At 72.2% G+C, this 226,093-nt stretch carries 202 protein-coding genes, 4 tRNA genes, 4 pseudogenes and 1 riboswitch (1 of these 211 only partly in view); of the genes and pseudogenes, 112 read left to right on the forward strand and 98 right to left on the reverse strand.

Annotation, left to right across the window (positions count from 1 at the left end):
- From AB0D32_RS04315 to AB0D32_RS04325, 3 genes are all read left to right on the forward strand, one after another.
- On the forward strand, positions 1-12 hold the 3' end of the coding sequence (locus AB0D32_RS04315; RefSeq protein ID WP_357084705.1) for a hypothetical protein. Its footprint begins 717 nt before the window's first position; 12 of the gene's 729 nt are visible here — the last part of the coding sequence; its start codon lies beyond the left edge, outside the window; it ends in the stop codon at positions 10-12.
- A gap of 227 nt (positions 13-239) precedes the next feature.
- Positions 240-1,061 carry an HAD family hydrolase gene (locus AB0D32_RS04320; RefSeq protein ID WP_357084708.1) on the forward strand — a complete coding sequence of 274 codons (822 nt, stop codon included), beginning with the start codon at positions 240-242 and terminating at the stop codon, positions 1,059-1,061.
- On the forward strand, positions 1,061-1,873 hold the full coding sequence (locus tag AB0D32_RS04325) for an HAD family hydrolase (protein ID WP_357084711.1): 813 nt from the start codon (positions 1,061-1,063) through the stop codon (positions 1,871-1,873). Before AB0D32_RS04320 ends, AB0D32_RS04325 begins: the two co-directional genes overlap by 1 nt.
- Positions 1,874-1,906: 33 nt before the next feature.
- On the opposite strand, the gene AB0D32_RS04330 is transcribed toward AB0D32_RS04325, so the two are convergent.
- Positions 1,907-2,518 (reverse strand): bacterial proteasome activator family protein, encoded by a 612-nt coding sequence (locus AB0D32_RS04330; protein WP_357084714.1) that lies wholly within the window; start codon positions 2,516-2,518, stop codon positions 1,907-1,909.
- Positions 2,519-2,601: 83 nt separating this feature from the next.
- Here AB0D32_RS04330 and AB0D32_RS04335 point away from each other — a divergent pair, with 83 nt between their 5' ends.
- Complete coding sequence (locus tag AB0D32_RS04335) at positions 2,602-3,399, forward strand: alpha/beta hydrolase (protein ID WP_357084717.1); 798 nt, start codon at positions 2,602-2,604, stop codon at positions 3,397-3,399.
- Positions 3,400-3,478: 79 nt separating this feature from the next.
- Positions 3,479-4,675, forward strand: a complete 1,197-nt coding sequence (locus AB0D32_RS04340) for an ABC transporter substrate-binding protein (protein WP_357084720.1) — start codon at positions 3,479-3,481, stop codon at positions 4,673-4,675.
- Positions 4,676-4,739: 64 nt separating this feature from the next.
- On the opposite strand, the gene ddaH is transcribed toward AB0D32_RS04340, so the two are convergent.
- Positions 4,740-5,573: a dimethylargininase gene (gene ddaH / locus AB0D32_RS04345; protein WP_357084724.1), complete on the reverse strand. Its 834-nt coding sequence runs from the start codon at positions 5,571-5,573 to the stop codon at positions 4,740-4,742.
- Between the two features lie 59 nt (positions 5,574-5,632).
- Between ddaH and AB0D32_RS04350 the strand changes: the two genes are divergently transcribed.
- The gene (locus AB0D32_RS04350) at positions 5,633-6,091 is read left to right on the forward strand and encodes an Lrp/AsnC family transcriptional regulator (RefSeq protein ID WP_357084727.1); all 459 of its coding nucleotides are present in this window, start codon (positions 5,633-5,635) and stop codon (positions 6,089-6,091) included.
- A 77-nt stretch (positions 6,092-6,168) separates the two neighbouring features.
- Positions 6,169-8,028, forward strand: a complete 1,860-nt coding sequence (locus tag AB0D32_RS04355; protein WP_357084731.1) for a beta-propeller domain-containing protein — start codon at positions 6,169-6,171, stop codon at positions 8,026-8,028.
- Positions 8,029-8,103: 75 nt separating this feature from the next.
- Here the strand turns inward: AB0D32_RS04355 and AB0D32_RS04360 are convergent, their stop codons facing one another.
- The 4 genes from AB0D32_RS04360 to AB0D32_RS04375 form a co-directional block, all read right to left on the reverse strand.
- Positions 8,104-9,210 (reverse strand): hypothetical protein, encoded by a 1,107-nt coding sequence (locus AB0D32_RS04360; RefSeq protein WP_357084734.1) that lies wholly within the window; start codon positions 9,208-9,210, stop codon positions 8,104-8,106.
- A gap of 80 nt (positions 9,211-9,290) precedes the next feature.
- Entirely contained in the window at positions 9,291-9,557 is a 267-nt protein-coding gene (locus AB0D32_RS04365; protein WP_357084737.1) for a DUF6457 domain-containing protein, read from the reverse strand.
- A complete protein-coding gene (locus tag AB0D32_RS04370; protein WP_357084740.1) occupies positions 9,554-10,165 on the reverse strand; it encodes an NTP transferase domain-containing protein in 612 nt (203 codons plus the stop codon). Before AB0D32_RS04370 ends, AB0D32_RS04365 begins: the two co-directional genes overlap by 4 nt.
- A gap of 166 nt (positions 10,166-10,331) precedes the next feature.
- Positions 10,332-10,949, reverse strand: coding sequence for a response regulator transcription factor (locus AB0D32_RS04375; protein WP_357084743.1), 618 nt, complete (start codon positions 10,947-10,949; stop codon positions 10,332-10,334).
- 161 nt (positions 10,950-11,110) lie between these two features.
- On the opposite strand from AB0D32_RS04375, the gene fdhD reads away from it, so the two are divergent.
- Entirely contained in the window at positions 11,111-11,965 is an 855-nt protein-coding gene (gene fdhD, locus AB0D32_RS04380; RefSeq protein WP_357084746.1) for a formate dehydrogenase accessory sulfurtransferase FdhD, read from the forward strand.
- A gap of 1 nt (position 11,966) precedes the next feature.
- On the opposite strand, the gene AB0D32_RS04385 is transcribed toward fdhD, so the two are convergent.
- Positions 11,967-12,665, reverse strand: a complete 699-nt coding sequence (locus tag AB0D32_RS04385) for a GAP family protein (RefSeq protein ID WP_357084749.1) — start codon at positions 12,663-12,665, stop codon at positions 11,967-11,969.
- 123 nt (positions 12,666-12,788) lie between these two features.
- Positions 12,789-13,526, reverse strand: coding sequence for a VOC family protein (locus tag AB0D32_RS04390; protein WP_357084752.1), 738 nt, complete (start codon positions 13,524-13,526; stop codon positions 12,789-12,791).
- Positions 13,527-13,714: 188 nt separating this feature from the next.
- Here AB0D32_RS04390 and AB0D32_RS04395 point away from each other — a divergent pair, with 188 nt between their 5' ends.
- Positions 13,715-14,173, forward strand: coding sequence for a hypothetical protein (locus AB0D32_RS04395; protein ID WP_357084755.1), 459 nt, complete (start codon positions 13,715-13,717; stop codon positions 14,171-14,173).
- A gap of 35 nt (positions 14,174-14,208) precedes the next feature.
- Here AB0D32_RS04395 and AB0D32_RS04400 read toward each other — a convergent pair whose 3' ends face one another.
- Positions 14,209-15,249, reverse strand: coding sequence for a DUF4192 domain-containing protein (locus AB0D32_RS04400; RefSeq protein WP_357084758.1), 1,041 nt, complete (start codon positions 15,247-15,249; stop codon positions 14,209-14,211).
- Between the two features lie 268 nt (positions 15,250-15,517).
- On the opposite strand from AB0D32_RS04400, the gene AB0D32_RS04405 reads away from it, so the two are divergent.
- The 5 genes from AB0D32_RS04405 to AB0D32_RS04425 all read left to right on the forward strand — a co-directional run bounded on the left by AB0D32_RS04405 (position 15,518) and on the right by AB0D32_RS04425 (position 22,348).
- On the forward strand, positions 15,518-16,432 hold the full coding sequence (locus AB0D32_RS04405; protein WP_357084761.1) for a fructosamine kinase family protein: 915 nt from the start codon (positions 15,518-15,520) through the stop codon (positions 16,430-16,432).
- Entirely contained in the window at positions 16,429-17,442 is a 1,014-nt protein-coding gene (gene moaA, locus AB0D32_RS04410; RefSeq protein WP_357084764.1) for a GTP 3',8-cyclase MoaA, read from the forward strand. The genes AB0D32_RS04405 and moaA overlap by 4 nt, the downstream gene beginning before the upstream one ends.
- 114 nt (positions 17,443-17,556) lie before the next feature.
- On the forward strand, positions 17,557-17,796 hold the full coding sequence (locus AB0D32_RS04415) for a MoaD/ThiS family protein (RefSeq protein WP_357085656.1): 240 nt from the start codon (positions 17,557-17,559) through the stop codon (positions 17,794-17,796).
- 12 nt (positions 17,797-17,808) lie between these two features.
- A complete protein-coding gene (locus AB0D32_RS04420; RefSeq protein WP_357084767.1) occupies positions 17,809-19,053 on the forward strand; it encodes a metallophosphoesterase in 1,245 nt (414 codons plus the stop codon).
- Positions 19,054-19,153: 100 nt separating this feature from the next.
- Positions 19,154-22,348, forward strand: coding sequence for a UvrD-helicase domain-containing protein (locus tag AB0D32_RS04425; protein WP_357084770.1), 3,195 nt, complete (start codon positions 19,154-19,156; stop codon positions 22,346-22,348).
- Between the two features lie 233 nt (positions 22,349-22,581).
- Here AB0D32_RS04425 and AB0D32_RS04430 read toward each other — a convergent pair whose 3' ends face one another.
- Together AB0D32_RS04430 and AB0D32_RS04435 are read right to left on the reverse strand one after the other, a co-directional pair.
- Positions 22,582-23,460, reverse strand: a complete 879-nt coding sequence (locus AB0D32_RS04430; protein WP_357084773.1) for a prepilin peptidase — start codon at positions 23,458-23,460, stop codon at positions 22,582-22,584.
- A 19-nt stretch (positions 23,461-23,479) separates the two neighbouring features.
- Positions 23,480-24,499 carry an EamA family transporter gene (locus AB0D32_RS04435; RefSeq protein ID WP_357084774.1) on the reverse strand — a complete coding sequence of 340 codons (1,020 nt, stop codon included), beginning with the start codon at positions 24,497-24,499 and terminating at the stop codon, positions 23,480-23,482.
- Positions 24,500-24,756: 257 nt separating this feature from the next.
- Here AB0D32_RS04435 and AB0D32_RS04440 point away from each other — a divergent pair.
- The 3 genes and pseudogenes from AB0D32_RS04440 to AB0D32_RS04450 form a co-directional block, all read left to right on the forward strand.
- A pseudogene (locus AB0D32_RS04440) lies at positions 24,757-25,245 on the forward strand (hypothetical protein); the annotation flags it as partial.
- A 599-nt stretch (positions 25,246-25,844) separates the two neighbouring features.
- On the forward strand, positions 25,845-26,273 hold the full coding sequence (locus AB0D32_RS04445) for a hypothetical protein (RefSeq protein WP_357085658.1): 429 nt from the start codon (positions 25,845-25,847) through the stop codon (positions 26,271-26,273).
- Between the two features lie 153 nt (positions 26,274-26,426).
- Entirely contained in the window at positions 26,427-27,668 is a 1,242-nt protein-coding gene (locus AB0D32_RS04450; protein WP_357084777.1) for an ATP-binding protein, read from the forward strand.
- A gap of 63 nt (positions 27,669-27,731) precedes the next feature.
- Here AB0D32_RS04450 and AB0D32_RS04455 read toward each other — a convergent pair whose 3' ends face one another.
- Positions 27,732-28,286 (reverse strand): N-acetyltransferase, encoded by a 555-nt coding sequence (locus tag AB0D32_RS04455; protein WP_357084780.1) that lies wholly within the window; start codon positions 28,284-28,286, stop codon positions 27,732-27,734.
- 135 nt (positions 28,287-28,421) lie between these two features.
- Here AB0D32_RS04455 and AB0D32_RS04460 point away from each other — a divergent pair, with 135 nt between their 5' ends.
- Complete coding sequence (locus AB0D32_RS04460; protein WP_357084783.1) at positions 28,422-28,967, forward strand: DoxX family protein; 546 nt, start codon at positions 28,422-28,424, stop codon at positions 28,965-28,967.
- A 215-nt stretch (positions 28,968-29,182) separates the two neighbouring features.
- Positions 29,183-30,622 (forward strand): glycosyltransferase 87 family protein, encoded by a 1,440-nt coding sequence (locus AB0D32_RS04465; protein WP_357084786.1) that lies wholly within the window; start codon positions 29,183-29,185, stop codon positions 30,620-30,622.
- 19 nt (positions 30,623-30,641) lie between these two features.
- Here the strand turns inward: AB0D32_RS04465 and AB0D32_RS04470 are convergent, their stop codons facing one another.
- The 4 genes from AB0D32_RS04470 to moaC form a co-directional block, all read right to left on the reverse strand.
- Positions 30,642-31,106, reverse strand: coding sequence for a molybdenum cofactor biosynthesis protein MoaE (locus AB0D32_RS04470; RefSeq protein ID WP_357084790.1), 465 nt, complete (start codon positions 31,104-31,106; stop codon positions 30,642-30,644).
- Positions 31,103-32,362, reverse strand: a complete 1,260-nt coding sequence (locus AB0D32_RS04475; RefSeq protein WP_357084793.1) for a molybdopterin molybdotransferase MoeA — start codon at positions 32,360-32,362, stop codon at positions 31,103-31,105. The genes AB0D32_RS04470 and AB0D32_RS04475 overlap by 4 nt, the downstream gene beginning before the upstream one ends.
- Before the next feature lie 121 nt (positions 32,363-32,483).
- Positions 32,484-32,954, reverse strand: coding sequence for a MogA/MoaB family molybdenum cofactor biosynthesis protein (locus AB0D32_RS04480; RefSeq protein ID WP_357084796.1), 471 nt, complete (start codon positions 32,952-32,954; stop codon positions 32,484-32,486).
- Positions 32,951-33,442: a cyclic pyranopterin monophosphate synthase MoaC gene (gene moaC, locus AB0D32_RS04485; RefSeq protein WP_357084799.1), complete on the reverse strand. Its 492-nt coding sequence runs from the start codon at positions 33,440-33,442 to the stop codon at positions 32,951-32,953. Before moaC ends, AB0D32_RS04480 begins: the two co-directional genes overlap by 4 nt.
- Positions 33,443-34,138: 696 nt before the next feature.
- Here moaC and AB0D32_RS04490 point away from each other — a divergent pair.
- The 5 genes from AB0D32_RS04490 to AB0D32_RS04510 all read left to right on the forward strand — a co-directional run bounded on the left by AB0D32_RS04490 (position 34,139) and on the right by AB0D32_RS04510 (position 39,558).
- Positions 34,139-36,658, forward strand: coding sequence for a bifunctional diguanylate cyclase/phosphodiesterase (locus tag AB0D32_RS04490; protein ID WP_357084802.1), 2,520 nt, complete (start codon positions 34,139-34,141; stop codon positions 36,656-36,658).
- Between the two features lie 35 nt (positions 36,659-36,693).
- On the forward strand, positions 36,694-37,998 hold the full coding sequence (locus tag AB0D32_RS04495; protein ID WP_357084805.1) for a glycosyltransferase family 87 protein: 1,305 nt from the start codon (positions 36,694-36,696) through the stop codon (positions 37,996-37,998).
- Positions 37,999-38,007: 9 nt separating this feature from the next.
- On the forward strand, positions 38,008-38,640 hold the full coding sequence (locus AB0D32_RS04500; RefSeq protein WP_357084808.1) for a phosphoribosyltransferase family protein: 633 nt from the start codon (positions 38,008-38,010) through the stop codon (positions 38,638-38,640).
- Positions 38,641-38,662: 22 nt separating this feature from the next.
- Positions 38,663-39,079, forward strand: coding sequence for a zf-TFIIB domain-containing protein (locus AB0D32_RS04505; protein ID WP_357084811.1), 417 nt, complete (start codon positions 38,663-38,665; stop codon positions 39,077-39,079).
- Positions 39,080-39,399: 320 nt separating this feature from the next.
- The gene (locus AB0D32_RS04510) at positions 39,400-39,558 is read left to right on the forward strand and encodes a hypothetical protein (RefSeq protein ID WP_357084814.1); all 159 of its coding nucleotides are present in this window, start codon (positions 39,400-39,402) and stop codon (positions 39,556-39,558) included.
- A 51-nt stretch (positions 39,559-39,609) separates the two neighbouring features.
- Here the strand turns inward: AB0D32_RS04510 and dnaB are convergent, their stop codons facing one another.
- Complete coding sequence (gene dnaB / locus AB0D32_RS04515) at positions 39,610-42,522, reverse strand: replicative DNA helicase (protein WP_357084817.1); 2,913 nt, start codon at positions 42,520-42,522, stop codon at positions 39,610-39,612.
- A 394-nt stretch (positions 42,523-42,916) separates the two neighbouring features.
- On the opposite strand from dnaB, the gene AB0D32_RS04520 reads away from it, so the two are divergent.
- Positions 42,917-44,404 (forward strand): hypothetical protein, encoded by a 1,488-nt coding sequence (locus AB0D32_RS04520; protein ID WP_357084820.1) that lies wholly within the window; start codon positions 42,917-42,919, stop codon positions 44,402-44,404.
- Between the two features lie 127 nt (positions 44,405-44,531).
- Here the strand turns inward: AB0D32_RS04520 and rplI are convergent, their stop codons facing one another.
- The 4 genes from rplI to rpsF all read right to left on the reverse strand — a co-directional run bounded on the left by rplI (position 44,532) and on the right by rpsF (position 46,185).
- Positions 44,532-44,978, reverse strand: coding sequence for a 50S ribosomal protein L9 (rplI, locus tag AB0D32_RS04525; protein ID WP_357084823.1), 447 nt, complete (start codon positions 44,976-44,978; stop codon positions 44,532-44,534).
- 14 nt (positions 44,979-44,992) lie between these two features.
- Positions 44,993-45,232 (reverse strand): 30S ribosomal protein S18, encoded by a 240-nt coding sequence (gene rpsR, locus AB0D32_RS04530; protein WP_007073789.1) that lies wholly within the window; start codon positions 45,230-45,232, stop codon positions 44,993-44,995.
- Positions 45,233-45,273: 41 nt separating this feature from the next.
- Positions 45,274-45,813: a single-stranded DNA-binding protein gene (locus AB0D32_RS04535; protein WP_357084825.1), complete on the reverse strand. Its 540-nt coding sequence runs from the start codon at positions 45,811-45,813 to the stop codon at positions 45,274-45,276.
- Between the two features lie 81 nt (positions 45,814-45,894).
- Positions 45,895-46,185 (reverse strand): 30S ribosomal protein S6, encoded by a 291-nt coding sequence (gene rpsF / locus AB0D32_RS04540; RefSeq protein ID WP_120683045.1) that lies wholly within the window; start codon positions 46,183-46,185, stop codon positions 45,895-45,897.
- Positions 46,186-46,824: 639 nt separating this feature from the next.
- Between rpsF and AB0D32_RS04545 the strand changes: the two genes are divergently transcribed.
- Positions 46,825-47,616, forward strand: a complete 792-nt coding sequence (locus AB0D32_RS04545) for a deoxyribonuclease IV (protein WP_357084828.1) — start codon at positions 46,825-46,827, stop codon at positions 47,614-47,616.
- Positions 47,613-49,955 (forward strand): hypothetical protein, encoded by a 2,343-nt coding sequence (locus tag AB0D32_RS04550; protein ID WP_357084831.1) that lies wholly within the window; start codon positions 47,613-47,615, stop codon positions 49,953-49,955. Before AB0D32_RS04545 ends, AB0D32_RS04550 begins: the two co-directional genes overlap by 4 nt.
- A gap of 11 nt (positions 49,956-49,966) precedes the next feature.
- Here the strand turns inward: AB0D32_RS04550 and AB0D32_RS04555 are convergent, their stop codons facing one another.
- The 3 genes from AB0D32_RS04555 to AB0D32_RS04565 form a co-directional block, all read right to left on the reverse strand.
- Positions 49,967-51,472, reverse strand: a complete 1,506-nt coding sequence (locus tag AB0D32_RS04555; protein WP_357084834.1) for a glycosyltransferase 87 family protein — start codon at positions 51,470-51,472, stop codon at positions 49,967-49,969.
- Positions 51,473-51,592: 120 nt separating this feature from the next.
- Entirely contained in the window at positions 51,593-54,499 is a 2,907-nt protein-coding gene (locus AB0D32_RS04560; RefSeq protein WP_357084837.1) for a transglycosylase domain-containing protein, read from the reverse strand.
- Positions 54,500-54,696: 197 nt separating this feature from the next.
- On the reverse strand, positions 54,697-55,164 hold the full coding sequence (locus AB0D32_RS04565; protein WP_357084840.1) for a DUF5318 domain-containing protein: 468 nt from the start codon (positions 55,162-55,164) through the stop codon (positions 54,697-54,699).
- A 174-nt stretch (positions 55,165-55,338) separates the two neighbouring features.
- Between AB0D32_RS04565 and AB0D32_RS04570 the strand changes: the two genes are divergently transcribed.
- Together AB0D32_RS04570 and AB0D32_RS04575 are read left to right on the forward strand one after the other, a co-directional pair.
- Complete coding sequence (locus AB0D32_RS04570; RefSeq protein WP_357084843.1) at positions 55,339-55,977, forward strand: PadR family transcriptional regulator; 639 nt, start codon at positions 55,339-55,341, stop codon at positions 55,975-55,977.
- Between the two features lie 23 nt (positions 55,978-56,000).
- Positions 56,001-57,080: an inositol-3-phosphate synthase gene (locus AB0D32_RS04575; RefSeq protein ID WP_357084846.1), complete on the forward strand. Its 1,080-nt coding sequence runs from the start codon at positions 56,001-56,003 to the stop codon at positions 57,078-57,080.
- An 87-nt stretch (positions 57,081-57,167) separates the two neighbouring features.
- Here the strand turns inward: AB0D32_RS04575 and AB0D32_RS04580 are convergent, their stop codons facing one another.
- A complete protein-coding gene (locus AB0D32_RS04580; RefSeq protein ID WP_357084849.1) occupies positions 57,168-57,647 on the reverse strand; it encodes a methylated-DNA--[protein]-cysteine S-methyltransferase in 480 nt (159 codons plus the stop codon).
- Between the two features lie 154 nt (positions 57,648-57,801).
- Between AB0D32_RS04580 and AB0D32_RS04585 the strand changes: the two genes are divergently transcribed.
- Genes AB0D32_RS04585 through AB0D32_RS04600 form a run of 4 tightly spaced genes read left to right on the forward strand, consistent with a single transcriptional unit; the run spans position 57,802 to position 61,553 of the window.
- Positions 57,802-58,317: a SigE family RNA polymerase sigma factor gene (locus tag AB0D32_RS04585; RefSeq protein ID WP_357084852.1), complete on the forward strand. Its 516-nt coding sequence runs from the start codon at positions 57,802-57,804 to the stop codon at positions 58,315-58,317.
- Positions 58,314-59,444 carry a hypothetical protein gene (locus AB0D32_RS04590; RefSeq protein WP_357084855.1) on the forward strand — a complete coding sequence of 377 codons (1,131 nt, stop codon included), beginning with the start codon at positions 58,314-58,316 and terminating at the stop codon, positions 59,442-59,444. The genes AB0D32_RS04585 and AB0D32_RS04590 overlap by 4 nt, the downstream gene beginning before the upstream one ends.
- A gap of 40 nt (positions 59,445-59,484) precedes the next feature.
- Positions 59,485-60,006: a hypothetical protein gene (locus AB0D32_RS04595; RefSeq protein ID WP_357085660.1), complete on the forward strand. Its 522-nt coding sequence runs from the start codon at positions 59,485-59,487 to the stop codon at positions 60,004-60,006.
- A 29-nt stretch (positions 60,007-60,035) separates the two neighbouring features.
- A complete protein-coding gene (locus AB0D32_RS04600; protein ID WP_357084858.1) occupies positions 60,036-61,553 on the forward strand; it encodes an SPFH domain-containing protein in 1,518 nt (505 codons plus the stop codon).
- Between the two features lie 129 nt (positions 61,554-61,682).
- Here AB0D32_RS04600 and AB0D32_RS04605 read toward each other — a convergent pair whose 3' ends face one another.
- Positions 61,683-63,143: a CCA tRNA nucleotidyltransferase gene (locus tag AB0D32_RS04605; protein WP_357084861.1), complete on the reverse strand. Its 1,461-nt coding sequence runs from the start codon at positions 63,141-63,143 to the stop codon at positions 61,683-61,685.
- A 132-nt stretch (positions 63,144-63,275) separates the two neighbouring features.
- On the opposite strand from AB0D32_RS04605, the gene murJ reads away from it, so the two are divergent.
- From murJ to AB0D32_RS04640, 7 genes are all read left to right on the forward strand, one after another.
- Positions 63,276-65,027 (forward strand): murein biosynthesis integral membrane protein MurJ, encoded by a 1,752-nt coding sequence (gene murJ / locus AB0D32_RS04610; RefSeq protein WP_357084864.1) that lies wholly within the window; start codon positions 63,276-63,278, stop codon positions 65,025-65,027.
- Between the two features lie 450 nt (positions 65,028-65,477).
- Positions 65,478-67,079, forward strand: a complete 1,602-nt coding sequence (locus AB0D32_RS04615; protein WP_357084867.1) for a protein kinase family protein — start codon at positions 65,478-65,480, stop codon at positions 67,077-67,079.
- A 79-nt stretch (positions 67,080-67,158) separates the two neighbouring features.
- Positions 67,159-67,914: an RNA polymerase sigma factor SigM gene (sigM, locus tag AB0D32_RS04620; RefSeq protein ID WP_357084870.1), complete on the forward strand. Its 756-nt coding sequence runs from the start codon at positions 67,159-67,161 to the stop codon at positions 67,912-67,914.
- Positions 67,911-69,008, forward strand: a complete 1,098-nt coding sequence (locus AB0D32_RS04625) for a hypothetical protein (RefSeq protein WP_357084873.1) — start codon at positions 67,911-67,913, stop codon at positions 69,006-69,008. Before sigM ends, AB0D32_RS04625 begins: the two co-directional genes overlap by 4 nt.
- Positions 69,009-69,188: 180 nt before the next feature.
- Positions 69,189-70,142: a thioredoxin-disulfide reductase gene (gene trxB / locus AB0D32_RS04630; RefSeq protein WP_357084876.1), complete on the forward strand. Its 954-nt coding sequence runs from the start codon at positions 69,189-69,191 to the stop codon at positions 70,140-70,142.
- A gap of 33 nt (positions 70,143-70,175) precedes the next feature.
- Positions 70,176-70,499 carry a thioredoxin gene (gene trxA, locus AB0D32_RS04635; RefSeq protein WP_357084879.1) on the forward strand — a complete coding sequence of 108 codons (324 nt, stop codon included), beginning with the start codon at positions 70,176-70,178 and terminating at the stop codon, positions 70,497-70,499.
- Between the two features lie 152 nt (positions 70,500-70,651).
- The gene (locus tag AB0D32_RS04640) at positions 70,652-71,815 is read left to right on the forward strand and encodes an N-acetylmuramoyl-L-alanine amidase (protein ID WP_357084882.1); all 1,164 of its coding nucleotides are present in this window, start codon (positions 70,652-70,654) and stop codon (positions 71,813-71,815) included.
- Positions 71,816-71,843: 28 nt separating this feature from the next.
- Here the strand turns inward: AB0D32_RS04640 and AB0D32_RS04645 are convergent, their stop codons facing one another.
- On the reverse strand, positions 71,844-72,509 hold the full coding sequence (locus tag AB0D32_RS04645; RefSeq protein WP_357084885.1) for a GNAT family N-acetyltransferase: 666 nt from the start codon (positions 72,507-72,509) through the stop codon (positions 71,844-71,846).
- A gap of 293 nt (positions 72,510-72,802) precedes the next feature.
- On the opposite strand from AB0D32_RS04645, the gene AB0D32_RS04650 reads away from it, so the two are divergent.
- Positions 72,803-74,116: a PLP-dependent aminotransferase family protein gene (locus tag AB0D32_RS04650; RefSeq protein ID WP_357084888.1), complete on the forward strand. Its 1,314-nt coding sequence runs from the start codon at positions 72,803-72,805 to the stop codon at positions 74,114-74,116.
- Between the two features lie 7 nt (positions 74,117-74,123).
- Positions 74,124-75,122 (forward strand): D-alanine--D-alanine ligase, encoded by a 999-nt coding sequence (locus AB0D32_RS04655; protein ID WP_357084891.1) that lies wholly within the window; start codon positions 74,124-74,126, stop codon positions 75,120-75,122.
- Positions 75,123-75,326: 204 nt separating this feature from the next.
- On the opposite strand, the pseudogene AB0D32_RS04660 reads toward AB0D32_RS04655, so the two are convergent.
- The 9 genes and pseudogenes from AB0D32_RS04660 to rpmH form a co-directional block, all read right to left on the reverse strand.
- Positions 75,327-75,935 (reverse strand): annotated as a pseudogene (locus AB0D32_RS04660) (hypothetical protein); the annotation flags it as partial.
- A gap of 2,001 nt (positions 75,936-77,936) precedes the next feature.
- Complete coding sequence (locus AB0D32_RS04665) at positions 77,937-78,986, reverse strand: ParB/RepB/Spo0J family partition protein (RefSeq protein ID WP_357084894.1); 1,050 nt, start codon at positions 78,984-78,986, stop codon at positions 77,937-77,939.
- A 27-nt stretch (positions 78,987-79,013) separates the two neighbouring features.
- Positions 79,014-80,300, reverse strand: coding sequence for an AAA family ATPase (locus AB0D32_RS04670; RefSeq protein ID WP_357084897.1), 1,287 nt, complete (start codon positions 80,298-80,300; stop codon positions 79,014-79,016).
- Between the two features lie 276 nt (positions 80,301-80,576).
- Entirely contained in the window at positions 80,577-81,290 is a 714-nt protein-coding gene (rsmG, locus tag AB0D32_RS04675; RefSeq protein ID WP_357085663.1) for a 16S rRNA (guanine(527)-N(7))-methyltransferase RsmG, read from the reverse strand.
- A 217-nt stretch (positions 81,291-81,507) separates the two neighbouring features.
- Positions 81,508-82,098, reverse strand: coding sequence for a R3H domain-containing nucleic acid-binding protein (locus tag AB0D32_RS04680; protein WP_357084900.1), 591 nt, complete (start codon positions 82,096-82,098; stop codon positions 81,508-81,510).
- A gap of 216 nt (positions 82,099-82,314) precedes the next feature.
- Entirely contained in the window at positions 82,315-83,298 is a 984-nt protein-coding gene (gene yidC, locus AB0D32_RS04685) for a membrane protein insertase YidC (RefSeq protein ID WP_357084903.1), read from the reverse strand.
- Between the two features lie 3 nt (positions 83,299-83,301).
- The gene (gene yidD / locus AB0D32_RS04690; protein WP_357085665.1) at positions 83,302-83,541 is read right to left on the reverse strand and encodes a membrane protein insertion efficiency factor YidD; all 240 of its coding nucleotides are present in this window, start codon (positions 83,539-83,541) and stop codon (positions 83,302-83,304) included.
- 44 nt (positions 83,542-83,585) lie between these two features.
- Positions 83,586-84,002: a ribonuclease P protein component gene (rnpA, locus tag AB0D32_RS04695; RefSeq protein ID WP_357084906.1), complete on the reverse strand. Its 417-nt coding sequence runs from the start codon at positions 84,000-84,002 to the stop codon at positions 83,586-83,588.
- Positions 84,003-84,039: 37 nt separating this feature from the next.
- Positions 84,040-84,177: a 50S ribosomal protein L34 gene (gene rpmH, locus AB0D32_RS04700; RefSeq protein ID WP_067300964.1), complete on the reverse strand. Its 138-nt coding sequence runs from the start codon at positions 84,175-84,177 to the stop codon at positions 84,040-84,042.
- Between the two features lie 633 nt (positions 84,178-84,810).
- Between rpmH and dnaA the strand changes: the two genes are divergently transcribed.
- From dnaA to AB0D32_RS04725, 5 genes are all read left to right on the forward strand, one after another.
- Positions 84,811-86,634, forward strand: a complete 1,824-nt coding sequence (gene dnaA / locus AB0D32_RS04705; RefSeq protein ID WP_357084909.1) for a chromosomal replication initiator protein DnaA — start codon at positions 84,811-84,813, stop codon at positions 86,632-86,634.
- Positions 86,635-87,470: 836 nt separating this feature from the next.
- The gene (gene dnaN, locus AB0D32_RS04710; RefSeq protein WP_357084912.1) at positions 87,471-88,604 is read left to right on the forward strand and encodes a DNA polymerase III subunit beta; all 1,134 of its coding nucleotides are present in this window, start codon (positions 87,471-87,473) and stop codon (positions 88,602-88,604) included.
- 40 nt (positions 88,605-88,644) lie between these two features.
- Positions 88,645-89,517 carry a phosphogluconate dehydrogenase (NAD(+)-dependent, decarboxylating) gene (gene gnd, locus AB0D32_RS04715; RefSeq protein WP_357084915.1) on the forward strand — a complete coding sequence of 291 codons (873 nt, stop codon included), beginning with the start codon at positions 88,645-88,647 and terminating at the stop codon, positions 89,515-89,517.
- Between the two features lie 16 nt (positions 89,518-89,533).
- Positions 89,534-90,667, forward strand: a complete 1,134-nt coding sequence (gene recF, locus AB0D32_RS04720) for a DNA replication/repair protein RecF (RefSeq protein WP_357084918.1) — start codon at positions 89,534-89,536, stop codon at positions 90,665-90,667.
- Positions 90,657-91,268, forward strand: a complete 612-nt coding sequence (locus tag AB0D32_RS04725) for a DciA family protein (RefSeq protein WP_357084921.1) — start codon at positions 90,657-90,659, stop codon at positions 91,266-91,268. Before recF ends, AB0D32_RS04725 begins: the two co-directional genes overlap by 11 nt.
- Before the next feature lie 3 nt (positions 91,269-91,271).
- Here the strand turns inward: AB0D32_RS04725 and AB0D32_RS04730 are convergent, their stop codons facing one another.
- Positions 91,272-91,499, reverse strand: a complete 228-nt coding sequence (locus tag AB0D32_RS04730) for a hypothetical protein (protein ID WP_357084924.1) — start codon at positions 91,497-91,499, stop codon at positions 91,272-91,274.
- 94 nt (positions 91,500-91,593) lie between these two features.
- Here AB0D32_RS04730 and AB0D32_RS04735 point away from each other — a divergent pair, with 94 nt between their 5' ends.
- Positions 91,594-92,079, forward strand: a complete 486-nt coding sequence (locus AB0D32_RS04735) for a MarR family transcriptional regulator (protein WP_357084927.1) — start codon at positions 91,594-91,596, stop codon at positions 92,077-92,079.
- Between the two features lie 77 nt (positions 92,080-92,156).
- Here the strand turns inward: AB0D32_RS04735 and AB0D32_RS04740 are convergent, their stop codons facing one another.
- Positions 92,157-92,720 (reverse strand): hypothetical protein, encoded by a 564-nt coding sequence (locus AB0D32_RS04740; protein ID WP_357084930.1) that lies wholly within the window; start codon positions 92,718-92,720, stop codon positions 92,157-92,159.
- Between the two features lie 508 nt (positions 92,721-93,228).
- On the opposite strand from AB0D32_RS04740, the gene gyrB reads away from it, so the two are divergent.
- The 6 genes from gyrB to AB0D32_RS04770 all read left to right on the forward strand — a co-directional run bounded on the left by gyrB (position 93,229) and on the right by AB0D32_RS04770 (position 100,611).
- Positions 93,229-95,175: a DNA topoisomerase (ATP-hydrolyzing) subunit B gene (gene gyrB / locus AB0D32_RS04745; protein WP_357084933.1), complete on the forward strand. Its 1,947-nt coding sequence runs from the start codon at positions 93,229-93,231 to the stop codon at positions 95,173-95,175.
- A gap of 130 nt (positions 95,176-95,305) precedes the next feature.
- Positions 95,306-99,085, forward strand: coding sequence for an intein-containing DNA gyrase subunit A (gyrA, locus tag AB0D32_RS04750; protein ID WP_357084936.1), 3,780 nt, complete (start codon positions 95,306-95,308; stop codon positions 99,083-99,085).
- Between the two features lie 4 nt (positions 99,086-99,089).
- Positions 99,090-100,031 carry a DUF3566 domain-containing protein gene (locus tag AB0D32_RS04755; RefSeq protein WP_357084939.1) on the forward strand — a complete coding sequence of 314 codons (942 nt, stop codon included), beginning with the start codon at positions 99,090-99,092 and terminating at the stop codon, positions 100,029-100,031.
- 221 nt (positions 100,032-100,252) lie between these two features.
- Positions 100,253-100,326, forward strand: a tRNA-Ile gene (locus AB0D32_RS04760).
- Positions 100,327-100,369: 43 nt separating this feature from the next.
- The gene (locus tag AB0D32_RS04765; RefSeq protein ID WP_231920970.1) at positions 100,370-100,498 is read left to right on the forward strand and encodes a DLW-39 family protein; all 129 of its coding nucleotides are present in this window, start codon (positions 100,370-100,372) and stop codon (positions 100,496-100,498) included.
- Positions 100,499-100,538: 40 nt separating this feature from the next.
- Positions 100,539-100,611, forward strand: a tRNA-Ala gene (locus AB0D32_RS04770).
- Positions 100,612-100,628: 17 nt separating this feature from the next.
- Here the strand turns inward: AB0D32_RS04770 and AB0D32_RS04775 are convergent.
- The 4 genes from AB0D32_RS04775 to AB0D32_RS04790 form a co-directional block, all read right to left on the reverse strand.
- Entirely contained in the window at positions 100,629-101,912 is a 1,284-nt protein-coding gene (locus AB0D32_RS04775) for a site-specific integrase (RefSeq protein WP_357084942.1), read from the reverse strand.
- Between the two features lie 459 nt (positions 101,913-102,371).
- Positions 102,372-102,698 (reverse strand): helix-turn-helix domain-containing protein, encoded by a 327-nt coding sequence (locus AB0D32_RS04780; RefSeq protein WP_357084945.1) that lies wholly within the window; start codon positions 102,696-102,698, stop codon positions 102,372-102,374.
- A 1,557-nt stretch (positions 102,699-104,255) separates the two neighbouring features.
- Positions 104,256-104,588, reverse strand: coding sequence for a helix-turn-helix transcriptional regulator (locus AB0D32_RS04785; RefSeq protein WP_357084948.1), 333 nt, complete (start codon positions 104,586-104,588; stop codon positions 104,256-104,258).
- Complete coding sequence (locus AB0D32_RS04790) at positions 104,588-104,866, reverse strand: hypothetical protein (protein ID WP_357084951.1); 279 nt, start codon at positions 104,864-104,866, stop codon at positions 104,588-104,590. The genes AB0D32_RS04785 and AB0D32_RS04790 overlap by 1 nt, the downstream gene beginning before the upstream one ends.
- Positions 104,867-105,162: 296 nt before the next feature.
- Between AB0D32_RS04790 and AB0D32_RS04795 the strand changes: the two genes are divergently transcribed.
- Together AB0D32_RS04795 and AB0D32_RS04800 are read left to right on the forward strand one after the other, a co-directional pair.
- On the forward strand, positions 105,163-105,996 hold the full coding sequence (locus AB0D32_RS04795; protein WP_357084954.1) for a sigma-70 family RNA polymerase sigma factor: 834 nt from the start codon (positions 105,163-105,165) through the stop codon (positions 105,994-105,996).
- Positions 105,993-106,802, forward strand: coding sequence for a hypothetical protein (locus AB0D32_RS04800; protein WP_357084957.1), 810 nt, complete (start codon positions 105,993-105,995; stop codon positions 106,800-106,802). Before AB0D32_RS04795 ends, AB0D32_RS04800 begins: the two co-directional genes overlap by 4 nt.
- Positions 106,803-106,848: 46 nt before the next feature.
- On the opposite strand, the gene AB0D32_RS04805 is transcribed toward AB0D32_RS04800, so the two are convergent.
- From AB0D32_RS04805 to AB0D32_RS04835, 7 genes and pseudogenes are all read right to left on the reverse strand, one after another.
- Complete coding sequence (locus tag AB0D32_RS04805; RefSeq protein WP_357084959.1) at positions 106,849-107,004, reverse strand: hypothetical protein; 156 nt, start codon at positions 107,002-107,004, stop codon at positions 106,849-106,851.
- 938 nt (positions 107,005-107,942) lie between these two features.
- The gene (locus AB0D32_RS04810; RefSeq protein WP_357084966.1) at positions 107,943-108,350 is read right to left on the reverse strand and encodes an arsenate reductase ArsC; all 408 of its coding nucleotides are present in this window, start codon (positions 108,348-108,350) and stop codon (positions 107,943-107,945) included.
- A gap of 17 nt (positions 108,351-108,367) precedes the next feature.
- Positions 108,368-108,877: an N-acetyltransferase family protein gene (locus AB0D32_RS04815; protein ID WP_357084969.1), complete on the reverse strand. Its 510-nt coding sequence runs from the start codon at positions 108,875-108,877 to the stop codon at positions 108,368-108,370.
- Positions 108,878-108,897: 20 nt separating this feature from the next.
- A pseudogene (locus tag AB0D32_RS04820) lies at positions 108,898-109,059 on the reverse strand (phosphatase); the annotation flags it as partial.
- Positions 109,060-109,097: 38 nt separating this feature from the next.
- Positions 109,098-110,201, reverse strand: a complete 1,104-nt coding sequence (gene arsB, locus AB0D32_RS04825; RefSeq protein WP_357084972.1) for an ACR3 family arsenite efflux transporter — start codon at positions 110,199-110,201, stop codon at positions 109,098-109,100.
- Positions 110,201-110,329 (reverse strand): hypothetical protein, encoded by a 129-nt coding sequence (locus AB0D32_RS04830; protein ID WP_357084975.1) that lies wholly within the window; start codon positions 110,327-110,329, stop codon positions 110,201-110,203. Before AB0D32_RS04830 ends, arsB begins: the two co-directional genes overlap by 1 nt.
- Positions 110,330-110,421: 92 nt before the next feature.
- A complete protein-coding gene (locus AB0D32_RS04835; RefSeq protein ID WP_357084978.1) occupies positions 110,422-110,796 on the reverse strand; it encodes a metalloregulator ArsR/SmtB family transcription factor in 375 nt (124 codons plus the stop codon).
- A 77-nt stretch (positions 110,797-110,873) separates the two neighbouring features.
- Between AB0D32_RS04835 and AB0D32_RS04840 the strand changes: the two genes are divergently transcribed.
- Together AB0D32_RS04840 and AB0D32_RS04845 are read left to right on the forward strand one after the other, a co-directional pair.
- Entirely contained in the window at positions 110,874-111,026 is a 153-nt protein-coding gene (locus tag AB0D32_RS04840; protein WP_357084981.1) for a hypothetical protein, read from the forward strand.
- 22 nt (positions 111,027-111,048) lie between these two features.
- Positions 111,049-111,504 carry an ArsI/CadI family heavy metal resistance metalloenzyme gene (locus AB0D32_RS04845; protein WP_357084984.1) on the forward strand — a complete coding sequence of 152 codons (456 nt, stop codon included), beginning with the start codon at positions 111,049-111,051 and terminating at the stop codon, positions 111,502-111,504.
- Positions 111,505-111,750: 246 nt separating this feature from the next.
- On the opposite strand, the gene AB0D32_RS04850 is transcribed toward AB0D32_RS04845, so the two are convergent.
- Complete coding sequence (locus AB0D32_RS04850) at positions 111,751-112,476, reverse strand: hypothetical protein (protein WP_357084987.1); 726 nt, start codon at positions 112,474-112,476, stop codon at positions 111,751-111,753.
- Between the two features lie 177 nt (positions 112,477-112,653).
- Entirely contained in the window at positions 112,654-113,409 is a 756-nt protein-coding gene (locus AB0D32_RS04855; RefSeq protein ID WP_357084991.1) for an HAD family hydrolase, read from the reverse strand.
- Between the two features lie 94 nt (positions 113,410-113,503).
- Here AB0D32_RS04855 and AB0D32_RS04860 point away from each other — a divergent pair, with 94 nt between their 5' ends.
- Positions 113,504-114,490, forward strand: coding sequence for an L-threonylcarbamoyladenylate synthase (locus AB0D32_RS04860; protein ID WP_357084993.1), 987 nt, complete (start codon positions 113,504-113,506; stop codon positions 114,488-114,490).
- 245 nt (positions 114,491-114,735) lie between these two features.
- On the opposite strand, the gene AB0D32_RS04865 is transcribed toward AB0D32_RS04860, so the two are convergent.
- The gene (locus AB0D32_RS04865) at positions 114,736-119,187 is read right to left on the reverse strand and encodes an HAD-IC family P-type ATPase (RefSeq protein ID WP_357084996.1); all 4,452 of its coding nucleotides are present in this window, start codon (positions 119,185-119,187) and stop codon (positions 114,736-114,738) included.
- Between the two features lie 383 nt (positions 119,188-119,570).
- Here AB0D32_RS04865 and AB0D32_RS04870 point away from each other — a divergent pair, with 383 nt between their 5' ends.
- The 5 genes from AB0D32_RS04870 to AB0D32_RS04890 all read left to right on the forward strand — a co-directional run bounded on the left by AB0D32_RS04870 (position 119,571) and on the right by AB0D32_RS04890 (position 123,541).
- Positions 119,571-120,965 carry an MFS transporter gene (locus tag AB0D32_RS04870; RefSeq protein ID WP_357084999.1) on the forward strand — a complete coding sequence of 465 codons (1,395 nt, stop codon included), beginning with the start codon at positions 119,571-119,573 and terminating at the stop codon, positions 120,963-120,965.
- A gap of 117 nt (positions 120,966-121,082) precedes the next feature.
- Positions 121,083-121,724 (forward strand): GAP family protein, encoded by a 642-nt coding sequence (locus AB0D32_RS04875; protein WP_357085002.1) that lies wholly within the window; start codon positions 121,083-121,085, stop codon positions 121,722-121,724.
- Positions 121,725-121,815: 91 nt separating this feature from the next.
- The gene (locus tag AB0D32_RS04880; RefSeq protein ID WP_357085005.1) at positions 121,816-122,601 is read left to right on the forward strand and encodes an NAD(P)H-binding protein; all 786 of its coding nucleotides are present in this window, start codon (positions 121,816-121,818) and stop codon (positions 122,599-122,601) included.
- A gap of 37 nt (positions 122,602-122,638) precedes the next feature.
- Complete coding sequence (locus AB0D32_RS04885) at positions 122,639-122,833, forward strand: hypothetical protein (RefSeq protein WP_357085008.1); 195 nt, start codon at positions 122,639-122,641, stop codon at positions 122,831-122,833.
- 159 nt (positions 122,834-122,992) lie between these two features.
- Entirely contained in the window at positions 122,993-123,541 is a 549-nt protein-coding gene (locus AB0D32_RS04890) for a YbaK/EbsC family protein (RefSeq protein WP_357085667.1), read from the forward strand.
- A gap of 72 nt (positions 123,542-123,613) precedes the next feature.
- Here AB0D32_RS04890 and AB0D32_RS04895 read toward each other — a convergent pair whose 3' ends face one another.
- The 6 genes from AB0D32_RS04895 to AB0D32_RS04920 all read right to left on the reverse strand — a co-directional run bounded on the left by AB0D32_RS04895 (position 123,614) and on the right by AB0D32_RS04920 (position 128,016).
- A complete protein-coding gene (locus AB0D32_RS04895; RefSeq protein ID WP_357085011.1) occupies positions 123,614-124,249 on the reverse strand; it encodes a DsbA family oxidoreductase in 636 nt (211 codons plus the stop codon).
- 20 nt (positions 124,250-124,269) lie between these two features.
- Positions 124,270-124,698 carry a SufE family protein gene (locus AB0D32_RS04900; protein ID WP_357085013.1) on the reverse strand — a complete coding sequence of 143 codons (429 nt, stop codon included), beginning with the start codon at positions 124,696-124,698 and terminating at the stop codon, positions 124,270-124,272.
- Between the two features lie 74 nt (positions 124,699-124,772).
- Positions 124,773-125,198, reverse strand: coding sequence for a CBS domain-containing protein (locus AB0D32_RS04905; RefSeq protein ID WP_357085016.1), 426 nt, complete (start codon positions 125,196-125,198; stop codon positions 124,773-124,775).
- 82 nt (positions 125,199-125,280) lie between these two features.
- Positions 125,281-127,023, reverse strand: coding sequence for a proline--tRNA ligase (locus AB0D32_RS04910; RefSeq protein ID WP_357085018.1), 1,743 nt, complete (start codon positions 127,021-127,023; stop codon positions 125,281-125,283).
- Positions 127,024-127,150: 127 nt separating this feature from the next.
- On the reverse strand, positions 127,151-127,648 hold the full coding sequence (locus AB0D32_RS04915; protein ID WP_357085020.1) for a roadblock/LC7 domain-containing protein: 498 nt from the start codon (positions 127,646-127,648) through the stop codon (positions 127,151-127,153).
- Positions 127,645-128,016, reverse strand: coding sequence for a hypothetical protein (locus tag AB0D32_RS04920; protein WP_357085022.1), 372 nt, complete (start codon positions 128,014-128,016; stop codon positions 127,645-127,647). The genes AB0D32_RS04915 and AB0D32_RS04920 overlap by 4 nt, the downstream gene beginning before the upstream one ends.
- Positions 128,017-128,441: 425 nt before the next feature.
- On the opposite strand from AB0D32_RS04920, the gene AB0D32_RS04925 reads away from it, so the two are divergent.
- Both AB0D32_RS04925 and AB0D32_RS04930 read left to right on the forward strand, forming a co-directional pair.
- Positions 128,442-129,209, forward strand: coding sequence for an SGNH/GDSL hydrolase family protein (locus tag AB0D32_RS04925; RefSeq protein WP_357085024.1), 768 nt, complete (start codon positions 128,442-128,444; stop codon positions 129,207-129,209).
- A 3-nt stretch (positions 129,210-129,212) separates the two neighbouring features.
- Positions 129,213-129,659 carry a hypothetical protein gene (locus AB0D32_RS04930; protein ID WP_357085026.1) on the forward strand — a complete coding sequence of 149 codons (447 nt, stop codon included), beginning with the start codon at positions 129,213-129,215 and terminating at the stop codon, positions 129,657-129,659.
- A gap of 109 nt (positions 129,660-129,768) precedes the next feature.
- On the opposite strand, the gene AB0D32_RS04935 is transcribed toward AB0D32_RS04930, so the two are convergent.
- Positions 129,769-131,031, reverse strand: coding sequence for a hypothetical protein (locus AB0D32_RS04935; RefSeq protein WP_357085028.1), 1,263 nt, complete (start codon positions 131,029-131,031; stop codon positions 129,769-129,771).
- Positions 131,024-131,551, reverse strand: coding sequence for a SigE family RNA polymerase sigma factor (locus AB0D32_RS04940; RefSeq protein WP_357085030.1), 528 nt, complete (start codon positions 131,549-131,551; stop codon positions 131,024-131,026). Before AB0D32_RS04940 ends, AB0D32_RS04935 begins: the two co-directional genes overlap by 8 nt.
- Before the next feature lie 113 nt (positions 131,552-131,664).
- Between AB0D32_RS04940 and AB0D32_RS04945 the strand changes: the two genes are divergently transcribed.
- A complete protein-coding gene (locus AB0D32_RS04945; RefSeq protein ID WP_357085032.1) occupies positions 131,665-132,567 on the forward strand; it encodes a sulfurtransferase in 903 nt (300 codons plus the stop codon).
- Positions 132,568-132,591: 24 nt separating this feature from the next.
- On the opposite strand, the gene AB0D32_RS04950 is transcribed toward AB0D32_RS04945, so the two are convergent.
- Together AB0D32_RS04950 and AB0D32_RS04955 are read right to left on the reverse strand one after the other, a co-directional pair.
- The gene (locus AB0D32_RS04950) at positions 132,592-133,773 is read right to left on the reverse strand and encodes a hypothetical protein (protein ID WP_357085034.1); all 1,182 of its coding nucleotides are present in this window, start codon (positions 133,771-133,773) and stop codon (positions 132,592-132,594) included.
- Positions 133,770-134,315, reverse strand: a complete 546-nt coding sequence (locus AB0D32_RS04955; protein WP_357085037.1) for a SigE family RNA polymerase sigma factor — start codon at positions 134,313-134,315, stop codon at positions 133,770-133,772. Before AB0D32_RS04955 ends, AB0D32_RS04950 begins: the two co-directional genes overlap by 4 nt.
- Before the next feature lie 214 nt (positions 134,316-134,529).
- Here AB0D32_RS04955 and AB0D32_RS04960 point away from each other — a divergent pair, with 214 nt between their 5' ends.
- The 3 genes from AB0D32_RS04960 to AB0D32_RS04970 all read left to right on the forward strand — a co-directional run bounded on the left by AB0D32_RS04960 (position 134,530) and on the right by AB0D32_RS04970 (position 137,739).
- Positions 134,530-135,153 (forward strand): TetR/AcrR family transcriptional regulator, encoded by a 624-nt coding sequence (locus AB0D32_RS04960; protein WP_357085039.1) that lies wholly within the window; start codon positions 134,530-134,532, stop codon positions 135,151-135,153.
- 171 nt (positions 135,154-135,324) lie between these two features.
- Positions 135,325-136,662, forward strand: coding sequence for a biotin carboxylase N-terminal domain-containing protein (locus tag AB0D32_RS04965; RefSeq protein WP_357085042.1), 1,338 nt, complete (start codon positions 135,325-135,327; stop codon positions 136,660-136,662).
- Positions 136,663-136,827: 165 nt separating this feature from the next.
- Positions 136,828-137,739: a hydroxymethylglutaryl-CoA lyase gene (locus tag AB0D32_RS04970; RefSeq protein WP_357085669.1), complete on the forward strand. Its 912-nt coding sequence runs from the start codon at positions 136,828-136,830 to the stop codon at positions 137,737-137,739.
- Between the two features lie 60 nt (positions 137,740-137,799).
- Here AB0D32_RS04970 and AB0D32_RS04975 read toward each other — a convergent pair whose 3' ends face one another.
- Positions 137,800-138,360, reverse strand: a complete 561-nt coding sequence (locus AB0D32_RS04975) for a snapalysin family zinc-dependent metalloprotease (RefSeq protein WP_357085044.1) — start codon at positions 138,358-138,360, stop codon at positions 137,800-137,802.
- A gap of 177 nt (positions 138,361-138,537) precedes the next feature.
- Between AB0D32_RS04975 and AB0D32_RS04980 the strand changes: the two genes are divergently transcribed.
- The 3 genes from AB0D32_RS04980 (at position 138,538) to AB0D32_RS04990 (ending at position 144,121) form a co-directional block, all read left to right on the forward strand.
- Positions 138,538-140,070, forward strand: coding sequence for an acyl-CoA carboxylase subunit beta (locus AB0D32_RS04980; RefSeq protein WP_357085046.1), 1,533 nt, complete (start codon positions 138,538-138,540; stop codon positions 140,068-140,070).
- Between the two features lie 101 nt (positions 140,071-140,171).
- On the forward strand, positions 140,172-141,326 hold the full coding sequence (locus AB0D32_RS04985) for an acyl-CoA dehydrogenase family protein (protein ID WP_357085048.1): 1,155 nt from the start codon (positions 140,172-140,174) through the stop codon (positions 141,324-141,326).
- Between the two features lie 128 nt (positions 141,327-141,454).
- A complete protein-coding gene (locus AB0D32_RS04990; protein ID WP_357085050.1) occupies positions 141,455-144,121 on the forward strand; it encodes a helix-turn-helix domain-containing protein in 2,667 nt (888 codons plus the stop codon).
- Positions 144,122-144,326: 205 nt separating this feature from the next.
- Here AB0D32_RS04990 and AB0D32_RS04995 read toward each other — a convergent pair whose 3' ends face one another.
- Positions 144,327-144,836 carry a MarR family transcriptional regulator gene (locus AB0D32_RS04995; RefSeq protein ID WP_357085052.1) on the reverse strand — a complete coding sequence of 170 codons (510 nt, stop codon included), beginning with the start codon at positions 144,834-144,836 and terminating at the stop codon, positions 144,327-144,329.
- Between the two features lie 103 nt (positions 144,837-144,939).
- On the opposite strand from AB0D32_RS04995, the gene AB0D32_RS05000 reads away from it, so the two are divergent.
- Both AB0D32_RS05000 and AB0D32_RS05005 read left to right on the forward strand, forming a co-directional pair.
- Positions 144,940-145,521, forward strand: a complete 582-nt coding sequence (locus AB0D32_RS05000) for a YceI family protein (RefSeq protein WP_357085054.1) — start codon at positions 144,940-144,942, stop codon at positions 145,519-145,521.
- Positions 145,522-145,824: 303 nt separating this feature from the next.
- Positions 145,825-147,303 (forward strand): glutamate--cysteine ligase, encoded by a 1,479-nt coding sequence (locus AB0D32_RS05005; RefSeq protein ID WP_357085056.1) that lies wholly within the window; start codon positions 145,825-145,827, stop codon positions 147,301-147,303.
- Positions 147,304-147,315: 12 nt separating this feature from the next.
- Here AB0D32_RS05005 and AB0D32_RS05010 read toward each other — a convergent pair whose 3' ends face one another.
- The gene (locus tag AB0D32_RS05010; RefSeq protein WP_357085058.1) at positions 147,316-148,659 is read right to left on the reverse strand and encodes a hypothetical protein; all 1,344 of its coding nucleotides are present in this window, start codon (positions 148,657-148,659) and stop codon (positions 147,316-147,318) included.
- 125 nt (positions 148,660-148,784) lie between these two features.
- Between AB0D32_RS05010 and AB0D32_RS05015 the strand changes: the two genes are divergently transcribed.
- Positions 148,785-149,456, forward strand: a complete 672-nt coding sequence (locus tag AB0D32_RS05015) for a PASTA domain-containing protein (protein ID WP_357085060.1) — start codon at positions 148,785-148,787, stop codon at positions 149,454-149,456.
- 100 nt (positions 149,457-149,556) lie between these two features.
- Entirely contained in the window at positions 149,557-150,141 is a 585-nt protein-coding gene (locus tag AB0D32_RS05020; RefSeq protein WP_357085062.1) for a PASTA domain-containing protein, read from the forward strand.
- Between the two features lie 36 nt (positions 150,142-150,177).
- Here AB0D32_RS05020 and AB0D32_RS05025 read toward each other — a convergent pair whose 3' ends face one another.
- Both AB0D32_RS05025 and AB0D32_RS05030 read right to left on the reverse strand, forming a co-directional pair.
- The gene (locus AB0D32_RS05025; RefSeq protein ID WP_357085064.1) at positions 150,178-150,639 is read right to left on the reverse strand and encodes a hypothetical protein; all 462 of its coding nucleotides are present in this window, start codon (positions 150,637-150,639) and stop codon (positions 150,178-150,180) included.
- Positions 150,640-150,739: 100 nt separating this feature from the next.
- Positions 150,740-151,027 (reverse strand): hypothetical protein, encoded by a 288-nt coding sequence (locus AB0D32_RS05030; protein WP_357085066.1) that lies wholly within the window; start codon positions 151,025-151,027, stop codon positions 150,740-150,742.
- Positions 151,028-151,633: 606 nt separating this feature from the next.
- Between AB0D32_RS05030 and AB0D32_RS05035 the strand changes: the two genes are divergently transcribed.
- The 3 genes from AB0D32_RS05035 (at position 151,634) to AB0D32_RS05045 (ending at position 153,312) form a co-directional block, all read left to right on the forward strand.
- Positions 151,634-152,515 (forward strand): helix-turn-helix transcriptional regulator, encoded by an 882-nt coding sequence (locus AB0D32_RS05035; protein WP_357085068.1) that lies wholly within the window; start codon positions 151,634-151,636, stop codon positions 152,513-152,515.
- Positions 152,485-152,706, forward strand: a complete 222-nt coding sequence (locus AB0D32_RS05040; RefSeq protein WP_357085070.1) for a DUF397 domain-containing protein — start codon at positions 152,485-152,487, stop codon at positions 152,704-152,706. Before AB0D32_RS05035 ends, AB0D32_RS05040 begins: the two co-directional genes overlap by 31 nt.
- A 198-nt stretch (positions 152,707-152,904) precedes the next feature.
- A complete protein-coding gene (locus tag AB0D32_RS05045; RefSeq protein WP_357085072.1) occupies positions 152,905-153,312 on the forward strand; it encodes a hypothetical protein in 408 nt (135 codons plus the stop codon).
- Here AB0D32_RS05045 and AB0D32_RS05050 read toward each other — a convergent pair.
- Complete coding sequence (locus tag AB0D32_RS05050) at positions 153,280-153,879, reverse strand: hypothetical protein (RefSeq protein ID WP_357085074.1); 600 nt, start codon at positions 153,877-153,879, stop codon at positions 153,280-153,282. The genes AB0D32_RS05045 and AB0D32_RS05050 overlap by 33 nt on opposite strands.
- A gap of 217 nt (positions 153,880-154,096) precedes the next feature.
- Between AB0D32_RS05050 and AB0D32_RS05055 the strand changes: the two genes are divergently transcribed.
- Entirely contained in the window at positions 154,097-155,956 is a 1,860-nt protein-coding gene (locus AB0D32_RS05055) for a S8 family serine peptidase (protein ID WP_357085076.1), read from the forward strand.
- 72 nt (positions 155,957-156,028) lie between these two features.
- Here the strand turns inward: AB0D32_RS05055 and AB0D32_RS05060 are convergent, their stop codons facing one another.
- From AB0D32_RS05060 to AB0D32_RS05070, 3 genes are all read right to left on the reverse strand, one after another.
- A complete protein-coding gene (locus tag AB0D32_RS05060) occupies positions 156,029-156,835 on the reverse strand; it encodes a WecB/TagA/CpsF family glycosyltransferase (RefSeq protein WP_357085078.1) in 807 nt (268 codons plus the stop codon).
- On the reverse strand, positions 156,832-157,947 hold the full coding sequence (locus AB0D32_RS05065) for an NAD-dependent epimerase/dehydratase family protein (RefSeq protein WP_357085080.1): 1,116 nt from the start codon (positions 157,945-157,947) through the stop codon (positions 156,832-156,834). The genes AB0D32_RS05060 and AB0D32_RS05065 overlap by 4 nt, the downstream gene beginning before the upstream one ends.
- Before the next feature lie 67 nt (positions 157,948-158,014).
- Positions 158,015-158,100: transfer RNA gene (locus AB0D32_RS05070), tRNA-Leu, on the reverse strand.
- A gap of 226 nt (positions 158,101-158,326) precedes the next feature.
- On the opposite strand from AB0D32_RS05070, the gene AB0D32_RS05075 reads away from it, so the two are divergent.
- The 8 genes from AB0D32_RS05075 (at position 158,327) to AB0D32_RS05110 (ending at position 167,972) form a co-directional block, all read left to right on the forward strand.
- Complete coding sequence (locus tag AB0D32_RS05075) at positions 158,327-159,115, forward strand: DUF3662 and FHA domain-containing protein (RefSeq protein WP_088996759.1); 789 nt, start codon at positions 158,327-158,329, stop codon at positions 159,113-159,115.
- A gap of 6 nt (positions 159,116-159,121) precedes the next feature.
- On the forward strand, positions 159,122-159,607 hold the full coding sequence (locus AB0D32_RS05080; protein ID WP_357085082.1) for an FHA domain-containing protein: 486 nt from the start codon (positions 159,122-159,124) through the stop codon (positions 159,605-159,607).
- The gene (locus AB0D32_RS05085; RefSeq protein ID WP_357085084.1) at positions 159,604-161,040 is read left to right on the forward strand and encodes a protein phosphatase 2C domain-containing protein; all 1,437 of its coding nucleotides are present in this window, start codon (positions 159,604-159,606) and stop codon (positions 161,038-161,040) included. Before AB0D32_RS05080 ends, AB0D32_RS05085 begins: the two co-directional genes overlap by 4 nt.
- 136 nt (positions 161,041-161,176) lie before the next feature.
- On the forward strand, positions 161,177-162,556 hold the full coding sequence (locus tag AB0D32_RS05090) for an FtsW/RodA/SpoVE family cell cycle protein (protein WP_357085671.1): 1,380 nt from the start codon (positions 161,177-161,179) through the stop codon (positions 162,554-162,556).
- The gene (locus tag AB0D32_RS05095; RefSeq protein ID WP_357085087.1) at positions 162,553-164,058 is read left to right on the forward strand and encodes a penicillin-binding transpeptidase domain-containing protein; all 1,506 of its coding nucleotides are present in this window, start codon (positions 162,553-162,555) and stop codon (positions 164,056-164,058) included. The genes AB0D32_RS05090 and AB0D32_RS05095 overlap by 4 nt, the downstream gene beginning before the upstream one ends.
- Position 164,059: 1 nt before the next feature.
- Complete coding sequence (locus AB0D32_RS05100) at positions 164,060-165,466, forward strand: serine/threonine-protein kinase (protein ID WP_357085089.1); 1,407 nt, start codon at positions 164,060-164,062, stop codon at positions 165,464-165,466.
- A complete protein-coding gene (gene pknB / locus AB0D32_RS05105; protein WP_357085091.1) occupies positions 165,463-167,268 on the forward strand; it encodes a Stk1 family PASTA domain-containing Ser/Thr kinase in 1,806 nt (601 codons plus the stop codon). Before AB0D32_RS05100 ends, pknB begins: the two co-directional genes overlap by 4 nt.
- 68 nt (positions 167,269-167,336) lie before the next feature.
- Positions 167,337-167,972 (forward strand): ElyC/SanA/YdcF family protein, encoded by a 636-nt coding sequence (locus AB0D32_RS05110; RefSeq protein ID WP_357085093.1) that lies wholly within the window; start codon positions 167,337-167,339, stop codon positions 167,970-167,972.
- Between the two features lie 133 nt (positions 167,973-168,105).
- On the opposite strand, the gene AB0D32_RS05115 is transcribed toward AB0D32_RS05110, so the two are convergent.
- The 6 genes and pseudogenes from AB0D32_RS05115 to AB0D32_RS05140 form a co-directional block, all read right to left on the reverse strand.
- Entirely contained in the window at positions 168,106-168,306 is a 201-nt protein-coding gene (locus tag AB0D32_RS05115; RefSeq protein WP_357085095.1) for a DUF397 domain-containing protein, read from the reverse strand.
- 13 nt (positions 168,307-168,319) lie between these two features.
- Positions 168,320-168,586 (reverse strand): annotated as a pseudogene (locus AB0D32_RS05120) (Scr1 family TA system antitoxin-like transcriptional regulator); the annotation flags it as partial.
- 135 nt (positions 168,587-168,721) lie between these two features.
- Positions 168,722-169,372, reverse strand: a complete 651-nt coding sequence (locus AB0D32_RS05125; protein ID WP_357085097.1) for an aminodeoxychorismate/anthranilate synthase component II — start codon at positions 169,370-169,372, stop codon at positions 168,722-168,724.
- Between the two features lie 7 nt (positions 169,373-169,379).
- A complete protein-coding gene (locus AB0D32_RS05130; protein WP_357085099.1) occupies positions 169,380-169,667 on the reverse strand; it encodes a hypothetical protein in 288 nt (95 codons plus the stop codon).
- Between the two features lie 2 nt (positions 169,668-169,669).
- The gene (locus tag AB0D32_RS05135; RefSeq protein ID WP_357085101.1) at positions 169,670-171,496 is read right to left on the reverse strand and encodes a class E sortase; all 1,827 of its coding nucleotides are present in this window, start codon (positions 171,494-171,496) and stop codon (positions 169,670-169,672) included.
- Positions 171,493-172,299 (reverse strand): DUF881 domain-containing protein, encoded by an 807-nt coding sequence (locus AB0D32_RS05140; RefSeq protein WP_357085103.1) that lies wholly within the window; start codon positions 172,297-172,299, stop codon positions 171,493-171,495. Before AB0D32_RS05140 ends, AB0D32_RS05135 begins: the two co-directional genes overlap by 4 nt.
- Positions 172,300-172,526: 227 nt before the next feature.
- Between AB0D32_RS05140 and AB0D32_RS05145 the strand changes: the two genes are divergently transcribed.
- The 3 genes from AB0D32_RS05145 to AB0D32_RS05155 all read left to right on the forward strand — a co-directional run bounded on the left by AB0D32_RS05145 (position 172,527) and on the right by AB0D32_RS05155 (position 176,708).
- The gene (locus AB0D32_RS05145) at positions 172,527-172,790 is read left to right on the forward strand and encodes a cell division protein CrgA (protein WP_357085105.1); all 264 of its coding nucleotides are present in this window, start codon (positions 172,527-172,529) and stop codon (positions 172,788-172,790) included.
- Positions 172,791-173,150: 360 nt separating this feature from the next.
- Positions 173,151-175,367: a (Fe-S)-binding protein gene (locus AB0D32_RS05150; RefSeq protein WP_357085107.1), complete on the forward strand. Its 2,217-nt coding sequence runs from the start codon at positions 173,151-173,153 to the stop codon at positions 175,365-175,367.
- A gap of 342 nt (positions 175,368-175,709) precedes the next feature.
- Positions 175,710-176,708 carry an NlpC/P60 family protein gene (locus AB0D32_RS05155; RefSeq protein ID WP_357085109.1) on the forward strand — a complete coding sequence of 333 codons (999 nt, stop codon included), beginning with the start codon at positions 175,710-175,712 and terminating at the stop codon, positions 176,706-176,708.
- Between the two features lie 64 nt (positions 176,709-176,772).
- On the opposite strand, the gene AB0D32_RS05160 is transcribed toward AB0D32_RS05155, so the two are convergent.
- Entirely contained in the window at positions 176,773-178,794 is a 2,022-nt protein-coding gene (locus tag AB0D32_RS05160) for a peptidoglycan recognition family protein (protein WP_357085111.1), read from the reverse strand.
- Between the two features lie 239 nt (positions 178,795-179,033).
- A riboswitch (cyclic di-AMP (ydaO/yuaA leader) is annotated at positions 179,034-179,168 on the forward strand.
- Between the two features lie 12 nt (positions 179,169-179,180).
- Here AB0D32_RS05160 and AB0D32_RS05165 point away from each other — a divergent pair.
- Positions 179,181-180,221 carry an NlpC/P60 family protein gene (locus tag AB0D32_RS05165; RefSeq protein ID WP_357085113.1) on the forward strand — a complete coding sequence of 347 codons (1,041 nt, stop codon included), beginning with the start codon at positions 179,181-179,183 and terminating at the stop codon, positions 180,219-180,221.
- Positions 180,222-180,291: 70 nt separating this feature from the next.
- Here AB0D32_RS05165 and dcd read toward each other — a convergent pair whose 3' ends face one another.
- Entirely contained in the window at positions 180,292-180,870 is a 579-nt protein-coding gene (gene dcd, locus AB0D32_RS05170) for a dCTP deaminase (protein WP_357085115.1), read from the reverse strand.
- Positions 180,871-180,948: 78 nt separating this feature from the next.
- On the opposite strand from dcd, the gene AB0D32_RS05175 reads away from it, so the two are divergent.
- Positions 180,949-181,500: a pyridoxamine 5'-phosphate oxidase family protein gene (locus AB0D32_RS05175; RefSeq protein WP_357085117.1), complete on the forward strand. Its 552-nt coding sequence runs from the start codon at positions 180,949-180,951 to the stop codon at positions 181,498-181,500.
- A gap of 142 nt (positions 181,501-181,642) precedes the next feature.
- Here AB0D32_RS05175 and AB0D32_RS05180 read toward each other — a convergent pair whose 3' ends face one another.
- A complete protein-coding gene (locus AB0D32_RS05180) occupies positions 181,643-182,626 on the reverse strand; it encodes a zinc metalloprotease (RefSeq protein WP_357085120.1) in 984 nt (327 codons plus the stop codon).
- Between the two features lie 430 nt (positions 182,627-183,056).
- Here AB0D32_RS05180 and AB0D32_RS05185 point away from each other — a divergent pair.
- Positions 183,057-183,130 (forward strand) — tRNA-Gly (locus AB0D32_RS05185).
- A 15-nt stretch (positions 183,131-183,145) separates the two neighbouring features.
- Here AB0D32_RS05185 and AB0D32_RS05190 read toward each other — a convergent pair.
- Both AB0D32_RS05190 and AB0D32_RS05195 read right to left on the reverse strand, forming a co-directional pair.
- Entirely contained in the window at positions 183,146-183,451 is a 306-nt protein-coding gene (locus tag AB0D32_RS05190) for a hypothetical protein (RefSeq protein ID WP_357085122.1), read from the reverse strand.
- Positions 183,452-183,669: 218 nt separating this feature from the next.
- The gene (locus AB0D32_RS05195; protein ID WP_357085124.1) at positions 183,670-185,640 is read right to left on the reverse strand and encodes a cell wall-binding repeat-containing protein; all 1,971 of its coding nucleotides are present in this window, start codon (positions 185,638-185,640) and stop codon (positions 183,670-183,672) included.
- A gap of 322 nt (positions 185,641-185,962) precedes the next feature.
- Between AB0D32_RS05195 and AB0D32_RS05200 the strand changes: the two genes are divergently transcribed.
- On the forward strand, positions 185,963-188,002 hold the full coding sequence (locus AB0D32_RS05200) for a cell wall-binding repeat-containing protein (RefSeq protein ID WP_357085126.1): 2,040 nt from the start codon (positions 185,963-185,965) through the stop codon (positions 188,000-188,002).
- 151 nt (positions 188,003-188,153) lie between these two features.
- Positions 188,154-189,035 (forward strand): LLM class flavin-dependent oxidoreductase, encoded by an 882-nt coding sequence (locus tag AB0D32_RS05205; protein ID WP_357085128.1) that lies wholly within the window; start codon positions 188,154-188,156, stop codon positions 189,033-189,035.
- 135 nt (positions 189,036-189,170) lie between these two features.
- On the opposite strand, the gene AB0D32_RS05210 is transcribed toward AB0D32_RS05205, so the two are convergent.
- The 3 genes from AB0D32_RS05210 to AB0D32_RS05220 all read right to left on the reverse strand — a co-directional run bounded on the left by AB0D32_RS05210 (position 189,171) and on the right by AB0D32_RS05220 (position 191,521).
- The gene (locus AB0D32_RS05210; protein ID WP_357085130.1) at positions 189,171-189,602 is read right to left on the reverse strand and encodes an ASCH domain-containing protein; all 432 of its coding nucleotides are present in this window, start codon (positions 189,600-189,602) and stop codon (positions 189,171-189,173) included.
- An 80-nt stretch (positions 189,603-189,682) separates the two neighbouring features.
- Positions 189,683-190,936 carry a questin oxidase family protein gene (locus tag AB0D32_RS05215; RefSeq protein WP_357085133.1) on the reverse strand — a complete coding sequence of 418 codons (1,254 nt, stop codon included), beginning with the start codon at positions 190,934-190,936 and terminating at the stop codon, positions 189,683-189,685.
- A 33-nt stretch (positions 190,937-190,969) separates the two neighbouring features.
- A complete protein-coding gene (locus AB0D32_RS05220) occupies positions 190,970-191,521 on the reverse strand; it encodes a phosphoribosyltransferase family protein (RefSeq protein ID WP_357085135.1) in 552 nt (183 codons plus the stop codon).
- A gap of 197 nt (positions 191,522-191,718) precedes the next feature.
- Here AB0D32_RS05220 and AB0D32_RS05225 point away from each other — a divergent pair, with 197 nt between their 5' ends.
- The 4 genes from AB0D32_RS05225 (at position 191,719) to AB0D32_RS05240 (ending at position 196,478) form a co-directional block, all read left to right on the forward strand.
- Positions 191,719-192,348, forward strand: a complete 630-nt coding sequence (locus tag AB0D32_RS05225) for a septal ring lytic transglycosylase RlpA family protein (protein ID WP_357085137.1) — start codon at positions 191,719-191,721, stop codon at positions 192,346-192,348.
- A gap of 99 nt (positions 192,349-192,447) precedes the next feature.
- Complete coding sequence (locus AB0D32_RS05230; protein WP_357085139.1) at positions 192,448-193,575, forward strand: PP2C family protein-serine/threonine phosphatase; 1,128 nt, start codon at positions 192,448-192,450, stop codon at positions 193,573-193,575.
- Positions 193,576-193,691: 116 nt separating this feature from the next.
- On the forward strand, positions 193,692-195,548 hold the full coding sequence (locus AB0D32_RS05235; protein WP_357085141.1) for an acyl-CoA dehydrogenase: 1,857 nt from the start codon (positions 193,692-193,694) through the stop codon (positions 195,546-195,548).
- Positions 195,549-196,208: 660 nt separating this feature from the next.
- Positions 196,209-196,478 carry a DUF6458 family protein gene (locus AB0D32_RS05240; protein WP_013730795.1) on the forward strand — a complete coding sequence of 90 codons (270 nt, stop codon included), beginning with the start codon at positions 196,209-196,211 and terminating at the stop codon, positions 196,476-196,478.
- A 67-nt stretch (positions 196,479-196,545) separates the two neighbouring features.
- On the opposite strand, the gene AB0D32_RS05245 is transcribed toward AB0D32_RS05240, so the two are convergent.
- Positions 196,546-197,082, reverse strand: a complete 537-nt coding sequence (locus AB0D32_RS05245) for a histidine phosphatase family protein (RefSeq protein WP_357085143.1) — start codon at positions 197,080-197,082, stop codon at positions 196,546-196,548.
- Between the two features lie 115 nt (positions 197,083-197,197).
- Between AB0D32_RS05245 and AB0D32_RS05250 the strand changes: the two genes are divergently transcribed.
- Positions 197,198-197,482 (forward strand): DUF6458 family protein, encoded by a 285-nt coding sequence (locus tag AB0D32_RS05250; RefSeq protein ID WP_357085145.1) that lies wholly within the window; start codon positions 197,198-197,200, stop codon positions 197,480-197,482.
- 58 nt (positions 197,483-197,540) lie between these two features.
- Here AB0D32_RS05250 and AB0D32_RS05255 read toward each other — a convergent pair whose 3' ends face one another.
- Positions 197,541-198,218 carry a hemolysin III family protein gene (locus tag AB0D32_RS05255; RefSeq protein ID WP_357085147.1) on the reverse strand — a complete coding sequence of 226 codons (678 nt, stop codon included), beginning with the start codon at positions 198,216-198,218 and terminating at the stop codon, positions 197,541-197,543.
- 108 nt (positions 198,219-198,326) lie between these two features.
- Here AB0D32_RS05255 and AB0D32_RS05260 point away from each other — a divergent pair, with 108 nt between their 5' ends.
- From AB0D32_RS05260 to AB0D32_RS05270, 3 genes are read left to right on the forward strand one after another with little or no spacing between them, the layout of a single operon-like run.
- The gene (locus AB0D32_RS05260) at positions 198,327-198,974 is read left to right on the forward strand and encodes an allophanate hydrolase subunit 1 (RefSeq protein WP_357085149.1); all 648 of its coding nucleotides are present in this window, start codon (positions 198,327-198,329) and stop codon (positions 198,972-198,974) included.
- Complete coding sequence (locus AB0D32_RS05265) at positions 198,971-199,828, forward strand: biotin-dependent carboxyltransferase family protein (protein WP_357085151.1); 858 nt, start codon at positions 198,971-198,973, stop codon at positions 199,826-199,828. Before AB0D32_RS05260 ends, AB0D32_RS05265 begins: the two co-directional genes overlap by 4 nt.
- Positions 199,812-200,561: a 5-oxoprolinase subunit PxpA gene (locus AB0D32_RS05270; RefSeq protein ID WP_357085153.1), complete on the forward strand. Its 750-nt coding sequence runs from the start codon at positions 199,812-199,814 to the stop codon at positions 200,559-200,561. Before AB0D32_RS05265 ends, AB0D32_RS05270 begins: the two co-directional genes overlap by 17 nt.
- Before the next feature lie 2 nt (positions 200,562-200,563).
- Here the strand turns inward: AB0D32_RS05270 and AB0D32_RS05275 are convergent, their stop codons facing one another.
- Positions 200,564-202,405: an NHL domain-containing thioredoxin family protein gene (locus tag AB0D32_RS05275; protein WP_357085155.1), complete on the reverse strand. Its 1,842-nt coding sequence runs from the start codon at positions 202,403-202,405 to the stop codon at positions 200,564-200,566.
- 100 nt (positions 202,406-202,505) lie between these two features.
- Complete coding sequence (locus AB0D32_RS05280; RefSeq protein ID WP_357085157.1) at positions 202,506-205,151, reverse strand: LuxR C-terminal-related transcriptional regulator; 2,646 nt, start codon at positions 205,149-205,151, stop codon at positions 202,506-202,508.
- 435 nt (positions 205,152-205,586) lie between these two features.
- Between AB0D32_RS05280 and AB0D32_RS05285 the strand changes: the two genes are divergently transcribed.
- Positions 205,587-206,702 (forward strand): VCBS repeat-containing protein, encoded by a 1,116-nt coding sequence (locus tag AB0D32_RS05285; protein ID WP_357085159.1) that lies wholly within the window; start codon positions 205,587-205,589, stop codon positions 206,700-206,702.
- A gap of 63 nt (positions 206,703-206,765) precedes the next feature.
- Here AB0D32_RS05285 and AB0D32_RS05290 read toward each other — a convergent pair whose 3' ends face one another.
- The 6 genes from AB0D32_RS05290 to AB0D32_RS05315 all read right to left on the reverse strand — a co-directional run bounded on the left by AB0D32_RS05290 (position 206,766) and on the right by AB0D32_RS05315 (position 215,078).
- The gene (locus tag AB0D32_RS05290; RefSeq protein WP_357085161.1) at positions 206,766-209,516 is read right to left on the reverse strand and encodes a hypothetical protein; all 2,751 of its coding nucleotides are present in this window, start codon (positions 209,514-209,516) and stop codon (positions 206,766-206,768) included.
- A gap of 343 nt (positions 209,517-209,859) precedes the next feature.
- Complete coding sequence (locus tag AB0D32_RS05295; RefSeq protein WP_357085698.1) at positions 209,860-210,000, reverse strand: hypothetical protein; 141 nt, start codon at positions 209,998-210,000, stop codon at positions 209,860-209,862.
- Between the two features lie 217 nt (positions 210,001-210,217).
- Complete coding sequence (locus tag AB0D32_RS05300) at positions 210,218-211,672, reverse strand: dihydrolipoamide acetyltransferase family protein (RefSeq protein ID WP_357085673.1); 1,455 nt, start codon at positions 211,670-211,672, stop codon at positions 210,218-210,220.
- A 5-nt stretch (positions 211,673-211,677) separates the two neighbouring features.
- Entirely contained in the window at positions 211,678-212,667 is a 990-nt protein-coding gene (locus AB0D32_RS05305; RefSeq protein ID WP_357085163.1) for an alpha-ketoacid dehydrogenase subunit beta, read from the reverse strand.
- Positions 212,667-213,842, reverse strand: a complete 1,176-nt coding sequence (gene pdhA / locus AB0D32_RS05310; RefSeq protein ID WP_357085165.1) for a pyruvate dehydrogenase (acetyl-transferring) E1 component subunit alpha — start codon at positions 213,840-213,842, stop codon at positions 212,667-212,669. The genes AB0D32_RS05305 and pdhA overlap by 1 nt, the downstream gene beginning before the upstream one ends.
- Before the next feature lie 672 nt (positions 213,843-214,514).
- A complete protein-coding gene (locus tag AB0D32_RS05315) occupies positions 214,515-215,078 on the reverse strand; it encodes a hypothetical protein (protein WP_357085167.1) in 564 nt (187 codons plus the stop codon).
- A 300-nt stretch (positions 215,079-215,378) separates the two neighbouring features.
- On the opposite strand from AB0D32_RS05315, the gene AB0D32_RS05320 reads away from it, so the two are divergent.
- On the forward strand, positions 215,379-215,933 hold the full coding sequence (locus tag AB0D32_RS05320) for a phosphatase PAP2 family protein (protein ID WP_357085169.1): 555 nt from the start codon (positions 215,379-215,381) through the stop codon (positions 215,931-215,933).
- Positions 215,934-216,052: 119 nt separating this feature from the next.
- On the opposite strand, the gene AB0D32_RS05325 is transcribed toward AB0D32_RS05320, so the two are convergent.
- The 3 genes from AB0D32_RS05325 to AB0D32_RS05335 all read right to left on the reverse strand — a co-directional run bounded on the left by AB0D32_RS05325 (position 216,053) and on the right by AB0D32_RS05335 (position 220,905).
- Complete coding sequence (locus AB0D32_RS05325; RefSeq protein WP_357085171.1) at positions 216,053-217,267, reverse strand: hypothetical protein; 1,215 nt, start codon at positions 217,265-217,267, stop codon at positions 216,053-216,055.
- Positions 217,268-217,381: 114 nt separating this feature from the next.
- A complete protein-coding gene (locus tag AB0D32_RS05330; protein WP_357085173.1) occupies positions 217,382-219,067 on the reverse strand; it encodes a GTPase in 1,686 nt (561 codons plus the stop codon).
- The gene (locus tag AB0D32_RS05335; RefSeq protein WP_357085175.1) at positions 219,064-220,905 is read right to left on the reverse strand and encodes a GTPase domain-containing protein; all 1,842 of its coding nucleotides are present in this window, start codon (positions 220,903-220,905) and stop codon (positions 219,064-219,066) included. Before AB0D32_RS05335 ends, AB0D32_RS05330 begins: the two co-directional genes overlap by 4 nt.
- Before the next feature lie 221 nt (positions 220,906-221,126).
- Between AB0D32_RS05335 and dnaK the strand changes: the two genes are divergently transcribed.
- The 5 genes from dnaK (at position 221,127) to AB0D32_RS05360 (ending at position 225,961) form a co-directional block, all read left to right on the forward strand.
- Entirely contained in the window at positions 221,127-223,001 is a 1,875-nt protein-coding gene (gene dnaK / locus AB0D32_RS05340) for a molecular chaperone DnaK (RefSeq protein ID WP_357085177.1), read from the forward strand.
- Between the two features lie 47 nt (positions 223,002-223,048).
- The gene (gene grpE / locus AB0D32_RS05345) at positions 223,049-223,777 is read left to right on the forward strand and encodes a nucleotide exchange factor GrpE (RefSeq protein ID WP_357085179.1); all 729 of its coding nucleotides are present in this window, start codon (positions 223,049-223,051) and stop codon (positions 223,775-223,777) included.
- 86 nt (positions 223,778-223,863) lie between these two features.
- Positions 223,864-225,051: a molecular chaperone DnaJ gene (gene dnaJ, locus AB0D32_RS05350; protein WP_357085181.1), complete on the forward strand. Its 1,188-nt coding sequence runs from the start codon at positions 223,864-223,866 to the stop codon at positions 225,049-225,051.
- A gap of 46 nt (positions 225,052-225,097) precedes the next feature.
- Positions 225,098-225,538, forward strand: coding sequence for a helix-turn-helix transcriptional regulator (locus tag AB0D32_RS05355; protein ID WP_357085675.1), 441 nt, complete (start codon positions 225,098-225,100; stop codon positions 225,536-225,538).
- A gap of 213 nt (positions 225,539-225,751) precedes the next feature.
- A complete protein-coding gene (locus AB0D32_RS05360; RefSeq protein ID WP_357085183.1) occupies positions 225,752-225,961 on the forward strand; it encodes a hypothetical protein in 210 nt (69 codons plus the stop codon).
- Positions 225,962-226,093 lie beyond the last annotated feature (132 nt).

A 226,093-nucleotide genomic window follows, 5' to 3' on the forward strand; every position in this document is an offset into this window, starting at 1 on the left:
CCCCGGGACTGAGCCAGCGCGTCGTCGCCACCCGCCCGCCGGTCCTCACGTCGCCGCAGGGGACCCTGCGGGACGCCTGGACAAGAACCCCGCGGGTCGTCGTCCGTTGGCGAGGCATTCGCCGGAACGTCGTGGTCGGGCCCCGTTTCGCGAGGTACGTTTGCTGCCCGCCGTCCCTGAGCGTCGAGGCACGAGGGCCGCGACGGCTGGCTGCGACGGCGGCGGGCGAAGGAGGAACGATGACCCGCCCGGGCCTTCCCAAGCTGATCGCCACGGATCTCGACGGGACGCTCGTCCGCAGCGACGAGACCGTCTCCGCGTACACCCACGAGGTGCTCGACCGGGTGCGGGCCGCCGGCATCCCGGTGGTCGGCGCGACCGGTCGCGGGCCCCGGCTGGCCGAACTGACCCGCAACGACATCCGTGCCGCGGACTTCCTGGTGATGGCCGGCGGCGGCCGGGTGGTCGACCAGAGCGACCCGGCCGGCCCGGTGGTGCTGCGCGACGAGCGCCTCCCCGCCGAGGTGCTGGCCACGCTCCTGGCCGACCTGGAGGCGGCCGTCGGGCCGCTGACCGTGATGGTCGAGGCGTCGGACGAGCACGACGCCCCGCTCTGGGGCGACTACCACCCGAGCTGGCCCTACCAGGACGCGTTCGAGACGCGCAGCCGCACCGACTGCCTCTCCTGCGACGTGATCAAGGCGTTCGTCCGGACCGCCGACCACCACGTCGACGAGCTGCTCGCGGTCGCCCGGCAGGTCGTCCCGCCGGAGGTCGCCACGCTCACCCAGGCCGGGTTGGGCTTCGTCGAGATCTGCCCGCCGGGGGTGGACAAGTCCACGGGGCTGACCGTGGTGGCGCAGCGCCTCGGCGTCGACCCGGCCGAGGTGCTCGTCTTCGGCGACATGCCCAACGACCTGCCGATGTTCGAGTGGGCCGGCTGGGCCCGGATCGCGGTCTCCAACGCGCACCCGACGGTCCGCTCCCTCGCCGACGAGGTGACCCTGCGCAACGACGACGACGGAGTAGCGGTCTACCTCGATCGGCTACTGTCCCGCTGATGGGAGAGGCACCACGGCTGATCGCCACCGACATCGACGGCACCCTGCTCCGGGACGACCGCACGCTCAGTCCGCACACGGCCGACGTCCTGGCCCGGCTGTCCGCGCGGGGCACGCCGGTCGTGCTGGTCACCGGCCGCCCGATCCGCTGGCTGAAGATGGTGTACGAGCAGCTCGCCGAGCCGCTGCCGGCGATCTGCGCCAACGGCGCGGTGGTCTACGACCCGGTCGCCGACGAGGTGCTGCGGGCGGACCCGCTCGCCCCGCAACTGCTCGCCGAGGTGGCCCGCAGGCTGCGTGCCGAGGTGCCCGAGGTCAGCTTCGCGGTGGAGATCGTCGACAGCCGGCAGATGCGGCACGAGGCGCACTACCCGCTGCGCTGGGACGCCGACCACGGCGCGATCCGGGCGGTCGAGACCCCCGAGGAACTGCTGGCGGCGCCAGCGGTGAAGCTGCTGGCCCGGTCGGCCGAGCAGGATCCGGACGCGTTCGTCGCACTGGTGAGCGCAGCCCTGGAGGGGCTGGCGGAGGCCACCCACTCGTCGTACTCGGGGCTGGTGGAGATCTCCGCCGCCGGCGTGACCAAGGCGGCCGGGCTGGCGTGGTACTGCGCCCGGCTCGGCATCGACTCCCGGGACGTGCTCGCCTTCGGTGACATGCCCAACGACGTGCCGATGCTGACCTGGGCCGGGCGGGGGGTCGCGGTGTCGAACGCGCACCACGCCGTGCTGGCGATCGCCGACGAGGTCACGGCGGCGAACTCGGCGGACGGCGTGGCGGCGTACCTGGAGAAGGTCTTCGGGCTGGGGTGAGCGGCCGGCCGGGAAAGCCGGCCGGCCGCACCGTCAGAGGTACTGGCCGGTGCTGTGCCCCTCGCCGCCCTGCGGCTGGCCCGGCCCCGGCATTCCCGGCATCCCCGGCATCATGCCGCCGGGGCCGCTGGGCAGCGCCTGCCGGCCGGAGCGCATCTGCTCGAGCTGCACCCGGGCGGCCATCTGCTGGGCGACCAGGGCCGCCTGGATGCCGTGGAACAGGCCCTCCAGCCAGCCGACGAGCTGGGCGTGTGCGATGCGCAGCTCGCCCTCGCTGGGCGCCTTCTCCTCGGTGAAGGGCAGCGAGATCCGTTCCAGTTCCTCGCGCAGCTCGGGGGCGAGGCCGTCCTTCAGCTCGACGATCGACCGCTCGTGGATCTCCCGCATCCGGTGTCGGCTGGCGTCGTCGAGCGGGGCGGCCTTGACCTCTTCCAGCAGCTGCTTGATCATGCTGCCGATCCGCATCACCTTCGCCGGCTGCTCGACCAGTCGGGTCGGGTCCTCGCCGTGGGCCTCGTCGGTCTGCACGGTGCCGACGGGCCGCCCGTCCGGGCCGACCACCACCACCGTTCCGGAGTGACCGGTGCCATCCTGGCCCGGCTCGTCGTTCTGTCCAGTGGAGTGCGCTTCGGTCATGGGACCCATCTTTACCCAGCCGCGAGCGCCCGCGCGCCCGGGGAGCGATCCCCGGCCTCGGCGTCGGGCGTGATCCGCGCTACGGTCGCGCCATGCCCGCCGATCCCCGCGACGTGCTCAGCCGCCCCGCAGTGGCCCCGGACGTCACCGTCTCCTACGGCGACCACCCGGACCAGGTCGCCGACCTGCGCGTTCCCGCCGGTTCGGGCCCTGCCCGACGGCTGGTCGTGGTGGTGCACGGCGGCTTCTGGCGGGCCGAGTACGACCGGCGGCACACCGACCCGTTGGCCGTCGGGCTGGCCGCGCTAGGCCACCCGGTGGCGCAGGTGGAGTACCGCCGGACGGGGCAGCCGGGTGGCGGCTGGCCCGGGACGCTGACCGACGTGCTGGCCGGCGTGACGGAACTGCCCCGACTCGCGGCCGGGGCGCTGCCCGGGCGGGTCGCGGCCGGGCCGCCGCTGCTGGTGGGCCACTCGGCGGGGGGACACCTGGCGTTGTACGCGGCGGCGACCGCCACGGCCACCGTCGGCGGCGTACTGGCGCTGGCCCCGGTGTCGGACCTGGCGGAGGCGTACCGGCTGGATCTGGACGCGGGGGCGGTGGCCGCGCTGCTGGGGGGCGGCCCGGCGGAATTCCCCGATCGGTACGCCGCCGCCGATCCACGATCATTGGTGCCAGTCCCGACACGGACGGTAGTCGTCCACGGCGCGCTCGATCAACAGGTGCCGATCGCCATGAGCCGGGAGTTCGTTGCCGCCGGTCGCGCGGCGGGCGGCGACATCCGCCTTGTCGAGCTGCCGGAATGCGAGCATTACGGGCTCATCGATCCGGAGTCCGAAGTGTGGCCACACGTCACGGCTGCTTTCCGATCTTTCGAGGAAGATCGCTAGGCATTGACGCAGCGTCGCTGACCGGGTAGAACGCCGAGGGGGCGCGAACCGCCCCGCAACGTTCCCCGGAAGGAACTCGGTGTCGCAGATGAACCGCAGGCGGGCCCTCCAACTGCTGGCCGCTCTCGGTACGGCCGGAATGGTCGCCGGTTGCGGCACCGATGACGCCGAGGGCGAGTCGGCCAGCCCGGGAAGCCCGATCAAGATCGGCCTCGTCGCGCCCACCAGCGGCGGCCTCAAGGCGATCGGTGACGAGATCACCAACGGCTTCCAGCTCTTCCTCGAGCTCAACGAGAAGCTGCTGGGCGGGCACCCGACCACCCTGCTCACGGCCGACGAGGGCGAGAGCGTCAAGACCGGCAAGGCCGCCGTCGAGGGGCTGTTGAAGCAGGGCGTGCTCGCCCTCACCGGCGTGGTCGACTCGAACGTCATGTCCGGCATCCGGGACACCGTCGAGCAGGCCCGGGTGCCCCTGATCGGCTCCAACGCCTCGCCGTCCAGCCTCCAGAGCGTCGTCTACATCTGGCGGACGTCGTACGTGCTGGACGAGGCGGGCCGGGCGCTGGGCCGCTACCTGCGCGAGCAACTGGAACCGTCGGCGCGGCTGGCGATCATCGCGCCGGACGGCGGGGGCAGCCAGGACGTGGTGCGGGGATTCCGGCAGGAGTTCGGCGAGTCCGACCCACGGATCAGGGACGCGGCGATCTCGACCGGCGCCTTCACCAACCCGTCGAAGACCGCGTACCGGGCCGACATCCGCCGGGCGCTGGGCCGGGACCCGTCGGCGGTGTTCTGCTTCTACTCCGGGCCGGCGGCGGTCGAGTTCATCAAGCAGCTGCGCATCGAGGGGTTCACCGGCAAGGTCTACGCCCCCGGGTTCCTCACCGAGGGCGCCGTGCTGAGGAGCGTCAAGGACGAGGAGGCGCTGGGCATCCAGACGGCGCTCAACTACTCGGCCGACCTGAACAACACGGCCAACCGCCGGTTCGCCTCGGCGTACCGCAAGAAGCACGGCACCTCGCCCACCACGTACGCGATGGCCTCGTACGACGCCGCGCAGGTGCTCGACCAGGCGATCCGGATCGCCGGCGGGTCACCCAACCCGCAGCAGGTCAACCTGGCTCTCGGCCGGATCGGCCAGATCGACAGCCCGCGCGGGCTGTGGCAGTTCAACCAGCCGCGCACGCCCCAGCAGAAGTGGTACCTGCGCGAGGTCCAGCTCGACGGCCAGGTGCTGTCGAACGTCCTGGTGACCGAGCTGGCGACGCTCGGCTGAGCACCGGCACGACACGGAAGGGGTCGGCCTTCCCCGACGGGAGGCCGACCCCTTCGTCGTACGCTCAGGCGCGCAGCTCGGCGATGCAGCACTTCACGCTGCCGCCGCCCTTCTTCAGCTCGGCCAGTTCGACCTGGACCGGGTGGTAGCCGGCCGCCTTCAGCTTCCCGGCCAGCCGGATCGCCTCGCTGTTCAGCACCACGTTGAGCCCGTCGCTGACCAGGTTCAGGCCGAAGGCCAGGGCGTCCTCGGCGTCGGCGACCACCGCGTCGGGGAAGAGCTGGGCGAGCACCCGCTGGCTGGCGGCGGAGAAGGCGCCCGGGTAGTAGACGACGTTCCGGTCGTCGATCGAGGCGAGCGCGACGTCCAGGTGGTAGAAGCGCGGGTCGACCAGGCGCAGCGACACCACCGGCCGGCCGAGCGCCTCCTGGGCCTCGGCGTGCGCCGGCAGCTCGGTACGGAAGCCGTGCCCGGCGAGGATCAGCCCGCCGTGCGCCTCCGGCAGGTACGCGAAGTCGCCCTCGCCCTCGTTGGTCTCGATCGGCGCGATGAACCGCCAGCCCCGTGACTCGTAGAACGCCCGGTGCGCGGCGGCCTCGGCGGCCCGCTGCTCGTGCTTGAACTGCGCGCCGTACACCGTGCCGTCGACCACGAACGCCCCGTTGGCCGCGTAGACCATGTCGGGCAGTCCCCGCTCGGCGGTCAGCAGGTGCACCTCGTGGCCGAGGCCGGTGAGGGTCTCCCGCAGCCGGTCCCACTGCTTGACGGCAAGCTCCGAGTCGACCGGAGTGGTCACGTCCATCCACGGATTGATCGCGTACTCGACCGCGAAGTGCTCCGGCGAGCACATGAGATATGTCCGCTTTCGCGGGACCCGCTGCTGGTTCACGGTGACCAAGGGTAGGTACCGTACAACTTTGGTAACAGCCAAAACCATTGCTTCCCAGAGGCGGAACGTTGCAGATAGATGCCGTAGACCAGCGAATCATTGCGTTGCTCGTCGCGGACGCCCGCGCCTCGTACGCGGACATCGGACAACGGGTGTCGCTCTCCGCACCAGCGGTCAAACGACGGGTGGACCGGCTGCGAGCGACCGGCGTGATCCGGGGATTCACCGCTGTCGTCGACCCGGCCGCCGTCGGCTGGACCACCGAGGCGTTCGTCGAGCTGTTCTGCGCCGGGCGGACCACGCCGGCCCAGATCGGGGTGGCCACCCGCCGGCACCCCGAGGTGGTCGGCGCGTACACCGTCTCGGGCGAGGCCGACGCGCTCGTGCACCTGCGGGCCGCCGACATCGCGCACCTGGAGGCGGCGCTGGAGCGGCTGCGGGCCGAGCCGTTCGTGACCTCGACCCGGAGCACCATCGTGCTCTCCCGTCTCGTCGAGTCCCCCGGCGTCGGCCCCTCCCCCCGCTGACCCGCGACGCGGCCGAAACGGTGCGGAAGGTCGGAGGGGGCCGGAACCACACGCCGGCCGCGCGCGTCGAACCGGCCATGACACGGGGAACCCACCTCTTCGCGGTCGGCACGCTGGCCGCGCTCACCCTGCTCGGCGGCAGCGCGTTCCCAGCGGGGCCGCCCGACCCGCCCACGCCGCGGCAGCCGACGGGCGCGCCCCTGTTGGTCTCCTACGACTCCTGCGCCGAGGCGCTGGCCGGGCTCCGCGCCGCCACCGACGCGTCCGTCGGTCCGTGGGGTTTCGACGGCGGCGGCTGGCGCACCGGGGTTCCCCAGGCCGCCTCCGGCGCGCGGATGGCCCTGGAATCCGCCCCGGAGCACTCCACGACCAACGTGCACGAGGCCGGCGCCGACGAACCCGACCTGGTCAAGACCGACGGGCGACGCATCGTGACCGTCACCCGGGGTGTGCTGCGGGTGGTGGACCCGGCCGCGCGGCGGGAGACCGGCCGCCTCGACCTGACCCGGACGCTGCCCGACCTGGGGTGGGGGCAGCAGGCGAACCTGCTGCTGCACGGCGACCGGGCGCTGGTGCTGTCCCACCTCAGCGTGGAGATGCAGCCGGCGACCCGCCGGATCGGGCCCCGCACCGCGCCGCGCCTGATCCTGGTCGACCTCGCTGGGGCACCACGGGTGCTCGGCACCTACGGGATGGACGGCACCCTCGTCGACGCCCGGCAGACCGGGTCCACCGCGCGGATCGTGGTCCGCACCCGTCCCGACCTGGTCTTTCCGGCCGACCGTCGGGGCACCGACGCGACGCGTACCGCTGCCAACCGGGCCGTGGTCGCCGAGGCGGGAGTGGAGGCGTGGCTACCGGCGTACGAGTGGACCGCCGGGGCGGAACGGCACGTCGGCCGGGTCGGCTGCGACCGGCTGAGCCGGCCGCCGGTCTGGTCCGGCACGTCGATGGTGACCGTGCTGAGCTTCGACCTCACCGGCGACCGGCTCGGTGACGGCGACCCGGTCAGCGTCGCCACCGACGCCACCACCGTCTACGGCACCGGGACCGGTCTCTGGCTCGCGGGGGACCGGGCGGTGACGCCCCGCCCCGGCCTGCAGCGCACGCGCTGGCGGCCGGGCCAGCAGGTCACCGAGATCCACCAGTTCGACACCAGTTCGCCCGGGCGCCCGCGCTACGTGGCCGCCGGCACGGTGCCCGGGACCCTCGTCAACCAGTACGCCCTCTCGGAGTGGCAGGGGCACCTGCGGGTCGCCACCACCACCGGCGACGCCTGGGGTGCCCGCCCGACGTCGGAGTCCGCCGTGTACGTGCTGCGCGCCGACGGGGACGCGCTGGTCCGGACGGGCGCCGTCACCGGCCTCGGCCCCGGCGAGCGGATCTTCTCCGTGCGCTTCCTCGGCGGCGCCGCGTACGTGGTGACGTTCCGGCAGACCGACCCGCTCTACGCGGTCGACCTGACCGACCCGGCCGCGCCCCGGGTCACCGGCGAACTGAAGATCACCGGCTACTCGGCGTACCTGCACCCGCTGCCGGACGGCCGGCTGCTCGGCGTCGGCCAGGAGGCCGACCGGCGGGGACGGACGCAGGGGCTTCAGGTCTCCCTGTTCGACGTCCGGGACCCTGCTCGCCCGGCCCGGCTCGACCAGTGGCACGTGCCGAGGGCGTACTCCGCGCTGGAGCACGACACGCACGCCTTCCTGTACCACCCGGGGACAGGGCTGGTCGCCCTGCCCGTCGGCGACGACGTACGCCTGCTGCGGGTGTCCCCCACCGACATCGACGAGGTCGGCACGGTCTCCCACGCCGGCCGGTCAGGCCAGGTCCTCCGGTCGTTGCTGGTCGGGGACGTGCTCTGGACCGTCTCCGCCGCCGGCCTGCGGGCCACCGACCCGACCACCGCGCGGAGCCTCGACTGGCTTCCTGTGACCTGATCCTCCCTCCCCGGCGGGTGGGGCCCGGTTCTCGGGGTTTCCGGGCTCCACCCGCCACCAGCAGCGGGGCGTGGATCAGAGGTACATGCCGGTGCGGTGCCCGTCCTGGTCCCGGTTGACGGGCTTGTCCCCCTCGCCGAAGAACCGCTTCCCGCCGAACTCGCCGTGCAGGCGGTCGTCCAACTCGTCCGCCAGCCCGGTCATCACCTGGACCGCGAGCATGAGGTGGGTGGCCTGGAAGTTGCGGCCGAAGACGGGGATGGACGCCCACACGGTGTCGTCGGCGCAGTAGAGCCGGCCGATCGGCATCCGGTTGGTCAACTCGGAGAGCTTGACGTAGAGCCGCTCGGTCGGCTCGACCTCGGTCAGCACCGGGGAGAAGACGTCCACCAGGGCCGGATTGTCGCGGACCCGGACGAAGACCATCGCCGAGCCGGCCCGGATGTTGATGTCGCCGTCCGAGTCGACCTGCAACCGGTCCGAATCCGACTTGAGCATGGTCGAGACCACCGTGCGGACCTGCTCGGCGAGCGCGGCCACGTCGTGCTCGGGCGCCTGGGCGGCGGCGGCCGCCGCGAGCGCCTCGTCCAGGTCGGCCTCGACGTTGCGGTCCGGGCCGAACTCGCTGCGCGCGGTGCCCAACGGCTCCACCGGCAGCGGGTCGCCCTCGGCGTCGTGGATGAGGTAGACGAGGAAGGCCGGGTGCGGGGCACCGTAGACGTCGCGCAGCGTCCGGGTGAGCAGGGCCGCCAGCCGGGTCGCCTCGGCGGTGTCGCCGTCCAGCCCGAACTGCTCGCCGGAGCCCTCCACCACGCCGGGCGGCGACCAGCCGAGGGCGATCATGTCCGCCACGGCGGCCCGGTCCAGCCGGTAGCCCTGCGGCAGGGTGGCGTTGCCGACCGCACGGGCGGCCAGTCTGCGCCCCTCGCCGACATCGATGCTGATCGAGTAGACCGCGTCGCCGGTGCCGGAGGCGGTGGGGTCGAGGGTCAACTCGACGTGCGTGCCCGCCGGCAGCGCCGTCAACCGCTCGGCCAGCGCCCGTGCGAACTCCCGCCAGGCCTGGGTGACCTTGGCCCGCAGGTCGGCCGTGCTGGGCTCGTCGAGCAGGATCGGCTCGTGGTGCGCCGGCAGGGTGCCGGGCGAGTCGCCGCTCGGCGCCGAGGGGTGGTCTGCCGTCATGATCGCCTCCGTCCGTCACGGTCACCCTACCCACGCGACCGGGGAGACGAATCAGCCCGACCGTGATCGGACAGCGGAGGTCAGGCGGGTGTTCCGCCCGGCCGTTCGGCACCGAGTTCGACCGGCCAGGAGGCGGCCAGCGCGCTGAGCCGGGCCGCCGCACCTGCGGGGTCCGCGCCCTGACCGACAGCCAACCCGAGGAGGTACGCGGTGACGGGCGCGCCCGGCCGCAACACCTGGTGTGCCACGTCCCTGGCCAGGTCGAGCACGGCCGGCACCGGCACCTGGGCCGGGTCCAGGTCGAGTTCGGCACAGGCCGCCGTCACCCAGTCGTCCAGCACCGTCATCGCGTCCACTCCTCAGCCCGACGTACGTCCTCGTCAGTGTCGCAGTCGAACCAGGGTGGCGGGCCGGCACCGGACCACGGCACCTCGCACACCCGCAACCCGGCGAGCAGGGCCCGGACGGGCATCCCGGTCAGCGACGCGCCAACTCCGGAGTCGCCCCGGTGCAGGGTGAGGCGATCCAGTGCGGCCCGCAGCCGGGCGGCCCACCACACCCCGCAGAGCGTCTGCCGCCGCCCGTCGTCGTCGACGTAGCAGGCGCCGTCGTGATCCGCGTCGAGCCGGTCGAGCAGCCCGCCGACCGCCGCGCGGGTGAGCAGTGGCAGGTCGGCGGCGAGCAGGGCGACCACCGGCGTTCCGGCGTCGACCAGGGCCAGCCCGGCCGCGGTGGCGGCGACCGGACCGCCGCCCGGCGGCTCCTCCCGGGTAACCCGCACCCCGGTGGGCACCGGACCGGGCGGACCGACCAGAACGCGCGGTTCGGCGTCGGGGACCGCGGCCAGCACCCGGTCCCGCATCGGCAGGCCGCCGACCGTCCGGGCGGGCTTGTCCACACCCCCCATCCGGCGCGCGGCCCCGCCCGCCAGGACCAGTGCCGCGTACGCGCTCATCCCGTCACGGTAGCCGTGCGAACCGCCCGGACACGGGGGTGCACGGGACGGCGGGCCGCGTCGGGGTGTCGCTGTCCCGTGGAGCGGAGCGGCCTACACAGAAGTGCGACTCGGCGGTGTCATCGCCACGGCGGCCCTGGTCGGCTCTTCTCCGCTGCCGGGACAGCTAGGCGGCCGGGTCGAGCCCGAATGTCATCGCGACCCGGGTCAGCCCGGCCTTGTTCACCGCGCCCGTCTTCTGGCGCAGGCGGTGGGTGTAGGTGTCGACCGTGGACTTGGACAGCGAGAGCCGGCGGGCGATCTGCTGGTGGGTGAGGCCCTCCGCGATGAGCCACAGCACCTCCCGCTCCCGGGTGGTCAGCGCGGGTGGGCTGCCGTCGCAGGCGCTGGCGACGACTTCGGTCAACAGTGCGATCCGCGCGGCACCCGCGAGGTAGAGGTCGCCCCGGCCGGCGGCGTGGACCGCCGCCAGCAACGTGGCCTCGTCGACGTCCCGGTCCAGGTAGGCGAACGCGCCCGCGCCCAACGCGGCACGTACCCGCGCCGCGTCATGGCATCTTCCCAGGACGACGAAGGCCGGCCCTTCAGGCAACGTCGGGTCGGCGTCCAGCTCCGTGTAGTCGTGGCCCGTGACGACGACGCCGGGCGCCTCGCTCAACGTGGCGACCGACTCCACCGAGGAGAGCACGCCGACCACGGTCACCCCGTGGGCCCGCCCGAGGACCTCGGTGACCCCACGGAAGGTCAGCGACCCGTCGTCCACAACAGCGACCGAAACGGTCATGGCTCAATCCTCTGGTCATACTTCTGCGGACGGTCACACCGTACGGGCGGTGGCGTACACGCCACGTACATCGCGGATACAGACCGCCGACCGGGACCCCGCCGGCGGTCTCGGCCCTGGTGGCCGCACGACGGCACGGGCACGGGGTGCAGGATGGCGGGATGGGACGGGCAACTGACCGACGCCGCATACTCCGCATCGACCTCGACGCGGCGGCCACCGGCCGCACCTCCGTACACCGGCAGGACAGCCTCGCCGTGGAGGAGCCGTTGGAGATCCGGGTCGGTGCGGCCGGTCCCGGCCGACGACGGCCCCTCGCGGTGACCATGCGTACGCCCGGCGACGATCTCGACCTGGCGATCGGCTTCCTGCTGACCGAGGGGCTGATCCGTTCCGCCGACGACGTGCACACCGCGCAGCTCTGCGCCGGCGCGGAGACGCCCAACACGTACAACGTGGTGGACGTGGTGCTGGCGCCCGGCGTGCCCGAGCCCGCCACCGATGTCGCTCGGAACTTCTACACCACCAGTTCCTGCGGGGTGTGCGGCAAGGCGAGCATCGACGCCGTGCGTACCCGATCGGTCTTCGCGGTGGGCGACGACCCGCTGACCGTGCCGGCGGCGGTCCTGACCGCGCTGCCCGACCGGCTGCGCGCGGCGCAGCGCGGCTTCGACCGTACGGGCGGCCTGCACGCGGCGGGCCTGTTCACCGCCGACGGCGAGCTGGTGGTGGTGCGCGAGGACGTCGGCCGGCACAACGCCGTCGACAAGGTCGTCGGCTGGGCGGTCCGCGAGCGCCGGCTGCCGCTCGCCGGGCACGTCCTGCTGGTCTCCGGGCGGGCGAGCTTCGAGCTGACCCAGAAGGCGTGGATGGCGGGGGTGCCGCTGCTCGCGGCGGTCTCCGCGCCCAGCACGCTGGCGGTGGAACTGGCCGAGGAGGCCGGGCTGACGCTGGTCGGCTTCCTGCGCGGCAACGCGATGAACGTCTATGCCCGCCCCGAACGGGTCACTGCCTGACCTACTGACCGAACAGCCCCAGCCGGAACGCGGCGTCGCGCGCCAGCAGGAAGCCGGCGATGCCGAGGATCCAACCGAGCATGCCGCCGGACTTCCGTATGATCCAGGCGTTCAGCCGGGCCAGCACCGGCTCGACCAGCCTCGGCCAGGCCACCCGCGCAGCCAGCAGCACCATCGCCGGCAGCACCATGACCAGGCAGTAGCCGGCGAGCAGCCCCACCATCTCCGCCGCACCGAGCCCGGAGGTGGTCAGCAGGCCGACCGCGCCGAGGTACGGCAGCATCGTCGCCACCTCCGCGAGCGCGGCGAGCAGCGCCAGCCCCATCAGCCACCGCGCTGAGGAGTCGCCAGCGGTGGCCCGGTCCCGCCAGCGCAACACGCCGCCGGACTTCCGGGGTCGCTTGCCGTCGTAGCGGAAGCTGAGCGCGAACAGCCCGACCCCGAGGACGAGCTGCGCCCAGAGCACCGGCCGGTTGTCCATCGCCCCGCCGAGGACGTCGGCCAGCCGGCTGCCGCCGAGGGCGAGCAGTAGCCCGACGCCGAAGTAGAAGACGGCGATGGTGCCCAGGTAGACGAGGATCCGGCGGGCGTTGACCGTCCCGGGTGCGAGCAGCAGCCAGACCGGGATGAAGAGCGTGCCGAGGCTCGTGCTGTCGACCAGGGCCAGACCGGCGAGCGACAGCAGCAGTCCGACGCTCATGCGGGGCGTCCGGTGAGTGAGGGCACGAGATCATTCTCGACCGGCGTCGGCGCTGCCGACTCGCCCCACGGAACGAACGTCCGCTACATCTTTCGACGGAGCTCGCCGGGAACCCTGACCGCGCTACCGGGGCGTCAACACGCAGAACTCGTTGCCGTCGGGATCGGCCAACGCCACCCGACCGACCTCGCCCTGGCCGGTCTCGCCCTGGCCGGTGCCGATCCGGGCCGCCCCGAGGGAGAGCAGGCGGTCGACCTCTGCCTGCCGGTCGCCGTGGGCAGGCGGAGCGAGGTCGAAATGCACCCGATCCTTGCCCGTCTTCGGCATCAACGGTGGGCCACCCCACGTGATCTTCGGGCCGCCGTGCGGCGAGCGGATCGCCGTCTCCTGGTCCTGGTCCCAGACCAACGGCCACCCCAGCGCTTCGCTCCAGAAGTATCCGACTTCCTGCGACCCGTCGCAGGCCAGCGCTCCGATGAATCCGCAGTCGGCAAGGAAGTTGTTGCCCGGCCCGATGACGCAGAACTCGTTGCCTTCGGGGTCGGCGAGCACCACGTGGCCCTCCTCCGGGCCTTGCCCGATGTCGATGTGCCGCGCGCCGAGCCCGAGCGACCTGGCCACCGTCTGCTGCTGGTCCTCCAGGGAGCTGCTCGTCAGATCGAAGTGCATCGGGTTCTGGCCGGCCTTCTGCTCCTGACTGGGAAGAAAGCGGATTCGGAACCCGGTGTCGTCACTGGGCAGAAGTGTGACGCCTTCGTGTGGGTCGTCGACCATCTCCCAACCCAGGACCCCGGACCAGAACCGCGCGAGCCGAAGCGGTTGGCTCGCATCGAAGCAGACCGCGAACAGTTGACAAGTCATCTCTCTGCTCAGCTCCGATCCACTGGCTGACCATCGTCGACAGGGCGCCCCATCAGCCCCTCGAACGGAAGACTAGGGGTGGGCCGCGTCACCCGCACCCGAGTTACCGCCGCCCGACGCGGCTCGACTCGCCCCGAAGCGGTCCATCGTTGCCAACAGGGACCGATATCCGGGTTGACGGCCGCGACGTGCCGCTGAGCGCTCAGGCCGACGACGCGGCGGCGGCCCTCGACGTGCTGCGTCGGGTCGCGGAGGCGTACCTGCGTGGCGGGCTGTCCCGGGCGGTCGCCCAGGCGGAGCTGGACACCGCCGTCGAACGGCCCTGGTTTCCACTGGCGTTTCTGCCGCGCGAGGTGGCGGAACCGGGTGCCTGGGCCGACATGGACTTCGACCCGGAGCCGATCTTCGCGGCGCTGACCTGCCCGGTGCTGCTCTGCTATGGCGAGACCGACGCCTGGACGCCTGTCGAGGAGAGCCTGACGGTGTGGCGCCGGGCCGCCCGTGCCGCGGAGCTGACCATCGCCCGGCTGTCCGGCTGCGACCACGCCCCCACCTTGAACGAGGCCGAGGACCTGGCCGGAGTCAGCCCGCAGTACGAACAGGTCCTGCTCTCCTGGCTGGACCAGAGGCTTCCCGCCCGGGGATGACCCGGGCCGCCAAGGATCGGCCCGGCACTGACGGTTCAGGGGAGGCCGCGCCGGCTACGCCTGCGGCGTAGCACCCCGGGCGTTCCCACCGCCGGCCAGCCGTCCAGCTCGGACGGCGGCACGCCCCGGCGGAGCAGGTCGTCGAGGAGCAGCGCCAGCGAGTGGCCGGGGTGCTCGGTCAGGGCGCGTTCCAGCGCAACCGCCGCCAACGCCCCCTGCCCGGCCCGCCACGCCGCGAACGCCAGCAGCGCGGCCGGCGCGGCGATCAGCGCCGGCTCGGCCCGGCGCAGCACGTCGATCCAGAGCGCGATGTCCGCGTCCCGCCCGTCGGTGCGCGCCCAGGCGTGGTCGCGGACCGGCTCCCGGGTCAGCAGCACGCTCAGCCAGGCCACCTCGCCGTCGGTGAGCCGCTGCTCCCGCCGGTGCCGGCGCAGCGCGGTGCGTACCGCCGCCGCCCCGGCCGCGCGCAGCGCCCGCTCGCCGCGCGGGTCCACCGCGGGCGCCTGGTCGAGCAGGTCCGCCAGGCGTCGCTCCGCGCGAGCGGTGGCCCGGCGTACGGCTGAGCGGGCCGGACCGGTCACCGGGGCGACCTGCGCGACGAGGGCCGCCCGGTCGGGCAGGGCGACCTGGCCGGCGAAGACGGCCGCCGCGCTGACCTCGCTGACGGCGACGTCGTAGGGCGTGCCGTCGGGCGGGCAGCACTCCGGCTCCGTGCAGACGTACGACCAGTAGCGGCCGTCGGTGACGCGAAGGGCGTCTAGGACGGACAGGCCGGCGGCGGTCAGCGCGGCGCGCACGGCGTCGACGGCCGGGGTGACCAGGGGTGCCGGGCCGTAGCCCAGCACCGTGGCGGTCTCGGCGTGCTGCCGGGCGACGACGTCGGCGAGGTGGCCGGCGGGGTCGCGCGGGTCGGCGAGGTCGGGCAGGTCGGCGCGGGCGGCGAAGGTGATCCGGCGGCCCCGCATCGCCACCACCACGACGCTGTCGGTCGGGTGGAAGCCGAGCAGGAAGGGAACGGCGGCGATGAGGTCGGCGGGGGAACGGACGGCGAGCCGGGGGCGGTCGGTCGAGGTCATGCCTGGCAGCCTGCGGCGGGAGCGGACCGGCCTGCGGCCCCTGTGGACGACACGCGGGTTATCCACAGACACGGAGAGTATTCCCGCAGCTCACGCGGACCTACCCACCGGTTCGGTCGTCCCAGCGGCCACCGTACGAATCGTCCCTGGAGATCTTGGCAAGAAGGTGCCCCTGGAGGGGCCGGAATCTTCCAAGATCCATCACCATCGCCGCGGTGGGCGAGGCACGGGTGCCGCGTGGCGGATGGGCGGGGGTTACCTTGCCGTCATGGATCTGGCGTACCTGCGGGCGCACCCGGAGCACCTGCCGACCTTCCTGACCCACCAGCGGATCCGGGAGACACCGGTCTCCGGCGGAGGCATCTGCGCCGCGTCCCGGCTGACGCTGGACGACGGGCACTCGGTCTTTGCCAAGACCTGGCCGGAGACCGCCGGGAGACCCGTGCCCGAAGGCTTCTTCGTCGCGGAGGCGGCCGGGCTGCACTGGCTCCGCGAGGCCGGGACGGTCGCCGTGCCGGAGGTGGTCGTGGCGCTGCCCGAGCTGCTGGCGCTGGAGTGGGTCGACCCCGGCGAGCCGACGCCTGAGGCGGCCGAGCGGTTCGGACGGGAGCTGGCCGGGCTGCACCGGGCCGGGGCGCCGGCCTTCGGCGCCGGGTGGGCCGGTTTCATCGGGGCGCTGCCGGCGGACAACACGCCCGACCAGGGTCCCTGGTCGGGCTGGTTCGCGCGGACCCGACTCGTGCCGTACCTCCGGATGTCCGTCGACAACGGCGCGCTCACCCGCACCGAGGCCGGGCTGGTCGATGAGGTCGTCGAGCGGATCGCCGACTTCGGCGGGGACGAGTCGCCGGCCCGGATCCACGGCGACCTCTGGCCGGGCAACGTGCTCTGGGGCGCGGACGACCGGGTCTGGCTGGTCGACCCGGCGGCGCACGGCGGGCACCGCGAGACCGACCTGGCGCAGCTGGCGCTCTTCGGCGGCGCGCCGCACCTCGACCGGATCCTCGCCGCTTACGCGCAGGAGTGGCCGTTGGCCGACGGGTGGCGGGAGCGGGTGCCGCTGCACCAGCTCCACCTGATGCTCGTGCACACCGCCCTGTTCGGCGGGACGTACCGCGATGCGGTCGGCCGCACCGCCCGGTCGGCCCTGGCCGGGCTCGGGCGCGCTACCGTCGACGGGTGACCGCCGCCCCGCCGACCGACGGCGTCCTCGCCGACCGGTACGGCCGCGTCGCCCGGGATCTGCGCGTGTCCCTGACCGACAAGTGCAACCTGCGCTGCACCTACTGCATGCCGGCTGAAGGGCTGCCCTGGCTGGCCGGCCCGGCACTGCTCAGCGACGACGAGATCGTCCGGCTGGTCGGGGTAGCGGTTCGTCTACTCGGCGTGACCGAGGTGCGGTTCACCGGCGGGGAGCCGCTGATCCGGCCCGGTCTGGTCGGCATCGTGGCCGCCGTGGCGGCACTTGAGCCGCGTCCCCGGATCTCGCTGACCACCAACGGCATCGGGTTGGACCGGCTCGCCCCCGCGCTGCGCGCCGCCGGGCTGGACAGGGTGAACGTCTCGCTGGACACCCTGGATCCGAAGCGGTTCACCCGGCTCACCCGACGTCCGCGCCTGGCGGACGTGCTGGCCGGGCTGGCCGGGGCAGCCGCCGCCGGGCTCACGCCCGTCAAGGTCAACTCGGTGTTGATGCGCGGGGTCAACGACGACGAGGCACCGGAGCTGCTCCGCTTCGCCCTCACCCACGGCTACGAACTGCGGTTCATCGAGCAGATGCCGCTGGACGCCCAGCACGGCTGGGACCGCGACACGATGGTCACCGCCGACGGGATCCTGGCCTCCCTGCGTGGCGCGTACGACCTGGCCCCCGACCCGACGGAACGCGGCGCGGCACCGGCCGAGACCTGGCTGGTCGACGGCGGCCCCGCCCGGGTCGGCGTGATCGCCAGCGTGACCCGGCCGTTCTGCGGCGACTGCGACCGCACCCGGCTCACCGCCGACGGGCAGGTCCGCGCCTGCCTCTTCGCCACGGAGGAGTCCGACCTGCGCGGTGCCCTGCGGGCCGGGGCGGACGACGACGAGCTGGCCCGGCGCTGGCGGGCCGCGATGTGGGGCAAGCGGGCCGGACACGGCATCGACGACCCGACCTTCCTCCAGCCCGCCCGGCCGATGTCCGCGATCGGAGGCTGACCCGTGACGACAGCGACACACCCGGCCGACGCCGGGCAACCGGCCGACGCCGGAGGCGCGACCGGCCCCGGACAGGCGGCCAGCCCCGGGCAGACCGCTGGCACCGGGGCACCGCTGACCGTCCGCTACTTCGCCGGGGCGCGGGCCGCCGCGGGCCGGGCCGAGGAGACCGCAGCCGCCGGCCGGCCCCTCGACGAACTCGTCGTGGAATTGACCGACCGGCACGGTACGCGACTCGCCGCCGTGCTGGAGGTGGCGAGTTTTCTGGTCGACGGCGTGACCTGTCATGATCGGCGGGCACCGCTACCTGCCGGGGCCACGATCGACGTCCTGCCGCCCTTCGCCGGCGGCTGAGGAGGCGCACACATGCTGGCGGCACTGGCGTTCGTCGCCACCATGGCGATCATCACCGGCCTGATCCACCTCTACCTGTGGAAGCGCCTGGTGCGGGACACCACCACCCCCGGGCGCTGGCGGCGGATCGGCGGGATCACCGCCCTGGTGCTCGCGCTGCTCGTACCGGCGACCATGGTCAGCACGCAGGCGGGCCTCTACTGGCTCGCGTGGCCGGGCTACCTCTGGCTCGCCGTCATGTTCTACCTGCTGGTCCTGCTCGTGGCGCTGGAAGTGCCGATGGCGGTGACGAAGCTCGTGCTGCGTCGCCGGGTCGCCGCCACGGAGCCCACCGCCGCCGCGCCCGAGCCCGCCATGGTCGGCGCCGCCGGCCCGGCCGACCCGCCGGCCGCCGACGCCGTCGCGCAGCCCGACCACGACCCGGCCCGCCGGTTGCTGCTCGCCCGGGGGACGGCGATCTTCGCCGGGCTCACCGCCACCGGCCTCACCGGGTACGGCATCCGCACCGCCCTCGGCCCGCCGCAGCTCGACCGGGTGCAGATCCCGCTGGCCAAGCTCCCCCGGAGCATGGACGGCCTGCGCATCGCCACGGTCTCCGACATCCACATCGGCCCGCTGCGCGGACGGGCACACACCGAGCGGATCGTCGCCGCGATCAACCGCCTGGACGCCGACATCGTCGCCGTCGTCGGCGACCTGGTCGACGGCTCGGTCGCCGAGCTGGGCGAGGCGGCCGAGCCGCTGCGGAACCTGCGCTCCCGGCACGGCAGCTACTTCGTCACCGGCAACCACGAGTACTACTCGGGCGTCGAGGAGTGGGTCCAGGAGCTGGACCGGATCGGCCTGCGGGTCATGCAGAACGAGCGGACGGAGATCCGGGCCCGCGGCGGCGTACTCGACCTGGCCGGGGTGAACGACGTCACCGCCGCCGGCACCGGGCTGGCCGCCCCGGCGGACTACGCGGCGGCGCTCGGCGACCGCGACCCGAACCGTCCCGTGGTGCTGCTCGCCCACCAGCCGGTCGCCGCCGTGGAGGCGGCGAAGTTCGGCGTCGACCTCCAGCTCTCGGGGCACACCCACGGCGGCCAGATCGTCCCGTTCAACCTGCTGGTCAAGCTCCAACAGCCGGTGGTCTCCGGCCTCGGCGAGGTCGACGGCACCAAGGTCTACGTCACCAACGGCGCCGGCTTCTGGGGCCCGCCGGTCCGCGTCGGCGCCGAACCCCAGATCACCCTGGTGGAGCTGCGCTCCCGCTGACCCATAGCGCCCGGCGGCGGCGTTGTCCAGCACCGGATGCTCAGGTCACGGGTGTGCGTGGCGACGGGTGGGTAATGGCGCGGGCGTGACAGGATGCGGCGTGCCTCCGTTCAGTCCCGCACCCCCCGGCGGCCTTCCGCCGTTCGTCGCGGATCTGCACATCCACTCGAAGTACTCCCGCGCGTGCAGCCGCGATCTCACCCTGCCCAACCTCGGGTGGTGGGCGCGACGCAAGGGCGTCGGGGTGCTCGGCACCGGGGACTTCACCCACCCCGCCTGGTACGACCACCTCCGCGAGACCCTGCACCCGGCCGAGTCCGGCCTGCACCGGCTCAGCCCGGAGGCGGAGCGGGACATCGCCCGCCGGCTGCCGCCCCGGCTGGCCAGCGAGGCGGAGACGGACCCGGTCCGGTTCATGCTCAGCGTGGAGATCTCCACGATCTACAAGCGGGACGACAGCACCCGCAAGGTGCACCACCTGATCTACCTGCCCGACCTGGACGCGGTGGCCCGGTTCAACACCGCCCTCGGGCGGATCGGCAACCTCGGCTCGGACGGCCGGCCGATCCTCGGCCTGGACTCCCGGGACCTGCTGGAGATCACCCTGGAGGCCAGCCCCGACGGCTACCTCGTGCCGGCGCACATCTGGACCCCGTGGTTCTCCGCGCTGGGCTCCAAGTCGGGCTTCGACGCGATCGCCGACTGCTACGCCGACCTCGCCGAGCACATCTTCGCGGTGGAGACCGGCCTCTCCTCCGACCCGGAGATGAACTGGCGGGTCGGCAGCCTGGACCGCTACCGGCTGGTGTCGAACTCCGACGCGCACTCGCCGCCGGCCCTGGCCCGGGAGGCCACCGTCTTCGACACCGCCCGGGACTACTTCGCCATCCGGGACGCCCTGCGCACCGGCGACGGGCTCGCCGGGACCATCGAGTTCTTCCCCGAGGAGGGCAAGTACCACGCGGACGGGCACCGGCTCTGCGGAGTCAACTGGTCGCCCGAGAGGACCCGGGCCGCCGGTGGCCGCTGCCCGGAGTGCGGCAAGCCGCTGACCGTCGGCGTACTCAGCCGGGTCGAGGAACTGGCCGACCGGCCGTCGGGGCACCGCCCCGCACACGCCCGCGACGTCACCCACCTCGTACCGCTGGCCGAGATCCTCGGCGAGATCAACAAGGTGGGCGCCCGATCCAAGAGGGTCGAGGGGAAGCTCAACGAGCTGGTCGCCGCGCTCGGCCCCGAGCTGGAGATCCTCACCACCACCCCGATCGACGAGATCGGCCGGGTCGGCGGGGAACTGCTCGCCGAGGGCATCGGCCGGCTGCGTCGCGGCGACGTGCGCCGGGTCCCCGGATACGACGGCGAGTACGGCGTCATCACCCTCTTCGACCCGGCCGAGCTGGGCGGCAACGGCGGCGCGGCCCAGGAGACCCTCTTCGACGTACCCGTGCCGGCGCAGCGCACCCCCGCGGAGCCGGCGCCGAAGCCCCGGGCCAAGCGCCCGGCGGCGGCCAAGGCCGAACCAAAACGCAAGGCCACACCGCCCGCGCCACCGCCCCCGATCGCACCGACGCCCTCGCCGCACGAACCGTTCGAGCCGATGCTCGCCGGGATGGAGGAGGTCGGCACCGGCCTGCTGGACCGCCTGGACGCCATGCAGCGGGTGGCCGCCTCCGCGCCCGGCGGGCCGCTGCTCATCGTCGCCGGACCGGGCACCGGCAAGACCCGGACCCTGACCCACCGGATCGCCTACCTCTGCGCGGAGCTGAACGTCTTCCCGGAACAGTGCCTGGCGATCACGTTCACCCGACGGGCCGCCGAGGAACTGCGGCACCGCCTCGACGGCCTGCTCGGGCCGGTCGCCGAGGACGTCACCGTCGGCACCTTCCACTCGCTGGGGCTGACCATCCTCCGCGAGAACGCCGAAGCCGTCGGCCTGCCGGCGGACTTCCGGATCGCCGACGACGCCCAGCGGGCTGAGGCCCGCGCCGAGGCCGGCACCGACGAGGCCGGCTACGCGGCGCTGCTACGCAAGCAGGACCTCGTCGACCTGGACGAGCTGCTGACCCTGCCGGTCGCGCTGCTGAAGGCCGACAAGAAGCTGGTGCAGCAGTACCGGGAGCGCTGGCGATGGATCTTCGTCGACGAGTACCAGGACGTCGACGAGGTGCAGTACGACCTGCTGCGCCTGCTCAGCCCCGCCGACGGCAACCTCTGCGCCATCGGCGACCCGGACCAGGCGATCTACTCCTTCCGGGGCGCCGACGTCGGCTACTTCCTGCGCTTCTCGCAGGACTTCACCGACGCCCGGCTGGTCCGGCTGAACCGCAACTACCGCTCCTCCGCCCCCATCCTGGCCGCCGCCGTGCAGGCCATCGCGCCGTCGTCGCTCGTCCGCGGCCGCCGGCTCGACCCGGCCCGGCTCGACCCCGAGGCCCCGCTGGTGGGCCGCTACCCGGCGGCCTCCGTCGCCGACGAGGCCGATTTCGTCGTACGCACCATCGACGAACTGGTGGGCGGGCTCTCCCACCGGTCCCTCGACTCGGGCCGGATCGACGGCCGGTCGACCTCGCTGTCCTTCTCCGACATCGCGGTCCTCTACCGCACCGATGCGCAGGCCGCCCCGATCGTGGACGCGCTGGCCCGGGCGAACATCCCGGTGCAGAAGCGCTCACACGACCGGCTGCGGGACCGGCCCGGGGTGACCGCCATCGCCCGCGAACTGCGCCACGCCGACGGGCTCGACGGCTCGCTGGCCGCCCGGGTCCGGCTGGCCGGACAGGTGCTGGCGGAGCGCTTCGCCGTGCCGACGCTGGACGGTGCCGGCACCGTACGCCCCGAGGACGTCCGGTCGGCCGTCGACCTGCTCACCCCACTGGCCCGCCGCTGCGGCGACGACCTGCCGCTATTCCTGTCCCAGCTCGCCACCGGGGCGGAGGTGGACGCGCTCGACCCCCGCGCCGAAGCCGTCACCCTGCTCACCCTCCACGCCGCCAAGGGGCTGGAGTTCCCGGTGGTCTTCCTGGTCGGCACCGAGGACGGGCTGCTCCCGCTGCGCTGGCCCGGCAGCACCCCCGACGAGGACGCGATCGCCGAGGAACGGCGCCTCTTCTTCGTCGGGCTGACCCGCGCCCAGGACCGCCTGTACGTGACCCACGCCGCCCGTCGCAGCCGACACGGCACGGAACGCGAGTGCGCCCCGTCGCCGTTCCTCGACGCCATCGATCCGGGCCTCTTCGAACGCTTCGGCGAAGCCCAACCCCGCCGCCCCCGAGACCACCAACTCCGCCTCATCTAGCCCACCCCACCCCGCGCGGTACGCGATGCGCGTGGCGCCGCGCCCTGCGCCACGCGCCACGCCGTGCCGTGCGCCACGCCGTGCACTGCTCCGTGCGCCGCGCCGTGCGCCGCAGATCTTGCAGTTTCCGCCCGCGAGATGTGCTGGATGCACCAATTGCCTGGGCACAAAGTGCAAGATCGCGGGAGGCGGGGCGGGGGTGCGGGAGGGGGCGGGGTGCGGGAGGGGGCGGGTCAGGGGGTTAGGGTGGCGAGCCAGGTGCCGGTGAGGAGGGCCGGGCCCAGCGGGAGCGGGGTGTCGCGGCGCACTCTGCCGGTGACCAGCAGGGCGAGCACCACCGCACCGTGGAGCAGATGCGGCAGGAGCAGGCCGAGCAGCAGGGACGATCCGCCGAGCCAGCCGAGCGGCAGGCCCAGGACAGCGGCGAGCTTCACGTCGCCGAAGCCCAGCCGGGATCCGGGCAGCAATGCCAGCACCACGTGGCAGGCGAGGCAGAGCGCAGCCCCGCCCACCGCGCCGAGCAACCGCCAGGGGTTCCCGTACGTCAGCGCCGTGCCGGTCAGCCCCACGGCGGCGACCACCGCGGCGGAGCCGACCAGCGGGTCGGGCAGCCGCAGACAGGCCAGGTCGACCAGTGCGAGCACCAGCCCGACGGCGGCCAGCACGAGGAAGACCGGCAGGACGGGGTCAGCGCCCAGGGCTGCCGCGAGGCCGGCGAACACGACCGCGCCCACCATCGCTCCCCACACTGCGGACGGCACGGCCCGGACGACACGCGCGACGACCGGCGCCCCGACCACCTTGCCCGATCGCCCCGGTCCGGCTGCCCTCCTCAACCCGACCGCTCCATCCGGCACCGCCAGTTCGTGCGGCACGAGCGATCCGACGGACCCGGCCGACCGGTGCGGCACGGCTGGTTCGTGCGGCACGGCTGAGCCGTGCAGCGCGGCGAACCCATGCGGCACGGCGGACCCATGCGGCGCGGCCGGAGCGTGCGGCGCGGCCGACGCGTGCGGCGCGGCCGGAGCGGCGAAGTGGCGGGCGGCCCAGGGTGCGGCGAGGCCGGCCAGAGCACCGAGCAGCGCCACGCATACCAGCAGCCCCGTCGACACGGGACGGACGCTAGCGGCGCTACGGCTCCGGCGTGGTACCCCCGGCGGGACGTCGCGGTCTCTCGGTGCTCACCACGAGGGCCACGCCGGCGACGATGACCGCGCCGCCGAGCAGCACCCGAGCGGTGACCGGCTCAGCGGCGAACAACGCGCCGAGGGCCACCGCGACCACCGGGTTGACGTAGGCGTACGTGGAGGCCAGCGAGATCGGGGCGTGGTGCAGCAGCCAGACGTACGCGGTGAAGGCGACCAGCGAGCCGGCCACCATCAGGTACGCGAGCGCGAGCCACGACCGGGTGGTCACCGTGCCCGGATCGAAGCCGCGCAGCTCGCCACGGCCCACCGAGAGGACGGCGAGTGCCGCCGCCCCGGCGAGCATCTCGTAGACGGTGGCGACGAACGGATCGGCGGGCATCCGGATCCGGCCGGAGAGGAAGGAGCCGATCGACCAGCAGGTGGCGGCCACGACGATGGTCAGTGCCCCGGCCAGCGGCACGGTGTCGGCCCCGCCGGTCGGCAGCACCAGCAGCACCAGGCCGACGAAGCCCAGTGTCACCCCGGCCAGCGTCCAGAAGCGGGGTCGGTCGCCGGTGACCGTACGCAGCAGCACCACCAGCAGCGGAACGGTGGCCACCAGCAGCGCGGCGATCCCGGACGGCACGGCGACCCCCGCCGGACCGGACTCGGCGAGCACGACCAGCCCGTTGCCGCAGGTCAGCAGGAGCACCCCGACCATCGCGGCCGAGCCGAGCTGCCGTCGGTCGACCCGCAGCGCGCCCGAGCCCCGCCGCACCCGCAGCACGACCGCCAACACCAGAGCGGCGGCGGCGAACCGGGCGGCTGCCGAGCCGAGTGGCGGCATCGACTCCACGGCGATCCGGATACCCAGGTAGGTGGAGCCCCAGAGGACGTAGACCAGCAGCAGGGCGGTCCAGAGCAGCGCCGGTGTGGCGGCAGCCGCCCTGCCGGTCCCGGTGGCCGCTTCGGTCAGGGCACCGGCGGCGGGCGGCGGCGGTGCACTCGGTGGAGGTGGGCTCATCGGTGGACACGCTACGGTGACCTGTGCGTCGGCGTCCCTCGTTGGTGGCCGGCCTCTCACCACTCGCGCGGGAGGCGTGCATGGCGAACTACGGAGCACCGGGTCGCGGGGACCCGGACCCGTGGCACGGACGGCACTCCGATGAGTCGTACGCTCCGCCGGCCTGGTCGGGCGGGTGGGACGACGACCCGTCGCCGGGGCACGGCGCGGAGCCGTACGCCTTCCGGGACGGTGGCGCCGTTCCCTTCCCGTACGCCGAAGGTCCCGTCCCGCCGCGGCGTCGGCGCGGGCGGGCGGCACCGGTCGTCGCGGTGCTGGCCACGGTGGCGTTGCTGGTCCTGGTCGGTGGGATCGCGGTGCGCTACCTGCTCGGCCAGGGCGAGAAGACGCCCACCGCGACAGCGAGTGGGCCCGCGCCCGTGGCGGAGACCGAGCCGGCGGCGACGCAGGTGAGCGCTACGGCTGCGGCGCCGAGCGCACCCGCCCCCGAGTCCGCCACCGACCCGCGCTTCGTCAAGGTCGGCCAGTGCGTCCGCAACGACGGGCCGGCCGATGGCAAGCCCAAGCTGCTGATCAGCGACTGCGTCCCGCACACGTACGAGGTGCTGCGCCGGATCGACGGGGCGACCAGTGGCGAGAAGGACGCCGCGGCCAAGTGCGCCAAGGTGGGCGGCTACACCAACTGGTATTTCTTCGACAGCGAGTTGGACACCCTCGACTTCGTGCTCTGCCTGAAACAGCGCTGAGCCACCGCACCCCTGAGGAAGAGATGACGACCTACGGATCACCCGGGCAGCCGGACGACCCCTACCAGCGCCAGCCCGGTACCCCGGGCGGCCCGCCACCCATCGACCCGACCCTGCCGCAGTGGGGACAGCAGCCGGCCGCCCCGCAGTGGGGCCAGCAGCAGCCCGGAGGCGAGCCGCAGTGGGGCCAGCCCCAGCCCGGGGGCGAGCCGGCCGTCCCGCAGTGGGGCCAGCCGGACCCGATGTGGAACCAGCCCCCGCCGCCGGCCTCGGACCCGGGTTACCCCCCGCCGCCGACCTCCGGGGCGGGATATCCGCCGCCGACCTCCGGGGCGGGTTACCCACCGCCGACTTCCGGGGCGGGTTACCCGCCGCCGACTTCCGGGGCCGGGTATCCGCCGCCGACCTCCGGAGCCGGATACCCGCCCCCGCCCGGTAGCCAGCCGCCTTCGGACCAGGGGGGCTACCCGCCGGCCGGGCCGTATCCGCCGGCCGCGTCGGCGCCCGGTGGCCAGTGGAGTGCCCCGCCACCCGTGCCCGGCGGGTACGGAATGCCGCCGGTCGCGCCGCCGGCGAAGAAGAGCGGCGGGAAGGTCGCGCTGATCATCGGCCTGGTGGTGGTGCTCCTGCTCTGCCCCTGCCTCGGCTTGGCCGGCTGGGCGTTCTGGCAGGCCGGCGATGACGACGACCCGATCGCGTCCCCGACGGCGAGCGCTCCCGTCGACCCGACGGGCCGGCCGACGGCCATGCCGACGGAGAAGCCCAGTGCGGCGCCGACCTCCGCCAAGCCGAGCCCCACCAGGAAGGAGTTCGCCAAGGGCGACTGCGTCGTCAACGACGGTACGGCCAGTGACGCCGAGCTGCGGAAGGTGCCCTGCGGTCCGAACACGTACGAGGTGCTGCTGCGGATCCCGGCCACGACCGACGGCGACCGGTGCAAGACCCGGGCCCCGCAGTCGACCGCGAACTACGTGCACGACAACTCGCTGGACTTCCTCGACTACGTGCTCTGCCTGAAGAAGCGCTGATCATCGGATCCGATTGTCGAAACTAGGGCTGTCTAGCGTGGACGCTAGACAGCCCTAGTTTTGTGTCGACGCGATTCCGTGGACCCGACACGCCGATTGCCCCATCTACGGATGTCTAGTCCCGCAGCTAGACGGGCCGATACTGTGCGATGCGTGGATCCGGTCCGCAACCCGTACGCCCCGGGCGCCGGCCAGCGTCCCCCCGAGCTCGCCGGGCGGGGGCGCGAGCTGGACGTCTTCGACGTCGTGCTGGAGCGCATCGCCCGTGGCCGGCCGGAACGCAGCCTGATGCTCACCGGGCTGCGCGGGGTCGGCAAGACGGTCCTGCTCAACACCCTCCGCTCCCAGGCGATCAACCACCTCTGGGGCAGCGGCAAGATCGAGGCCCGGCCGGACCAGTCACTGCGCCGCCCGGTCGGCGCCGCGCTGCACATGGCCGTCCGGGAACTCGCGCCCCGGCACCGCGCGCCGGACCGGATCGACGCCTTCCTCGGTGTGCTCAAGGCGTTCGCCCAGCGGACCGCGACGACCGGCCGCGGCAACGCCGCCCCGAAGCTGCGCGACCGGTGGCAACCCGGCATCGACGTGCCCGCCGCCACGGGCCGCGCCGACTCCGGTGACATCGAGATCGACCTGGTCGAGCTGCTCACCGACGCCGCGGCGGTGGCCGCCGACGTCGGCACCGGCATCGCGATCTTCATCGACGAGATGCAGGACCTCGGTCCGGAGGACGTCTCCGCGCTCTGCGCCGCCTGCCACGAGCTGTCCCAGCTCGGCGCGCCACTGATCGTGGTCGGCGCCGGGCTGCCGCACCTGCCGGCCGTGCTCAGCGCGGCCAAGTCGTACTCCGAACGGCTCTTCCGCTACCAGCGCATCGACCGGCTCGACCGGCTCGCCGCCGACCAGGCGCTCTGCGCGCCGGCCGAGCGCGAGGAGGTGGAGTACGAGTCGAAGGCGCTGGACCTGCTCTACGAGAAGTCCGGCGGCTACCCCTACTTCGTCCAGGCGTACGGGAAGGCGACCTGGGACCACGCGCCCCGCTCGCCGATCACGGCCGCCGACGTACGCGTCGCCGCGCCCGAGGCCGAGGCAGAGCTGGCGGTCGGCTTCTTCGGCTCCCGCTTCGAACGGGCCACGCCGGCGGAACGCGAGTACATGCGGGCCATGGCCACGCTGTCCCTGGTGGAGGGCGAGATCGACGGCGGGGGTCGGGACGACATGGACGCCGCCGTGCCGACGGCGGAGATCGCCCGTGCCCTGGGGCGCAAGCCGGCCAGCCTCTCCCCGGCCCGGGACGCGCTGATCAAGAAGGGACTGATCTACTCCGGTGAACGCGGCACGGTCGCCTTCACCGTCCCGCACTTCGGCCGCTACCTGCGTACCCAACCGGCCTGACCGGGCCGCGACGGGCCGCGACGATCAGCCGGCCCGGTACCGCCGAACCGGTGCGGGTGGGCGTCAGACCTTGGACCAGGGCGGCGGGAAGAGCACCTCGCCGCGCGGCGGCGGGCCGTCGCCGCTCGTGGCCGGCGGTAGCACCAGCGCCTGCCACGGGTCGCCGAGTCCCGACCAGGGGCTGGTCAGACCCAGCCGGTCGGCCCGGCCGAAGCCGAACCGGTGGTAGTAGACCGGGTCGCCGAGCACCACCACCAGCCGCTCGCCCAGTTCGGTGGCCGCCTCGATGGCGGCCTGCACCACCGCCGTGCCGAGCCCGATCCGCCGCCGGTGCGGCGCCACCGCCACCGGGCCGAGCGCCAACGCCGGCGCGGCGTGGTCGTCGGACCTCACCCGGACCCGGGTGAGCAGGGCGTAGCCGACGACCTCGCCGCCGTACTCGGCGACCATCGCCAGCTCCGGCAGCCAGGCGTCGCTGTCGCGCAGCTCCTCGACGAGCCCCACCTCGGGCGGCGTGGACACGTCGGGGCGGGCGAACGCGGCGGCCAGCACCCGCCGGACCGCGCCGGTGTCGGCCGGGTCCTCGGGTCGCAGCCGCAGCGTCGTCACTCGGGGCACGTTACCCCTCACAGGCGGTCCATCAGCGACGGTCGCTCGAATCGGCGTGGCGTGGCGTGGCGCGACGTCCACGTCGACCGATCCGGATCAGCGGTTGCGGGGGTAGCCGGACCGGCGACGGGGTATGACTGACCCATGAAACCCGTACGCTCTCTCGCCCGCGCCATGTTGAGCGGCATCTTCGTGGTCAGCGGGTTCCACAACTTCCAGAACCCCGGGCGGCTGGTCCCGACCGCGAAGCCCCTGACGGACCGGGTGACCCCGCTGCTGGAGAAGACCCACCCCCGCATCCCCACGGACACCGAGACGCTGATCCGGGTCACCGGGGCGGTGCAGGTCGGTGCCGGGCTGATGCTCGCCACCGGCCGGTTCGCCCGGCCGGCGGCGCTGGTCCTCGCCGGCACGCTGGTCCCGGTGACCCTCGCCGGTCATCCCTTCTGGAACGACGACGACCCGGCGGCGCGGAGAAGCAACCAGACCCACTTCCTGAAGAACCTCGGCCTCCTCGGCGGGCTGCTGCTCGCCGCCGCCGACACCGGCGGCAAGCCGGGGCTGCGGTGGCGGACCGGTCACCGGATCGGGCATTCCCGACGTTCCGTGCAGCGAGCCGTCCGTACGGCCCGCAGAGAGGCCCGGATCGCCGTACGATCGGCAGCGACGGCCCGGCGACTACCCGGCTGACCTGCGTCGATACCTCCCCTCGGCAGACCCCTCACACACCAAGGCCGCGAATCACCTGAACCACCCGACAGGCGTTAACGCGGTGGAAATGTCAAAAACATGTGTGGGATCGGACACGGTCGCATAACGCGGGAGGCATTAACGTGAGGCGCCGTTCTAGGCTCCGTGCAGGACCTGGACGGGTAGGACGACCTTGGTACGGGGGTGGCCACGCCATGCCGGCGACCGTCGGAAGACGGGTGGACCGCCTCGCCCCAGTCCGTCGCGTAACGCGTGGGATCGATCGTAGGACAGTCGTACGGGCTGGCATCGTGGCCGCCGTCGCCTATGCCGCATGGCTCGCCATCGGCGCTTTCGGGCGGCCGTACAACTTCTTCGACATGAAGATCTACCACGGCGCGGTGGTGTGGTGGGCGAGCGGTCACGAGCTCTACGAATTCATCGCACCCGGCACCACCCTGGGTTTCACCTACCCGCCGTTCGGCGGTCTGGTGATGCTGCCGATGGCACATCTGCCGGTCGACCTGGCCGGGACGGTCAACGCGTTCGCCAGCATCGCCGCCCTGGCCATCGTGCTGGCCGGGCTGCTCCGCCCGATCGTCGACCGGCTCGGCTGGCCCCTCTGGTTCACGGTGGGGATCGCGACGCCGATGGCGGTCGCCGTCGAACCCGCCCGGGAGTCCCTCGGCTACGGCCAGGTGAACCTGCTCCTCTTCGCACTGATCATGGCCGACCTGATCGGCCTGCGCTGGCGGTCCCGGCGGGGCACCCACATCGCCCCGACCGACGGCCCGCTGCTGCGGTTCGTCCACAGCGGCGCCTGGGCCGGCGTGGGCATCGGCCTGGCCACCGCGGTCAAGCTGACCCCGGCGCTGTTCATCGCGTACCTGATGATCACGCGGCAGTGGCGCGCCGCGGCCACCGCGATCGGCACGGTGATCGCCGTGACCCTCGGGTCCTTCGCGATCGTCGGCACCGAGTCCCGGGCCTACTTCGGTGGCGTGCTCTGGCAGACCGAGCGGGTCGGGGCCGCCGACATGACGCCCAACCAGTCGCTGGCCGGGCTCCTGGCCCGGCTGTACGACTCGATCGAGACGCCCGGCCTGCTCTGGCTGGCGTTCTCGGTGCTGATACTGGCGGTCGGCCTCTCCCGGGCCGTCAACGCCCGCGCCGACGGCGACGAGTTGACCGCGTTCACCCTGGTCGGCCTCACCGCCAACGTGATCAGCCCGATCTCCTGGACGCACCACCTGGTCTGGGTGATCCCGGCGATCATCGTGCTGGCCGACGCCGCCGTACGCCGCCGGGACGCCAGTCGCGGGTTGGCGCAGCGGGCCGGTCAGGGCACGTACGGCGGGCCGCCGGGGGTGGCCGGGCTGCGCCCGCCGATCTGGTACCCGACGCTGACCGGGCTCCGGCACGGCGCTGCCGCGATCGGGCTCTACCTGCTCTTCCTGATCTCCCCGATCTGGCCGTACGAGCACCAGCTCCCCGAGGTGTCGCACTACCAGGACGGCCTGTTCGGCGCCCTCATGGAGAACTCGCTGGCGCTGGCCCTGATCCTGCTGGTCGCCGCGCTGCCGTGGCGCCCCGGCGCCGAGCCGGCCTTCTACGCCGACCGGTTCGGCCGCCAGGCCGCGAGCGTCCGCCGCTGAGTGGGTGGGCGGCCCCTGATCAGGGGCAGTTCACCCACTCCTCGGTGCCGTCGGCGAAGACCTGCCGCTTCCAGATCGGCAGCCGCGCCTTGGCCTCGTCGACCAGCCGGGCGCAGGCCGCGAACGCGGCGGCCCGGTGGGCGGTGCTGACGGCCGCGACCAGGGCCACGTCGCCGATGGCGAGCGGGCCGACCCGGTGCGACACCGCGACCGCGTACACGTCCGGGTCGGTGGCGATCTCGGCCGCGACCTCGCGCAGGATCCGCCCGGCGCTCGGGTGGCCCTCGTACTCCAGAGCGGTCACCGCGCGGCCGTGGTCGTGGTCGCGCACCACGCCCTGGAACGAGACCACCGCGCCGGCCCGGCGGTCCGCCACCGCCGCCTCGTGCGCGGCGAGGTCGAGCGGCCGGTCGGTGACCTCGCCGAACGTCGTGGGCGGGCGGGCCGCGAGCCGGCCCGACGCGTCGGCCGTCGGCGCGGTCACCACGCACGCTCCCCGGGCAGCAGCGGCAGCGGCACGACCGGCACCCGGTCTCCCGGCTCGCCGAAGGTGCCGGGGCGGATGACGGCGAACCCGTCGGCGCCGGCCAGCCCGCGCAGCATCGCCGAGCCGACGTGCCGGACCGGGTGCGCGGTGCCGGCGGTCCGGTCCAACCGCACCAGCGCCAGGTGCGTGTACGCTCCCCGGCCGGGCACCGGCTCGGCAAGCGTGGCGTGCGGCAGCACCGGCATGGGACGGCCCGCCAGGCCGGCTAGCAGCGGGGCGACCAGCGAGACCAGCGCGACGATCGCGGACTGCGGGTTGCCGGGCAGCCCGGCGACGAACCGGGTCCGGCCGTCGGTGTCGGTCAGCCGGGCCAGCAGCATCGGGAAACCGGGCCGCACCGCGACGGTGTTGACCACGTAGTCGGCGCCGAGCGCCTCCAGCGCGGCATGCAGGTGGTCGACGGGCCCGTGCATGGTGCCGCCGGTGGTGCACACGAGGTCGGCGGTGGTCAGCGCGGCACGCAGCGCCGCCACGTGCGCTTCGAGCGTGTCCGCCACCGGTCCCACCACGTCCGACGGGCCGACGAGGCAGCCGTACCGGCGCAGCCAGGCCGGCACCGCCGGCCCGAGCGCGTCGCGCACCCGGCCGGCGCCGGGCGGGCCGGCGGTCAACAACTCGTCGCCGAAGACCAGCAGCGCGGCGCGGGGCTGTCGCCGCACCAGCAGACCGTCGTGCCCGCAGGAGGCGGCCAGGCCGATCAGCGCCGGGTCCACCGGTGTGCCGGCCGGAACCAGTTCCTCCCCGGCGTACGCCTCCTCGCCCGGCTCGCGCCACTCCGGCGCCGGCCGCGGCGTGCCGTCGACCAGCCCCTCCGGCGTACGACGGGACTCCTCCACCCGCAGCACGGCCGTGGTCCCCTCCGGCACCATCGCACCGGTGGCGATCTCGACGGTCGTCCCGTCGTCGGTCAGCGGTGCCGGGGTACCGCCCGCCAGGACCCGCCCGACCGGCCGCCACGGCCCGGCGCCGCGCACGGCCCAGCCGTCGACGCTGGAGGTGGGGAAGGCGGGCAGGTCCGTACGGGTGGTCAGCGGCTCGGCGAGGGTGTGCCCGTCGATCTCGGCGAGGGGTCGGCTGGCGGCGGGAAGCGCGGCGGCCAGGCCGACCGCGTACACCCGGGATCGGGCCTCTGCCCAGCCCGCCGGCGAGGGCGCGGTGACCGGCCCGGCGGTCGGTGCGGTTTCCGTGCTCACCGGCCGAGCCTAACGGTGCGGCACTCCGGTCGCGTGGTCAGCGGCTCCGCGCCCACCGGTTGGTCGCGGGCCCCGCCGTGACCGGCGTGCGGTGTGGTCGGCTGTCGGTGCGAGGGGATCGTCAGTGGTCGCCGCCGCGGAGCTGGTCGACGGCGTGGGTGAGGATCGGCCCGAGCACGGCGAGACCGTCCCTGGCCCCGCCGGTCGATCCGGGCAGGTTGACCACCAGCATCCGGCCGACGACTCCGGCGAGCCCCCGGGAGAGCGCGGCGGCGGGGACCCTGTCGCGGCTGTGCGCCCGGATCGCCTCGGCGATGCCGGGAATCTCGTGGTCCAGCAGCGCCCGGGTCACCTCGGGAGTGCGGTCGGAGGGGTTGATCCCTGTGCCGCCGCTGGTCAGCACGACGTCGATCCCGTCGGCCAGGGCGGCCCGCAGTGCCTCGCCCACCGGCTCGCCGTCGCGCACCACCACCGGCCCGTCCACCTCGCAGCCGAGGTCGCGCAGGCCGGCCACGAGCAGGGGCCCGCTGGTGTCCGCGTACACGCCGGCGGCTGCCCGGTTGGAAGCCACCACCACCCGCGCCCGGATCACGGCCGGTCCTCCGGGCGGATCCACAGGCCGGTCTTGCCGCCCTCCTTGCGCAGCACCCGGACCGCGTCGACGCCGGCCGCCGGGTCGACCGCCTTGACCATGTCGACCAGCGCCAGCCCGGCGACGGCCACCGCGGTCAGCGCCTCCATCTCCACGCCGGTGCGGTCCGCCGTCCGCGCGGTGGCGGTGATCTCGACGGTGTCGTCGGTGAGCGTCAGGTCGACCGTGACGCCGTGCAGGGCGATGGGATGGCAGAGCGGGATCAGGTCGGGGGTGCGCTTCGCGCCCATGATGCCGGCGAGGCGGCCGACGGCCAGCGCGTCACCCTTGGGCAGCCCGTCGCGGCGCAGCAGCGCGACGACTTCGGGCGTGGTGCGGAGCCGGCCGGCGGCGACGGCCAGGCGGCCGGTGACCGCCTTGGCGGAGACGTCGACCATTCGGGCCGCGCCCGCCGGATCGACGTGGCTGAGCTGCGCGGGATCGGTCACGGCCGTGAGCCTATCTTTTCCGGTACGCCGAAAGCGGCCACCGCTGCGGTCAGGTGCCGTCGGGCGGTGCCGGAGCCCGCGTGCGCCGCCTCGACCGACCGAGGACTTCGATCGACGTCGGTGAGTGTCATCCCGTCGGTCACGAATTGACTGGAAGAAGGGAACGCGCTCCCGGCCCGCTGCCCGACGACCGCTTTACACCATTGACTCTCCACCACCACGGACAGCGATCGTCACCCTCCCCAGAATTGCCCGACCGCCCGCCGCACGGTCACCGAGCAACCCGGGCAACCTACGGGATGCATCGTGCACCGGTCATTCCGCGACGCGGCCTGCCGGCTGCCGCAAACTGCACCGTCCTGCCCGATACCGCAGGCCCCGCCACCGGTTCATTATCTAGCGTTAACCGGAGGCCGATAGAAAGACAGCACTCAGTTCCCGGCCAGAAGCAGAAAGTCACGTCACGCAGTACGGTTCTCATCCATTGCTCATAGTCACATATATCCCTCCATAATTGACCGAACCGCACTTAGGCTGTCGGCGGCGCGGAACAACCAGCCGCGCAACGGTCAACGCGAAAACGGGAGGGGACAGAGCTATGTCGGCACACGAGTGGCAGTGACGATTGTGGTCGGCGAGTGACCGTAGGTAGCCTTGGCGTCCGCCCATCGGAGGCGGGTGACAGTCGGGGATGCGGTGACACGACCGAGTGTTGGCAAGACAGAGGCCGAGCGGCGGCTGACGCTGCACGTCGGCCTCGTCTGCGTTGTAGCGGTTGCCGCGGCGGTCGCGTCCGTTCGCGGACTGCTACGTCTGGACCTGTCCGGCCACGACCTCGTGGTCTCCCTCGCCCTGATCTTCATGGCCGCCCTCGGCGTGACGATCAAATGGCGGATCCGGATCCGGGCAACCGTCCACGCCATCTCCTGGAGCGAGACGGCGATCATCCTGAGCCTGGCGATCGCGCCGACGCCCCTGGTCATCCTGACCACCGGGGCCGGGGTGGCGATCGCACTACTGATCATCAAACTGCCGCCACTCAAGGCCGCCTTCGGAATCGCCAAGAGCATGCTGTTGGCGACGGGGGCGGGAGCGACACTGCACGCCCTCGGATGGTCACCGACGCCCACCGGGATCGGGCACACCGTCGGCCTGATCGGGGTCGCCTACACCATCACGGTGATCCTCGACGAGCTGCTGACCCTTCCGGTCATCGCGCTCGCCACCGGCACCCGGCTCCGGCAGCTGTTCCGTGAAGACCTCGGGCTACGCCTGACGAGCGCGTTGGCACGCTTCGTCCTCATCGTCACCACGCTGTTCATCCTGCGTGCGGATCCCCAGTTCCTGCTGGCGGTACCTCCCCTCATACTCAGCCTCCACCTGCTCTACTCCAACCGGGTCAAGGCGCGCACCGAGCAGCAGGCGTGGCAGCGGCTGGCCCGCACCACCGACGCGCTCAACGTGGTCGACCTGGACAAGGTCCTCACCACCGCGGTCACCCAGGCCGCCGAGCTGTTCTCCGCCGACGAGGTCGAGATCGAGCTGCGCGACGGCGGCCGGACCGTCCGCGGTGGCGCGGTCGCCATCACGTACGACGGGCCGGCCGGCAACCCGACCTCGATGGGCGGCACGGTGGTCCCCGCCGCCCTGGAGGGGCACGACCGGACGGTCGACGTGGGCGTGCTGCGACTGCGGTTCCGCGGCCCCGTGCAGCTCTCCGAGCGGGAGCAGTACACGCTGCGCACCTTCGCCTCGGCGCTGTGCACCGCGGTCCGCAACGCGCAGGCGTACGCCGAGCTGGCCCGGGTCGCCGACGAGCACGCGTACGCCGCCACCCACGACGCGCTGACCGGGCTGGCCAACCGCCGGCACCTGCTCGACCAGGGCACCGAGCATCTCAACACCCGGCACGCCGACGGGGTGATCGCGCTGGTGCTGATCGACCTCAACCACTTCAAGGAGGTCAACGACACGCTCGGGCACGCCGCCGGGGACCAGGTCCTGGTGCAGGTCGCCGAGAGGCTGCGCGACGCCGCCCAGGACGGCGACCTGGTGGCCCGGCTCGGCGGCGACGAGTTCGCCGTACTCCTGCGGGGACTGCCGGCCCCGGCGGTGGCCGCGCACCGCGCGGAGACCCTGCTCGCCACGCTGCACGAACCGTTCGACCTCGACGGCATGCGGATCAGCGTCGAGGCGAGCGGCGGGATCGCCGCCGCACCCGCCACCGGCGGCATGCCGGAGCTGCTGCGCCGCGCCGACGTGGCGATGTACCAGGCCAAGCGGGCCGGGCAACGGATCTCCACGTACGCCCTGACGCGGGACACCGCCGACCTCGGCCGGCTCACCCTCGGCGGCGAACTGCCACGCGCCGTCGCCGACCACGAGTTCACCGTCAACTTCCAGCCCATCGTCGACCTGGGCACCGGCCGGGTCACCGGCGCGGAGGCCCTGGCCCGCTGGCACCACCCGACCCACGGGATGATCGACCCGCTGCGGTTCCTGGAGGCCGTGGAACGCTCGGGCCTGCTCCCGGCCTTCGCCGAGGCGATCCTCGACCAGGCGCTGATCGCGGCGGGCAGCTGGCGGGACGCCGGCTTCGACGTGCCGGTCGCGGTCAACGTGTCGCCACGCAGCCTGCTCGACGCCCGCTTCCCGGGCTCCGTGCTGGCCCGCCTGCGGGCCCACGACCTGCCCCCCGACCGGCTGGTGCTGGAGCTGACCGAGACGCTCACGCTCAGCCAGCTCGACGTGGTCGACCGGGTGCTCAGCCGGCTGCGGGACGAGGGGGTCCGGCTGGCCCTCGACGACTTCGGCACCGGCTACTCCTCCCTGTCGCTGCTCTCCCGCATCCCCGTACACGAGCTGAAGATCGACCGCAGCTTCGTGACCGCCATGGAGAGCTCCGCCGAGGCCGCCGCCGTCATCCGCTCCACCCTCGACCTGGGCCGCAGCCTCGGGCTCGACGTGGTGGCCGAGGGCGTGGAGAGCGAGCCGCAGCGCCGGGCCCTCTGGGAGCTGGGCTGCACCGCCGGCCAGGGGCACCTCTTCGCCCGGCCGATGCCCGCCGGCACGCTCCTCGCGGCGTTCCGGCGCGGTTCCGGGGGCAGCCCCGGCACGCTCGCGCCCCCGCTGCACGACGCGGGAGCCGTGATCCGGCTCGCCCCGGGCCGCCGGCAGGGCGGGCGCGGGCGCAACGACCGCCACCTGCCCGCCTGACGCGGCGACGCGCACCTGGTGCCAGACTGGCCCGCGTGACCGCCGCCCCGACCGCCCGCCGCCGCGGCTGGCAGCCCCTCGACTCCGCCGCCGGCGGCCTCGCCCTCGACCTCGGTCTGTACGCCGCGTCGGCGGCATTCGCCACGATCACCGCCGTCACGTCCACCCTGGTTCCGCACCGGGCCTGGGGCGGCGTCGCCGCCGTCGGATACCTCCTCGCCGCCCTCGCCGCGACCTGCCAACTCCTGCTGCGCCGGCGCGACCCCGGCTCGCCGCTGGCCGGGCTGCGCGCCCGCTGGGCGGTCACCGGGTTCGCCTGGTTCACCACCGCCCTGCTGCCGCTGGCCTGGCAGAGCATCCAACGGGCCGGCGGACGCACCGACCGGGCGCAGGAGGAGGTGCTGGTCGTCGAGGAGTCCGGCCGGCGGCTCGTCGACACCGGCACGCCCTACCTCGGACACGACGCGATCGCCGCCCTGCCGCCCGGCGAACAGTTGCTCGGCTACACCCCGTACCAGCCGGGAATGGCGCTGTTCGGGCTGCCCCGGGCGGCCGTCGACGCCTGGTCGACCGACGCCCGCGTCTGGTTCGCCGTCGGCACCGCGCTGGCACTCGCCCTGGCGGTCCGCACCCTCCTCCGGGGCGTCCGCCGGCCCGCTGACGACCGCACCGGGGCCGCCGTCCTGCGGGGCGTACAGGCCGCCACCGTCCTCCCGGTCTGCGCGCTCACCCTGGCCACCGGCGGCGACGACCTGCCCGTACTCGCGCTCTGCCTGCTCGCCCTCGCCTTCGCCGCCGCCGGCCGGCCGGGCCGGGCCGGCCTCGCGGTCGGCCTGGCCGGGGCGTTGAAGCTCTTCGCCTGGCCGGTCGCCCTCGTGCTGATCATCTGGGGCACGACCCGGCGGGCCGGCCTGCGGGTCGCCGCGGGCGCGATCGGCCTGCCCGCCGTCGCCCTGCTGCCGGCCCTGCTCGTCGACCGCGACGCGCTGGTCGAGAACGTGCTCCGCTTCCCGCTCGGGCACGGCCTGGTGACCAGCCCCGCGCAGTCGCCGTTCCCCGGCCACCTGATCGCCACCACCCTGCCCGCCGGCCGCGCCGTCGCCGTCGCCCTGCTGCTCGCCGCCGGCCTGGCGATCGCCGTCCGACTCGCCCGCCGCCCGCCCCGCACCGCCGTCGCCGCCGCCCTGATCTGCGGGTACGGGCTGCTCGCCGCGATCCTGCTGATGCCCACGACCCGCTTCGGCTACCTGCTCTACCCGCTCGCCCTCCTGGCGTGGGCGCCCGCCCTGCAACCCCCGGTTTCCGCGAACTGGCGGGCGGAGGCCGGCGACACGGCGTAGACCTGAGGCATGACCACCTACCGCGACCGCGAAGAGGCGGGCCGGACTCTCGCCGACCGGCTCACGGCACTCATCGGTGAACCGGACGTCATCGTGCTCGGGCTGGTACGCGGCGGCGTGCCGGTGGCCCGGGTGGTCGCCGAACGCCTCGGCGCACCCCTGGACGTGCTGGTGGTGCGAAAGCTCGGCATGCCGTGGGCGCCCGAGGTGGCCTTCGGCGCGCTCGGCCCCGGCGGCGTGCAGGTGCTCAACGACGTGGTGGCCAGCCGGCTCAACGCGGACGACATCGCCGAGGTGCGCCGCCGGGAGCAGGCCGAGCTGGAACGGCGGGAGCAGCTCTACCGCGCCGGCCGGCCGCCGCTCGACCTGACCGGGCGCATCGCCGTGATCGTCGACGACGGACTGGCCACCGGGGCCACCGCCCGCGCCGCCGTCCAGGTCGCCCGCCACCTCGGCGCCCGCCGGGTCGTGGTCGCCGTCCCGGTCGGGTCGCAGGAGGCGTACGAGATGCTGGCCGCCGAGGCCGACCAGGTCGTCTGCGCCCAGCACCCGCCGGAGTTCATGGCGGTCAGCGCCTACTACGACGACTTCCACGAGGTGGCCGATTCCGAAGTCACGGAGGCACTGACAGCAACCGCGTGACCGAACCGGGTACCGTCGGGTGATGACCTGTCCGAAGTGTCACGGAGAAATGCGCCAGTACGAGCGCAGCGGCGTCGTCATCGACCAGTGCGGCGAGTGCCGGGGAATCTTCCTCGATCGCGGCGAGCTGGAGAAGCTGTTCGAGGCGGAGGCCAACTGGAACCGCCAGCAGGGCGTGGCGGCCCAGGCGCAGCCCGCCCAGCAGGGCGGCTACCCCGGCCAGCCGAGCCACCAGCACGGCGGCTACGCGCCCCCGCCGCCCCCGCCGCCCGCCCCGGCCCCGCACCAGCCGGGCTACGGCGCCGTCCCGCCGCCGCCCCCGCCGGCGCACGGCTACCCGCCGGCCCCCGCCTACGGGCACGGTCAGCAGCACCACGGCTACCACGGGCACTACAAGCGCAAGAAGCACAAGAGCTTCCTGGACGACATGTTCGGCTGAGCCACTCCGTCGACCGGGCCGGCGCCTCGACCGGCCCGGTCACCCGTGGCCACGCCCCCGTGCCGTAGCGCCGTGCCGACCGGCAGCGGCCGTGCCACGCCGCCCTTCATGACGCCGCATTCGCTGCACTATCCCTCCGGAGCAGGCGTACGACGGGATTGTTCGGGTCGTCGTCGACCTTGACGACGCCGGCCTGCAACGGCCCACCCGGTGCCGGACCTGCTCGCCACCCTGACCACCGAGGCCGTCGTGCATCACCTGGACCTGGTGCTCGACCTGCCCGCCGCGCCCCTGCCCGGGCGCTCGCGACGCGCGTCGCTGTGGCCACGATGGACGGCCTGCTCGGCGACGACGCCGTCCGCCCGGCCGGTTGGAGCGACCCGGAACACCTACTCAAGGCGACCGGACGAGTACCGCTCACCGACCGTGACCAGCTCGAACTCGGCGAGGCCGCCGGCTGGTTTCCGCTGCTGGGCTGACCCGCGCCCGCATCGCCGGCCGGGAGCCTCCGCCATGCGTGGCTGGCTGGCCTACACGATCGCCATGTCGACGAAGCGCGACAGGTGGAGTTGCGCCGCCACTGTCACCGTGTCGGTCGGGCCATTTCTGTGCTTGGCAACAATGAAATCCGCCTCCCCGGCCCGCGGCGACTCCTTGTCGTAGTAGTCGTCGCGGTGCAGCAGGATGACAACGTCGGCATCTTGCTCAATTGAGCCACTTTCACGCAAATCGGACAACTGGGGTCGCTTGTCGGTGCGTTGCTCCGGGCCACGGTTCAGCTGACTCACCGCGATCACCGGGCACTCGACCTCCTTGGCCAGCAGCTTCAGGCCACGTGAGAGGTCCGCGACCTCCTGCTGACGGCTCTCGGTGCGCTTCGGGGAGGTCATCAGTTGGAGGTAGTCGACCACGATCATCTTGAGGTCGTGCCGCTGCTTGAGCCGGCGCGCCTTGGCCCGGATCTCCATCAGGTTCATGCTCGGCGTGTCGTCGACGAAGAGCGGCGCCTCGCTGATCTCGCCCATGCAGCGGGCCAGCTTGGTCCAGTCGTCGTCGGAGAGCTGGCCGCTGCGCAGGACGTGCAGCGGCACGCGTGCCTCGGCGGAGAGCAGTCGCATGACAATCTCGACCTTGCTCATTTCCAGCGAGAAGATCGCTGCCGCCTGATTGGCCCTGATCGCGGCATTGCGAGCGAAGTCCATGCTCGCAGTGCTGTTGTGTGTCGGAATCATCGCCCGACCCGCAAGGAAGAGGTGCTCGGCATTGTCCACCGTGACGCACCGGACCGGCACGCTCGGCACCGGTCGGACATCGACGATGAATCGGCTGTCCGTCCGGGAGTTGCTTTCGCTACGGCGCCGCAGTCGGTGCGCCTCCCGCTTGCGGGGCAGGCGGAACACCTCGTCCCTGGTCGTGAAGTTCAGGTTGAAGGCGATCGAGCTTTCCGCAGTGCGCCCCTTGACGGTCTTTCGACCAACCGAGCAGCGGTACCCGAGACTGACGATCAGTTCGTGCACGTCTTCGGCGAGGCGGGGAGACGTCGTGGTGAACTGGACGTTTCCGCTAGTGGTTACGGTGCCGTCGGTGTCGAGCAGCCCCGCCAGCAGCGCCCGCCGCTGTGCCTCCGAGGCCCGCAGATATGCGGCGGGGATGTGCTTGTCACCCAACACCCCCGTCGCGCGCAGGTTGCCACGGAGGGAGCCGTACCGGTTGTGGCAGTCACGACACCTGCGACTTCCGTTCCAGGCACCGGCGCCTACCTTCCCGCAGTGAGGGCAACCTTCGCGCTGCGCCATAGGGACGAGTCCCTTGGACCGGCCCCCGCACGACTGACTGCAGGTGTGAACGGCCGGGCCGCGAGGAGTGAAGATCGCATGGCAGACGACGCATTCACGGTCAGGGATCGCCGGTAGCCGTGGCGGACGAATGGTGTAGACCATCGGCCCCGAAGGTCGGATTTCGAAGCCGTCGGACTCGATTCCAGCCAGGATCTCCGGGTCGACGGTGGTGACCCTTCCTTCCGCCGTGTGGCCGTCGCCGAGCCAGACGCCAAGGGTGTAGGGCGCAAGCGGGAGATCCCGTTCCGGGAGGCGAAGAGCGGCGGCATTCTCGACAGCATGGTTGAGTCGACGGTCAGCCGTGTTCGTGCGCAGGGTCGCTCGTATCTGCTCCGTCGTCACCACGCCTTGCAACTCCGCCGCCGTCAAACTGTCCGGCCACTGCTCGACACGGTCCAGCAGTCGGCGATAGAGGCGGCGGGCCGGATAGGCCCTGGCCGGGCGCACACGTGGGCGCCTGCGCATGACGACGGGCGACTCGTCAGCGATGTCGCGCGCCACCCGTTGGGCGGTGTGCGTAAACTCCGGGCCGAGCACGGCGGCCAGCTCCGCGATCGTGACGTCGTCGCTGGACGCCGCGCCTGCGGCAGCCTGGTGCAGCCGTTCGATGGCCTCGGGAGTCCAGTGGTTGAGCCTGCGGGCAGCGGCAGCGCGGCGGCTTGCCCGTGTAGTGGTCTTCCACAGGTGTTCAGCGTCGGCAACGATCACCGAGCCGTCGGAGAACTCGACCTCATAGCACGGCCGGTCGTGCCGCACCTCGAACGCGGCGGTGACCTTCGTCGGCAGACCGTCAACGCCCAGCAACTCGTCGCCGGCCTTGACGTCCCCCATCCTGGTCCAGCCCGTCGGCGTGGGAAGCGGGGTGTCCAGCGCGAGCGCCTTTCCCAACCCGGGCCGTCCGGCAACGATGACGAGCTGCCCCGCGTGCAGGCCGTTGAGAAGGCGGTCCAGGTCGGTGAAGCCGGTGGGGACGCCGGTCATCATGCCGCCTTGGGCGCCCACGGCCTCGATCTCGTCCAGCGTCGGCTGGAGCATGTCGGCTAGCACCGCGAAGTCCTCGCTGACGCGGCGCTCCGTGACGTCGTAGACCGCCTGCTGGGCGAGGTCGACGACGTCGTCGACGTCGCGGCTGCCGCCCTGGGCCGTGCCGTAGCCCAGTTGAACGATCTTCGTGCCGGCCTCGACGAGACGCCGCAGGACCGCCCGCTCGCTGACGATGCGGGCGTAGTACGCCGCGTTCGCGGCGGTCGGCACGCTGGCGATCAGCGTGTGCAGGTAGGGGGCGCCGCCGATCCGGACGAGATCGCCGGAGTTGGCCAGGGCCGCCGCCACGGTGATGGAGTCGGCCGGCTCGCCCCGGCCGTAGATCTCCAGGATCGTGTCGAAGACGGTGGCGTGCACCGGCCGGTAGAAGTCGTTGGTCTTGAGGATCTCCACGACGTCGGCGATGGCGTCCTTGGACAGCAGCATGCCGCCGAGGACGCACTGTTCGGCGGCGACGTCCTGCGGCGGGGTCTTGTCGAACTGGCCGTCGCGCTGCGGGGGCGGGGACGCCTGCCCCCCGCCCGACCGCGAGTCCGCCCGCATGTCGTCGGTGACCGACACGGGTCCCCCCCTCCACTGCGTCGGATCCAGATTCAGCCCTACCGCCGGGGTACGGCAACCTCGACCTGCCGGTCGATCGGGGGTCATCGCACGGCCGGTCGGGGGCCCACGATACGGAACCCGAGGTCAGCCCCTCAACCACATCGGTGGACGAGCCTCGGGACAACCTGTGGACGCCGGTGGACGAGCATGTGCGCAGGGTGTGCACAGCCTGTGGACAACGGCTGGGGAATTCCTCCACGCAAGCCTGTGAGCTGCCAAAACGTAATCCCCACCCTGTGGACAGAAAGTTTTCGGCCAAACTGCGGGGTCGAACGTCCCGTACCATCTCCGGCGAACGGTTACACCTGGACAGCGGATTGCGCCATCGGTTGAGAAGGGTCACGCTCCCGCCGTGAACAACCGGGACTGGGGACGCGGAGGGGATGGCCCGGGCGAGCGACCGCCGGCCGCCCCCTGGGACGATCCCGCCGTCCGTGGCCCTGCTCGTCCCCCCACGCCGAGTCCACGCCGGGCCGCCGAGCGCGACCAGCGGCAGCCGGTCGACAGCTACCTACCGCCTTGGGCGCTGGAGTCGGGAGTCCGCAGCGCGGACGGTGGCGGCCGGCACGCCGCGCCCGACGACGAGGCGCAGATCGAGGCCGGCCCGCCGCGTTCCGGTGGTGCCGGGCGGGCCGCCGGGACCACGGGCAGTTGGCAACGGGTCGGGGAGACGGGCTGGCGTGAGGCCCCGGCGGTCGGCACCACCCCGGAGTCGGACCACACCGGGGAGTGGACGTTCGGCCACCCCCCGGCGCCGGGATACTCCGGGCGGCGGCGGGCCGAGGACGGACCCGGGTCGGGGGCGGCACCGCCGAGGCACCCGTCGTCGCACCACCCGCAGGCCGCCTGGCCCGGCTTGGCGGAGGCGGACGCGTCCGACCCGGCACGGGAGGCCGAGCGGTCCGGTCGCCGGGGACGGCGGGCGGCGGAGGATCGCCCCGCAGTCGATCCCTGGGGCCAGGCGTCGCACCCGTCCGAGCCCTCGTACTCCCGTCATCCGGCCGTGGACGCGTGGGACGCGTCGGGGGTGCACGCGTGGGGTCCGTCCGGCGAGGTTGACGACTGGGATCACGCCGCCACCGGTCGGTGGGACCAGAGCGCCGGCACCGGTCGGTGGCAGCAGAGCGACGGCACCGGTCGGTGGCACCAGTCCGGCGGCACCGGCCAGTGGGAGCGGCACTCCGACCACGGCGGGCCGAACGGGACCACGCCGCCGGGCTCAGGCGGCGGTGCCGCGACGGAGTGGTCCTGGCCGGAGCAGGACGACCGGAACGAGGGCTTCTGGTCGGGCACCCGGCTGGCGGGCGACGATCCGCGGTGGATGGATCTGCCGGAGTCGGCACCCTGGTCACCGGTGGCGCCCGACACCGCGCCGCGACCGCGTCGGCAGGTGGCGGAACCGGTCGGTGCCGCGACGGCGGCGACCGTACGCCGGGGCGCGACCGCCGGGGCGGGGACCCGTCGCATCGAGAACGACCTGCTCGATCCCGATCCGGGCGGGCCGTGGCGGCCACTGCTCTACACGGTCGTCTGCTATCTCGTGCCGGCGGCGCTGATCTTCGTCTGGTTACTGACCCTGGACGGGCAGGTACCGGCGGGGTGCGTCACGGACATCAGCGGGGGAGGTTGCGACTCGCCCCGGTCGCGTGCGCTGGGCCCGCTGGCGTCGGGCCTGCCGCGCTACGGACTGGCGTTGGCCAGCAGCCTGGTCGTGGCGCTGCTGCTGCGTCTGGTCGGGACGACGTGGCGTTCAGCCAGCATCGCGCTCGCGGCTGCCGTGGTCGGCGGCGGCCTCTCGACAATGATGATCAGCGTCGTCACCGGCCAGCCGATCGGTTGATGCGGTCGCCGCCCGACCGGTCCCGCTCGGCGACACTCCGGCACCGCCCATGAGGCCGGCGTCGGCCGTACAGCGAACAGGGCCCGCACCGGTCGGTGCGGGCCCTGTCGTGGTGCTGGGTGACGTGTCAGCCCTGGACGACGTTGAGGTCGAACTTGGCGGTCACATCGGGGTGCAGCTTGATCCGCACCGGGTAGGAGCCGGTCGACTTGATCGCGCCGGACAGCTCCAGCCGACGACGGTCGAGGGTCGGACCACCGGCGGCCTTGACGGCGTCGACGATCTCGGCCGGGGTGACCGAGCCGAAGAGCCGGCCACCGTCGCCGGCGCGGGCCTTCAGGCTGACCTTGAGGCCCTCAAGCTGGCCCTTGACCTCGTTGGCGTGGCCGAGGTCGCGGATCTCCCGGGCCGAGCGGGCCCGCTTGATGACCGTGACCTGCTTCTCCGCACCCTTGGTCCAGGCGATCGCGAAGCCCTGCGGCAGCAGGTAGTTACGGCCGTAGCCGTTCTTGACCTCGACGATGTCGCCCGGGGCACCGAGGCCGGACACCTCCTGAGTCAGGATGATCTTCATATCGGTGCCTCCTCTCAGCGGGCCGTGGCCGTGTACGGCAGGAGCGCCATCTCGCGGGCGTTCTTGACCGCACGGGCGATCTGCCGCTGCTGCTGCGAGGTCACGCCGGTCACCCGCCGAGCGCGGATCTTGCCGCGGTCGGAGATGAACTTGCGCAGCAGCGCGGTGTCCTTGTAATCGATGTAGGTGATCCCGTCCTTGTCGAGCGGGTTCACCTTCTTCTTCGGCTTGCGAAGTGCAGCGGCCTTGGCCATTGCTCGTGCTCCTGGTTTGCGATCGCGGGCGCTCGGCGCCATTAGAACGGGGGCTCCTCGTCAAAGTTGCCGCCACCCGAACCACCGCGCGAGGGTGCCGGTGCAGCCGAGGCCCAGGGGTCGTCGAAGTTGCCTCCGCCGCCGCCCTGGTTGCCTCCACCACCACCGCTGCCGAAGCCGCCGCCACCGCCGCCGGAGCGGGACATCTTCTGCACCTTCGCCGTGGCGTAGCGCAGCGACGGGCCGATCTCGTCGACCTCGAGCTCGATGACGGTGCGCTTCTCGCCCTCGCGCGTCTCGTACGACCGCTGACGCAGCCGGCCCGAAACGATCACGCGGGCGCCCCGCTGGAGCGACTCGGCGACGTGCTCCGCCGCCTGCCGCCACACGGTGCACGCCAGGAAGAGCGGCTCGCCGTCCTTCCATTCGCCGGAGGCCTTGTCCATGAATCGGGGCGTCGAAGCGACCCGGAACTTGGCGACCGCCGCACCGGACGGGGTGAACCGCAACTCGGGGTCATCGGTCAGGTTGCCGATGACCGTGATGGTGGTGTCTCCTGCCATGACCATCTCCTCGCGCACTCATCAGTTCTGCCGTACAGGCTCTCAGAGCCCTCCGACAGTGCCGATGAGGCTGATCCGGGTGAATCGGGGATTGAATGCTTAGCGCATCTCCGGCCGGATGACCTTGGTGCGCAGCACGGACTCGTTGAGCCGCAGCTGGCGGTCGAGCTCGGCCACCGCTGCGGGCGTCGCCTGCAGGTCGATGACGGCGTAGATGCCTTCGGCCTTCTTGTTGATCTCGTACGCGAGGCGCCGGCGGCCCCACACGTCGGTCTTCTCCACCGAGCCACCCGCGGTCCGGATCACGTTCAGGTACGTGTCGAGCGACGGTGCGACGGTGCGTTCCTCGAGGCTGGAGTCGAGGATCACCATGATCTCGTAATGACGCAAGACGTGCTCACCTCCTGTGGGCTAGGCGGCCACGGTCCTTCCGTGGCAGGAGGTCGTGCGTCGTGGCCCGCGCCGGTTCCGGGGGAACCCGGCCGTACGCGGACAACCGGACCAGGATACCCGGTCCGGACGATCATGCCCGGGGTGGTCGGCAGGGCCCTGCCCATCCGACCAAGGCGACGGGGGCTCGCGTCGACGTCGGTGTCGATGCGAGCCCCCGTGCACGAGGCCGCGGGGCGTCCCGTCCGCATTCCTTGGGTGGGACCTGGGGAGGAACGACCACACCGATGAGGTTGGACCGGGGACGCCCCGCGGAGCTTTATCGTGTTGTTACCTGACGTTACAACGGCTCTTGCACCTTGTCGGGGGAAATGGCGGAATTCTCCGATAATTTTCCTGATGATCCCGGTTCTGTCAGGGCGGCCCCCGCCGCGCCGGGCCGCGCGGCGGGGGTGCCCCTGCTCTCGGGCGGTTCGACACGTCCTCGGCAGGCCGACCGGACGGCCGCCCCGGGGGCGGCGGCAACCGTGGATCCCACTCGCATCAACGACCGCCGACGCCGTGAGGTGACGCGTGGTTCCGGCGACTCCGCCACCGCCGTCATCCCGGCTGTCAGCTACGCGACGTAGGCTCCCGTGCATGCGTATCGGAGCCCACGTCGATTCGACCGACCCGATGGCGGAGGCAACCGCCCGAGGGGCCGAGGCCGTGCAGTTCTTCCTCTCCGACCCGCAGGGGTGGAAGGCGCCGAAGCCGCGGGAGGACGCGGAGCGGCTGCGAGCTGCGGACGTCGACCTCTACGTGCACGCGCCGTACGTCATCAACGTCGCCACGCTGAACAACCGGATCCGGATCCCCAGCCGCAAGCTGCTGCTCGGGCACGCCCAGGCCGCCGCCGCCGTCGGCGCGAAGGGGCTGATCGTGCACGGTGGGCACGTCAACGCCGGCGACGACCTGGCCGTCGGCTTCGACAACTGGCGCAAGACCTTCGCGTACGCGGCAGACTCCGGCGGCTTCGACGTGCCGGTCCTGATCGAGAACACCGCCGGCGGCGACAACGCGTGCGCCCGGCGGCTCGACGCACTCGCCCGGCTCTGGGACGCCGTGGGCGACCACGAGGTGGGCTTCTGCCTGGACACCTGCCACGCCCACGCAGGCGGCGAGGAGTTGCTCGGGCTGGTCGACCGGGTCAAGGCGATCACCGGGCGGATCGACCTGGTGCACGCCAACAACTCCAAGGGCGCGTTCGACTCCGGCCAGGACCGGCACGACAACCTCGACGGCGGCACGATCGACCCGGAGCTGTTGGTGGCGGTGATCCGCGCGGCCGACGCACCGGTCATCGTCGAGACCCCCGGCGGGGTCGACGGCCAGGGTGCCGACATCGCCTTCCTGCGGGACCGGCTGGGCACGGGGAGCCCGAACGCATGACGACCGAGCAGTCCGCCGCGGGCAGCTCCCGTCCCGACGGCGCGCGGTCCGCGCCGACCGACCCCGGCCCTGGCACACCTGGCGACTCCGCGGGCCGCAAGGACTCCGACCCGGCCGGCACGACCGGCGGTACGCACACCACGGCGGACGCCCCTGCCGCCGCCCGAGACCGGGCCGGCACCGGCGAAGGTAAGCCCACCGGTGACGCGGCCGACACGGCCGACCCTGCCACGAAGGCTGACCCGGCCGAGAAGGCCAGCACTCCCGGTGCCGCGCCCGGCACCGCCGCCAGGAACGGCAAGGCCGACGCCAAGGCTGGCGCGACAGAGGAGGCCGGCACGGCCAACGTCAAGGCTGGTACGGCCGAGACCGGCAAGGCCGCGACCGAGGTTGGCACGGCGGACAAGGCTGGCACGGCCGACGCCAAAGCCGGTGCGGCGGACAAGACCGGCAAGGCCGGGACCGGGACCGATGGCGCGGGCAAGGGCGACGAGAAGGACGAGAAGGCTGCCGCCGGCAAGGGCGCGGACGGGGGCGACAAGGAGGGGACGCCGGACCGGTGGAAGGCGTTCGCGTCCGCGCCCGAACCGGTGCCCTCCCGGCTCGGGCGCGCCGCACGGGCCGCCGGACGGGCGGTCGGCCGCCTGCTGATCCACGAGTGGACGCTCGCGACACTCGCCTCGCTGGCGTTGGCCGTGCTGCTGACCTGGCCAACTTTGCGCTATCCCCTGCACACCCTGCCCCAGGACTACTGGGACCCCAGCCTCCAGGCATGGCAGATGGCCTGGTCGGGGCACATCCTGCTGACCAATCCCGCGCAGCTGTGGCAGTCGAACGCGTTCTTCCCGGAAAACTGGAGCTTCGCGTTCTCCGACACCCTGCTCGGGTACGCTCCGGCGGGCATGATCGGCACCGGTCCCGAAGCCGCCGTGCTCCGCTACAACATCATGTTCGTGCTGGCCCACGCGCTCGCCATGTTCGGGGCGTACGCGCTGGCCCGGCAGCTCGGCGCGGGCCGAATCGGTTCCGCGGTGGCCGGGGCGAGCTTCGCCTACGCGCCCTGGCTGCTGGCCCAGGCCGGGCATCTGCACGTGATCTCCAACGGCGGCATCCCGCTCGCGTTGGCCATGCTCGCCCGGGGGCACGGCTGGTCGCTGCGGCACGGATACCGTCCCGAGCGCCGGCACGACGGCTGGGTCTACACGGGCTGGTTGGTCGCGGCCTGGCAACTCAGCCTCGGTTTCGGAATCGGGCTGCCGTTCGCGTACTTCCTCGGGGGAGCCGTGCTGGTCGCGGCCGTCACCTGGTTCCTGCGGCGGTGGGTGATCCGGCCGGTCAAGCGCCCGTTCGGCCGCCGGCTGCTGATCGCGGACCTGGTCGGCGGCCTGCTCTTCGCCGGCGTCGGTGTGCTGCTGGCCATCCCGTTCTTCACGGTGTCGGAGGCGCACCCGAACGCGAAGCGTTCCATCGGCGACATCGCCGCCTTCTCCCCGCCGGCGAGCGGTTTCTTCACCGCGCCCGCCGAGTCGCGGATCTGGGGCGAGTTGCACGAGGGGGCGAGGGCATCGCTGCCCTGGCACCCGGAGATGACCCTGCTGCCCGGCTTCGTGCTGTACGCGCTCGCCGCCGGCGGGCTCTTCTTCTCGGTCTGGAAGCTGCGGCACCGGCTGCTGCTGCTCGCCGGCGTGGTGGTGACCATGGTGTTGGCCATGGGCACCCGGTTCTTCGACGGCACCTTCACCTACGTGCCGCTGTTCGAGCACGTGCCCGGGTGGAACGGCCTGCGTACGCCGGGCCGGCTGATGCTCTGGACGACGCTGCTGCTCGGGCTGCTCGCGGCGGGCGCGGTCAGCGCGTTCGCGGCCCGGGTCCGGGAGATCTCCGCCGAGCGGATCCCCTCCTGGCCGAGCCCGTGGCTGCGGCTGGCCACCCTGTTGCCGCTCGTGCTGGTGATCGGTGAGGGGTTGAACTCCACGCCGCACCCGATCGTGCCGCCCCAGCCGGCCGCGATGCGGACCGTGAACGGGCCGATGCTGGTGCTGCCGAGCAACCAGAGCCTCGACCAGCCGGTCATGCTCTGGTCCACGAGCAGGTTCCAGGACGTGGTGAACGGCGGGAGCGGTTTCACGCCGCTCCAGCTCGACGACGTACGCCGGGTGACGCTCTCCTTCCCCGACCAGGTCAGCGTCGACTACCTTCGCGTCCTCGGGGTCCGCAACGTGCTGCTGATGCGCGACCAGATCGCCGGCACGCCGTGGGAGGTCACCATCGACGCGCCGGTCGACGGCCTCGGCATCACCCGCGAGGAGATCGGCAACGTGGTCGTCTACCGCCTCTGACCCCTGCGGGTCTAGACGGTGGTGGGCGTCGGCTCGGCGGCTGCTGCGGTTCGGCGTCGCCAGCGGTCGAGCCAGGGTGCGTCCGGCGCACCGTCGAGCAGCCCGCCGTCCGGGTCGTCGGCGTAGGTGCGCCGCACCGGGTCGAGTTCCGGACGCAGGATCTCCCGGACGACCAGGACGCAGAGCACCACCACGGTGGTCAGGCGCAGCGTCGACGCCAGCACGAAGACCCCCTCCGGAAAGACCGGCTTGCCGGTCGACGCGCCGAGCAGCTCCCCGTAGAAGGCCACGAAGTAGCAGACCTCAGCCAGCTGCCAGGCCAGGAACGCGCCCCACTTCGGGCGGGCGAGCACCACCAGCGGCAGCAGCCAGAGCACGAACTGCTGCGACCACACCTTGCTGAAGATCAGGAACGCGGCGACCACCAGGAACGCGAGCTGGGCGAGCCGGGGCCGGCGCGGGGCCAGCAGTCCCAGCGCGGCCACCCCGAGGCAGGCCAGCCCGAAGAGGGCGTACGACAAGGTGTTCAGCGTCGGGATGTTGATGTTCAGCCACTCGAACGGCCCGAGGTCGGCGGGGTTGGCGTTGCCGAACTTCCCGTCCACGTAGCGCCCGATGTACCAGAGGGTGCCCCAGTCGATGGGCCGCGTCGAGTTCAGCTCGAAGAAGCGGTCCCAGTTCTCCCGGTAGGGGATGGCGACCGGCAGGTTCACGGCGACCAGGGCCACCAGGGCCGCGCCGAAGGCGGTGAGGGCGGCGCGTAGCCGCCCGGCACGCAGCCCCAGCACCAGGATCGGGCCGAGGATGAACAGCGGCCACATCTTGGCCGCCCCGGCTAGCCCGAGCAGGACGCCGGCCGCCAGAGGTCGGCTGCGGGCCCAGGCGAGCAGGCCGAACGCGGCCAGGCCGATGGCGAGCAGGTCCCAGTTGACCGTGGCGGTGAGCATGAGCGCGGGGGCGAGCGCGAAGAGCGCGGCGTCCCATGGTCGGCGGCGGCGCAGGGCGAGGATCACCGCCACCGTGGCGACCGCCAGCGCGCCGAGCACCAGCGCGTTGAGGTTGTAGAACCACATGCCCTGGTTGATCCCCGGGTCGTTCTGGCCGAGGGCGTGCACGGGCAGGCCGAGCGCGCCCATGAAGTACCCGGTGAGCACCGGGTACTCGACGGGGTGATCCTGGTAGGGGACTGCGCCCTCGTTGAGCCGCTCGGCGTAGTAGAGCGCCAGCACGTCCGTGTAGCAGAACCGGGTGTACTGCGTGTTGTTCTGCCAGGCGCCGTCCTGGCAGGGCGACTTCTGCACCCAGTGCAGCGCCAGGGTCAGGCAGACCAGGGCCAGGACGATGCGGGCAGCCGTCCAGAATCGGCTCTCCCGACCGGCGGGCCGGTCCAGCGCCACAGCGTGGTCGCCCAGCGGGCCGCCGATGGCGCCGGAGACCCCCCGGACGAAGCCGTCGGAGCGGGACGGGTGGTCAGGGGCACCGGCGTCGTCGATGCCTCGCGTCGACTGCGTGCTCATGAAGGTGCATCCTGCCGTACATCGGGCCTCCGCGTCCCCTTCCGATCACGACAAAGTCGGTACGTGAAACGCCGCCGGCGGCCGGAGATGTTCTCCGGCCGCCGGCGGCGTTCGTGTCGATCAGTCGTCGCCCGGTCTGGGGCTGGTGCTCGGCAGCAGGCCACCACCGCCGCCCGGCCGCGGCTCTATCGGGTTGGTGGGCGCGGTCGGGCCGCCCGGAGTGTTGCCACCACCGTTGTTCCCACCGCCGTTGTTGCCACCGTTGTTGCCACCCGGCGGGCAGAGCAGGCCGAGCGGGCCACAGTCCGGCGGGTTCGTCGGAGGCGGGGGCGGCGGGGGCGCCTCGCCGTTGCCAGTGTTCGGGTCGCCGACGTTCGCCGCAGGCGGGAAGTCCGCCTTCTCCTTGCCCTTGTGAGCCTTGTCCATGAATCGCTCCCAGATGTCACCGGGCAGGTTGGAACCGCCGACCTTGTTTCCGTTCGTAAGCCGGAGCGGCTTACGCGCGTCGACGTTGCCGACCCAGACTGCGGTAGCGATCTGCGGGGTGTAGCCGATCATCCAGGCGTCGCCGTTGTCGTCGCTGTTCGCCTTGAGTTCCCAGGTGCCGGTCTTGGAGGCCGCCTTACGGCCGTCGTCGAGCTTGTGGTTGACCCGCGCCGGATACTGCTCCAGCACCGAGGTCACGTCCGCCACAACGCCCCTGTCGATCCGTTGTTCTCCCTTGAGCTGCCCCTCGTCGGCAATCTTCTTCCACTTGCCGGTCACCTCGTCCCGCTTTTCGACGGAGTAGAGAAAGTGGGCCTTGTTGTAGCGGCCCTGGTTGGCGAAGGTGGCGACGCCGTTGGCGTGGTCCAGGACCGTGATGGGGTACTGGCCATAGCCGACGACGTGGAAGAACGGGCTCGGTGCGATGTCCTTCGGGTCGGTCTTGGTCAGGTCGTAGCCCTTCGGCGGGTTGGTGTCCGACCGCCACATCATGCTGACCCCGGCCTTGGCCGCCATGTCGACGACCTTGTCCGGGCCGATGTCCTCGCTGACATGGTAGAAGGGCACGTTCAGCGATTTCAGGGTGGAGACCGTCAGGGTGCAGGAGTTGCCGCACTCAGGATTGTCGACGCCCGCGTTGCTGACCTTGAACTTGGTGCCCTTCGGGGTGAACGCCTTGCCCTTCCAACGCGACTCGAGGGCCTTGCCCTCCTTCAGCGCCGCCGCCAAGGTGTAGATCTTGAAACTCGAGCCCGGTGGGTGGCCGCCCGTGACGTTTCCGGCGGAGTCGGTGTTCTTGCCGGCGTAGTCGGTGCCGGTGCCGTTGTCGCCGCCGTAGTAGGCGAGCACCCGGCCGGTCTTCGGCTCGATGGCCACCACCGCAGCCATGATGTTCTTCGGCTGGTCGGAAAGTTCGGACCCCTTGCTCTTGCGCTGGGCCGTCTCGACCGCCGCCGCCTGGATGTTCTTGTCGATCGTGGTGCGGATCCGGTAGCCACCGGACATCAGGGCCTGGGAACAAAGTGGCTTGTCGTCGGTGACCTGCTCCTGACTGTCGACGCAGATGCCCTTGTCCCGCATCTCCTGCTTGACGTAGTTGATGACGTTGCCGTACGGGGTGTTGACGCCGTAGTCGAGGCCGGCCCCGGCCTGGTTCGGCTTCTTCAGCGTCTTGGTCGGGTACTCGGCCACGGTGGGCGCCGGCGGCTTGCCCGGGGCGTTCAGCCAGCCCTCGGCGACCATGCCGCCGATCACGTACTCCCAGCGGGACTTGGCGTCGGTGGGGTTGACCGCAGGGTCGTACCCTCTGTGGCCCGCGCCGGCCTCCGGCTGCTTGATCAGCGCGGCGAGGACCGCGCCCTCGGCGACGGTCAACTTGCTTGCCGACTTGCCGAAGTAGGTACCTGCCGCCGCCTCGATGCCGTGCGCGCCCCGCCCGAAGTAGATGATGTTCAGGTAGTGCTGCATGATCTGCGGCTTGGTGTACTCGTCGTTCAGCTTGGAGGCCAGGATCGCCTCCTTGACCTTCCGGGCGTAGGTGTCGTCCTTCAGGTTGTCGAACGCGTTCCGCGCGTACTGCTGCGTGATCGTCGAGGCACCCTGCTTGCTGCCGCCGGACACGTTGTTCCACGCTGCCCGGACGATGCCCTTGTAGTCCACGCCGGAGTGCTCGTAGAAGTTCCGGTCCTCAGCCGCGGCGACCGCGTCCTGCACGTGCTGCGGAATCTGGTCGATGGTGACCAGGGTCCGGTTCTGCTCGCCGACCTTCGCGATGATCGTCTTGTTGTCGAACGCGTAGAGGGTGGTCGCCTGCGGCGGCGTGGTGTCCTCGGGCAGCACGACGTTGGTCGAGTAGTAGGTGAAGCCGACCACGCCGAGCCCGGCGAGCATGATGAAGACGGCGAAGCTGGCGATCAGCATGTTCACCCGCTTGCGCTTTTTCGCCCGTGCCGATCCGGCCGGGTCACCAGCGCCGCGCCCACGCCGGCCGGGTCCGGTCGGCCCGCCGGGTCCACCCGGGCCGCCCGAGACGCTCGCCCGCGCCGAGGCCCGGCCGCTGACGCCGCCGACGGCTGCCGACCCGACGGAGGCCCGTCCGGCAGAGGCTGTACCGACGGAGGCGGAACCCACCGAGGCGCGCCCGGCCGACCCGCCGGCGGCAGGGGAGACCGGCACCGACGCGCGACCCGCGCCCGCCCGGCCCGCGCCGGGCGCCGGTACCGAGGCCCGCCCCGGCCCCGCCCGGCCGACGGAGGCGGAACCCACCGAGGCCGCACCGGCCGCTGAGCCGGCACGCGGCGGGACGGCCGCCGACGCCGAACCGGAGGCGGAACCACCGCGTGTTGGCACAGCCGCCGAGCCGCCGACCGAGGCCCGCCCGCCAGTGGCAGCCCGGGGCGCGACCGAGGCGCGACCGGCCGGTGCCGTACCCTCCTGTGCAGCCGACCAGCCGCTCCCGGAGGCGTCACCGCCGGGGTCGCCGTGCTGGCCCGGGATCTGGGCCCGCGCGCGCGGGGAACTGGAATCGCCGTACGAGTTCATTCCTCACACCCTGCCGTCGCGGTGGGGCACTGCTGCGCCGCCACCGGTTTGCCGTGAGATGGGACACCTCTCGAGAGCGGCACGTGCGTGCCGGTCGACCGGTGCCACTTGCGAATCAATCGGGCCAATCAGACCAACGATCCGTCGGTCTCCCCCGGTGTGCTCATGCTGGCCGGGGCCGGCCGATCGAACGAAGATCACCGTTGCGCCTCTCGCCTCCGTCGACCGCCCGCAGCGGTGCCCGGGACGGCCGCGCCGCCCACCACGTCCTGCTCCGGCCCGCCCTCCGGGCTGCCGCCCAGGCCGTCCCGACCGAGCAGGTACTGCTCGACCAGATGGTTCCAGTCACAGCCGAGGCACACCTCCACCACGAAGACCTGAAACTCACGCACCGTCATCGCCAGTACCGGCAACTCGGCCAGTGTCCGGGCCTGACCGGCGGACTGCTTGAGCTCGTCGCCGTAAATGTAGTGGACGTGGGTCAGGTTCTCGCTCCGGCAAATCGGACACCGGTCGTCGGTGGGTTCGCCGTGGAAGCGGGCTGCGTTCTTCAGGTAGGGCGAGGCGTCGCAGACGTCGTACGTGCCGACCCTGCCGGCGAGGAGCTCACGCAGCACCGCTCGCTTCCGGAGCGAGTAGTCGACCACCTGGCGCTGCGTACGCATGCGGAGAAGGGTACGCGGTCACGCCGGACGAGGCGACCACGGTGACGATGCGTGACCAAGGAACCCCGGAGCGGGGGTTTGCCCCCCTAACAGCGATCCGCTAGCGTGCGATGTATCGGTCCGATACATCGCGGCGGTTGACGCTCCGCGTAGAGGGTACAGAGAGGATGGCCCGTGCTCGAGCTCGCCATCCTCGGCCTCCTGCAGGAGTCTCCGATGCACGGCTATGAGCTGCGCAAGGAGCTGACCGCCAAACTCGGCGCGATCAGGGCGGCGATCAGCTACGGCTCGCTCTACCCGACCCTGCGCAGGTTGCAGGCGGCGGGGTGGATCACCGAGGCCGCCGACGCACCCACCACCGCCGAGGAGGTTCCCGCGTTGACCAGCCGACGAGGTCGGGTGGTCTACGAAATCACCGCGGAGGGCAAGGAACGCTTCGCCCAGCTGATCGCACAGACCGGGCCCGAGACGTACGACGACACGGGATTCGGCGTGCACTTCGCGTTCTTCGCCCGAACCGACCAGGCGACCCGACTCCGCATCCTGGAGGGTCGCCGGCGAAAGATCGAGGAACGCCGCGAGGGGCTTCGTGATGTGCTCGGTCGCGCGGCCGAGCGCCTCGACGCCTACACGCTGGAACTACAGCGCCACGGCCTGGACGCCTGCGAGCGTGAGGTCCGCTGGCTGGAGGAGCTCATCGCCAACGAGCGCTCCGGCCGTGCCCCGACGGTCCCGTCAACCGGGACGGCCGGCGGCCGACGAGAAGACAACAGCCCGCCTCCGCCTGGAGAGACCAGGAAAGAGCGGCCGTGACAGAGAAGAAGGAGGCAGACGCTATGGGCTCCGTCCGCGTCGCCATCGTCGGTGTGGGTAACTGCGCCTCGTCCCTGGTTCAGGGCGTCGAGTACTACCGGAATGCCGACCCGAACGACCGCGTCCCGGGTCTCATGCACGTCGCCTTCGGCGACTACCACGTCTCCGCCGTGGAGTTCGTCGCGGCGTTCGACGTGGACGCCAAGAAGGTGGGCATGGACCTCGCGGAGGCGATCGTCGCCAGCGAGAACAACACCATCAAGCTCTGCGACGTGCCGCCGACCGGCGTCAGCGTGCAGCGCGGTCCGACCTTCGACGGTCTGGGCCAGTACTACCGTGAGATCGTCGAGGAGTCCGACGCCGGCCCCGTCGACGTGGCGCAGGCGCTGCGCGACGCGCAGGTCGACGTCGTCGTCTGCTACCTGCCGGTCGGCTCCGAGCAGGCCGCCAAGTTCTACGCCCAGGCGGCGATCGACGCGGGCTGCGCCTTCGTCAACGCGCTGCCGGTCTTCATCGCCTCCGACCCGGAGTGGGCCAAGAAGTTCGAGGACGCCGGCCTGCCGATCGTCGGTGACGACATCAAGAGCCAGGTCGGCGCCACCATCGTGCACCGCGCGCTGGCGAAGCTGTTCGAGGACCGGGGCGTCGAGCTGCTGCGCACGTACCAGCTCAACTTCGGCGGCAACATGGACTTCATGAACATGCTGGAGCGCAAGCGTCTGGTCTCGAAGAAGATCTCGAAGACCCAGTCGGTGACGTCCCAGATCCCGCACGAGATGAGCAAGAGCGACGTGCACATCGGCCCGTCGGACCACGTGCCGTGGCTGGACGACCGCAAGTGGGCGTACATCCGCCTGGAGGGTCGCTCCTTCGGCGACACCCCGCTCAACGCCGAGCTCAAGCTCGAGGTGTGGGACTCGCCGAACTCGGCCGGTGTCATCATCGACGCCGTCCGCGCCGCGAAGATCGCGCTGGACCGGAAGATCGGCGGCCCGATCCTGTCGGCCTCGTCGTACTTCATGAAGTCCCCGCCGGAGCAGTACGCCGACCACGACGCGCACGCGGCCGTCGAGGCGTTCATCGCCGGTGACATCGAGCGCTGACGCGCCGACACCAGCACCACCGAGAGGGCCGGGTCCGTCGGGACCCGGCCCTCGACCGGTTTGCACGGGCATGTCGGGTGCGTCGCGTCACGACCAGGCGCGGCGCAGGGCGGTCCCGGCCTCCAGCTCCAGCAGCTTCACCTTGCGGTCCAGGCCACCGCCGAAGCCGACCAGCTTGCCGCCCGCGCCGACGATCCGGTGACACGGCACGAGCACCGGGATGGGGTTGCGGTTGCAGGCCACCCCGACCGCACGGGCCGCGCCCCGGTCGCCCAGCCGCCGGGCCACCTCGCCGTAGGTGAGCGTCTCCCCGTACGGAATGCCGGTCATCTCCCGCCAGACGCCCCGTTCGAAGTCGGACCCGCCCGGCACCGCCAGCGGGACGGCGAACTCGGTCAGCTCGCCGGCGAAGTACGCCCGAAGCTCCGCCACGGCCTGCCGGGCCGCCTCGTCGCCCGGCTCCTCGCCCGCCGTGTCGACCCGGCCGAAGTGGGCCCGGCAGACGTGGCTCCCGTCGGTGGCGACGGAGAACTCGCCGATGGGTGAGTCGAGCACGGTCCAGCGCATCCGCCCATTGTTCCCGGTGATCCCGTCAGCGCCTCGCCCGAGCCGCCGGGAGGTCCGGGTTGGCCATCCAGGTCCGGCAATCTTGTCAGAGCTAGATTGCGGGCGGTGGCAAAGTTCGGACGCCGACCGGCGTCAGAGCTACCGGAGGTGGCCGGTGTCTGAAGGGACCGACGGGGAGTTCACCGCGTTCGTCAACGAACGGGGGGACGTCCTGCTGCGCATCGCGTACGCCCTGGCCGGCGACCAGCACGGCGCCGAGGACCTGCTGCAGAACGCGCTGGCCAAGGCGTACGCCCGGTGGCCCCGGATCCGCGGTGACGCCGAACCGTACGTGCGGCGGATCCTCTACCACGACCAGATCTCGGGGTGGCGACGCCGGTCCCGCCGGCCCGAGGTGCCGGTGGCGGTGCTCCCCGAGCGGGTCGGGAGCCGGGACAGCGGGCAGGAGGCCGACCTGCGGATGCTGCTGCGCGACGCGCTGCTGTCGCTGCCGCCCCGGCAGCGGGCCGTGCTGACCCTGCGCTACCTGGAGGACCTCAGCGTCGAGCAGACCGCCACGCTGCTCGGCTGCCGGGCCGGCACGGTCGCCAGCCAGACGTCGAAGGCGCTGGCCAGACTGCGCCGACTGGTGCCCGCCCTCGACGGCAGCGTCACGGAGGAGGTCCGATGAGCGGCTCCGGGGAGGACGTGCTGCGTTCCGCCGTACGCGCGATGGCGGCCGAGGCCCGGACGGCGCCCGACCTCGCCTGCCGGGCCCTGCGGCAGGGCCGGCGACTGCGCCGCCGACGCCGCACGGTTGCGGCCGGCGGCGCCCTCGCGGCGCTGGTCGCCCTGGTCGGGCCGTACGTCTGGCTGCGACCCGGCGCGCCCCCGGATGCCGGCACCTCGGCGCCGGTGGTCACCCTGGCGGCGTCGGCCACCCCGTCCACGGCGTCCGTCGCCCCCGCGCCCGCCGCCGAATGGACGGGGGCGACCGTGACGCTCCCCGGCGGCTGGGTGGTCACCGGCGCGACCTCCACCGGCACCCCCGCCGAGCAGGGGTACGCCCTGGACCGCGACCGCGGCCGGTACGTCGCCGCCGACCCTCGGTACGAAGAGGTGTGGGCGGCGCCCCGAGGCGGGACCGCCGCCGTCGTCGACTACGAACGCGCCGGCGAGATCGGGCTTCTCGACCTGCGCGGCCGGACGGTCCGCTGGGTCCGCACCGGCCGCCACATCATGACCCCGCACTGGTCGCCGGACGGGCGACAGTTGGCGTTCACCCTGCTGGACAAGGAGAGCGGCCAGTTCTCCCTCGGCGTGCTCACCGCCGCCACCGGCGCCTACCGCACCTTCCCGGTGGACCGCGACCGGTACTTCTGCACCGACCAGTGCTTCTTCACCTGGGGCAGGGACGGCCGGGAGGTCGCGCTGCAACAGACCGACCCCGACTCCTCCCGATCGGAGTCCCAGCCGCACGCACGCCGGGGCGTGCAGTTCTTCTCCGCCGCGAACGGCCAGCCGACCCGGTTCGTACCCGTCCCCGGAGACCCCGCCGGCCCCTGGTCGTGGTCACCCGACGGGCGGCTCGTGGTGATCAAGGGGCAGGACGGCCCGAAGCTCGCCGAGGTGGCGACCGGGCGGGTGGTGGGCCCGGCCCCCGCCGAGGACGCCGTGTGGGTGACCGACGACCGGCTGCTGCACCGTGTCCGCTGGACGGCCGAGATGGTGCTGGTGGACCTGGACGGGCGGGAGCTGGCGCGGCAGTCCCTCCCCGCCGAGCTGGGCATCAACGTGGTGACGGTCGCGCCCCGCTGAGCGGCCGGCACCCTGGCTCGCGTTGCGGGGTACCGATACCGTGCGGGCCGTGGCCACGGGGACGCTGATCTTCCTCATCATCGGCGGCGTGGGCGTCGCGGTACTGGCGCTCGCCCTGCTCGGTGCCGAGCTCTTCCACTTCGCCAACCCGGACTTCGACGGCCCGGTGTCGTTGGAAGCGGTCGCCGGGTTCACCGGTGCGCTCGGCTTCGGCGCGGCGATCGTCAACGAGTTGCTCGGTGGGCGTACGCCCGGAATGATCGCGGTGGCCCTGGCCGGCGGCGTCGTCGCGGCCGTGCCCACCGCCTGGGTTGCGGCCCGGCTGAGCCGGGCGGCCCGCGACATGCGCACCGATCCCACCCCCACCCGCCACCATCTGGTCGGCGCGCTCGGCCTGGTGGTCACCCCGGTGCCCGCCGACGGCTACGGCGAGGTCCGGGTCCGGGTGGCTGGCCAGCCGGTCAAGCTCAACGCCCGCGCCGACCGCCCGATCCCGGTCGGCGCCCAGATCTTCGTGGTCGAGGCGCTCAGCGAGACCAGCGTGCACGTCGAGACCTACTGAACCCCCTCATAAAGAAACAGGACGGTCACATGCCCCTTCTCATCGCCATCGGCGGCGCGGTCCTCCTCGTCCTCGTGCTCGTGCTCTTCGTGCTCTCCCGGATCAAGGTCGCCGGGCCGAACGAGGCCTTCATCGTCACCGGCCGCAAGGGCCGCACCACGCAGACCGCCGACGGCGGCCGGTCGACCGACAACTCCGGGCAGAAGGTCGTGCTCGGCGCGTCCGTCTTCGTCCTGCCCGTGGTGCAGAAGCTCCAGTCCCTCGACCTGTCCAGCCGGCGGATCGACGTCGGCATCAAGGGCGCGGTCAGCAAGCAGGGCATCCGCGCCGACCTGCACGGCGTCGCGATCGTCAAGGTCGGCGGCACCGAGGACGCGATCCGCGCCGCCGCCCAGCGCTTCCTGCACCAGCAGGACGAGATCGAGGACTTCACCCGGGAGGTGCTGGCCGGTGCGCTGCGCTCGATCGTCGGCCGGCTCACCGTCGAGGAGGTTATCCGGGACCGGGCGGCGTTCGCCAGCGCGGTCGCCGAGGAGGCCGAGCACTCGATGACCAACCAGGGCCTGGTGCTGGACACCTTCCAGCTCCAGGACATCCTGGCCGAGGGTTCCTACCTCCAGGACCTGGGCCGGCCGGAGGCGGCCCGGGTGCTCAAGGACGCGGCCATCGCCGAGGCGCGTGCCCGGCAGCAGGCCGAGCAGGAGCGGCTGCTCGCCGAGGAGGCGATCGCCGAGGCCAACCGGAACCTGTCGCTGAAGCAGGCCGCCATCCAGGCGGAGATCGACGCGGCCAAGGCGAAGTCCGCCGCCGCCGGGCCGCTGGCCCAGGCCGAGCGGGACCAGGCGATCCTCTCCGAGCAGCAGAAGGTCGCCGAGCGCAACGCCGAGCTCAAGCAGCGTCAGCTCGACACGGAGGTGCGCAAGCCGGCCGACGCCGCGCGGTACAAGGTGGAACAGGAGGCCGAGGCGTCCCGCAACGCGGCCGTGCTGAACGCCGACGCGCAGCGCCAGGCCGTCATCGCCGCCGCCCAGGCCGCCGCCGAGCAGGCCCGGCTCACCGGTGAGGGCGAGCGGGCCCGTCGGGCCGCGCTGGCCGAGGCCAACGCGATCGAGGGCGCCAAGGAGGGCGAGGCCGAACAGCGCCGCCGCTCCGCGATCGCCGAGGCGATCGAGCGCGAGGGTACGGCCGAGGCCGCGGCCATCCTGGCCAAGGGCCAGGCCGAGGCCGACGCGATGGCTCGCAAGGCCGAGGCCTTCGCGGCGTACGGGGAGGCCGCGGTGCTGGACCTGCTGGTCAAGGTGCTGCCGCAGGTGGTCGAGGCGGCCAGCGCCCCGATCGGCGCGATCGACAAGATGACCGTCATCTCCACCGACGGCGCCTCGTCCCTGACGAAGTCGGTGGCGGGCAACGTCGCCCAGGGGCTCCAGCTCGGCAGCGACCTGACCGGCATCGACCTGGCGGGCCTGCTGGCGAAGCTCGGCTCCGCGTCGACGGCCGCCGGCAACGGCAAGCCGCCCGTCGACGGCACGGCGGTCGAGACCCGCTGACCGATCCGGCAGCGGTCGGACCCGCTGACGCGACAGGGCGCCGTTCCCGGCAGGGGGCGGCGCCCTGGTCGTGTGACGAACCGGCCTTCCCGTCGTCGCACGCGGCCCGCGAGGGACCGCAGCCGTGGACTACCCGACGATGCCCTCGTCGCGGGCCCAGCGCAGCAGCTCCGCCTCGGCCTCGTCACGGTCCAGCGGGCCACGCTCCAGGCGCAGCTCCTTCAGGTGCTTCCAGGCCTGCCCGACGACAGGCCCCGGCGGTACGCCCAGCAGCTCCATGATGGCGTTGCCGTCCAGGTCGGGCCGGACCCGCGCCAGGTCCTCCTCGGCGGCGATCCGGGCGATCCGTTCCTCCAGCGCGTCGTAGTCGGCGGCGAGCTGGGCCGCCTTACGCCGGTTACGGGTGGTGCAGTCCGACCGCGTCAGCTTGTGCAGCTGCGGCAACAGGTCACCGGCGTCCGCGACGTAGCGGCGCACCGCCGAGTCGGTCCACTCGCCCCGGCCGTAGCCGTAGAAGCGCAGGTGCAGCGCGACCAGTGCGGTGACCCTGGAGGTGATCTCCTTCGGGTACCGCATCGCCTTCATCCGGGCCTTGGTGAGCCGGGCGCCGACCACCTCGTGGTGGTGGAAGCTGACCCGCCCGTCCGAGCCCACCGCCTTGGTCGCCGGCTTGCCGACGTCGTGCATCAGCGCGGCCATCCGCAGGACGAAGTCCGGCCCCTCCGTCTCGTACGAGACGGCGTTGCTCACGACGGTGAGGGTGTGCTCGTAGACGTCCTTGTGCTGGGCGTGCTCGTCGATCTCCAGCTTCAGCCCGGTCAGCTCCGGCAGGAAGCGCTCGGCGAGCCCCGTGTCGACCAGCAGTCGCAGCCCGGTGATCGGGTCCGCGCCGCAGAGCAGCTTGGTGAACTCGTCGCGGATCCGCTCGGCGGTGATCCGGTCGAGGTCGGCCGCCATCCGGGTCATCGCCGCGTACGCGTCGGGGTGCACCGCGAAGCGCAGTTGGGCGGCGAACCGGGCCGCGCGCAGCATCCGCAGCGGGTCGTCGCCGAACGACTCGCCCGGGGTGCCCGGGGTGCGGATCACCTTTGCGGCCAGATCGTCCAGCCCGCCGTGCGGGTCGGTGAACCGGTGCTCGGGCAGGCTGACCGCCATCGCGTTGATGGTGAAGTCGCGCCGCCTCAGGTCCTCGGCGAGATCGGTGCCGTACTCGACGACCGGGTTGCGGCTGACCTGGTCGTAGGACTCGGCACGGAAGGTGGTGATCTCCAGCCGCAGCCCGTCGCGCTGGCACCCGATGGTGCCGAACTCCCGGCCGGTCTCCCAGATCGACTCGGCCCAGCCGCGCACGATGCTCAGGGTCTCGTCGGGGTGTGCGTCGGTGCAGAAGTCGAGGTCGTCGCCGAGGCGGCCGAGCAGGGCGTCGCGTACCGAACCGCCCACCAGGTGCAACTCGTGGCCGGCCCGCGCGAACCGGCGGCCCAACTCGTCGGCGACCGGGGAGACCCGGAGCAGTTCGGTGACGGCGTTGCGCTGTGCGGCGGTGAGTTCGCGGCGGTCGGCAGCGTGGGGAGCGGAGGCTTCGGACATGGGAGCGCCAGACTATCGGTCCCGGCGGGGATGTGGTCCGCCGGGCGCGGGTAACGGGTGGCCGTTGACTATCGTCTGTGACGTGCGGGCCCGGGCCCGGCTCCGACGTTCCCCTGCTTTGGAGGCGACAAGATGAGCGGCGGTCTCTACCGCAGCGCGAACGCCGCCCAGGGCGGCGCCGCGCCCGGCCGGCCGTCGGACGGCGCGACGTTCATCTCCGCCGAGCCGCTCAACCAGCCGGCCATGGAGTCGACCGCGCCGCCGCAGGAGCAGGTGGGCGAGGCCAGCGCCGCGACCAACAGCGCGGTGATGGCGATCGGCAGCCTGGTCAGCCGGGGTACGGGCTTCCTGCGCACCCTGGTGCTCACTGCCGCGCTCGGCGGCGCGCTGGTCGGTGACGCCTACACCACCGCGCAGATCCTGCCGGGGATGGTCTACGAGTTCCTGCTCGGCGGCATCCTCACCAGCGTGCTGATCCCGGTGCTGGTGCGTCGGCGCAAGATCGACACTGACGGCGGCCAGGCGTACGCCCAACGGCTGCTGACCCTGGCGGTGCTCACGCTTGCCGCCGCCGCGTTGTTGGCGGTGCTCTCGGCATCGTGGCTGACCTCGCTCTACGCCAGCGGCGACTCGGGTGACGACTACCAGAACCTGGTAGAGAAGCTGTCCTACCTGATGCTGCCGATGATCTTCTTCTCCGGGCTCAGCGCGCTGATCAGCGCGGTGCTCAACACCCGGGGGCACTTCGCCGCCCCGATGTGGGCACCGATCCTGAACAACCTGGTGGTGATCGGCACCGCCGGCCTCTACATCGCCATCTTCGGCGCGGAGATCATCCGGCCGGAACAGATGACCACCGGGCGGATCCTGCTCATCGGTGGCGGCACCCTGCTCGGCGTCGCCATCCAGGCCGCCGGGCTTCTGCCGGCGCTACGCAAGGTCGGCTTCCGGTGGCGGCTGCGGTTCGACTTCCGCGCGCTCGGGCTACGCGAACTGGGCCGGTTGGGCGGCTGGATGTTCTGCTACGTCGCCGTCAGCCAGATCGGCCTGATCGTCCTGTTCAACCTGCTGAACCGGGCAGGTGGCGAGAACGGCGCCGGACCGCTGATCTACAACAACGTCTTCCTGCTGCTGATGATGGCGCACGGCATCATCGCCGTCTCGATCATCACCGCGTTGATGCCCCGGATGAGCGCCGCAGCCGCCGACGGCCGGTACGCCGACCTCGCCGCCGACCTGTCCCGTGGCACCCGCACCGTCTCGGCGGTGCTCGCCCCGATCGCGGTCTGTTACGCGGTACTGGCCAGCCCTCTTTCGGTGATGCTGTTCCGGTACGGGGCGTTCAGCGACGACAACGCCGCCGACACCTCGCTGGTGCTGCTGGTCGCCGCTCTGGCCCTGGTCCCCTTCGCGGTCAGCCAGTTGTTCACCTTCGCCTTCTACGCGCTGCCCGACACCCGCACCCCGGCGCTGATCAACATTCCGGTGGTAGCGCTCCGCATCGGGGTGCAGATCGTCCTGTTCGCCGCCTTCTCGGCGAGCTTCGCCGCCGCCGGAATGATGATCGGCAACGCGCTGTCGTACCTGGCCGCAGCCGTCGCCTCCGCCTGGCTGCTCCGGCCCCGGATCGGTCGCATCGGGTTGGGCGGCATCATGCGCACCCTCGGCCGCGTCGCGGTCGCCACACTCGGGGCGGCCATCGTCGGTCTGATCGTGGTCAAGCTGCTGCCGGGCGACGACACGCCGACCCGCCTGGAGGCGATCGTCCAGCTCGTGATCGGTGGCGCGGTGATCGGCGGGACCTACCTCGGGCTGGCCATGGTCCTGCGGATCGGCGAGATCACCGAGGTCGTCGGCATGGTCCGCCGCCGGCTGGGCCGCTGACCGAGGCCCGTTTCCCGGGCCGCGGGCGGACCGCACTCTCTGTGAACGAGGATCACCAGCCTGGGGATGCGCCTGTGGATAACTCGGGGACCCACCGCTCAACCACCCTGATCGGCCTGTGGATAACCAGCCGTACGGCTGAGCATGGTGGTCCGTTCGGAGGGAACCCGGCGGCATCGGCACGATCGCCGCACCGGCCGGCCCCTCCCGATGGGGTGCTTGCGGTCAACCTCTAGATTGGCCAGTACATGTGCCAGCAACGTGGCTGACAACGGGTGTAACCAGACAAGTCGGCCGCCTGCCGGCAGCTCGGCCCGGGAGCGGCGCGAAGATGACATGTCGGGGAGACGGCCAACCCGGGTAAGGTCGCTCTCGACGGGTACGGCAGGCGCCGACGCTGCGCGTCGACACCGGTCGGCCGGTTCCTTCGAAGGCAGAGCGGGAAGCCACATGCCCAGCAGCGCGGGTCCATCGATCGACACGATCACCGAGGGAGGACGGGTGACCCAGGTCGGCGAAGGTCAGGAGGCGGAGGAGAGCGCTCCTCAGGTCATGACCTTCGGTGCTCCCACGGCCGGTGAGATCCTCGCCGAGCGTTACGAACTGGTCGAGCACATCAACAACGACAGCGCGGGTCGGCTGGTCTGGCGCGGGGTCGACGTCATCCTGCGCCGTCCCGTCGCGGTCGTGCTGCGCTACCCGGGTGGCGACTCGGCGACCGAGATGCTCCAGGGCGCCGTCGCCGCCAGCCGCGTCATCCACCCCAACCTGGTCGGCGTCTACGACGCGATCGACGAGGCCGAGCGGGCGTACGTGGTGCGGGAGTGGGTCGACGGGCAGTCGCTGCGCGAGCTGACCGCCGCCGGCCCGCTGGATCCGGCCCGCGCCACCACCATCGGCAACGCGGTCGCCAGCGCCCTCGCCGCGGTGCACGCCACCGGCATGGTGCACGGCAACGTCCACCCCGGCACGGTGATGGTCAGCGACGACGGCCGGGTCGTGCTGGCCGACGCGCGTACCGACGGCGACGACAGCCAGCAGAGCGACGTCCGCGCGATCGGCGGGGTCCTCTACTTCGCCCTGACCGGGCACTGGCCGCACGCCGAGGCTCCGCTGCGTGGCGCCACCGCCGGCCACGGCCGGGCCGCCATCCCCGACGCCGTCCGCGACGCGGGCGGCGCGATCGCCGCCCCACGGCAGGTCCGGGCGGGCGTGCCGGCGTACCTCGACGACCTCACCATGGACCTGCTCGACGCCGAGATCGAGCCGCCCTCGTCGGACGTGCTCGGGGCCGAGCTGGCCCGGCTGGACGTGCCGGCCGACGAGCAGTTCCTCGACAGCGCCGGCCCGCTGCGCTTCACCGCCGACACCGGCGAGGAGCCGTCGCCGCTGGCCGCCGCCGGGGGCCGCAAGGTCGCGCTCGGCATCGCCGGCCTGCTGGCGGTCGCCCTGGTCGGCCTGCTGATCGGCATCAGCACCCTGGGTGGCGACGACGACCCGCAGACCAACCCGGTCGCCGCGCCCTCGTCGAACGCACCCGTCAACGAGGCCACCCCGGCCGCCGTCACAGCCGGGCCCCTGAAGATCAGCACCGCCCGGATCATCGACCCGGAGGGCGACCGGACCGAGGTCAGGAACGCCGACAAGGTGTTCGACGGAAACGAGGACGAGGGCTGGGAGACCCAGACCTACCGGGGACGGGCCAACTTCGGCAACCTCAAGCAGGGCATGGGGGTCTGGGTCGACCTCGGCAGCGAGCGCACGGTCAAGTCCGTGCAGGTCAAACTCTCCGCCCGGGGCGCCTCCGCCCGGCTGTACGCCGGCACCACCGACCGACCGTCGTCGTCCTCCGGCGACGCCCAACTCTTCGCCGACTACGCGAAGACGGCGATCGGCCAGCCGTTCGAGCAGCACGAGGGCACCACGATGGCCTTCAGCGGCTTCAACGCCGACCAGAAGTACCGCTACCTCCTGTTCTGGATCACCGAGCTGCCTTCGAGCGACGGCGGCTACAAGCTCGGCGTCCAGGAGATCACGGTCCAGGGGTCGTGAGCCGGCCACCGCACCCCGGGCACCGCAACCGCCGGGCGTGGTGATGGGCGTACGCGGGGAACGAGCGGCCGGTGGACCAGTGGACTCACCGGTCGCCTCGTCGGCGCCGCCGTCCGGCGCGACGGACCTCGACCTCCTGCACGCCCACGTGGCCGGCGACCGGCACGCCTTCGCCGAGCTCTTCCACCGGCACCGGGACCGGCTCTGGGCGGTGGCCCTCCGTACGCTCGGCGACCGCGAGGAGGCCGCCGACGCCCTCCAGGACGCACTGCTCTCCGCCCACCGGGCCGCCGGCCGGTTCCGGGGCGACTCGGCGGTCACCACCTGGCTGCACCGGATCGTGGTGAACGCCTGCCTGGACCGGATCCGCCGTCGCCAGGCGCACCCCACGGTGCCGCTGCCGGACGGGGTCCGGGACGCCGATTCCGGCACCGGGGGCGTCGAACCGGCGGCACCCGTCCAGGACCACGACACCGCGCTCGTGGTCCGTCAGGCGCTCGCCGGGCTGCCGCCCGAGCAACGGGCGGCGCTGATCCTGGTCGACGTGCAGGGCTACCCCGTCGCCGAGGTGGCCCGGATCCTCGACGTGGCCGAGGGGACGGTCAAGAGCCGGTGCGCCCGGGGCCGGGCCCGCCTGGCGGCGCAGCTCGGGCACCTGCGCCCCCGCCCTGCGCCGCAGGCGAAGCCGCAGTCCACCACGGAGCAGCCGGCCGAGCCGGCTCCGACGACAGTTCCGAACGTGCCAACCGTCACCCGAGGGAACCCACGGTCGCCCGGGGGCGTCCGATCGGGGTCGGGACGGTCTCGGCGGGATGCCAACCAGGAGGACGCGTGACGGCCGGGGCGTTCAGGGAGGTCGACCACGACCTGCTCGCCGACTATGTCGGCGGGGCGCTGGACGGCACCCCGGACGAGGCGCTCGTCGCCCGGCTGGTCGACGAGGACGCGGACTGGGCGCAGGCGTACGCGCTGCTGGCCCCGGCCGTGGCGGACGTTCACGCCGACCTGGCCGCCTGGGGCGCGACCGCCCCCGAGATGCCGGCTGACGTCACCGACCGGATCGTCGCCGCGCTGGCCCACGCCACCGCAGTCGGCCCCGGTGCCGCAGACCCCACTCCGGAGCACTCCGAACCGCTCCGAACCGAGCCGGGTCACTCCGAGCCGGGTCCTGCGGGGGCGGGCGAGCGGGCGGCGGGACACGATGCGGCACCGGCCGACGGAGAGCCCGCGGTCAGGGTGGGCGCCGGCGTGGTGCCGGCACAGCCACTCGGCGGGTCCGGAAGACGGCCTGCCGGCGTACCCCGGTCGGAGCCGGGCCCTGGCGGGATCACCGGGCCGGGCCGGCGGCGGCGCCGCTGGAAGCGGCTGGCCGGGCCGGTCGCGCTGGCTGCCGTGTCGATCGCGGCGGTCGGGCTCGGTGTCAGCCAGCTCACCAGGAACCAGCAGCTGGACGGAGGCACCGCGGATTCGGCGTTGCCCGGCATGGCAAGCCGCGAGAGCGGCGGTCCCACCGCCGCCACACCGTTCCGGATCGCCGGAGAACCACCGGTACACAGCGGGACGGACTACACGCCGGAGTCCCTGGCCGTCCCTCCGTCGTCGCCGCAGCTACAGCCGTTCACCGGCGGTCCGGCCACGGAGCGGCCCAACGTCCAGGCGGAGGGCGGGCGGCTGCCCGGCATCGCCGCCGGGCTCGGCCGGCTCACCGAACCTGCCGCCCTGGGTGCCTGCATCAGCGAGATCACGGCCGAGCACGGCAACGGTCCGCTGGTGGTCGACGTCGTCGACTACGCCCGCTTCCAGGGTCGCCCGGCGCTGGTCGTGCGCTTCACCGACGCCACGGGCGCGCGCTGGGCCTGGGCGAGCGGGCCGGAATGTGGCGTGCCCGGGTCCGGCTCGGACAGCCGCTACCGCACGCGGGTAGGGTGAATTCGCGGCCACCGGACGTTTGACCGTATACGTGACCTGACCCACCGGAAGGCCGGCTCGGGAATCCCCGGTTCGTACGATGACGTTTTGCACATCAGGCTGCCGGCGTCCGCGAGGGCATCGGCATCGGATCCGGCATCGGTGCGCGCCGATGGCGAACAACACAATCGGGAGACGGCAGTGGACGAGGTCCGCAACCTGATCATCATCGGCTCCGGGCCGGCCGGTTACACGGCTGCGGTCTACGCGGCGCGCGCCAACCTCAAGCCGCTCGTCATCGAGGGCGTGCAGTCCGGCGGCGCGCTGATGACGACCACCGAGGTGGAGAACTTCCCCGGTTTCGCCGACGGCATTCTCGGCCCCGAGCTGATGGACAACATGCGCAAGCAGGCCGAGCGGTTCGGCGCGGAGTTCCTCACCGACGACGTGACGCGGGTCGAGCTGAAGGACACCGGCAGTGTGGGTTCCGACGCCGTCAGCACCGTCTGGGTGGGCCAGACCGCATACCGGGCCAAGGCCGTCGTCCTCACCACCGGCTCCGCCTGGCGCCCGCTGGGCGTGCCCGGCGAGCAGGAGTACCTGGGCCACGGCGTCTCGTCCTGCGCGACCTGTGACGGCTTCTTCTTCCGCAACCAGCACATCGTGGTCGTCGGCGGCGGTGACTCGGCGATGGAGGAGGCCAGCTTCCTCACCCGGTTCGCCGAGTCCGTCACCATCATCCACCGCCGGGACTCCTTCCGGGCCAGCAAGATCATGGCCGAGCGGGCGCTGAGCAACGACAAGATCAAGGTCGAGTGGAACACCGTGGTCGAGGAGATCCTCGGCGACGACGGCAAGGTCTGCGGGGCTCGGGTACGCAACACGCACACCGGCGAGTCCAAGGTTCTGGACGTCACCGGCGTCTTCGTGGCCATCGGTCACGACCCGCGCAGCGAGCTCTTCCGGGGGCAGGTGGAGCTGGACGACGAGGGCTACGTGAAGGTCGAGGCGCCCAGCACCCGCACCAGCGTGCCCGGCGTCTTCGCCGCCGGCGACCTGGTGGACCACACCTACCGGCAGGCGATCACCGCCGCCGGCACGGGCTGCGCCGCCGCGCTGGACGCCGAGCGCTTCATCGCCACGTTGCAGGGCTGAACAACCGAAGAACATCCCCGGAGGAGGGTCATAGTGGGAGCAACGAAATCGGTCACCGACGCGAGTTTCGTCGCCGACGTGCTGAAGTCCGACAAGCCGGTCCTGGTGGACTTCTGGGCCGAGTGGTGCGGCCCGTGCCGCAAGGTGTCGCCGCTGCTGGAGGAGATCGCCGGCGAGATGGGCGACCAGGTCACCATCGTCAAGCTCAACATCGACGAGAACCCGGAGACCGCCCGCGCCTACCGGGTCATGTCGGTCCCGACCCTCACCATCTTCAAGAACGGTGAACCGGTGCAGTCGATCGCCGGTGCCAAGCCGAAGGGCGAGCTCGTCAAGCTCATCGAATCGGCGCTCTGACCAGCACCGACGCACGTCGACCCCGTACCCGGCCGACCGGGTACGGGGTCGACGCGTTTTTCCCGACGTGCCGCACCCGGAGCCCCCGGAGCGCATAACCTTCAACCCGGGGGCCGCCCGGCCAGCAACCGTCCGTGCAGAGGGGGTCGTGCGTGCGTCCGATCCGACCCGGTGACCGTGGACCGGCGGTGACCGAGATCCGTAGGGTGCTGACCGGCCTCGACCTGCTCGCCCCGGCGGCGCCGGACGTCGACGAGTTCGACACGCACACCGAACGGGCCGTGCGGGCCTTCCAGCAGTCCCGGGGGCTCAGCGTGGACGGCCGTGTCGGTGCGGAGACCTGGCGGGCCCTGGACGCCGCCCGCTGGCGGCTCGGCGCCCGCACGCTCTACCACGCCGTCCCGGAGCCACTCACCGGTGAGGACGTCCGCTCGCTCCAGGAACGGCTGCTGGAGATGGGGTACGACGTCGGTCGCGCGGACGCCATCTACGGCGTACGGACCTCCCGGGCGGTCGCCCAGTTCCAGCGCGAGGTCGGGCTGACGCCCGACGGCTCGTGCGGGCCGCACACCATGAACGCGCTGCGCCGGCTCGGCCGCAAGGTCGTCGGCGGGCGGCCCCAGTGGCTGCGGGAATCCGACGCCATCCGGCAGTCCGGCCCGACGCTGGTGGGCCGGACCGTCGTCGTCGACCCCGGCCACGGGGGCACCGACCCGGGCGTGGTGGTGCCGGAGGGGCCGCTGCGGTGGACCGAGGCGGACCTGGTGCACGACCTGGCCAGCCGGCTGGAGGGCAGGCTCGCCGCCTCCGGCGTACGGGTGCTGCTCACCCGCGGGCCGGCGCCGGAGGACTGCCTGCCGGACGTCGGCCGGGCGGAGCTGGCCAACTCGCTCGGCGCCGACGTGTTCATCTCGCTGCACCTCGACGGGCACGACAATCCGGAGGCCGAGGGGGTGGCGACCTACCACTACGGCACCGACAACGGGGTCACCTCGGCGACCGGGGAGCGGCTGGCCGGGCTGGTGCAACGGGAGATCGTCGCCCGCACCGGGCTGCGCGACTGCCGTACGCACGCGAAGGCGTGGGACCTGCTCCGGCTGACCCGGATGCCGGCCGTACGCGTCGAGGTCGGCTACCTCACCTCGCCCACCGACCGGGCCCGGCTGGTGGACCCCCGGTTCCGGGACCGGGTGGTGGAGGCCATCGTCGCCGCCGTGCAGCGGATGTACTTCCCCGTCGAGCGGGACGTCCCCACCGGCTCGATCGACGTGAGCGAACTGCGGGCGGTGGTTGCCGCCGGCACGGTGGTCGACTGAGCCGCACGCGCGTCGGGCCCGGGGGTCCTCAGCCGGCGGTCGAGCGGGTGGCCGAGGCCGGACGGACCGGGCGGAGCAGCGTCTCGGGGCTCATCGAACCGAGCAACTTCTCCAGCGCGTACTCGACGTCCGACTTCCAGCTCAGCGCGGTACGCAGTTCCAGCCTCAGGCGGGGGAAGCGCGGGTGCGGACGGACCGTCTTGAAGCCTACGGAGAGGAAGAAGTCAGCCGGGGCGACGCAGGTGCCGGCAGGGTCGGCCGCGTCGCCGAACTTGGCGTCGCCGAACGCCTCGATCGCCTTGATGCCGCGCTTGGTGAGATCCCGTGCGACGCCCTGGACCAGCATCCGGCCCAGCCCGCCACCGGCGAAGGCGGGCACCACGTTGGCCGTCATCAACAGCGCGGCGTCGGCGGAGACGGGGGAGGTGGGGAACGCCATCGAGCGGGGCACGTAGGCCGGCGGGGCGTACAGGACGAAGCCGGCCGGCATCCCGTCGACGTAGACGAGCTTGCCGCAGGACCCCCACTCCAGCAGTGTCTGCGAGACCCAGGCCTCCTTCTCCAGCCCCGGATCGCCCGCGGCACAGGCCCTGTCCGCCGAAACCGGGTCGAGCTCCCAGTAGACGCACTGCCGGCACGGACGGGGCAGGTCCTCCAAGGTGTCGAGGGTCAAGCTGACCAGACGTCGCGACATTGGCGCATCCCCACCTTCAGGCTCGGAGGCGAGACCGGCACGGAGCGACAAACGCCGCCATCTGCCCCCGACGAGCGATCGTACGCCGTGAGCGGACGCCGCGGGAGGGGACGCGCGAACCCCCCTCCTTCCGGGCCGCCGGCCGGGGTCCGCGATGTGGGCGGCGTTCACGTCACGGTGACGCTTTGCCAGGTGGCGGCTAGGATCGACACCGGCGTCCCGCGTCGCCACGGTCGTCGGTGTCCCGGGTACGCCGGGGCGGGAGCCACCCGAGCAGCCATCGAGGTGATGTCATGACCGGCACGACGCTCGACGACTACACCGACCGGTATGCCCGGCGGGTGCGGGGCATGACCGCCTCGGAGATCCGCGCACTCTTCGCGGTGGCCAGCCGGCCGGAGGTGGTCTCGCTCGCCGGCGGTGCCCCCTACATCGCGGCGCTGCCGCTCGACGCGGTCGGCGAGATGCTCGGCCGGCTCGGTGCCGAGCACGGCGCCACCACCCTCCAGTACGGCATCGGCCAGGGCACCCTGGAGTTGCGGGAGCGGATCTGCGAGGTGATGGCCCTCTCCGGCATCGACGCCGCCTGTGGCGCCTCCCCGGACGACGTGGTGGTCACCGTGGGCGGGCAGCAGGCCCTCGACCTGGTGGCCCGGCTCTTCCTGGACCCGGGGGACGTGGTGCTCGCCGAGGGCCCGACCTACGTCGGCGCGCTCGGGGTGTTCCAGGCCGCCCAGGCGCAGGTCGCGCACGTGCCGATGGACGACGACGGGCTGATTCCGGAGGCGCTGGAGGCGGTCATCGCCGAGCAGGCGCGCGCCGGCCGGCGGGTCAAGTTCCTCTACACCATCCCGACCTACCAGAACCCGACCGGCGTGACGCTGACCGAGGAGCGGCGGGAACAGGTGCTCGACATCTGCGAGCGCGCCGGCCTGCTGGTCGTCGAGGACGACCCGTACGGTCAGCTGGGTTTCGAAGGGGAGGCGCCGGCACCGCTGCGCGCACGGCGCCGCGACGGGGTCTTCTACCTCAGCACCTTCTCCAAGACCTTCGCCCCCGGCCTGCGGGTCGGCTGGATCCTCGCGCCGCACGCCGTCCGCGACAAGCTGGTCATCGCCAGCGAGGCGCAGATCCTCTGCCCGAGCGGCTACGCGCAGGCCGCCGTCTCCACCTACCTCGGCACCATGCCCTGGCGGGAGCAGCTCAAGGTCTACCGCGAGGTCTACCGGGAACGGCGCGACGCGATGCTCGCCGCGCTGGACGACCTGATGCCCGCCGGCACGACCTGGACGACGCCGGGCGGTGGTCTCTTCGTCTGGGCGACCCTGCCCGACGGGCTCGACTCCAAGGCGATGATGCCGCGGGCCATCGCCGCCCGGGTGGCGTACGTGCCGGGCACCGGCTTCTACGCCGACGGCACCGGCAGCAGCAACATGCGGCTCAACTTCTCGTTCCCGTCCCCGGAGCGCATCCGTGAGGGCGTGCGCCGGCTGGCCGGCGTGATGGAGCAGGACATCGCCATGCGGCGGGTGTTCGGCACGGTGGGCCGCCCCGGAGCGCGGCGCGGGCAGGCCGGCGCGGACACGCCGGGACCCGACTTGGCATGATTCCGGCATGGCTCCCACCGCTGCCGACCGTTCTCCCGTGACCGACTCCGCCGTCACCGCCGACCTGCGGGTGCTGGTGCTCGCCGGCGGCCTCTCCTACGAACGTGACGTCTCGCTCCGGTCCGGTCGCCGGGTGCTCGACGCACTGCGCGCGGTCGGGGTGGACGCCGAACTGCGGGACGCGGACGTGGCACTGCTGCCGGCCCTGACCGCCGACCCCCCGGACGCCGTCGTGATCGCCCTGCACGGCGCCACCGGCGAGGACGGGTCGCTGCGCGGCGTGCTCGACCTCTGCGGCATCCCGTACGTGGGGTGCGACGCCCGCGCGTCGCGGCTCGCCTGGGACAAGCCCTCCGCCAAGGCGGTGCTCCGCGAGGCCGGCATCCCGACCCCCGACTGGGTCGCCCTTCCGCACGACCGGTTCTCCGAGCTGGGCGCCGTGGCGGTACTGGACCGGATCGTCGAGCGGCTGGGGCTGCCGCTCATGGTGAAGCCCGCCCAGGGCGGGTCGGGGCTGGGCGCCGCCGTGGTCCGGGACGCCGCTTCCCTGCCGGCCGCGATGGTCGGTTGTTTCGCGTACGACTCGACGGCGCTGGTCGAGCGGTACGTGCCCGGCATGGACGTGGCGGTCTCCGTGGTCGACCTGGGTGACGGGCCGCGCGCCCTGCCGGCGGTGGAGATCGTGCCCCGCAACGGGGTGTACGACTACGCCGCCCGCTACACCGCGGGCCGGACGACCTGGCACACGCCCGCGCGGCTGGGGCCGGAGGTGGCCGACGCGGTGGCCGATGTCGCGCTGGCCGCACACACCGCGTTGGGCCTGCGGGATCTGAGCCGCGTCGACCTGATCGTGGACTCCGCCGGGCAGCCGCACGTGCTGGAGGTCAACGTCTCGCCGGGGATGACCGAAACCTCGCTGCTGCCACTCGCGGTCCAGGCCGCCGGCCTCGACTTCGGCCGGATGATCGGAACCCTGGTGGGCCGCGCCGCAACCCGGCACCCCTGACCGCCCGGCCTCCCCGACGCCGCGCTCATCAGTCAGTGGGCGGCCGAAGGAATTCCTCGGGATGGCCGCCCACTGCGCGTTCTACCGCTCCGGCCGTCTGGTTTCCGTAGTGGGCGCCTCGACTTCCGACTCCTCCGCCGGAGGGGTCTCCTCGGCGAACTCGATCACGGACACCGGCTCGCCCTCCGGTGGATCCTCGTCGACTGCGGGCTGACCCGTGAAGCTGGACGGCGCCTGCCACTGGATACGCGGGGGCTCGACCAGCGGTCGTCCCCCGAATTCCGCCAGCCAGGCGGCAACCATGGCGAGGTTCTCCCGCCACCGCGCCTCCGAGATCGGCGGCAGGATGGAGTCCCACAGGGAGAGGAACGTCCCCCGTAGCTGGAGTTGCCCGTAGGGCCGGGCGAGGAACCACATGTGCAGGTGCGCCGAGCCGTCACCCCAGCGGTTGACGTGCACCCGGGCGACCCCGTCGAGGGACCGGATGGCCCGCTCCAGCCGTACGGTCATCACCCCCAACTCGGCGGCGAGCAGATTCGGCAGGTCTCCGAGGTCCAGATGCGAGCGGGATTCCAGGATCAGCACCATCGGCAGCCCGGTGGGGCGGTCCATGGCGCGCACCCGCCATCGCTCACCCACCCAGATGTAGGCGTCGTCGGGAGCCTTGCAGGTCGTGCATTCCCGGTGCCCCTCGCCCTTACGCGGCGGTTCGACCGGGACCGGATCGTCGAGTTGCTTTACACGAAGGTCGCCCTCGAAGGGAAAGGACGGCCACTGGGTGAAGTCCGGAACGGAGGGAGGGGTGTCGTGCACGACGCTGACACTAACCGGTTCCGGCACCGCTGTCCCCACCCGAACGATCGACCGAGCGGTGTCACACCGGCCGCGATGCGGGGCGGAGAGCGGCTCTGTCCACAGGTATCCACAGGCCGATGAGACCCGAAACACACGCCGTCATCCACAGGCTGACACCCTGTTCTACGCGGGGTTTCACGTGAAACGGGGTGGGCCTGTGGATAACTGCTGTGGATAACTTCCGGGCGTACTTCCAGAAATTCTGACCGAGCCGGGGTCGCCGGTTCCACGTGAAACCGAAGGTGTGGGTGGGCGCGGTTCGCCCCCGCTCGCAAGCAATCGCCGAGACCCGCTGCCTGCCGTCCACCGCTCGCGGATCGCGGAGTTGACGCGTCGGCAAGGCGGGCGGTCTCGGCGGACGGGCGCGACAGCGCACCCGTGGTCGAGGGTTCCGCCCCACGCCCTGCGGCGGAGAGGCGGGCACAAGAGTCTCCGTCTGCTCCCGCAGGATGGCCGCGTCTGGGCGACCGGAGATTCTGCGCTCTCGTTCAGTCGATCGAGAGCCGCCCCGCCTTCCGGTTCTTCCGGTGATGGTGTCGAGCCAGCGTTGTCGGAGGAGCGGTGGGTCCCCGATTCGGCCGGCCCCATATGGTCGGCAGCTGGGTGGAGCCGGCGCCCCGCCAGGGCAGTTGCCGGGACGACCGCCGCGACCCGCTCGCGCAGTGGCAGCCCCACCGCACCACGCCGCGGTTTGGGGGTGGCTGCGTCGGGCAAGGGCGACCTCTTGCCCCATGCCTCCCGGGGTCGAGACCGGGTTGCGGGCGATCGTAGGTTCGCGCCGGTTGGCCCGATGGTCCTCATCTTCGGCGCCGGGCGAACAGGTCGTACCTGGGGACAGTCAACGGCGTGGCGTGGCCAGCGTCTGACGGCCCCTGCCGGGCATCCTGGCTCCCCGGGTCGCCGGCACCGGGTTACTCACCCCGACCGTGTCCAGGGTCCAACTGGAGCCGGGCGACCTTGCCGCAGCGACGCCATCATGCCGGTGAGTCGACCACACGGATCGAAGCTCAGCCCGGCGGAGTTGGTCGACAGGGTTGACGGCACTCCTGACGGCTCGCGCACAGGTTTCGAGTTGGCCGTCCTTCGGAACTTGAAGGGCCCATGCCGTAATCGGAAACCACACCACAGCGCAGCCGTGCGACCCGTGCGCTCCAACGGGTCCACCGCCTCCAACAGCACCCGGTTCGCCCGCTGCGTCGAGAGTCAGGTACACCGCAGAGTGGCAGCAGCGCGAGGCCGGTTTCACGTGAAACCTGCCTGCCCGTGCCTGGTCATCGGGCGCGCCTGAAGCCTGAAGCGGTGCCCTCTGCCTGACCCGCGTACCGGGTTTCACGTGAAACGCCGAACCGCGTTCCGGAGATCGGCTTGATGGTCCGCCGATCGAGCACGACGAGAAGCGGAGGGAATTCGGACGGCCTCCGATGGACTGCCTGCGGCACTGCACGTCCGCCACCTCGCTGGGGACGGGGACCGGGGACCTGCAACGGTCAGAAGCTTGGTGCCTGATTGCCGTACGAGGCCGCGCCGAGCTTCCCAGGCGGGCAAGGCCTGCCTGCGGCTGGACGCCTGGGGGGCGAACCCTGCACTGCGCCGCTATCAACTCGTTCAGGGGGCGTCCGTCGCGGCAGAACGGCCGCCATTGCCGAATCGCAACTCCGGTGCTTTGTTCCAGCGGACCGCCTCATCATCTGGCTGCCGACCCAGCACCCCATCGCCGGCGACGAGCACTCCGGCGATGGTCGTTGAGCCGAGGCGCGCTGACTACCGAGCGCCAGCGGATGCCCGATGCTCGGGCGCCGTCGAGGCTCGTACAGATCGCCCTCGCTCTGGTGACACCAACCGGGCGCTCGATCCGCAGCGCATGAAACGGCCGCGTGCCCCTCAGGGGCACGCGGCCGGCGGTACTGCCGTTCATCGGCACCGAACCCGGCCGTGTGGCCGGGCAGGGTCGACCGGGGGTCAGGCCTCCGGCTCCTCCTCCTGGCTGACGCCGATGATGTCGACGATCCGCTCCAGGTCGTCGACGGTCGCGAACTCGATTGTGATCTTGCCCTTGCTCCGGCCGATGTCCACCTTCACGCGGGTGTCGAACCGGTCGGAGAGTCGGTCGGCCAGATCAGTGAGCGCGGGAGCGTGCGGCCTCGGACGGCGCTTGGCCGACTCCTTCGTGTCTGTGCCATCGCTCAAGGCCAGTGCGACGATCTCCTCGGTCGCGCGGACCGAGATCCCCTCGGCGACGATGCGGAGTGCCAGCTTCTCCTGCGCCTCGGGATCGTCGAGGCTCAGCAGTGCGCGAGCGTGCCCGGCGGAGAGGATGCCGGCGGCGACCCGCGTCTGCACGGGGGCCGGCAGGTTGAGCAACCGGATCGTGTTCGAGATCTGCGGACGGCTCCGACCAATGCGCCGGGCGAGTTCCTCGTGGGTGGCACCGAACTCGTCCAGCAGTTGCTGGTAGGCGGCCGCCTCTTCCAGCGGGTTCAGGTTCGCCCGGTGGATGTTCTCCAGCAGCGCGTCGCGGAGCATGGCGTCATCGCGGGTGTCGCGGACGATCGCCGGGATGTTCTCCCGCCCGACGGCCTCGGCGGCCCGCCAGCGCCGCTCGCCCATGACCAGCTCGTACTTTTCGTCGTCGAGCTGCCGTACGACGATGGGCTGGAGGAAACCGACCTCCTGGATGGAGGTCTTCAGCTCCTCCAGGGCGTCCTCGTCGAAGACCTGGCGGGGCTGCTTCGGGTTCGGCACGATCGCGTCGACCGGGATCTCGGCGAACCTGGCACCCGGCACCGGGTTGAGCACGGGCTGCGGTTCGGGCTGCGGCGCCACGGCCGGGCTCGCCGCGGCCGGCACCGCCTCCGTCGGCGCGACGGCGGCAGCATCCGCTGGCGACGTCTCAGCCGTGGGGACCGGCTCGGCCATGGTGGTCGGCTCGATCACCGCGGTCGGCGCCGGCCCGGTCGGGATGAGCGCCCCCAGGCCCCGTCCCAGACCGCCCCGAGGACGGTTCTTCATGCCTTGCCTCCCAGCGACTGTTCCGCACTACGCATTCCGGCTCACCGGCTCCTTGACGCCACGCTCGGCGATCTCCTGGGCGGCTTCGAAGTAGCTCGTCGCCCCCCGCGATCCCGGATCGTAGGTCATCACCGACTGGCCGTAGCTGGGTGCCTCCGAGACACGGACGTTGCGGGGGATGACCGCCTGGAGAACCTTGTCGCCGAAGTGGTTCCGCACGTCCTGCTCGACGGCGTCGGCCAGCCGGGTACGCCGGTCGTACATGGTGAGCAGGATGGTGGAGACGTCGAGCTTGGGGTTGAGGTGCTGGCGGACCAGGTTGATGTTGTTGATCAACTGGTTCAGCCCCTCCAGCGCGTAGTACTCGCACTGGATCGGAATCAGCACCTCCTGCGCTGCCACGAGCGCGTTGACCGTGAGCAGGCCGAGCGAGGGCGGGCAGTCGATGAAGACGTAGTCGAAATGGCCGGGGTAGGCGTCGATCGCCCGGGCCAGCCGGGACTCACGGGCGACCACCGACACCAGCTCGATCTCCGCGCCGGCGAGGTCGATCGTCGCCGGTACGCACCAGAGGTTCGGGATGCCTTCGACGCCCTGGGCGACCTCCTCCAGCGGCACGCTGTTGATGAGGCAGTCGTAGACGTCCGGCACGCCGGTGTGGTGCGGGACGTTCAGCCCGGTGGAGGCGTTGCCCTGCGGGTCCAGGTCGACCACCAGCACCCGGTTGCCGTGCAGGGCGAGTGCCACCGCAAGGTTCACCGTGGTCGTGGTCTTCCCCACGCCGCCCTTCTGGTTGGCGACGCACATGACCCGGGTCCGCTCCGGCCGAGGCATTGTCACCTCGCCACTCGGATTCAGGATCTGCACGGCGCGCATCGCCTCCATAGCCAACGGTGGGTCATCCTCTTCGCGCGTCGGGGTTTCACGTGAAACGTACGCGGCCTCGGCGGCGGTGGCCCCGTGGGAGCCGGCCGGGGACGCGGGCGTGTCCGTGACGGGAACGGGTTCGGGGGTCGAATCCGGCACCGAGTCCGGGGTGGGTTGCTGCGGCACGGACTCGAATCGAGCCGAGGCCGAAGCGTTGCGCCGGAGGGGAACCACTCGACCGCCGGCCGCACTGCTGGGACGTGGCCCGGGTGCCGCGCGCGGCGCCGAAGGCTCCGACCGGGTGGGCTCGAACCCCTCCGGCGGCCGGGTCGACGGGCCGCGGGACGGCCCGTCGGCCGACCAGCTCGGGTAGTCGGTTTCACGTGAAACCGGGTCGCCCGCTGACCCGGTCACGCGTGGATCGTCGTACCTGCCGTCGTCATGCACCTGTCATCCCTGCCCGCTTCGGATGGTCGGTCCGCACCCCGTCAACTGGCCGCACGCGACTCGCACCGCGGAGCGTACGGCCCGGCGGGAGTGGCGGGACCGGTGAACGTCCGTTGCCGCCCGCTCCACACTATCGACGCGCAGCCAGCCTACGGCTCACAGGCGCAGCCGGTCCACGTCGGGTGCTCATCCTTCCGTCCACCGGTACCGGTTCAACGACGCAACCGCCGGCCGGGAAGCCGGTACGCGGGCACCCGGCGTGGGCCGGGCAGAGACTCAGCGCCGCCGGGACTGGCCGCCACGCGACCGCTTGGCGGCCTTCGGTCGGGCCGGCCCGACCATCCGCTCCCGCACGATCTCCACCACCGTCGTCGGCGGGTCGATCAGTCCCTCGCCACAGCGGTACACCTCGGGCGCACCGCCACCCAGCCCGGCCACGGTCTGCGCGTGCTCGGCGACCTCGTCGGCGGCGGACGCGCCCTTGAGGGCGATCAGCCGACCGCCGCGCACGGCCAGCGGCAGGCACCACGTCGAGAGCCGGTCCAGTGGAGCCACGGCACGCGCGGTCACCACGTCCCCGCTCAACGGGCCGACGCCCGTCGACCCGCTCGCCGCCTCGTCGGCCCGCCCCCGGAACACCCGGACCATCTTCGCCAGCCCGAGGTGCTGCACCGCCTCGATGAGGAAGGAGGTGCGCCGGGCGAGCGGTTCGATCAGGGTCACCGTCAGGTCGGGTCGCGCGATGGCCAGCACCAGGCCGGGCAGCCCGGCCCCGGAGCCGACGTCGAGCACCGTCGCGCCCTCGGGAATCCGCTCGGCCACCGCCGCGCAGTTGAGCAGGTGGCGGTCCCAGATCCGGGGCGCCTCCCGCGGACCGATCAGGCCGCGGAGCACACCGTCGGTGGCGAGCAGTTCGGCGTACGCGGCGGCCAGCTCGATCCGGTCGCCGAAGAGGGTACGCGCCGCACCCGCCAGCTCCGGCGGCAGCACCGCGTCGGTCGGTGACGGTGCGGCGTCGGGGCCGCCGGACGGGGCCGCCGTGCCGTCGGAGGGCACAACGGTCGACTGCCCGGTATCGGGCGTGACCGCCGGCGACTGCGCGGCCTCGGGGGTCAGGGTCGGCTCGGGCCGGACAGGGGACGGCCCGGGCGGCGTACCACCCGGGCCGTCCACGGCACCGGCCGTGGTGTCGTCGTGGATCACTCGGTCAGTCCGCCGGCCGGACGATGATGCGCCGGTTCGGCTCGACGCCCTCGGACTCGCTCTCCACGCCGCTCATCGCGTTGACCACGTCGTGCACGCACTTGCGCTCGAACGCGGACATCGGCTCCAGGCGCACGGGCTCGCCGTGCTCCTTGACCTTCTCGACGGCGTTCTTGGCGACGGCGGCGAGTTCCTTGCGGCGGGTCGCGCGGTAGCCGCCGACGTCGAGCAGCAGCCGGCTCGGGGTGCCGGTCTGGCGGAAGACGGCAAGCCGGGCGAGCTCCTGGAGCGCCTCCAGGGTGGCGCCGCGCTGACCGACCAGGTTCTGCAGCCGGCCGCCGACCACCTCGACGACGGGGCGACCGCCGGAGACCAGTTCGTCGATGTCGCCGTCGTAGTCGAGGATGTCGAGCAGCCCCTCGACGTAGTCGGCCGCGATCTCGCTCTGCCGGAACAGCTCGCTCTCGCCGACGGTCTTCTTCTCCCGGGTGCCCGACTCCTCGTCGGTCTCCTCGGTCCCGCCGTTGGCCGCGGTCGGCTCGGTCCCCTCCTCGTCCAGGGACTTCTCGGCGTGGGGGGTGCTGGTGTCGGTCACGGTCTCATCTCCGTACTCGCTCGGCCGGACCGTCGGGTCCGCTGGTTTTCCGTGGCCGGCGGGAGGTCGCCGGTGCCCACGGGCACGTCTGTCGTACGGGCAGTCTCACCCGTGGGCCGCGCCGCGCGCGGCGGTTCCGCCCGGCGCCGGCCGTACGGCGGCTGCACGATGCGGAACGGGCCGCCGCCGGTAGTTCCGACGGCGGCCCGGAGGTTCTCAGCCCTGCCGCTTGGCGGGGCGGCCCTTCTTGGGGTTGGCCGGCTTGGCGCCCGGCTTGGGGCCGGCGACCTTCGGCGTGACCGGCTTGGCCGGGGCCTGGGGGGCCGGCTTGCCGCGGCCCAGCAGGCCGCCCGTCTTAGTCGGCTGCACCGGCTTGCGGGCCGAGGTGCCCGGCTTGCTGGTGGCGCTCGGCGGCGGCGGGAACTTCCGCAGCACCCACTGCTGCTGGCCGAGGGTGAAGAGGTTGTTCGTGACCCAGTAGATGATCACGCCGATGGGGAAGATGGCACCGGAGATGAGCAGCGACAGCGGGATGCCGTAGAGCATCAGCTTCTGGATCATCCGCTGCTGCGGGTCCTCGGCCCAGCCGGTCTTGAGGATCATCTGGCGGCTGGTGAGGTAGGTGGTGCCCATCATCACCAGCACCAGGATGCCGGCGATGACCTTCACGGTGGTGCCGTTGGCGCCGAGCCGGGCCAGTTCCTCGGCGGTCGAGCCGAACTTGCCGGCGATCGGGGCGGTGAAGATCTTGGCGGCCGAGGCGCTCTCGAACTGGGTCACCGTCCAGCCGTAGAGGGTCTTGCCCCCGTTGGCCGGGTCGAGCCGGCGGAGCACGTGGAAGAGGCCCAGGAAGACGGGAATCTGGAGGAACATCGGAAGGCAGCCCATGAGCGGGTTGGCCTTTTCCTTCCGGTAGAGCTCCATCATCTCTTTCTGGAGCGTCTCCCGGTCACCCTTGTGCTTCTCCTGCAGCGCCTTCACCTGCGGCTGGAGCGCCTGCATCGCGCGCTGCGACTTGATCTGCTTGACGAAGACGGGGAACAGGATCACCCGGACGGTGACCACGAGGAAGACGATGGCGAGGATCCAGGACCAGGTGGTGCCGATCACCGCCGCGTCCGGCACCCCGATGGCGTCCCAGGCCCCATGCCAGGCCAGCAGGATCCACGAAATCGCGTAGTAGATCCAGTCGAGACTCAATTCTCAGGCTCCAGTCACATCGGCACGGCGGCGGTCGCCCGGCTCAGGCACCGGGTCGTGTCCACCTGGATGGAAGGGGTGGCAGCGCAACAACCGCCGGGCCGTCAGGCCCGCTCCCCGGATCGCGCCGTGCACCGCCACCGCCTCCAGGGCGTAGGCACTGCACGACGGGTAGAACCGACAGCGGGCCGGCAGAGCCGGACTTATCCACCGACGGTACGCGATGACAGGCCCGCTCAGCACCCGGGCACCGATCGTCGTCGGCCGGGGCCCGGTCGGTCCGGCGGTCACCGGGACCGCCGTCCGCGGGGCGCCTTTGCGGCGGCGATCGCCGCGTCCAGGTCGGCACCGAGCCGCGGGTACGACGTGTCGGCCGCGGCCGGCAGCGCCCGTACGACCAGGGTGCTTCCCGCGGGCAGACCGGTCAGCCGCTCACGGGCCAGGTGTCGCAGGCGACGCCGGACCTGGTTGCGGACCACGGCGTTCCCGACGGCCTTGGACACGACGAAGCCGGCGCGGGCAGGTACGGAAGGTTGCTCCGTACCGCTGCTCCGCGCCGGCTCCGGCGAGGCTGCTGTCGCGGCGTCGGGGGTTGTCGGCAGGCTCAGGTGCACGACGACAGCGCCACGGCCGGCGCGGCGACCACCCCGGACCGCTGCGGCGAAGTCAGTGCTGCGCCGCAGTCGCTGTGCGGCCGCCAGCACGACTGTTCACGTCCCCCCGGACCTGACCCGGTCGGCCTCAGGCCGACAGGCGGGTGCGGCCCTTGGCGCGACGGGTCGAAAGGATGGCGCGGCCGGCACGGGTGCGCATGCGCAGCCGGAAGCCGTGGGTCTTCGCGCGGCGGCGGTTGTTCGGCTGGTAGGTGCGCTTGCTCACGTCAGGCTCTCCGTTTTCGTACGCCCCGGGCGAGGGGTCGCCGGGATCGTGTGGTGGTCCAGGCCACCTCGGCGGTGGCCCCCGATCGGTGCTGCCCGGCGACGCGGGACCTCGGCGATGCGGGGATGCGACCGCGGACAGCAAGCACGTATCACCCTAGCAGAGGGCGAGAGAGCAGCCGTTCCAGCCTACGCAGGGCGGCATCCACCGTCAAACACCCCCAGCAGGGGTGGACATCCGGCCCCACCAGCGACCGATGCGGCGGTTTTCGCTGATGTCGACAAGGGTCGCCGCGCGTCGGCGGTTGATGGCGCGCGGACAACGCTGTTACCGTGCCCGATTGCGGTCAGCGTCGAAAGGTCCGGTCGTCGCCGGCGGGCAAGACCGGACACGGTAGTGAATCGTTCGGCACGGTGAACCCGCTTCAGCGCCCGTTCAGGCAGGGGGCAGGTCCGACCCGCGTCCGGCGGGCGGCCACAATCGGTGCGTACACAGGCTGTGGATAACTTGTGGACGAGGACCGGTCGGTCGTCCGGTGGGTGTCGTTTCCACCCGCGCGAACGTGGCGGGCCCGGGACGGCCGACCGGAGAAGACGGCGGCGTCGGCGGAGCAGAGGCGAGGGGGGCACGACGGTGACCGGGACGACCGACCTTGCCGCGGTGTGGACGGCGACGACCGATGAACTCGCCGACGAGATCATCTCCGCGCAGCAACGGGCGTACCTGCGGCTGACCCGCCTGCGGGCCATCGTCGAGGACACCGCACTGCTCTCCGTTCCGGACGCCTTCACCCGGGACGTGATCGAGTCCCGGCTGCGTCCGGCGATCACGGAGGCGCTCACCCGCCGACTGGGCCGGCCGATCCAGGTCGCGGTGACCGTACGCGTGCCCGAGGGCGGCGCCGTCCGCCCGGCGGGCACCGTCTACCGCAGTGGCCCCGAGACCGGGCCGGCCGACCAGGACGGCGGGCCCGGCGACTACGCCGACGCGCCGGTGGGCTTCGACGGGATGGTCGGGCAGCGCGAGGGCGCGGCCATGGAAGCCGGACAGCCGCCACTCATCCCCGAGCAGGCGCACCCCCAGCGGCGGCCCGACGCCTCGTCCCCGTCGCCGGACGACGACGGGCACCGGCCGGGCGACCGGGGCGGGCAGGAGGCCCTGTTCAGCACGGCCTTCGCCGAGCCGCCGCGGCCCGACCGGTCGGCGCCGGTCCGGCACCCGGCCGACCGTCGGGGCTACGACGACCAGGCCGCCGACACCCGGGGGTACGAGCCGCGTTACCGCGAGGACGCCGTCTCCCCCCGGGACCAGCACGTGATCCGGGCCATACCCCGGGACACCGGCACCGACAACGGGCCCGGGCGGGGTGGCGCGGACCACCGGCCCGGCGGGCGGGACGACCGCCGGCTGCCCGGCACCGACGGTGGCGGCAACCGGCTCAACCCGAAGTACATGTTCGAGACGTTCGTCATCGGCTCGTCCAACCGCTTCGCCCACGCGGCGAGCGTCGCGGTCGCCGAGTCGCCGGCGAAGGCGTACAACCCGCTGTTCATCTACGGCAGCTCGGGGCTGGGCAAGACGCACCTGCTGCACGCCATCGGGCACTACGCCACGACGCTGGGCAACGCCCGCTCGGTCCGGTACGTCTCGACCGAGGAGTTCACCAACGACTTCATCAACTCGCTCCGGGACGACAAGACCAGCGCGTTCCAGCGGCGCTACCGCGACGTCGACATCCTGCTGATCGACGACATCCAGTTCCTGGAGAACCGCGAGCGCACCCAGGAGGAGTTCTTCCACACGTTCAACACGCTGCACAACGCCAACAAGCAGATCGTGATCACCTCCGACCGGTCGCCGAAGCAGCTCGCGACCCTGGAGGACCGGCTGCGTACCCGCTTCGAGTGGGGGTTGCTCGCCGACATCCAGCCGCCGGACCTGGAGACCCGGATCGCGATCCTCCAGAAGAAGGCGGCGCAGGAGCGCCTCTACGCCCCGCCGGACGTGCTGGAGTTCATCGCCTCGCGGGTGTCGAACTCGATCCGGGAGTTGGAGGGCGCGCTGATCCGGGTGACGGCGTTCGCCAGCCTGACCCGCTCGACTGTCGAGTTGTCGCTGGCGGAGGAGGTGCTGCGGGACTTCATCCCGGACGGCGCCGGGCCGGAGATCACCGCCGACCAGATCATGGTCTCCACCGCCGACTACTTCGGGGTGAGCCTGGAGGACCTGCGCGGCCACTCCCGCTCCCGGGTGCTGGTGAACGCCCGCCAGGTGGCCATGTACCTGTGTCGGGAGTTGACCGACCTGTCGCTGCCCCGGATCGGGCAGGCCTTCGGCGGCCGGGACCACACCACCGTCATGCACGCCGACCGCAAGATCCGCCAGCAGATGGCCGAGCGCCGGTCGCTCTACAACCAGATCGCCGAGCTGACCAACCGGATCAAGCAGAACACCTGAGCGACGGCTTCAGGTCGCAGCGCGGCGGCGTACGCGCCGAACTGAAGCCGCCGTCCGCGAGGACAGAGAGCCACCGACGCGCCCGGCCGGACCATCGGCCGGGCGTTTTTTCGTGCTCTTCTTCGTTCTCCACAGCCGGCCTCGCTTGACCCTCGACATGGTGGAGACCACATCATCTGAGCCGTGTCCGTCCACCGCCCGGATCGTTGTCCACATCTCGTCGTCCACAGCCTGTGGACAACTACCGTCCGCCCGTCACCCGGTTACCCACAGATTGTGGATAAACCCTGGGGACGAGCCTGTGGATGCCTGGGGACAACCGATTGGTTGTCCACCGACGACGGTCCGCCTGTGGGAAACCTGTTGAAGGTTCTGGGGATGACGCCGTGCACACGGCTTCCGTCTGTCCACAGAGCTGGGGAGAAAGTCGGTGGATTACCGGTGGATAACCGGTGGACAACGGTGGACAACCTGGGGACACCGACAGCCTGTGGATCGCGACACGAGTTGTACCCCGGGTTCTCCACAGGTAAACCACCGGTGGATATCGTGTCTGAGCTGCGAAGACGCCGGTTTTCCACAGTTTGCACAGGTGCGATGAAGATGACGAGTTATCTCTTCTAAGACAACAAAAACCAATCATCACCGTTGGACTTCCTGTGGATTGGCCGGAAGCCGTCGTCGACGGCCCACCGGCACCGGGGAAGAGCACGGGGTCGGGCGCACAGCCGATGCCCACGCGCCCTAAGGTGCGATGGGTACCCGCACGGACAGGCGGGTCGGTAGGCAGCGGTCGGCATGAGAGAGTTGTCGCTGACGTCGACGCGGAGGCATTGATGAAGTTCCGAGTGGAGCGCGACGCGCTCGCCGAGGCCGTGGCCTGGACCGCGAAGAGCCTGCCCAACCGGCCATCCGTGCCGGTGCTCGCCGGCGTGATGCTGCGGGTGACCGACGGCAACCTGCAGGTCTCGGGCTTCGACTACGAGGTCTCCAGCCAGGTCACCGTCGAGGTACAGGGAGACGCCGACGGCGCCGCCCTGGTCTCCGGTCGACTGCTCGCCGAGATCACCAAGGCGTTGCCCGCCAAGCCGGTGGACATCGCCGCCGTCGGCGCCCACCTCGAACTGGTCTGTGGCAGCGCCCGGTTCACCCTGCCCACCATGCCGGTCGAGGACTACCCGTCCCTGCCGGAGATGCCGGAGAGCGCCGGCACCATCGACGCCGCGGCCTTCGCCGCGGCAGTCGCCCAGGTCGCCATCGCCGCCGGCCGCGACGAGACGCTGCCGATGATGACCGGCGTACGCGTCGAGCTCTCCGGCGGCACCCTGGCCATGCTCGCCACTGACCGCTACCGGCTGGCCCTGCGCGAGATGGAGTGGAACCCGGACGACCCCGAGGTGAGCATCAACGCCCTCGTGCCGGCCCGGACCCTGAACGACACCGCCAAGGCGCTGGGCCCGATCGGTGGCCAGGTCACCATGGCGCTCTCCCAGGGCGCGGCCGGCGAGGGGATGATCGGCTTCGCCGGCGGCACCCGGCGCACCACCAGCCGACTGCTCGACGGGGCGAACTACCCGCCGGTGCGTTCGCTCTTCCCGGCCACCCACAACGCCGAGGCCCGGGTGCCGGTCAGCACCCTGATCGAGGTCGTCAAGCGCGTCGCCCTGGTGGCCGACCGCGCCACCCCGGTGCTGCTCAGCTTCAGCGCCGACGGCCTGGTGGTCGAGGCCGGCGGCACCGAGGAGGCGCGGGCCAGCGAGGCGATGGAGGCCACCTTCACCGGTGACCCGCTGACCATCGGCTTCAACCCGCAGTACCTGATCGACGGCCTCACCAACCTGGGGGCCCAGTTCGCCGTGCTCTCGTTCGTCGATGCCTTCAAGCCCGCGGTGATTTCGCCCTCCGGCGAGGATGGCGAGGTCATCCCCGGGTACCGGTACCTCATCATGCCGATCCGCGTCTCCCGCTGATCGCGCCCGAGAAGACCCCGACGCACGGAGGTATGAACACATGCAGCTCGGCCTGGTAGGGCTCGGCCGAATGGGCGGCAACATGCGCGAGCGGTTGCGCGCCGCAGGGCACGAGGTGGTCGGCTTCGACCACGACGCGAACCTGAGCGATGTCGCGACCCTGGCGGAGCTGGCGGAGAAGCTGGAGTCGCCCCGCGCGATCTGGGTCATGGTTCCCGCCGGCGTCACCGACGCGACCATCGACGCCCTCGCCGACGTCCTCGGCGAGGGCGACATCATCATCGACGGTGGCAACTCCCGGTTCAGCGACGACGCGCCCCGCGCCGAGCGGCTGAACGAGCGCGGCATCGGCTACCTCGACGCCGGCGTCTCCGGCGGCGTCTGGGGCCGGCAGAACGGCTACGCGCTGATGGTCGGCGGCGCCCAGGAGCACGTCGACCGGCTCATGCCGATCTTCGAGTCGCTCAAGCCGGAGGGTGAGTTCGGCTTCGTGCACGCCGGGCCGGTCGGCGCCGGGCACTACGCCAAGATGGTGCACAACGGCATCGAGTACGGCCTGATGCACGCCTACGCCGAGGGCTACGAGCTGATGGCCAAGTCCGAGCTGGTCACCAACGTGCCGGGGGTGTTCAAGTCCTGGCGTGAGGGCACGGTGGTCCGCTCCTGGCTGCTCGACCTGCTGGACAGGGCCCTCGACGAGGACCCGGAGCTCGCCGAGCTGAGCGGCTACACGGAGGACACGGGCGAGGGCCGCTGGACGGTCGACGAGGCGGTCCGGCTGGCCGTGCCGCTGAACGTGATCACCGCCTCGCTCTTCGCCCGCTTCGCCTCCCGGCAGGACGACTCGCCGGCCATGAAGGCCGTCGCCGCGCTGCGTCAGCAGTTCGGCGGCCACGCCGTTCGCAAGCGCTGACGGAATCCGCACGCCTGTGTACGTCCGCCGGCTCGAACTGGTCGACTTCCGCTCGTACGAGCGGGTCGGCGTGGACCTGGAGCCGGGTGCGAACGTCCTGACCGGCGCCAACGGTGTCGGCAAGACGAACCTGGTCGAGGCGCTGGGCTACGTGGCGACCCTGGATTCGCACCGGGTCGCCACGGACGCTCCCCTCGTCCGGATGGGCGCCTCCTCGGCGGTGATCCGCTGCGCGGTGGCGCACGAGGGGCGTGAGCTGCTGGTCGAGCTGGAGATCGTTCCGGGTAAGGCCAACCGGGCGCGGCTGGGGCGCTCGCCGGCCCGCCGGGCCCGGGACGTGCTCGGCGCGCTCCGGCTCGTGCTGTTCGCCCCGGAGGACCTGGAACTCGTCCGGGGCGACCCGGCCGAGCGCCGCCGCTACCTCGACGACCTGCTGGTCAGCCGCCAGCCCCGGTACGCCGGGGTGCGGGCCGACTACGAGCGGGTGGTCAAGCAGCGCAACGCGTTGCTGCGCACCGCGTACCTGGCCCGCAAGACGGGCGGGTCGCGGGGCGGGGACCTGTCGACCCTGGCGGTCTGGGACACGCACCTGGCCCGGCACGGCGCGGAGCTGCTCGCCGGCCGGCTGGAGCTGGTCGCCGCGCTGGGCCCGCACGTGACGAAGGCGTACGACGCGGTGGCGGCGGGCCGGGGTGCCGCCGGGATCGCGTACCGGCCGTCAGTGGAGCTGACGGAGCCCACCACCGACCGGGAGGCGCTGGTGGCGGCGCTGACCGCCGCGCTCGTCGAGTCCCGCTCCGCCGAGGTCGAGCGGGGCACCACCCTGGTCGGCCCGCACCGCGACGAGCTGGCGCTGACCCTGGGCCCGCTGCCCGCCAAGGGGTACGCCAGCCACGGCGAGTCCTGGTCGTACGCCCTGGCCCTGCGGCTGGCCGGCTACGACCTGCTCCGTTCCGACGGCATCGAGCCGGTGCTGGTGCTCGACGACGTCTTCGCCGAGCTGGACGCCGGGCGGCGCGAGCGACTGGCGGAGCTGGTCGGCGGGGCGAGCCAACTGCTGGTGACCTGCGCGGTCGACGAGGACGTGCCGGCGTCCCTGCGCGGCGCCCGGTACGCCGTGGGCGAGGGGACGGTGCGGCGTGTCGGATGAGCAGCTTCCGCCGGCCCGCCTCGGCCCCGCTCGGGGCGGCGGGACGGCCGGCGGGGACTCCGGCAGCGCGGCGAACGGCGAGGCGGCCGGGGCGAGCGGGCCGGAGCTGGCCCGGGCGGTGCTGGACGCCGCGAAGGCGCGCCGGGAGGCGGCGGCGCGCACGCGCCGGCGTACCACCGGCGACGGGGGCGGTGAGGGCGGCCAGGAGCGGCGCCTGCGTGGCTACTCCGGTCCGGGGCCGGACCCGCGCGACCCGCAGCCGCTCGGCGCGGTGCTCAACCGGCTCGTGAAGGCGCGGGGCTGGCAGCAGCCCGCGGCCGAGGCGACGGTGTTCGGCGCCTGGGAGCGGGTGGTCGGCCCGGAGGTGGCCCAGCACAGCCGGCCGGTGAAGCTGGAGGACGGCGAGCTGACCGTGGAGGCACGCTCGACCGCGTGGGCCACCCAGCTGCGGCTGCTGGCCGGCTCGCTGTTGAAGCAGATCGCCAGCGAGGTCGGCCACAACGTGGTGCGCAAGCTGCACATCCACGGTCCCGCCGCGCCGTCCTGGTCGAAGGGTCCGCGCCGGGTCCGTGGCCGCGGGCCCCGGGACACCTACGGCTGACGGTCAGCGACCCTCACGCCGGGCCTCCCGCTCGGCGCGCTTGCGTTCCCGCTGCTCGCGGCTCCACTGCTTGCGCCGTTCCAGGTCCTGCTTCCACGCCTCCCGTGCCTCGTTGGAGCCACCCTGCACGGCGCCCTGCACCTGCGGTGGGCCGGCCCAGCGCCGGAAGGCGAACGCCATCAGCCAGCCACCCTCGCCAGAGCGCTTCGGGGTGGGCTTCTCCTCGGTCATCGCCTGGCCTCCGGTACGACGGCAGCAGTTGGTATACAAACTATTGGTACACCAATCATTGGTACGCTCGCAACAACGATGAGGAGGCCCGCCCGTGACCGACCAGTTCGACGGGGATCCCCTGGCGCTGGAACAGCAGGTCTGCTTCGCGCTCTCCGTCGCCGCGCGCGGCGTCGTCGCCGTCTACCGTCCGCTGCTGGAGCCGATGGGGCTGACCCATCCGCAGTACCTGGTGATGCTCGCGCTCTGGCAGCACGCGCCGCTGTCCGTGCGGGAGCTCAGCCGCCTGCTGCAACTCGACCCGGGCACGCTGTCACCCCTGCTCAAGCGCCTGGAGGCGGCCGGCTACGTCCGGCGCGAGCGGGACTCCGCCGACGAGCGGAGCCTCGCGGTGACGCTGACCGCCACCGGCGAGGCCCTGCGGGAACGTGCCCAGCAGATCCCGCCCGCGATCGTCGAACGGCTCGGCATGCCGATGGAGGAACTGCGCCACCTGCACACCGTGCTGACCCGGGTCATCGCCGCCGCAAACCGGGCCGGGGCGGCCGGTCCCGCCACTGGGCCCCCGACGACGACCTGACGCCCACCCGACGCGGCCGGATCAGACGGCGGTGCGTCGGCGGTGGGCCGTGTGTGGCCGGCGGAGGGTCGGAACCCTCAGGCGTCGGCGTAGACGGCGAAGCCGCGGTCGGCGCAGCGCCGGTAGAAGGCGGCCAGCACGGCCAGCTCGGCGCAGGTGAAGTTCCACAGCGGCGGCTCGCCGCTGTCGTCGCGCAGCGCGTCCAGCCGGCTGTCGAGCCAGCGCAGCTGCTGCTCGGCGAGCCGGCCGTCGGCGAGCAGCGACCGCAGCACCTCACTCACCGAGTCGAAGGTCACCGCCTCGCCGTGCGCGCGGTGACCCGCGACGAACCGCTCGATGCCGCTGGCGACCCAGGCGCACCCGTCGGGGTCGATCACCGGGTCCTCGTCCTCCGCCGCCGCGTCCGTGGCGTAGAGCACACCTTCGAGGCCGAGCAGCAGATCCACCAGTTCGGTGTACGCGGTCGCCCGCACGGTGCCGGTCTTGGCGATCAGTTCGGCGAGCGCCGCGGTGGGCGCGGAGATGCGAGGCATGTCGACGATGTCGACGATGTCGCCGAAGTCGACGAATTCGGCCGGCGCGACCGGATCGTAGAAGCGGCCGGTCCGCGGCCACTGCACCGCGACGTTGTCCAGCCCCATCTGGCGTCACCTCTTCGAGAGCACGGTTGGTTCGTATCGGCTCGATCGTCCGGTTCCCGCCGGAAAAGATCAAGGCCGGGCCGACGGCGTGGCGGGGTGGCGCCTCCGGCGGCCTGACCGGCACCGACCGTCAGGCGGCGGCGCCCCCGATCGCCCCATGGCGTGTAGGGGGAGTCGCAGGCGGAGCGGTTCGGCCGGCTACGTCGGTCTCAGCCGCCTCGCAGGGGGTGCCGAGTGGTGGTTCTGTCGCCCGCGCACAGTAAGATTGACCCCGAGACGAAGACCCGGTGCGGAGCGACGAGACACGGGCCCGGATCCGGGCTCGCGATCATTGTCCACGTCGGGTCGAGCCGATCGCGATCCGCGGGCAACCGCGGCGACCGGCGCGTTCGACCCGTACCCCGGAGATTGTGCCCGGGGCCGGTCTGCGCGTCGACGTCGCGTCCTGTCCGCCGAACCCGCGCCCGACGCGCCACCAGGTGCGGACGGCGCGAGAAAGTGGCCGAGGGTGGCAGCGCAGGACAAGCAGGAGTACGGCGCCGGGTCGATCACCGTCCTCGAAGGGCTGGAGGCGGTTCGGAAGCGCCCCGGTATGTACATCGGGTCGACCGGTGAGCGCGGTCTGCACCACCTGGTGTGGGAGGTCGTCGACAACGCGGTGGACGAGGCGCTGGCCGGTCACTGCGACACCATCGACGTGGTGCTGCTCGCCGACGGCGGGGTCCGGGTCACCGACAACGGCCGGGGTTTCCCGGTCGACCTGCACCCGAAGCTGAAGAAGCCGGGTGTCGAGGTGGCGCTGACCGTGCTGCACGCGGGTGGCAAGTTCGACGGCAAGGCGTACGCCGTCTCCGGCGGTCTGCACGGCGTCGGTGTCTCCGTGGTGAACGCCCTCTCCACCAGGATGGCGGTGGAGATCCACAAGGACGGCTCCGTCTGGCGGCAGCAGTACCACAACTCCAAGCCGACCCCGCTGGACAAGGGCGAGGCGACCGACCGGACCGGCTCCGCGGTCGCCTTCTGGCCCGACCCGGACGTGTTCGAGACGGTCGACTTCGACTTCCAGACGATCTACCGGCGGATCCAGGAGATGGCCTTCCTCAACCGGGGCCTCACCATCCACCTGCTCGACGAGCGGGTCCCGGAGGGCGAGGAGGGCAAGCCGCGCGAGGTGACCTTCTGCTACAAGGGCGGCATCGCCGACTTCGTCCGGCACCTCAACGCCTCGAAGAGCCCGATCCACAAGACGGTGGTCGAGTTCGGCGCCGAGGAGGAGGGCATGTCGGTCGAGATCGCCATGCAGTGGAACGAGTCGTACGGCGAGTCGGTCTACACGTTCGCCAACACGATCAACACCCACGAGGGCGGCACCCACGAGGAGGGCTTCCGGGCCGCGCTGACCAGCGTCGTCAACCGGTACGGCGCCGAGAAGAAGCTGCTCAAGGGCGACGAGAAGCTCTCCGGTGAGGACATCCGCGAGGGCTTGGCCGCGATCATCTCGGTGAAGCTGGCCAATCCGCAGTTCGAGGGCCAGACCAAGACCAAGCTGGGCAACACCCCGGTGAAGAGCTTCGTGCAGCGGGTCTGCAACGAGTGGCTGGTCGACTGGTTCGACCGCAACCCGGCCGAGGCGAAGATCATCATTCAGAAGGCGTCCCAGGCCGCCCGGGCCCGGATCGCCGCGCAGCAGGCCCGCAAGCTGGCCCGGCGCAAGTCGTTGCTGGAGTCCGGCTCGATGCCGGGCAAGCTGGCCGACTGCCAGTCCACCGACCCGCGCGAGTCCGAGGTCTTCATCGTCGAGGGCGACTCGGCCGGCGGCTCGGCCAAGCAGGGCCGCGACCCGCGGACCCAGGCGATCCTGCCGATCCGAGGCAAGATCCTCAACGTGGAGAAGGCCCGGATCGACCGGGTGCTGAAGAACGCCGAGGTCCAGGCGCTGATCACCGCGCTGGGCACCGGCATCCACGACGACTTCGACATCGAGAAGCTGCGGTACCACAAGACCGTGCTGATGGCCGACGCCGACGTCGACGGTCAGCACATCCAGACGCTGCTGCTCACGCTGCTCTTCCGCTTCATGCGTCCGCTGGTCGAGTTGGGGCACGTCTACCTGGCCGCCCCGCCGCTCTACAAGATCAAGTGGAACAAGAAGGGCGACGACGCGCAGTACGCGTACTCGGACCGCGAGCGGGACGGCCTGATCGCGCTGCGCCAGCAGAAGAAGCCGAACGCGAAGCCGGACGACATCCAGCGCTTCAAGGGCCTCGGCGAGATGAACTACCCCGAACTGTGGGAGACCACGATGAACCCGGCGACGCGTACGCTGCGTCAGGTCACGCTCGACGACGCGGCCACCGCCGACGAGTTGTTCAGCGTGCTGATGGGTGAGGACGTCGAGGCACGCCGCTCGTTCATCCAGCGCAACGCCAAGGACGTCCGGTTCCTGGACATCTGACGGGTCTCGGCGGGCTGGCCGGTCATCCACCGGCCCGCCCGTCGATCCACAGGGTTATCCACAGCACGGCCGGTATCCACAGCCGTTATCCACAGCACGAAAACGACTCTGAGTCTGATAAGGGTTAACAGTGACCGATATCCCCGAGTCCACACCGAACGAGCCCGAGGTCCCGGAGACCGTCGCCGCCGTCGTCGCGCACGACCGCATCGAACCGGTCGGGCTCGAGGTGGAGATGCAGCGCTCCTACCTCGACTACGCGATGAGCGTCATCGTCGGGCGGGCGCTGCCGGACGTCCGGGACGGGCTCAAGCCGGTCCACCGCAAGATCCTCTACGCCATGTTCGACTCCGGCTACCGGCCGGACCGGGGCTACGTGAAGTGCTCCCGCGTGGTCGGCGACGTGATGGGTCAGTTCCACCCGCACGGCGACTCGGCGATCTACGACGCGCTGGTCCGGATGGCGCAGGCCTGGTCGCTGCGCTACCCGCTCGTCGACGGCAACGGCAACTTCGGCTCGCCGGGCAACGATCCGGCTGCCGCCATGCGCTACTGCGTCGTCGGCGATGTTCGTATCCGTACCGGCGAGGGGTCGATCCGCATCGACCAGGTCGTGGCCGACGCCGCGCCGGGCAGCGAGACGGACATCGACCTCAAGGTCCGCGACCGCAACGGCGACCTGGTCCGCGCCTCCAGGTTCTTCCATTCCGGCGAGCACGCGACGCTCCAGCTGCGCACCCGCGAGGGGTACGAGCTGACTGGCACCCACAACCACCCGGTGCTCTGCCTGGTGGACGTGGCCGGCGTGCCGACCCTGCTGTGGAAGCTGCTTGCCGAGATCTCCCCAGGAGACCGGGTGGTCCTCCAGCGCACGGTGCCGGACGAGATCGGCTACCCGATGCTGGAGCACGTCGAGGCGGCTGTCCTCGCCGGCGCCTTCGTCAGCGAAGGCTGGGTCTCGGAGGGCCGGGCGGGCTTCAACAATGTGGACCGGGAGTTCTTCGTCCGGGTCCTCGCGGCCTACGACCTGGCGGTGGGCGGCCGGCGGTACGTCAGCGAGCGCACCATCGCCTCCGGCAGCCTGCTGCACGAACTCGACATCCAGGATCTTTCCGCCCTTCGCAAGAGCCTCCTCGGTGAGTTGGTCGGGGTACGCAGCGCCGCCAAGTTCGTGCCCGAGTTCGTCTGGCAGGGGCCGGCGGCGGTCAAGCGCGCCTTCCTCCAGGCCCTCTTCGAGGGCGACGGCTCGTCCTCGCTGCTGCAGCGCAACGCCATCCAGGTCTCGTACTCGACACGCAGCGAGCGGCTCGGTCGAGAAGTCCAGCAGTTGTTGCTGGAATTCGGCGTGGTCAGCAAGCAGTGCCGTTACGACCACGGCGAGATCAAGGTCGTGGTGACCAACCGTCGTGACGCACGGATCTTCGCTGCCCATGTCGGGTTCCTCGGCCGCAAGCAGGCCAAGCTGGAATCCGAGCTTGCTTCGGTACCGGCGACCAGCACCGCGCTCTCCAGTGACCACGTGCCGCTGGTGGGCGACTTCATCCGGAAGCACGGCGCCGACCGGTGGACCGAGCGGGACTGGCTCCGCCGGCACAACGTCGACCGGATCGAGCGCTGGGAGCGGGACCGCGACGAGATCGCGGCCCGGATCACCGACGCCGAGGTGCTCGACGTGGTGGAGCCGTTGGTGGACGGCCGGTTCTACTTCGCCGAGGTCGCCAGCGTCGCCGACGCAGGGGTCCGGCCGGTCTACAGCATCCGGGTGGACACCGACGACCACTCGTTCGTCTCCGACGGATTCGTCAGTCACAACACCGAGTGCAAGCTCGACCCGCTGGCCATGGAGATGCTGCGGGACATCGACGAGGACACCGTCGACCTCCAGGACAACTACGACGGCCGGGCCAAGGAGCCCACGATCCTGCCGTCGCGGATCCCGAACCTCCTGGTCAACGGCTCCGAGGGCATCGCCGTCGGCATGGCCACCAAGATCCCGCCGCACAACCTGCGCGAGATCGGCGCGGCGGTGCAGTGGTGCCTGGAGCACCCGGAGGAGGACGAGGCCACCACCCTCGACGCGCTGCTGGAGATCGTCAAGGGGCCGGACTTCCCCACCCACGGCCTGATCGTGGGCACCCAGGCGATCCAGGACGCGTACCGCACCGGGCGCGGGTCGATCCGGATGCGGGCCGTGGTGGAGGTCGAGGAGGACAAGCGGGGCCGCCCCTGCCTGGTCGTCAGCGAGCTGCCCTACCAGGTCAACCCGGACAATCTGGCCGAGCGGATCGCCGAGCTGATCAAGGAGGGCAAGCTCGCCGGCATCGCCGACATCCGGGACGAGTCCTCCGGGCGTACCGGCATGCGGATCGTGCTCGTGCTCAAGCGCGACGCGGTCGCCAAGGTGGTGCTGAACAACCTCTACAAGCACACCCAGCTCCAGGAGACCTTCGGCGCCAACATGCTGGCGCTGGTCGACGGGGTGCCCCGCACGCTCAACCTGGCCCAGTTCATCCGCTACTACGTCGAGCACCAGATCGACGTGATTCGCCGGCGGACGGCGTTCCGGCTGCGCAAGGCGGAGGAGCGGGCGCACATCCTGCGCGGCCTGTCCAAGGCGCTGGACGCCCTCGACGAGGTGATCGCCCTGATCCGGCGCTCGCCCACTGTGGAGGACGCCCGGCAGGGCCTGATCCGGCTGCTGGAGATCGACGAGATCCAGGCGACCGCGATCCTCGACATGCAGCTGCGCCGGCTCGCCGCGCTGGAGCGGCAGCGGATCCTCGACGACCTGGCCAAGCTGGAGCTGGAGATCGCCGACCTCAAGGACATCCTCGCCAAGCCCGAGCGGCAGCGCAGGATTGTCTCCGAGGAACTGGGCGAGATCATCGCCAAGTGGGGCGACGAGCGGCGGACCAAGATCGTGCCGTTCGAGGGCGAGGTCTCCATGGAGGACCTCATCGCCCGCGAGGACGTGGTCGTCACGATCACCCGTACGGGCTACGCCAAGCGGACCAAGGTCGACCTCTACCGTTCCCAGCGGCGCGGCGGCAAGGGCGTCAGCGGGGCCACCCTACGGCAGGACGACATCGTCAGCCACTTCTTCGTATGCTCGACCCACGACTGGATGCTCTTCTTCACCAACAAGGGGCGCGTCTATCGGGCCAAGGCGTACGAGCTGCCCGAGGCCAGTAGGGTGGCCAAGGGCCAGCACGTGGCCAATCTGCTCGCATTCCAGCCCGACGAGCAGATCGCGCAGATCATCGAAATTCCGAACTACCAGGTGGCCCCTTACCTGGTACTTGCCACGAAGAACGGCCTGGTGAAGAAGACTCGGCTCGAGGAGTTCGACTCCCCCCGGTCCGGCGGCATCATCGCGATCAATCTGCGCGACGAGGACGAGCTGGTCGGGGCGGCGCTCGTCGCCCCCGAGGAGGATCTGCTGCTGGTCTCCAAGAACGCGCAGGCGATCCGGTTCAACGCGAGCGACGAGGCGCTGCGCCCGATGGGGCGGGCCACCTCGGGCGTGATCGGCATGCGCTTCAGCGAGGACGACGTCCTGCTCGCCATGGAGGTCGTCCGCGAGGGGCGGGACGTTCTGGTGGCGACGAACGGGGGATATGCGAAACGCACCCCGATCGAGGAATACCCCGTGCAGGGTCGGGGAGGTAAGGGTGTGCTGACTGCGAAGATCACCGAGCGGCGCGGTGGTCTGGTCGGCGCGGTGGTGATCGACCCGGACGACGAGCTGTTCGCGATCACCAGCAACGGTGGTGTCATCCGGACTCCGGTGAAGCCTGTACGCCGTACGCGTGACCGGAACACAATGGGGGTCAAGCTGATGGACCTTCCGGATGGCGTGACTATCGTGGCGATTGCTCGCAATGCCGACGAGCCTGACGAACAGGACTAGTTGAATGACGGAGACACAGGCGAAGTCGGGGAACACGGGGACCTCGGCCACCCCGGTCGACGAGGAGGCCGCGAAGAGCGGCACACCAGCGACCGGCCGCGCGGCCGTGGGCCGGGCGACCGTCCCCGCCGACGCGCCTGCCCCGAAATTCACCCGGGCTCCCGGAATGACACCGCCTCCGGACAAGCCCTCCGAGGGCGGTGACGCGGCGGACAGGACCGAGGCGGCGGGGGGCGACAAGCCGGCCCCCGCCGCCACACCGGCCCCTGCCGCGCCGACGACGACCCAGCCGCTGAAGATCGGTGCCGGCCAGTCGACCGGCACCACCGGGACGCAGCCGCGGGTGACGGGCACCACCGGCACTCAGCCACGGGTCACAGGGGCCACCGGCACGCAACCCCGCGTCACAGGCACCGCGAAGCCGCAGCCTGACGGCAACCGTCCGACCGGCGCCGCCCGCCCCGCCAACGGGGGTGGCCTGCCGCCGGGCATCAGTGGTGCCGCCGCCGTCGGGGCGGCCCGCGTGGGTGACGCGGTACGCGCCGCGCGTACGTCGGTCAGCTCGGCCGCGTCGCGTGGGCCCCGCCGGGCCCGGCTGAACCTCAAGCGGATCGACCCCTGGTCGGTCATGAAGTTCGCGTTCGCGGTCTCGGTGGTGCTCTTCATCGTCGTGGTGGTCGCCACCTCGGTGCTCTACCTGGCTCTCGACGCGATGGGCGTCTTCACCAGCGTCAACGACAGCCTGACCGACCTGGTCAGCGCGGGCGGCGGCCAGAGCACGAGCGGCTTCCAGATCACCGCCAAGGGCGTGATTCTCAGCTCGGCGCTGATCGGCCTGGTCAACGTCGTGCTGTTCACGGCGCTCGCCACGCTCGGGGCGTTCGTCTACAACGTCTGCGCGGACTTGGTCGGCGGCATCGAGCTGACCCTCGCCGAGCGCGACTGAACCACCTTGGAAGCCGGGGCACCGCCGAGCGCGGAGCCCCGGCTTTCGTGTGTGCCGAAGCACGTCACCGGCGCCGGAGCGGCCCGCGTGGCCCGCGTAATCGACTGGGCCGGGCGCGAAGCCTCCGGTAGGTTCAGAGGCGACGGCAACGCCCGTGCGGTCCACCCGCCCCCGATTTGGGGCCGGACGGACGGATGGGTTAACCTTGCTCGTCGCCACACGGGGCTATAGCTCAGTCGGTTAGAGCGCAGAGCTGATAACTCTGAGGTCGCTGGTTCGATTCCAGCTAGCCCCACCGCACATCGTCCGACGGTAGTCGAGCGCGAGGGGTGGGCCCCATGTTCAAGAAGCTTCTGATCCTGGCCGGAATCGTCGGTGTGGCAGCCGTGGTGGCCAGGAAGGTCAAGGCTTCCAACGACGAGCGCGCCCTGTGGCACGAGGCGACCACCGCGCCCGACCTGCGCTGATCCCGCTGGCACTGCCAGCACCGGCGGCATCGTCCGCCTCGGGGCCCTAGCTCAACTGGCAGAGCACTGCCTTTGCAAGGCAGGGGTTAGGGGTTCGAGTCCCCTGGGCTCCACTTGGCTCCCGTGCAGGTCACGGGGCGTTCTCTTCCTCTCCGTCGTCTCCGTTTGATCGACCACCCTCATTGGCGGTCAGCGAGTCGTCAGCAGTGGCCGCGAAAACCCCTCGGACAAGCCGATGAAAGTCGGCCGGCGTGTGCGTGTAGCGGTTGAGCGTGGTCGACGCCTGTTCGTGCCCCATGACCGCCTGGACGACGTTGACCGGCACTCCGCTGGAGATGAGCCAGGTGGCGTAACCGTGCCGCAGGTCGTGAAACCGCAGTCCGCCGGCCGCCTTGACCGCGACGTGCGCCACCGCGTCCCGATGGGTGGTGAACTCCGCTGACTGTTCCGTGCCTTCCTTGTCGCGCCAGGTGGCTCGGAACCGGTGCGGGCCGGTTTCCCTGACGCTGCCGAGCAGCCCGGCGCGAACGAGCGAGGGCCGCCATACCTGGCGCCGGAAGTTGCTCCGTAGCATCGGGTCGCCTGCCTGGTTGGTGAAAACGCGGTCGGTGGCGTCGGGGTTCGTCCGCCCGCGGTGGCGAATCAGCTCGGCGCGCAGGAACGGCGGCATGGGAACGGTGCGCCTGCTCTGCGCCGTCTTCGGATACGGCTTGTCGGCCGGGTGCCCGTTCACCTCGATGACGACTCGCCGCACGCTCAGCGTGGCGCCCTGGTCGTCGTCGTCCGGCAGGTCGACGTCACCCCACCGCAGACCGAGGCATTCGCCCCACCGCAGCCCGGCGCCGGCCGCCGCCGCGACGACGGGACGGTGCCATTCCGGGGTGCTCGGGAGAAGTAGCTCCGTCACCTGGTCGAGCGGCAGCGGGAGCTGTCCGCCCGCACGCTTGCGCTGTGCCGGCAGCCGGACCCCCTCGCACGGGTTGAACGCGATCAGCCGGCTACGTACTGCCGACGCGAGAATGGACGACAGCAGCGAGTGACACGACGCGACGGTGGCCGGCGACAACTCCCGTCCGATGCGCGTGACCCATTCCTGAACGGCCAGGTGGTCAATGCGGGCGACCGGCCATGAGCCCCACTGGGGCAGCAGCCGCGCCCGCAACCGCGACGTCCACGCGGCGAGCGTGGTTGCCTCCACAGACCGCGAGGCAAGCCAGCGCTCGGCGTACGTGCCGAATCGGGTCTTGCCGGCCGTGGGGTCGACGTACGTTCCCTGACTCACGGTCGTCTCCGTCGCGGCGAGGTGCGCGGCGGCTTCCTTGCGCGTGCGAAAGGTCTTGGCTTTCTGCCGGCCGGATGGGTCGCGCCAGTTGGCGCGGAAGGTGCCGGCGGGCGTCTTGACGATGTGTCCCACGGTTGTAGATCTCCTCGGTTGGTCACGGTGTGTTACTTGCAGGGGGGTTAGTTGGTGGTCTAGCTAGTAGGGCGCACAGGGGTGTGAATTCGCGTCCTGGCGGGGTTCTCGGGCGTTGTCGCTGGTGGGGTGCTAGTTGCTAGGTCGCTGGTGGGGTTGGCGATTGGTTGCTAGCGCGTCTGCTAGCGCTAGCAGGGCGGGGTGCTAGGGCTAGCACCCCGCGCGGGGACGGTCCGGCCGTTCGATCCGGTTACGGGCGGTGATTGCTGCCGGCATGGTTGGCAGACAGACGTCTAGCTCTGGCTGGAACACTGCGGCGGGTGTTCCAGTGGGGCTGTCCGGTGGGCGGGTGATGGTGGGGCTAGGCGGATAGGTGCCAGGTAGGGCGGGTGGTTGGCCGCTAGCGGGGCCGCTAGGTCTAGCGGGTGGTGGGGCTAGGCCTAGCGGCCACGGGGGCGGCTATGCGCCGTTGCGGCGTTGCTGGCGTTGCTCGGCGCGTTCGATGCGTTCCAGTTCGGCGGCTACGTCTTCGGTGCTGGCCTCGGGTAGCTCGTTGAGCCACTGGTGAAGTCGGCCCTTGGGAACGAGCCACCGGCCGCCGACCTTCTTCGCAGGGATTTCGCCGGACCGTACGAGGGCGTAGGTAGAGCCGAGGGACAGCGACAGGATCTCGGCGGTTTCGGCGACGGTGTAGACGGCGCGGGCGACGGGGGCAGTGCGGATAGTGGGGATGGTGTCTGCGTCGGTTGGGGTGGGGCGGGGTGGGAACGGGATGACCGTGCTCACGGTGCTTCCTCCTGGGGTAGCGGTAGCGGCTGTCGTGGGTCGGTTCGTGCTGTAGGGGCGGAGTTCTGGCGGGCGGTGGTGGTGGCCGCGACCCGCGACTAGGGGCTGTCGGTGCTGGCCAGGCGGGTCGCGGGGTGGGTCGCGGCGGCGCGACCGGTCGCGGGTGGGCCGCGACCTGGTGGCCGCGTTGGCCTTGCTGGCTTAGGGGCTTTTTAGCGGCTCTGTTCGGGTGCGGTCGGCGAGGTGCGGCGCTGTCTGCGGGGAGGGCCGAAACCATCTCGGCATCTCGGCATCTCGGCAAAGGTGCCGTTGACCTGGGTAAATGTCTGCCGAGATCTTGTCCGGGGTTGAGGGTCGATCTCGGCAAACGGTCTCCATCTCGGCAGGATGTTGCCGAGATGCCGAGATGCCGAGATGGAGGTTTGCCGATGGTTTTGATCTCGGCAGGTTGTTTTCGCTGGTGGAAGGTCGTTTCTGCCGAGATGCCGAGATGCCGAGATGGTTCGGCGGGTTGCCGGGGTGGCGGGCCGGCGGGAGGGGCCGGGAAGCGTTGACACGCTGACAATCGGCGTTCGGTGCGGCGTTATCGCAGGTGGGATGGGGTGTGAAGGTGTCAACGGGGGGCGTTGACAGGCGTTGACAGGCGTTGACACTCGGGCCGGCGACAGGGGTGCTGTCAGCGCTGTCAACGCCTGTCAACGCGGGCCGTTGACAGCACCTCGGGCGGCGTGACCTGCGAAAACGTCCCCATGGAAGGCGATTGTCAGCGTGTCAACGCTTCCCGGCCCTCTCTCCGCTTGTCGAGAGCCGCCAGGGGTCGCGTCCGGGCGGCGCGGTGCGCTGTTGCGGCGGGGGCGAAATCATCTCCGCATCTCCGCATCTCCGCAGACAAGGTCCTGAACAGGGAGAACCCTTGCGGAGATTGAGTAGCCAGTCAGGGCCTCATCTCCGCAAACGCCGGTCATCTCCGCACTACAAGCAAGACCCTGCGGAGATGCGGAGATCGGTCTTCACCGATGGGAAGATCTCCGCAGACTGTTTTCCCTGGTCAGGGCGGGGCTTTGCGGAGATGCGGAGATGCGGAGATGGTTTCGGGGTTTCCGGTCCTCACCAGCGGCCAGCCAAGGCCAGGGGGTGAGCCGGTAGCCGTGCGCGTGGGGCCGGTTCACGATCCGGCTTGACGCTGCGGTGACGCCGGTCAAGCGTGCTGGTGTCGACGCCGGTCCGGGTGGGTTCAAAACCGGCTGAAACACTCTGGGGCGGTCCGGGCTGGTCACCATCCCCTGATGTTTCAGCAAGGAAAGGCCAGCCCACGACGGTCGGAGACCCGGGCACGAAGATCAGTCGCGCCGAGTCTGGAAGTGAGTCCGGCGAAGCCGGGCCTATCAGCTCTTCGCCCCGCGCGGACCGCCGGTCACGGCGTCGCCGTGCCCGCACCATCACCCGGGGTTCTCGCCGTGAGGACCCAGGTACACGCGGGCCGCCGCGCACGCCAGCACGGCGGCCCAATGGAGTTGTCAACGAACAAGCGCCCGAGAGCGCGTCGGGGTCGCGCCGTTACGCCACAGCCGCCAGGCGCGACACCAACTCGGCCAGCCGCTCAACCTCAGCCCGCAGCGACTTCAGCTCAGCCGTCACCGTGCCGGGCTTCGGCACGGCCACCGGCACCGTCCCGGCGTCCGGCGGCAGGTCGAACACCTCAGCCAACAGTCCGAAGTAGAACGAGGTCGGGCGACTGTGCCCGTTTTCCCACCGGGACAACGCCTTGATGACCGAGCCCTCAGCCGGCAGCGTCACACCCTGCCGGCGGGCCGCCGCCGCCAGGCGCCGCAGCACGTCACGCTGCGACCACCCACGCTCGAACCGCATCCGCTTCCACCGCGTCTCCATCACGCCACCACCGCGAACGCCACGGACTCACCCGCACGGCGCGGCAGCACCCGCCCGGCCAGCTCAATCAAGCCGGCCCGGGACACCTCCACCACGCCGTTGAGGCAGTTGTCGCAGCGACCGAAGCTGAACCCGTCGCACTCCGGGCACGGAGCCCACAGCGACGCCGCGTGCGTGGCGACGCACGCCGACGACTGGCACCACCGCGTCTCGCAGTACAGGCACACACCAGCGCCGTTCAGCCGCGACGGCCGGTACTGCGCCGCCAGAGCAGCCAACGCGCGACTGTCCATCGATGGCGCTACCGGGATACGCTTGACCTGCATCTTCTAGGTCCTCTCCAAGGGCGGATAGATGCACCGGCCTCGGTGGGTGGCAGCCCACCGGGGCCTTGTTCATCCCCCTCAACATGTCCAGTTCAGGGGGCTGGTGTGAGGTAGACAACCATGAGCGCCAGGGGGTGTCAACCCCCCTCAACACAGAGTGTGAGTCCGGTGGACGTTCCCTGGCTCGTTTGCCCCGGTCGACGGGCTTACACTGTGGTTACCCCCCTTGACGCGACGGGAGTTGACCAGTGGACGACCCAACGGCGGTCGCTGGCATCGGAGATGCCCGCGAGCGAGCTCTTGCCGCCCATCGACTTATCGACCACTATCAAGCAGCCATCGGGGAGCTTTCCCGCTTACGTCGCGAGAGCCTTGAAGATCTTCTTGCGGGCGGAATGACTCAGACGCAGATTGCGCACTTGCTAGACATGTCTCGGTCTCGCGTCTCGCAGCTACTTTCGGCCGGAGTGCGTCCCGAACGCGCATTTCTCGGAACTGGCCGTCTGACTGTCGCTATCGGTGGGAAGCAGGAAGTCGGGCGACATGATCCGGGTGATGTCATCAGCGCCGAAAGTTTCAAAGCCTATAACCTTCTTGCTGACCTAGCTCGGTCGGTTGGCCTAGACGCCTCGTGCGAAGTTGTGCCGCCGCCTGGTCATGTGCATCTCAACAGGCCAAACCTTATTGTCATGACATCTCCTCGCCTCCTGCCGTTCCTTGGGCAGATCATGGAGGCGGATCCCCACCTACGATTTAAGGTCGATGACAGCGGCTGGTTTTTGTCGACTGCTGATGGCTCCCAAGAGTTCCGCTCTCCGCGTGATAACGGCGAGAACTTCGATTACGCATATCTGGGCCGGCTCCCGCGTCCGGACGGCAAGGGAACCTTCCTGTACATGGCTGGCATCCACGCCCAGGGCACGTTGGGAGCCGCTCAATACCTCGCCGAGAGCCTGCCGATGCTGTATAAGGATTTCAAGACGCACCGCTTCTCGGTTGTTATCAAAGCCGAGTTCAACCGGCAGGGTGTCCAGAGCGTCGGGCAGGCAACTCCCATCTACAGGCACGAGGTAGTGAAATGATTGTCGACGCGGTTTCGGACCCGGCTAAGCCGGGTGCGGAAAACGAGGATTGGTTTTCCGCTTCCTCTCGCCTCGTTGTCGTGCTCGATGGTGCCACTGCTCGCACAGATACGGGATGCGTGCACGGCGTCTCGTGGTATGCCGCTCATCTAGGTGCTGCCATCTCGGCGTATGCAGAAGATGTGGCCCGCGCTCTACCGGACGCCCTTTCTCTTGCTATTAAGGCTGTTGCCGGCGAGCATCCTAGCTGTGATTTGCAAAGTGCGGGAACACCCTCGTCTGCTGTCGCTATCCTGAGGGCCAATGGGGAGGTTGTTGAGTACCTCGCCCTTGGCGATATTAGTCTCGTATTCGACTGCGGTGACCGCCTAGAAGTAATAACGGATGATCGGGTTGAAGGTACGGCCGGCGTGGAACGCGCCGAAGCTGACAAGTACCCGATTGGCTCGCAGCAGAAGAACGATGCGATGGTCCGTATGAAGCACGCGGAGTTGGCAGCCCGCAATATGCCGGGGGGATTTTGGGTCGCTGCGGCGGATCCCACCGTCGCGCGGGAGGCACTGACCGGAGCTTTTCCTCTGCGTGGTCTTCGCAGGTGTGCCGTCCTGACTGATGGCGCGGCGCGTCTCGTTCGCATGTTCGACCTCTTGACCTGGTCGAGCCTTCTAGACCTACTCGCGGAGTCCGGTCCTGCCGAAGTGGTCAGCCGTGTTCGAGCGATTGAGGCGAAGGACCCAGAGGGCCACAGGTGGCCGCGCAACAAGCGCAGTGACGACGCAACCGTGGTCTACATGACGCCGGCCTAGTGCTGAGCCGGGGCAGGCAGGGTCACCCTGCCTGCCCCGCAGGTAACTAGGCGAAGAACATTGCCGCCAAGGTGGCGGCAGCAGCCACCAGCGTCGACACCGCCGTGATCAGGGCGGTTACAGCTGTGAGGTAGCCGATCCGGCGTGTGTGCTGGTCCTCGCTCTGCTTGGCCCGTTCACGCCGGGTTGCTAACGTGGGCACTTGGTCTCCTTACCTGGTTCGTGGCTGCGGATCAACACGGAGGTTCATGGCGGCACCCGTTCCTAGGCGGGTGCCGCTCCGTGTCTCTAGAGGTTGTACACGGGCATCTGACAGTCCTGTTGCTCGGGCTGCGTCCAAACTCCAGCCGTGTAGTTCCTCCGCTGAAGATGAAAGCACTCCGTTGGGCAGGTGCTCAACCACGTCGGTGGACGAACCTCGGGACAACCTGTGGACGACGGTAGGCAATCAAGCGCGTTACATGTGGATAGCCTGTGCATAAAGTCTGGCTGCGTTTCTCTACAGGGCTGCTGAGCTGTGGTTTTGGCTTCCACATCTTGTGGATAGAAGTTTTTTGCTAGTTGTGGACAACAAATTTTGGATCGCAATACATTGCGGCGGTTAATTCCCCGTAGTGAGCCGCCCAAGCCCTCTGTCGGAGGGGTGTGATAGAGGCCCGCATCGTCAGCGCAAAGTCAGCGAAAGCTACGACACCCGCTGCGAGTCAGTGGCAACGGACGACGGGCGCTGAGCCAAGGACGACGAGGGATGCCACTCGTCGACGAGGCTCAACGCCCGTCATCCGCCTTTGCAAGGCAGGGGTTAGGGGTTCGAGTCCCCTGGGCTCCACCAATATCGCCTCTGACCAGGCGATTCTTCCTCGCAAGATCAACGGGCCCAAGCCGGGCACAGGTCAGTCATGATCTTGCGGCCGGATGGTCGCCTAGGTGGCGCGTTCCGCTGCTGAGCTCACGACCGAGCCAACGACGCCGCTGGGCCGGTCTCGCTTCGGCAGCCAGTGCACGTACGTCTCCAACGTGATGCGCAACGTCCTGTGCCGAAGCAGACGCTGCACCCTCCTGCGGCTCGACGTGGTTGGTGATCAGCGTCGTGGCGAAGAAGCGCCGTAGTGCGTGGACCGAGCTGGCGAGCCGGGTTGCTCAGCCTTGAGACTCGATGGTGGCGAGCAGGTCGGTAACTCGGGTCTTGATGTCGTCGCGGATCTGACGGACGACGTCGAGGGGTTGGCCGGCGGGGTCGGTGAGCTTCCAGTCCTCGTAGCGCTTGCCGGGGAAGACGGGGCAGGCATCGCCGCAGCCCATGGTGACGATGACATCGGTGGCTTCGGCGGCATCCCAGGTGAGCCGGGCCGGAATCTGACCGGTGATGTCGATACCCACCTCGCGCATCGCCTCGATGGCCACGGCGTTGATCTGGTCGGCCGGTTCGGACCCGGCGGAGCGGACCTCGACGGTGTCGCCAGCGAGGTGGCGGAGCCAGCCGGCGGCCATCTGGGAGCGGCCGGCGTTGTGGACGCAGACGAACAGGATGCTGGGCTTGTCGCTCATCGGTGATGTTCTTCCTGTCAGGTAATGATCGGGCTGCGGCGTTCGATGAGGGTGACGTCGCGCCAGATGCCGTGGTGACGGCCGACGCGTTCGCGGGTGCCGACGGTGCGGAAGCCGCAGGCGGTGTGTAGGGCGAGGCTGGCGGTGTTCTCTGGAAAGACGCCGGATTGGATGGTCCAGACGCCGGCCTGCTCGGTCGAGGCGATCAGGGCGTCGAGCAGGAGGCGGCCGATTCCTTGGCTGTGGGCGTCGGGGTGGACGTAGACGGAGTGCTCGACCACCCCGGTGTAGACGCACCGGTCGGAGACGGCGGAGCAGGCGACCCAGCCGAGGACCCGGCCGGTGGGGTCGACGGCCACCCAGCGGTGACCGGGTAGCCGACTGGCGGTGAAGTGCCCCCAGGTTGGCGGTTCGGTTTCGAACGTGGCATTGCCGGTGGCGATGCCGAGCCGGTAGATGTCCAGCACCGCGTCGGCGTGCTGGTCACCCATGGCGACGATGGTGACGCCGCTGGTGGGGGCGGTCATCGGTTCTCCTGGGCGAGGTGCGGCACGACGACGGAGTCGGCGGAGTCGGCGGCGTGGGGGTACCAGGCGGCGAGGGCGGCGACGGCGACCGGTCCGCCGACGAGTTGGGCGGCGACGAAGCCGGGCACCGACGCCGGGGCGATGCCGGTGAAGGCCCGGCCGATGGTAACGGCGGGTTTGGCGACCATCTGGACGGGTGTCAAGCCCAGCAGGTGGAGCATCATGGGCGTGTCGCGCTGGTGGTGGCCGCGTCGTTGGCGGGGAACAGGCGTTGGCGCAGGGCGAGGCTGACGTAGACCAGGGCGACGAGGACGGGCACTTCGATGAGTGGGCCGACTACGCCGGCGAGGGCTTGGCCGGAGGTGACGCCGAAGGTGCCGATGGCCACAGCGATGGCGAGTTCGAAGTTGTTGCCGGCGGAGGTGAAGGCGAGAGTGGTGGTGCGCTGGTAGTTCAGGCCGATGCCGCGGCCGAGGGCGTAGGAGCCGGCCCACATGATGGCGAAGTAGGCCAGGAGTGGCAGGGCGATGCGGGCCACGTCCCATGGTTGGGAGGTGATGGCGTCGCCTTGCAGGGCGAAGAGGATCACGATGGTGAACAGCAGGCCGTAGAGCGCGACCGGTCCGATCTTGGGTAGGAACGCGGATTCATACCAGGCGCGGCCTTTGGTGCGTTCGCCGAGCCGGCGGGTGAGGTAGCCGGCCAGCAGCGGGACACCGAGGAAGATCAGGACGTTGCGGGCGATGTCCCAGCCGGAGATGTCGAGGTGCGCACCGGGCAGGTGCAGCCAGTTCGGCAGCACGGTGAGGTAGAACCAGCCGAGTAGGCCGAAGGCGAGGACCTGGAACACGGAGTTGAGTGCGACCAGGACGGCGGCGGCTTCGCGGTCGCCGCAGGCGAGGTCGTTCCAGATGATGACCATGGCGATGCAGCGGGCGAGCCCGACGATGATCAGGCCGGTGCGGTATTCGGGCTGGTCGGCCAGGAAGATCCAGGCGAGGGCGAACATGACGGCGGGGCCCAGGATCCAGTTGAGGATCAGCGAGGAGATCAGCAGCCGGCGGTCGCTGGTGACAGTGTCGAGCCGGTCGTAGCGGACTTTCGCCAGAACCGGATACATCATGACGAGGAGTCCGAAGGCGATCGGCAGGGAGATGCCGCCGATCTTCACCGCGTCCAGGGCGCTGTTCAGCCCGGGGACGAGGCGGCCGAGCAGCAGGCCGGCGACCATGGCCAGGCCGATCCAGGCGGGCAGCAGCCGGTCCAAGCGGGACAGCCGGGCGACCACCGCTTGGGGTGGGGACGTGGTGTCGGCGGCGGTCATCAGCACTCCCGGAGGGATTCGGTGTTGGTGCGGGCGCGGGTGGCCAGCGAGGTGAGACGGGCGGCGGCCTCGATCGCGTTGGGCAGCAGCCGGTAGTAGGTGAACCGGCCGCGTGGTTCGGCGGCCACCAGGCCCGCGTCGCGCAGTAACGCAGGTGGTTGGAGACGTTGGGCTGTTTCGTGCCGGTGTCCGCGACGAGGTGGCAGGTGCAGGGCGACTCTCACGCTGCGGTGTCGGCGGCCGGGGCGGTGGAGATGTCCAGCAGTGCGCCGAGTTGCCGAAACGCCTCCGGGCGGACCCGGTACCACACCCAGGTGCCGCGTCGGTCGGAGTCGACCAGACCAGCCTCGCGCAGCACCTTGAGATGGTGGGAGATGGTCGGCCCGGACAGGTCGAACGCCGGGGTCAGATCGCAGACGCAGATTTCCGGCACCGAGGCGATCATCGACATCAGCCGCAGCCGAACCGGGTCGCCCAGGGCCTTGAACATCGGCGCGACCACCGCTGCTTGATCGGCATCCAGCGGGCGGACCGCGATCGGGGAACAGCAGGCCACGGCTTGGAGGTCCACCACCGGCAGCGCTTGTTTCGACATAACTCTAGCTTGACAGACCTCGAAACAGGGGGCAACGTAGGTGCTGCTTCGAAAAACATCTAGGCAGGGGTGAAGTGATGCTCAAGCTGTTCTCCCGTCGTCGCAACACCCACGTCCGAGACGTGATGCTCTGCGAGTCGTGCGGGCAGGTCTGCACCGCGGATTGCCACGCCGGCGCCCGCTACGAGCGCACCCGCACCACCGCTCTCACCAGCTACCACATCCGCTAAATCCGTCAGGAGGGAACGAACCATGTCCCGCGTCCAGCTCGCCCTGCGTGTATCCGACCTCGAAGGCTCCATCGCCTTCTACTCGAAGCTGTTCGACGCCGAGCCGGCCAAGCGCCGCCCCGGCTACGCCAACTTCGCCATCGAGAACCCACCCCTGAAGCTCGTGCTCCTCGAAGGCGAGGCCGACCAGCCCACCGTCATGGACCACCTGGGCGTCGAGGTGTTCAGCACCGACGAGGTCAACGCCGCCACCAAGCGCCTCACCGACTCCGGCCTGATCACCCTCGAAGAGAACAGCACCGAATGCTGCTACGCCCTCCAGGACAAGGTCTGGGTACGCGGCCCCGGCAACGAGCCCTGGGAGGTCTACACCGTCAAGGCCGACTCCAGCCAACTGGAAAAGGTCGCCGCGGATGCCTGCTGCACCCCGGACGCCGCGAAGGAACCAACCGTGACGGGTGCCGCGAACTGCTGCTGACGGCGCAGCGACGAGATGCAGACCAACCCGCCCGCAACGCCTGGCTTCCGCATGGAGTGGGAGTCAGGCGGCGGGCGGGATGGCGGCAGAAGCAGGGCTAACCGTGCCCGGTGCCCCTGCCTGGCCCTGACTCCAGAAGCAGAGCCGGGTCACGTCGGCGGATGAGACGGAGGCATGGCCCTCGACGTCGCGTCGAGGGCCATGCCCTGGTTCCGATTTCGCAGGTCAGGTCCGTCTCAAGATCAGTCAGGACTCGAAGCGGCGACGCCCCCGCATGAGAAGCAGGAGTACGAGGCCGGCCGCGATGAGGCTGCCACCCATCGCGGCGAGTCCGCCGAGCGCCGGGCCGGAGATTCCCGCGCCGGTCACGGGCAGGCTCGGGCGGGCTGTCCCGCCTGTCGCCGGGCAGGTCTGCGCCAGGTCGAAGGTGCCGTCGGTGCCTGTGATCATCGCCGTCGCGTTGGTGAGGGCGAACGGATTCACCAGTTCCCCGGTCGGGGACAGGCCGGCAGGCGTCCTGATCCACGCCTTGTCGCCGACGATCGCCCGGTCGTCGGCGGATGCGGTCGTGATGGTCTCCGTGACGGGGCCGCCCTCCGTGGCGAACTCGATGGTCAGTGAGGTGAAGGTGCCCTGTTGCTTGGGAGACGGCAGGGCGAAGACCCAGACGTCCTCGCCCTGGAAGGGCCCGCCGCCGAGATTCGGATCGCATTTCTGGGTGCCGAACGCAGCCGCTGTTGTGCCTACGTCCGCTGGATCGATGCTGATGGTGGTGGCGGCCCAGGCCGGTGCGGCCGATCCGAGGCCGATCGCGGCGGCCAGGATGGTAGCTGCCCCGACACGGGCCAATGTCCGTAGTGCCAACAAAATCACCCCAAGCGTGGAATCTCCGTGAATATTCGTTGAAGTGGGGCGCGACCCGTCGTCAGGTAACCACGGACGACCTGTGCGTAGCGGCTTATTCGAGGTCATCCCCCGCAGGCCGGACGGCCGTGATAAGCAGAAGTTTCAGAGCTGCGACTCGGCCCGACGCGCAGGGAGCCACCCGGAGCGCGTGCCGCCGCCCGACCGTACGTTCATGACGCCGAGGCGATCGTCGACCGGTGGCGGCTGCCGCCGAAGCTGGCACCACCAGGGGCGGCGGCGGTTTTACGGGCGGGCGTGTTCGCGCAGCAGCCCGAGGAGCCCGTGGCCGTCCTCGATCCGCGCGTCCGGTTCGACTCCGGGCAGTGCCGCTTCCCGGTCGGTGCGGGGCGACCGCATCAGGATCGCGGCTCCGGTGCCGGCGCGGCGGGCGCAGACGATGTCGCGGTGCACGGTGTCGCCGACGAACCAACAGTCGTCGAGCGGCACCGCGATGGCGTCGGCGGCGAGCCGTGCCAGCTCCGGGTTCGGCTTCCGGGGCCCGGCCTCGTCGCTGTAGAACTCCGCCGCGAACAGCCCGGACAGCCCCGCCGCCGCGAGGAAGTCCCGGTGGGCGGCGCCGCAGAGCGTGTTGCTGACCACCGCCATCGGCAGGCCGGCGTCGGCAGCGTGGCGCAACGCCTCGGGGATGCCGGGCCGCACGGCCCACTCCTCCCGCCAGGTCCAGGCGTACGCCAGCGACGTCGCCTCCCGCTCGACGGCGTCGCGGGCCTCCTGCGGCCAGGCACGGGTCACGAAGTCGGCCCACACCTGGTTGTGCGGCAGCTCGACGGGGTCTTCGGCCCTGCACACGTCGTCGCGCCACAGGGCGTACGCCCGCGCTCCCTCGCTCAGGTCCCGGACGATCTGCTCAGCCGGCACGGTTCCGCCGACCAGCTCGGTCAGTCGCCGCACCAGGCCCGGGGCGGCCGGTGGTTGCGGCGGCGCGTCCGCCAGGACGCCGCCGAAGTCCAGCAGGAGGGCCCGAGGGGTACGAAGCATGCCCGCCATCCTTCCGTACCGGGGAACGGAAGAGGAGGAGCCGACCGTGGCGGTCGGCCGCAGGCTGCCACCACGGGCACGTTAGCGTCGGTTCGTGACCACCGGATCCCCACGCGTGCTCCCGGCCGACAGCGGCATCGCCGAGGCGGCCTCCGTCCTGCGTACCGGCGGGTTGGTGGCCTTTCCCACCGAGACCGTCTACGGGCTCGGCGCGAACGCGTTGGACGCCCGGGCCGCCGCCCGCATCTTCGAGGCGAAGGCGCGGCCCAGCTTCGACCCGCTGATCACGCACCTCGCGGACGCGGTCGAGCTGGAGAAGCTGGTGGGGGCGGTGCCGGCGGCGGTGGCGGCGTTGGCCGAGCGCTTCTGGCCCGGGCCGCTGACGCTGATCGTGGACCGGCCGGCGGCGATCCCGCCGATCGTCACGTCCGGGCTGGCGACGATGGCGGTCCGGGTGCCGGACAACGCGTACGCGCGGGCGTTGATCGCCGAGGCCGGGGTGCCGGTGGCGGCGCCGAGCGCGAACCGGTTCGGCCAGCTCAGCCCGACCCGGGCCGAGCACGTGGTGCGGGGCCTGGGTGCCGCGGTGGACGTGGTGCTCGACGGCGGGCCGACGCGGTGCGGGATCGAGTCGACCATCGTGGACGCCCGGGGCGGCCAGCCCGTGGTGTTGCGCCTCGGCGCGCTGCCGGTCGAGGCGTTGGAGGAGGCCGCCGGCCCGGTGACCGTACGCCCGGGCAGTTCGGGGCAGCCGGTCGCGCCCGGCACGCTGGCGGCGCACTACGCCCCGCGTACGCCGCTGCGGTTGGTTTCCGGCGGCGAACCGCCGGCGGCCGACGGGATCCGGCGCGGCTTCCTGGCCTTCCGGGACCGGCCGGCGGGCGACTGGGCCGCCGTGGAGGTGCTCTCCGCCAGCGGTGACCTGACCGAGGCCGCCGCCCGGCTGTTCGACGCGCTGCACGAGCTGGACGGCACCGGGATCGGCGAGATCCTGGTCGAGCCGGTCCCCGAGGTCGGCGTCGGCCGGGCGATCAACGACCGCCTGCGCCGCGCCGCCGCCACCTGGCACCCGGCGGGGTGAGACGGGCCGGAAGAGGGCCGGAGGCAGCCTGGCCGGGGCGCTGTCGAGCTGCCCCATCCATGCGACCGGCAAGTGCGGCGTAGGGACGAGCAGCCGATCACGCCGGCGGCGAGGCCGAGGTGCCCCATCTGTGCGGGCAGCTCGACAGCATCGACAGGGCAGAGCCGACGCGCCCCCTTGACGGACGACAGCGAAGTGGTTGGCGCGCGGTGGGACAGGACGCCATGTCCAGTGACGGGTGGCGGTCAGGGGCGCGCCGACCCGTCGGCACCCGGCCGGTACGGCGACGGGAACCCGGCCTGCGGCAGGCGCTCCACGAGGCGGGTGAGCGCGCCGTTCGCGAAGGTGGCGCCGAGCGCTGAGCCCGTCGCGATGGTCCAGCCGACCGGGCCGAGTGGCGTGCAGCCGAAGAACTGGCTGACCCCCGGCGTCTGGACGACCACCGCCAGCACCCCGACCGAAGCGGCGGTGGAGGCCAGTACGGCGGGGCTGGTGCCACCCGCCAGCACCGTCTGCCCGAGCTGGGTGCCGACCAACGAGACCAACGCGACGGTGCCGGCCCGCCGGCGTCGCCCGGTGTAGCGGGCCAACGTCCAGCCCGTGGTGGCGCCCAGCGTGGTGGTGGCGGCGCGCAGGCCGATCTCCCGGGTCATCGTCTCGCCGAGCGAGGTGTCGGGGCCCTCCCGGAGCAGGCCGTCGGCGTGGTCGGCGCCGGGTGGCCGGACCGCGATCGCCAACGCGGGCGCCAGGTCGGTGAGCAGGTTGACCAGGAGCAGTTGCCGGCCGGTGAGCGCCGAACGGCCGGTCGCGGCGGCGGTCAGCACGCTGAACGCGATCTCGCCGAGGTTCCCGCCGACCAGGATGCTGAGCGCGTGGCGTACCGAGGACCACATCGCCCGGCCCTCGACGAGGGTGGCGATGATGGTCTCCAGCCGGTCGTCGGTGACCACCAGGTCGGCCGCCGCCCGGGCCGCCGGGGTGCCCCGCCGGCCGAGGGCGATGCCCACGTCGGCCAGCCGGATCGCCGGGGCGTCGTTGGCGCCGTCGCCGGTCATCGCCACCGTACGACCGCACTTCTGCAACGCCTGGATGATCCGTACCTTGTGCGCGGGCGTGCACCGGGCCACCACGTCGGTGGCGGCGAGCCGCGCGGCGAGGGCGTCGTCGTCGAGCTGGTCGAGTTCCGTCGCGGTGACCACCCGCTGGTCCTCGTGGTCGCTGATGGTGGCCGCGATGGCCTCGGCGGTCGCCGGATGGTCACCGGTGATCATGATGGTGTGCACGCCGGCCTGACGGATCCGGCGTACGGCGGGCGCGGCGCTCTCGCGTACCCCGTCGGCGAGGGCCAGGAAGCCGACGAAGGTCAGGCCGCGCACCTGCTCGTCGGCGACGTCGGGCGAGGAGACCCGACACTCGGCCACGGCGAGGATCCGGTGCCCCGCCCTCGCCCGGTCGGCGAGCATGGCGTGCAGCCCGTCGCGCCCCTCGCCGTCGAGCGGCTCGTCGCGTCCCCCCGGCGTCCGCCAGCCGGAGCACCGGGGCAGCACCGACTCCGGTGCCCCCTTCACGCTGAGCAGCAGCCGGTCCCCGGTGCGGCCGACGGTGGCGTGGTAGCCGCGGGACGGTTCGAACGGCAGCCCACCGACCGGCTCCCACCCGTCCGCGCCGGCCTGCTCGGTCACCCCGGCCGCCTGCGCACCGGCCCGGACCGCGCGGTCGGTCTGCTGAGCCAGGTCGCGTGGACCGGCGGCGGCCGGGGTGGCGCGCAGCGCGACGGCGAGGATGAGCGGCAGATCGTCGTCGAGCCGGTCGGCCGGTGCGTACCGGCCGTCGTCGCCGACCCCGGCAAGCATCAGCTCCCCCTCCGTGAGGGTGCCGGTCTTGTCGAAGCAGAGCACGTCCACCCGGCCGAGCGCCTCGATGGTGCGGGGGTTGCGGACCAGCGCGCCGTGCTCCGCCAGCCGCCGCGCGGCGGCCAGTTGCGCGGCGCTGACCAGGAACGGCAACCCTTCCGGCACGGACGCGACGGCCAGGTTCGCGGCGGTCGCGGCCGTCTCCGCCAGCGGTACGCCCCGCAGCAGCCCCGCGCCGGCCACCGCCACCGCCGAGCCTGCGGCCAGCGGGATCGCCGCGCGGGTCAGCCCGCCCAGCCGTGCCTCCACGCCGCTCGACGGTGGGGACTGCCGGGCCATCGCCAGGCTCCGTCCGGCCTCGGTGTCGGCGCCGGTCGCGACCACCACCGCCCTTCCCCGGCCGGCGGCGACGGTGGTGCCCTCGTAGAGCATCGACCGCCGGTCGGCGACGGCGGCGGCGACGACCGGCTGGTCGGTCTTGCCGACCGGCAGCGACTCGCCGGTGAGCGAGGACTCGTCGGTCTCCAGGCCGGCCGACTCCAGCACCCGGCAGTCGGCCGGGACGGCGTCCCCCGATTCGAGGACGATGACGTCCCCGGGCACCAGTTCCTCGGCCGGCAGCACCTTCTCCGTGCCGTCCCGGCGTACCCGGGCGGTCACCGCCGAGCGGGACAGCAGCTCGGCCAGCGAACGCTCGGTGTTGTGCTGGTGCACCGCCCCGAGCAGCGCCGACCCGCCGACCACGCCTCCGACCAGGGCCGCGTCGACGGGCGAGCCGAAGGCGGCGGAGAGCACCGCCCCGGCGGCGAGGACGGGGGTGAGCGGGTTGGCCAGCTCGTCGACGAAGGCGCGGAGCAGGCCCGTCGGCCCTGCGGGCCGCCCGGTTGCGTCGCGACCCCGACGGCGCTCGGCCTCCCCGGTGGCGAGCCCGTCGGGGCCGCTGCCGAGCTGCTCCAGCACGGCCGGGGACGGCATCAGGTGCCAGGCGGTGATGGCCGGCGCTGGGGAGGCCGCCCGGTCGGGCAGCCGGCGGGCCCGTACGACGCCGTGGGCGAAGGCCAGCGCGGCTGCCCCGTTCACGGCCGCGACGGCCCGGCCGGGCAACTGGGCGGGCGCCGCGGTGAGCGCCCCCAGCGCGCCGAGGCCGGTGCCGGCCATGGCCAGGCCGATGTTCTGCCGGGTCATCCGGCGGGCCACCCCGGTCGCCTCGATCACCAGCGCCACCACGGGCAGGTCGGCGCCGACCAGCAGGTGCGCGCCCCACGGCGGCAGGTCCTCGGGGGCGGAGAGCCCGAGGCCGCAGTCGGCGACAGCGAGCGCGGCGCTGTCGGCGGAGACCACCATCACGACCGCCCCGTCGCGTTGCAGCGCCCGCACCGAATCGGTCAGCCGGTCGCGGCCGGGCAGGTGGGCGTCGGCGAAGCCGTACCGCCGCTCGTCGTCGCCGGCCACGACGAGCCGCAGGCCTGCCTGCCGGGCGGCGGTCGGCAGGGCGTCGAGGCCCTGCGCCGGCTCCGGCTCGACCCGCAGTACGGCGGCGAGGTTGTCGCCGTCGGACAGGCCGAGCATGAGGCCGCCCGCGTCGCGCAGCCGCCGGCTGTCCGCGGTGTCGCCCGGATTCTCGACGTCCAGCGCGTCCAGCGGCCCGAGCCGCCACCCGTCGGCGTGCCGCAGTTCCCCCGGCGCGGCAGGGTCGAAGAGCGCGAACGCGCGCCCCGCCACCTGCCCGGTGTCCGCCCCGGCCAACGGCGCCAGGTCCGCCAGCACACCCCGGTCGGAGCCGAGCACGTCGGCGTCCAGTACCAGGGTGTCGATCCGGTCCAGTTCGCGCAGCACGCCGCGGTCCATCGCGATCACCCCGCGCCGGGCGAGGATCAGACCGAGCTGCGCGGCGTACCCTTCGCGTCCGCTGCCAGGAGCCTTGGGCAGCGTGGAGAGGCCCAGCGCGGCGGCCCGTTTCGGCCCGACGACCGGCATCGTGGCCACCGCGGCGGCGCCCGCGGTGAGCATCCGGCTGATGTACTTCTCGGCGGGGCCGTCCGGCTTCGGCCGGGGGCGCTCGACCTTCGGCGCCTGGGCTGCGGCCCGATCCGGATGCCCGGTCAGCCGATGTTCCGCCTGTGCCCACGCGCGGGCCTGGGCCCGTGCCTCGCCCCACTGCACCACCCGCTGCGCGCCGTCGAGCACGAGCCCGGCCCAGCTGCCCGTCAGGCCCAGCACGACCGCCTCGGCGAGCGGAAACAGCAGATCGGCGCGGGGGTCGGCGCGCAGCCCCCGGTCCGCCAGCGCGTGCAGTTTCGGGTGCAGGTCGACCGCGACGAGCAGCCCGGCGACCTCCCCGGGCACCGGTGTGAACGGCAGGATCCGGGTGGCGGCGGAGATGGTCAGGCCGAGGGCGTCGGAGGCCAGCGCGCCGAGCGTGCGGGGCGTACGCGGCCCCTCCTCGGGCGGGTGCGGCGGCGGGATTTCCGGGTCCGGCTCGTGCGGGCAGGCGCGTTCGGTGCGGGCGACGGTCGCGATGAGGTCCCGCAGGGCCGGCTCCGGCGTACCGACGGCGACGACGACCCGGCCGGACGGGGCGTTGACCCGGGCCCACTGCACCCCGGGCATCCGCTCCAGCGCGTCCTCGACCTCACGCGCGAGGACGTCGCCGCCGTCCTGGCAGACCCCGATCACCTCGATGTGGTGCCGGCCGTGGCGGGACCAGACCCGACGCCGGCTCAGCCCGGCCACCCGGGCCACCCGGGTCGCGGCGGCGGTGACGCTCCGGGACGCCTCGCTGACGACGTGCGGCACGGCGATCGGCGGAAGGAGCCGGCCGGCGGCACGGCCCAGCGAGGTCATCGAGGCGTACGACCGGACAGGCGCCGGCCAGGCCCCCCGCTGCCACTGTTCCTGCCGTACGCCATCGCGCCTCCCACGTTCCGCTCCGGCGGCCTGGCTTCCCGGCGGATCGTCCGTTATGCCCTCGGGGAGGCGGAAGTTTGTCCCGCGCGGTGGCTGGGCGTTCTGCCGCTGCGGCGGCATGGCCGGTCGTGCCGGTGGAACGCCGGTGTCTCCTTCACCCGCAGGCCGGAGAGAACCCGGTCCGCTTGACCTCAACCCGGGTTGAGGTCGGAGGCTGACCGGATGCTGATCGAACTGCTCTGCGCCGAAGCGGGCCTGTCGGACCCACGGGCCCGCCTCGGCCGCCCACCGCTGAGGCGGCCTCGGCCGGCAGGTCGGAGGTGACCGACACGGCGGCGCCCGCCGCGCCCGCCACCGGCGGGGCCGGGCTCCTCGCGCCCCGGCTGCGGGCGATGACGGTGGGCAGCATCGCGCTCATCTCGCTGCTCGCCTTCGAGGCGCTGGCGGTGGGCACCGCCATGCCGACCGTCGCCCGCAGCCTCGACGGGCTGGCCCTCTACGGGATCGCCTTCGGGGGCACGTTCGCTGCCGGCGTGCTCGCCATGGTCGTCTCCGGCATATGGTGCGACTCGCGGGGTCCCCGGGCGCCGATGTGGCACGGGCTCGTCTGGTTCGTGCTGGGGCTGCTGCTCGCCGGCAGCGCCACGACCATGGGCGCCCTGGTCGCCGGCCGGATCGTGCAGGGCTTCGGCTCCGGCCTGCTCTCGGTGGCGCTCTACGTGATCGTCGGGCAGGCGTATCCGGAGGCACTGCACCGGCGGATCTTCGCGGCGTTCGCCGCCGCGTGGGTCGTACCGTCGCTGGTCGGGCCTGCGCTGGCCGGCCTGATCGTGGAGCACCTCGGCTGGCGGTGGGTCTTCCTGGCGGTGCCGGCGGTGGCGGTCCCGGCGGTGCTGCTGATCCACCCCGGCCTCCGTACGGTCGGCGGGAGCACGGCGACCAGGCTGCCGGTAGGCGCGGCGGCCCGGATCGCCTGGGCCTGCGGGGCGGGGGTGAGCGCCGCACTGTTGCACATCGGGGGGCAGCAGCGCGGCGCGGCCGCCGTCGGGCTGGTGGCCCTGGCGCTGGTCGGGCTGCTGGTCTGCGCGCCCCGGCTGCTGCCGGCCGGGTTTCTGCGCGCCGGCCGGGGCCTGCCCACGGTGGTCGCGCTGCGCGGTCTCGCCTCGGCCGCGTTCGTCGGCGCGGAGGTGGTGATCCCGCTGATGCTCTCCCGGGAGCGCGGGCTGTCGCCGACCGCCGCCGGTCTGGTCCTGTCCACCGGCGCGCTCGCCTGGTCGGCGGGCTCCTGGATGCAGGGGCGGATGCCGGCGCCGCGTTCCCGGGCCACCCTGCCGAGGGCGGGCCTGACCTGCATCGTTGCCGGTACGGCCGTGGTGACGCTCGCCGTCGCGCCGGCGGTGCCGGTCTGGGTCGGCGTGCTCGGCTGGGCCGGCGCGGGTCTCGGCATGGGGCTGCTCTATCCCTCGTTGTCGGTGCTCACGCTGGAGCTGTCCGCCCCCGGCGAGCAGGGCCGCAACAGCTCCTCACTGCAACTGTGCGACTCGCTCTTCGCGGCGACCGTGCTGGCGCTCACCGGCGCGGTCCTCGCCGCCGGTACGGCCCCGGGACCGGCCAGCTATGCCGGCACGCTCGTGGTGGCCTGCGGGCTGGCCCTGGTGGGCGTCGTGCTGGCGGGCCGGGTGGTGCCCGGCGGGTCCGGGATCCGCGCCGGCTGACCGTCCTTCGCCGGTCAGTTGCCGGCCCCGGACCCGTCGACGCCCCCGATCCCCGGTCTCCGGGAGATGTGCCGATCAGGCCCGGCCCGGACCGTACGCCCGGGAGGATGGGCGGAGATGAACTTCCTGACTATCCTGCCGATGGCTGTGGTGATGGTCGCCGGGACGCAGCTGGTCGCGGCGGTCTTCCTCGCCACGGCCGATCGGCCGCGTGCCGCGTCGCTGGGCTACCTGGCCGGGGCGGGGCTCGTGGTGTCGGGCGGGGTGACGGCGAGCTGGTTGCTCACCCGGGTCGTGAACATCAACGTCACGGCCGGCTCGGGTGGACACCGAACGGTCGGACACTGGATCGACGTGGTGGTGCTGGCGCTGCTGGTCGTCCTGGCGGTGGTCGTCTTCCTGCGTCGGCACACCACCGGCACGCCGAAGTGGATGAGCGGCCTCCAACATGCCAGCCCGGGGCATGCGCTGCGGCTCGGCGTGCTGCTCTTCCTGACCATGCCGACGGACGACCTCACGATGCTCACCGTCGGGGCGAGCGCCGGCCGGCACGACCTGGCCTGGTGGCACCTGCTGCCGTTCATTCTGCTCACCCTGGCGTTGCTGGGCCTGCCGCTGCAGGCGTTGCTGCTGCTCGGCCACCGCGCCGAGGCGGTGCTGCCCCGGATGCGGGACTGGGCCCAGCAGCACTCCTGGGTGGTGAGCGAGATCGTCATCGGGTTCTTCGTGCTGATCACGGCGGCCGACCTGCTCCGGTGACCCGCCGCACAGTCGGTCACGTCCGGAGGCCCGACACCGTCACCACCACTGTCGGGCGGTGGGCGTGCGACGGCCGGAGAGGGAGGAAACCATGCGGGTGCTGGTCACCGGTGCGGGCGGTCGGCTCGGTCGGGTGGTGTCGCCCCGGCTGACCGCCGAGGGCTGGGACGTCCGGGCGTCGAGCCGGCGGGCGCGTACCGGCTCGTCGGCGCGCTGGGTGGTGGTCGACCTGGCCACCGGGGAGGGGCTGGCCGAGGCGGTGGCCGGCGTGGACGCCGTCCTGCACCTGGCCTCGTCACCCAACCGGGGGCGGGAGACCCACCGGGTCGACGTGCTCGGCACCCGCCGGCTGGTCGTCGCCGCCGGCCAGGCTGGCGTACGGCACCTGGTCTACGTCTCGATCGTCGGGGTGGACCGGGTGCCGATCCCCTACTACCGGCACAAGCTCGCCGCCGAGCAGGTCGTGGCGGCCGGGACTGTGCCGTGGACGATGCTGCGGGCGACCCAGTTCCCGGAGTTCCTCGACGGAATGCTGCGCGGGGTGAGCCGGCTCGGCCCGGTGATCGGCGACCCGGCGGTGCTCGCCCAGCCGGTCGACCCCGTCGAGGTCGCGGACCGCCTCGCCCGGCGGCTCACCGCCGGTCCGCTGCGCGGCATCGAGGAGTACGGCGGCCCGGAGGTGCTCCGCTTCGACGAGGCGGTGCGCGCGTGGACGGCCGCCCGACGGTCCCGCCGTCCGCTGCTCCCGGTCCGGATACCCGGGCAGCTCGGCCGTGCCCTGCGGTCGGGCGCTCTGGTCACCGGGGCGACCCCGACAGGTGCCCGGACCTGGGCCGATTACCTCGCCGACACGTACGGGGGAACCGGCGCAAGATGAACGGTCTGCGCGTTCACGTCCGGCCTAACGTGACGCCATGTTCGCCATGGTCGCCACCGTCATCCTTTACGTCGCCGGATTCGTCTTCCTCTACGGCGTGATCCGGCTCGCCGTCCGCCACGCCCTGGAGGAAATGGAAACGCGCCGGGTCCAGGCCGAACGGGCGGAGGAACTGGCCGCCGCCCGGGACCGCACGCTGCTCCGCGAGAACGGTTTCCTCACCGGCAACTGACCGGCTCGCCGTGCGCCCGACGACCGGCCCCGTCCACCGGCTTCCGGCCCTGGCCCGACGGCTGGACGGGCAGGCAGACGGACGGGGGATCCGGTCCTCGGGACGCGTGGTGTTCCGGCGGTCGGCGCGGGTGGGGCGGGTGCGAGGATCGCAGTCGTGATGGGGACGCTGAAGACTGAACCCGCCCGCAGCCGGCTCGACCTGCTCGCCCCGCCGGTCGCCGCCGCCATCGGGCAGTGGCCCGCCGACGCACCGGTGCACGTCGACGACGTGCTGGTGGCGCCGATCGACGCCGAACTGGCCGACACCGCCGCCTTCTGTGCCGCGTACGAGGTGGGGCTGGACGAGTCGGCCAACTGCGTCGTGGTGGCCGGCAAGCGTGAGGGGATCGTCCGCTACGCGGCCTGCGTCGTGCTCGCCACGACGCGCGTCGACGTCAACGGGGTGGCCCGTCGGGCGCTCGACGTCCGTAAGGCGAGTTTCGCGCCGACGGCCGACGCGGTGGAGCTGACCGGCATGGAGTACGGCGGCATCACCCCGATCGGCCTGCCGGAGCAGTGGCCGATCCTGGTCGACGCGCGGGTGATCGCCACGCCGCACGTGATCATCGGTTCGGGCGTACGGCACAGCAAGATCGCGCTGCCCGGGCCGGCGCTCGGCGCGCTGCCCGGCGCGCGCGTGGTGGAAGGGCTGGCCAAGCCGGCCTGACCCCGTCATGGGTGTCGATACCGTTGCACGTGAAACATCACGTCGATCGATTTCCGGCGGCCGATCGGCGGCTCAGTCGGCGTCGGCCTCGCGGCGGTCCACCTCGGCCAGGGCGGCGAGCAGCGTCTCCGGCTCCTGGGCGCCGGTGACCGCGTACTTGCCGGCGAGCACGAAGGTCGGCACGCTGGTCACCCCGATCTGCCGGGCGGTGGCCAACTCGTCGGCGAGTTCCGTCACCCGCTCGTCGGAGTCGAGGAAGCGGCGTGCCTCGGCCGCGTCCAGGCCCACCTCGGCGGCGAGCGTGGCGAGCGCGGCGCGGGAGCCCACGTCGACACCGTCGGTGAAGTGGGCGCGGTAGAGCGCGTCGACCACCTCGGCGGCCCGGCCCCGGTCCGTGGCCCACGAGACCAGGCGGTGCGCGTCGAAGGTGTTGGCGGCGACCGCGCGGTCGAAGTCGAGCGTGAGGCCGGCGGCCGAGGCCACCTCCGTCACGTGCCCGAACATCTGCCGCACCTGGTCCGGCCCGCCGAACTTCGCCGCCATCGCGTCGACCAGCGGACGCGGCTCCGCCACCGGCGACGGGTCGAGCTGGAACGGCCGGTAGCGGACGGTCACCTCGCCGTCGTACGACTCCAGGGCCTGTTCCAGCCGACGCTTGCCGATGTAGCACCAGGGGCACACGACGTCGGCGTAGATCTCGATCTCCATGCCGGGTGACAACCCTCCGGTCAGCCGATCTGTTCCCGGACCTGCCGCTTGAGCCGGGCCAGGATGGCCGTGCCGCCACGCACCCGCAGCGGGCTGATCGCCTGGGCCAGCCCCATCCTCTGGTAGAGGTCGTCGGGCACGGCGAGCACCTCGTCCGCGCTCGCCCCGGCCAGCCCTTCGGCGAGGATGCCGGCGAACGCGCGCGTGGTGGGCGCCTCCGGCGGGCAGTCGAAGAGGGTCTCCACCGTCTTCTCCGGGGTCACCCGGGCGCGCAGGAAGAATGCGGTCTGGCACTCCGGCACCTGCTCCATGCCCTCCCGGTCGGCGGAGCCGGCGGGCAGCGGCGGGATGACGTCGGCGTACTCCAGCATCATCTCCAGCACCACGTCGCGGGGCGCGGCGGCGAACTCGTCGACGATCTCGGAAAGCCTGGCCGGCATGGATGACATGCCCCGAGGCTACCGCCGTGAGGAAGGGACCCTTCCTCTACCGCAGGCGTTGGGAAGGGTCCCTTCCTCACACCTCAGACGGTTGGTGCCTGTTCGCTGATGTCGCTCAGCGCGGAGCTGGGGTCGAGCTGCATGGCGAGGTCGCCGAGGGAGACGATGCCGACCAGCTTGCGGTCGCTGTCGCAGACCAGCACCCGCCGGATGCCCCGCTCCCGCATCAGGGCCGCCGCCTCGGCCGCGGTCGAGTGCTGCTCGATCATCACCACCTCGCGGGTGATGATCGAACCGATCGTGGTGGTGGCCGGGTCGCTGCGCTCGGCCACCGCCCGTACGACGATGTCCCGGTCGGTGAGCATGCCGGCGAGGGTGGCGCCGTCGGTGACCACCACGTCGCCGATGTCCGCCTCCTTCATCACCCTGGCCGCCTCGTCCAGGGTGGTCTCGGCGGGCAGGTAGATGACCTGCTTCGTCATCACGTCGCTGACCCGGTAACCGGTCATGAGAGCCTCCAGAACGCATTCAGTCGATCGGACTGCGGTACCCCGTGACACATTCGCTACACCACGTCCCCGCGTTCCCGGTCTACCGTTCGGCGAGCCGGTCCGCCAGTTTGTCGACCGGCAGTTCGACGCGCTCTCCGGACGCCCGGTCGCGCAGTTCCACGTACCCGTCGGCGAGACGGCGGCCGACCACGACGGCGCGCGGGATGCCGACCAGCTCGGCGTCGGTGAACTTCACCCCGGCGGAGACGTGCGTCCGGTCGTCGACGAGCACCCGCAGGCCGGCGGCGGCGAGTTGCCCGCCGAGCTCCAGCGCCGCCTCCAGCTGCGGCCCCTTCCCGGCAGCCACCAGGTGTACGTCGCACGGCGCGACCGCCGTCGGCCAGACCAGTCCCCGCTCGTCGTGGTGCTGTTCGGCGATGGCGGCGACCGCGCGGGAGACGCCGATCCCGTAGCAGCCCATGGTCGGCCGGACCGGCTTGCCGGCGGGGCCGGGCACGTCGACGGCGAAGGCGTCGGTGTAGCGGCGACCGAGCTGGAAGATGTGCCCGATCTCGATGCCGCGCCGCATGGTCAGCTCGCCGGTGCCGCAGGCCGGGCAGGGGTCGCCGGGGCGCACCTCGGCCGCCTCGATCGTGCCGTCCGGCACGAAGTCCCGGCCGCAGACCACCCCCGTCGCGTGCCGGCCCGCCTCGTTCGCGCCGGTCAGCCACGCGCTGCCCGGCACCACCCGAGGGTCGACCAGGTAGCGGATGTCGAGCTTCGCCATGACCTGCGGGCCGATGTAGCCCCGGACCAGCTCGGGGTGGGCGTCCCAGCCGTCGAAGACGCCCACGGTGGCGGGGGCGACCGCGGCGCCGAGTCGCTTCAGGTCGACCTCGCGGTCGCCGGGCAGCCCGACCACCAGCAGTTCGGTCTCCTCCACGCCGGGACGGCGCAGGGCGAGCACCACGTTCTTCAGGGTGTCGGCGGCGGTCCAGTCGTCCCGCCCGCCCAGGCGTCGGGCGTTGGCCAGCGCGACCAGGCTGGCGATGGTCGGGGTCTCGGGGGTGTCGTGCACCTCGGCCGCCGGCTGCGCTTCGGGGTCGCCGGCCGGCGGGGCGGGCGTGGTCACCGCCTCCGTGTTGGCCGCGTAGTCGCATCCGGTGCAGCCGACGAACGTGTCCTCGCCGACGGGCGTCGCCGCCAGGAACTCCTCCGACGCCGAACCGCCCATCGCCCCGGACGTCGCGTGCACGATCGTGTGCTCCAGCCCGAGCCGGTCGAAGATCCGCCGGTACGCGCCCCGGTGCCGCTCGTACGTCGCCGCGAGCCCCGCCTCGTCGAGATCGAACGAGTAGGCGTCCTTCATCAGGAACTCGCGCCCGCGCAGCAGACCGGCCCGGGGCCGCGCCTCGTCCCGGAACTTCGTCTGGATCTGGAAGAGCGTCACCGGGAAGTCCCGGTACGAGGTGAACAGGTCCTTCACCAGCAGCGCGGCAAGTTCCTCGTGGGTGGGCGCGAGCAGGTGCTCCGCGCCCCGCCGGTCGGCGAGGGTGAAGATGTCGTCGCCGTACTCCGTCCACCGGCCGCTGGTCCGGTAGGGCTCGGCCGGCAGCAGCGCCGGGAAGTGCACCTCCTGGTCGCCGATCGCCGTCATCTCCTGCCGGACCACCTCGGTGACCCGGTCCAGCACCAGCTTGCCCAGCGGCAGCCAGGTGTAGCCGCCCGGTGCGGCGCGACGGATGTAGCCGGCCCGCAGCAGGAGCCGGTGGCTCGGCACCTCCGCGTCGGCCGGGTCCTCGCGCAGGGTCCGCAGCAGCAGGGTCGACATGCGTAGCAGCATTGGCGCAGCGTACGGCGGCCGATGGTGGGGCGACGATCCATTTCGGGTACGACGGTCAGGCGGATTGCGGGCCGGGTGGCGCGACCGGGGCGGCGCCCGGCCCGGCCGGCGCGTTCCGCCCGCCGTCTCAGCCGGTGGCCTCCGTGCCCTGGTCCAGCAGGACGGCGAGCCGTCCGGCCGCTGCCGGGGCGTGCAGGTGCAGCCGGGCCACGTTGATGCTGTCCTCGCCGACCACGGCGAGCAGCGCCTGCTGGCTGACCGCGTAGACGCTCAGGTAGCCGTCGGCGTTGCGGACCGTGGACTGCTGGAAGTCGCCCTGCCCCAGCCGGAGCCCGACCTGCCGGCCCACCCCGTACGTGGTGGCGGCGAGCGCCGCCAGGTCGTTCGGGTCGACGTCGGTCTGCAGGTTGTGTGTGATGAGCAGGCCGTCCACGCCGCCGAGGACGCAGCCGTGTACGCCGGGGATGTGCAGGCGCAGCTCCGCCAGCTCCCGCCCGATCGCCGGGTACGGCAGCGACGTGTTCCCGGCCAGCGACGGAGGCAACCGGCGAGGTGGCGGCAGGGTGGCCGTGTCGCGTGCGGTGCGGCGGGGAAGGGGCGTGTCGGTGTCGTGGATCCCGCTCACAACTCCAGGCTCTCCTCGATGGTGCGCAGCTGGTGCCGCGCCATCGCCAGGTTGGCGCGGCTCTTGCTCACCATCAGGTAGAGGAACAGCCCCTTGCCGGTGCGGCTGGTCACCGGGCGGATCAGGTGGTACTGGGTGCCGAGCGTGATGAGGATGTCCTCGATCTCGTCGTTCAGGTTGAGCATCTCGATGGTGCGCAGCTTGGCGCGGACGACGTCGGTGTTGCCGGCGGCGGCGACGGTCAGGTCGATCTCCCCGGTGCCTCCGGCCACGCCGAGCGTCATGCCGCTGTTGTAGTCGACGAGTGCGGCGCCGATGGCGCCGTCGATGCTCATCGCATGCTTCAGTGCCACATCAAGGTTCGGCACGGTGTTCTCCCCGGGACTTACGGGCGGCGCCATCCTCTGCCCTACAGAGGGTCACCCGGTGGTGACGAGTGGCGTGACCTCGTGAAAAAGGTTTGGACGAGGCTCGCACACCGGGGGCCGCGGCGCACCTGGTGACGCCGCCATCCAACTGACCGGACCGGGCGGGCTGGCCGGGCAGTCCCGCAAGTGGGACGCTCCGACGGATGGCAGACGGTGTCCCTGGACTGCTTCCGCCCCGAGCGGGGCGAGGACGACGCATCCCGCCACGCTTGCACCGTCCACGATGACGTCCGCCACGTTTGCCCGTCGACGGCCCCCGCCGCCGGGCCTCCTGGTGAAGACTGTCCCGCGTCGGGAAGGGACCCTTCCTCTACCGGAAGCGTTGGCAAGGTGCCCTTCCTACCGCACGGCGGAGGGATGATCAGGTGCTCTGGCGCAGTTTCGTGGCGGTGGGGGACAGCTTCACCGAGGGCATGGACGACGCCTACCCGGACGGCAGCTATCGGGGCTGGGCGGACATGGTGGCAACCCGGCTGGCCGCCGAGGCCGGCCCCGACTTCCGGTACGCGAACCTGGCCATCCGTGGCCGGCTCTTCCCGGGCGTGGTGGCCGAGCAGGTGCCCGCCGCGCTCGCCATGAAGCCCGACCTGATCAGCTTCGCCGCCGGCGGCAACGACGTGCTCCGCCGCAGCTTCGACCCGGACGCGATGGTCACCCGCTTCGACGACGTGGTGCGGAAGCTGCGTTCCGGGGGTGCCGACGTGGTCCTCTTCCGGTTCGCCAACGTGATGGCCCGGCTGCCCGGCCAGCGGCTCGTCGCGCCCCGGGCGCAACTGCTCAACCGGGCCGTCGGCGAGACCGCCGAGCGGCACGGCGCGATCCTGGTCGACCTGTACGCCGACGACACGTACCTCAACCCGATGCTCTGGAGCACCGACCGGCTGCACCTCTCCGAAGCCGGGCACCGGCGGGTCGCCGCGCAGGTGCTGACCGCGCTGGGCGTCGGCTGCGACGAGGAGTGGCTGATGGTGCCGGAGCACCCCGCGCCGACGCCCTGGCTGGCCGCCCGTGCCGCCGACCTGCGGTGGGCCGGGCAGCACCTGGCGCCGTGGATCAAGCGCCGGCTCACCGGCCGGTCCTCCGGCGACACGGTCACCGCCAAGCGCCCGCTGCTCGGCCCGGTCGTCGACTGAGACATGCTCACCCTGCACACCGCGCCGCTGCTGCGGACCGCGCCCGACACCCCCGTCACCGCCGGGGCCGCCGTCGCGGTCGGGGCCGACCGGATCATCGCGGTGGGCCCGCTGGCCGAGCTGACCGGGGCGTACGCCGGAGCCCGGATCCGCCGCTGGCCGGGCACGCTCGGGCCGGGGCTGGTGCACGACGGGCCGCTGCCGGCCGCCGACACGCCCCGCGAGCGGGTGCACGCGCTGCTGCGACTCGGGGTGACCGCCGTGCTGGCCGGCCACGTGACCGATCCGGCGCTGCGGGCGGCCGTGGACCGCAGCGATCTGCTGGTGCTGCCGGCCGCCGTACCGCCGACGCTGGTTCCCGGCGGGCGCGCGGACCTGGCCGTCCACGACGCCGACGGCGCCTGCCTGGTGACCGTGGTCGCCGGCCGGATCACCCACCGCCGAGCCTGACTTCGCGCCCGTCCGTGCCGTTCGGGCGAATCCGCCGTCGAACCCCGCCTCGTCGGACCAATCCGTCGACGAATCCGCGTCGTCGGGAGAATCCGTCGACGCTGCGCCGTCAGGTGATCCGGGTCCACGTGCGTGTGATGCCGGGACCGACGCCGGTGATCTGGGCGGATCCGGTGCTCACGACGACCGTGTCGTCCCGCAGCACCTCGACCGACAGGGTGGCGTCGGTGTCGTACCGCAGCGCGGCGCGCAGCTCGGGCACGTCGACGTAGCGTCCGTCGGCCCAGAAGCCGACGCTGCCGTAGGCGCCGGTGACGGTGAGGATCCCGCCGTTCGCGGCGGCGACGTCACTGACGTTGTCGGGCAGGCCCGGTCGCTGCTCCCACCTGCTCCCGACCAGCCGCCACACCTGCTTCGTCGCCGTCACGTCGAATCCGTCCTCCCGGACGCTCACCAGCCAGGCGTCGGCACCGTCCGGGGAGACCAGGAGCCGTCCGGCCCCCGCCACGGCCGGCAGCTTCCGCCAGCTCGCTGCCCCGTCGGCGCTGACCAGGACGGTGAGCCGGTCTCCGTCGCGTACGGCCAGCCAGAGCCGCCCGTCGCCGCCCTCGACGAGCCTGTGGTCGGATTCCTGGCCGAGGGGCACCGGGGGTTGCGGCCGGACGTGACCGGAGCCGATCCGTGACAGCTCCCGTCGGGGACACGGCCTGCCTTCCAGGCCGCGTCTGCCCGGGCAGCGGACGACGAACCCGCTCCGGGTGGCGGTGCTCGCCTGCGTGGCCGGCGGCGGGGCGCCGAACGAGTGGCGGGACCAGGCAGCGCCCCCATCCGTGGTGACGAGGTACCCGTCGCCGACCGCCACCGTGAGCGTCCGGTCGTCGACCGGCAGCAGGCGCGCCAACCCCTTCGTGTCGGCGAGCCTGGCCGTCGGCTGCCAGGTCGCCCCGCCGTCGGTGGTCCGCCCGACGGTCCGCCGGCAGCCGGTCGCGTCCGGATCGCCCGGACCGCCTGGGTCGCAGGTGTCGAAGAGCGCCCAGCCGTGCCGGGCATCGACGAATCGCAGTTCGGTCAGCTCGCCGGGCGCGCCGGGCAGGACGACTCTCCGTTCCGGGAGCTGCCCGGTGGGTGTCGGCGACACGGAGGGGACGGGCGTCGGGGCTGGCGGGCCGGGATCCGCGCCCCGGCCGGCGGCGACGAACGCCCCAGCCGGGCCGGCCAGGAGGAGCGCGCCCACACCCGCCACCAGCCGCCGGCGGCGTCGCCGACGGTCGCGTACCTGGCGTTCCGCCGCCGGTACGCCCGGTGGCCGGAAGCTGGTCAGGGTGTTCGCCTCGAACTCGGCGAAGATCTCGTCCAGGGCGGTCTCACGCATCGTGGGACTCCTGCCGTTCGGTGAAGAGGGTGGCCAGCGTCGCCCGGCCCCGGGACAACCAGGAGCGGACGGTGCCCTCGGGAGCGCCCATCTGGTCGGCGATCTCCGCGACGCTCAGGTGCGCCAGGTGCCGCAGCACGATGGCTCGGCGCTGACTCGCGGGCAGGGAAGCCAGTGCCCGGCTCAGCGCCACCCGGTCCGGTTCCGGGCCGGGCACGTGTTCCTCCCGCTGGCGGGCCAGGTGCCGGACGGCGGTGCGGACCCGGCGCAGGCGGCTGGTGGCCAGGTTCCAGGCGACCCGACGGACCCACGCGGAGGGATCGTCGTACGCGCTGATCCGGTCCCAGCGTTCCAGCACCCGGCAGAACGCCTCCTGGGTCAGGTCCTGTGCCTCGGCATGGTCACCCAGGTACGCGTAGAGCTGCACCGCAAGCCGGTGGAAGTGCGCCTGGTAGAAGTCCGTGAAATCCACGGGCGACACGGCGGCCCGGGGTGACCCGGTTCGGTGCCGTACGGTCATGGCGATCCTCGGTGGTCGGTGGTCTCACCCACTGTCACGCGCGACGCGTCCCATCCGCTGCGCCGATTTCCGATGACCGCCGCGGGCCCGCGATCGGGCGTACCTTGGGGATCATGCCTGTGCCGAGCGATCCCGATCCCCGACTCCAGTCGTACGCGGACCCGGGCCGACTGGTCACCACCGAGTGGCTGGCCGCGCACCTGGGCGACGAGGGCCTCGTCGTGGTCGAGTGCGACGAGGACGTGCTGCTCTACGACACCGGTCACATTCCGGGCGCCGTGAAGGTGGACTGGCACACCGAGCTGAACGACCAGGTGACCCGGGACTACCTCGACGCCCGGAGCTTCGCCGAGCTGTGTGCCGCCAAGGGCATCGGCCGGGGCGACACCGTCGTCTTCTACGGTGACAACTTCAACTGGTGGGCCGCGTACGCCCTGTGGGTGTTCTCCCTCTTCGGCCACCCGGACGTGCGGCTGCTCGACGGCGGGCGGCAGAAGTGGGTCGCCGAGGGCCGCGAGCTGACCCGGGACAGGCCGGCCCGGCCCCGCGCCGAGTATCCGGTGCCGGTGCGCAACGACGCGCCGGTCCGGGCGTACCGCGAGCAGGTGATGGCGCACGTGGCGGCGGGCAGGCCGTTGGTCGACGTCCGGTCGCCGGGCGAGTACACCGGCGAGATGCTGCACATGCCGGACTACCCGCAGGAGGGCGCGCTGCGCGGCGGGCACATTCCGGGCGCGGTCAGCAAGCCGTGGAAGTCCGCCGCCAACGACGACGGCACGTTCAAGCGGGCGGACGAGCTGCGCGCGATCTACGCCGACCAGCTCGGGCTCAGCCCGGACGACGACATCGTGGCCTACTGCCGGATCGGCGAGCGGTCGAGCCACACCTGGTTCGTGCTGCGGCACCTGCTGGGCTACCCGCAGGTGCGCAACTACGACGGCTCGTGGACCGAGTGGGGCAACCTGGTCCGGGCCCCCGTGGTGCAGGGCGACCAGCCCGGCGGCCTGAACGGTTGACCGCCGGGGCGCGGACGGTGGGGCTCAGCCGACGGCGAGGGAGACCTCGCCGTACAGGTTCCGGACCACGCCGGTGACCTCGCCGGTCTCCGGCCGCCAGCGCAGCAGCCCGCCCGGGTCGTAGCGGAGCAGCACCGCCCCGTCCCGGTCCCAGCCGAGCACCTCGCAGCAGCTCTTCCAGCGGCCGAAGCCCACATTGAGCAGGTGGGTCGCCACGCCGGTTCCCGCGTTCAGCAGCGCGACCCCCTCCATCCCGCTCGAACTGCCGATGGTGATCCAGCCGGCCCTGACCACCAGGTCGCCGCGCTGCCAGCCCCGCCCGTAGAACTCGTCGACCTGGTTGCCGCGGGGCAGCGCGCGGAAGTCGACCGGGCGGCTGTCCCGGTGTGTGACGCCGCTGACCGATCGGATCCGCGTCACGCTCAGCGGCGTGCCGCCCACTTCGAGCAGGGCGTCCGGCCGGGCGGCCGGGTCGGGGGTGATCACGTCCCAGGGCGATGCCGGCAGCTTTCTCGCGGTGCCGGTGACCCGGTCCACCTCGTACGTGGTGTCGTCGTCGCCGACGAGCAGCCGGTCGCCGGACCAGAGGACGTGCTCCAGGTAGCCCTTGAGGGGGTGGCGGCGGACGGCGGCGGTGGTCAGGTCGACCACGATCACCTCGTCGGTCTGGGCGAAGGCGGCGGTGCGCCCGTCCGGGGAGAGGCTCCCGTTCTTCAGCGGCACCGCCTCGTTGCCCTCGGCGTCTCGGGTCCTGGCGAGGGTGACCACGTCGAGGTCCCGGACGAGGCCGTCGTCGCCGAGCACCCGGATCCGCCCCTCGACGGCGGTCTCCGGGTCGACCGGCTGGTACAGCGCCAGCGCCTTGTGGACCGGGCGGGCCGAGAGCGTCGCGCCGACCGGGTCGCCGAGGCGACCCAGCGGGTCCCCGGGATAGGCCAGGTCGGCCGGGACCGTCCGCACGGGCACGGGGTGCGGGACCGCACTTCGGCTCGGCGTCGCGGTGGTTGCCGGTGGCGACGGATCGGCGGGGCGCAGGGCCAGCGCCGTACCGCCGGTGAGCAGCGCGACCGCGAGCGCGACGGCACCGGCAGCACGGCGGGTGCGCCGCACCCGGCGGGCCCGTTCCCAGCCGGTCGCCGCAGGGTGCGCAGGCCGGACGTCCTCGACGACGACGGTGAGCAGTCGGCGCAGTTTCTCTTCCCTCACGGGTTCACCTCCATCCCGGTGACCAGTCCGTCGCCGGATCGTCCCTCGTCGTGACCCAACTCCGGCGCGACCTCGCGGAGCCGGCGCAGCGCCGCGTGGCACTGGCTCTTGACGGTGCCGACGGTCACGCCGAGCGCCTCGGCGGTGGCCGCCTCGGTGAGATCCTCGAAGTAGCGCAGCACCAGCACGGCCCGCTGCCTGGGCGGCAGGTGGCCGAGGGCGTCACGCAGCGCGAGTTGCAGTGCCCGGTCACCCTCGGTCGTCGTCCGCTCCGGCGGATCTGCGCTCAGCCACTCCCGGCGACGACGCCGCCACCAGGAGACGGCGTCGCGGTAGAGGATCGCCCGCACGTACGCGGCCGGGTCGCCGTGCCGGACGTTGGGCCAGCGCAGGGCGAGCTTGAGCAGCGCGTCCTGGAGCAGGTCCTCGGCCTGGTGCCGGTTGCCGCAGACCAGGTAGGCCGCGCGCAGCAGCCGATGCTGGTGGCACGCGACGAAGGCGACGTAGCCGTCCCGCCCGTCGTCGGTCGTCGGCGGTCCCATCCGCCCTCCCTCCGGCCGGCCGTCACGCATACCGCGTCACCAGTCAGACGCACGGGGACCCGGAAAAGGTTGGGCACCGTCCGGCATCGCTGTGAACTCCCTCGCAGGACGGATCAGCACCGCGTGCGGACGTGGCGGACGGCGGCCCGGACGTGAGCCAACCGACGGGTAACGGAGGCTCCACGCCGGGCCGGTAGCGGTCTACGCTTGCCCGGTGACGGTGGAGCAGCAGGCACGGGGCAGGGCAAACGGTGCTGCGGGGTCGGGCCGGCGTCGGTCCCGCAAGGACGAGATCCTGGAGATCGCGGTCGGCCTCTTCGCCTCCCGGGGCTACCACGGCGTCTCGATGGACGACATCGGCGCGGCTGCCGGGGTCACCGGCCCGGCGCTCTACCACCACTTCGCCGGCAAGGAGGCCATGCTGGTCGCCGCGCTGATCCCGGTCAGCGAGGAGCTGCTGGCCGGCGGTCAGGAGCGGTCCGCCGGCCACCCCGACGACCCGCGCGGCGCGCTGGAGTCGTTGATCGACTTCCACGTCGACTTCGCGCTGGCCAACCCGGCGGTGATCGCCCTGCACCTGCACGAGCTGGACCGTCTCCCCGACGAGCCCCGGCGCCGGATCCGCCGGCTCCAGCGGCTCTACGTCGAGCAGTGGGTGACCGTGCTGACCGCGCTGCATCCGGGCATGCCCGACGGCGAGGCGCGGGTGCTGGCCCATGCCGCGTTCGGCCTGATGAACTCGACGCCGTTCCTCGGCGGTGAGGTGGACCGGCGCCGGCGGGCCGAGTTGCTCCGCGCCGCCACCCTGGCCGCCCTCCTGGCACACCCCGAATCCTGACCCGGGACCGACGTCGATGCGGCGCCGGGTAGCGTCCGTCCGGGTGCGGTACCGGTCGGTCGGGCGCGTCTCCTGGGGCATGAGGGGGAAAGGCGCTCCGCCGACTCGTCAGTAACCCGTCGGCCGTGCTTCCCTGGCACCCGTCCCGACCCCCGTACGCTGGGAGGAAACATGATCGAGTCGCTGCTGGTCGCCAACCGGGGCGAGATCGCCCGCCGGATCATCCGCACCGCCAGGCGGCTCGGCATCCGCGCGATCGCGGTTCACTCGGAGGCCGACGCCGGCCTGCCGTTCGTGTTGGAGGCCGACGAGGCGGTGTGCGTGGGCCCGGCCAACCCGGCCCAGAGCTACCGTAACGTCGAGGCCATCCTCGCGGCCGCCAAGTCGACCGGCGCGCAGGCCATCCACCCCGGCTACGGCTTCCTGTCGGAGAACGCCGACTTCGCCCGTACCGTCGAGGCGAGCGGGCTGGTCTGGATCGGGCCCGGCGCGGACGCGATCACCGCGATGGGCGACAAGATCAACGCCCGGAACCTGATGGCGGCGGCCGGGGTGCCGGTCGCGCCCGGCACCACCGACCCGGCGGCCGACCTCGACGCGGCGGTCACGGCGGCGGCGGAGATCGGCTATCCGGTGATGGTCAAGGCCGCGGCCGGTGGTGGCGGCATGGGCATGGGCGTGGCGACGGACGAGGCCGCGTTGCGCACCGAGTACGACAAGGTGCGCTCCTTCGCCGAGCGGATGTTCGGTGACGGCTCGGTGCTGATCGAGCGGTTCTTCCCCCGGGTGCGCCACGTCGAGGTGCAGATCCTCGGCCTGGCCGACGGCCGGGTGGTGGCCCTCGGCGAGCGGGAGTGCTCGGTGCAGCGGCGCAACCAGAAGCTGGTCGAGGAGTCGCCGTCGCCGGCGGTCTCCCCGGAGCTGCGGGAGCGCATCCTGGCGGCGGCTGTGCGGGCCGGCGAGGCGGTGAGCTACCGCAACGCGGGCACCGTGGAGTGCCTGCTCGATCCGTCGACGCAGGAGTTCTTCTTCCTGGAGATGAACACGCGGCTCCAGGTGGAGCACCCGGTCACCGAGCTGGTCTACGGCGTCGACCTGGTCGAGGAGCAACTGCGGGTGGCGTCCGGCCTGGCGCCGACCTTCGACCCGGACGCGCTCGCCCCGCGCGGGCACGCCATCGAGCTGCGGGTCAACGCCGAGGACCCGAAGCGCTTCCTGCCCGGTCCCGGCGCGATCCAGACCTGGGTGGAGCCGACCGGTGAGGGCGTCCGCGTCGACTCCGGCTACGTCGAGGGCAACATCGTCACCCCGTTCTACGACAGCCTGATGGCCAAGCTCATCGTCAGCGGTGCCACCCGCGCGGAGGCGATCGAGCGCGCGAGGGCGGCGGTCGCCGCCTTCGACCTGACCGGCCCGAAGAACAACCTCCCCTTCTTCGCCGAGCTCTTGGAGAACGAGGAGTTCCTCTCGGGCGACTACGACACCGCCCTCGTTTCCCGCATGCGCTGACCGCCCGCCGCCCACCCCCGTTGATCATGAGGTTGGCCGTTGCGAAAGCGACAATCCGCCCCGCCAGCCTCATGATCAACACAGTTGGGTGCGGGGTGGTGGGGCGGGTGGGAGGCTGGGAGGGTCCAGGACAGCGCGCGTCACAGTGAGGTGGCCATGACGGAAATGCCAGCAGCGGTGTCGATCCGCGAGGTCGGGCCGCGCGACGGGCTCCAGAACGAGGAGCCGATCCCGACCGACGCGAAGGTGCGGCTGCTCGACGCCCTCTCCGGCACCGGGGTGAAGAGGATCGAGGCCGTCTCGTTCGTGCACCCGAAGGCGATCCCGCAGATGGCCGACGCCGACGAGGTGTGGCAGCGGGCCGCGAAGGCCGGCGGGGTGCGCTACTCGGCGCTGGTGCCGAACACCCGGGGTGCGCAGCGGGCCCTGGCCGCCGGGTTCACCGAGATCGAGGTGGTGGTCTCGGCCAGCGACACGCACAACCGGCGCAACGTGAACCGGTCCACCGAGGAGTCGCTGGACGACATCGCCGAGCTGATCGACCTGCTGCACGGGGCCGGCGCGCAGGCCGAGGTGATCGTCGCGACCAGCTTCGGCTGCCCGTACGAGGGGGACACCGACCCGGCCCGGGTGGCCGCCATCGTGGACCGGGTGGTCCGGGACGGCGCCGACCGGGTGGCCTTCGGCGACACCACCGGCATGGGTACGCCCCGACGGGTCCGCGAGCTGCTGACCGCGGTACGCGACCGCAACGCCCACATCCCCGTGCTGCTGCACTTCCACAACACCCGGGGCACCGCGCTGGCCAACATGCTGACCGCGCTGGAGCTGGGGGTGACCGAGTTCGACGCCAGCGTCGGCGGCCTCGGCGGCTGCCCGTACGCGCCGGGGGCCAGCGGCAACCTGGCCACCGAGGAGGCGGTGCACATGCTGCACGACATGGGTGTGGACACCGGCATCGACCTGGACGCGTTGATCGAGACGGCCGAGCTGGCCGAGCGGCTGGTCGGCAGGCAGCTCCCGTCCGGGGTGCTCCGCGCGGGCCCGCGTACGCGGTTGACGCCGATGCCGAGCTGACCGCTCGGGAACGCGGGGAGGGGCCGGCGTCGTGCCGGCCCCTCCGACGTACCAGGTCGGTCAGCCCACCGTGGTGAGCGCGGCCGGCCAGCTGTCGCGGAAGATCTCGCTTCCGGCGCGCTCCGTGCTGCGGGTGCCGGCGAAGAGGTTGGTCACCCGGTTCGCCTCGGTGGTGCTCGGGTACGGGTTGGTGCAGCTGGTGCCGGCGCTGCCGCCGGACATCAGCAGCGCGCAGTTGCCGTTGTAGTTGTCGGGCAGGCCGAGGATGTGCCCGATCTCGTGGGTCATGATCCGCAGCGGGCTGTACTGCTGGGCCTGCTGGGTGTCGATGTAGACCCGCCCGTTGCCGAGGCTGGTCCGCACGGCGTACGAGCCGCCGCCGGTGATCTGGTAGATCCGCAGGTTGGAGCCGCAGTTCGCCGTGAGCGTCAGGTTCGACGTGGCGTTGTTCCAGATCGAGGCGGCCTGGTTGGCGGTGCCGGCGTAGATTCCCGCCTGGCTGGTGTTGTAGCAGATGGTCATGGCGGCCGAGGCGGGCGACGGGTTGGCGACCGTGACGCCGAGGGTGGCGAGTGCCGTCGCGACGAACGCGACCGCGAGCCGGTTGAGCCGTGAGGTCATCGCTTGACTCCAATCCGGGAGGAGGGTGTCAGGAGCGTAGGCATATAGATTCATGATTTTCAATGGGTTCGGCGCGTGAGGCCGGGGCGATGCCTTCTCGGCCGCCCGTGGGTCGCCGGGCGTCGCGCGGATGCGCTAGCCTAACGATCGTTCAGTCGGTACGGCGAGGGAGTCGGCGTGACGCTCGACGGTGAGGCACTGGAGCAGCTGCGCAAGCGGGCCCGGGCCGGCGGTACGGACAAGTACCACGCGGCGAACGCCGCCAAGGGCAAGCTCTTCGCCCGGGAGCGGGTCGCGCTCCTGGTGGACGAGGGCTCCTTCGTCGAGGACGGCCTCTACGCCAACGCGATGGCCGAGGGCCTCCCGGCCGACGGCGTGGTCACCGGCACCGCCACCATCGACGGTCGTCCGGTCTGCCTGATGGCGAACGACTCCACGGTCAAGGCCGGCAGTTGGGGCGCCCGCACCGTCGAGAAGATCATCCGGATCATCGAGCGGGCCTACTCGACCAGCGTGCCGATGGTCTACCTGGTCGACTCGGCCGGTGCCCGGATCACCGACCAGGTCGACCTCTTCCCCGGCCGCCGCGGCGCCGGCAAGATCTTCTGGAACCAGGTCCGTGCCTCCGGCTCCATCCCGCAGGTCTGCGCGCTGTTCGGGCCGAGCGCGGCCGGCGGGGCGTACATTCCGGCGTTCTGCGACGTGGTGGCCATGGTCGAGGGCAACGCCAGCATGTACCTCGGCTCCGACCGGATGGTCGAGATGGTCACCGGCGAGAAGACCACGCTGGAGGCGATGGGCGGGGCCAGGGTGCACTGCGCCGAGTCGGGCGTCGGGCACTTCCTATGCAAGACCGAGGCCGACGCCCTCGACGTGGTGCGGCGCTACCTGTCGTACCTGCCGGCGAACTGGACGCAGCAGCCGCCGGCCGCGCCCGCCGTCGAAGCGCCCGAGAAGGCCGACCTGGCCGCGTTGGTGCCGGCGAGCGAACGGCAGGCGTTCGACATGCGGCGGTACGTCAAGGGACTGCTCGACGACGGTTCCTTCTTCGAGATCCAGGCGCTCTGGGCCAAGGAGCTGACCATCGGCTTCGGCCGGCTGAACGGCGAGGTCGTCGGCGTGGTCGGCAACAACTCGATGTTCAAGGGCGGCGTGCTCTTCGTCGACTCGGCCGACAAGGCGACCCGCTTCGTGCAGCTCTGCGACGCGTTCAACGTGCCGCTGCTGTTCCTCTCCGACGTGCCCGGGTTCATGGTCGGCAGCGCGGTGGAGAAGCAGGGCATCATCCGGCACGGCGCCAAGATGATCACCGCGATCTCCGAGGCGACCGTACCGAAGATCTGCGTGGTGGTCCGCAAGGCGTATGGCGCCGGCCTCTACGCGATGGCCGGCCCGGGCTTCGAGCCCGACGCCACGATCGCGCTGCCCACCGCCAAGATCGCGGTGATGGGCGCCGAGGCGGCGGTCAACGCGGTCTACGCGAACAAGATCGCTGCGATCGGGGACGAGGCCGAGCGGGCCGCGTTCGTCGCCGCGAAGCGGGAGGAGTACGAGCGCGACATCGACGTGGTCCGGCTCGCCAGCGAGCTGGTGGTCGACGCGATCGTCGAGCCGCACGAGCTGCGGGCCGAGCTGGTCCGCCGGTTCGCCGCCGCCCGCACCAAGGAGCGGCACTTCTCCCGGCGCCGGCACGGCGTCACCCCGGTCTGATCCCGCCGCCGGCCCCACCCGGCCGGCGCGGGCCCGCACCGCCCCAGCGACCCGTCCCCGGCGTCACGAGCGCCCGGCGGCCATCCACACAGGAGGATTCCATGGACTTCCGGCTCACCGAGGAGCAAGAGGCGCTGCGGGAGAGTGTGCGGGAATTCGCGCGCGAGGTGGTCGCCCCGGTCATCGCGGAGCACTACGAGCAGCACACCTTCCCGTACGAGGTGATCCGGCAGATGGGCAAGATGGGCCTGTTCGGCCTGCCCTTCGCCGAGGAGCACGGCGGCATGGGCGGCGACTACTTCGCGCTCTGCCTCGCGCTGGAGGAGCTGGCCCGGGTCGACTCGAGCGTCGCCATCACCCTGGAGGCGGCGGTCTCGCTGGGCGCGATGCCGATCTACCGCTTCGGCACCGATGAGCAGAAGGCCCGGTGGTTGCCGAAGCTGCTGAGCGGCGAGGCGCTGGCCGGCTTCGGGCTGACCGAGCCGGGCACCGGTTCGGACGCCGCCGGCACCCAGACCCGCGCGGTGCTCGACGAGTCCACGGACGAGTGGGTGATCAACGGCTCCAAGGCGTTCATCACCAACTCGGGCACCGACATCACGGCGCTGGTCACCGTCACCGCGGTCACCGGCACCCGGCCGGACGGCTCGAAGGAGCTCTCCACCATCATCGTCCCGTCTCCGACGCCGGGCTTCACCGTCGCGCCGGGGTACTCGAAGGTCGGTTGGAACGCCTCGGACACCCACGAGCTGACCTTCGACGACTGCCGCGTGCCGGCGGCCAACCTGCTCGGCGAGCGGGGCCGGGGCTTCGCCCAGTTCCTGCGCATCCTCGACGAGGGGCGGATCGCCATCGCGGCCCTGGCCGTCGGCCTGGCCCAGGGCTGCGTCGACGAGTCGGTCAGGTACGCGAAGGAGCGCCAGGCGTTCGGCCAGCCGATCGGCAACTACCAGGCGATCCAGTTCAAGATCGCCGACATGGAGATGAAGGCGCACACCGCCCGGCTGGCGTACTACGACGCGGCGGCGCGGATGCTCGCCGGTGAGCCCTTCAAGCGGCAGGCCGCCATCGCCAAGCTGCACGCCAGCACCATCGCGGTGGACAACGCCCGCGAGGCCACCCAGATCCATGGCGGCTACGGCTTCATGAACGAGTACCCGGTGGCCCGGTTCTGGCGCGACTCCAAGATCCTGGAGATCGGCGAGGGCACGTCCGAGGTGCAGCGCATGATCATCGCGCGGGACCTCGGTATGTGACGGCGACGGCGGCCGGGCCCGTTCCGCGCCGCTGTCCGTCCGTACCGCTGTCGGATATCCGCCCCCGGGCGTCGACAGGGCGACGCTCGACTGCCGTCGGTCACACCCCGTCCGTACCCTTCCTGCCCATGACTCCGGATCGTGATCGTTCGCGACATCCGGGCGGTCCCACCGGACTGCCGGAACTGTTGCGCGGGCACCGGCTCGCCGCCGGCCTGACCCAGGTCGAGCTGGCGGGCCGGGCCGGCGTGGGCGTCCGGACCGTCCGCGACCTGGAGCGGGGCCGCGCGGCCCGACCGCAGCGCACCACCGTCGAGTTGCTCACCGGCGCGCTGGAGCTGGCCGGTGCCGCCCGGTCGGCGTTCCTGGCCGCCGCCCGGGGACCGGTCCCGGCCGCCGGGCCGGTCACCCCCGAGGGCGCCCCGCCGGCCCGCGTCGACAGCGACCCCCACGCCGGTACGCCGACCGCGCTCCCGCCCCCGGTCGCGCTGATCGGCCGGGACCGCGATCTGGCCGAGCTGGCCGGGTCGTTCACCGACGGGCACGGGCCCCGGCTGGTCAACCTGGTCGGGCTGGCCGGCGTGGGCAAGACCGCACTGGCCCTGTCCGTGGCCCACGCGATCGCCGGCGATCATCCCGGCGGGGCGGCCGGCGTGCTCGTCGCCGAGGGCTCGGACGCCGCCGGCCTGCTCTCCGCGTCAGTGGCTGCCTTCGGCGTCGCCCGGCTGCCCGAGTTGACCGCCCGTCTCGACGGCCGGCCGGCGCTGCTGCTCGTGGACGCGGCCGAGCGGGCACCCGACGCGGTCGCCGAGACGGTGCGCCGGCTTGCCGGGGCGGTGCCGTCGCTGCGGGTGCTGGTCACCGGCCGGCACCCGGTCGGCCTGCCCCGGGAGCGGGTGTGGCCGGTCGCCCCGCTCGACGTCCCGCCGCCCGGCGGTGAGCGGGAAGGATCGGCGGCGCTGGCCGACTACCCCGCCGTGGCCCTCTTCACGACCCGGCTCGCCCGGGTCCGCCGGGAGCCGCCCGGTCCCGCCGAGCTGCCCGCACTGGTCGCGCTGGTACGTCGCCTGGGCGGGCTCCCGCTCGCCATCGAGCTGATGGCGGCCCGGGGCCGGATCCTCGATCTCAACGAGCTGCTCGACCGGTACGGCGACCGCGTCCTCGACCTGGACACCTCGTCCGGGGTGGTCGAGCGGCCGGGCTGGGACATGCCGGAGTCGGGCCGGGAGGGCCCCCGGGCGGCGGTGGCGGAGACCCTGCGGGATGCGGTGGCCATCAGTTACCGCCTCCTCGCCCCGGACGAGCAGGCCGCCCTGCGCCGGCTCGCCGCGTTCGGCAACCGCTGGTCGGTCGAGCTGGCCGAGGAGATGCTCGCCGACCCCGCCGACCGGGACGGAACGGTGGTCGTGGACCCGGTCCCGCTGCTGGATCGGCTCGTCGAGCTCGGCCTGCTGAGCGTCCGGGGCACCGGGCCGTTCCGGTTCCGCCTGCTCGACGCCGTACGGGACTTCGCCGCGGAGCAGGCGACCGCAGCCGGCGAGCTGACCGAGATCCGGCGCCGGCACGCGCAGGTCGTCGCGCGGCTGGTGGCCCGGACGGCACCGGAGCTGGTCGGCGCCGACCTGCCGGCGGCGGTGCACCGCCTGGACGAGGTGACCGGCGACATCAGCTCGGCCCTGGCGCACGCCGCCGTCGACGATCCGTCGACCGCGTTGTGGCTGGCGGCGGCACTGTCCCGGTGGTGGCGGTTCCGGGGGCGGGACGTGCCCGGCCGGCAGTGGCTGCGGCGTCTGCTGGCGGATCCGCGTACCGCCGACGCCGAACCGGTGCTGCGGGCGTGGGCGTTCCTCGGGGTGGCCCGGCTCGCCGCCGAGCACGGCGCCGGGGCCGAGGAGTTGCCGGCGGCGCGGTGGGCGCTGGCCGCGTTCCGGGAGGCCGGTGACGTCATCGGGGAGTCGGAGGCACGTACGGTGCTCTGCGCGCTCCTGGTCGCCCTCGGCGAGCACGACGAGGCGCGGGGGCAGGCCGAGGCGGTGCTCGCACTGGCCGTCCGGCACAGGCGGGTCCGGGACATGGCGGTGGCGCAGAACAATCTCGCCTGGCACGACGTCCGGGTCGGTGACCTGGCGGGTGCCCGACGCCGGCTGGCCGCGGTCGACCGGCTCGCCGCGCAGTGCGGGGATCAGCGGCTGCGGATGATCGCACGGGCCAACCTCGCCGAGGTGTCCCGCATCGAGGGCCGGTACGCCGACGCTGTCGAACAGGGCCGGCGGGTGGTTGCGGCGCTGGCGGACCTCGGCGACCCCAGCCACCGGCGTCGGGTGCTCGGCACGGTGGGCCTGGCGCTGGCCCGGGACGGCAGGTCCGTCGAGGCGGCCGAAGTGCTGGCCGAACTGCGCCTGCCACCGGGGCCGCCCGTGCCACGTCCCGGGGAGGCCTGGTCGCCCGGGCGCTTCCAGGGTGCGACGACGCCCGGGGTTCGCCTTGAGGACGGGATCTGCGCGCTGATCGAGGGGCACCTGGCCCTGCACCGGGGCGATCGTGAGCTGGCGACGGAGTGGTTCGCCGCCGCGGCGGAAGCAGGCGTCGACGGCCAGGGCCGGCGTGACGTGGTGGAGGCGCTGGTGGGGCTGGCCGCCAGCTCGGGCGATCCCGCCGTGCTGGACCGGCTCGACCGGGCCTGCCGGCAGGGCGGTGTCCGGCTGCTGCCGCACGAGGAGGAACTGCTGTACGCGTCGACCGCGAGCCGGGGCGAACAGGCCGGGCGAACGGCCGGCGGTGGAGGCGCCCCGTAGAGCGAACCGGGGGTGACGCGGGCGACGAAGCCCCTCTTGCTACCCCTCACCCGTCGCCCGCGCCATCACCCCCCGGCGCGTCCCCACATGCCGAAGAGTAGCCACCGTCCGCTCGTGGCTTCGTCCGGTTTGATCGCCTATCGGCCCGTGGGCGCGGCAGTTCTGCCGCTCTTTCTGCCGGTGTCGAGCGGCCCTCGGGGGCGGGTCAGGACGCGTCGGCCGCCCCGTCCCAGTCGGGGGTCGAGCCGGTGCTTCCGGCGGTGGCGCCGGGGTGCACCGCGTCCCGTACCCGGCGCAGCCCGTCGAGCAGGGCGGCCAGCGCTTCCGGGTCGAGTTGGCCGGTGAACCACTGCTCGATGATCCGCAGATGCCCGGGCAGGGTCTCGTCGAGTCGTTGCAGGCCGGAGGCCGTGACCACGGCGAACGAACTGCGCCGGTCGGAGGGGCACGCGCGGCGGGCGAGCAGCCCGTCGCGTTCCATCCGGTCCACCACCCGGGTGACGCCGCTCGTGGAAAGGGAGGTCTGTGCGGCCAGGTCGGTCATCCGCAACTGGTTGCCGGGTGAGCGGGCGAGTCTGGTCAGCACCTCGAACTCGACCGGTGAGAGGCCGTGCTCTTCGAACTGGGCGGCGAACCGGGCCGAGAGCCCGGCGTGCGCCTCGACGAGCAGGCCGACGGCGGTGATCCGGGGGTCGTCGAACACGTTCTGGTCCACGCGCCCATCGTAGCAGTCCTTGACATGAGGATTGTTGTTGTGCTTATAGTTGCTTCGGCAGTCATTGGGCTACTAAACAATCTTCCCCACGGAGGGCATTTCCATGACCAGCAGCACCGCACCGGTTACCCGCGACTGGGACGGCCTCACGATCCCGACCGCCGGCACCTACCTGCTGGACGCGGCACACAAGCGCGTGGGCTTCGTCGCCCGGCACATGATGGTCAGCAAGGTACGCGGTGAGTTCGCCGACGCGAGTGCCACCATCACCATCGCCGAGGACCCGACGCAGTCCTCGGTCAGCGCCACCATCCAGGCGGCCACCATCAACACCACCCAGGCCGACCGGGACGCGCACCTGCGCAGCCCCGAGTTCCTCGACGTCGAGAGCTTCCCGACCCTGGAGTTCCGCAGCACGGCCGTGAAGTCGCGCGACGGCAACGAGTTCGTCCTCTCCGGCGAGCTGACCATCAAGGGCGTCACCCGCCCGGTCGACTTGGAGGTCGAGTTCGAGGGCGTCGGCCGCAGCCCGTTCGGGCAGGACATCTTCGGCTTCTCCGCCTCCACGGAGATCGACCGCGAGGACTTCGGCCTGACCTGGAACGTCGCCCTGGAGACCGGGGGCGTGCTGGTCGGCAAGAAGATCAAGATCGAGATCGAGGGCGAGGCCGTCCGTCAGGCCTGATCGCCGTACCGCTTCCGGGCCCGCGCGCACCACGGCGCGGGCCCGACGCGCGTACGCGGAACGGCGGCCACCCGCCGAGGTGTAATTCGTCACGACTTATTCGCGGTCCGGTCCGGTGCCGGGCGACCCGGCTGGGTAGAGATTCCGCTGGGAGCGCGTCTGCCGACTGGAAAACGGTCGTCCCGGCCATGGGATCACCGGGACCTCCTCTGGTCGCGACGATGCCGACGCTCCTAACGTGGAGGGCTCACCACGCGCTTACCGGGCCGGTACGGTCCGCTGCGCCTCGCGCCGGGAGGAAACATGGGCAGGGACGTCGAGCAGGGCGCCTTCTCCCGGGAGGACCGGGTCCGCTACCGACAGAAGGTCCGGCGGTGCCTGGACGTCTTCGCCCTGATGCTGGACGACTTCGGCTTCGACGCCGACCGGCCGATGACCGGGCTGGAGATCGAGCTGAACCTGGTCGACTCGTCGGCCGAGCCGGCGATGCGCAACGACCAGATCCTCGCCGACATCGCCGATCCCCTCTTCCAGCCCGAGCTCGGCCAGTTCAACCTGGAGCTGAACGCGTCGCCCCGGCTGATCGAGGGCAGCGGGTTCGCCGACTACGAGCAGGACCTGCGCGGCAGCCTCCTTCGCGCCGACGAGCGGGCCGCCAAGTCGGACGCGAAGATCGTCATGGTCGGCATCCTGCCCACCCTCACCGAGCGCCACCTGGTCGAGGACAACCTCTCCACCAACGAGCGCTACCGGGTGCTCAACGACCAGATCGTCGGCGCGCGGGGCGAGGACATCGAGCTCGACATCCGGGGCGTCGAACGCCTCCAGACCCACACCGACTCGATCGCCCCCGAGGCCGCCTGCACCAGCCTCCAGTTCCACCTCCAGGTCGCCCCGGACAGCTTCGCCGACTACTGGAACGCCTCCCAGGCCATCGCGGGGGTGCAGGTGGCCGTCGGGGCCAACTCGCCGTTCCTCTACGGGCGGCAACTCTGGGCGGAGACCCGGATCGCCCTGTTCGAACAGGCCACCGACACCCGGCCGGACGAGCTGAAGGCGCAGGGCGTACGCCCCCGGGTCTGGTTCGGTGAACGCTGGATCACCTCGATCTTCGACCTGTTCGAGGAGAACGTCCGCTACTTCCCGCCGTTGCTGCCGATCTGCGAGGACGAGGACCCGGTCGAGGTCCTGCACGGCGGCGGCGTGCCGGAGCTGGGCGAGCTGCGCCTGCACAACGGCACCGTCTACCGGTGGAACCGGCCGGTCTACGACATCATGGACGGCCGCCCGCACCTGCGCGTGGAGAACCGGGTGCTGCCGGCCGGCCCGACCGTGGTCGACATGCTGGCGAACGCGGCCTTCTACTTCGGGTTGGCGCGGGGGCTGGCGGAGGCCGACCGGCCCATCTGGAGCCAGCTCACCTTCAGCTCCGCCGAGGAGAACTTCCACGCCGCCGCCCGGCGCGGCATGGACGCCGTCCTGCACTGGCCCCGCCTCGGCGAGGTGCCGGTGACCAGGCTGGTCCTGGACGTCCTGCTGCCCACGGCCGCCGCCGGGCTCGACCGGTTCGGGGTGGCCCCGGCCGAACGCGACCGGCTGCTCGGCATCATCGAGCAACGCTGCCGTACGGGCCGTAACGGCGCGGTCTGGCAGACCGAGGCGGTCTGGGCGGCCGAGCGGCACCGCGGCATGGACCGGGAAGCCGCCCTGCACCACATGGTGCAGCGCTACGCCGAACTGCAACGCGGCAACGAGCCCGTGCACACCTGGCCCGTCGACTGAATCGGCCGCGGTTCAGCGGGCCCGGCGGCCTGGGCGGGGCCTGCGGCCGGTGGCCGAGGACCCCACCGGATCGCTCGGGGCGGACGCCTCCTCGGTCGACGCCGACGACCCTGACGCCGCAGTGACGCCTTCGGGTGCCGGAGCGGCCAGGTCGCCGGTCGGCGCCTCGGCCATCGCGGTCGTGGGGGTCGGCGCCGGTCCGCGCCCGGTGACGGGCCCCGCGAGCCGCCCCCCACCCACCTTGACGGCGGCCCGGTCCGGTGCGGTGCCGCCCGGCGCGGTGGTGTCCCGGTCAAAATCGGTGCGGCCCGGCCCTCTGGCGGGGGCGTCGGTGTCGTCGGCCGGGTGGGCGTGCCGGCCGGACAACGGGTCGGCCGGGCGGTCGGCGGGCTCGTCGGTGCGCTGGCGGGGCACCCGCACCGGCTCCCGGTTCGCGGCCCGTCGGGCGGCCCGCTGGGCGAGGGCGGTGACCAGGACGGCGCCGCCTACCCCGATGATCACCGCGTACGGCGCGATCAGGTGTGCCGACACCTGCTCCGGGCTGATCGCGGTCAGCCTCGGCACCGCCAGGAAGTACGCGGTCGCGACGAGCAGCGGCCCGGCCGCACCCGAGACGGCCGCCCCGACCCGGTGATCGGGATGCCGGGCGTCCCGGCGGGCGGCGAGGGCGCCGATCACCAGCGCGGATCCGAGGGACAGCAGCGCCCCTGGCCAGTAGAAGTAGTCGCGGATCCAGTAACGCCCGTCGTCGGGGCCGAGCTGCCAGATGCCGAGCTGCGCACTGGTCAGCCCGCGCCCGGCCAGCACCCCGTCCACGACGGCGACCACGGCGAGCAGCCAGAGCCACGCGACCGTGGCGATGACGTTGTTCGCGGCGGCCCGCGAGCGCAGCGTCCAGGCCGCGGTCAGCACCCCGACCAGCACGCCGATCGCCGCGTAACCCGCCGCGACGTTCCGGGGCGAGCCGGTGTCCGCCGCCGCCACCGCCTCCCGGGCTGGTACGGCCACCAGCAGCACGGTGATCAGCGCGCCCACGCCGGCGGCCACGGCGAGTGCGACGGACCCGAGGGCGCCGCCGGCCGGGCCGGCCGCAGCCGCGTCGGCGGGCTCGGCGTCCGGTGCCGGGGCGCGGTCGCGCAGCCGCTGGGCGCAGACCGCGCCGAAGATCGTCGAGGTGGCCGCGATCCAGGTGGCCCAGATCAGGCCCGCCACCCAGGCGGTCGCGCCGTCGGCGGCGTCCGCAGGTGCCCAGTTGATGATGCCCAGCCCGTAGCCGAAGCCCAGTTGGGCCGCGCCCGCGCCGGCAGCGACGCCGACCGCGATGGCGATCGATCCTCCCCAGCCCCGTCTGGCCATGCCGGGGAGCGTAACGTCCCGTGGTCGGTGCGGCGAGTCGTGGCGGTCCACCGAGGGGCGACCGCGACTGCGCCGGCGTCGGCGGGAGCGGGTACGGTCGCCGGTGATCGAGGCGGGGTGGGCGGATGACGGACGGGGACACGGGCGCTCGGGACGACGCCGGGCCGGACCGGTCGACGATGCTGCTCAGGGGCGGGCTGGCCGTCGTGCTGCTCGCCGCCGTCGGCGCGACCGGCGGCTGGATCCTGGCCGGCGAGGACGATCCGGCGCCCCGACCGCCGGCAGCGGCGGAGAGCCTGCCCACCACCGCCACTCCCGGCGCGGCCCGGTCGACCCCGGGCCGGTCCGCGCCGTCGGCTCCCCGGACGACCGCGCCGAGCCGCTCCACGGGGTTGACGGTCCCGGCGGTCGTCGGCGAGGACTTCACGGACGCCCGCGCCGAGCTGCGTGAGAAGCGGCTGGGCTGGCGGCTCGTCTTCGGCACTGGCACGGGGACGAAGGTCGAACGCACCTCTCCCGAGGCCGGGACCGAGGTGGGGCCCGGGCGCACCGTGACGCTCTACGTGAGCGGGCCGGCGCCGGCCGCCACCGTGCCGGACGTGGTGGGCGACAAGTGTGGCGACGCGGCGGACGAGCTCGTCGACGAGGGTTTCTACCCGGAGTACCGCACAGGCAGGAAGGGCACGGTCAGCCGCCAGGAGCCGGCCGGCGACGGCGCGGCCCGGTGGAACGACCAGGTGTCGATCTGGTGCGGCGACGCGCCGGAGGACGGCGGATCGGCCTCCCCGACACCGTGACGGAGCGTCCGGCACGCTGATCCCGGCCGATGGCCTCCGGGAGCGCTAGGTTGGCGGCCAGGGGCCCACGACGCCCACCCGGACCGGGGAAGGACGTGCGATGAGCGACGACCGCGAGGAACCGCCAGCCGTCTGGTCCGGCCGGGCGGAGGTGCGCCCGGCCCGGCCCGCCGACCAGCCGGAGGCCGGGTGGTACGCCGAGGAGCAGGGCACGCGGCGCTGGTGGCTGCCGATCCTCTGGGGTGTGGTCGTGCTGCTGCTGCTCGGCGTGCTCGGCGTCGGGCTGTGGCTGGCCCTCCAGCCGGCGGACGACGGTCCGGGCGGGCCGGAGCCGTCGCCGTCGGTGTCCCGCGCCTCGCCGACCACCGCCGCGCCGACCTCGGCCGCCCCCACCACCTCACCGCCCTCGGCGTCCCCGTCGCCCTCGCCGGCGGCCCAGTTGCCGATGCCGCCGGTGTTGAACCTGCCGCTGGAGACGGCGCAGGCGATCCTGGACGACGTCGGGCTGGGCCACCGGGTGGAGTACGAGACGTCCGACCGTCCTGCCGGCACCGTTGTCCGCAGCGAACCGGAGGCGGGAGAGCTGGTGCCCGAGGACGAGGAGGTCACGCTGGTGGTGGCCCGCGAGGCCGCCTCGCCGACCGGCGAGGTCACGCCGTCGGTCGAACCGACCGCCACCCGGTGAGCCGCTGACCCGGCCGCCGGCGGAGTCGCCGCGACGTCACCACATGCGCCGTCTCGTCCCGACCAGGCCGAGCCCGGCCAGCGAGATGGCCAGACCGAAGATGCCGGACCAGAAGAGGGAGCGGCGTACGTCGTCCGGCGAGGGGCGGGCGGCCTGGACCGTGTCGTTCCGGGCGTCGGCGGAGGCGTCGGCCCCGGCGACGCCCGATCCCGGGCCGCTGGCGGCGCCGAGCGCGTCCGGTTCGTCCTGTTCGTCCGGTCCGGTCAGTGCGTACGGGGCGTCGAGTGCGTCCGGCCCGTCGTCGGGTGGGTCCTCGTCCACCACGGTGATCTCCGGTGCCGGGACCGGGGTGGTCAGTCGCGTGGTGGACGAGAGGGCGGGATCGTGGACCACGACCACCAGGGTGGTGGCGGCGCCGATCAGCGCCAGGAGTCCGAAGGCGTAGGCGATACGGGAGCGGTGGTGCCGCCGCGCGGCGGGCTGATTGACCATGGCCATCCCAGGTTCGGGGTCCTGGACGCGCGGGGTGGAAACGTGCCGGGGTGGGCGTACCTCATTCTATGGCGGCGGCACGCGCCACGGCTGCCGATCGCGCAGGTCAGCCCGCCCGGACCGGGGTGCGGGCGACGGGCCGGCGCGGCGCACGCACGGTGTGCGGACGCGGCTCGGGGGCCGACCGCAGATGGCACAGCCCCTCCCGCTGGACGAAGATCGACCGCCGGTTGACCGCGTCCCCCGATGCGTTCAACTCGTAGCCTTCGAGCCAGATCCAGCCGTCGTAGGTCGGCCAGTCGAGCACCCGGATGACCCGGAACATGATGGGTCTCAGGAACTGGACACTCGCCGCGCGAGTCACGTGCAGTACGTCACCGGAGCGGGGAAGCACATGGGCTCCTGGGAAGGGTCGGCCGGCGGGCGGGCCGGCGGATGCGGGTCGGGGGACGTCGATGGCCCGATGGCGGGGGTCGTGCCTCGTGGACCGGGTGTTGCGGGCGGTGGTGGTCGGGCCGTACCCGCTGGTGGCGGACCGCCACCCGACCAACACCCGGCTACTCCGGGTACCGCTCCCGCCGCCGCAGCCAACTGGCGTACAGCGGCGAGGTCATCAACCCGGGGCAGGTCTGGTTGTGGACTGTCGGGTGGTTTCACCGCCGCGCGTCCCGCGGCCCGTGCTGTCACCACGGCGGGGAAGCGGGTGAAGACGGTGAGTGACCCATGCCATACGGACAGAGTGCATCAGCGGCGTGCTTCATGCAAGTTGCACGTCGACTTTTGCCGATACGTGAGCGGCTCGCGCAAAGCGGCGCTTGAAGCCGTTCACGTCTGCCCTGCACACTGGGGGCCGGTTTCGCCCGTCGCGGCCGGCCGATGACCGGCACCACCCCACGCCGCGAACGATGCCCGCCGTACGACGGTCGTGCCCCTGGCGGGTGACGAGAGTGGCGCGCGGCGAGGCGGAGGTGGACCGGGTGGGACCTGTCGAGGTGACCCCGTGAGTGAGCGGCGCAGCCCCACCATCCGACGTCGTCGCCTCGGCGCCGAACTGCGCCGGCAGCGCGAGGCGGCCGGGATCACCATCGAGGTGGTCGCCGAGCAGTTGGAGTGCTCGGCGTCGAAGGTCTCGCGGATCGAGACCGGCCACACCACGGCGACCCCGCGCGACGTGCGGGACATGCTGCGGATCTACGGCGTGGTGGGCACCGAGAGCGACGAACTGGTGCAGATCGCCCGGGAGGCGCGGCAGAAGGGCTGGTGGCACCCCTACAGCACGGTGCTGGTCGGCGCGTACGTCGGGCTGGAGGCCGCGGCCAGCTCGATCCGGGCGTACGAACAGCAGGTGGTGCCCGGTCTCCTGGAGACCGAGGAGTACGCGAGCGCGATGATCCGGGCCGCCCGGCCCGACTTCACGCCCGATCAGGTACAGCAACGGGTGCGTGTCCGTTTGGGCCGTCAGTCGTTGTTGACGCAGGATGATCCGGTCGATCTGTGGGTGGTGCTCGATGAGGCGGTGGTGAGCCGTCCGGTGGGCGGGGACGAGGTCATGCGTGACCAGCTCAAACGGCTGGTCGAGGTGGCGGAACTGCCGAACGTGACGCTCCAGATCCTGCCTTTCGAGGTGGGGGCGCACGCCGGCATGGACGGCACCTTCACGATCCTCAGCTTCCCTGAGCCCGGTGATCCGGATGTCGTGTACGCGGAGAATGCCACGGGTGGGCTCTTCCTGGAGAAGAGTGACGAACTGCAGAAGTACAGCTTCATCTTCGATCACATCCGAGCGGCGGCCATTCGCCCTGAGGAGTCCATCGCACACATCGCGAAACTGGCAGAGGAGCCGTTGTGGAAATGGCGACCAAGGGGTTCCCCGCGGACCTGACGCAGGCGACATGGTTCAAGAGCTCGAAGAGCGGGCCGAACTGTGACAACTGCGTGGAGGTGGCGTACGTGACGGGGGCGGTCGGCGTGCGGGACTCGAAGGACAAGACGGGCCCGGCCCTGGTCTTCGCCCCGGGTGACTGGCACGCCTTTGTCGCCAGCACCAGGGGCGGTGCGTTCGACAGGGGCTAGACGGGACTGTGAAGTGACGGGATCCCCCGTCCGGCGGTAGGCCGGGCGGGGCATCACCGTGCCCGCGCGCCCCAGCCGGGTGCGAAGACGTCCCGCCGCCCCGTCGCCACATCGGGCCCGCGTCGTTGTACCCCTCGGTACGGCGCTGGTCGACAACCCGCCGCACGGATCGGCAACCGAGCGAGGCAGGCGAGACGGATGACGACGATCGGGTCAGACAACCTCACCAACGGTCCGGGCAAGCCGGAACGGTTCGGGGGCAAGTACCGGGGGGCACGCCGGGACACCGTCCTGACCGAGGTGGTGTCGACCGACACCGAGATCGGTGGCCGGGAGTCCCAGGCGGCCCCGCCGGAGCAGGCCGCCCCGCCGCTCTCCCTGCCCTCGCTGGACCCCAACCCGCTGACCGAGCCGTCGTTCCCGACAGGTGGCTGGTCGGTGGAGCCGGCCGAGTCGCTGGTCGACCACCCGCTGCTGCGCGGGCTGCTGATGGAGTTGCCGCCGAAGGGCAGTGTTCCGCCGCCCGGTTGGCTCGACCGCTGGTTCGAGGCGACCCGCGCGATCCTGGAACTGCTATACGTGCAGGGCCCCGGCCGCTCGCGGTGACGCCGGCCGCGCCGGCACGGCCCGCTCGACGAGCCGGCTGTGTCGCAGTGCGTGGCGTACGCCGATGGCGGCGACACCCAGCACGCCCACGGTGATGGCCGGACCGGCGACCCCGGGCCCGAACGGCAGGCCCGGGGTGCTCGCCGTGGCCACCGCCGGCAGGAGCGCCAGGCCGGTGACCTGCACGGGGAGCCCGATCAGCGGGTGCGCGGCGGAGGCCCGCAGGCCGTGCGGCGCCGGGGTCTCCGGCGCCGAGGAGAGCGCGCCCGCGCCCGCCCGCAGCCGGCGTACCCGGCGCACCGAGCAGAGCGCGACCACGAGCGCGGGGACGGCGGCGAGGGTGAGACCGGCGGCCGCCCGGTCCGCCGGGGTCGCGCCGGCGCTGGAGAGCCCCGCGACCAGCACGGCTGCCGTCAGCCCCAGGCCGGTCAGCGTCAGGGCGAGCACCCATCCGGTACGCCGGCGCAGGGCCCGGGCGTGGTCCAGCCGGGGCAGCCCGTCCGCGAGCCAGCCGGCGACGAGCCAGACGGCGGTCAGCGGCAGCAGCACGGTGAGGTGACTCTCCATGACGTTCAGCCTTGCCCGTTTTCGATGGTCGTGAATCCGGGCCGGTCCCCCGTTCGCCCCGTATCCGCCTCCCCTAGGGGCCATCTTCCCGGTGTTATAGACAAGTCGACATGTTTGAATTTTCGTTCACGTCGCCCTACCCTCGGCCTGATCGGCATTCATCGATTCACTCGTCACGAACAGTTGGACGGTCGGTGCCGGTCGGAGGGAGTAGAAGATGGGTCTTCCACGCAGGTCCCTACTCGTCGGGGTGGCCACCCTGGCCATGGTGGCCACCGCCACGCCAGCCATGGCCGCCGAACCGGTGGGCACGATCCGCGCCGCGGGTGGTGCCACCGCCGTGGCCGACAGCTACATCGTCGTCTTCAAGGACAGCTCGGTAGCCAGCAGCAGCGTCGGTGACACCGCGCAGCGGCTGGTCGGCCGGCACGGCGGCTCGGTCGCCCGCACCTACGGTGCCGCCCTGCGCGGCTTCGAGGTCCGGGTCGGGGCCAAGGCCGCCGCCCGCATCGCCGCGGACCCCGCCGTGGCGTACGTCGAGCAGAACCACACGGTCTCCATCACCGGCACCCAGACCAACCCGCCCTCCTGGGGCCTGGACCGGGTCGACCAGCGGGCCCTGCCGCTGAACAGCTCCTACACGTACCCGAACACGGCGAGCAACGTGCACGCCTACATCATCGACACCGGCATCCGGTTCAGCCACAGCGACTTCGGCGGCCGGGCAGTCACCGGCTTCGACGCCGTCGACGGCGGCTCGGCCGACGACTGCAACGGGCACGGCACGCACGTCGCCGGCACCGTCGGCGGCTCGGCGTACGGGGTCGCCAAGGGCGTCCAGCTGGTCGGCGTACGGGTGCTGAACTGCTCCGGCAGCGGCACGAACGCCGGCGTCATCGGCGGCGTCGACTGGGTCACCCAGAACGCCGTCAAGCCGGCCGTGGCCAACATGAGCCTCGGCGGCGGCGCGAACTCCTCGCTCGACACCGCCGTACGCAACTCCATCAACTCGGGTGTGAGCTACGGCCTGGCCGCCGGCAACGACTCCGGCGCCAACGCCTGCAACACCTCGCCCGCCCGGACCGCCGAGGGCATCACGGTCGGCTCGACGACCAACACGGACGCCCGGTCGTCGTTCTCCAACATCGGCACCTGCGTGGACATCTTCGCGCCAGGCTCGTCGATCACCTCGGCGTGGCACACCAACGACACCTCCACCAACACCATCAGCGGCACCTCGATGGCGACCCCGCACGTGGTCGGCGCCGCGGCCCTGGTGGCCAGCGCCAACCCGTCCTGGACGCCGCAGCAGGTCCGCGACTACCTGGTGAACAACGCCACCAACAACGCGGTGGGCAACCCGGGCACCGGCTCGCCCAACAAGCTGCTCTACGTCGTCAACGACGACACCCCGCCGACCAACGACTTCTCCGTCTCGGTCTCGCCGGCCTCCGGCTCGACCGCGCCGGGCGGCTCGGTGACGGCCACGGTCGGCACCGCCACGACCAACGGCTCCGCCCAGTCGGTGAGCCTGTCGGCCAGCGGGCTGCCGTCCGGGGCGACCGCCTCGTTCAGCCCGGCCACCGTCACCTCGGGTGGTTCCTCGACGCTGACCGTCAGCACCTCGGCGAGCACCCCGGCCGGCACCTACTCCGTGACCGTGACGGGCACCGCGGCCTCGGGGAGCAGGACGGCGACCTACTCGCTGACGGTGACCGGTACGGGCGGTGGCTGCTCCGGCAGCAACGGCACCGACGTGGCGATCCCGGACACGGGCGTCACGGTCAGCAGCTCGATCCCGATCTCGGGGTGCGCCCGTAACGCCTCGTCGGCCTCGACCGTCGCGGTGAACATCGTGCACACCTACCGCGGTGACGTCGTCATCGACCTGGTGGCCCCGGACGGTTCGTCCTACCGGCTGAAGAACAGCAGCTTCTTCGACGGCGCGGACAACATCAACGCCACCTACACGGTGAACCTGTCGAGCGAGGCGGCGAACGGCAACTGGCAGCTGCGGGTGCGGGACGTCTACTCCGGCGACACCGGCTACCTCAACACCTGGACCCTGACCCTCTGACCTGAGCGCAAGGAAGGGCCCCTTCTTATCGCATCACGCATAGGAAGGGGCCCTTTCTGACGCCAGAGGCGGTCAGACCGAGAAGCTGGCGGGACGCTCCGTGGCCGGGGCCGGCGGCTTCGCCTTCCACAGCCCCGTCTTCTGCCCGGCGAGCCGGGCCAGGTAGGCCGGGTTGAGGATCACGTAGCGCCGCCAGAGCCGCTTCGGTTCCAGGCCGAGGCGCCAGAACCACTCCAGGCCGGCCCGCTGCATCCACGGCGGGGGCTGACGCAGCAGCCCGGCGTGGTAGTCGAAGGCCGCCCCGACCGCCATCAGCGGCATGTCCAGCAGCGGTCGCATGGCGTACGCGAAGACCTCCTGGCGCGGGCAGCCCAGCCCGACCAGCACGAGCCGGGCCCCGCTGGACCTGATCCGGTCGGCGATCTCGGCGTCCTCGCCCGGCTGCACCGCCCGGAACTTGGACGGCTCCACCCCGGCGATCTTCAGCGCCGGAAACATCTGCTCCAGTGCCGGAATCAGCCTGGCCAGGGTCTCCTCGGTCGAACCGTAGAGGTAGACCGGCAGTCCCTCGTCGGCGAACCGGGAGAGCACGTGCAGGGTCAGGGTGGGGCCGTAGACCCGGTCGGTGAGGCCGGCCCCGTGCAGCAGGTTGAGCGCCCAGCGCACCGGCTGGCCGTCGGGGGTGACCACGTCGAAGGAGTTCAGCCGGGCGTTGTGCGCCGGGTCGAGCACCCCCGTCATCACGCCGTGCACGGCCAGCGCCGTCAGCGCCAGCGGGCGGCGCTCCTGGGCCGCCGCCACCACCTGGTCGGTCGCGCCGGCGTAGTCGGTGGCGTCGACCAGGACCCCGAGGATGTTCCGCTTGCCCCTGCCGGTCATGCTCCGGGCACCCACTTGTCCACGTTGGCCTCGTAGATCTCCCGCATGATCATGGGCACGTCGTAGATCTGCTTCCACTCGGGGTAGTCGGCCTGGAATGCCTCGTTCGAGCCGATCCACCACTTGTGGTCGCCGATCCGGTTGGCCTCGACGTACTCGGTGATCATCTCGTGGCCCGTGATCTGCTCGGCCAGCGCGAACGCCTCGCGGTTGGAGGTGTTCGAGTGCCGGCCCCCGCCGAGGTTGTAGACCGCCGCCGAGCGCGGGTTGCGGAAGAACGCCTCGAAGGCGGAGACCACGTCCGAGCTGTGGATGGCGTCGCGGACCTGCTTGCCCTGGTAGCCGAAGATCTTGTAGGTCCGGCGCTCCATGTTGGCGCGCATCACGTAACCGAGGAAGCCGTGCAGCTCCGTCGCGGAGTGCGCCGGGCCCGTCAGCGTCCCGCCCCGGAAGCAGGCCGTGCGCATGTCGAAGTAGCGGCCGTACTCCTGCACCATGACGTCGGCCGCCACCTTGGAGGCGCCGAAGATCGAGTGCAGGCAGGCGTCGATGGACATGTCCTCACGGATGCCCTGCTCGTACGGGTGCCCCGGCTCGATCTCCCAGCGGGTCTCCAGCTCGACCAGGGGCAGGCTGTTCGGCCGGTCGCCGTAGACCTTGTTGGTGGAGCAGTGGATGACCGGCGCCTCGGGGCAGTGTTCGCGCACGTTCTGCAGGACGTTGAGCGTGCCGGTGGCGTTCACGTCGAAGTCGGTGAACGGGTCGCGCACCGCCCAGTCGTGCGACGGCTGTGCGGCGGTGTGGATCACCACGGCGATGTCGGTGGCGTACCGCCTGAACAGGTTGGCCAGCGCGGCCCGGTCGCGGATGTCGATGCTGTGGTGCGAGTACGCGGACCCCAGCTCGTCGGTCAGCCGCCGGACGTTCCAGGCGGTGGAGGCCTCCTCGCCGAAGAACTCCTGCCGCATGTCGTTGTCGATGCCGACGACCTCGAGACCGAGGCCGGCGAAGTGCCGGACCGCCTCGGAGCCGATCAGACCGCCCGACCCGGTCACGAACGCGACACTCACACGCCACTCCTGGTCCATCGGAGGCAGAAACCATCGGAGCATAGCGTGACGTACGGCACGCCCCGATACGGCGCGAGGGCCCCGCAGTCGCTGCGGAGCCCTCGCTCATTGGTGGGGAAGGGGGGAGTTGAACCCCCACGCCCTTTCGGGCACACGGACCTGAACCGTGCGCGTCTGCCATTCCGCCACTTCCCCGTGGCCTGACCTCGAACACTGTAGTCTGTGCCGGTCCTGCTGCCTCCAGCAGGCCTCGGACATCCTACCCGGTCCGTGATCGTTGCGACGATCGGTTACCGTCCGAGGAGCGGTTCGCGTTCGTGGCGGACGAAAGACTAGCACGGCAGTATCGGCCCGTCCGAGCGGGTCGCCGTCAGACGGCCGAGCGGCGTGTGAGCTGCGCGCGCGCCGGCCGGATACCATCATGTCCTCGGGACCCGAGGAGGAGCCGGTGAGCGTGCTGCAACGCTTCGAGAAGCGTCTGGAAGGCCTGGTCGAGGGGGCCTTCGCCAAGGTCTTCAAAGGGGTTGTCCACCCCGTGGAGATCCTCAACGCCATGCAGCGGGAGGCCGAGGCGCACAAGGCGATCCTGGCCGGTGGGCGCACGTTGGTGCCCAACCGCTACGTGATCGATCTCTCGCCCTACGACCACAGTCGTCTGGCGCCGTACGCTGCCGCGCTGGCCCAGGAGCTGGCCCAGTCGCAGGCGGAGTTCATCGGCGAGCAGGCCTGGACGGTCTACGGCGACGTGATCGTCGAGATCGAACGCGGTGAGGGTCTGGACACCGGCATGTTCCGGGTCACCGCCGAGGTCTACACCGGTGGCGAGGTCGCCCCGGTCTCGGCGCCCGGCTACGACGCGGGCCCGCCCGCCTACCCGGCGTACGACCAGGGTGGTGGCTACGGTCCTCCCCCCGGCCACGGCGGTGGCCGCAACGTGCGGCTGGTCTCCGGCGACGGGCGCACCTACCCCCTCCAGATGGGTTCGACCGTGATCGGCCGCGGCGACCAGGCCAACCTGCGCCTGCCCGACGTCGGCATCTCGCGGCGACACGCCCGGCTGGACTTCGACGGTGGTCAGGTCGTGCTGACCGACCTCGGGTCGACCAACGGCACCATGGTCAACGGCCAGCGGGTCTCCGCCGTCGCGCTCAACCCCGGCGACATGATCCAGCTCGGCACCACGACGCTGACCTTCCGCGTGGACGGCTGACCCGCCTTGCCGGAACTCGTCATCACCGTCGCCCGGTTCGGGTTCCTGATCCTGCTGTGGATCTTCGTGTTCACGGTGGTCGGCGTGATCCGCCGGGACCTCTTCGCGGGCGCCCGATCGGGCCGGCTGGTCGCCGCTCCCCGGGCGGTCGGCGCCTCGCTCGGGCAGGCGGCGAAACCGGCGAAGGCGAAGCGGGGCAGGGCAGCGCACCAGCTCGTGGTGACCGCCGGTCAATTGGCGGGGACCCGGATCACCCTCGGCGAAGCGCAGATCACCATCGGCCGCGCCGAGGATTCGACCCTCGTCATAACCGACGACTACGCCTCGGCGCGGCACGCCCGACTCGTGCCGCGCGACGGCCAGTGGTTCGTCGAGGACCTCGGCTCGACTAACGGCACATACCTGGAGCGCGATAAGGTCACCGGACCAACCCCCGTCCCCCTCGGCGTGCCGATCCGGATCGGCCGCACTTCTCTCGAATTACGGCCATGACTCTGACCCTGCGCTATGCGGCCCACAGTGACCGCGGTCTGATCCGAGACGGTAATCAGGATTCCGTCTACGCCGGACCGCGGCTTCTCGCCGTCGCCGACGGCATGGGCGGCATGGCCGCCGGTGACGTCGCCAGCAACATCGTCATCGGTGCCATGGCGCCGCTCGACGAGGACGTCCCGGGTGACGCCCTCGTCGACGCGTTGCGTTCGGCCGTGGGCACCGCCAACCAGCAGCTCCGCGACACGGTGGACGCCAATCCCCAGCTGGAGGGGATGGGCACGACGCTCACCGCGACCCTCTTCTCCGGCAGCAAGCTGGGCATGGTCCACATCGGCGACTCGCGGGCCTATCTTCTGCGTAACGGCGAGTTCGCGCAGATCACCAAGGACGACACGTACGTCCAGATGCTCGTCGACGAGGGCCGGATCAGCGCCGAGGAGGCGAGCAGCCACCCGCAGCGGTCGCTGCTCACCCGGGCGCTCGACGGCCGCGACATCGACCCGGAATACAGCGTCCGCCAGGTGCTCGCCGGGGACCGCTACCTGATCTGTAGCGACGGCCTCTCGGGTGTGGTCAGCGCCGACACCATCGGCGAGACCATGCGGGAGTACACCGACCCGCAGCAGTGCGTGGAGCGGCTGGTGCAGCTCGCCCTGCGCGGCGGCGGCCCGGACAACATCACGGTGATCATCGCCGACGCCACCGACCAGGACATCGTCGAGGCGAGCCCGATCGTCGGCGGTGCCGCGGCCCGGGACCGGGGCATGGCGACCTCCGCCGACGTGTCCACGCCGGCCGCCCGTGCGTCCGCCCTCTCGCAGCCCCGGCCGCCCGCCCCCGAGGAGCCGTCGACCGGTGCCGACGACGAGCCGGAGCGCCCGAAACGTCGGCCGGTGCGGGCCGCCGCGATCTCGCTGGCGCTGCTGGTCCTCGTCGGCGGTGCCGTCTTCGGCGGTTGGAGCTACACCCAGCGGCAGTACTACGTCGGAGCCACCGAGGACGGCCAGGTCGCCGTGTTCCGGGGCATACAGGGCGAGATCGCCGGCATGGACCTGTCGACCGTGCACTCCACCAGCCCGGCGGAGTTGGACGACCTCACGCTTGCCGCCCAGGAGCAGGTCAAGCAGGGCATCCCGGCCAAGAGCGAGCCCGACGCCGAGCGCCGGCTGGCCGAGCTGACCAGCGACGACCCGACGAACCCGAACCTGAAGCCCGTCTGCCCGCCGAGCCCGAGCCCGAGCGCCGTGGCCGCCACCACCGCCCCGACGCCTGCCCCCGGCCCGACGTCGCCTGCCCCGACCGTCAGCGCGAGCGCGCCGGTCAGCGGCCGGTCGAGCACGCCGGCCGCGCCGACCACCACGCCCGACGCCACGCCCTCCGACACCGAAGCGCCGGCGCTCGATCCCGCCGTGTGCCGGTCGCCGGAGTAGGCGCGGCTCGATCCGAGGACGTTTCGTGACCGCAGCGGCCTTTCCGGCACCCTCGCCCGCCATCGCGGGCGAGCAACCCGGCGTACGCCTGGCCCGGTCCCGGCGCAACGCCGAACTGTCGCTGCTGCTGGTCGCCATGGTTCTGGTGGCCGCGTACGGGGCGATGGTCGAGGCGAAGGTGCTCGACACGGTCACGGCGGACTTCTGGATGCCGGCCGCCGCGCTCACCGCCGTCTTCCTCGGCCTGCACCTGGTGATCCGGTTCCTGGCACCCTTCGCCGACCCGGCACTGCTGCCGGCGGTGGCGCTGCTCAACGGGCTCGGCGTGGGCTTCCTGCGCCGCCTCGACCTGGGCAACGCCGCCCCCGCCGAGCGGGAGGAACTGGCCATCTTCGCCGGCACGGGTGGCCGGCAGCTCGCCTGGACGCTCGTCTCGGTCATCCTCGCCGCCGGCCTGCTCGCCCTCATGCGGGACCACCGCTCGGTGTCCCGCTACGCGTACACGCTGGGGCTCGCCGGCATCGTGCTGGTGATGATCCCGGCGGTGCTGCCCAGCCGATTCTCCGAGATCAACGGCGCGAAGCTGTGGATCCGGATCGGTGGCTTCTCCATCCAGCCCGGCGAGTTCGCCAAGCTGGCCCTGCTGGTCTTCTTCGCCTACTACCTGGTGCGCAAGCGTGAGGTGCTGTCGCTGGCGAGCCGCCGGTTCCTGGGCATCGACTTCCCGCGTGGGCGCGACCTCGGCCCGGTGGTCGGGGTCTGGCTGATCAGCGTCCTGGTCCTCGTCTTCGAGAAGGACCTCGGCACCTCGCTGCTCTACTTCGGCATGTTCGTGGTGACGCTCTACATCGCCACCGAGCGGGTCAGTTGGCTGCTCATCGGTCTGGTGCTCTTCTTCGGCGGCGTCTACCTGGCGTACGTGCTCGGCGATCTCGTCGGCGGGCCGTTCGCCAACTTCTACCTGCGGGCGCAGATCTGGCTGGATCCGTTCGCCGACCCCTACAACGACGGCTACCAGCTCGTGCAGGGGCTGCTCGCGCTCGGCACCGGCGGCCTGTTCGGCGCGGGGCCGGGCGGCGGGCAGCCGGGCCTGCTGCCGGAGGTGCAGAACGACTTCATCTTCGCCGGCATCGGCGAGGAGATCGGGCTCTTCGGCCTGTCCGCGCTGCTCGTGGTCTACCTGCTGATCGTCGAGCGGGGGTTGCGGGCGGCGCTGGCGGTCCGGGACTCGTTCGGCAAGCTGCTGGCCGGCGGCCTGGCCTTCACTCTCGGGCTCCAGGTCTTCGTGATCGTCGGCGGGATCAGCAAGCTCATCCCGCTGACCGGTCAGACCACCCCATTCCTCTCCGCCGGCGGTTCCTCGCTGATGGCCAACTGGCTGCTCATCGCGGTCCTGCTCCGGATCTCCGACGGCGCCCGCCGGCCCGTCGCCGGCGGGGGCGGCAAGGCGGCCCGACCGTCCGGCGGCCCGCCGGAGCAGCTGCACGGTGCCCCCACGGAGGTGATCAGGCCGTGAACGCACCCCTGCGCCGTGTCGGTATCGTCGTCATGGTCCTTTTCGGGCTGCTCTTCGCGAACCTGAACTGGATCCAGGCCTACAAGGCCGACGAATACCGCACCAGCGACTACAACGGCCGGGTCCAGGTCGCCGAGTACGAGCGCCGACGCGGCAACATCGAGGCCGGCGGCACCGCCTTCGCGCTCAGCAAGGAGACCGGAGGTGAGCTGAAGTTCCAGCGCAGCTACCCCGGCGGGGCGAAGTACGCGCACGTGCTCGGCTACAAGCCGGTCAACCTGGCCGAGACCGGCATCGAGAAGTTCGAGAACGACTTCCTGGCCGGCACCAGCGACCAGTTGATCGCCAACCGGGTCAAGGACATGTTCACTGGCGACCGGACCGGCGGCGGCAACGTGCTGCTCACACTCTCCAAGCGGGCCCAGGACGTCGCGTACGAGCAGTTGCGGAACAACCGCGTCGATGCGGCGAAGGGCGCTGCGATCGCCGTGGACCCGCGTACCGGGGCGGTGCAGGCGCTGGTGTCGATGCCCAGCTTCGACCCGAACCCGCTGGTCAGCCACAGCACCAACGAGGCCACCGCCGCGTACAACAAGCTGGAGCAGGACCCGGCGGGCCCACTGAAGAACCGGGCCCTCGGCGAGGTGCTTCCCCCGGGCTCCACCTTCAAGATCGTGGTGGCCGCCGCGGCGCTGGAGAACGGCATCGGCCAGGAGACCAGGATCCCGGCCGGATCGAGCTGGACCCCGCCGACGTCGGGCACCCCGATCCGCAACGCGGCGCCGTCGATCTGTCCGCAGGACGAGGTCACCCTGAAGACGGCCGTCACACACTCGTGCAACACCGGCTTCGCGAAGCTAGGTGTCCAGCTCGGCGCGGACAAGATCAAGGAGAAGGCCCGGCAGTTCGGTTTCGAGCAGGAGGACCTCACCGTCGGCCACCTCAACGAGGGCGGCTACCCGGTGGCGGCGAGCCGGACCGGCAGCATGGAGAACGCCGACGGCGGTGCCGACCCGGCCGCGCTGGCCCAGTCGTCCATCGGGCAGCGCGACGTGCGGATGACCCCGCTCCAGGGCGCGATGATCGTCGCGGCGGTCGCCAACGGCGGCAGCCAGATGCGGCCGTACCTGGTCCGCCAGCTGCTCGCCCCGGACCGCACCACCAGCCACTACACCGCCAAGCCCAAGGAGCTGCGGCAGCCGGTCAGCGGCCAGGTCGCCGACGACCTGCGGGACATGATGGTGAGCGTGGTCGAGAACGGCTCCGGCAGGAACGCGCAGCTCAAGGGCTACACGGTCGGCGGCAAGACCGGCACCGCGCAGTCCGCGCCGGACCGGCCCGACCACGGCTGGTTCATCGGCTTCGCCCTGGACAAGAACGGCAACCCGGTCTCCGCGGTCTGCGTGATGCTGGAGCAGGCCGGTCCGGGCGGCAGCGCCGAGGCGGCCCGGATCGCCGGGCAGATCATGCGCGCCGCCATCGCCGACCCGGGAGGCCGCTGACATGCTCAGCCCCGGGGTGCAGCTCGGCAACCGCTACCGCCTCGACGAGCGGATCGCCAGCGGCGGCATGGGCGACGTCTGGCGCGGCACCGACCAGGTGCTCGGCCGGACGGTGGCCGTCAAGAGCCTGCTCCCCGCGCTGCTCGACGACCCCGACTTCGCCGAGCGGTTCCGCGGCGAGGCCCGCACGATGGCAACGATCAACCATCCCGGTGTGGTCGACGTCTACGACTACGGCAACGACCAGCAGATCGCCTTCCTGGTCATGGAGTACGTCGAGGGCGACGCCCTGTCGGCCACCCTGGCCCGGGTCGGCCGGCTCACTCCGGCCCGCACGATGGCGCTCGTCGCCCAGGCCGCCGACGCGCTGCACGCGGCACACGTGAAGGGCATCGTGCACCGGGACGTGAAGCCCGGCAACCTGCTGGTCCGCCCCAACGGCACCCTGGTGCTCACCGATTTCGGCATTGCCCGCTCGGAGCTGGTGGCCCAGCTGACGGCGGCCGGTTCGGTGCTCGGCACCGCCTCGTACATCTCGCCGGAGCAGGCCACCGGCGGAGTCGCCACGCCCGCGTCCGACGTCTACGCGCTCGGCGTGGTGGCCTACCAGTGCCTCGCCGGCCGACGCCCGTTCGAGGGCGAGAATCCCCTCGAGATCGCCATGCGGCACGTCCGGGAGACCCCCCGGCCGCTGCCCGGCGACATCCCGCCGCAGGTCCGGACGGTGGTCGAACGGGCCCTGGCGAAGGACCCGGGTGCCCGCTGGCCGAGCGCCGCCGCGCTGGCCGGAGTGGCCCGCCAGCTGAAGTCCCAGCTCTCCCAGCAGGCCCGGGCCACCGGCCAGCCCATTTCCGCCGCCCCGGCGTCGCCGGCCGCCCCGCCCGGCCGCGCCCAGGTGCCGCCGCCGCGCCCACCGGTGTCGCCGCACCGGCCGCCGATTCCCACCGCGCAGCCGCCGCGCCCGCCGATGACGGCCCACCGCCCGCCCGTGGCGGCCCCCCGCCCGGCCGCCGCGCCGTACCGTCCCACCTCGGTCCCGCCGGCCGCGCCGGTCCAGCGTCCGCAGATGGCACCGCCCGGCTACCCCCATGGCGCGACGCCCGTGCCGCAGGCCCGACCGATGCCGTACGCGGGACACGCCGTCCCGCCCGTACACCAGCCGGGCGGGCAGCGGTCCCGGCCCGGGATGGTGTTCCTCGCCATCCTCGCGGCCGTGCTGGTCCTCGTCTGCTCCGGCGTGATTTCCTACAACCTGCGGCAGAACACCGCGGCCACCCTGCCGACGGTGACGTCCGGCGCGCTGCGGCCCGACGGACGCGACGATCCGGCCGGGACGTCGTACCGTCGACAGGAACCGCCCCGGTCCGGCGGCGACGAGACGACGAGCGAAGGACGAGAGACGCGATGACAGCGCAGGCCCGCCTGCTCGGTGGCAGGTACCAGGTCGGCGAGCTGCTCGGCTACGGCGGCATGGCCGAGGTGCACCGCGGTCGCGATCTCCGGCTCGGTCGGGACGTCGCGATCAAGATGCTCCGGACCGACCTCGCCCGGGACGCCACCTTCCAGATGCGGTTCCGCCGGGAGGCGCAGAACGCCGCGTCCCTCAACCACCCGGCGATCGTCGCCGTCTACGACACCGGCGAGGAGACCGCGCCGACCGGCGAGACCCTGCCGTTCATCGTCATGGAGTTCGTCAACGGGCGGACCCTCAAGGAGGTGCTGGGCGTCGAGGGGCGGCTCCAGCCGCGTCGGGCGCTGGAGATCTGCGCCGACATGTGCGCGGCCCTGGAGTTCAGCCACCGGCACGGGATCATCCACCGCGACATCAAGCCCGGCAACGTGATGCTCACCCAGACCGGCCAGGTCAAGGTGATGGACTTCGGCATCGCGCGGGCGCTCGCCAGCGGCGCCACCACGATGACCCAGACCAGCGCGGTCATCGGTACGGCGCAGTACCTCTCACCCGAGCAGGCGCGCGGCGAGGCGGTCGACGCCCGTTCCGACGTCTACGCCGCCGGCTGCGTGCTCTTCGAACTGGTCTGCGGGCATCCGCCGTTCGTCGGCGACAGCCCGGTCAGCGTGGCCTACCAGCACGTGCGGGAGACCCCGCCGACCCCGAGCGACATCAACCCCGACGTCAACCCCGCGGTCGACGCGATCGTGCTCAAGGCGCTGTCGAAGAACCCGCTCAACCGCTACCAGAGCGCCGGCGAGATGCGGGCCGACCTGCTCCGCGCCGCCGCCGGCCGCCCGGTGATGGCCACCCCGGTGCTGCCGCAGGAGGAGACGGCGCAGCTCGCCCCGGCCGCCGGCGGGTACGGGGGTGCCCCCGGTGCCCCGCAGACCCGGCAGATGCCGGCCCGGGTGGGCGACCCGCGCCGACGGAAGGCGTCGTCCTGGCTGATCGCGCTGTTCGCCGCGGTGGGCGTCCTCGCGGTGATCGCCCTTGCCGCCGCCCTGCTGAGCCAGCGCGGCGACGACCGGGTCACGGTGCCCACGGTGACCGGCCTGACCCAGCAGGAGGCGTTCGCCCGGATCGAGCAGGCCAGCCTGGTGCCCAAGGCGGGCGATCCGGTCTTCGGCACCTGCACGAAGGGCCAGGTGGTCAACCAGACCCCGGCCGCCAACTCCCCGCTGGAGCCCAACCGCGAGGTGACCGTCCAGGTCTGCGGCGGCGTGGAGACGAAGGCCATCCCATCCGGTCTCGAAGGCTCGACCTTCGAGAACGTGGAGGGGCGGCTGAAGAGCGAGGGCTTCAAGGTCAAGGAGGAGAGGAAGGACAGCCCCGAGAAGGAGGGCATCGTCCTGAGCGTGTCTCCGGCGCAGGGCTCGCGGGTGGCCGTCGGCACCGAGGTCGTCGTGACCGTCTCCAGGGGCAACGTCGGCCGGGTGCCGAACGTGGTCAACTCGTCCGAGGACGAGGCCAAGGAGGAGTTGAAGGAGGCGGGCTACCGGGTCAGCGTCAAGGAGGGTCAGGAGGTGCCGCCGGAGGAGGCCGGCCGGGTCACCGAGCAGACCCCGCGGGCGGGTAGCAACCTGGCGAAGGGCAAGACCGTGACGATCGTGGTCACCGTGCCGCAGGCCGAACCGACGCCCACCGACTCGGCGACCCCGACGCCCACCACGACAGCCACCCCTGGTGACGGCGGTGGCGGTGGCGGAGGGTTCCCGTTGCCGACCACCCCGCCGATCCGGCTTCCCGAGCGCTGACGCCGCTTGTGGGCGCGGTGACCGGCGCTGCCGGCCGGGCGAGCCGGTGGCGGCGCCGACTGATCCGCGTGGCGGCTCTGGGCGGGGCCGTGCTGCTCGTCGCCAGCCTCCCCTGGCTGTGGACGACGACTGCCGCTCGAGGTCACCTGTACGACGAGGCCGACGCCCCGGCTGCCGACGTCGTGATCGTCCTGGGCACGGCGGTGGCGGCGGACCGCCGTCAACCGGGGGACCGCCTCGCCGGCCGCCTGGAGACCGCCGCCGCCCTGGTCGACAGTGGGCGGGCCCGGGTGGTCCTCGTGTCGGGCGACGGGGGCGGGACGTCCGGTGACGAGACGACCGCGATGACCGCCCACCTGACCGAGCGGCTCGGCGTCGATCCGCGGCGCGTCGTGGCCGACCCGTTCGGCCTGGACACCTACGACACCTGCGCCCGGGCGCGCGACGTGTACGGCGTCGAGCGCGCCCTGATCGTGACCCAGTCCTACCACCTGTCGCGCGCGGTGACGCTGTGCCGGCACCTCGGCCTCGACGTCGAGGGAGTGGCTGCCCGCTGTTCCGGCTGCGGGAACGCCCTGCTCTTCGGGAAGGCGGTCCGGGACTACTTCGCCAGCGGCAAGGCGGCCTGGGACGCGGCCCGCGGCCGCCCGCCCGCAGTCCGCTCGCCCGCGAACCCGGCGCTCCAGGACGCGCTCAAGAGCTGACTCAGGGCCGGGGCGGTCAGGCTCAGCCGGTGGAACCTCGCATCAGCCTCAGCCTCAGCCCAGACGGGGCGGGAACGAATTCGCATTCGCCTGCCACCTCACCAACGGCGGATGGGCACCTGAACGAGCGCGATCAGCCGATCCCGTGCTTGACGGTCGAGACGAAGCGCGACCAGGCCCTTCGGTCGAAGGTGAGGGTGGGGCCGTCCGGGTCCTTGCTGTCCCGTAGCCCGATCTTGCCGCGCGGGTCGTCCGCCACCTCGACGCAGTTGCCGGACCCGTTGCTGCGGGTGCTCTTCCGCCAGGTCACACGGGCCGTGCTGACCTCTTCCACCCGCGCCGTCCTCTCATAGCTCGTCAATCGCCCCCTGGATCAGGGCGCGCGACTCCCGAGCGCTGGCGGCCGTCGCGACCAGGTGCTCGAAGACCCGGCTGTACTCCCTGACCTGATGGCCTTCGAGGTAGAGGCTACCCGCGCGGGTCTCGACGTAGACGACCCCCGGATCGGCCGGCTCGGGAAAGGCCAGCAGGCTGAAGGCGCTGCCCATCGATCCGTACTCGCCAGCGGCGAAGGTCAGGATCTGGATGGTGTTGCCGGGCCGCTCGGCCTCCTCGGCTGCGCCGTTGGCAGTCGGAGCAGGCCCGCGCCCGCAACGACGGCGAGTGCTCACGGCGACCGAGATGGCGGTGAGTCTGTTCGCTGAGCCGATCCTGGAGCAGGGGCAGGGTCTTTGGTGATGTCCTGGGACTCAGGCGGTGGCGAAGGCGGCTCGGCGGCGCGCGTCCACCTCGGCGGCCAGCTCCGGGGCCCGTTCCAGCGCCTCCGGATGGCCGCAGGAGGCGAGCCAGTTCGCCAGCATCAGGTGACCGCCCTCGGTCAGCACCGACTCCGGGTGGAACTGGACGCCCTCGATCGGCAGCGTCCGGTGCCGCATCGCCATCACCACCCCGGAATCCGTCCAGCCGGTTACCTCAAGCTCCTCCGGCAGCGTCTCGGGCAGCACGGCGAGCGAGTGGTAGCGGGTGGCGGTGAACGGGTCCGGCAGGCCGGCGAGCACTCCGACGTCGCGGTGGTGGACCTCGGAGGTCTTGCCGTGCAGCAACTCCGGGGCGCGGGTCACGGTGGCGCCGAAGGCCTCGCCGATCGCCTGGTGCCCCAGGCAGACGCCGAAGATCGGCAGTTCGCCGGCGTACGCACGGATGACGTCGAGGCAGATGCCGGCGCGGTCGGGGCTGCCGGGGCCGGGCGACAGCAGGACGCCGGCCGCACCGGCCCTGCCCACCTCGGCGACCTCGATCTCGTCGTTGCGCCGGACCTCGCAGTCCACGCCGAGCTGGCCAAGATACTGCACCAGATTGAAGACGAACGAGTCGTAGTTGTCGATCACCAGGACACGCATCAGGGGCTCACTCGTCCGGGGAGGCAGGTGGGGTGTTGTTCTGGTCGGTGTCGTACGGCAGGTCGTGCTCGTCGCCGGTCGGGGCGCCGTCGCCGTCCCCGCCGCCCGGCACCACGTCACCGGCGGGGTCGCCGGAGTCCTGGGTGACCTGCACATCGTCGAAGGGCAGCAGGGGCTCGGCCCACGGGAAGACCACGTACCAGAGCAGGGCCACCATCGCGCTGGCGATCAGCAGGCTGCCGACGAGCTTGCCGGGCAGCCCGAAGGGAAGCTTGCGCCAGATCCAGCCGTACACCGCTAGGCCCCCAGCTCCGCCGGGCGACCCGCCGACTTCGGCTGGCTGCGCGCCAGTTCGGCGTGGATGATCAGCCGCTCGTAGTTGTCGAACTTCGGGTTGCACGTGGTCAGGGTGAGCATCGCCGTGGTCGGCTTCTGCCCGGGCTTGCCCGGTACGGGTGCCACCACCTCGACCTGGTTGGGCTTGACGATCCGGCTCTGGCTCACCTTGTAGACGTGCCAGTCGGTCTTGCCCTCCACCACGATGGCGTCACCGTCGTTCAACTCGTCGAGCCGCCAGAAGGTGGCCCGGTTGCGGTGCCCGGCGACGGAGAAGTTGCCCACCTGGCCCGGCATGGCACTTGAGGGGTAGTGGCCTGGCGCGTACCGGATGTCCTTCTGGGTGACGCCCTCGACGACGACCCAGTTCTTGTCGAGCTTGGGGATGTAGAGCCCGGCTAGGGGTTTGCCCTGTGGCGGCGGCTTCGGCTTGGTGGCTGCGCTCGCGCTCGCCGACGGCGCCACCGTCGGGTCGCCCTCGGGGCCCCACGCCTGCGCCAACTGCTGGCTGAGGTCGGTCTGGTGGGCGTCGACGATTGCCGACTTGCCCCAGACCTCGTAGCTGGCGAAGAGCAGCACCACCAGGCCGAAGGTGATCAGCACCTCGCCGCTGATCCGGATGCCCGTGCGCAGCCGGGAGCCCAGCGTCGGCCGGGTGAGCTCCGAGTAGACGCTCTTGTAGCCCTCGCCGGTCTGCTCCGGGCGGAGCTGGACGACCCGCTCGCCCCGGCGCGGTCGAGGCTGCCCGACGGCAGCGGCGGAACTCTCCGGCTCGTCCGTTTTCGGAGGGCGCGGTACCGCGCCCATCAGGGCGGTCGACTCGACGAGGGCGGCCGGGCCGGCCGGCGTGCGGCCGGAGGCGGCCGGGATCAGGGCGGTGGCCCCGGGGTCGGCGTCGCGGCCCGGGCCGGCCGGGGAGACCGGGGCCGACGGCCCGGTGGCCGACGCGCCCACCTTGGGGATGAATGCGGTCGGCGCGTCGGTGGACGGCCGGCCGGCCTGCGCGGCGGCGTGGTCGATCGGCGGCCGGCGGGAGTGCTCGCCACGGGGGTCGGCGGCATGGTCGATCGGCGCGCGGCGGAAGTGTTCGCCACCAGGACCGGCGGCCCGGGGATCCGGCTGTCGGGTCGCGCCGGCCGGCGGAGCGGCGTGTGGAGGGGTCGCCGGCCGGATCGGTCCGGCACCCGACCACGGTGGCGGCGCGCCGGCGCCAGGCCCTGGGGCCCCCGGACCTCGGCGATCGGGACCGACTGATCTCGGATGGCCGGGGCCGGGCTGGCGGAATTCGGCGGAGTCGGGGCGGTGGTCGTGGTCCGTGCGGCCCGGACGGCGGGAGTCGCCGGGGCCGGGCCAGTCGAGGCCGGCGGGGTCGGGGCGCCCGAAGTTGGCGGGGCCGGGACGGCCGAAGTCCGTGGAACCCGGGCGGCCGGGCTCGGTGGGCCGGGCGGGGTTGGTGGCGTAGCGGTTCTCGGCGTTCGGCGGGAACCGGCCGGGGTTCGCGGGACGGCCCGGCTCCGCCGGCGGGCGGGCGGGGTCGGGCGTGGCGCGCGACCGCCCGGCGGGAGGGCCGGCAGGTGCGCGACGGTCGACGGCGGCCGGGTCGGGCCCGTAGGACGGGCGGGGGGCCGGAGAGCGGGGCGGGAGCGTGGGCTCCGGCCAGGCTCCCGTTTGAGCGGGGTGGGTCGGGGCGGGCCGGTCGACCTTGGGCAGGAAGGCGGTCGGCTCGTCACCCTGGTCGCGGTGACGGGCGTCGCGGTCCTCGGGCCAGTCGTCCGGCACCCGGCTCACCGGGGCACCGTCGCCGAGCGCAGCGTGGTTGAATCCTCGAACGCCGGCACGGTCACCGAGGAGACGGTCTCCTTGTAACCGAGCTTGTAGTCGTCGACCAGGTCCCTGAACAACCGGACTCCCTGAGAGTCGGCGAGGGACCGCTGCAGCGCAGCGGGGTCGCCGATTGCTACGATCTTGAATGGCGGGGAGTACACCCGGCCGTGCAGCAGCAGGGTGTTACCCACGCAGCGTACCGCGCTGGTCGACAGCACGCGGACGTTCATGATGGACATGGCCTCGGCACCACCCGCCCAGAGGGCGTTCACCACCGCCTGCACGTCCCCCTGGTGGACGACCAGGTCGTCGTTGGTGGCCCCGGCGGGCAGGGCGCCGTCGTTGCGCCGGGGCGCGTCGTCGAGTTCCACCGTCACCCCGGGCCCCGCGAGCGCGGTGAAGCCGGCGTCGTCCCGGCTGCCTGCGGCACGATCCTGCTGTTCCTTGATCGGGCCGTCGGAGTGGGCCAGCGCCGTGGTCCGGCCCTCGACCTCGCCGCGTAGGTCGGCCGCCCGTTGCTCGCTGGCCGCCACCTCGGCGCGACGATCCTCGATCAACTGGTTGAGCTGGGGGCGGCGGTCCTCGCGCAGGGCGGTGCCGCCGGCGGTGGTGGCCGTGGTGGTGAAGAGCAGCCCCGCCGCGGCGGCGATCAGTGGAACCCCGATCGACCAGCCCGGTCGGCGCTGCCGCGGTCGCCGAGGCAGGAGTCCGGCGACCGCCCGCCGGAGCACCTTCTGCCAGGAGGCCGCGCCGGATGTGTACTCCACCGAGCGTTCCTTCCCCGTCGTCTGGTTCAGCCCGCGGAGGCGCGGACCGCTGCGGCGACCCGAACAGTCCCGCCTTTTTCGGTCACTCCGTGCACCGGCCTCGCCCCATTCGTGGATTGGACGGGCCTTCGGGACTACGCTAGCTGTCGAACATTATTGGCCATGGACCGTCGCCCCCGCGCCCGGTTGTCAGGCCGGACGAGGTCGTAACCCCTCTGGAGAGCGTCGTGCCCAAGTCTCAGGTTCGCAAGAAGAAGGTGTACACCCCACCGACGGACGTCCGTCCGACGGCGACGGCGGCGACGCGCAAGCCTAGCCCGATCTGGCTGCCGATCTCGGCGGTCGCCCTCATCGTCTTCGGTATCGGGTGGCTGGTGGTCTACTACCTCTCCGAGCAGGAGTATCCGGTCATGTCGTGGGGTTACTGGAACCTCGCGGTGGGCTTCGGGGCCATGGTCGCCTCCCTGATCCTGCTCTCCCGCTGGCGCTGAACGCCGCGACCCCGCCGCCGGCCCGGCGGCGGGGTCACTGAGCACGACCGGCCCCGCCAGTCGGCGGCATCGCGCCCTCCCGAGGCCCGGTGCCGTGGCAATCTATGTCACTCATCGAGCCCCAGCCCTGTGTTTCCGGCGGTTGCGCCCTATGGTGTGCGCAGGGCGGCGTGGCCGGAGTGCGAGATGATTCACGTTACTGCTGGGTAACGTTGCGCGTAGGCTGCACTGCATGACCGAGCGGAGCAAGGTCATCGACTGGTCCGGTCGAGGGTGCGGCAGCGACGGCTGACCGATCGCACCCTGACCGGCCCCGGTCGCCGAGCCGCTCGACAGGCAGCAGACCGGGAGGCCAACTCGATGGGCAGCGTCCAGATCGTCACCACGATCCTCGCGTTCGCCATCACCGCCGTGGCGGTGTGGCTTGCGGCACGCGCGGTCATGAAGATGGTGGCCGTCATCAGGCTGGGTCAGCCGGACCCGACCCGCTTCGGTGACAAGGGCACCCGCACGAAGACCATGCTGGCCGAGACCGCCGGCCACACCCGCATGCTCCGCTGGAGCGTGGTGGGCGCGGCGCACTGGTTCGTGATGGTCGGCTTCATCGTGCTGTCGCTGCTGGTGCTGGAGGCGTACTTCGAGGTCGTGTCCCCGACCGGCGGGCTGCCGCTCGTCGGCAGTTGGGCGCTCTACGGGCTCGTCACCGAGTGGCTGGCCATCCTCGGCATCGTCAGCATCCTGGTGCTGATCGCGATCCGGCTCCGCAACCGGCCCACCCGGCCGGGCGGGAAGTCCCGGTTCACCGGCTCGACCATGTGGCAGGGCTACTTCGTCGAGGGCATCATCCTCGCCGTACTGATCATGGGCTTCGTCATCCGGGGCTTCAAGGTCGCCACCGACCACTTCGAGTACCCGGTCTGGGCCGCCCCGCTCAGCCACGCCGTCGGCGGCCTGCTGCCGAACTGGGAGGCCGGCGTCAGCGTCGCCGCGCTCATCAAGATCGCCATCTCGATGACCTGGCTGATCGTGATCGCCCTGAACGTCACCATGGGCGTCGCCTGGCACCGCTTCCTGGCCTTCTTCAACATCTTCTTCAAGCGCGACCCGGGCGCCGACGTCTCCGGCCTCGGCGCGCTGCGCCCCATGACCAGTCAGGGCGAGCCGCTGGACTTCGAGGAGGCCGACCCCGAGAAGGACCAGTTCGGGGTCGCCCAGGTCGAGCAGTTCACCTGGAAGGGCCTGCTGGACTTCAGCACCTGCACCGAGTGCGGTCGCTGCCAGTCGCAGTGCCCGGCCTGGAACACCGGCAAGCCGCTGTCGCCGAAGCTGCTGGTGCTGAGCCTGCGTGACCACGCGTACGCGAAGGCGCCGTACCTGCTGGCCGGCGGCGGCAAGGACCTGACCGGCGAGGAGAAGGCCACCGCCGCCCAGCTCGCCCACGTCGACGTGCTGGCTCTGGCCGAGGGCGAGAAGCCGCTGATCGGCACCGCCGAGGAAGGCGGCGTCATCGACCCGGACGTGCTCTGGTCCTGCACCACCTGCGGTGCCTGCGTGGAGCAGTGCCCCGTCGACATCGAGCACGTCGACCACATCGTCGACATGCGCCGCTACCAGGTGCTCATCGAGTCGAGCTTCCCGTCCGAGGCCGGCGTGATGCTGCGAAACCTGGAGAACAAGGGCAACCCGTGGGGCGCGCCGCAGAACACCCGCGAGGACTGGACCAAGGGTCTGGACTTCGAGGTGCCGCGGGTCGGCGAGGTCGACGACTTCGAGTACCTCTTCTGGGTCGGCTGTGCCGGCGCGTTCGAGGACCGGGCCAAGAAGACCACCCGGGCGGTCGCCACACTGCTCAACGAGGCCGGCGTGAAGTTCGCGATCCTCGGCGAGGGCGAGACCTGCTCCGGCGACCCGGCCCGCCGGATCGGCAACGAGTTCGTCTTCCAGATGCTCGCCCAGCAGAACGTCGAGACCCTCAACGAGGCGTTCGAGGGCCGGGAGAAGAGCAAGCGGAAGATCGTCGCCACCTGCCCGCACTGCTTCAACACCCTCGGCAACGAGTACGGCCAGCTCGGCGGCGAATTCGAGGTGGTCCACCACACCCAGCTCCTGGCCCACCTGGTCGCCACCGGCAAGCTCACCCCGGTGCAGCCGGTCGACGGTGGCGTCACCTACCACGACCCCTGCTACCTGGGCCGGCACAACCGGGTCTTCGCCCCGCCGCGCGAGGTGCTCGGCAGCGCCATCGCCGGCGAGGCCGGGAAGGGCGACGGCGGCCTCATCGAGATGCCGCGCAACAGCGAGCGCTCCTTCTGCTGTGGCGCCGGCGGCGCCCGGATGTGGATGGAGGAGAAGATCGGCAAGCGGATCAACGTGGACCGGGTCGAGGAGGCCATGTCCACCGGGGCCAGGACGGTCGCCGTCGGCTGCCCGTTCTGCTCGACGATGCTCAACGACGGGGTGAACGGCAAGGAGGCCGGGGATCAGGTCGAGGTCGTCGACGTGGCCAGCGTGCTGCTTCGCTCGGTCAAGCCCGAGCAGGCGCCGGGCGACACCGAGCGGGCACCGGTAGCCGGCTGACGCGTACCCCCTGAGTCACCCGACGGCGGTGGCACCCTCCCGGGTGCTGCCGCCGTCGCGCTTCCCGTGCCGGCGGACGTCGTGCTGGTCAGCGACGGCCGCCGCCCGTTCAACCTGGGAACGCGCGACGACGCATCGACCGCGATCGTGGACGGGCGGGCCGACACCCTTGGTACGCGGGCGGTTGCGCAGGCGTGATGTGGACGTTGGTCACCTTGATTCCACTGCCGGCCTTCCCTAATGTTGGGCACCGGCCGCTGTGGGTCGTCTGTCTCGCCCCTCTTCCCTCGCGCGAGGCGCCCGGCGGTCGGGTTGCAAAAGGAGTCGGTGCCGGTGGCAACCATGCCCCCTCATCGTCACGCACCGGGACGGTCTGCTCGTCCGGGTGGCCTGCGCAGGGTCGCCCATCGTCTGCTCACCCTGGTCGCCGCGGCGGCGGTCGGCGCCGGCATGCTTGCCGCGCCCGCGTACGCCGAGCCCTCGGTCGACGAGATCGAGGCCGCGATCAACCAGAAGTGGGAGCAGCTGGAGCCCACCATCGAGCAGTACAACAAGGTGCGGGCGCAGCTGAAGGTCAACACCAAGAAGTCGGCGGACCTGGAGAAGAAGATCCAGCCGCTGGCGCTGGAGAGCGAGCTGGCGATGGACCGGGTCGGCGACCTCGCCGCCCGCTACTACATCTCCGGCCCGTCCCACGACATCGGTGCCCTGCTGGTCAGCGCCAAGCCGGACACGCTGACCGAGCAGTTGACCCTCCTGGACCGGCTGGCCGCCAACGAGCGCAAGCAGCTCCAGGGCGTGACCACCCTCCGCGAGAAGTACGACGGGGAGAAGCAGAAGCTCGACACGCTCATCGCCGCCCAGAAGAAGCAGCAGAGCGACCTGGCGGCGAAGAAGAAGCAGATCGACGCCGACATCAAGAAGCTCGAGGCGTCACTGCCGGTGACGACCGTCAAGACGGAGAAGTGCCCGACCATCAACGGGGTGGTCAGCGACGCGGCCCGGACCGCGATCAGGACCGCCTGCGCCCAGATCGGCGACCCGTACGTCTGGGGCGCCACCGGCCCGAACTCGTTCGACTGCTCCGGCCTGACCCAGTACGCCTACAAGGCCGCGGGGATCCACCTCACGCACTTCACGGGTGCCCAGTGGAACGAGGGCAAGGCCATCCCGCGCTCCGAGGCGCGCCCCGGTGACCTGGTCTTCTTCTTCAGCGACCTGCACCACGTCGGCCTCTACCTCGGCAACGACAAGATGGTGCACGCGGCCCGGGCCGGCAAACCGGTCAACGTCTCCAGCATCAACACCATGCCGTTGGCCGGGTTCCGCAGGCCCGGCTGATCCCGTACCCCGCAGAACGAAAGGGTCCCCGGTCGACCGGGGACCCTTTCGTTTTTGCGATGGATCAGCGGGGCGCGCCCAGTGGCGAGGGCAGCAGGTTCACGTCGTCCAGGTTGACGTACATGATGCGGTGGCCGAACTGGATCTGCACATACTTGTTGTCGCCGCGGATGACGGTCCGGTCACCCGGGGCGGAGCCGTCGAACGTGGTGGCCCGGTAGTACTCGCCGGGGAGCACGTTGCCCACGGCGTACCGCTCACCGGCCGACAGGGTGTACTGCAGGGGCGAGATCGTCTGGTACGGCACGCCGGCCGGGTACGCCGCCTGCTCCGGGTACGCCCGGCCGTACACCGGGATGGTGGTCTTGCCGGCCTTCGGGGTGGCGACCAGGCCAACGCTCCACTTGGCCGTCCTGGCGCTGGCCGGGTTGTGGAACCACGACTTCTGGCCGAGGTACCAGATCGCCGTCCAGTCTCCCCGCACCTCGGCCAGGGCGTACGTCTGTCCGGCCGAGACCCGGGCGCCGTGGTCGGAGACGTACATGGTGTTCGGGGTGCCGTCGGGCCGCAGCGCGATGTCGTTGACCAGCGGTGCGTCGTGGCTCGGCGCGTTGTGCAGGGGCAGTGCGGACGACCCGCGCAGCGGGCAGGGAGCCGTCGGCGGGGGCGGGTTCGGCACGCCCGGCGGCTGCCGGTTGCAGCCGGTGAACTGCGGCTGGTTCGTGGCGAAGTCCGGGTCGATGGTGACCAGCCCCGTCCGCGGCGTGCCGGTCGACTTGAACGGCGCCTTGAGCAGGTCGAAGTAGTGCGACCAGTTCCAGTACGGTCCGGCGTCCCAGTGCATGCCGCGCACGTTCGCGGCGACGGTGCCGGGGACGTTGTCGTGCCCGATGATGTGATTGCGGTCCAGCGGGATGTTGTACTGCCGCGCCAGGTGGCGGACCAGCTTGGCGGAGGTGCGGTACATCGCCTCGGTGTACCAGGTGCCGTGGCCCGCGAAGCCCTCGTGCTCGAGGCCGATGGACTTGGAGTTCACGTACCAGTTGCCGGCGTGCCAGCCGACGTTCTTGGTCTTGATGTGCTGGGCGATGTGGCCGTCCACCGAGCGCAGGGTGTAGTGCCAGCCCACCCGCTTCGGGTCCTTGACCAGGTTGACGCTGGGCCCGAAGTAGCCCTCGGTGTCGTGGATGACGATGTATTCGATCTTCTGCTGCGCGGGCCGGTCGGCCAGGTCGTGGTTGCCGTACGCGCCGAGGGTGGTGCCGTAGTTCTGGTAGGGCGCCGGGATCCACTCGCACGAGATGTCGTCGGGGCACTCCAGCCCGTCGGGCCGGGCGAGCTTGCGCAGGCCCAGCCGGTCCAGCCAGGAGCGCTCCGGCAGGACCGCGCTGGCGGCGAGGGTGACCCGCTGCCCGTCGTCGGTCAGCCGGGTGTCGCCCGTGGCGATGGTGGCGTACACCTCGTTGGCGAAGGCCGCCGCGGCGTCGGCGCTGTCCGCGCCGGAGTAGCGGGCCACCGCGCCATACCAGGCCGCCGGGTCGGTGTCGGCGCCGACCGGGGCACCGATCTCTCTCTGGTACGCGGCCAGCAGCGCCGCGCCGCCCCGGATGTTCGCCGTGACGTCCGTCCGCAGCGCCTCCTCGCTGGCGCCGGTCAGTTCGGCGGCAGCGTCGAGCGTCCGCAGGGCGGCCTCGGCGGGAGCCGGTTCGGCCGCCGACTCCGGCGTCTCGGCCAGGGACGGGCGGGAGTCGTCGCCCCGCGGGTCCTCGGTGCCCTCCTCGTGGTGGGTGCCCCCGGGCAGGGCGGCGACGTGCTCGGCGTCGGTGAGGTGCATCGGTCCGTAGCCGGCGCTGGTGCTCGGCGTGCCGGCGTTGGTGTCCCAGCGGGACTGCAGGTAGGAGACTCCGAGCAGGACGCTCTCCGGCACGCCGTACTCGGCCGCCGCGGCGGCGTACTGCTGCTGCCGGTCGGCCGTCGGCGCGGCGGCGGCGGATCCGGCGGCGGTGAGCGGCGTCGCCACCATGGCGGCGGCCACGGCGGCGGCCAGCAGGACGCGTCTGCTCCTCGTTGTCGCTGACAGGTGCATCAGACCCCCAGTTCGGACGGGCAAAGGTGGGGCCACCTTCGCCTCATCCACCGCCTCCGGTCAATACCTTTCCATCAGACACTTCATAAGGAAGAAAATCTTCGTCGCGTGGGTTGCGATCTCGCCCGGCCCGGTGGGAATACGGAGTGTCATGGCCTGGAGGGTTGCGGATCGATAACGGCCGTCTCTACTCTGGTCTTTCGTCGGCCGGTGACAATCCGTCCACCCAGGGCGGTGACGGTCCGACACCGCCGAGTCGCTCCCGAGCGAGCCGGGGACCCAGGTTCCCCGGGGTGAATCCGCAGTCCCTGCGGTAGGGCGCCCCTTCCCGCCCGAACCCGTCAGCTAACCCGGTAGGCGGTACGGAAGAAGGAGTACGGACCCCGGTGGCACACCATGCCCCGCGGCCACCGTCCGCCCGGCCGGCCCTTGCCGACCCGACGACGGCTGCGCCGCGCCCACGCTGGTACCGCTGCACCACCGCCCTCGCCGCCCTTGCCGCATTCGCCGTCGTCCTGATCGGCGGAGCCACGGCGGCCCACGCCGAACCGACGGTCGCCGAGATCGAGCGGCAGATCGACGAGGACTGGAACAGGCTCGAACCGGTCATCGAACGGCACAACGCCGTCCGACAGGACCTGGCCGCCAAGCGGAAGCAGGCCGACGCGCTCGCCGCGCAGATCAAGCCGCTGGAGGAGCAGGTCGGGCAGGCGATGGAGAAGGTCGGCGCGCTGGCCGTCCGCGCCTACAAGGGTGAACAGGCGTCCGCGATCAACGCCCTGCTCGGCAGCCGGTCGCCGAGCGAGATGGTCGGGCAGCTCGAACTGCTCGACCAGTTCGCCCAGCACCAGCAGCAGGAGGTGCGGCAGGTCGCCGAGCTGCGCGACCGGCTGGCCGGGAAGAAGGCCCCGCTGGACGAGATGGTCGTCCAGCTCGGCCGCACCGAGGCCCAGCTCGCGGCGAAGAAGAAGCAGATCAACGCCGAGATCGACCGGTTGCAGAAGCTGCGGCTGCGGATCTACGGCAGCGGGGGCGGCGGACCGCTGCGCCCCGCCCCCTGTCCGGCCAGCTATCCCGGCGGCGCGGCCGGCACCGCGGTGACGTTCGCCTGCGCCCAGATCGGCAAGCCCTACGTCTGGGGCGCCGACGGGCCGAACTCGTACGACTGCTCCGGCCTGATGCTCGCCGCCTGGGCGAAGGCCGGGGTCTCGCTGCCGCACAACGCCGCGCAGCAGCGCCGGGTCACCGCGACCGTCAGCCGGGCCGAGCTGCGCCCGGGTGACCTGGTTTTCTACTACAGCGACCTGCACCACGTCGGCATGTACGTCGGCGGGGGCTGGGTGGTGCACGCCTCCCGCGCCGGGGTGCCGGTCAGGATGAAGAAGGTCGACGACGGCCCGATCCACAGCTACGGCCGCCCCGGCTGAGGTGTAGTAAGGGCACCTTCCTAACGCATTCGGTACAGGAAGGTGCCCTTCCCAACTGCCGACGGCCGGATCAGCGGACCGGCCAGGTGCGCCAGTGCTGCCAGGAACGGCTCGGGGTCGGGCCGCGCTGCCCCTGGTAGCGCGAGCCGTAGACGGCCGAGCCGTACGGGTGCTCCGACGGCGACGACAGCCGGAAGATGCAGAGCTGGCCGATCTTCATGCCCGGCCAGAGGGTGATCGGCAGGTTGGCCACGTTGGACAGTTCGAGGGTCACGTGACCGGAGAAGCCCGGGTCGATGAAGCCCGCCGTCGAGTGGGTGAGCAGCCCGAGCCGGCCGAGTGAGCTCTTGCCTTCCAGGCGGCCGGCGAGCTGGTCGCCGAGCGAGATCACTTCGAGGGTCGAGGCGAGCACGAACTCGCCCGGGTGCAGCACGTACGGCTCGCCCTCGGGCACCTCGACCAACGACGTGAGGTCGTCCTGCTGCTGCGCGGGGTCGATGTGGGTGTAGAGGTGGTTGTTGAAGACCCGGAAGAGTTTGTCCAGGCGTACGTCGATGCTGGACGGTTGCACCAGCGCGGGCTCGAACGGCTCCAGCGCGAGCGTGCCCGCCTCGATCTCGGAGGCCAGGTCGCGGTCGGAGAGCAGCATCCGAACACCTTAGCGACCGATGCGCGTGACCTGCGTGTCGGAGTGCATCTTCGTACAGTTGTTCGATAGAATGCCCGCATGGCTTCCTGGTCCGAATTCGCCGCCGACGAGCCCCGCCTCGCCGACGGGATCCGCCTCCTCATGCAGCAGTACGGGCCGGGCTTCGGCTACCTGGCCACCGTCCGCGCCGACGGCGGCCCGCGCGTGCACCCGGTCTCTCCGGTGATCACCGACGAGGGGCTCTTCTGCTTCGTCGTCGACTCGCCCAAGCGGCGCGACCTGGAGCGCGACGGCCGCTACGCGCTGCACTCCTTCCCGCCGGAGGAGAGCGACGACGAAGCCTACGTGGCCGGCCACGCCCGGCCGGTGACCGATCCGGCCCGGGTCGACCGGTTGGCCCGCAGCCAGCGGGCCGCGCCACAGGTCGACTGGCGGGTCTTCGAGTTCACCGTCGACGTGGCGATGCTGGCCCGCCGGGAGCCTGGCGTCGCGGGCGGCGCCGGCGAGGGGCACGGTCGGCCCGCGGTCCAGGTGTGGCTCGATCCGCACGCAACCGATGCCGGCACGGTCGTGGTGCCCGAGACCCGGTCGGGGGGCGTCGGCGGCCACGCCGCCCGCCCGGCCGCCTGACGCGGTGTGGCGCCCCGGGCCGTCCCCGTCCGGGGCGCCACACCGTGACCACAGCCAATGTTCGCGCGCCCTCCGGGGCGCACAGACGCCGGTGCCGGCCCCGTCGAGCGAGGCCGGCACCGGTTGAAGTCGTACGGCGGAACTATGCCGCGCGGTACGCGTTCCAGGCGGTCAGCATGCGGCTGGCCTGCCCGGCGGTGAACTGGTACATGCAGGAGTCGTAGCTGTAGTCCATGAAGTTGGTGATCGGGTCGACGCCCGGGGCGGTGCAGGTGTCCCGCCCGGTCGGGCACTCGAAGGCGGGCGATGCCTCGGCCGCCGTGTCGCTGACGCTGTCGCCGCCGGAGCAACCGCCCTGGAAGGTGTGGTAGAGGTTCAGCCAGTGGCCGACCTCGTGGGTGCCCGTGTCGCCCAGGTTGTAGGGGGTGGCGGTGCCGCCCGGCAGCGACTCGCTCAGCACGACGACGCCGTCCATGCTGCTGAGCTTCCGGGTGGGGAAGGTCGCCCAGCCGAGCAGGCTGTCGCTCAGCTCGCCCAGGTAGATGTTGAGGGTGTTCTTGCCGCCCGTACGCAGCGAGTTCTTCATCGACCGCTCCGCCGAGGAGCCCGACACGATCGGGTACCACGACGGGTTCGTCACCCGGTTGATGCTCTGGAGCTGGAAGGCGAACGCGGTGGACGCGCCGCCGGTCGCCCCGCTGAACGACTGGTTCAGCACGTTGATCTGCGAGTTGATCATCGAGTCGGGGATGTTGCCGCCGGCCCGGGTGCTGTTCTCCTGGATCACGTGCACCACGACGGGAATGGTGACGGTGGCGGCCATCGCGGAGGCACCCGCGCCAGCGCGGAACCGCGCCCGCTCACGCAGCGCGGCGGCCATGTCGGCCTCGCGCTCGCGGGTTTCCGCGAGGGTCAGCTCGTTCGGCTCGTGCTTGGCTCCGCCGCCCGGCTTGATGCGGGCGTCAGAGTGGACGTCGGCCGGCTCGACGCAGACCTCGCTCGGGGCGGCGGAGAAGGCCGAAGCGGCCGGTACGACGCCCACGGCCGCGGTGCTGAGCAGCAGTGCGAGGGTCGTCGACGCGACGCCGGCCGTACGCCGGGTCAGCAGGTTGGGACGCAGTCCCATGGGCCCACCTCTTTCTGGCGACGCGACAGGGGGTATGTCACGCCGTGGCTGAGAACGTTGGGCAGACGTTACAACCGATCGACGGATTTGAGAACGGTGATATGTTGCCGAGGCGAAACTTTTCCTGGCAGGGCTTCCCGTGATCCACACCTGGCGACGGCCGTTGTGACGCTCTGTGCCGATCGCGTCGTCCGGCCGCCCGCCTGGCGCCGATGTACGGGTGTCGGCGCGCCGGACGCCAGATGATCATAGGCGGCGGCTGTGCCGGTGCCCTCCTGGCCTCCTGGCGGGGTTTCGCCCGCAGTGCTCGGCGATCCTCGTGCAGGAGGACCTGTGAGGGGCGGCCGTGCCGTCAAGATCGTGGTGACGGGCGCGCCGGAGGGGTGCCTGGGTGCATCGGCGCGGGGCCTCAGGTACAGTGGTGCCGCCTGCGGGTGTAGTTCAATGGCAGAACATCAGCTTCCCAAGCTGACAGTGCGGGTTCGATTCCCGTCACCCGCTCCACCGTGAGGCTCCGGCTCAGGGCAGGTTTCCTGGCTGGGGCCTCATTCGTTGTTGTCGCTTCTTGCGCCGGCCGTGCCCGTCACGTGCCCGATTCTGGCTCTGCTTGATCTGCGAGCTGAGCGCGTCGGCGATGTGCTCGTCACGCTCGCGGGCCGTGTGCTGATAGATCAGCGCGGCCCGGTCGAGGCATGACCCGTCCGGGCCATCAGGTCCGCGAGCTTGCTCCGGTGCGCGACGCAGGCACAGCCGCTGGATGATCCACCGCTCCGCGTGGTCGCTGAGCGTGATCCGCGCCCGCTCGGGATCGATCCACTCGCGCACCAGGTGGACCATGCCGGAAGGCCGGTGAGACCTGAGGCCGTACCTGCGTCTGGTGACCTCGGCCTTCGCCTCCGCCGGCCGTCCGTCGGCTGACGGTCACGGCAGCTCGACGGCGGACGAGGGGTGGAGGACGGGGGAACTCTCACGCGGGTGGTAACGGACCCGGAGACCGACGAGGGGCCCGGCAAGCGCCGGGCCCCTCGTCGTGGTGTTGCTGGTTACCGGTCCGCGAGTCGCTTGCGCGCCGCCTCGGCGGCGGCGATGCGGTCGGCCCGGTCTTGCAGGGTGTGGACCTTCGCCCCGGTCGTCCGCGCGTCCTCGGTGGTACGGCCCGGCGTCCGGAACACGTTCGTGGCGTTCGTCTGCGACACGTAGCCGCCAGGACCGCAGATCCATACACCGAGGCCGGTCAGTTGGGCATTGTTGACCACGGCCGCGGACCCGAAGATCAGGCCGGTCTGTACCGAGCCCGACATCTCGTCGGACAACTCGATTACCGCGTCGCCCACGGCCGGCGCGTTGCCCGGCGTCAGCATCAGCGGGGCGTCGAGGGAGGCCATCAGGGCGCCGCCGGCGAGCGCGTCCGGCCAGTTCATGCCGGTGGCGACGCCGATGTGGTTCTGCCCGCCGAAGAAGGACCAGGCGATCAGCAGCGCGGTCTCGAAGCGGTCGGCACCGGCCAGCGGAATCCCGTTGTAGGGACGGGTGGCGATGTCACCCCAGAGCCCCACACCGTAGATGTCCGACTGGTCGGGAAGCGCGTCGAGGTAGTTCCTGGTCGCGTCCGGCAGGAGGCCGTCGTTGGTGAGTACGACGACTGCGGAGGTGCCCTTGCCGGGCAGGTTCTGCGCACCTGCGGCGGCGCCGGCCGCGAGCGCGTCGGGGAAGTTCATCCCGGTGGCCGTGAGCACCATGTCGGGGGTCGGGTCGATCGCGTTGGCGATCGCGACCGACGTCGCGAAGCGGTCGCTACCGGCGATCCGGACCGGGTTGAAGCCCAACGCCCGCACCTGCGACTCGACTGCCGGGGAGAGCGCCCCCGCGGCACTGCCGAGCAGATAGACCCTGCTTCCCGGGGCCAGGATCCGGGTCAACTCGGCACCGGCCGCCGGCTGGAGCGAGGCGGTCGGGGTCATCAGCAGTGGGCCCTGCTTGGCGGCAGCCAGGGCGGAACCGCCCAGGGCGTCGGCGAAGTTGTCCGACCGCGACAGCACCGCCACAGAGGCCCGGGGACGGGCGTCGGAGGAGTTGCCGGCAGTCGCCCAGTGTGACTTCGAGATGGCCGTCGCCGTGCTGAACCGGTCGGTGCCGGCGAGCCGGACCACCCGGTCGGAGGTGTGCGGACGGGAGTCCGGGACGCCGGCGGGCACCTGGTGGACCACGGTCTGGCCGGTGGAGTTCGTGACCGCCACCTGCGTGCCGTGGCGGTAGAGGACCGACCGGTTGTCGCCGTTGATCACCGGATCGGACTTCTGCGTGCCGCCCGTGGTGAGCTGCGCCGGGTTGGCGCCCGAGGAATCCGCCGTCCAGACCTGCCCGCCCCGGATGAAGGCGACCCTGGTGCCGTCCGGCGAGACCGAGGGACTGGCGGCGTCGGTGATGATCCGGGTGTAGGCGCTGCCGTCGAGGAACCCGATCTCGGGCGTGCCGGTCGGGTTGCCGCTGCCGTCGTCGGCCTGCCGCTGCACGACGATGCGCTGACTGTTGTTGGTGTCGGGCTGGAAGTAGTGGTGACCGTCGTTCGGAGAGCGGCGGGCGATGTCCCAGCCGTACGTGCTCGCGGCCTCCTCGATGCGCCACGGCGTGCCGTCCGCCTTGGCGGCCCAGATCACCGTCGAGCCGTCGCCGACCCACTCCGGGGTGGCCCGTCGGACCCCGTTCTGGGGCCCGGCGATCGGATAGATCGCCCTGCTGTCGCCGATCGTGGCGATCTGGTGGTTGCCCGTGACGAAGACCGCGCGGCTGCCGTCCGGCGACCATGCGGCGTCGGTGATGGTCTGGTCCTCCGCGACGAGGTCGCGGTTTTCGGCGGTGCTGGACAGGACCTTCGTGCCGTTGCTGGTGGTGACGCTGCCGCCGCCGCGGTGGGTGGCGAGCGCGGCGTCGCCGCCGCCGAAGAGGGTGGTGGCGCCGACGGCGAGCAGCGTGGCGCAGAACGCCGAGCGGCGTCGGAAACTGGTTCGGGGCAAGAAGGCTCCTCGACAAGAATGAGTGCGCGCGGATGCTGAGATCGGCGGCCAGGCCAGCCGGGCGGCGCGGGATCACTGTAGAGGAACCCTGCGACAGGTCGCTGCCCTGAATCGGTGCGATGCCGCGCTGAGCAGCCGCTGCCCCGCCGGTGATCGTCCTGCCGGCTCCACCGTTCAGTCAGATGTCCGTACCGCATCGGCGACTCGGGGCAGCGCGAAACTAAAAGATCTCTTAAGGTTCTGCACATCTGCGCCGCCCCGCGCCGGATCAGCCGGCGGACGGGTGCCATCCCCACGGCGCGCTTCTCAGCAGGGAGTTCCCTTGCCTTCAACTTCCCTTCGCAGGTCCGCGGCGCTCGCCTCGGCCCTCGCGGTCGGTTCGACCGCGCTCGTGGCGGGTGCCCCCGCCGCCAGCGCCAGCCTGCCCGGCTCCGGCAACGTCCTGACCACCAGCAACAACACCACCTCACTCAGGTTCTACAACGACTCGTCCCGGACCGTTCTGGCGAACCCTCTCGACGAGCGGATGCGGGCGGCCTCCTGGTCGCCGGACGGCAGCGTCGCGGCCTACATCGACCCGGAGGGCGGCATCAGCACCGTCCGCTGGGACGGTCAGGGCTGGTATCCGAAGATCCTGCCGGCCGCCGACCTGAACGCGCTCCGCGAGAGCCCGACCTGGCGGGGCAACGGCTCCAGCGTCATCTGGGCGGAGAAGCTCTCCGGCCAGCCGTGGCGGATCCGCACCGCCCCGAGCTCGTCGTTCTACGACTTCGGCGGGCAACTCACTCCGGTCGGCGACACCCGGCACTACCGCAACCCGGACGGCGGGCCCGACCTGCGGGTGGTCTTCCAGCGCCACGAGGACAACGGCGGTCAGCCCGCCGCCGCGTCCAGCGTGGTGCTCTACGACCCGAACAAGCCCGTCGACCAGCGGATCACGCTGGTCGACGACAACGGCTCCAACCCGGCGCTGTCGCCCGACGGCACCAAGGTGGCGTTCGTCCGCAACGGTCAGATCATCGTCTCCGACCTGAACGGCGAGAACGAGGTCGTCGTCACCAGCAACAACGCGGTGCACGACAACCCGGTCTGGTCCCCGGACGGCAAGACCATCGCCTTCAACCAGGGCGGCACCCCGGTGGCCACCGCCGCGGCCAACGGCTCGCAGGCGGCCAACCCGATCAACGTGGCCGGTGCCAGCGGGGTGCCGGCGTACCAGCCGCGGAAGAAGGACCGGGTTGCCCGTCTCGCGGGCCAGAGCCGGTTCACCACCTCCACCGCGGTCTCCCAGTCGCACTGGAAGACGGCCACCAGCAGCACCGACAAGCGTGAGCAGGCCCGGTCCGTGGTGCTGTCCCGGTCGGACACCTTCGCCGACGCGCTGAGCGGTTCGGCGCTGGCCGCCGCCAAGCGTGGCCCGCTGCTGATGACCCCGCCCACCTCCCTGGAGCCCGCCACCCAGGCGGAGATCCAGCGGGTGCTCGCCCCGGGCGGCACCGTGTACCTGCTCGGTAGCCCCGGCGCGCTCTCCAGCGGGGTGGAGAACTCGGTCCGGGCGCTCGGCTACAAGGTGGTGCGGATCGCCGGTGCCGACCGGTTCGGCACCTCGGTGGAGATCGCCAAGGCGATCGACCCGACCCCCGACCTGGTCCTGCTCGCGACCGGCATGAACTTCCCGGACGCGCTCGCGGCCGGCGCCGCGGCGGGCTCCTTCAACGCCTACCCGGGCTCCACGGAGTCTGCCGTCGTGGTCCTCACCAACGAGGCCAAGCTGCCGCCGGCCACCAAGACCTTCCTGGACACCCTGCCGAAGGCCTCCCGCACCCTGTTCGGCATCGGCCGGTTCGCCGCCCAGGCCGCAGTGGCGTACGACGGTGAGCAGGCCGCCGTGGAGGTGTGGGGTGACAGCCGCTACGAGACCGCGCTCATCACTGCGTGGACGTTCTTCGGTGGCCAGAGCTCCGTTGGGCTCGCCACCGGCACCAACTGGCCGGACGCGCTCGCTGGTGGCGCGCTGATGGGCCTGATCAACGGCCCGCTGATGCTCACCCCGGGCAACGCCACGGACCTCGGCATCGACGCCGAGTTCCTGCTCGGCGAGTCGAGCGGTTCGACCCGCGAGACGCTGATCTTCGGCTCGGCCGCAGTTGTCACCGACCGGCAGCGCAACCAGGCCGGTTACTGGATCGGCGGCCCGCTGGGCTCGAACATCGCCAGCAACCCGACCGACGTCGGGCTGACCGCCCGCAGCGGCGCCGGCCTGCGGACCGCTGGTGCTCCGGCGACCGGCGGGCACCGGACGGCGGAGGAGGCGGCCGAGGCTGCCAAGTCCGCTCGCGAGCGCCGCGCCGCCCTGGGCTGAACGATCCACTGAGAAGGGCCCGGCCGTCACGGTCGGGCCCTTCGTCGTACCTCGGCGGACGCCGAGGACGGTACGGGAAAGGCGGAGCGGGCGCGGGGACGTGGGCGGTGCCGGCACCGGTCCGGGCGACGCCAACCCTAGGCTGGCGATCATGCGGATTGGCATCGTGATCCTTCCCGACCAGCGTTGGTCCGACTCCCGACGCCGCTGGCGGCAGGCGGACGAGTGGGGCTTCGACCACGCCTGGACGTACGACCACCTGGGCTGGCGGGACCTGGTCGACGGGCCGTGGTTCGACTCCGTGACCACGCTGACCGCCGCCGCGACGGTGACCTCCCGGATCCGGCTCGGCACGCTGGTCGCCTCGCCGAACTTCCGTCACCCGGCGGCGTTCGCCCGGCAGGTCACCGCACTCGACGACGTCTCCGGCGGGCGGCTGCTGCTCGGCCTCGGCGCCGGCGGGATCGGCTTCGACTCGGCCGTGCTGGGTGGGGAGACACTGCCGCCGCGCCAGCGGGTCGACCGGTTCGCCGAGTTCACCGAGCTGCTCGATCTCATCCTGCGTGAGGACGGCACGACCTGGCGCGGGGAGTGGTTCACCGCCGTGGAGGCGCGGAACAACCCGGGCTGCGTGCAGACGCCCCGGGTGCCGTTCGTGGTGGCCGCCAACGGGCCCCGGTCGATGCGGCTGGTGGCGCGGTTCGGCCAGGGCTGGGTCACCACCGGCCCGGACGCGGACGACCTGGAGAGCTGGTGGGACGGGGTGGCCGGGGCGGCCGCCCGGATGGACGCCGCGCTCGCCGCAGCCGGCCGTGACCCGGGCACCCTGGACCGCTACCTCTCGCTCGACTCCGCGCCGGTCTTCTCGCTGCGCAGCGCCGAGTTCTTCGCCGACCAGGTCGGCCGGGCCGCCGCCCTCGGCTTCACCGACGTGGTCACCCACTGGCCCCGGGCCAGCAGCTGGTACGCGGGCGACGAGGCCGTCCTGGCGGACGTGGCCACCCGCCTGCTGCCCGAACTCCGCCGCGTCTGACCGTCCTGCCACCGGGACGGTGGCGGCTCGGGCCGGGGCGGCGCACTGGGCCGTGCTGGTGTCCGTGGCCTGACTGCGCTCCGCCCCGGGGCCACGTCGACGCGCCGGGCCGGCGAACGCGCCGCGCCGACGGGCTCAGGTGCCGAGGTCTCCGGTGGCGATCCCGCCGTCGCCGCCGGAGACCAGCCGGAACCGGATGCAGACGATCTCGCTGTCGTCGGTGACGGGGGTGCCGACCCGCGCCCAGTAGGCGGCGTGACCCTCGCGCCACTCCTCGATGGAACGGTCTCCCTCGCCTTCCGAGCGGGCGAAGTCCCACGGCACCTCGGCGAAGCGGACCACCTCGACGCCGGTGACCTGTACGACGCCGACCAGCGCGTCCGCGTCGTCGACGAGGGCCAGCCGCTCGCCGGGGTGCTCCAGTTCCTCGCACTCCTCGGCGTACTCGGTGACCAGCCCGGCGGTTGCCGTCTTCACTCCGGCGAGCACCAGGGTGTTCAGCCGTGTCCTCAGCTCACCGGGGGTGCCGAGGGCGAGGGTGCGCAGTCCACCGATCCGAGGCCACATCCTGCCGACGGTACCGCCGCCGCCGAGCGCCCGTCGTGGGGTTTCCACCCCCGCCGTCGGTGTGGCGCCGCGACGCTCGTTCAGATCAGTTGACCGGCGTAGCCGGCGGCGGCGAGCACCCGGTCGTCGCCGGTCGCCGCGTGCGTGTCCAGGACCGCGTCGGCCAGCTTGACCACGTGCGCGTCGCCGTGCCGCGCGGCCCGGGCGAAGACCTCCGCCGGGTCGCCGGTGGCCACCGCCGGTGGCGAGGCTGGCTGCGGTGGGGCGTACACCGAGGTCACAGCCGCCGTCGCGGACCAGGCCGCGGCGACGCTCGGCGCCCACAGCGCCCGGTCGAGAGCCGGCAGGGTACGCAGCACCGCGGTCGGCGCGGTCACCGCGTGCACCAGCATCACGGGATCGGCGTGCCCGAAGCGCAGATAGTCGAGGCTGGCGGCGTGCACCAGTGCGACCAGGTTCCGCTCGGCCCCGGCGGGGGTCCGCGCCGGGGGCAGTGCCGCCAGCGCGGCCGGCCAGTCCGGTACGGCCGGCAGCCGCCCGAGCCGGTCCCGGACACCGCCGCTCCGGTCGGCGATCCGGGGCAGCCCGGCCAACGCGGCGGCGACGGGTGGATCGACGTCGTCGGCCAGCCGAGGTCTCGACGCCGGCTGCCCGGGTCCGCCCGCGCCGCCGTGGCCGCCGCCCGAGGCGGGGTCGCCGCCCGGGGCAGCGCCGTTACCGGACGAGGCCGCGTGGGTCGGCCCGACGGTTCCGGCGCCGGTCGGCCCGGCGTTTCCGGCGCTGCTGGCCCCGGCGGCTCCGGCGCCGGTTGGCCCGGCGGTTCCGGTGCCGCTGGTGGTCTGGTTGACGCCGGGGACCGGCTGCCATCGGGCGGCCCAGTAGCCGAGGGCCTGGCCCAGCTCGGCGAGCCGCTCGGGGCCCTCCGGCGCCTTTCGTAGGGCGCGGACGGCGTGGCCGACCCGGATGACGCCGTGCGTGGCGCCGGCGGCGATGCCCGGCAGCAGCCGGGGCCACCAGGTGTCGAGCACCTCCCGCCAGGGGCGTTCCCGCAGCTCGCGGTCGAAGTGGGCCAGCCAGTCCCCGGCCCGTTTCGGGTCGCCGAGGGCGTCGCGCCAGTCCTCGATCGGGCGCAGGCCGCGCGGCAGCTCGTCCAGCCGCCCCAGGTACGCGTCCAGCCAGCGGTGCACTTCCCGGTCGTGTCCGTGCCGGACCAGTGCCTCCACGGCCATCGGCCCGTGATTGGAGAGCCAGCCCGCGTACTCGGGGCCGGTCCGGTGCAGCCGCCGGTACGCCTCGTCCAGGATTCCCTCGCCCACGGCACTTCCCTCGCCCATGGCACGATCCTCGGACCTCAACCGGGCTTCAGGTCAACCCGTCAGGTCGGTGCCCTCGACGAGCCCTCGGACGCGCAGCTCGGCGGCGATCGTCGGAGGGCAGTCGAGTACGACCGTGGCGGTGCCGACCGCTTCCGCGCCGCGCGCCGCGCAGATCTCGTAGAGCGCGCGTACCTGCGCCCCGGTGGCGACCCAGTCGTCCACCACCAGCACCCGGTCGCCCCGGTCGAGGCCGTGGTTCCGGACGGCCAGGTCGACCCGCCGGCCCCGGAAGTCCGGCTGGCTCCGCGCCCAGGTGAGTGGCCCGGCGGGCAGCCGGCCGTCGCCCGGCTTGTGTGCCGGCACGAAGCCGACCCCGAGCGCCGTCGCGGCGAGCGGGCCGAGCAGGTATCCGGTGACGGCCGGCGAGACGACCACCGTCGGCCGGGCTGCCCGGAACGGTTCCACGAGGGCCGGCCCCAGCCGGGCGAGGACTTCCGGATCCCGCCACCAGCCGGAGATGTCGCTGACCAGGTGACTGGCGCCGGGCCCGGGATCGATCCACCTGACCAGCGCGGCGAGACGTGCGCTCAGCTCGGAGGGCATGCGATCCATCCTGCGCCACGGGGGCTGGCCCGGGTGGCCCGCCCCGCCCCTGGGCTGCCCGGCCCACCTCGGATCGGATGATCGGCTACACGTATCACCGCAATTGCGGTCATATGCCTATGATCACGTTGACTTCGGATGTGCTTCTCTCGTTACGGTCCGACCCGGTTTGTTCAGATGACGAAAGGACCGGGCCGGTGGCTGGTAGGCACTCCCGTACCCGCATGTTCTCCTCGCCGGCCGGCATCGCGGCCACCGCGGCGGTCGGGGTCGCCCTCGCCGTCGGCGGCACCGTCGGTGCCGTCCAACTGACCTCGGGCGCGGAGACCGCCCGGCCGGCCGCCGTGGACCTCGCGCCCACCGGCCTGCCGAGCAGTGTGGCCCCCAGCTCGCCGGCCGCCCCGCCGAGCGCCAGCGCGTCGCCGAGTGTGACCGCCAGCCCCAAGGTCGCCCGGTCCACCCAGGCCCCCTCCCGGAGCAAGCCGCGCACCGCCGCGCCGAAGCCCACCGCGACGAAGAAGAGCAGCACCGCCCGCCCGGTGGTCGACAGCGGCTCGTGCGGCGCCTCGTTCTACTCCGAGGGGCAGCTCACCGCCAACGGCGAGAACTTCGACCCCTCCGCGCTGACCGCCGCCCACAAGACCCTGCCGTTCGACACGAGGGTCCGGGTCACCAACCCGGCGAACGGCAAGTCCGTGACGGTACGCATCAACGACCGCGGCCCGTTCATCGAGGGGCGCTGCCTGGACCTGTCCCGGGCCGCGTTCGCCGACATCGCCTCGCTCGACGCCGGCCACGTGCAGGTCCGGTACGAGGTGCTCGGCTGACTCTCGCCCGGTGGCGATCGGCCCGGTGACATGACCCGCGTGGACAGAACATCCTCGGACGACGGGCCAGGTTCATTCACCCGCTCACGTCCATCAGGCATGCTGTCCCTCGTACGCACGCGACCCTTCCAGTCGGGCCCCGGCCCACTGAGCCCCGGATCCCGCGCCGGCCTCGGCGCGGCCTTCGTCCTGCTCGCGATCGTCTCGGCCGTGGAGCTGGCCGACGGCCGTCCGGCGAACTACATCGCGCTGATGGCCGCCGCGCCGTTCCTGACGGCGGCACTGGCGTCGTGGCGCATCACGCTCGGCGTGGGCGTGGCCGCCACGGCCCTCGGGGCCGGCTTCGCACTCGGCGAGGAGGCCACGACGCTTCCCACCGCGGTCGCCGTCGCGGGCATCGCGCTGGGCACCGCGATCGCGGTGGCCACCGCAGCCGTACGACAGCGTCAGGCCGAGCGGATCGCCGAGCTGTCCCGGCTGGCCTCGGTCGCCCAGCAGGCCGTGCTGCGTCCGCTCGGGCCGCAGGTCGGCACGCTCTCGGTGGCCGCCCGCTACATATCGTCCACCGCCACGGCCGAGATCGGCGGTGACCTGTACGAGGCGGTCGACACGCCGTACGGGGTGCGGATGATCATCGGCGACGTGCGGGGCAAGGGCCTGGACGCGGTCCGCCTCGCCAGCATCGTGCTGGGCTCGTACCGGCACGTTGCGTACGAACGGGCGGACCTGCGGGCCATCGTGACCGACCTGGACCGGGCGGTGGCCCGCAGCGTGGGTGACGAGGACTTCGTCACCGCCGCGCTCGTCGAGGAACGGGGCGGGACGCTCACCATCGTCAACTGCGGTCATCCGCCGCCGCTGCTGCTGCGCCGGGGCGCCGTCATCCCGCTCGAACCGCCGGCCCCCGCCCCGCCGCTGGGCTTCATGCCGGTGGTCCGTCCCCGGGTGGAGCGGCTGGAGCCCGGAGACCGGCTGCTGCTCTTCACCGACGGGCTCGGCGAGGCGCGCCGGGACGGCGAGTTCTTCCCGACCGCCGACCGGGCCTGGCGGCTGCTCGGTCACGGCACGGTCGGAGACGGGCTCGCCTCGCTGGAGACCGCCCTGGTCGAGTGGGTGCACGGCCGGCTCGACGACGACATCGCCCTGGTCCTGATGGAGTACACGGGCTCGCGGGGTCCCGCGACGGTGGCCGTGCCGAGCTGGGAGGTCGGCGCGGCCGAGAGCTGAGCCGGCAGGTGTGTAATCGCTGTCACTTCCGAGATCGGGTTGTCGATGCCTACCCATCGGTAATACAGTCGGGGTTACTGATCGGTAACACCTGTCCGGAAGCGGGGCCAGCGAGCATGACCCACTACAAGAGCAACCTTCGGGACCTCGAGTTCAACCTCTTCGAGGTATTCGGGGCGGACCAGGCGTTCAGCCAGGAGCCGTACTCGGACCTGGACGTCGACACCGCGCGCGACATCCTCGCCGAGGTCGACCGCCTGGCCCGCGAGGATCTGGCCGCCAGCTACACGGACAGCGACCGCAACCCGCCGGTGTTCGACCCGGCCACGCACACCGCGCCGCTGCCGGAGTCGTTCAAGAAGTCGTACCAGGCGTTCATGGACTCCGAGTTCTGGCGGCTGGAGCTCCCGGCGGAGCTGGACGGCAGCAACGCGCCCCGGGCGCTCGTGTGGTCCCTCGCCGAGCTGATTCTCGGCGCCAACGCCGCCGTGTGGATGTACTCCTCCGGCCCGTCCTTCGCGCACGTGCTGCTCGTCGAGGGCGACGAGCGGCAGAAGAAGTGGGCGAAGCTCTTCGTCGACAAGCAGTGGGGCTCCACGATGGTGCTCACCGAGCCGGACGCCGGCTCGGACGTCGGCGCCGGCCGGGCCCGCGCCATCCCGCAGCCTGACGGCTCCTGGCACATCGAGGGCGTGAAGCGCTTCATTACGTCCGCCGAGCACGACCTGAGCGACAACATCATCCACTACGTGCTGGCCCGCCCGGTCGGCGTCGAGGGTGCCGGTGGCCCGGGCACCAAGGGCCTGTCGCTCTTCGTGGTGCCGAAGTACCACTTCGACGAGGAGACCGGCGAGCTGGGCGAGCGCAACGGCGCCTTCGCCACCAACGTCGAGCACAAGATGGGCCTGAAGGTCTCCAACACCTGCGAGGTGACCTTCGGCGAGCACGGCGTACCGGCCAAGGGCTGGCTGCTGGGCGAGAAGCACGAGGGCATCCGGCAGATGTTCATGATCATCGAGAGCGCCCGGATGATGGTCGGCACCAAGGCCATCGCCACCCTCTCGACCGGCTACCTGAACGCCCTGGAGTACGCCAAGAGCCGGGTGCAGGGCGCCGACCTGACCCAGATGGCGGACAAGACCGCGCCGCGCGTCACGATCACCCGCCACCCGGACGTGCGTCGCTCGCTGATGCTCCAGAAGTCGTACGCCGAGGGCCTGCGCGCCCTGGTCTGCTACACCGCCACCTGGCAGGACAAGGTCGCCATCGCCGAGGCGGCGGGCGACGAGAAGGCGACCAAGCTCGCCAAGCGGGTCAACGACCTGCTCCTCCCGCTGGTCAAGGGCGTCGGTTCGGAGCGGGCGTACGAGCTGCTCGGCCACGAGTCGCTGCAGACCTTCGGCGGCTCCGGCTTCCTCCAGGACTACCCGCTGGAGCAGTACGTCCGGGATGCGAAGATCGACACCCTGTACGAGGGCACGACCGCGATCCAGAGCCTCGACCTTATCTTCCGGAAGATCGTCCGGGACAACGGCAAGGCCCTGATGGCGGTCGCCGCCGAGATCCAGGAGTTCATCGCCACCGAGGCCGGCAACGGCCAGCTCAAGGACGAGCGGCAGGCGCTGGGCAAGGCGCTCGCCGAGATCCAGAACATGCTCGGCGTGATGACCGGCTGGCTGGGCGAGGCGCAGGCCGGCGACACCCGGGCGCTCTACAAGGTCGGCCTGGCCAGCCGCCGCTTCCTGCTGGCGATCGGCGACCTGGTCGTCGGTTGGCTGCTCCAGAAGCAGGCCGACGTGGCTCTGAAGGCCCTGGCGGGCGAGGTCTCCACCGGGGACAAGGCGTTCTACACCGGCAAGGTGGCCGCTGCCCGGTTCTTCGCCCGCGAGGTGCTGCCCCGCATCGGCGCCGACCGGCGGATCATCGAGGGCACCGACCTGGACATCATGGACCTCCCGGAGGAGGCCTTCTGAGGTACGCCGTAGCGCGCCACGGCGCGGCGGTGGAGCCGGCGACGAACCGGTGGTGATCCGGCACGACGGCCGGCGGGCAGCAGCCCGCCGGCCGTCGTCGTCCGCCCGCCGTGTCGGATCGGTCGTCGCGCAGCCGTAGGCCGCTGCCTCCGCCGACGCCCGGGGGCCTGCGGCACCCCGGAGCGTTCGACACGCGCCGGTCACGCAGAGTCGCGGTCTCCCTTCCCGCCGGCCCTCCGCTCTCCGCCCTTTGCTCTGCAGCCACCGATGCACCAACGACTCTCGGTAGCTGTTGCTTCCATGGCTGCAGAGCAAAGCGTCTGCGCAGGTAAGGCGGCGGAGGAGCAGGGGTGTGCTGATTCGACCGATCTGAGGGATTCGTGTCCTGTTTGTGGGCGTGATGATGCCTGGCATGGCGCCTACGGGGAGTTACCGGCCAGCCTCTCGGGGGCGGTCACTGTGCGCAGTTGCGGGCGACGTCGCGTCGCTCGGCTGGGTGGGAAGGATTCGGCGGGGCGGCCCGAGTGGCCGCAGCCGGCTATTCGGGGTCGTCATCCGGGTAACCGCGCGGCGTGACGGGTAACCGTCGCGGGGCCACGTCGGAGCGCGGGGCCACGTCAGAGAACGCCCAGAGCCACCGCACGGGGGAGTGCAGCGCACATGGGCATTGGTAGCGGAATCTTCCTGATCGCGATCGGCGCGATCCTCACCTTCGCCATCAGAGCCAACGTCTGGTGGGTCGACCTGCGCGCGGTCGGCTGGGTCTTCATCCTGGCCGGGCTGGGCGTCCTGCTCACCACGCTCTGGTTCTGGCAGGACCGTCGCAAGCGGGCGCGGACCCTGATCGTCGAGGAGAACCGGCTCTCGCATCCGACCGCGATGATGCCACCGCCGCCCGATCCGCCGCCGCCGACGGCGCCACCGTCCTGAGCCATCCGCCGCGCACCGGCGGGCGGCACCCCGAGGGCGAGCCACCCGCCGCACACCGGCGGGTGGCTCAGCCTCGTGCGGTGTGCCGGTCGGTGATCGGTGCCTGTCCCGGCCCGAGTTCCGGCCAGTCGACGTCGGGCCGGTGCACCACCACGTCGCTGGTGCGCATCCCGTCCTGGTCCGCCCGTTCCGGGTCGAGCAGCGCCGAGAGCAGTGAGATGCCTGGGTTGTGCGCGATCAGCAGCACCGTGCGGACGCCCGGATCCACGTGCCGGACCAGCGTCAGCAGGTCCTCCGGGCGCGCCTCGTACGCGTCCGCCTCGTAGCGCACGACGGGGGCGGGACCCGCCGAACCGCCCTCCGGCGGCGAACCGGTCATGCCCATCGCCACGCTGTGCCAGGTTTCCCGGGTACGCCGGGCTGTCGAGCAGATGATCACGTCCGGCAGCAGGTCGTGCTTGGCCAGCCACACGCCGGCCGCAGCCGCGTCGGCGTGGCCCCGGGTGGCCAGGGGACGGCGTACGTCCGGTGTCTCCCCGGGTGCCTCGGCCCTGGCGTGCCGGAGCAGCACCAGTGTCCGCCCGTGGGGGTGCGCGTCCATCATGTCCCCAGCTTGCCCGATTGGCGATCAGAGTGCCTGGGTAAGTCGATGGATGCCGCACCCTCACCGATGGCCGCGGCGGAAGGAAACGCCAGGGGACAGCCGAGGAGGCGACGAGATGGGCTTTGGTGGCAGTATTTTCCTGATCGCGTTGGGGGCGATCTTCGCGTTCGCCGTGGAGGCGGATCTGGGCTGGCTCAACCTGGCCGTCGTCGGCTGGGTGCTGATGCTCGCCGGCGTGGCCGGCCTGCTGCTCACCCTGCACTTCTGGAACTCGCGCCGCCGGGCCGTGGTCGCTCCGGTGCGCGGGGACCGGGTGGTCTCCGAGCAGGTCGTGCCGGTGCAGGGGGACCAGGTCGTGGAGGAGTACCGCGAGGTGCGTCGGCCACGCCGCACCGTCTGACGTCCCGACATCTTCTCTTCCGGGGGCTCCGCCACGGCGGGCCCCCGGCGCGTGTCCGTCAGGCGAAGAGGGCGAAGTAGATGGCGATGTGGTGGCAGAGCGCGGCCACGAGGGTGCAGGCGTGGAAGAACTCGTGGTGGCCGAAGACGGTGGGCCAGGGGTTGGGCCGGCGGAGCGCGTAGAAGACCGCGCCGACGCTGTAGATCGCGCCGCCCACGATGAGCAGCACCAGGGCGGTGACGCCACCCTGGTGCAGGATGTCGGGCAGCATCGCGACCGATACCCAGCCGAGCGCCAGGTAGAGCGGCGCGGAGACCCAGCGCGGGGCGTGCGGCCAGACCAACTTGACGGCCACGCCGCCGACCGCGCCGCCCCAGACCAACGCCAGCATGATCGCGGCCGGCCGGGGTTCCAGCAGCAGTACGCAGAACGGCGTGTACGTGCCGGCGATGAACAAGAAGATCATCGAATGGTCCATGCGGCGCATGATCTGGTAGCCGCGCTCGGACCACACCCGCCGGTGGTAGAGCGCGCTCGTGCCGAACAGCCCGGACACCGTCAGGCTGTAGATGACGCAGCTGACCAGCGGGGCCCAGCCGGGTCGGGTGGCGGCGATCGAGCTGAGCACGATGCCGCAGACTCCGGCGACGAAGAACGCGTACGTGTGCAGCCAGCCGCGCATCCGGGGCTTACCGATGTCGACCGGCTTGAGTCGAAGCGGTGCGGGGGTCGTCACGTCCCTTAGGTTACGGCACCGTAGGTTACCTTCGGGTAGTGCGTCCGGTCACGTGGGACGACGGTCGACCGACCCTGGTGCCGTACGCCGGTCAGGGAGTATGGCGGGATGCGGATCCGACCCGTCGGGACCAACGCCCTGCTGCTCGACTGTGCCGACGCCGACCAGGTGGAGGCATGGCGGGCGGAGCTGTGGCGGCGGCGCGAACGCGGACAGTTGACCGTCGTCGAGATCGTGCCGGCGGCCACCACCGTCCTGCTCGACGGCGTGCCCGACCCGGCGGCGACGGCCGCGCGCATCGCCGCCTGGAAAGCCGGAACGGCCGCCTCCACGGAGACCGGCGGGAGGGCCGCAACCATCGACCCCGCAGCCGCCGCCGGCCTGGTCGAGGTACCGGTGACGTACGACGGTGCGGACCTGCCCGTCGTCGCCGAGCACTGGGGCGTGGACGTGCCGGCGGTGATCGAGCGGTTGGGGCGTACCCGCTTCCGGGTGGCGTTCTGCGGCTTCGCCCCGGGATTCGCCTACCTCACCGGGCTTCCCGCCGAACTGGCGGTGCCCCGGCTGCCCACCCCCCGCCCCCGGGTGCCGGCCGGTTCGATCGCCCTGGCCGGGCCGTACGCCGGGATCTATCCGGCGGCCTCGCCCGGCGGCTGGCTCCTGGTCGGGCGCACCGACCTGGCTCTCTTCGACGTGCACGCCGACCCGCCGGCCCGGCTCACCCCGGGCACCCCGGTACGCCTGGTGGCCGCGTGATTCGGACCGTCGAAGTGCTCCGCGCCGGGGCGCTGACCACCGTCCAGGACCTGGGCCGACCAGGGTGGGCACACCTCGGCGTACCCCGGTCGGGCGCACTCGACCCGGTGGCGCTGCGGCTGGCCAACCGGCTCGTCGGCAACCCGGAGCCCGCCGCCGGCCTGGAGATCACGATGACGGGCTGCGAGCTGCGGTTCCCGCGTGCGACGGCGGTCGCGGTGACCGGGGTCGGAGCCGCCGTGCGGGTCGGCGACCGCCCCGGTGACGTGGGTCGGCCGCTGTCGGTGCCGGCCGGCGCCGTGCTGCGGATCGGAGCGCCCCCCGACGGGCTGCGTAACTGGCTCGCGGTCGGCGGCGGGATCGCCGTCGAGCCGGTGCTCGGCAGCCGGGCCACCGACACCCTCTCCGGGCTCGGCCCGCCGCCGCTGCGCGACGGCGACCGGCTGCCCCTGGGCACACCGGCCGGAGCGCCCGCCCCGGTGGACGTCACCGTGCCGGCGTCCACCCCGACCGAGCTGCGGCTGGCACTGCGGCTCGGTCCCCGCGACGACTGGTTCACCGCGGACGCGCTGGACCGGCTGTTCGGCGGTGCGTACACGGTGAGTCCGGTGAGCAACCGGGTCGGCGCGCGACTCACCGGCGCGGCGCTGCCCCGCGCGGTGGCCGGGGAACTGCCCAGCGAGGGCATCGTGCTCGGCGCGGTGCAGGTCCCGGCGGACGGCCAACCGCTGGTCTTCCTCGCCGACCATCCGACCACGGGTGGCTACCCCGTCGTCGGGGTGGTGGACGACGTGACCCCGCTCGCGCAGGCCCGCCCAGGGACTACGGTCAGGTTCCATGGACCTCAACGCTGACCTCGGCGAGGGATTCGGCATCTGGCGGCTCGGCGACGACGCCGCGCTGCTGGACCTGATCACCTCCGCCAACGTCGCCTGCGGCTTCCACGCCGGCGACGCGTCCACCATGCGCCAGGTGTGCGAGGGCGCCGCCGAACGTGGGGTCGCCGTCGGCGCGCAGGTCGGCTACCGGGACCTCGCCGGCTTCGGCCGGCGGCACATCGCGTACGCCTTCGCGGAACTGCGCGACGAGGTCACGTACCAACTCGGCGCCCTGGAGGCGTTCTGCCGGATCTTCCGCACCCGGGTCCGTTACCTCAAGCCGCACGGGGCGCTCTACCACGCCGCCGCCTGCGACGAGGCCCAGGCGGCGGCGCTGGTCGCGGCCGTCGGCGACTACGACGACCAACTGCCGCTGCTCTGCCTGCCCGGCTCGGTCCTCGCCCAGCTCGCCGCCGGCGCCGGTCTGCGGGTGGTCGCCGAGGGCTTCGCCGACCGGGGTTACCTGCCCAACGGCTCGCTGGTGCCGCGCACCGCCCCCGGGGCACTGGTGACCGACCCGGAGCAGGTGGCCGCCCGGGCCGTCCGGATGGCCACCGAGCGGACCGTGGTCGCGGTCGACGGCAGCGTCATCCCGTGCCCGGTCGAGTCGATCTGCCTGCACGGCGACACCCCGGGCGCGGTCCGCTGCGCCGAGCTGGTCCGCGCCGCGCTCATCGACGCGGGGGTGACGCTCGCTCCGTTCGCGTGACGTCAGGCGTCGTCCAGGCCGCGGAGCACCAGTGGGAGGCGGGCGGCGGCGCCGTCGGCCACCCGGACCGGTACGCCCCAGTCCTGCCGGGTCAGGTGGCAGGCCGCGTGTTCGACGTCCGCGTCGCAGGTCGCCGCCTGGGCGGTCACCTGGAGCACGCCCCCGGCCACGTCGCCGTTCACCACCAGACGGCGGGACAGCTCCGTGCCGGTGCCGGCGCCCTCCAGCAGCAGCTCCGGCGGGGACGCGGACACCACCAGCCGCGTCGACGGGCCGTACGTCTCGTCCAGCTTCTGCCCCGGCGCGGGCGTGAAGATGACATCCAGGGTCACCTCGCCGGCCGCCACGTCGGTGGGCCTGCGCTCGGTGCGGTGCCGGGGGCCGTCGACGGTGCTGGCGCCGGCCGCCGAGAGCGCCCCCGGTGCCAGCCGGGTCAGCCGGTGCGCGGCGGACTCCACCACCAGCACCTCCCCGGCCGGGGTGAGCACCAGGTCGCTCGGCTCGGCGAGCCCCTCGGCGACCGTCGAGACCCGGTCGTTCTCCGGGTCGAAGCGGCGGACCGCCCCGTTGTACGTGTCGGCGATCAGCACCGAGCCGTCCGGCAGCGCGCACACCCCCAGCGGGTGCTGGAGCAGCGCCGAGGACGCCGGCCCGTCGACGTGGCCGAAGTCGAAGAGCCCCTGACCGACGGCGGTGCCCATGACGTCGTTCTCGACGTACCGGATCGCGCTGGTCTCGCTGTCGGCCACCCAGAGCCGTGCGCCGTCGGCGGAGACGGAGAGGCCGGACGGCTGCGCCATCCACGCCTCGGCCAGCGGGCCGTCCCGCAGGGCCTCGACGGTGGTGCCCGCGTACATGCCGGCGGTGCGCTTCACCGGGTCGAACCACCACAACTGGTGGATGCCGGCCATCGCGATGACGACCTTGTCGTCGTACCAGGCCAGGTCCCAGGGGGAGGAGAGGTCGACTGAGAGCGCGTCGTGCGAGTGGTCGTCGACCGTGGAACGCCACTGCCGGCCGGTGCCGGCGACCGTCACCACCTCGCCGCTCGCCAGCCGTACGCCGCGCAGCAGGTGGTTGACCGTGTCGGCGACCACGAGGTCGTAACCGGCCACCTCGGCGGTGTGCGCCGGCAGCAGGCACAGCCCCTGCGGCTCCGAGAAGGTGGCCGCCCCGGCGGGACCGTCGGTACGGCCCCGCGTGCCCGAGCCGATCCGGCGGACCAGCGTCTCGCCGTCGGGGGCCAACTCGGCCAGCGAGTGCCGGGCCGAGTCCGACACCAGCAGGTTGCCGCTGTCCAGCAGCACCGCCTTGCCGGGGAAGCGCAGCGTGGTCTCCGGCTCGGCCGGCGGGACGTACGGGCCGTCGCCCCGGTGCAGGGTGCCCTTCGCCTCGTGCGTGGCGATCAGATCGTCGATCAGGCGGGCCAGCCCTTCGGCGTGACCCTCGCCGGCCATCGTCGCCACCACGTAGCCCTCGGGGTCGATCACCGAGAGGGTGGGCCAGGCGCGGGCCGCGTACTGCTGCCACATGTCCAGCTCCGGGTCGTCGAGCACCGGGTGGTGCACGCCGTACCGTTCCACGGCGGCGGCGAGCGCGGCCGGGTCCTTCTCGTGTTCGAACTTGGGCGAGTGCACGCCGATCACGACGAGCACGTCGGCGTACTTCTCCTCCAGCGGGCGCAGTTCGTCGAGCACGTGCAGGCAGTTGATACAGCAGAAGGTCCAGAAATCCGCAATCACGATCTTTCCGCGCAGATCGGACAGCTTCAGCTCTCGCCCGCCGGTGTTCAGCCACTGCCGGCCCCGTAGCTCCGGCGCTCGTACGCGCGGTGTCGTTCCCATGTCTGTCAGCCTGCCATGTCGGGCTGGGCCGAGCCGGACGCCGTGACCTGGACGACCTTTGGTGAACGGGCGGGCGCTTTCGTACGTACGACCGGGGCGGTCACACGACCTGGCGGGCGATCGCCGGCAGGACGAATCCGTCCTCGGCGAGCGCCCTGGCGAGTTCGTGACGGCGATGGATGCCGAGCTTCTGGTAGGCGCGATGGAGGTGGTTCTCGGCGGTGCGCGCCGAGATGGTCAGCGCCCTGGCGATCGCGGGGGTGTCCATTCCGGTCGCGGCGAGTTCGCTGACCTGCCGTTCCCGGTCGGTCAGAGCCGGAGCCGTCTTCGGTTCGGGCAGCCACTCCGGCCAGGTGCCCTGATGCTCGCCGAGTAACCGTTGGGTCCGTCTGGCCAGTGCGTTCGTGACCCGGCCGCCACCGAACATCGCCCCGTTGGCCGCAGCTTCCAGTGCGAAACCGCGGTATCCCAGCTCCTCGAACGTGGCGCTGACCCGGTTCAGCACGCGCGCGTCCCGGCGGGCCAACGCCGCCGCGTGTTCGGCGAAGAGAGCGAAGAGCCTGCCATCCGTCCTGGCGGCGAGTTCGCGGAACCGGCCGGCGACCGCAGCGGACGGGGCGAGCCGCACCTCCACGTGCAGGAACTCCATGGCCATCAGCAGGTTGCCGGCCCTGGCCGCCTCGGCGGTCAGGCGGCGCAGGAGGGTGGCGGCTCCGCTTCGGTTGCCCGAGATGACCAGCGCCCACACCTCGCCGAAGGCCCCGTAGTCGACAGCGGTGCGTCCCACCCCGCCCCGACGGAGCCGGGAAAGCAGTTCCTGGGCGTTCTCGGCCTGCCCGAGTTGCGCCTCGACACCGATGCCGATCGCCAGCAGGGTTTCCCGGAACCTGAAGCCGGGCTGCTCGGCGGTGAGGGCACGCGCCTCGCGCAGCCACCGCGCCGCCTGCCCGGCGTGCCCCTGGTAGTAGGCGCAGATCCCGCCCACCAGGGCGATGGTGGCCACCCCGTCCGCCGTGCCGTGCCCCACGGCGTCCCGGTAGTAGTGCTCCACCAGGTCAGCCGCCTGGCGGACCTCGCCGGCCATGACGAGGGCCTGCACGTGGATGGCCTGGAGGAGCGCGCGCATCGCCGGCCAGATCGAGGGCTCTCCGCTCAGGTTTGTGGGGAGTTCCGCGACGGCCCGTTCGGGTCTTCCGCTCAGCAGCAGGAGTTGCGGGCGGAGCGGGGGGAGCACACTCGCCAGGAGCGGATCGTGCGGCGGGTGCGGAAGCCGGTCCGCCGCGTCGGCCGCCTCGGCGGCCGAGCCGGCGAAGGCCAGGACGAACGCCTCGACCGCCAGCAGGTCGTCGTGGACGTCGGTGGGTAGCGCGGCCCGCGCCTCGGCGACCACCTGGAGCGCGCTGTGCGGCCCGTCGATCCCCCAACACCGGTTGACGGCGCGCAGGGCGGCCGCGTTCGCGCGTGACGCCGGGTCCGCCAGGTGCCGGTACGCCTCGGCCAACCAGCGCTCCGCCGAGGGATGATCGCCCCGGGCGAGCAGTGCGCGGCCGAGGTGCCAGGCGGCTGCGGGGCTGTGCACCTGTCGCGCGAGGTGCTCCGCGGTGGCCGCGTCGTGGCCGAGCAGCGCCTGCGCGGAGGCTCGCAGCACCTCGTCATCGGAGACCTCGAACTGGGCGGCGAGTCGCCACCGGACCTCGCGGACCCGGTCGTCGGACCCGGTCGCCACCAGCGCCGCGACCAACTCGCCGTGTATGCGCCGGGCTCGTAACGGGCCGGTCCGGGTACGGACGGCACGAGCGGTGAGCGGGTGGGCCGCGGTGACCGGTGCGGACGGGCTGGACTGGTCGATCCGGACGAGGCCGAGCTCCTCCAGGCGTTCGATGACCGACACCGGGGCCAGGCGTTCGATCATGTCGATCGGGGCCCCGTCGCCGTAGGTGACGTACCGCAGTGCTGCGGTCTCCTCCGCCGACAGCGACTCCAACGGCCTGGTCAACGCGTCACTGGCCCAGGGCCGGAGGGCCGTACCCTGCCGCCAACCCACCACGTGATTGTGGAGGGTCAGCGCGTCGTTCTCCACCGCGTTGCGCAGCACCTCGCGGAGGACGAGCGGATTGCCTCCGGTGAGCTGCCACAATTCGTCTGCGGTGAGACCGTCGACGTCGGTGCCGAATACGGCTGCGGTCAGTTGCCTGGTGTGTTGCCAATCCAGTGGTGTGAGGTCCACCCGGTCGAGCCGTATGGTCTGACGCAGCACATCGATCGGACCCGCGCCGATCGCCGTCTCATCCGCCGTGAGCAGCACCCGCACCGTGTTCTCCGCTGCCAGCTTTCCCACCAGTCGCGCGGCAGCCTCGTCCAGGCTGCTCACGTTGTCGATGGCGAGAACGGCCAGGTGCTGCCCGGTCGATGGGGGAAGCCTCGCGACGATCCGGTGCAGGGCTCCTGCGGGCGCGGTGCCGAGCGGCTCCACCTGCGGGGCCAGGTGATGGACCGCATCGGGCGGGGCATCGTGGCCCGGTACGGGGCCGTTGGCCCGCAGTACGTGGTGACCCTTGGCCACGCAGCGGTGCAGGACCGCCTCCAGGACCCGGCTCTTGCCAACCCCTGGGGGGCCGGTGACCAGCACAGCGCCCCCCTCGGGTGCCAGCAGTCGCTCGACCGTCCGGTCTACGTCGGGGTCGCGGCCCACCAGTGGCCACCGTCGTCCGATCTGGGCGGTCGACCTGATCATCGCGTCGGGCACGGGAACTCCTGTTGGGCGGGTGTTCGCGGCACCGCGGTGACGAAACGGCCTGTCAGGATATCCGGCTGGCACGACGCATAGATCGAGCGCTGGGCCTCGATGCCGGCACGTCCGGTCGGCCGGGTCTGCCCCAGCCGGGTGCGGGTCCCGACCGTTCGCCGCCCGCCCTCCGACCGTCGGTCACCGCAGAGCGCCCCATTCATCCATATGTCCAGACCAGCACACAATCTGTGATCTGGGGCACGCTTGGCTGAGTATTCGCTACTCAGGCGTGCGGTCAAGGTGCCGGGACATCATCAGTGACGACGCCAGCCCGAGCGTACTAATTCCGCTGACTGGCGAAAGAAGCATTTGTCGCCGGAGCCTTCACAGTCATCAGAAAGTGGGTTGTCCACAATGCCGTACGGCCGAAACCTCAGAAGATGGGGGGCTCGCGTGCTGTTTGCCGCCGCGCTCCTGTTCGGCTCCATTGCCGTTACACCGCCTGCCGTCGTGCACGCCAAGTCGCCAGCTACCAACGTTCAATACGGCCTAGCCTGGGTCGACTTCAACGCCGACGGGAAAACCGATTACTGCACCATCTGGGGTAATGGCCTGAAGTGTGTGCTCTCCACGGGCGCCGGCCTCGGCCAGAAGATCATCGGGTCCAACCAGGACCATGGTTACAAGGAGGGGCGGGCCTGGGTCGACTTCAACGGCGATGGTCGTGTCGACTACTGCCGTGTGGTCGGGTCCGGAAGCAAGTCTCTGTCCTGCACCCTGTCGAACGGCGCGTCTTTCGGGTCGACGCACACCTCGGGCGGACTCGACCCAGGCTGGACCGCAGGTCAGGCGTGGGTCGACTTCAACGCGGACGGGCGTGCCGACTTCTGCCGGGTGATCGGCACCTGGAGCCAGAAGGTCCAGTGCACCGTCTCCACGGGCACCGGTTTCGGCGCCACCTACACCTCGGGCAACCTCGACGCGGGCTGGGACGCCGGTCGGGACTGGGCGGACGTCAACGGTGACGGGCGTGCCGATTACTGCCGCGTCGTCGATTCCAGCAAACTTCAGTGCACGGTTTCCACGGGCACCGGTTTCGGCGCCACCTTCACGTCCGTCAATCTGGACGGCGGGTGGGACGACAGTCGCGACTGGGTCGACTTCAACGGTGACGGGCGCGTCGACTACTGCCGGGTTGTCGGCAACATTTCCATGTCGGTCCAGTGCACGCTCTCGACGGGCAACAACTTCGGGCCGACCATCAATTCGGGTGCCCTGGATGTCGGGTACCAGGTCACCCGGGGATGGGCCGACTTCAACGGTGACGGCCGCCTCGACTTCTGCCGGATCAACGGGGGTCTCGGCGTCTGCACGGTGTCGAACGGCAACGCCTTCGGCGCCACTTATTCGCACCCGTCCAAAAACTACAGCTATGAGGGCGCGAACGGGTGGGCGGACCTCAATGGAGACGGGCGAGCCGACCATGCGGCCCTTGAGGAGCAAACCACCTTCTACCTCTCCACCGGGACGGGTTGGGGCGGTCCTCTGACCAGTCCGCTTCCATACTGATCCTTGGCAGTGCGAGCGCAGGCGGGGCCACGGATGACCGTGGCCCCGCCTGCGCGCTCTGCGTTACTGGCCTGCCGGCTTGAGGCAGAGCACCCGGTTGGCCCCGCTGCCCTGGAGCACCACGTGCGGCTGGGTCGGGTCGGCGCACTTGTCCTTCGCATCGACCTTGGAGACCACGGTGAAGGCGCCCGCCTCGCCGCACTCCGTCGCCGTCGCGCCCTCGCCGGACTGCTTGACGCAGCTGCCGACCGCCGGGTCGAACGCCGGGGCGGGGTCGTCGCCGCCGACCTTGCCGAGCAGCATGAGCAGGCCCAGCGGTACGGCCAGGATGAGCACCGCCGCAACGAGCACCGCGGCGAGCACCCGGCCGTTACGGATCTTGGGGGTGGGTGCCTCGGTCTTCGGCTCGGCGATCGGCTTGAACGAGTCGAACCGGTTCTGGTCCTGCTCCGAGCCGCCCTGGTCCCACGACGGGCCGGACTGCTGCGGCGGCGGGAAGGCCGGCGGGAACGCGCCACCCGGCGTGGGCTCGGTCGGGGCAGGCCCGTAGCCGGCTGCCGGCGTGCTGAAGGGGTCAGCGGGTCGGTCCGCGTCGCTGTGCGGCCGGACCCCGTTCACGGGCCGGTCGCTGGCCGGCGCGTTGACGAAGGACGGCACGCCCGGCGGGAAGGCCGGGGGCGCGGCCGGCGAGGCGGGTGCCACCGGGGAGGCAGCGCCGAAGACGGCCGTCCCGCCCGGTGCCCGGTCCCGGTCGTCGAAGCGAGCCTCCGGACCCTGGTCGAACCGGGCCTCCGGACCCTGGTCGAACCGGGCCTCGGGGCCCTGGTCGAACCGGCTGTCCGGGCCCTGGTCGAAGCGAGAGTCCTGACCGAACCGAGGGTCCGGGCCCTGGTCGAACCGGGAGTCCTGCCCCTGGCCGAATCGGCTGTCGGGGCCCTGGTCGAAGCGGGAGTCCTGGCCCTGGTCGAAGTGCGGGGCCGATGCCTGGTCGAACCGGGGCGCCGGCGCGTGGTCCGGCCGGTGCCCGCTCAGGTCGTCCTGCTCCGGCTCGTCCGCGGGCTCGGGGCGGGCCGGCCGGCCGTACACCCGGGGCTGTGGGGCGGGCGTCCCGCCCGATCGCAGGGCCTGGTCGGTCGGGGGCGTCACCCGGCTGGCCAGCGGCACCGAGGCGCTCGCCGAGACACCGCCGGCGGCGGATTCGGCACCCTCCGGCGACGGTACGCCCGCCTCGGGCGAGGTACGCGGGGCGGGAACGACCGGACCGGCGGGGGACTGCGGCTCGTCGTGCCGGGAGCCGGGCTGTGCCCAGCTCGGCTGCTCCTGCTCGTACGCCGGCAGGCCGCCATCCCGGCCGGGCTGCTCGGGGGCGAACTGGGCCGGCGGTGCGTAGTCGACCGGCGGGGCGGCGGCCAGGCTGGCGCCGGGCACCCGCTGCTCCTGCGGCGGCAGCGGCACCGCGTTGGCCGGCGAGATGCCGGGCCCCGGTGCGGGCTGGTAGGCCGGCGGTTCCTCGGCCCGCTCCGGCTCCCAGCCGTTGCCGGCCCGGCCCGGGGCGGACTCGCCCGCTTCGGCGCGGCCCCACACCTCGTCGGCCGCCCAGGGCTCGACGTCCGGTACGGCGGGACGCTCAACGGCGTTGCCGGCCCACTGGGGCGGGCTCTCCGGCGCGGGACCCCACGGCGTCGGCCCGCCGTCGCCGGGCACCGGGACGGAAGCCCGGCCGGGCGGGGTGGAGGTGGGCTGTGCGGCGTCCCAGGCAGCCTGCTCGCCGGGCTGTTGGCTGTTGCCGGCCCAGCCGCCGGAGCGGTTGGGGTCGTCATGTTGTTGTTCGGGGGTCCAGCCGCTGGCGGGGTCCTGTGCGGGCTCGGTGTTCCAGCCGCCGGAGCGGGCGGGGTCGTCCTGGGCGGGCCAGGGTTGCGGGGCGGGGGTGGCCTGTGGAACGCGGGCGGCGCCACGGGCGGCGGGTTCGGGCTGTGCCCAGGCCGGGGAGGCCTGCTCGCCCTGCGCCCACGCGGGCTGCTCGCCCTGCTGCTGTTCGGGGGCCCAACCACCGGAGCGGTTCGGGTCGTCCTGTTGCTGACCACCGCCGGCCCAGCCGCCGGAGCGGTTGGGGTCGTCCTGCGGTGCCGACCAGCCGTTCTGCGGGGGCCGGTCATCCGGGGCGGCGCCGTCGGCCCAGCCACCGGGGCGGGCCTGCTCGCCGGGCTGTTGGCTGTCGCCGGCCCAGCCGCCGGAGCGGTTGGGGTCGTCATGTTGTTGTTCGGGGGTCCAGCCGCTGGCGGGGTCCTGTGCGGGCTCGGTGTTCCAGCCGCCGGAGCGGGCGGGGTCGTCCTGGGCGGGCCAGGGTTGCGGGGCGGGGGTGGCCTGTGGGACGCGGGCGGCGCCACGGGCGGCGGGTTCGGGCTGTGCCCAGGCCGGGGAGGCCTGCTCGCCCTGCGCCCACGCGGGCTGGTCCGCGCCGGCGTGCGGCGGCTGCGGGGCGGCCCAGGCGGGGCTGGCCTGCTCCTGCGCGCCGGGCCACGCCGGCTGCGGCGACCCGCCGGCCGGTCCCCACTGGCCGGGCTGGGCCGCGTCGGTCTGCTGTGGCGCCTGGGCGGCCCACGCGGGGGCCGACGGCTGCTCGGCCGGCGCGCCCCAGGCGGGCGGGCTCGGCCGTCCCGACGGGGGCGGGGGTGCCCAGCCCAGGTCGGGGGCGCCGGCGCCGTATCCGTTGTCCTGCTGTGCCGGGCGGTCGCCGTACGGCGCCGGTCCGCCGGCGCCCGGCGACACCTCGTCCGGCTGCTGGCCGGGGGGGTGCGTGCCCTCGGACGTCATGCGTGCGCCTCCTCCATCACCTGTCGGCCGCCGCTGCCGATTCGGTCCGTCAGCAGGGTGGCCGGCGTCGCCGGTGTACCGGCCGTGCCGGCTCCCCGCACCGTATCCGGTGACCGCCCGGAGGCGCCCGGGGAGCACGGCCGTCACTCCGCGTGGCCGGACGGTGTCGAGCGGCTTCTATCGGCTCGACTGCTCCCGGTCGGCGGGCGAACGACCGAAGCCCACCGTACCGGGCGCTGGGGCGAGGTGGAATCCCGGTGCCAACCGGTGTGAAACGCCGATGACCCGCCCGGGCGGACCGGGCGGGTCATCGATCTGGAGGAGGTGAGAAAGAGTGTGGGCGTCAGCTCATGTGACGCTGGGCGATGGCGAGGAGCTCTTCGCGGACCGCGGGCGAGTTGGCGGAGCGCAGCGCGTGCTCGATGGCACGGGCGCGGCGGTTGGCGTCGCGGCGGTTACGGATTCGCTCGATCATGCTGCTCACGGGTTCTCCTCCTGGCTATTCGGTTGTCAGCCCCTTGATGTCTCTATTGAACCCCAAGACGGCTCCAACTTCCATCGATTATTAGGTGAGCTGGGACACGAGCCGAATAATCGAAGGTGTGAGGGCTTTGCTGCCGACGTTTTCGTGGTCCAACGGAGACGGCCGGCGTGCCGGGCGTAAACCCGTGCACACCGGCCGTAGCTGGCGTCGAGACCCGTCAGGTCCAGGCGAGCAGCGCCGCCTCCGGATCGGCCAGGAAGTCCCCGATGTCGCGCAGGAACTTCGAGCCGAGCTCACCGTCGATGATCCGGTGGTCGAAGGAGAGGCCCAGCGTGGTGACCTGACGTGGCCGGACCTTGCCCTTGTGCACCCAGGGCATCTCGCGGACCGCGCCGAAGGCCAGGATCGCCGACTCGCCCGGGGGCAGGATCGGCGTACCGGTGTCCACCCCGAACACGCCGACGTTGGTGATCGTCAGCGTGCCGCCGGACATGTCGGCCGGCGAGGTCTTCCCGGCCTTGGCCGTCTGCACCAGTCCGGTCATCGCGTCCGCCAGCTCGCGCAGCGAGAGCCGGCCGGCGTCCTTGATGTTCGGCACGATCAGCCCGCGCTCGGTGGCCGCCGCGATGCCCAGGTTGACGTAGTCCTTGACCACGATCTCGTCGCCGGCCCAGGTCGAGTTGACCATCGGGTGGCGCCTGACCGCCAGCAGCACCGCCTTGGCCACCAGCAGCAGCGGCGACACCCGCACGTCGCGCCACTCCCGCCGGTCGCGGAGCCGGTCCAGGGCCTTCATCGCCCGGGTCACGTCGACGGTGAGGAACTCCGTGACGTGCGGCGCGGTGAACGCCGAGCGGGACATGTTCTCGGCGGTGAGCTTGCGTACCCCCTTGACGGGGATGCGCTGCTCGCGGTCCGCGCCGAAACTCGCGGCCGCCGTGACCGACACCGCGAGCGGCTCGGCCGCCGCCGTGGCCCCGCTCGTCGCCCGGTGTACGTCCTCCCGGGTGATCGAGCCCAGCGGGCCCGACCCGGTCAGCGTGGACAGGTCGACGCCGAGATCCTTGGCGAGCTTGCGTACCGGCGGCTTGGCCAGCACCGGCCCACCGGCCGGACCGTGACCGTTCGACGGCGCGGGCGACGCCGGCACGACCGGCGCGGCCGGTGTGACGGGCGGGGCCGGGGCCGCCGCCTGGGCCGGCACCGGGGTCTCGCCCTTGCGCGGGCGCCGCTTCGCCGCCGTGGTCCGCGGGCCGTAGCCGACCAGCACGGCGGTACGCCCACCCGGGGCGGGACCGCCGATCAGGCCGGGCTCGACTGCGCCCTCGGTCGGCGCCACCTCGACCGCGGCGAGCGACGCCGCCGACGGGCTGGGCAGGGCGGAGGTCGGTGCACCGGTCGTCGACGCCTCGATCGGACCGGCGCCCGGGTCGGTGTCGATCGCGATGATCGGCGTACCGACCTCGACCGTGCTCCCCTCCGGGTGGAAGATCGCATGGACCTGGCCGGCCCACTTCGCCGGGATCTCGACGGCCGCCTTGGCCGTCTCCACCTCGACGATCGGCTGGTTCAGCTCGATGACGTCGCCGGCCTTGACCAGCCAGGCGAGGATCTCACCCTCCGTCAGGCCCTCGCCCAGGTCGGGCAGGTTGAACTCCTTGATCCGCGACATGCCGCTCACCAGCCGAAGGTGCGGTCGACGGCGTCGAGCACCCGGTCGAGGTCGGGCAGGTACTCCTCCTCCACCCGGGCCGCCGGGTAGGGGGTGTCGAAGCCGGTGACCCGCAGCACCGGGGACTCCAGGGAGTAGAAGCACTCCTCGGTGATCCGGGCCGCGATCTCCGAGCCCAGGCCCAGGTTGCCGGGGGCCTCGTGCACGACCACGCAGCGGCCGGTGCGCCTCACCGACTCGTACGCGGCGGTCAGGTCCAGCGGGGAGATCGAGCGCAGGTCGATGACCTCCAGCTCCCGGCCGTCCTCGGCGGCGGCGGTCGCCGCGTCCAGGCAGGTCCGCACCATCGGCCCGTACGCCAGCACCGTGGCGTCCGTGCCGGGCCGGACGACCCGGGACGAGTGCAGCGGGTACGCCTCGGTCAGCGGGGCGTCCAGCTCGACGGGGCCCTTCTCCCAGTAGCGCCGCTTCGGCTCCAGGAAGACGATCGGGTCGTCCGAGGCGATCGCCTGCTGGATCATCGAGTAGGCGTCCTGCGGGTTGGCGCAGGACACCACCTTCAGCCCGGCGGTGTGGGCGAAGTACGCCTCCGGCGACTCCGAGTGGTGCTCGACCGCGCCGATGCCGCCCCCGAAGGGGATCCGGATGACCATCGGGATCCGGACCTTGCCCTGCGAGCGGTAGTGCATCTTCGCCACCTGCGACACGATCTGGTCGTACGCGGGGTAGACGAAACCGTCGAACTGGATCTCGCAGACCGGCCGGAAGCCGCGGATGGCCAGGCCGACCGCGGTGCCGATGATGCCGGACTCGGCGAGCGGGGTGTCGATCACCCGCTGGTCGCCGAAGTCCTTCTGGAGGCCGTCGGTGATCCGGAAGACGCCGCCGAGCTTGCCGACGTCCTCGCCCATGATGACGACCTTCGGGTCGTTCTCCAGGGCCCTACGCAGACCGGTGTTGAGGGCCTTGCCGAGGCTGAGCGTCTCCGTGGCCATCAGTGGGCGCTCCCCTCGAACGACTCCAGGTAGCTGGTGAACTGCGCCCGCTGCTCGTCGAGCTCGGGGGACCCGTGGGGGTAGACGTGGTCGAACATCGTCGCCGGCTCAGGGTCGGGCATGGCGAGCACCCGCTCGCGCAGGTGCACCGACTCGGTGCGGGCCTGCTCGTCGACGGCCGCGAAGAAGTCGGCGTCGGCGATCTGCTGCCTGGTCAGGAACGCCTTCATCCGGGCGATCGGGTCCTTCGCCTGCCAGGCCTCGACCTCGCTGGCGATCCGGTAGCGGGTCGGGTCGTCGGAGGTGGTGTGCGCGCCCATCCGGTAGGTGTAGGCCTCGATCAGGCTGGGGCCCTGGCCGAGCCGCGCGTTGTCCAGCGCGTGCCGCGTCACCGCGTACGACGCGAGGACGTCGTTGCCGTCGACCCGGACGCCGGGGAAGCCGAAGCCGCCCGCCCGCTGGTAGAGCGGCACGCGGGTCTGCCGCTCCAGCGGCTCGGAGATGGCGTACTGGTTGTTCTGGCAGAAGAACACCAGCGGGGCGTTGAAGACGCTGGCCCAGACGAACGCCTCGTTGACGTCGCCCTGGCTGGTGGCGCCGTCGCCGAAGTAGGCGATCACCGCCTCGCCGTCCTCGGTCCCGGTCTTGCCGTCCATGTGCACGCCCATGGCGTAGCCCGTCGCGTGCAGGGTCTGCGCCCCGATCACGATCGTGTACATGTTGAACTTGAACTCGTTCGGGTCCCAGCCGCCCTGGTCGACGCCCCGGAACAGGCCGAGCGGCATGATCGGGTCGATGCCCCGGCAGTAGAGGACGCCGTGCTCCCGGTAGGTCGGGAAGGCCATGTCCTGCGTACGCAGCGCGCGTCCCGAACCCACCTGCGCGGCCTCCTGGCCGAGCAGGCTGGCCCACAGGCCCAGCTCGCCCTGGCGCTGCAACGCGGTGGCCTCGGCGTCGAGCTTGCGGACCAGCACGAGGTCGCGGTAGAGCCCGCGGTACTCCTCGTCGGTGAAGTCGACGCGGTACTCCGTCCCGTCCGGGCCGGTCGCGCTCTCGATCCGCTCACCCTCCGGGGTGAGCAACTGCACCAGCTGCGGGTCGCCGGTCGCACCCTTTTTGGACCGGGGTGCCGCCCGTCGGCCGCGGCTGGAGACCGCGGGGTCGCCCTTTGCCATCCGTCTCTCCCTGTCTGTCTGCGTCGGTACCGGGGGGTCACCCGGCCGCGCAACTCGTGCGCCTGCCCGGCTGGTGCCGGACGGGTTCCTGGCGGCCGCGCCTAGCCCCGGTGGGGGTTGCCGCGCGGCGTGAGCCGGATTCTTGGCCGAACCCGGTTCGGGAGCGCCGGCGCCCAGCCGCGCCTGCCGCGAGGGTGCGCGGAGGTCGTGGCTGCGTTGCCGTCATGGTCCATATTCGCATCACACGTGAGCACGCCCACAGTGCGCCCGTCCCGCACCGGGGCGGTGGCCCGGTTCGTTACACGAAGCGCCCGGTGTCCGCTGTATCGACGCCCGGCCGATCCGGCGATGGTTCGTCACCGTTCGGCCAGATACGCGTGTCGACACGCTGTGCGGGGTGGCCTACTCAGTGTCACTGGTCCAGGCTGATTGTCGCGGGATCGTCCGCGTCGGACGGTTTGCCGCTTCCTCGCGTACGGGCGGTGCCTCGGGCGCTCGGGTCGGTCGCCGTACCACCCCGTTCGTCGCCGGAGCCAACGAGGAGGAGCGCGCGGTGCCCGAGTCAGGTCATGATCCCGCCACTCCGTTTCTCGGCCGGCACCACACCGCCGCCGGCTATCGCCGGATGGTCGGCGCGCACCGGGCTCCCGGCTCCGGCGGGCCGCCCCGGGGCTACCTGTTCACCGTGGCGCTGCTCGCCGGCACCGCGTCGATGCCGATCCTCGCCGCGATCAGCACCGGCTCCGCCACCGTCGGCAGCACGGCCCTGCCGGACAGCAGGACCCCGTTCCTCCCGACCCCCTCGGTCGGCCCGGTGGTGATCGTCCCGGTGCCGGCGACAGGCCAGCCGCCGCTCACCCCGTCGACCCCGTCCCCCGCCGTGGCCACCCCGGGTGACTGGTGGACCCCCGCACACAGCCCGCGTACGCCGGTCGTCGTGATGCCTGCCCTGCCGCCGGGGCGCGGGGCGGTGGCGTACCCGAAGCCCTCGCCGAGGCCCGGCGGCTGGCCGGTCCCGCCGCCCTCGCCGAGCCCGTCCCCGAGCCCGTCTCCGAGCCCGTCCCCCAGCCCTTCTCCGTCTCCTACTCCGTCGCCGAAACCCTCTCCGAACCCGAACCCGAACCCGAACCCGAATCCAGACCCGGACCCGTCCCCGAGTCCGGCGCCCACCCCGACCGGTGAGCCGACGTCGGTGGAGCCGACGAGCACGCACTCGCCACCGTCGCCCGCGCCCACGGCGACCCCCGCGCCCAGCGAATCCCCGGCACCCGGTGGCCCGACCGCCAGCGCGACCGTCGTACCAGGCCCGACCGGGCACCGGGACGGCCGGTCACGGGTACGGTGACGGTCGACGGCAGTTGATCCGGGACACGGCCCTGCCGGACCACCGGGGAACGGCGGGGACGGTTCCGGGCGGGCGGCCCGGGGTGGAGCAGAGGCGGGGCGCTGAACGGATCGGGCGGCTCGGGCGCGGGACCCCAGACCCGTCCGACCGCTGAGCCGCGACCCGGCCGGGCCCTCCAGCTCGCCCGGTTCGTGACCGAGCTGACCGCGCCCGCGGTGCTGGTCTCGGCGCTGATGCTGGCGGTCGGCTGGCACAGCGCCCGGGGCGGTGCGCAGGGACTGGCCTGGGGGCTGCTGGCCACGCTCTTCGTCAGCGGTATCCCGTTCGCGTACATCCTCGGCGGGGTACGACGGGGCCGGCTGACCGACCATCACGTGGGGGTCCGCGAGCAGCGCCGCGTTCCGCTGCTGTTCGGTCTCTGCTCGGTCGCCGCCGGGCTGGCCCTGCTCGCGCTGCTCGGCGCGCCGCGCCCGGTGCTGGCCCTGGCCGCCGCCGGGCTGGTCGGCCTGGTGGTCGCCGTGGCGGTGAGCCACTGGTGGAAGATGTCGATCCACTCGGCGGTGGCCGCCGGCACGGTGGTCGTGCTGGTGCTCACGTTCGGGGCCGGACTGCTGGCGACCGCGCCGCTGCTCGTGCTGGTCGGCTGGTCGCGGGTCCGCCTGCGCGACCACACGGTGCTCCAGGTGGTCGCGGGGCTCGCCCTGGGCGCCCTGGTGGCCGCCCTCGTCTTCGCCCCGCTCCGCTGAACCCCCCGCCCCCCCACCCCCTCCTCCACCTCCAATTCGTTGATCATGAGGTTGGCGGCGGTCGGGGTGATCGACAGCGCCGCCAACCTCATGATCGACGGAAGGGATGGGGGTGTGGGTCAGGCGGGGTCGTCGGTCAGGCGGTGGCGGTTGGCCTCGATCCAGGCGTCGAGGGCGGCCGGGTCGTCGGGGTCGACGCCGTCGGCCATCAGCTGGGCCACGGCGGCGGTGGCGGGGCTGCGGCGTTCGCCCGTGCTGTAGAGGCGGGCGAACTCCGGCACCATCTCCTCGATGGCCGTGTCGATCTGCGCCGCCGCCTGCTCGGGCAGCCCACGCTTGCGGGCGGCGTACCCGGCCCAGCCGCGCAGCACCCGGGGCAGCAGGGCGGCGTCGTCCATGTCCAGCACCGCCCGCCGGTGCACCCAGTCGAGCAGGAACAGCCCGGCCACGGTGGGGCTCCACCGCATCGGGTCGGCGTCCGGGAAGCTGGCCGCGTGGTCCAGCAGCAGGCTGAGGCAGAAGTGCAGCGAGGCCAGCTCCGCCCCGTCGATGGCGTCCAGGCCGAACCGGGCCGCCTCCGGCGAGGCGAGGAAGCGGCGGACCAGATCCGTACGCTCGGCGGCGGAGAGCGGTTCGGCGGTGGGCGTGGGAGCCGCCTGGGGCAGCCGTGCCAGCCGGGCGCCGAGCAGGGCGCGGTCGGTGGCGAGCGAGCCCTCTCCGGGCAGCTCCGTCAGGGCGTCGGTGATCGCCAGGTGACGGGTCACCTCGGCGCGCATCCGTGCCGGCGTCTCGTCACGGAACCAGGTCAGCTCGTCCCCCGAGCACATCTGCCGGACCTGGTCGAGGATCCGGTCGGGCGGCCCGCCCACGAAGACGTCCTTGGTGATGCCGATGTTGTGGTCGAGCAGCGTCACCACGGCGTGCGGCGAACCGCCGGCCGGATCGTCGTAGGCGAAGGTCGCCAGGTAGGAGGTCTGGTCGCCGTACACGTCGCCGTAGGACCAGCAACCGGTCAGGCGTACGCGGCCGAGTTGGGCGGCCCAGGGCGGGGTGGCGGCGCCCGGACGGATCCGGCCGGCGCCCTCGGCGTCGGGCACCAGCGCGGCGAAGACGGAGCGGATCGTGGTCGCCGCGGCCGAGCGGCGACGGGAGGTGGCGGCCAGGAAGCCGGCCACGAAGTCCCGGACGGCGGCGTCACGCTCTGTCTCGGCGACCGAGTAGACGCTGCCCAGCAGGGCCGCGCCGAGCATCTCCGCGTCGAGGGCGTTGTCCAGCTTGGCCACGTCGCGGGCGGCGTGCAGCACCGCGTCGTACGGGGTCTGAGGCGTTCCCATCCATTGACCCTACGCCGCCGCCCGCCTCCGGACGGTACGAGAGACCCCGAGCGCCCACCCGCGTCGTGGCGCCACGCCGCCCACCTGCGGCTGCCGTGGGGCGGGATTTCCGGCTCAGCGGCCGGCGGCGTCCGTCAGGGCGGCGTGGGCGTCGGCGTAGGAGGCGAGCACCGCCCGGACCGGGGTCAGCACGTACTCCTCGCCGATGTCCGCGACCGCGGCCGTGAGGCGGCGTTCGGCCCGACGACGGGCCTGGCGGGCCGCCCACCGGACGACCGGCCTGGTCAGGGCGGCCACCAGCAGCCCGGCGAGCAGGCCACCGAGGAGCAGCAGGGTGGGCAGCGGCACCTCGCCGACCATCGGGTGCTCCAGCGCCGGCAGGCCCAGCACGCGCAGCGCGTAGCCGAGCGCCAGCCAGCCCAGCCCGGCCAGCGCGGCCAGGGTCACCAGCCACTGGAGGCCGCCGACGAGCCGCCACCAGAACGGCCGCCGGTCCATGCCGAGGTCCGTGCGGGCCACCGCGCGGTCCAGCGCGTCCGGCAGGTCGCCGAGGCGGGACCGGGCGGCTGCGGTCACCGCCGCCGGCCAGGCGGCGGGCAGCTCCGCCCCGACCTGGTCGGCCACCGACCGGATCGCCAGTCCGAGCGCCGAGCGCTGCGCGGCGGTGGGATCGGGTACCGAGGTCGCGGCGACCAGGCTCGCCGCCGGTTCGTCGCGGCCGGCGGCCGGGCCGGGCAGGTGCAGCCGGCGCAGCGGGTCGGGCCGCAGCCGCCGCCAGCCCCGGACCAGCGGCCAGCCGGTGGCCGTGCCGCCCCGGTGCCGGTACGCCTGCTCGACCGCCTCGGTGACCGCCGGCACCCCGGCCGCGCCGGCCAGCGCCCGGTGCAGGGCGGTGACGGTGGTGTCGTCCGGCCCACCGGCCGGTGCGGTGCCCCCGACGAGTTCGTCGAGCCCCGTCACCACCGCGTCCACGTCGCCCTGGAGCCGCCGCAGCGCGGCCTGCCGCTCGGCGACCGTCCGTTCCAGCGCCTCCCGCAGCCCGACCATGCCCGCCGGGTCGACGGCGGTGGTGGCCAGCAGCGGTACGCCGTCCAGGCCGTCGGTGTCGAGCAGCCGGCGCAGGTCGGCCAGCACCCGGGGAAGCTCGGCCGGGGGCAGCCGGTCGGCCTGGTTGAGCACGACCAGGGTGACGTCGCGGTGCCGGTGGAACTCCCGCAGGTAGCTGGTGTGGATGACGCGGTCGGCGTACTTCTGCGGGTCGACCACCCAGACCACGAGGTCGACGAGGCCGAGCAGCCGGTCCACCTCCGACCGGTGGGACCGCTGCACCGAGTCGAAGTCGGGCAGGTCGAGCAGGATCAGCCCGCGCAGCGCGGACTCGTCGTCGGCGTCCAGCACGCTCTCCCGGACGAACCGGTGCCGGGGCAGCACACCGATCCAGTCGAGCAGCCGGTTGCCGTCGTCGAGCGGCCCCCAGACGCAGGCGTGCGTGACACCGGTGGTGGGGCGGCGCACCCCGACCGGCGAGAGTTCCATCCGGGCGAGCGCGTTGAACAGGCTGGACTTGCCGCTGCCCGTCGCGCCGGCGAGCGCCACCACGGTGTGGTCGCGGGAGAGCTCCAGCCGGGCGCCGGCCCGTTCGACCAGGGTGTGCGCCGGCACGAGCCGAGCGTCCGGCAGGTGGCCGTCGACGACCGTGAGGAACCGGCGTACGGCGTCGAGGCGGGCGAGGAGCGCGTCGGCGTCCACCCGCTGGTCGCCGCGGAACGCCTCGCGCAGCCGACCGACGATGTTGGTCATGACCCTCCACCCTCGGTGCCGGGCGGGCCCGCGACGGCCGCGTCGGTGAGGCCGCTGCGGTTCCGGGCGATCTCCACCTGGTCGGCGGCCCCGCGCAGGGCCGCCGCGGTGTCCGTGGGGGGCCGCGCCTCCGCCGTCCGGTCCAGGTAGCGGGCGGCCTCGTCCTCGAGCAGGGCCCGCACCCGGTCCAGCAGGTCGGCCCGGGCCTTGGCAGCCAGCGTACGCACCGCCTGGTCGCCGAAGATCGCCTGGAGCACGGTCTGTGCGGCGACGGTCGTGCCGGCCCCGGTGGCCACCTCCAGCCCGGTGGGCACGAACGCCGTCGAGGCGAACACCGCGATCATCACGGCGAGCCCGGTGGCGTTCACCGCGTACGCGGCCGTGCGGGCCACGAAACGCCGGTCGCCGCCCTCGGCGCGGACCAGCTCCAGCACGCCACGCTGCCAGTCCCGGACCAGCCGCTCGGCCCGCTCGGGCAGGTCGGCGGCCGGATGGGCGAGCCCCGGTTCGAGCAGCGCCGCCCCGGCGGGATGGGCCTTCCACCCGGTATACGCGTTCTCGGCCGCCTCGGCGGCGACGCCCCGCAGCAGGGTCACCAGCTGGGACTCGATCGCGTCCCGCAGCTCGGACGCGGGCGCGGGACGCCCGGTGACCGCCGCCACCACCCGGTCGCGTAGCCGCCCGACCCGGGCCTCCAGGGTGCGGAAGAACTCGCCGGTGCCGACGAACTCCTGCCAGCGGGCGAGCACCTCGCCGCGGAGCAGCCGACCGTCCTTCAGCCCCTGCTCGACGGTCCGGTGCGCCCCCCGGTACGCGGCCAGCACCCGCTCGTCGAGCGCATCGGCGGCGGTGACCTGATCCTCGGCGGCGTCGGCGAGCCCTTCGACCGCCGGGTGCAGGGCGGCGAGCGCGCCGTCCAGGGTCTGCCGGACCACGGCGGCGCGGGCGTCGGCGTCGGCGGCCAGCCGGGCGAACCAGGCGGCGAGCGGCGCGGTGACCCGCTCGGGCAGCAGGCCCTGCCCGTCGACCGAGGTCTCCGGCAGCACGAAGAGCGGGGCCGCGCCCAACTCCTGCGCGGCGAGCATCTCCGACAGGTGGGCGGCGATCTCGTCGGCGGCCTCCGGGGGCACCCGGTCCAGCACCATGGCGATGACCGCGCCCCGGGCCCGGGCGCTGCGCAGCAGCTCCCAGGGGACCGCGTCGGCGTAGCGGGCGGCGGTGGTGACGAAGAGCCAGAGGTCGGCGGCGGCCAGGAGCTGGCCGGCCAGCGCCCGGTTGGCGTCGACCACCGAGTCGATGTCGGGGGCGTCGAGGAAGGCCAGCCCGGCCGGCAGCGCCGGGGCGGTGACCAGTTGCAGGGTGCGCGGATCCTCGCTGGGCTCGGTGCTGCGGGTGAGACCGGGCAGCAGTTCGCCCTGCCGGAACCAGCCCGAGTCGGCGGGGTTGCAGACCAGGACCGGGGAGCGGGTGGTCGGGCGGAGCACCCCGGCGGCGCTCACCCGCGCCTGCACCAGGCTGTTGACCAGCGTGGACTTGCCCGCGCCGGTGGACCCGCCGACGACCACGAGCAGCGGTGCGTCGAGCCGGCGCAGCCGGGGCAGCAGGTAGTCGTCGAGTTGGTCGGTGAGGCTTCCGCCGGCCCGTCGGGCGGGCTCGGCGGAGGGCAGCGCGAGCGGGAACCGGGCCGCCCCGATCGCGGCGCGCAGGCCGGCCAGTGCGGCGGGCAGGCTGCCGTCGCCGGTTGTGGCGGGCCGGTCCTCCCCGGCGTCCGTGGGGCCGGTGCGGGCTGCGACGGTGGGCGGACCGGCCGGGATGGCGGGATCGCCGTGCGTCGTCACCGCTAAAGCGTGCCCGACCGACGCAAGTGAAGACAACCGGTCGGTATCAACCCGAGTTGCGTCGGGTCGACTCAACCCCGACTTGACGATTTCGCGGGGCGTGGCACTATTGAGTCAAGTTCACTCAACTTGAGGTGGAGTCGCTGCGGGCGGCGCCGCCGGGCAGCTCGACGGGCGTCGCCCGTCACCTGTTCACGACGTGATGAAGTGAGGAAGCGAACATGGCACGTGCGGTCGGTATCGACCTCGGCACGACGAACTCCTGCGTCAGCGTTCTGGAGGGCGGTGAGCCCACCGTCATCGCCAACGCTGAGGGCTCGCGGACGACCCCGTCGATCGTCGCGTTCGCCCGCAACGGGGAGGTGCTCGTCGGTGAGGTCGCCAAGCGCCAGGCGGTGACCAACCCGGACCGGACGATCCGCTCGGTCAAGCGGGAGGTCGGCACCAACTGGTCCGTCGACATCGACGGCAAGAAGTACACCCCGCAGGAGATCTCGGCCCGCACGCTGATGAAGCTCAAGCGGGACGCCGAGGCGTACCTGGGCGAGCAGATCACCGACGCGGTGATCACCGTCCCGGCCTACTTCAACGACAGCCAGCGTCAGGCCACCAAGGAGGCCGGCGAGATCGCCGGCTTCAACGTGCTGCGGATCGTGAACGAGCCGACCGCGGCGGCCCTGGCGTACGGGCTGGACAAGGGCTCCAAGGAACAGACCGTCCTGGTCTTCGACCTCGGTGGCGGCACCTTCGACGTGTCGCTGCTCGAGCTGGCCGAGGGCGTCGTGGAGGTCAAGTCGACCAGCGGTGACAACCAGCTCGGTGGCGACGACTGGGACCAGCGGATCATCGACCACCTGGTGAAGACCTTCCGTGGCGAGCACGGCATCGACCTGGGTCAGGACAAGATGGCCCTGCAGCGGCTCCGCGAGGCGGCCGAGAAGGCCAAGATCGAGCTGTCCGCCGCCACCACCACCAACATCAACCTGCCGTACATCACGGCCGGCGCGGCGGGTCCGCTGCACCTGGACGTGACCCTCAGCCGGGCCGAGTTCCAGCGGATGACGCAGGACCTGCTGGACCGCTGCAAGGGCCCGTTCGAGCAGGCCGTGAAGGACGCCGGCATCAAGGTCTCCGACGTCGAGCACGTCATCCTGGTCGGCGGTTCGACCCGGATGCCGGCCGTGACCGATCTGGTCAAGCAGCTCATCGGCAAGGAGCCCAACAAGGGCGTCAACCCGGACGAGGTCGTCGCCGTCGGCGCCGCCCTCCAGGCCGGTGTGCTCAAGGGCGAGGTCAAGGACGTCCTGCTGCTCGACGTGACCCCGCTGAGCCTGGGCATCGAGACCAAGGGCGGCATCTTCACCAAGCTGATCGAGCGCAACACCACCATCCCGACCAAGCGCTCCGAGGTCTTCACCACGGCGGACGACAACCAGCCGTCGGTGCTGATCCAGGTGTTCCAGGGTGAGCGGGAGATCGCGGCCTACAACAAGAAGCTCGGCACCTTCGAGCTGACCGGCCTCCCGCCGGCGCCGCGCAACGTGCCGCAGATCGAGGTCACCTTCGACATCGACGCCAACGGCATCGTCAACGTCCACGCCAAGGACCTCGGCACCGGCAAGGAACAGAAGATGACGATCACCGGCGGCTCCTCGCTGCCGAAGGACGACATCGAGCGCATGCGCCGCGACGCCGAGGAGCACGCGGAGGACGACAAGCGTCGCCGCGACGAGGCCGAGACCCGTAACGTGGCCGAGGCGCTCCAGTGGCAGACCGAGAAGTTCCTGGCCGAGAGCGGCGACAAGCTGCCGTCGGAGTCCCGTGACCAGATCAACGAGGCGCTCGGCGAGCTGCGCGGCGCGCTCGGTGGTCAGGACATGGAGAAGATCAAGTCGGCCCACGAGCGGCTGGCGCAGGTGTCCCAGCAGGCGGGCTCGCTGCTCTACAGCCAGCAGGGCGAGCAGCCGGGCGAGGCCGGCCCGGGCGCCGCGGGTGCCGCGGGCGCCGGTGCGACCGGTGGCGCGCAGGCAGGCGGGCCGGCCGGCGGCGCGGACGACGTGGTCGACGCGGAGATCGTGGACGAGGACAAGAAGTGACGACCCGTTCCCGACGCGGCACCACGGTAGAGGGATGAGGTAGCGCCATGACGGAGAAGCCGCGAGCCGCCGATCCGGGTGCGACCGGGTCGGCGCCGGGTGGCTCCGCGCCCGCCGAGCAGGCCGGCGACGGGCCGCGGGTCGTCATCCGCAACAACCGCAAGATCAGCGAGACCAGCGAGCCGGCCGCCGCCGACGCCGGGTCCGACGTACCGGCCGAGGGCCTGGTCGAGGAGGCCGAGGTCGTGGTCGACGAGATCGAGGTCGAGGCGAGCGAGGTGGCCGGCCCGCCGGTGGTGGACGCCCCGGCACAGCCGGTCGACGGCGGCGGGACCGCGTTCGGCGCCGAACTGGAGGCGCTGCGCGAGGATCTCGACGAGCGGACCCGGGACCTCCAGCGGGTGACGGCGGAGTACGCCAACTACCGCAAGCGGGTGGACCGGGACAAGGGTCTGGTCACCGAGCAGGCGACCGGCGCGGTGCTCGCCGCGCTGCTGCCGATCCTCGACGACCTGGACCGGGCCCGCGAGCACGGCGACCTGGTCGGGCCGTTCGGCAGCGTGGCCGAACAGCTCACCACGACGCTCGGCAAGTTCGGGCTGACCCCGTTCGGCGAGCAGGGCGACCCGTTCGACCCGACCCGGCACGAGGCGGTGGCCCACCAGACCTCGGCCGACGTCACCGAGCCCACCTGCGTGCAGGTGATGCGCCGGGGCTACCAGGTCGGTGAGCGGCTGCTGCGGCCCGCCATGGTCGCGGTCGCCGACCCGGAGTAGTGCGCAAGAACGACGACCGGACCGTCCCGCCCGCCCACCGAGGGCGGGCGGGACGGTCGGTCCCCAGCTAGGAAGGGGGTGGACCGGTGAGTTCCAAGGACTGGATCGAGAAGGACTTCTACGCCGTGCTGGGCGTGGACAAGGCCGCCTCCGCAGACGACGTCAAGAAGGCGTACCGGAAGCTGGCCCGGGATTCGCACCCGGACCACAACCCCGGTGACCCGAAGGCCGAGGAGCGTTTCAAGGCCGCCTCCGAGGCGTACGCCGTGCTCGGCGACGACGCCAAGCGGCGCGAGTACGACGAGATGCGGTCGCTGTTCGGCTCGGGCGCGTTCCGGCGCGGTGCCCGTGGCGCGGGCCAGCCCGGCGGCATGCCGTTCGACGTCTCCGACCTGTTCGGGGGTGCCGCGGGTGGCGGTGGTGACCGCCGCTTCGGCGGGGCCGGCTTCCAGGACCTGTTCGGTTCGATCTTCTCCGGTGGTGGTGCCGGCGGCGGGGCGGCGGCCCGTGGCCCGGCCCAGGGACGGGACGTCGAGGCCGAGGTGGCCCTCGACTTCGACGACGCCGTACGCGGGGTGACGCTGCCGCTGACGCTGCGCGCCCCCGGCGTCTGCGACACCTGCCACGGCAACGGGGCCAAGCCCGGCACCCAGCCGCGTACCTGCCCGGTGTGCCACGGGGCCGGGGCGACCAGCCGCAATCAGGGGTCGTTCAGCTTCTCCGAGCCGTGCCGCAACTGCCAGGGCGTGGGCACGGTCGTGGAGGAGAAGTGCCCCGAGTGCCAGGGCACCGGCGGCGTCACGAAGACCCGCACGTTGAACGTCCGCTTCCCGGCCGGGGTGGCGGACGGCCAGAAGATCCGACTGGCCGGGCGGGGCGAGCCCGGGGCACGGGGTGGCCCGGCGGGCGACCTCTTCGTACACGTCAAGGTGCGGCCGGACGAGCTGTTCGGGCGTACCGGCGACGACCTCACGCTGACGGTGCCGGTCACGTTCGCGGAAGCCGTGCTCGGCACGGACCTGCGGGTGCCCACCCTCGACGGCGCGGTGACCCTGCGGGTGCCGCCGGGCACGCCGAGCGGCCGGATCCTGCGGGCCCGGGGCAAGGGGGTGGCCCGCCGTGACGGTCAGGCGGGTGACCTGCTGGTGACGCTCGACGTGGTGGTGCCCACGCCGGTGTCCGACGAGGCGCGTGCGGCGTTGGAGACCTTCGCCGCGCAGACCCCGCCGGCCGCCCGGGAACATCTCGAGGCGCGGCTGCGTCGATTCAGTTGACCCGGTGTTCAGTCTGCTCGGTGGAGTGCACGCGGAGGTGAGCGGGATGTCGGACGAGTTCGTCGGCTCGGGTGACCCTGCCTACGAGGCCAAGGTGCTGATGATTTCGGTGGCGGCGCGGATGGCGGGGATGCACCCGCAGACCCTGCGCCAGTACGACCGGTTGGGCCTGGTCCAGCCGGGACGGGCTGCCGGCGGCGGACGCCGGTACAGCGTCCGCGACGTGGTGCTGCTACGCGAGGTGCAGCGGCTCAGCCAGGACGACGGGATCAACCTGGCCGGGGTCAAGCGGATCATCGGACTGGAGCGGCTGCTGGAGCAGGCGCAGCAGCGGGTGGCCCGGATGGAGGCGGAACTGGACGCCGCGTACCGCCGGATTGCCGAACTGGAGGCGATCGCCCGCTTTCCGGGCAGCGACCTGGTGCCGACCAGCCGCACCTCCACCGCGCTGGTGGTCTGGCGGCCCCGACGGAACCCCGACCGCTGACGACACCCTGACCGCGCCCGGCCGCCCTCCGGTGGCCGGGCGCGGTCGCCTTTCCGGCCCGCTACCAGCGCTTCGGTGGGACGCCATGGTGCGACCGGCCGGCCGTCCCACGGCGCACGGGTTGGCGGTTTGCCGGCGGGGGCGGTGCCGGATCCGCTAATCTCCGAATCAGGTCCAACCATCTCAATCCGGACTTCAATGGCAGGGGGAGCCATGACGGAAGCGGCGCGGAAGGTGGCCCAGCAGACGGAGGAGCGGCTCGAAGAGGTGGCGAAGAGCGTCCGGGAGAGGTTCGACCGGGTCACCGAGGGCAGCTTCACCGACAAGGCCAAGAGCGGCAAGTTCGCCGACCAGGCCGACCACGGCGTCGACCAGCGGCGCGACGAGGCGAGACGCCGCAAGCAGGGCGGACCGGAACACTGACGATCCGCCGACGTGCGGGCCGGGACCCACGGGGGGCCCCCGGCCCCCCCGCGGGGGGGGGGGGCCCCGACACCGAGGCGCCCCTGAGGGGGCCGCCGCCCCCCCCGCGGTGCGGGCGGGCCCGGACCGCGG

This window comes from Micromonospora sp. NPDC048170 (assembly GCF_040652795.1).
Taxonomy (GTDB): Bacteria; Actinomycetota; Actinomycetes; order Mycobacteriales; family Micromonosporaceae; genus Micromonospora.

Excerpts from the sequence above, each read along its gene's own strand:
- AB0D32_RS04320 (WP_357084708.1), top strand. The coding sequence starts at position 240 with ATGACCCGCCCGGGCCTTCCCAAGCTGATCGCCACGGATCTCGACGGG.
- AB0D32_RS04325 (WP_357084711.1), top strand. The coding sequence starts at position 1,061 with ATGGGAGAGGCACCACGGCTGATCGCCACCGACATCGACGGCACCCTG.
- AB0D32_RS04330 (WP_357084714.1), bottom strand. The coding sequence starts at position 2,518 with ATGGGTCCCATGACCGAAGCGCACTCCACTGGACAGAACGACGAGCCG.
- AB0D32_RS04335 (WP_357084717.1), top strand. The coding sequence starts at position 2,602 with ATGCCCGCCGATCCCCGCGACGTGCTCAGCCGCCCCGCAGTGGCCCCG.
- AB0D32_RS04355 (WP_357084731.1), top strand. The coding sequence starts at position 6,169 with ATGACACGGGGAACCCACCTCTTCGCGGTCGGCACGCTGGCCGCGCTC.
- AB0D32_RS04360 (WP_357084734.1), bottom strand. The coding sequence starts at position 9,210 with ATGACGGCAGACCACCCCTCGGCGCCGAGCGGCGACTCGCCCGGCACC.
- AB0D32_RS04365 (WP_357084737.1), bottom strand. The coding sequence starts at position 9,557 with ATGACGGTGCTGGACGACTGGGTGACGGCGGCCTGTGCCGAACTCGAC.
- AB0D32_RS04370 (WP_357084740.1), bottom strand. The coding sequence starts at position 10,165 with ATGAGCGCGTACGCGGCACTGGTCCTGGCGGGCGGGGCCGCGCGCCGG.
- AB0D32_RS04375 (WP_357084743.1), bottom strand. The coding sequence starts at position 10,949 with ATGACCGTTTCGGTCGCTGTTGTGGACGACGGGTCGCTGACCTTCCGT.
- fdhD (WP_357084746.1), top strand. The coding sequence starts at position 11,111 with ATGGGACGGGCAACTGACCGACGCCGCATACTCCGCATCGACCTCGAC.
- AB0D32_RS04385 (WP_357084749.1), bottom strand. The coding sequence starts at position 12,665 with ATGAGCGTCGGACTGCTGCTGTCGCTCGCCGGTCTGGCCCTGGTCGAC.
- AB0D32_RS04390 (WP_357084752.1), bottom strand. The coding sequence starts at position 13,526 with ATGACTTGTCAACTGTTCGCGGTCTGCTTCGATGCGAGCCAACCGCTT.
- AB0D32_RS04400 (WP_357084758.1), bottom strand. The coding sequence starts at position 15,249 with ATGACCTCGACCGACCGCCCCCGGCTCGCCGTCCGTTCCCCCGCCGAC.
- AB0D32_RS04405 (WP_357084761.1), top strand. The coding sequence starts at position 15,518 with ATGGATCTGGCGTACCTGCGGGCGCACCCGGAGCACCTGCCGACCTTC.
- AB0D32_RS04420 (WP_357084767.1), top strand. The coding sequence starts at position 17,809 with ATGCTGGCGGCACTGGCGTTCGTCGCCACCATGGCGATCATCACCGGC.
- AB0D32_RS04435 (WP_357084774.1), bottom strand. The coding sequence starts at position 24,499 with ATGAGCCCACCTCCACCGAGTGCACCGCCGCCGCCCGCCGCCGGTGCC.
- AB0D32_RS04460 (WP_357084783.1), top strand. The coding sequence starts at position 28,422 with ATGAAACCCGTACGCTCTCTCGCCCGCGCCATGTTGAGCGGCATCTTC.
- AB0D32_RS04465 (WP_357084786.1), top strand. The coding sequence starts at position 29,183 with ATGCCGGCGACCGTCGGAAGACGGGTGGACCGCCTCGCCCCAGTCCGT.
- AB0D32_RS04500 (WP_357084808.1), top strand. The coding sequence starts at position 38,008 with ATGACCACCTACCGCGACCGCGAAGAGGCGGGCCGGACTCTCGCCGAC.
- AB0D32_RS04505 (WP_357084811.1), top strand. The coding sequence starts at position 38,663 with ATGACCTGTCCGAAGTGTCACGGAGAAATGCGCCAGTACGAGCGCAGC.
- rplI (WP_357084823.1), bottom strand. The coding sequence starts at position 44,978 with ATGAAGATCATCCTGACTCAGGAGGTGTCCGGCCTCGGTGCCCCGGGC.
- rpsR (WP_007073789.1), bottom strand. The coding sequence starts at position 45,232 with ATGGCCAAGGCCGCTGCACTTCGCAAGCCGAAGAAGAAGGTGAACCCG.
- AB0D32_RS04545 (WP_357084828.1), top strand. The coding sequence starts at position 46,825 with ATGCGTATCGGAGCCCACGTCGATTCGACCGACCCGATGGCGGAGGCA.
- AB0D32_RS04550 (WP_357084831.1), top strand. The coding sequence starts at position 47,613 with ATGACGACCGAGCAGTCCGCCGCGGGCAGCTCCCGTCCCGACGGCGCG.
- AB0D32_RS04555 (WP_357084834.1), bottom strand. The coding sequence starts at position 51,472 with ATGAGCACGCAGTCGACGCGAGGCATCGACGACGCCGGTGCCCCTGAC.
- AB0D32_RS04560 (WP_357084837.1), bottom strand. The coding sequence starts at position 54,499 with ATGAACTCGTACGGCGATTCCAGTTCCCCGCGCGCGCGGGCCCAGATC.
- AB0D32_RS04565 (WP_357084840.1), bottom strand. The coding sequence starts at position 55,164 with ATGCGTACGCAGCGCCAGGTGGTCGACTACTCGCTCCGGAAGCGAGCG.
- AB0D32_RS04575 (WP_357084846.1), top strand. The coding sequence starts at position 56,001 with ATGGGCTCCGTCCGCGTCGCCATCGTCGGTGTGGGTAACTGCGCCTCG.
- AB0D32_RS04580 (WP_357084849.1), bottom strand. The coding sequence starts at position 57,647 with ATGCGCTGGACCGTGCTCGACTCACCCATCGGCGAGTTCTCCGTCGCC.
- AB0D32_RS04590 (WP_357084855.1), top strand. The coding sequence starts at position 58,314 with ATGAGCGGCTCCGGGGAGGACGTGCTGCGTTCCGCCGTACGCGCGATG.
- AB0D32_RS04600 (WP_357084858.1), top strand. The coding sequence starts at position 60,036 with ATGCCCCTTCTCATCGCCATCGGCGGCGCGGTCCTCCTCGTCCTCGTG.
- AB0D32_RS04605 (WP_357084861.1), bottom strand. The coding sequence starts at position 63,143 with ATGTCCGAAGCCTCCGCTCCCCACGCTGCCGACCGCCGCGAACTCACC.
- murJ (WP_357084864.1), top strand. The coding sequence starts at position 63,276 with ATGAGCGGCGGTCTCTACCGCAGCGCGAACGCCGCCCAGGGCGGCGCC.
- AB0D32_RS04615 (WP_357084867.1), top strand. The coding sequence starts at position 65,478 with ATGCCCAGCAGCGCGGGTCCATCGATCGACACGATCACCGAGGGAGGA.
- AB0D32_RS04645 (WP_357084885.1), bottom strand. The coding sequence starts at position 72,509 with ATGTCGCGACGTCTGGTCAGCTTGACCCTCGACACCTTGGAGGACCTG.
- AB0D32_RS04650 (WP_357084888.1), top strand. The coding sequence starts at position 72,803 with ATGACCGGCACGACGCTCGACGACTACACCGACCGGTATGCCCGGCGG.
- AB0D32_RS04655 (WP_357084891.1), top strand. The coding sequence starts at position 74,124 with ATGGCTCCCACCGCTGCCGACCGTTCTCCCGTGACCGACTCCGCCGTC.
- AB0D32_RS04665 (WP_357084894.1), bottom strand. The coding sequence starts at position 78,986 with ATGAAGAACCGTCCTCGGGGCGGTCTGGGACGGGGCCTGGGGGCGCTC.
- dnaN (WP_357084912.1), top strand. The coding sequence starts at position 87,471 with ATGAAGTTCCGAGTGGAGCGCGACGCGCTCGCCGAGGCCGTGGCCTGG.
- gnd (WP_357084915.1), top strand. The coding sequence starts at position 88,645 with ATGCAGCTCGGCCTGGTAGGGCTCGGCCGAATGGGCGGCAACATGCGC.
- AB0D32_RS04730 (WP_357084924.1), bottom strand. The coding sequence starts at position 91,499 with ATGACCGAGGAGAAGCCCACCCCGAAGCGCTCTGGCGAGGGTGGCTGG.
- AB0D32_RS04740 (WP_357084930.1), bottom strand. The coding sequence starts at position 92,720 with ATGGGGCTGGACAACGTCGCGGTGCAGTGGCCGCGGACCGGCCGCTTC.
- AB0D32_RS04755 (WP_357084939.1), top strand. The coding sequence starts at position 99,090 with ATGACGGAGACACAGGCGAAGTCGGGGAACACGGGGACCTCGGCCACC.
- AB0D32_RS04765 (WP_231920970.1), top strand. The coding sequence starts at position 100,370 with ATGTTCAAGAAGCTTCTGATCCTGGCCGGAATCGTCGGTGTGGCAGCC.
- AB0D32_RS04785 (WP_357084948.1), bottom strand. The coding sequence starts at position 104,588 with ATGGAGACGCGGTGGAAGCGGATGCGGTTCGAGCGTGGGTGGTCGCAG.
- AB0D32_RS04800 (WP_357084957.1), top strand. The coding sequence starts at position 105,993 with ATGATTGTCGACGCGGTTTCGGACCCGGCTAAGCCGGGTGCGGAAAAC.
- AB0D32_RS04810 (WP_357084966.1), bottom strand. The coding sequence starts at position 108,350 with ATGAGCGACAAGCCCAGCATCCTGTTCGTCTGCGTCCACAACGCCGGC.
- AB0D32_RS04815 (WP_357084969.1), bottom strand. The coding sequence starts at position 108,877 with ATGACCGCCCCCACCAGCGGCGTCACCATCGTCGCCATGGGTGACCAG.
- arsB (WP_357084972.1), bottom strand. The coding sequence starts at position 110,201 with ATGACCGCCGCCGACACCACGTCCCCACCCCAAGCGGTGGTCGCCCGG.
- AB0D32_RS04835 (WP_357084978.1), bottom strand. The coding sequence starts at position 110,796 with ATGTCGAAACAAGCGCTGCCGGTGGTGGACCTCCAAGCCGTGGCCTGC.
- AB0D32_RS04840 (WP_357084981.1), top strand. The coding sequence starts at position 110,874 with ATGCTCAAGCTGTTCTCCCGTCGTCGCAACACCCACGTCCGAGACGTG.
- AB0D32_RS04845 (WP_357084984.1), top strand. The coding sequence starts at position 111,049 with ATGTCCCGCGTCCAGCTCGCCCTGCGTGTATCCGACCTCGAAGGCTCC.
- AB0D32_RS04850 (WP_357084987.1), bottom strand. The coding sequence starts at position 112,476 with ATGACCTCGAATAAGCCGCTACGCACAGGTCGTCCGTGGTTACCTGAC.
- AB0D32_RS04855 (WP_357084991.1), bottom strand. The coding sequence starts at position 113,409 with ATGCTTCGTACCCCTCGGGCCCTCCTGCTGGACTTCGGCGGCGTCCTG.
- AB0D32_RS04865 (WP_357084996.1), bottom strand. The coding sequence starts at position 119,187 with ATGACCTCGCTGGGCCGTGCCGCCGGCCGGCTCCTTCCGCCGATCGCC.
- AB0D32_RS04875 (WP_357085002.1), top strand. The coding sequence starts at position 121,083 with ATGAACTTCCTGACTATCCTGCCGATGGCTGTGGTGATGGTCGCCGGG.
- AB0D32_RS04880 (WP_357085005.1), top strand. The coding sequence starts at position 121,816 with ATGCGGGTGCTGGTCACCGGTGCGGGCGGTCGGCTCGGTCGGGTGGTG.
- AB0D32_RS04885 (WP_357085008.1), top strand. The coding sequence starts at position 122,639 with ATGTTCGCCATGGTCGCCACCGTCATCCTTTACGTCGCCGGATTCGTC.
- AB0D32_RS04890 (WP_357085667.1), top strand. The coding sequence starts at position 122,993 with ATGGGGACGCTGAAGACTGAACCCGCCCGCAGCCGGCTCGACCTGCTC.
- AB0D32_RS04895 (WP_357085011.1), bottom strand. The coding sequence starts at position 124,249 with ATGGAGATCGAGATCTACGCCGACGTCGTGTGCCCCTGGTGCTACATC.
- AB0D32_RS04900 (WP_357085013.1), bottom strand. The coding sequence starts at position 124,698 with ATGTCATCCATGCCGGCCAGGCTTTCCGAGATCGTCGACGAGTTCGCC.
- AB0D32_RS04905 (WP_357085016.1), bottom strand. The coding sequence starts at position 125,198 with ATGACCGGTTACCGGGTCAGCGACGTGATGACGAAGCAGGTCATCTAC.
- AB0D32_RS04910 (WP_357085018.1), bottom strand. The coding sequence starts at position 127,023 with ATGCTGCTACGCATGTCGACCCTGCTGCTGCGGACCCTGCGCGAGGAC.
- AB0D32_RS04930 (WP_357085026.1), top strand. The coding sequence starts at position 129,213 with ATGCTCACCCTGCACACCGCGCCGCTGCTGCGGACCGCGCCCGACACC.
- AB0D32_RS04935 (WP_357085028.1), bottom strand. The coding sequence starts at position 131,031 with ATGCGTGAGACCGCCCTGGACGAGATCTTCGCCGAGTTCGAGGCGAAC.
- AB0D32_RS04940 (WP_357085030.1), bottom strand. The coding sequence starts at position 131,551 with ATGACCGTACGGCACCGAACCGGGTCACCCCGGGCCGCCGTGTCGCCC.
- AB0D32_RS04945 (WP_357085032.1), top strand. The coding sequence starts at position 131,665 with ATGCCTGTGCCGAGCGATCCCGATCCCCGACTCCAGTCGTACGCGGAC.
- AB0D32_RS04955 (WP_357085037.1), bottom strand. The coding sequence starts at position 134,315 with ATGGGACCGCCGACGACCGACGACGGGCGGGACGGCTACGTCGCCTTC.
- AB0D32_RS04965 (WP_357085042.1), top strand. The coding sequence starts at position 135,325 with ATGATCGAGTCGCTGCTGGTCGCCAACCGGGGCGAGATCGCCCGCCGG.
- AB0D32_RS04970 (WP_357085669.1), top strand. The coding sequence starts at position 136,828 with ATGCCAGCAGCGGTGTCGATCCGCGAGGTCGGGCCGCGCGACGGGCTC.
- AB0D32_RS04975 (WP_357085044.1), bottom strand. The coding sequence starts at position 138,360 with ATGACCTCACGGCTCAACCGGCTCGCGGTCGCGTTCGTCGCGACGGCA.
- AB0D32_RS04985 (WP_357085048.1), top strand. The coding sequence starts at position 140,172 with ATGGACTTCCGGCTCACCGAGGAGCAAGAGGCGCTGCGGGAGAGTGTG.
- AB0D32_RS04990 (WP_357085050.1), top strand. The coding sequence starts at position 141,455 with ATGACTCCGGATCGTGATCGTTCGCGACATCCGGGCGGTCCCACCGGA.
- AB0D32_RS05000 (WP_357085054.1), top strand. The coding sequence starts at position 144,940 with ATGACCAGCAGCACCGCACCGGTTACCCGCGACTGGGACGGCCTCACG.
- AB0D32_RS05005 (WP_357085056.1), top strand. The coding sequence starts at position 145,825 with ATGGGCAGGGACGTCGAGCAGGGCGCCTTCTCCCGGGAGGACCGGGTC.
- AB0D32_RS05010 (WP_357085058.1), bottom strand. The coding sequence starts at position 148,659 with ATGGCCAGACGGGGCTGGGGAGGATCGATCGCCATCGCGGTCGGCGTC.
- AB0D32_RS05015 (WP_357085060.1), top strand. The coding sequence starts at position 148,785 with ATGACGGACGGGGACACGGGCGCTCGGGACGACGCCGGGCCGGACCGG.
- AB0D32_RS05020 (WP_357085062.1), top strand. The coding sequence starts at position 149,557 with ATGAGCGACGACCGCGAGGAACCGCCAGCCGTCTGGTCCGGCCGGGCG.
- AB0D32_RS05025 (WP_357085064.1), bottom strand. The coding sequence starts at position 150,639 with ATGGCCATGGTCAATCAGCCCGCCGCGCGGCGGCACCACCGCTCCCGT.
- AB0D32_RS05040 (WP_357085070.1), top strand. The coding sequence starts at position 152,485 with ATGGCGACCAAGGGGTTCCCCGCGGACCTGACGCAGGCGACATGGTTC.
- AB0D32_RS05045 (WP_357085072.1), top strand. The coding sequence starts at position 152,905 with ATGACGACGATCGGGTCAGACAACCTCACCAACGGTCCGGGCAAGCCG.
- AB0D32_RS05050 (WP_357085074.1), bottom strand. The coding sequence starts at position 153,879 with ATGGAGAGTCACCTCACCGTGCTGCTGCCGCTGACCGCCGTCTGGCTC.
- AB0D32_RS05055 (WP_357085076.1), top strand. The coding sequence starts at position 154,097 with ATGGGTCTTCCACGCAGGTCCCTACTCGTCGGGGTGGCCACCCTGGCC.
- AB0D32_RS05060 (WP_357085078.1), bottom strand. The coding sequence starts at position 156,835 with ATGACCGGCAGGGGCAAGCGGAACATCCTCGGGGTCCTGGTCGACGCC.
- AB0D32_RS05065 (WP_357085080.1), bottom strand. The coding sequence starts at position 157,947 with ATGCTCCGATGGTTTCTGCCTCCGATGGACCAGGAGTGGCGTGTGAGT.
- AB0D32_RS05075 (WP_088996759.1), top strand. The coding sequence starts at position 158,327 with ATGTCCTCGGGACCCGAGGAGGAGCCGGTGAGCGTGCTGCAACGCTTC.
- AB0D32_RS05085 (WP_357085084.1), top strand. The coding sequence starts at position 159,604 with ATGACTCTGACCCTGCGCTATGCGGCCCACAGTGACCGCGGTCTGATC.
- AB0D32_RS05090 (WP_357085671.1), top strand. The coding sequence starts at position 161,177 with ATGGTTCTGGTGGCCGCGTACGGGGCGATGGTCGAGGCGAAGGTGCTC.
- AB0D32_RS05100 (WP_357085089.1), top strand. The coding sequence starts at position 164,060 with ATGCTCAGCCCCGGGGTGCAGCTCGGCAACCGCTACCGCCTCGACGAG.
- pknB (WP_357085091.1), top strand. The coding sequence starts at position 165,463 with ATGACAGCGCAGGCCCGCCTGCTCGGTGGCAGGTACCAGGTCGGCGAG.
- AB0D32_RS05125 (WP_357085097.1), bottom strand. The coding sequence starts at position 169,372 with ATGCGTGTCCTGGTGATCGACAACTACGACTCGTTCGTCTTCAATCTG.
- AB0D32_RS05150 (WP_357085107.1), top strand. The coding sequence starts at position 173,151 with ATGGGCAGCGTCCAGATCGTCACCACGATCCTCGCGTTCGCCATCACC.
- AB0D32_RS05155 (WP_357085109.1), top strand. The coding sequence starts at position 175,710 with ATGCCCCCTCATCGTCACGCACCGGGACGGTCTGCTCGTCCGGGTGGC.
- AB0D32_RS05160 (WP_357085111.1), bottom strand. The coding sequence starts at position 178,794 with ATGCACCTGTCAGCGACAACGAGGAGCAGACGCGTCCTGCTGGCCGCC.
- dcd (WP_357085115.1), bottom strand. The coding sequence starts at position 180,870 with ATGCTGCTCTCCGACCGCGACCTGGCCTCCGAGATCGAGGCGGGCACG.
- AB0D32_RS05175 (WP_357085117.1), top strand. The coding sequence starts at position 180,949 with ATGGCTTCCTGGTCCGAATTCGCCGCCGACGAGCCCCGCCTCGCCGAC.
- AB0D32_RS05180 (WP_357085120.1), bottom strand. The coding sequence starts at position 182,626 with ATGGGACTGCGTCCCAACCTGCTGACCCGGCGTACGGCCGGCGTCGCG.
- AB0D32_RS05205 (WP_357085128.1), top strand. The coding sequence starts at position 188,154 with ATGCGGATTGGCATCGTGATCCTTCCCGACCAGCGTTGGTCCGACTCC.
- AB0D32_RS05210 (WP_357085130.1), bottom strand. The coding sequence starts at position 189,602 with ATGTGGCCTCGGATCGGTGGACTGCGCACCCTCGCCCTCGGCACCCCC.
- AB0D32_RS05215 (WP_357085133.1), bottom strand. The coding sequence starts at position 190,936 with ATGGGCGAGGGAAGTGCCGTGGGCGAGGGAATCCTGGACGAGGCGTAC.
- AB0D32_RS05220 (WP_357085135.1), bottom strand. The coding sequence starts at position 191,521 with ATGCCCTCCGAGCTGAGCGCACGTCTCGCCGCGCTGGTCAGGTGGATC.
- AB0D32_RS05230 (WP_357085139.1), top strand. The coding sequence starts at position 192,448 with ATGCTGTCCCTCGTACGCACGCGACCCTTCCAGTCGGGCCCCGGCCCA.
- AB0D32_RS05235 (WP_357085141.1), top strand. The coding sequence starts at position 193,692 with ATGACCCACTACAAGAGCAACCTTCGGGACCTCGAGTTCAACCTCTTC.
- AB0D32_RS05240 (WP_013730795.1), top strand. The coding sequence starts at position 196,209 with ATGGGCATTGGTAGCGGAATCTTCCTGATCGCGATCGGCGCGATCCTC.
- AB0D32_RS05245 (WP_357085143.1), bottom strand. The coding sequence starts at position 197,082 with ATGATGGACGCGCACCCCCACGGGCGGACACTGGTGCTGCTCCGGCAC.
- AB0D32_RS05250 (WP_357085145.1), top strand. The coding sequence starts at position 197,198 with ATGGGCTTTGGTGGCAGTATTTTCCTGATCGCGTTGGGGGCGATCTTC.
- AB0D32_RS05260 (WP_357085149.1), top strand. The coding sequence starts at position 198,327 with ATGCGGATCCGACCCGTCGGGACCAACGCCCTGCTGCTCGACTGTGCC.
- AB0D32_RS05270 (WP_357085153.1), top strand. The coding sequence starts at position 199,812 with ATGGACCTCAACGCTGACCTCGGCGAGGGATTCGGCATCTGGCGGCTC.
- AB0D32_RS05275 (WP_357085155.1), bottom strand. The coding sequence starts at position 202,405 with ATGGGAACGACACCGCGCGTACGAGCGCCGGAGCTACGGGGCCGGCAG.
- AB0D32_RS05290 (WP_357085161.1), bottom strand. The coding sequence starts at position 209,516 with ATGACGTCCGAGGGCACGCACCCCCCCGGCCAGCAGCCGGACGAGGTG.
- AB0D32_RS05300 (WP_357085673.1), bottom strand. The coding sequence starts at position 211,672 with ATGTCGCGGATCAAGGAGTTCAACCTGCCCGACCTGGGCGAGGGCCTG.
- AB0D32_RS05305 (WP_357085163.1), bottom strand. The coding sequence starts at position 212,667 with ATGGCCACGGAGACGCTCAGCCTCGGCAAGGCCCTCAACACCGGTCTG.
- pdhA (WP_357085165.1), bottom strand. The coding sequence starts at position 213,842 with ATGGCAAAGGGCGACCCCGCGGTCTCCAGCCGCGGCCGACGGGCGGCA.
- AB0D32_RS05325 (WP_357085171.1), bottom strand. The coding sequence starts at position 217,267 with ATGGGAACGCCTCAGACCCCGTACGACGCGGTGCTGCACGCCGCCCGC.
- AB0D32_RS05330 (WP_357085173.1), bottom strand. The coding sequence starts at position 219,067 with ATGACCAACATCGTCGGTCGGCTGCGCGAGGCGTTCCGCGGCGACCAG.
- dnaK (WP_357085177.1), top strand. The coding sequence starts at position 221,127 with ATGGCACGTGCGGTCGGTATCGACCTCGGCACGACGAACTCCTGCGTC.
- grpE (WP_357085179.1), top strand. The coding sequence starts at position 223,049 with ATGACGGAGAAGCCGCGAGCCGCCGATCCGGGTGCGACCGGGTCGGCG.
- AB0D32_RS05355 (WP_357085675.1), top strand. The coding sequence starts at position 225,098 with ATGTCGGACGAGTTCGTCGGCTCGGGTGACCCTGCCTACGAGGCCAAG.
- AB0D32_RS05360 (WP_357085183.1), top strand. The coding sequence starts at position 225,752 with ATGACGGAAGCGGCGCGGAAGGTGGCCCAGCAGACGGAGGAGCGGCTC.